This is a genomic window from Streptomyces sp. NPDC014676 (assembly GCF_043084105.1).
GTDB lineage: Bacteria > Actinomycetota > Actinomycetes > Streptomycetales > Streptomycetaceae > Streptomyces.
On the sequence record NZ_JBIBZI010000004.1, the window covers coordinates 285,231 to 513,495 of the forward strand.

Below are 228,265 nucleotides of genomic sequence, written 5' to 3' on the forward strand. Positions count from 1 at the left end.
CTGCGGAAAGTGGCTGAACCGGGGGTGGGATGGGCGATGGCCGGGCACGGGACGGACGGGCATCCACACGGTGCTGACCGACTGTGCGAGGCCGGGGATCGCGTGTATTCCCGGGCCGTACGGCGCGGACGGCTGCCGCGCCGGGACGCGGAGCCGGTGCCCTGCCTGCTGGAACTGGCCCTGCTGCACCCCGATCCCGACGACATGGACTGGCTCGTCCCCACCCCTCCGCAGGAGGTCATGACCCGGCTGCTGCGCGGGATGTACGACGAGGTGAACGCGAGCCGGCGCCGGGTCGGGTCGGCCGTCGAGGCCTTCGAGCGGTACGCCGGTCTGGGCCACCGGACGCCCGCCTCACCGACGGCGGCGGAGGGCCCGGCGATCCGGGTGCTGGACGGGCTCGCCCGCATCCAGGCGGCGATGGACGAGGCGACCCAGGCGTGCACCACCGAGGTGCTCACCGTCCAGCCGGGCGGCATCCGGCGCGAGGCGGAGCTGTCCGAGGGCCTGCACCGGGCGACGGCGCTGCGCGGCCGGGGCGTGCGCATGCGGGACCTGTACACGCACGTCGCCCGGCACGGGCACGGACTGCTCCGCTACCTGGAGCTGATGGGCGACGCGGTGGAGGCGCGCACCCTGGACGAGGTGATCGAGCGGCTGATCCTCTTCGACCGCACGGTCGCCTTCATCCCCGCCAACGCCGAGCGCACCATGGCGCTGGAGCTGCGCCACCCGGCGCTGGTGGAGTACCTGGGCACGGTCTTCGACCGGCTGTGGCGGCTCGCCATCCCGCTGACCGCCCCGCTGCCCGACACCGGCATCGAGGGCATCTCGCACCGGGAGCAGTCCATCGCGGCCCTGCTCGCGGAGGGCCATCAGGACGCGGTGATCGCGGAACGCCTCGGCATCAGTGTGCGGACCTGCCGGGCCCACATCGCCCGCCTGTCGGAGACGTTGGGCGCGGCCAGCCGTACGCAGCTCGGCGTCCGCATCGCCCAGGCCGGCCTGGACGGCTTCCGGCGCCCCGCCGTCACCGCGGTGCACCCTCCTGGTTGAGGATCCCGGACTCCGCGATGAGGTAGCCGAGCTGGGCCCGGCTGCCGCTGCCGAGGGTGGCGGCGAGTTTGGCGATGTGGGCGCGGCACGTCCGTACGTTCATGCCGAGGCGGCGGGCGATGGCCTCGTCCACGTGGCCCTCCACCAGGAGCTTGGCGATGGAGTGCTGTATCTCCGGTATGCCGTCGGGCGCGGTCTCGTAGGGGGTGCCGGCGGTCAGCGGGACCGCGCGGCTCCACATGAACTCGAAGACCTTGCTCAGATAGCGGACGAGGCCGGTGTGCCGCAGCTCCAGGGCGACCTGGCGGTCGTCGCGCACGGGGATGAAGGCGACCGTCTCGTCGCAGATGATGAGGCGCTCCACCAGCTCGTCGATGGTGCGGTACTCCGCCCTGCCGTTGGCGAACTGCTCGACGTAGGAGAGGCGCTCGGGGTTGAACCGGGCGGTGTGCTGGTAGAGGGTGCGTATGCGCACACCGCGTTCGACGAGCAGCCGGTCGCGCTCGAACCCCTGCAGCAGGCTGCGTTCGGGCCGGTGTCCGCTCGGCTGGACGGTGAGCATCTCCGTCCGGCACTGGGAGGTGGCCAGGTCCAGCGCGCTGTTGATGCGGTCGTTGCCCTCGAGCACGGTGATCGAGTGGGTGGGCGCGATCTCCTGGACGCTCAGGGACATGAACGGCTCGAAAGTGTCGGCGAGTTCTATCGACAGGCGCCGGCGTTCGGTGATCTCGCGTTCCAGGGGGTTCAGCCGCTGGGAGAGCGCGACGGAGGGAAGCACCGGACGCAGCCACTGGGCGTCGTCGGGATCGGGATGAAGGAGGGCGAAGTCCATCAAGCAGGGTGCGGGTTCCACGTCGGCGCGGGCGATACGTCCCGCGCGGAGGGCATTCGCGTACAGTCGCACCCCCTCCTCGCACAGCTCGGTCACCGTGTGAGGATGTACCGCCTTGGTCTGTTTTGTTCCCAAATCTCCACCCCACAGGGTCCTGAACATGCAGGAACATGATGCACCGATCGTGTGGCCATGATGTGCCCGAATGAGCCATCGTCGTACTGGACGGGGGACAGAGGGGACCTTCAAGTGAGGACGAAGCCGACTATGAGTAAGAAAATGCTTCGCTCGGTGCTTGTCGCCGCCTTCTCCGTCGGTGTGGCCTTCGGGATAGCGGGCGGCCTCTCCGAGACGAAGGCGGACGTCAGGGCGGACAGTGTGTGGCCGCCGATCATCGCGCCGATCGTCGCGGAGAACGCGGTCATGGCCGACAGCGTGTGGGCCGGCCCCGCTCTTACGGATGACAGCGTGTGGGCTTGACATGACTACTCCACCCGACGACCGCTCCTTCCGCCGGGAGATGGCGACCGCCTACCGGTCCGGATGGCACTTCATCGATCTGGTCACCGCCATCCCCCACAGTGGTGACTCGTTGATGGTGACCGTCTTCGGTGAGCCGGTCGTCGTCACCCGCGACGAGGACGGGGACGTACGGGCGTACCGGTGCCTGCGGCGACCCAGGGGGGCGCCGAAGCCCGTGCGGTGTGCCATCCGGTACGGAATGATCTTTGTGAACCTGGACCAGCGGGACCATCGGCAGGCGGAGTCGGACTCCCCCGTCCCCCGGACCATCTCGGCCACCCCCCGCAGTGCCTGACGCGATTCCCCCGTCGTAAAAGATCGCGCAGGTGCTTCCCCCCGCAGCGGCGTCACCGTGACCTGAACACGGTGACGCCGCTGCAGTTTTCCAGGACATTTCCGGGTATCGACCCGATCGAGTGATGGCCAAAAGCCATCGCTCGGCGTACGAACCGCGGGGAACCCCTCATCCCCGCCCCATCGCGCGCGTGAGCGCGATCTCGATGACCACCCGCGACGGATTCGGCCGCGGCGTCCGCCCGTAGCGCTCCGCGTACCGCCGCTCCGCCTCGGCGACCCGCTCCCGCTCCGCACGGACCACCGCCCGCCCCTCCAGCGTCGCCCACCGCCGGCCGTCCACCTGGCACACCGCGACGAGCGCGCCTTCGTCCCCCGCGGCCCGCACGTGCCGCACCTTCGCGCTGGACCCGTTCGCGACCACCCGGGCCAGGCGCGCCCCCGGGTCGTACGTCACCGCGACGGGCACCACGTGCGGGGTGCCGTCCGGACGGAGGGTGGTCAGTGTGCACAGGTGCTTCTCGCGCCAGAAGCTGAGATACGGCGTGTCCGGATCGCCCGGATCCACCGAGTACGAGGTGGCCATGGACCGGAACTTAGTCCCCGCCGCACTCCCGTCCACCACCTTGAGTGGAATAGACTCAAGTTTGTGTACGCTGACCGAGTCAGCCGCGAAGGCCGCTGAAGGGTCACCGCAAGGAGGAGAACGGACACGTGGACGCCGAGCTGACCAACCGGAGCCGGGAAGCGATCCAGGCCGCGGGCAACCGGGCCGTGACCGAGGGGCACCCCGACCTCACCCCCGCCCACCTGCTGCTCTCCCTGCTCACCGGGCAGGAGAACGAGAACATCACGGACCTGCTCGCCGCGGTCGACGCCGACCAGGCCGCCGTACGCTCCGGGGCCGAGCGCGTCCTCGCCGGCCTGCCGAGCGTCACCGGGTCCACCGTCGCACCGCCCCAGCCCAACCGTGAACTGCTCGCCGTCATCGCGGACGCCCAGTCCCGCGCCCGCGACCTCGGCGACGAATACCTCTCCACCGAACACCTCCTCATCGGCATCGCCGCCAAGGGCGGAGCCGCCGGCGAGGTCCTCACCCGGCAGGGCGCCACCGCCAAGAAGCTCCAGGACGCCTTCCAGAAGGCCCGCGGAGCCCGCCGCGTGACCACCGCCGACCCCGAGGGCCAGTACAAGGCCCTGGAGAAGTTCGGCACCGACCTGACCGCCTCCGCCCGTGAGGGCAGGCTCGACCCCGTCATCGGACGCGACCAGGAGATCCGGCGCGTCGTCCAGGTGCTGTCCCGCCGCACCAAGAACAACCCGGTGCTGATCGGCGAGCCCGGCGTCGGCAAGACCGCCGTCGTCGAGGGCCTCGCCCAGCGCATCGTCAAGGGCGACGTCCCCGAGTCGCTGAAGAACAAGCGGCTCGTCGCCCTCGACCTCGGCGCCATGGTCGCCGGCGCCAAGTACCGCGGCGAGTTCGAGGAACGCCTCAAGACCGTCCTCGCCGAGATCAAGGACTCCGACGGCCAGGTCATCACCTTCATCGACGAACTCCACACCGTCGTCGGCGCCGGCGCCGGCGGCGACTCCGCCATGGACGCCGGCAACATGCTCAAGCCCATGCTCGCCCGCGGCGAACTCCGCATGGTCGGCGCCACCACCCTCGACGAGTACCGCGAACGCATCGAGAAGGACCCGGCCCTGGAGCGCCGCTTCCAGCAGGTGCTGGTCTCCGAGCCGACCGTCGAGGACTCCATCGCCATCCTCCGCGGACTCAAGGGCCGCTACGAGGCCCACCACAAGGTCCAGATCGCCGACAGCGCCCTCGTCGCCGCCGCCACCCTCTCCGACCGCTACATCACCTCCCGCTTCCTCCCCGACAAGGCCATCGACCTCGTCGACGAGGCCGCCAGCCGCCTCCGCATGGAGATCGACTCCTCACCCGTCGAGATCGACGAACTCCAGCGCGCCGTCGACCGCCTGCGCATGGAGGAACTCGCCCTCGGCAAGGAGACCGACGCCGCCTCCCTCGAACGCCTGGAGCGCCTGCGCCGCGACCTCGCCGACAAGGAGGAGGAACTGCGCGGCCTCAACGCCCGCTGGGAGAAGGAGAAGCAGTCCCTCAACCGCGTCGGCGAACTGAAGGAGAAGCTCGACGAACTCCGCGGCCAGGCCGAACGCGCCCAGCGCGACGGCGACTTCGACACCGCCTCCAAACTCCTCTACGGCGAGATCCCGGCCGTGGAACGCGACCTGGAAGCCGCCTCCGAGGCCGAGGAGGAGGCCGCCCAGGACACCATGGTCAAGGAGGAGGTCGGCGCCGACGACATCGCCGACGTCGTCGCCTCCTGGACCGGCATCCCCGCCGGCCGCCTCATGGAGGGCGAGACCCAGAAGCTGCTCCGCATGGAGGACGAACTCGGCAAGCGCCTCATCGGCCAGACCGAGGCCGTACGCGCGGTGAGCGACGCCGTACGGCGCTCCCGCGCCGGCATCGCCGACCCCGACCGCCCCACCGGCTCCTTCCTCTTCCTCGGCCCGACGGGCGTCGGCAAGACCGAGCTGGCGAAGGCCCTCGCCGACTTCCTCTTCGACGACGAGCGGGCCATGGTCCGCATCGACATGTCGGAGTACGGCGAGAAGCACTCCGTCGCCCGCCTCGTCGGCGCGCCCCCCGGCTACATCGGCTACGAGGAGGGCGGCCAGCTCACCGAGGCCGTCCGCCGCCGCCCCTACAGCGTCGTCCTCCTCGACGAGGTCGAGAAGGCCCACCCCGAGGTCTTCGACATCCTGCTCCAGGTCCTCGACGACGGCCGCCTCACCGACGGCCAGGGCCGCACGGTGGACTTCCGCAACACCATCCTCGTCCTGACGTCCAACCTGGGCAGCCAGTACCTGGTCGACCCGATGACCACCGAGGCGGAGAAGAAGGAACAGGTCCTGGAGGTGGTCCGGACCTCCTTCAAGCCCGAGTTCCTCAACCGCCTCGACGACCTGGTCGTCTTCTCGGCCCTCACCAAGCCCGAACTGGCACGCATCGCGAGGCTCCAGCTCGAGTCCCTCTCCCGCCGCCTCGCCGAACGCCGCCTCACCCTGGACGTCACCCCCGAGGCACTGGAGTGGCTCGCCGAGGAGGGCCTGGACCCCGCCTACGGCGCCCGCCCGCTGCGCCGCCTCGTCCAGACCGCCATCGGCGACCGCCTCGCCAAGGAGATCCTGGCCGGCGAGATCAAGGACGGCGACACGGTCCGCGTGGACCGTTTCGAGGACGGGCTGCTGGTGGGCCCGGCGACCGGCAAGTCACTCTGAGTGACGGTTCCGTTTTCGGGCCCGATGTCCCCCCGGGACGTTGGGCCCGAGCCGTACCGGGTACCCCGGCATTGACCGGATCGAGTCAGCCCACGGCTGACAGGCCCGTCGGGGCTTGCCACCCCCCTCCCCGCATGGGGGAGGATGGCGGGATCCGTACGAAGGGAAATTCACGGTGACCATCGACCCGTCCTCGATTCCGAATTTCGGGGGCCAGCCCGAGCCGCAGCCGCAAGGACCGGCGGGCCCCGTCGTCCCGGATCAGGACCTCGTGAAGCAGCTCCTCGACCAGATGGAGCTCAAGTACGTCGTCGACGACGAGGGTGACCTCGCGGCGCCGTGGGAGCAGTTCCGCACCTACTTCATGTTCCGCGGTGAGGGCGACCAGCAGATCTTCTCCGTCCGGACGTTCTACGACCGGCCGCACCAGATCGACGAGAAGCCGCAGCTCCTCGAGTCCGTCGACGACTGGAACCGGCGCACGCTGTGGCCCAAGGTCTACACCCACACCCACGACGACGGCACGGTCCGTCTCATCGGTGAGGCCCAGATGCTGATCGGCATGGGCGTCAGCCTGGAGCACTTCGTCTCGTCGACGGTGAGCTGGGTGCGGGCCGCGATCGAGTTCGACAAGTGGCTCGTCGAGCAGCTCGGCCTGGAGCAGGAGATCAACGAGACGGACGACAAGCCCGAGGACGACGAGTAGTCCGTCCCTGAGCAGGGCGTTCCGGCGGGTACGGCGACGTACGCGGCGGGGCGCGGAGAGAGCCCGGCCCGGACACCGACCGTCACGGTCGGCCACCGGGGCCGGGCTCTTTCATGGCCGGCTCCGTCACTTGCGCGGTCGCGGCCTGGAAACCTGTCAGCTCTCGTAGTGGTAGCGGCACTGAGCGATCAGGACGCTGTCCTCGGCGACCTTGTAGACCAGACGGTGCTCGTCATTGATGCGGCGCGACCAGTAGCCCCGGAACCCGTGCTTGAGCGGCTCCGGTTTGCCGATGCCCTCGTTGCCGTTCCGGACGATGTCCGCGATGAGGGTGTTGATCCGCTTCAGGGTCTTCCGGTCCTGGAGCTGCCACCACGTGTAGTCCTCCCAGGCGCGGGAGGAGAAGGTGATCTTCATGTGCGGCCTTTACTCGTCGGTCGTCAGCTCGCGTACGGTGCCGCCACCGTTTTCCAGCTCGTCGATGGACGCGAGCAGCCGCCGGGCGTTCGCCGGGCTTCGCAGCAGGTAGGCCGTCTCCTTCAAGGACTCGTAGTCCTCGAGGGAGACGATGACGACCGGCTCGTGTCCGGCCCGGGTGATGACGACCTCTTCGCGGTCGTCGGTGACGGAGTTGAGCACCTCGGCGTACCGCGCGCGCGACTCGGAATACGACATGGTCTTCACGATCGACCTCCTAGACGTACAGAAAATTGTACGTCAGTTGTGTGATGAGGCAACCGTGAGACCGCGGGGACCGGGGCCGCTCACTCAAGGGCGAGCCCTTCCACGGGTACGTCTGCCCATACCGTCTTGCCCACGGGCCGGCGCGGCGCCCACCCCCAGCGCACGGCCAGGGCCTCCACCAGGAGCAGTCCCCGGCCGGACTCGCCCTCGGGGTATGACGAGGGCGCGGACGTGGGTGGCAGCTTCGTGGCGGCGGCGTCCGCCACCTCGACCCGCACCAGGCCCGCCGCCGCGTCGAGGGCGAGCCGCAGACCGACGTCACGTCCGGGGACCCGGCCGTGCCGCACGGCGTTCGCCGCGAGTTCCCCGACGACGAGGGCGACCGCGCACGACACGTCCGACGCGGGCGGATGACCCCACGCCTCCATGCACCGGACGGCGAAACGCCGGGCGAGCTGTGCGCCGCGTGGTGAGGAGGTGAACTGTGCGGCAGCCGAGGTGGTCGTTCCTGTGAGCACGGCTTGGTCCGTCCTTCTCTGTCGAGCTCGGGTCATCTCGTGGCGTACGCGATTCATCACGTTCTGTACCCAAGGTTCGTCCGATCGCTTTACGCTCAACAGGGGGCGCAGTATTACCTTTCAGGCCATAAGGAACGGAAGTGACGCTTTGGCCAACGCAATTGACCCCAGTGCGTCGATGGCGGCGCTGTTCGGCGCACGGGTGCGCAGGCTCCGTACGGCGGCCGGACTCACCCAGGCCGAACTCGGCGCCAGGACGCACGTGGTGGGCACGCGGATCACGCAGATCGAGCGGGCGTCCGGGGCGAAACCGACGCTGGAACTGGCGCGGTCGCTGGATGCGGCCTTGGGTGCGGACGATCTGCTCGTCGAACTCTGGCCGTACGTGTACCGGGAGGCGTTTCCGGACTGGTCGCGGAGGTTCATGGAGTACGCGGAGCGGGCGGTGGACATCCGCGAGTACGCGGCTCATGTGGTCCCTGGCTTGTTGCAGACCGAGGCATACGCACGAGCTGTGCTGAAAGTCGGTCGAACGCTCGGCAGCGAAGAGCAATTGGAAGAGCGGGTCAGCGCTCGCATGGGGCGGCAGAAGCGCCTTGGTACACCTGACCGCCCCGAGCTGTGGGTGGTCCTCGACGAGGCGGTTATCAGACGTCCGGTCGGCGGCTGGCCGGTGATGTGCGAGCAGTTGGAGTGGCTGCTCGGAACTGCGAAGGAGTTCCACACCACCGTGCAGGTACTGCCGTTCGATCAGGGCGAGCACGAGGCCATGGGCGGATCGCTCACGGTTCTCACTCTGCCGGACGGATCAGAGGTCGCCTACACGGAAGGCGCGCACTATGGCCAACTCATCGAGGATCCGGACGAGGTGAGGCGGTTCTCCCTGACCTACGATCGGCTGCGGGCGGCAGCTCTGCCCCCGCTCATGTCGCTCGACATGATCCGATCCGTGAGGGAGGACAACCACTATGGAGCGAAGGTCCCGTCCCGATCTGAACGGCGCCGCCTGGCGCAGGAGCAACTACAGCAACCAGGAGGGCGGCAACTGCGTGGAGGTGGCGGACGGATTCCCCGGCGTCGTCCCCGTCCGCGACAGTAAGGCCCCGCAGGGCCCGGCGCTGTGCTTCGAAGCCGTCTCCTGGACCGCGTTCATAGGCGAGTTGAAGACCGATCGTCACCGCGTCTGAGTCAACGGGGCACCGGTCGCAGGCCCTTGTACGGGTCCGCCGGTGCCTCGTCCGCGAGGGGCCGGTGGGCCACTGACCTCCCCGAAGAACCGGGGGAAAGAACTACCCGCCCGCCCACCCTCCCGGCCGGAAGGCCCGCGTCACTCGTGCGAGTGACCGGCTTGCAGGCACGGAATGCGGGCGGCTACGTTCGCCGCAACAACGCAGACAAATGCGGCCCCCGCCCAGGATTCGCCGTCCCGGAACGAGGGCCTCACCGATCAGGAAGAAAGCACCTTCCCGATGGCTGACCCGCAGTCTAACGCGCTCCTGCGCGCCGACGCCGGAACCCCGACCTCCGGCGTGATCCACGTACGCACCCGCCTCACCGCCGACTTCACCGTGATCTCCAACGCCCTCGCCCAGCGGCGCGGCAGCGCGGTCACCATCGGCGTCGCGGTGTACATCCTCTCCCTGCCCACCGGCACCCCCGTCTCCATCGCCGCCCTGTGCGCGCACTTCACCGAGGGCGAGATCCTGATCTCCCGGGCCCTGCGGGAGCTGGAAGCCGCCGGGTATCTGGAACGCCGCCGCGAGCGTCTGCCCACCGGGCAGATCCGCACCCGGACCTACTTCTACGACGTACCGGACGGGCCACCTGAACCACCTGCCCCGCGAGGCCCCCGGAAGCGGCCCGCCACCGCACCGGCCACGGCCGTGCCGGAGATGCCACAGCCCGCCGCCACGGAGCCGACGCCGTCCCTCGCCGACGCCGACCCCCAGGCCATCGCCGTACTCACCGCACTGCAACGGGTCGACCCCCGCCTCGTCCTGTCCGTACAGGAAGCCGCACGGCTGGCGCCGGCCGTCTCCCGGTGGCTCGCGGCGGGACTGGGGAGGGTGCGGATCGTCAAGCTGCTGACCGAGGGCCTTCCCGATCACCTCCTGACCCGTCCGGCGGGCATCCTCGCCTACCGCCTGCGCGAAACACCACTGCCCCTCCCGCCGCCCTCACCGACCCGCCGCGACGAACGCCCCACCGTCCTCCCCTTCCAGACCTGCGACGGCTGTGACAAGGCGTTCCGCGCACCGGAACCCGGACAGTGCCGAAGCTGCCGGTCGGGGAGCCGTCTCCATGCCGCCTGCTGAGCCGACGGGCAGGTGTGCGACCGGTCCCCGGACGGGAAACCTGATGTGCGACGATGCGAAATCGAGCAGCGGCCTCGACGGACGGAGGAGGTGGGGCATGACCGACCGGTTCAGGGACGGACTTCTGACTCCCACGGAAACGGCCTCCTACCTGGAGATTCCGCAGTCGACGCTCACCTCGTGGCTGAAGGGCAGGGCCGCCGGGGCGCCGCTGGTCCACCAGGTGGAACCACTGCGCAAGGGACAGCCCTCGGTGCCGTTCATCGCGGTGGCCGAGGCGCACGTTCTCCGCTCCCTCCGCACCCTGGGGCTGCGGATGAGCGAGATCAGGGAAGCGGCCACCGCCGTACGGGACGCCTTCGACACCCCTTACGGCCTTGTCTCGAAGCGGATCGCGACGGACGGCGTGGACATCTTCGTCGAGCACGGGCTGGGGGATCTTCGCAGGGCCCGGGACGGTCAGGCGCCCATCCACGAGGTGGTCTCCGGCTACCTCCGCTACCTGAACTGGGAGCCCGACGACGACTTCCCCTCCAGCCTGCGGCTCAGGCAGTACCCGGAGTCCGTCCCCGTGGTGATCGACCCGAGGTTCGGGCAGGGGCGGCCTGTCGTGGCCGCCAACCGCGTCGCGGTCAAGGCCATCACCGACCTCTGGGAGGCCGGGGAGAGCGTCGAGGACATCGCGTACGACTTCGACATGACACCCGAGCAGGTGGACGCGCTGTGCAGGGCAGTGGTGCGCCTTGCCGCCTGAGTTCTTCCTCGACCGCAATCTCGGACGTCGCGTCGCGGAAGGGCTGAAGGCGTGCGGCTGGACCGTTCACCGCATCGGGGACGTCTTCCCCGACGACGCACAGGACATCGCCGACGAGGACTGGATCGCTCACGGCCTCGACCAGTCATGGGTGCCGATCTCCAAGGACGGCCGGATCAAGAGCCGGGATCTGGAGATCCGACCGGTGCTCGAACGGGAAGCGGTGCTGTTCTACCTCGACAACCAGCAGCTGCGCAGTATCGAGATGGTCGAACGGCTCGACGCACACCGCGAGGCGATTCACCGGGCCGTGGCCAGGGGCGGTCCCGCGGCCTACGCGGTACGACGTGACCGCATCGAGCGCACCTGGCCGTGAAGGGGATCGCCTGAGGGCGAGTGACCGCGCTCAGCGGGCCCCGGCGGCCTTGAGGCGGTGGGCTGCCTCCTCCAGTACCGAGCGCTTCTTGCAGAAGGCGAAGCGGACGAAGGGGGCGCCCATGTCGCGGTGGTCGTAGAAGACGGCCGTGGGGATGGCGACGACGCCCGCGCGTTCCGGGAGGGCGCGGCAGAAGGCGATGCCGTCGGTCTCGCCCAGGGGGCGGATGTCGGCGGTGATGAAGTACGTGCCGGAGGGGCGGTGGACGGTGAGGCCCGCTTCCTCCAGGCCGGCCGCCAGGAGGTCGCGCTTGGACCGCAGGTCGTCCCGGAACCCGGTGAAGTACGACTCCGGCAGGGCGAGGGCTTCGGCGATCGCGTACTGGAAGGGGCCCGCCGAGACGTAGGTGAGGAACTGCTTGGCCGAGCGGACCGCCGTGACCAGTTCCGGGGTGGCCGTGATCCAGCCGACCTTCCAGCCGGTGAAGGAGAAGGTCTTGCCCGCGCTGGAGATGGTCACCGTGCGGTCGCGCATGCCGGGGAAGGTGGCCAGGGGGACGTGTTCGGCGTCGTCGAAGACCAGGTGTTCGTAGACCTCGTCCGTGACGACGAGCAGGTCCCGTTCCACCGCCAGCTCGGCGATCGCCGTCAGCTCCTCACGGGTGAGGACCGTGCCGGTCGGGTTGTGCGGGGTGTTGATCAGCAGCAGGCGGGTGCGGTCGGTGACGGCGTCGCGCAGTTCGTCGAGGTCGAGGCGGAAGCGGCCCTCGTGGGGGCGGAGGGTGACGGGGACGCGCCGGCCGCCGGCCATGGCGATGCAGGCCGCGTAGGAGTCGTAGTACGGCTCCAGGGCGATCACCTCGTCGCCGGGTTCCAGCAGCGCCAGCAGGGCGGCCGCGATGGCCTCCGTGGCGCCGGCGGTGACCAGGACCTCGGTGTCGGGGTCGTACGAGAGGCCGTAACGGCGTCGCTGGTGCGCGGCGACGGCGGTGCGCAGTTCGGGGACGCCGGGGCCCGGCGGGTACTGGTTGCCGCGGCCGTCCCGCAGGGCCCGTACGGCGGCCTCCCTGACCTCCTCGGGGCCGTCGGTGTCGGGGAAGCCCTGGCCCAGGTTGAGGGAACCGGTCCGCAGGGCCAGGGCGGACATCTCGGCGAAGATCGTCGTCCCGAACTCGGCGAGCCGGCGGTTCAGGAGAGGGCGCGCGCTGGAGGTCATGGCGGTCATCCTGCGCCGAGGCTCCGGGGTTCCTCAACCCGCCTTCGCGGAGGAGCCTCCGCAGGGAGGACGGGTCAGGGGGCGAGGCACGACACCCCGGGCGCCGTGGCCGGGTCGAGGAGGGAGTCCGGGTCGAGGGCGCCCTTCGGGTCGGCGGCGATGTCGTCGACGGCGGTGGGGGCCTCGGTCAGGCAGGTGACCGTCCCCACGGGGTTGTCCACCGCGGTGGCGGGAGCCGTCGAGGCCGTCACGCCGACGGCGGCGAGCAGAACCGGGGCGATCAGGCGCAGGGGAACGCGCATGCGGGATTCTCCGTTCTCTTCGGCACGCGGGCGTCACGGGACACCCGGGTGGATGGATAACCCGCCGTGCCGGGCATGGCCGCACACCCCACCCCAACGGCGGAGCCGCGGACCGGTCCGGCACCCCAACGGCGGAGCCGCGGACGGCCCGGTGAGACCCGGACGGTCCCCGAACCGCCCTTCCGTACAGATCAGGAGTGGTCTCTCCGACGGGACCCTCAGAAGTTGCTCAACTCTGCTTTGGGCCGCGTGGGGGGAGGGCATCTCCCGGTCACACACGTGAGCGAGGCGCCCACGGGGGGCCGCTTCGGGGGATCACGGGGGAACGAAAGGAGGGTGACGCCATGGTCGTCGGCATCATCCTGGCGGTGCTTCTCGTGCTGGTGGTCGCGGTCGTGAGCGCTGCGCGCAGGCCCGCGCGGCGGGTGGGCGCCGGCCGTCGCGGCAAGGGCCGCGACAGCTGGTGGGCGGGAGGCGGCGGAGGCAGCGGCGGGTCCTGCTCGTCGGGTTCCGCCGGGGGATCGTCCTGCGGGGGCGGCTCGTCCTGCGGAGGCGGGTCGTCCTGCGGGGGCGGCGGCGGATGCGGTGGAGGAGGCGGCTGACACGGGGCAGCCCGCCTCCGCATCGGGGGATGACGCATCCGCGACGGCGGGGTCCGCACCTGGGCGGACCCCGCTGTGCCGTTCCTGGGCGGACCCCGCCGTGCCGTTCCGGGGCGGGGTCCATCGGCGTACGCCGTCACTTCGGGGCGCGCACCGAGGTTGAACAGGTGAGCTGAGGAGCCCCCCAAGGGATGGAAAGGCCGCGAAGTTGGGTAAAAACGCTGTGGTGGCACCACAGTTCATGATTGCCTATAAATCGCCGACGCAGCCCTCGGACTCCCCGCGGACCCTTCTTCCGGCCGGGCGACCGGGCTGACGGGCCGAGTCCCCCGGCGCGACCGGGGTGCGCGACACCCCTATCTCCCTCTCCTTGTGTGCCAGCGGAGCCGATCCATGCTCACGACCCTGAACACCTCCTATTCCGACACGCGCGCGGCCGACCTCGCCTGGGCCCTGGGACGCGAGCCGCTTCCCGCGCTGGCCACGCTCGATCTCGAACTGGCCGGAAGAAAGGTTCAGTTGAGACTGCTCGGCGCATCCCACCAGGTGCTGCTGGAGGAGGAGCGAGGCCTCTGCTCGGAGACGGTGGCGTGCATTCCGGGCAGCAGGACGCCGCTTCCGCTGGGCGTGGCCAAGCGGGTGGACGACTGGGAGTACGAGTTCGCCGCCCGGGTGGAGGTGTTCTCCCCGGGGTCCTTCGCGGGCCGTGCCCAGGAGCTGCTGGCCCTGGTCTCCGACCATCCGCAGGGTCTCGCCGGGGTCTTCCCCGGCAGTCCGCACGCGTTCACGGCGATGCTCGCCCAGAGCCATGAGGGCCAGGTGCACTGGCGGACCTGGCACGCCTACCCGCAGGACGGGCAGCTCGTGGCGACGCGGACGAGGGTGGGGGTGCGGGTGAGGCCGGCCGGGGAAGTGGTTGCTCGTACCAATATCGGGCAGGCGTAAACAAAGACCACACGTGTGGGTGACGTTGCGGGGCGGGGGTGTGACGTAACGTCACTGGGGTGATCGAGCCGCAGGCCCCCGCACCGCCCGGTTCCGCGCAGTCCTGGGACGGGCCGGGCGGCCCCGCCGGCGGCGCGGGGAGCGCGCTGCGGCTGCCGGTGCGGCAGGGCACGGGGAGGTTCCTGGTCCTCACCGGTGTGTTCGTCTGTGCGGCCTGCGGACTCGTGTACGAGCTGGAACTGGTCGCGCTGGCCACGTATCTGATGGGTGACTCGGTCGCCCAGACGTCGGTCGTGCTGTCCGTGATGGTCTTCGCGATGGGCATCGGCTCCCTCGCCGCGAAACGGCTGCGGCGGCACGCGGCGGCCGGGTTCGGCGCCGTCGAGGCGGCCCTCGCCCTCGTCGGCGGGTGCAGTGCGATGGCGCTGTACGCCGTGTTCGCCTGGACGGGTGACTGGGGCGGGGTGTGGGCGAGCGGCCCGCGTGCGCTGCTGGTCGCCTTCTCCCTCGCCACCGGGCTGCTGATCGGGGCCGAGGTGCCGCTGCTGATGGAGCTGATCCAGCGGATCCGCCGGCAGGACGCGGGCCGCGCGGTGGCCGACCTGTCCGCCGCGGACTACGTCGGCGCGCTCGTCGGCGGGCTCGCCTTCCCCTTCCTCCTCCTGCCGCTGCTCGGCCAGTTGACCGGCGCGCTGATCACGGGTGCCGTCAACGCGGTCGTCGGCGGGGCGCTGGTGCTCGGGCTGTTCCGGCAGGACCTCACGCGGCGCGCCCGCCGGCTGCTGGTCGCCGTCAACGTGTGCGTGCTCGCGGTCCTCGCCTCGGCGGCCGTCCTCGTCGACGACTTCGAACGGGCCGCCCGGCACGCCATGTACGGCTCCGACGTACGGGTGGCCCTGCAGACGGACGTCCAGGAGGTGCTGCTCACCGGCGGGCGGGACGGGCGGCCCCTGAACCTGTTCCTCGACGGGCGGCTGCGGGTCTGCGGCCGGGACGAACTCCGGTACCACGAGGCGCTGGTGCACCCCGCCATGTACGGGCCGCACACGCGCGTGCTCGTCCTCGGCGGCGGCGACGGGCTGGCCGTCCGCGAGGTGCTGCGCCACACCGGGGTGCGCCGGGTCGACGTCGTCGAGATCGACGCGGACGTGGTGCGGCTGGCCCGCCGCGATCCGGCGCTGTCCACGCTGAACGCGCACGCCCTCGACGATCCGCGCGTACGGGTGACCACCGCGGACGCCTTCGACTGGCTGCGCGGGGCGCCCCCGGCGGCGTACGACGTCGTCGTCTCGGACCTGCCGCATCCCGGGATCACCGCGAGCACCAAGCTGTACTCGCAGGAGTTCTACGGGCTGGCCCGGCGGGTGCTGGCGCCCGGCGGGCGGCTCGTGGTGCACGGGGGCGCGGTGGCGACCCGCCCCCGCGACTTCTGGACGGTGGACGCGACGCTCCGCGCGGCGGGGCTGCGTACCGCCGTGTACCGGGTGAGCGGGCGGCGGGCCGGCTTCGCCGCCGGGCCCGACCGGGGGGCCACGGCCACCGCCCACGCCCACCGCGACTGGGGGTTCGTGCTGGCCGCCCGGAACGTTCCGGTACCCCGTCTCGACCCCGCCGGGCCGCGTCCGCACACCCTCACCGACGCCTCCCTCGCGGCGGACGTCCGGGCGGCGGAGCGCACCCGGGTCACCGGTCCGCCGCCGTCCACGCTGGTGCACCCCAGGTACTCCGGCTGAGCCCCCTACTACGTTCCGCGCCGACGCGCCGCGACTTCCCGCCGACGGGGGTGCGGTCCGGTGTCGCGTGGGTAGGCTCCGCACTCATGGAGCACGAGGTGTTCGTTCCGGTCGAGGCGGAGCGGCTCAGGGAGGTGCTGGACGACCCCGCGCGGGTCGCCCGGGCGGTGCCCGGGCTCCAGCACGACGCCGGCGCGGATCCCGTCGCCGGGCGGCTGAAGATCCGCGTCGGCGGCCACTCCGTCACCTACCGGGGTGCCGTACGGGTGTCCGCACGGGACGACGGTTCCTACGCCGTCGAGGGCGAGGCGGCGGAGGCCCGCGGCAGCGGCTCGGTGAAGCTCGCGCTGCGGCTGCGGCTGCGGTCCGTGGAGGGCGGTACCGCTCTCACCGTCTCGGGTACGGCCACGGCCGACGGCCGGGTCATGGGATTCCCGGCGGACGCGGTGGCCTCCGCGGTGGCCCGCCTGCTGAACCGTTTCGCGGAGAACCTGGGGGCCGACGCGGCGGAGCGGGGCTCCGGTGAGCCGGAGTCGCCCGAGTTGTTGTCGACGGGGGACTTCGAGCCGCGGGCCACGGCCGACTTCGAGACCACGCCGGACGCGGAGGACGCGGCTGTGCCGGCGCCCGGTGATCCGGCGTCCGCTCCGGACGTGGAGGACGTTCCGTCGGCTGCTCCGGACGCGGAGGACGTTCCGTCGGCTGCTCCGGACGCGGAGGACGTTCCGCCGTCCGTCTTCGACGCGGAGGTTCCGGCGTCCTCCTTCGAGGCGGACGACGACTCCGTGGCCGAGGCGGCACATGCGCGGCGGACGATGATCGGCCGCAGTGCGGAGGAGGTGGACCACGCGCCGCCGCGCGGGCGCTACGCGCCCGTCCCCGCGCCGCAGACGGTCGCCTCCGTCACGCCCCTGCGGTGGGCCGCGCCGGCGGCGGCGCTGGCGGTCGCCTCGGTGGTCGTCGCGGTCAGGGCGCTCCGCAGGCGCCGCTGAGGTGCCGTTGCGTCGGTGCCGGGCGGGGGTGTTCGCGTGACCCGGCGCTGGCGGGGTGCCGCTGCGCCCACCCGTGCCGCCCTGCGGCACGACTGCCCGCAGCTACGGCGTTCCTGCGCCCACCCGTGCCGCCCTGGGGGTATCTCCCAGGCCTTTAAGGCACTGGGGAAGGCACGGCTGCCCGCGGGAACGGGTGGTGTGTGGCTGTCCGCGGTGGGCGGGGAGTCGATGGGGCGACGTTCTTTTGATCGTCCCAGTAGGGTCGTCGCGTGAGTGACGGAGAGATCACGCTGACCGCGGGTGACGCGGAGGTGACCGTGCTGCCGGGGAACGGCGGACGGGTCGGAGGGCTGCGGGTCGGGGGCGTCGAGCTGCTGCGGCAGGGGGAGCGGTTCGGGTGCTTCCCGATGGTGCCCTGGTGCGGACGGATCCGTGACGGACGGTTCCGGGACGGCGCGACCGTGCAGCAGATGCCGCTCAACGCCCCGCCGAACGCCATCCACGGCACCGCCCGCGACGCCGCCTGGCGCACCGCCCGCACGAGCACCGACGAGGCCGTGCTCACGTACGACCTCGTCGAGCCCTGGCCGTACTCCGGGCGGGTCACCCAGCAGATCGCGCTGACCGGGGACTCCCTGACGCTGACGATGGGCGTGGAGACGTACGAGTCGTCCTTCCCGGCGCAGATCGGCTGGCACCCGTGGTTCAACCGGAACCTCGGGGGTGAGGACGTCGCGATCGACTTCACGCCCGCCTGGCAGGAGGAGCGGGGGGACGACCACCTGCCGACGGGCCATCGGGTCGACCCGAGGCCCGGACCGTGGGACGACTGCTTCGGGATGCCCGGCGGCGTCGACGTCACCCTCACCTGGCCGGGTCAGCTGGAGGTCAAGGTGACCAGCCGGGAGGAGTGGGTCGTGGTCTACGACGAGCAGCACGAGGCCGTGTGCGTGGAGCCGCAGACCGGGCCGCCGAACGGGCTGAACACCCACCCGCGCCTGGTCACCCCGCTGGAGCCGCTGGAGGCCTCGACGACCTGGACCTGGACCCGCCTCTAAGCTGGCTTCCATGACGGACGTACGCGGCGCGCTGCTGCAGCAGATCAAGGACAAGGCCGTGGTGCACGGCAAGGTGACCCTCTCCTCCGGTCTGGAGGCCGACTACTACGTCGACCTGCGCCGCATCACCCTCGACGGCGAGGCCGCCCCGCTGGTCGGGCAGGTGCTGCTGGACCTGACCGAGGGGCTGGAGTTCGACGCGGTGGGCGGGCTGACCATGGGCGCCGACCCGGTGGCGGCCGCCATGCTGCACGCCGCCGCCGCGCGCGGCCGGAGGCTGGACGCCTTCGTCGTCCGCAAGGCCGCCAAGGCGCACGGGCTGCAGCGGCGCGTCGAGGGCCCGGACATCAAGGGCCGCCGCGTCCTCGTCGTCGAGGACACCTCCACCACCGGCGGCTCCCCGCTCACCGCCGTCGAGGCCGTGCGCGAGGCCGGGGCGGAGGTCGTGGCCGTCGCGACGATCGTCGACCGGGCGACCGGCGCCGCCGAGAAGATCCAGGAGGGCGCCGGGGTGCCGTACCTGTTCGCCTTCGACAAGGACGAGCTCGGCCTCGACTGAGGCCACCCGGGTCCGACATCCCGCCGCATAACGACTTGACCTGCGCCGTCGACCGGACGGGCAAGTCTGGGAAGATGGCCCCGACAACGACGTCGCATCCAAGGTTCCAGGTCAGGGCCGACCGTACGCAGTACGCCACACCGCACGCATAAGGAGCGGACAGATGCCCATCGCAACCCCCGAGGTCTACAACGAGATGCTCGACCGGGCGAAGGCGGAGAAGTTCGCCTACCCGGCCATCAACGTCACCTCGTCCCAGACCCTGCACGCGGCACTGCGCGGCTTCGCCGAGGCGGAGAGCGACGGCATCGTCCAGATCTCGACGGGCGGCGCCGAGTTCCTGGGCGGCCAGCACAAGAAGGAGATGGTGACCGGCGCGGTCGCGCTCGCCGAGTTCGCGCACATCGTCGCCGAGAAGTACGACGTCAACATCGCCCTGCACACGGACCACTGCCCGAAGGACAAGCTCGACGGGTACGTCCGCCCGCTGCTCGCGCTGTCCGAGGAGCGCGTCAAGGCCGGCCGCAACCCGCTGTTCCAGTCCCACATGTGGGACGGCTCCGCGGAGACCCTCGCCGACAACCTCTCCATCGCCCAGGAGCTCCTCGAGCGCGCCCGCGCCGCGAAGATCATCCTGGAGGTCGAGATCACCCCGACCGGCGGCGAGGAGGACGGCGTCTCGCACGAGATCAACGACTCCCTCTACACCACGGTCGACGACGCCGTCCGCACCGCCGAGGCCCTCGGCCTCGGCGACAAGGGCCGCTACCTGCTCGCCGCGTCCTTCGGCAACGTGCACGGCGTGTACAAGCCGGGCAACGTCGTCCTCCGCCCCGAGCTGCTGAAGGAGCTCAACGAGGGCGTCGCCGCCAAGTACGGCAAGCCGGCCGGCTCCCAGCCGTTCGACTTCGTCTTCCACGGCGGCTCCGGCTCCACGCCGGAGGAGATCCTCACCGCGCTGGAGAACGGCGTCGTGAAGATGAACATCGACACCGACACCCAGTACGCGTTCACCCGTCCGGTCGTCGACCACATGTTCCGCAACTACGACGGCGTCCTGAAGGTCGACGGCGAGGTCGGCGACAAGAAGACCTACGACCCGCGCACCTGGGGCAAGCTGGCCGAGGCGTCGATGTCGGCCCGCGTCGTGGAGGCCTGCCAGAACCTGCGCTCCACGGGCACCCGCCTCAAGTAACACCTCCTGGAGTGTGAGCCCGGTACCGCACGTGGTGCCGGGCTCTTCCGTATGCTCGCCGCATGCCCGACGTCCGGCTGGCCTCCCCGCAGGGCAGGTGGATCCTGCTCACCACGGTCCTCGGCTCCAGCATGGCCCTGCTGGACTCCACCGTGGTCAACGTCGCCCTCCCGCGCATCGGCCGCGACCTCGACGCCGACCTCGCCGCCCTCCAGTGGACCGTCAACGCCTACATGGTCACGCTGGCCGGGCTGATCCTGCTCGGCGGGGCGCTGGGCGACCGGTACGGACGGCGGAAGGTGTTCGTCGTCGGCGTGCTGTGGTTCGCCGCGGCCTCCCTGCTGTGCGGCATCGCCCCGAACGCCGGCGTCCTCATCGCCGCCCGTGCCCTCCAGGGCGTCGGCGGGGCGCTGCTCACGCCCGGCTCGCTCGCCCTCATCCAGGCCACCTTCCACCCCGACGACCGGGGCCGCGCGGTCGGCCTGTGGTCCGGCTTCGGCGGCATCGGCGCGGCCGTCGGACCGTTCGTCGGCGGCTGGCTGGTGGACGGACCCGGCTGGCGCTGGGTGTTCCTCCTCAACGTGCCGCTCGCCCTGCTGTGCGCCCCCGTCGCCGTACGCCACGTGCCGGAGTCGACGGGCGGGGAGCACGAGGGCCGGTTCGACGTCCTCGGCGCCGCGCTCGGCGCGGTCGCCCTGGCGCTGGTGACGTACGCGCTGATCGAGGCCGGCGAGGGGTCCCTCGTGGTCGCCGTCTCCGCGGTCGCCGGGTCGGCCGCCGCGGTCGCGTTCGTCCTCGTCGAGAAGCGCCGCCCGCACCCGATGATGCCGCTCGACATCTTCGCCTCCCGGCAGTTCACCGCCGTCAACCTGGTCACGCTGTGCGTGTACGCGGCGTTCGGCGGGTTCTTCTTCCTCGCCGCGCTCCAGCTCCAGGTCGTCGTCGGCTGGTCCGCCCTCGCCGCCGGTACGGCCCTGCTGCCCACGACCGCCCTGATGCTGCTGCTCTCCGCCCGCTCCGGCGAACTCGGCGACCGCATCGGCCCGCGCATCCCGCTCACCGCCGGACCGCTGCTGTGCGCCGCCGGGATGCTGCTGATGCTGCGCGTCGGGCCCGGCGCCTCGTACGCCACCGAGGTGCTGCCCGCGCTGCTGGTGCTCGGCCTCGGCATGGTCACCCTGGTCGCCCCGCTCACCGCGACCGTCCTCGCCTCCGTGGACACCGCGCGGGCGGGCCTGGCCAGCGGCATCAACAACGCCGCCGCCCGCGCGGCCGGTCTCGTGGCCGTGGCCGCGCTGCCGCTGCTCGCCGGGATGGGCCCGGAGGCGTACCGGCTCCCCGACGCCTTCGACGACGCGTTCCGGCGGGCGATGGTGCTGTGCGCGGCCGTCCTGGCGGCCGGATCGGCGATCGCCTGGGCGACCGTGCGCCGCCCGGCCCCCGACTGCCCGCATCCCGAGTGCCACACTCACGGCAGTGTGGCGGTGCCCCCGCTGGAGGCGGGGGAGGAGGGCGGGAGTCCGCCCCGCTGATGTACGAGACTGGACCCATGTCGATTCACGAGAACCTCCTCGGGGGCCCGCCCCCGACCCACCTCCCCGACGACCCGGGCCCGCGCGAGCTGCTCGCGTCCGGCGCCTCTCCCGCCGACGCCGCCGCCCGGTACCCCACCTCCTCGCTGGCCTGGGCCCGGCTGGCCGACGAGGCCTTCGAGCGGGGCAGCGTCGTGGAGTCGTACGCGTACGCCCGCACGGGCTACCACCGCGGACTGGACGCGCTGCGCCGCAACGGCTGGAAGGGCCACGGCCCGGTGCCGTGGGAGCACGAGCCCAACCGCGGCTTCCTGCGCGCCCTGCACGCCCTCGCCCGCGCCGCGCAGGCGATCGGTGAGCAGGAGGAGTACGAGCGCTGCGCGCAGTTCCTGAAGGACTCCTCGCCGACGGCGGCCCAGGTCCTGGGCTGACCGGCTGACCTGTGATGTCTCCGGGGCCCGCCTGTGAGCAGGCGGGCCTTGCGGTTCCGGGGGACGATTGCGCAGGATGCACCGTGGGGACCGGGGCCCCCGTGCCGGTAACGGCAGGGGCGGACCGCTACCCGGAGTACAGGTACAGGAGACAGCGATGTCCCACGAGGCTCACGAGCAGCCCGAGACCCCGCATCTCGACTTCCAGGGAACGACCCCCTACGAGGACTACGTCAAGGCCGACGTCCTCACCCACCTGCAGCACACCCTCTCCGACGATCCCGGAGAGATGGTCTTCCTGGTCACCACCCAGGTCATGGAGCTGTGGTTCACCGTCATCGTCCACGAGTGGGAGACCGCGGCGAAGGCACTGCGCCAGGACGACATCCCGGTCGCGGTCGACGCGCTGAAGCGGTCCGTACGGGAGCTGGAGGCGCTGAACGCCTCCTGGAAGCCGCTGAGCGGGCTCACCCCGGCGCAGTTCAACTCCTACCGCGGCGCCCTCGGTGAGGGCTCCGGCTTCCAGTCGGCGATGTACCGGCGCATGGAGTTCCTGCTCGGCGACAAGTCCGCGTCCATGCTGGTCCCGCACCGGGGCGCGCCGCGCGTGCACGCCGAGCTGGAGAAGGCGCTGCACGAGCCGAGCCTGTACGACGAGGTGCTGCGGCTGCTCGCCCGGCGCGGACACGCCGTCCCGGACGACGTGCTGCGGCGCGACGTGTCACGGAAGTACGAGCCGTCGGCGCAGGTGGAGGCGGTCTGGACGGCCGTCTACGCGGGCGACGAGCGGGACGAGGTCGCCCGTCTCGGCGAGGCGCTGACCGATGTCGCCGAACTGGTGTGGCGCTGGCGCAACGACCACCTGGTCGCCACCCGCCGCGCTATGGGCGCCAAGACCGGTACGGGAGGCTCCGCCGGGGTGGCCTGGCTGGAGAAGCGGGCGCAGAAGAGCGTGTTCCCCGAACTGTGGACGGCGAGGTCCTATGTCTGAGCTCACGACGAAGGCGGAGAAGCTGGACGCCTCCGACGAACTGGCAGCCAAGCGCGCCGAGTTCGTCCTCGACGACGTGGTCTACCTCGACGGCAACTCGCTGGGCGCGCTGCCCGTCGTCGTGCCCGGCCGGGTCGAGGACGTGGTGCGCCGGCAGTGGGGCGAGCTGCGGATCCGGTCCTGGACCGAGGGCGGCTGGTGGACGGCGCCGGAACGGATCGGCGACCGGATCGCGCCGCTGGTCGGCGCGGCGGCCGGGCAGATCGTGGTCGGCGACTCGACCAGCGTCAACGTGTTCAAGGCACTGGTGGGCGCGGTGCGGCTGGCCCGGCTGACCGGCCCGGAACGGGACGAGATCGTGGTCGACGCGACCACCTTCCCCACGGACGGCTACATCGCCGAGTCGGCGGCCCGGATGACGGGCTGCACGCTGCGTCCGGTGCCCCCGTCCGAGGTGCCGGGCGCGCTCGGCGACCGTACGGCCGCCGTGCTGCTCAACCACGTCGACTACCGCACCGGGCGGCTGCACGACCTGCCGTCGCTGACGGCCGCCGTGCACGCGGCGGGGGCGGTGGTGGTCTGGGACCTGTGCCACAGTGCGGGCGCGCTGCCGGTCGGCCTGGACGAGCACGGCGTGGACCTGGCGGTCGGCTGCACCTACAAGTACCTGAACGGCGGGCCCGGTTCACCGGCGTTCCTGTACGTGCGCGCGGACCTCCAGGACCGCTTCGACTCCCCGTTGCCGGGGTGGAACTCGCACGCCGAGCCCTTCGGGATGCGTGCGGAGTACGAGCCGGCGGCGGGCGCGGTGCGCGGGCGGGTCGGCACCCCGGACATCCTCTCCATGCTCGCCCTGGAGGCGGCCCTGGAGGTCTGGGACGGGGTGACGGTCGAGGCGGTGCGGGCCAAGTCCCTCGCGCTGACGGACTTCTTCCTGGAGTGCGTCGAGGAGTACGTGCCCGAGGGGCGGGTCGCGTGCGTGACGCCGCGTGCGCACGGGGAGCGGGGCAGTCAGATCGCCCTGCGCTGCCCGGACGCCGGGGACGTGATGGAGCGGCTGATCGAGCGGGGCGTGGTCGGCGACTTCCGCCGGCCGGACGTGCTCCGCTTCGGCTTCACCCCGCTGTACGTCGGCTTCGCGGACGTGGAGCGGGCGGCGCGGGTGCTGGCGGAGGTGCTGGCGTAGTCCTCCGGGGCCGGGGGGTGACGTCGTCGTACGGTGTCGTCCCCCGGGTCCGCTGACCGAGCGTGACATCCGCATGTCGGCGCACGTGGGCGTGCTGATACCGTCCCGGCCGAACGGCCGCGTTCCCGCATGGTCCGTCACTTACTTGGTACCGCTGAGAGGTTGGAGCAATGACGGACGACATCGCAGCCGCCCGGGCCGCCGCCGAGGAGGAGTCGGCCTTCTCCCACCCGCCCGTGGACCCCGACACCACGGTGGCGTACGGCGACGACCCGGACCAGGTCGTCGACTTCTACGCGCCGCGCGGGGAGGGCGGGCCCGCGCCGGTGGTGGTCGTGCTGCACGGCGGTGCCTGGCGGGCGCCGTACGACCGGCGCCACATCAGCCCGTTCGCGGCCTTCCTGGCCGGGCGGGGATTCGCCGTGGCCAGTGTGGAGTACCGGCACGGGGCGGGGGAGCCGGGCGGCGGCGGTGGTCCGGTCGCGGGACGGTGGCCCGACACCTTCGACGACGTGGCCGCCGCGCTGGACGCGCTGCCGGGGCTGATACGGGAACGGGTGCCGGGGGCCGACCCGCGGAGGATCGTGCTCACCGGGCACTCGGCGGGCGGGCACCTGGCGCTGTGGGCCGCCGCGCGGCACGTCCTGCCGGCGGGCTCCCGCTGGCGCACGGACGAGCCCGCACCGCTGCGCGGCGTGGTCGGGCTCGCTCCGATCGCGGACCTCGAGGTCGCCGACAAGCTGGACGTGTGCGGGGGCGCGGCGCGGCAACTGCTGGGCGGAGACGACCACTTCGCCGAGCGCCGGCCGCACGCCGATCCCGGGCTGCTGCTGCCCACCGGGATCGCCACCACCCTGGTGCAGGGGCGTACCGACGTCGTGGTGCCGCAGGCGGTCGCCGAGGCGTACGCGGAGGCGGCGGCGAAGGCGGGGGAGGTGGTGGGGGTGACGTTGCTGGAGGACGTGGGGCACTTTCCGCTGATCGATCCGGGGGCGGACGCGTGTGCGGTGGTGGCGGAGGAGATCGCGCAACTCGCGTGGTGAGCTTGGGTCGGGCCTCGGCCCGGTCATACCCCTGTCGGGCCTCGGCCCGGTCATACCCCTAGTACCTGAGAGCTACCCCGCAGGTGAGTCCTCCGGCGGGACGCGGGTTACCGGCGACGCTCCGTAACTTCCCTTTCTCGTAAGCCCGATGGGCGGGCGGAAGAGGGAGGTGCGGCCACCGTGGTGCGCGAGCGTGAGGGGTGCCCGGCGTGGGGGTGGGCCGGGGGCGGGTTGCGCTGCCCGGCGCTTGCGGGGTGCCGTCGCGCCCACCCGTGCCGCCCCAGCGGCACGACTGCCCGTGGGAACGGCGGCGTGGCTGTCCGTGGGAACGGCGGCGTGGCTGTCCGTGGGAACGGCGGCGTGGCTGTCCGTGGGAACGGCGGCGTGGCTGTCCGTGGAAGCGGCGGCATGGCTGCCCGCGGGGCGCGGGTTCTGCGGGGGGTGCTTTCGGTGTTCGTCGCCGGGGCCGTGGCCGTGCCGCTGGCCGGGGCGGATCGGGCGCGGGTGCCCGCGCCGGTGCCCGCCGTGGTCGCGGGGCCGTCCGCGGCGACCCTCGACGCGGTCTACGCCGCCCACCGGGCCAACGCCGGGGAAGCCGCCCGGATGGCCGCCGCGTACGGGGACCGGCGGCGGGCCGACGCCGACCGTGCGCTGGCAGGGCGGCAGTTGCTGCACTTCGACGGGCGGGGGGCCGGGCTGGTCACCGAGGTGTTCGGGGACCTCGCGCACGCCGACCGGGTCGCCGTCCTCGTCCCCGGCTCCGACACCGGCATCGACACCTACGGCCGGTTCCGTGCCGCCGCCCTCGCCCTGCACGAGCGGCTCGGCACGCGTGCCGCGGTCGTGGCCTGGCTCGGCTACGAGACCCCCGCCACCGTCAGCGCCACCGTCGCCACCACCGGCCGGGCGGAAGAGGCCGCCCCCGGACTCCGGGAGCTCGTGGACGACGTGCGTGACGTCGCCGGGCCGCGTGCCCGCGTCTCCCTCCTCTGCCACTCCTACGGCTCCGTCGTCTGCGCCGAGGCCGCCGACGGCCTCGCCGTCGACGACATCGTCCTCCTCGGCAGCCCCGGCACCGGCTCCGACACCGCCGCCGGCCTGCGCACCCGGGCCCGGATCTGGGCCGCCCGGGGCGCCGACGACTGGGTCGGGAACGTCCCGCACCTCAGCGTCGACCTCCTCGGCACCACCGTCGGCTTCGACACCGACCCCGTCTCCCCGGCCTTCGGCGCCCGGGTCTTCGCAGCCGGCGACGGCGGCCACAGCGACTACTTCGCCCCCGGCTCCGCCTCCCTGGCCAACCTCACCCGGATCGTCCTCGGCGACACCTCGGCGGTGACCTCGTGAGCCGTCTCACCACCGCGATACGCCACGCCGCCGGCCGCGTCGACGCGGCCACCCCGGACCACCGCGACCGTGCCGTGGACGCCCTGCGGGCCGGCGCCGTCCTCGGTGTCGTCCTCGGCCACTGGCTGGTCACCGCCCTCGTCGCGGACGGCAGCACCCTGCGCGCCGCCAGCCCGCTCCAGCACCTGCCGTGGCTGGCACCCGTGTCCTGGGTGTTCCAGACCCTCGCCGTGTTCTTCCTGGTCGGAGGGCACGTGGCGACCCGCGGGTACGCCTCGTCCCGCGCCCGCGGCGTCCCGTACCGCCGCTGGCTGCACGGCCGGCTGGCCCGGCTGTTCACACCGGTCGCCGCCGTCCTCCTCCTGTGGACGGCCGTCACCGCCGTGCTGCTGCTCTCCGGCGCCGAGTACGCGACCGTCCGCACGCTGGTGAAGCTGGCCCTGTCACCGCTGTGGTTCCTGCTGGTCTTCGCCGCCCTCACCGCCGCGACCCCGCTCGTCGCCCGGCTCCACCCGCTGTGGCCGCTCGCCGTCGTCCTCCACGTCGACCTGCTCCGCTTCGGCCTCGGCGCCCCCGACCGGCTCGGCTGGCTGAACCTGGTGGCCGGCTGGCTGGTGCCGTACACCCTGGGCGCGGCCTGGACCCGCGGCGAGCTGGAACACCGCAGGACCGGCTGGATCCTCCTCGTCTCCGGTACGGCCGTCACGGCCGCGCTCGTGGCCCGGGCCGGCTACCCGGCGTCGATGGTCGGTGTCCCGGGCGCCGACGTGTCCAACCTCAACCCGCCGACCCTGGCCGCCGTCACCTTCGGCCTCGCCCAGTGCGGGCTGGCGCTGCTGCTGCGGGACCGGCTGCGCACGGCGATGCGGCGGCCCGTCGCGTGGGCGGCGGTGGCGCTGGTCAACCTCTCCGTGATGACGGTCTTCCTCTGGCACCAGACCGCCCTCATGGCGACCACCGCCACCGGCCTCCCCGCCGGCCGTCTCCCCGGCCTGCACACCGTCCCCGACGGCCTCGGCTGGGTCGCCGCCCGGCTGGTGTGGCTGCCGGTGTTCGTCCTGACCCTCGCGGTCTGCCGGGCGGCGTTCCGGTCGTGGGAGCGGGGCGGGGGCGAGCGGCGGCGCGGACGGTCCCGGGTGGTCCGTGCCCACCGGCCGGCGGAGAAGGGAGTACGGCATGTCTAGGCTGGACCGCGTGAAGGACAAGGGGGCGGAGCTCGTCCGGCGGTGGCTGGGGGCGCTGCGGGACGACCTGTTGACGGCCCGCGCGGACCCGTTGCCCCCGTCCGTGTGGCTGCGCTGGGTGCCGCACGGGGTGGTGTGCCTGGCCGCGTTCGGTGTTTTCCTCGGTGACCTGGCCCTGCTGAGCGACCACGGGGGACTGGAACTCGGACTCGCCCTGCTGATCGCGCTCGGGCAGAGCGCCGCGATGGTGCTCGCGCTGCGGCAGCCGGTGCCGGCGTGGTGGCTGTCCCTCGGGGCCACGGTGCTCGGGGCGATGGTGGTGCGAGCCCGGATGGAACCCGGCGAGTACGAGTTCACCTGGCCCTGGACCGCGGCCGGGCTGATCGCCCACCTGTTCGTCCTGCTGCTGCTCGCCCTGCGGGTCCGCACCCGCGTCTCGGTCGAGGCCCTGGCCCTGACCTCCCTGGTCACCTACGTCCTCCAGGGGCTGATGGGCGGGCGGAACTACCAGCCCACCGGCCAGACCGCCGTTCCCCTGTTCATCGTCGCCGTCGTCCTCGGCACCGCCCTGCGCGGCCGCCGCGAGGCCCGCGCCGAACTCGGCCGGCAGACCACCCTCACCGCCGAGGAACGCGCCCGCCGCACCCTCCTGGAGGAACGCAGCCGGATCGCCCGCGAGCTGCACGACGTGGTCGCCCACCACATGTCGGTCATCTCCATCCAGGCGCAGGTCGCCCCGCACCTGGTCCAGGACCCGCCCGACGAGCTGAGGGAGAACCTCGCCGGCATCCGGCAGAACGCCGTCGAGGCGCTGACCGAGCTGCGCCGCGTCCTCGACGTGCTGCGTTCCGAACACCCCGCCCCCGGCGAGCGCTCGGACGCCCCGCAGCCCACCCTCGACCGGCTGGAGGCGCTGGTGGAGAACACCCGCGCCGCCGGACTGACCGTGACCACCGAGATCACCGGCGAACGGCGTCCGCTGCCGCCCGGCGTGGAGCTGTCGGCGTACCGGATCGTGCAGGAGGCGCTGAGCAACGTGCTGCGGCACGCGCCCGGCGCGACCGCCCACGTCACCCTCGCCTACGATCCGAGGGGGCTGCGGGTGACGGTCGTCAACACCCGCCCGACCCGGGAGGCACCGCCGTCCGCCGGCGCCGGACACGGACTGCTCGGCATGCGGGAACGGGCCGTCATGCTGGGCGGCAGGCTGACGGCCGGCCCCTGGGCCGACAACGGCTACAAGGTCGACGCCCACCTCCCGGTCTCCGCCCCGCCCGCCACCGCTCCCCCTCCCGAGGACGGCCCCGCATGATCCGCGTACTGATCGCCGACGACCAGCAGATGGTCCGCCAGGGCTTCACCGTGCTGCTCAACACGCAGCCCGACATCGAGGTCGTCGGCCAGGCGGTGAACGGGGTGGACGCGGTCGACCAGGTCGCCGAGCTCACCCCGGACGTCGTCCTGATGGACATCCGCATGCCCGAACTCGGCGGCATCCAGGCCACCGCCCGCATCACCACCGCCACCCCGCACGTCAAGGTGCTGATGCTGACCACCTTCGACCTCGACGAGTACGTGTACGAGGCGCTGCGCGCCGGGGCGTCCGGGTTCCTGCTGAAGGACGCCTCCGCCGACCAGCTCGCCGAGGCGGTACGGGTGGTGGCGGCCGGGGACGCCCTCCTCGCACCCGGCGTCACCCGGCGGCTGATCGCCGAGTTCTCCCGGCTGGACGACCGCCCCCGCAGCCCCCTCAGGCAGCGCGTGAAGGATCTCACCGAACGCGAGACGGAGGTGCTCGCGCTGATCGCGCAGGGCCTGTCCAACGCGGAGATCGCGGTACGTCTCGTGGTGGCCGAGCAGACCGTGAAGACGCACGTCGGCCGCATCCTGGTGAAACTGGGCCTGCGGGACCGCACCCAGGCGGCGGTGTTCGCGTACGAGTCGGGGCTGGTGCGTCCCTCCGGGTACTGAGAAGTGCCCCGGGCGTGGCCCGCGTAGTACCTGAGACGGACGCCCGGGAACCCTTCTCGGCGGGGACGACCGCGCTCACCCGGTCGGCCTACCGTGTGAGCGTGACCGAGACGACTCACCAGCAGCCCCCGGCCGCCCCGCGCGGGAACGGGGCCGGGACCCGCAGCCCGGAGTACCAGGCGGTCCGGAGCGCCCTGCGCGGGCTGCGCCAGGACCTGTTCCACGACCCCTTCGCCTACCGCCCGCTGCCGCCCCGGCGCACGGACGGCCCGTTCGTCCGCCGGCTGCGCGGCCGGCCGCGGTCGGCCGCGGCGCACCTCCCGCACGCGGTGGTGGGGGCGGTCGCGCTGATCGCCCTGATGACCGGCACGCTCGGCGGCGGCCTCCCCGGCGGGGACGTACTGGCCCTGCTGACCGGTCTGCTGTGCGCGGCCCCGGTGGCCGCCACGCTGGTGCGGCCGGTCGGCGCGTTCTGGATGTCCCTCGCCGCGACCCCGGTGGTCTCGATTCTGGGCGGTGACGGCTCGGACTGGCCGTGGATGCCCGGCGTGTTCGTCTGCCATCTGGCGGTGCTGGTCTTCGTGGCCCTGCGCACCCGGCCCCGCACCGCCGCCTGGATGTGGGTCCTGACCTTCGCCTACGCCTTCCTCGCGGACCTTCTCTTCGGCGGGTCGTACTACTACACCAACAGTGCGCCCATGCTGGTGACGTCCGCGTTCGCCCTGCTCGTGGTCTGTCTCTGGCACGTCCGCCGCACCGCCCAGCAGGAGGTGACCGCTCAGCAGACGGTCACCGCGCACGAGCGTTCCCGGCGCACGGCGCTGGAGGAGCGCACCACCATCGCCCGCGAGCTGCACGACGTGGTCGCCCACCACATGTCGGTGGTCGCCATCCAGGCCGAGGCGGCCCCCTACCGGGTGGAGAACCCGCCGCCGGAACTGGAGCGCGCCTTCGTCACCATCCGGGAGAACGCGGTCGCCGCCCTCACCGAGCTGCGCCGCATCCTGGGCGTGGTCCGCGCCGAGGACTACGAGGCCCCGGACGCCCCGCAGCCCACCCTCGCCGACCTGGACGCCCTGCTCGTCAACGTGCGCGACGCGGGGCTGCGGGTGGAGAAGGTGGTGACCGGCGCGGTGCGGGAGCTGCCGCAGGGGGTGGAGCTGTCGGCGTACCGGATCGTGCAGGAGGCGCTGAGCAACAGCCTGCGGCACGCGCCCGGCGCGAGCGCCCGGGTGGAGATCGGGTACGTCCTCGGCGGCCTCGGCGTACGCGTCGTCAACGGTCCGGCGCCCGAGCCGAGCCTCGTCAAACCCTCGCCCGGCGCCGGTCACGGCATCACCGGCATGCGCGAGCGGGTCACCATGCTGAACGGTGAGATGACGGCCGGCCCGGCCGACGACGGCGGTTACGAGGTGACGGTGTTCCTGCCCGTCACCACGGTGAACGAAGGTGACGCATGACCATCCGGGTCCTGATCGCGGACGACCAGATGATGGTGCGCGAGGGCTTCTCGGTCCTGCTGGGCGCGATGCCGGGCATCGAGGTCGTCGGCGAGGCCGTCAACGGCCGCGAGGCGGTGGAGCGGGTCCGCGAACTCGCCCCCGACGTCGTCCTCATGGACATCCGCATGCCCGAGCTGAACGGCATCGACGCGACGCGGGAGATCGTCGCCGCCGACGGCACCGCGAAGGTGCTGGTGCTGACCACCTTCGACCTCGACGAGTACGTCTACCAGGCGCTGCGCGCGGGCGCCTCCGGCTTCCTCCTCAAGGACGCCTCCGCCCGCCAGCTCGCCGACGGGGTACGAGTCGTCGCGTCCGGCGAGGCACTGCTCGCCCCGACGGTGACCAAGCGGCTGATCACCGAGTTCTCCAAGCTGTCCGAGACCCCGCGCCTGATGCCGTCCGCGCACGGGGCGTACGGCGACCTCACCGAGCGGGAGACGGAGGTGCTGGTGCTGATCGCGCAGGGCCTGTCGAACTCCGAGATTGCCGGGCGGCTGGTGGTCGCCGAGTCCACGATCAAGACGCACGTCAGCCGCATCCTGGTGAAACTGGGCCTGCGGGACCGCACCCAGGCGGCGGTCTTCGCGTACGAGGCACGGCTGGTCACCCCCGGCTGACCCTGGTCAGGGAGCGGGGCGCCGGGCTACCGTCCGTCCATGGCAGCCCTTGACGACCTCGCGTTCGACCCGTGGGACCCCGCGTTCGTCGCCGACCCGTACCCCGCCTACGCCGAGCTGCGCGCACGCGGGCGGGTGCGGTACTTCGAGCCGACGGACCAGTGGCTGGTCGCGCACCACGCGGACGTCTCGGCGCTGCTGCGCGACCGGCGCCTGGGACGGACGTACCAGCACCGCTTCACCCACGAGGAGTTCGGCCGGACCGCCCCGCCGCCGGAGCACGAGCCGTTCCACACCCTCAACGACCATGGCATGCTCGACCTCGAACCGCCGGACCACACCCGCATCCGTCGCCTGGTGTCGAAGGCGTTCACCCCGCGCACGGTGGAGCGCCTCAAGCCGTACGTCACGCGTCTCGCGGGTGACCTGGTCTCCGCGCTGGTCGAGGCGGGCGGCGGCGACCTGCTGAGGGACGTCGCCGAACCGCTGCCGGTCGCGGTGATCGCCGAGATGCTCGGCATCCCGGAGTCCGACCGGGCGTCGCTGCGCCCCTGGTCGGCGGACATCTGCGGCATGTACGAGCTGAACCCGCCCGAGGAGACGGCGGCGAGGGCCGTCCGGGCGTCGGTCGAGTTCTCCGACTACCTGCGCGGCCTGATCGCCGAGCGCCGCGAGAACCCCGGCGACGACCTGATCTCGGGCCTGATCGCCGCCCACGACGAGGACGACGACCGGCTCACCGAGCAGGAGATGATCTCCACCTGCGTGCTGCTGCTCAACGCGGGCCACGAGGCCACCGTGAACTCCACGGTCAACGGCTGGTGGGCGCTGTTCCGCCATCCCGACCAGCTCGCCGCCCTGCGCGCGGACCACTCTCTCGTCCCGTCCGCCGTGGAGGAGCTGATGCGCTACGACACCCCGCTCCAGCTCTTCGAACGCTGGGTCCTCGACGAGATCGAGATCGACGGCCGGGTGATCCCGAGGGGCGCGGAGATCGCGATGCTCTTCGGCTCCGCCAACCACGACCCGGCCGTCTTCACCGACCCGTCCCGCCTGGACCTCACCCGCCGCGACAACCTGCACATCTCCTTCAGCGCCGGCATCCACTACTGCATCGGCGCCCCCCTGGCCCGCATCGAGCTGGCGGCCTCGATGACGGCGCTGCTGGAGAAGGCACCGACGCTGCGACTGGCGGCGGAGCCGGAGCGGAAGCCGAACTTCGTGATCAGGGGGTTGGAGGGGCTGGCCGTGGAAGTGAGGTGATCACTCGTTCGGCTGATCACCGGCCGACTTCCGGCGAGGGACGTGGATGGCTCGTCAAGCTGGTGTCCGCCTGCGGAGGATCTGCAAGCTGAAACCGGACAAGAAAGGGGTGGGCCGGATGATTCGGGCGTACAAGTTTCTCATGCGGTCCACGGCCCGTCAGACGATCGCGCTGCGCGAGATGCTGGCCGACCACTGCTCTCTGTACAACGGTGCCCTCCAGGAACGCCGCGATGCCTACCGGCACGCCTCGAAGACCACCGTCCGGTACGGCGGCCAGTCTGCCCAGCTCAAGGACATCCGGGCATTCGACCCCGAACGTCAGGGCCGCTGGTCGTTCTCCAGCCAACAAGCGACCCTCCGGCGTCTGGACAAGGCGTTCACCTCGTTCTTCCGGCGTGTGCAGGCTGGAGAGAAGCCGGGCTATCCGCGGTTTCGGTCAGGCAAGCGGTTCGACACCGTGGAGTTCCCGAAGGACGGCGACGGCTGCCGATGGGACTCCACCCCACACGACCCCGTCACCCGCGTCCGCCTTCAAGGCGTCGGGCACGTCAAGGTGCACCAGCACCGACCCGTGGCCGGCAAGGTCAAGACGATCTCGGTGAAGCGTGAGGGGCACCGCTGGTACGTCATCCTCACCGCTGAGCAGACCGCGCCCGAAGCACTCCCGGCGACCGGTTCCGTGGTCGGCATCGACATGGGCTTGGCCAACTTCCTCGCCGACTCGAGCGGCGGATTCGTACCCAACCCACGTTATGGACACAAGGCCGCCGCGAAGCTGGAAGCCGCACAGCAGGCGCTCAGCCGGTGCAAGCGGGGCAGCGAGCGGCGCCACAAGGCCGCTCAGACCGTGGCCCGTCTATACCGTAAAGTCCGCCGGCAGCGCCTGGACCACGCACACAAGACCGCACTTGACCTCGTACGCGAACACGACTTCATCGCCTACGAAGATCTGAAGATCCGAAACATGAGCCGTTCCCCGACACCCGAGCCGGACCCCGAGATGCCGGGCATCTTCCTGCCCAACGGGGCCGCCGCGAAGGCCGGGCTGAACCGCTCGATCGCTGATGCCGGATGGGGGGTGTTCCTCCAGATCCTCACCGCCAAGGCAGAATGCGCCGGACGGGAAGTGCTGGCCGTGGACCCCCGCAACACCTCGCGGCGGTGCCCCGAATGTGGGCACACCGCCGCAGAGAACCGGCCCACACAGGAGAAGTTCCACTGCGTCGCCTGCGGCTACCACGCGCACGCGGACACAGTGGGCGCCCTGAACGTTCTACGGGCCGGGCTGGTCCGTCGCGAAGCCACACCGGCATAGCGAGAAGCCCCTCATTCATGAAGGGGAGGAGTCACGACGGTTATGGCAGAACGCGCGTCAGCCCAGTTGTCGGTGGACATGTTCGAGCGGATCGCCGAGTTCGTCGAACGTGAGGACGAGACCGTCAGGTTCGAGTCCATCAACGGACGGATCGGGCTCAGGAAAGGAACCGACGGCAGTCACACCGCAATCATCATGTGGCTGGTCCGTCAGTGCATGAAGGCCAGGCCCGAACTCGATCTCAGCCCGGTGCAGGGGTTGAAGGTGGAGTCCTACCGCAAGGGCCGGGCCCTGCCGGACGCGGTGCTCGCCCCTGTCACCCACTTCGTGGGGCAGGGGGACTGGGCAGATACCGAAGGCGTGCTGATGACGGTGGAGGTCACCTCCTTCGACTCGGACACGCACGATCGCGATCGTGTGGAGAAACCCCAGGCCTACGCCGAATCCGGGATCCCCGTCTACCTGCTGATCGACCGCAACCGTCGCTCCGTCCTCGTACACCGTGATCCGGACCCGGTGGTCGGCTACCGGAACGTCCAGAAGCGCCAGTTGGGCCAGAAGGTCGTGCTGCCCGACCCCGTCGGCATCGAGTTCGACACCGAGGGGCTCAAACCGTTCATGGACTGATCGCTGCTGTCATGTCGACAGATCCCTGCGCCGCAACCCGGCCAGCCCCGCCCCGACCAGCCCTGCCGCGAGAACCGTGAGGACCAGCACCGGGGGCCACTCCATGGCCCCGCCCGGCAGCTTCGGCAGATGGCCGAAGGGGGACAGGTCCAGCACCGCTCGCGGTACGTCCAGCGCCGGGCCGACCCAGCCGATCAGCAGCACCGCGCCGGCCACGCCCCACGCGACCGTCGCCGCCCCGGGCGCCAGTCCGTACAGCAGGACCGCGACCCCGCCGATCACCCACACCGCCGGGACCTGCACCAGGCACGCCCCCAGGATCTCTCCCGTCCGCTCGCCGTGGCCGAGCGCGAGACCCGCCCCCGCGAGCAGCATCAGCAGCGCCGACCCGCCGAACGCCACCGTCAGATGCCCGGCGGCCCAGCGCAGCCGTCCGACCGCCCCCGCGAGCACCGGCTCGGCCCGCCCGGAAGTCTCCTCGCCGTGCAGCCGCAGTACCGACGCCACGATGTACAGGGCCGCCACCAGCCCCAGCATCCCGGCCATCGCCGCGAGGAACGCGTCCGTCAGCCCCGACTGCCCGCCCATCCGCTGGAAGATCTCACGGGCGCCCTCGTTGTCGCCGACCAGTTCGGCCGCCCCCTCCGCCATGCCGCCGTACACCAGCCCCGCCAGCAGGAATCCGAGGCTCCAGCCGAGCACACCGCCCCGCTGCAGCCGCCACGCCAGCGCCCCCGCGCCGCCCAGCCGCCCGGCGGCCGGCCCCGGACGGCTCGGCAGGAAGCTCATGCCGAGATCCCGGCGCCCGGCGAGCGCGTACGCCACCGCCCCCTGCACCAGCACCGCGCCCGCGAACAGCCCCAGCACCCACCACCGTTCACCGGCGTAGGCCCGCAGGTTCGTCAGCCAGCCGAGCGGCGACGCCCAGGTCAGCGGTGACGAACCGTCGTCGGTCGCCGAGTCGCCCGCCGCCCGCAGCACGAACGCCGCCCCGAGCACCGCCGCCGTCAGCCCCCGCGCGAGCCGCGCGCTCTCCGTCAACTGCGCCACGATCGCCGCCATCGTCGCGAAGACCATGCCCACACCGGCGATCCCGAGCCCGAACGCGACCGCTCCCGCAGCGCCCTGCCCGGCCAGTCCGGCCGTCACCAGCAGCGCCAGCATCCCGTTCGCGACGGCCGCCGCGAGCAGCGCCGCCGTGAGCGAGGCCCTGCGGCCCACCATCCCGGACGCCACCATCTCCTGACGCCCGCTCTCCTCCTCGTCCCGGGTGTGCCGTACGACGACCAGCAGACCGACCACGGCGGCCAGCGCCCCCGCGTACACCCCGGCCCGCCAGGCGGTCAGCGCGCCGAGCGAGTCGCCGAAGACGGGGCCGACCATGGCCCGCAGCGAGGAGTTGCCGGCCATCTGGGCGACCAGGTCGGCGCGTTCGGCGGGAGTGCCGTACAGGCCCTTGAGCGTGCTCGGCATCGACAGCACCATCAGGGCGTTCACCGCGACCCACACCGGGATCATCACCCGGTCCCGGCGCAGCGCGAAACGCAGCAGGATGCCGGTGCCGGCGAGCTGTCGCGCGCTCGCGGGCCGTACGGCGAAGGCGGCGGCGCTCATCGGGCGGTCACCTCGTCCTGGTAGTGCCGCAGGAAGAGTTCCTCCAGCGTCGGCGGGGTGGACGTCAGCGAGCGCACGCCCGACTCGCTCAGCGAGCGCAGCACCGCGTCCAGCTTGTCGGTGTCGACCTGGAGCCGGACGCGCCGCCCCTGTACGTCGAGGTCGTGCACACCGGGCAGTCCGGCGAGCCCGTTGGGCGGGCCGGCGAGTTCGGCGCTCACGCTCGTCCGGGTCAGATGCCGCAGCTCGGCGAGCGAACCGCTCTCCACCGTGGCCCCCTTGCGGATGATGCTGACCCGGTCGCACAGCTCCTCCACCTCGCTGAGGATGTGCGAGGACAGCAGCACGGTCCGCCCGCGCTCCCGCTCCTCGGCGACACAGCGCTGGAAGACCTCCTCCATCAGCGGGTCCAGGCCGGACGTCGGCTCGTCGAGGATCAGCAGGTCGACGTCGGAGGCGAACGCCGCCACCAGGGCGACCTTCTGCCGGTTGCCCTTGGAGTACGTGCGGCCCTTCTTCGTCGGGTCCAGCTCGAACCGCTCGGTCAGCTCGGCGCGGCGGTGCGGGTCCAGGCCGCCGCGCAGCCTCCCGTACAGGTCGATGACCTCGCCCCCGGAGAGGTTGCGCCACAGCGTCACGTCACCGGGGACGTAGGCGATACGACGGTGGATCTCCACGGCGTCCGTCCACGGGTCCCGGCCGAGCACCCGGGCGGCACCGGAGTCGGCGCGCAGCAGGCCGAGCAGGACGCGGATGGTGGTGGACTTCCCGGAGCCGTTGGGGCCGAGGAAGCCGTGGACCTCGCCGGTCTCGACGCTCAGGTCGAGACCGGCCAGTGCGTGGGTCCGGCCGAACGACTTGTGCAGTCCGGACACGGTGATGGCCTTCGTCATGCTTCGGAACGTACGCTTCTTTCAGAAATTTGTGAAGTTAAGGAAACGTATAAATCGACGGCTAGACTTGATCCACGGCATCCACGGCGCCTGAGCAGGGGAGATGATCGGAACATGGCGGAACCGAGCGGGACGGCCCGGGATCCGGAGGCGGTCTCACGGTTCGTGGAGCACTTCGCGGCACAGCTCGTGGAGGCCGGCCTGGCACGCATGCCCGCCCGCGTCTTCGCGGCCCTGCTCGCCTCCGACGCCGGGGTCCTGACCTCCGCCGAACTGGGTGAACGGCTCCAGATCTCACCGGCCGCGGTCTCCGGCGCGGTGCGCTACCTGTCCCAGGTCCACATGGTGTCCCGCGAGCGCGAGCCCGGTTCCCGCCGGGAGCGCTACCGGGTCCACGGCGACCAGTGGTACGAGGCGCTCACCAACCGCGAGGCCATCATCAAGCGCTGGGAGGACGCGTTGCGGGACGGCGTCACCAGCCTGGGCGCGGACACCCCGGCGGGGCGGCGGCTGGCGGAGACGCTGGCCTTCTTCGAGTTCATGGAGAAGGAGGTCGAGGCGATGATGGAGCGCTGGCGGGTGCACCGGGAGGAGCGGTTCGGGAGAGAGTAATTGATCCGCTACGCTGAGTGGTGGCTGGTCCGCTTCAACGGGAGGGCGCATCATGACAGTCATGGCAGAGCGACCGACGATAAACGGCACCGAGCCCGACAGCTTCGAGGGCCTGCTGAGGACCCTCGACGAGCTGGACGTGCCCGACGGCTACCAAGCCGAGATCATCAGGGGGAACATCGTCGTGTCGCCGTGGTCGAAGGGGTATTACACCCGTGTGATGCGCTTGGTGTGCCAGCAATTGGAGCCGCACCTTCCCGAGGGGCACGTGATCGAGCGGGCGCCCAATCCGTATGTCTTCCCGGGTGATGAGCGGGCCTATGGGCCGGATATCCACGCGGCGCACGCGAAAGCCTTGGAGACAGCCGACAACCATATTGACGGCGAAGCCCTTTGCTTTGTAGCCGAACTCACGTCTTCCACCACCCGGGACGACGACCTCACGGACAAGGTCGAGGTCTATGGACGAGCCGGCATCCCCGTCTACCTGATCCTCGACATGCAGGAGGAACAGGCCACAGTCCTCTGGACACCCTCGGCCAAGGGCTACGAGTCTCGCGACACCAGGCCGTTCGGCGAGAAGCTGTCGATCCCCGCCCCGTTCGGCTGCGTACTGGATACGACCGGTTTCAGGGCTCCCTGACCCGACGCCTCCGCTACCGCGTCGGCAGTACGAGCCCCCAAGCCCCCTCCCGCACTACCCACGTCCGCGTCCGCACCGGTCCCGACACCGCCGCGTCCGCGCGATAGCGGAAGTGCGCGCCCGACACGGTCACCGTCCGCCCCTCGGCCGACAGTGGGGACGCCTCCGCCCCCACCGACGCCGGACGCACCTCCACCCGCGCCGCCCCGGAGGCACCGGGCACGACCGAGACGCCCTCCACCGGCTGCCCCAGGTCGACGAGCGTCTCCCCGTCGACCTCCACCCGCAGCCGCGCCGGCCCCGCCCCGGGGGCGGGGACGACCCCGGACGGCCGCGCCGGCACCAGGGTCCGTACCAGCGACCGGCACGTCCGCAGCCACGGACGCCCCGCCCCGCCGTCCGCCTCCCGCACCCGTGTCGTGCCGCCGAGCGGCGGAATCCGCAGCGCGCCGAGCACCACCCCGTCGCTGTCGTCCACCAGCAGGTCCATCCGCCGCTCCGCCCCGTCCAGCACCGCCCGTGCCGCCGCCACCGCGCCCGCCGGCACCCCCAGCGACCGGGCGAGGGAGACCGCGCCCCCCACCGGCACCAGGGACAGGGCGCATTCGGCCAGCTCCCGCCGCCGGTGCAGCAGCGTCACCGCCCGCACCAGGGCCCGGTCGTCGCCCACCACCACCGGCCGCCGCGACCCGCGTCGTGCCAGCGCCCGCGCGAACTCCTCCGGCCCGTCCGGCAGGCACACCTTCGTGCCCGCCGCACCCGCGCCGATCACGTCCTTCGCGATCCGGACGGACTCGCCGTCCGCCCGTCGGGCGACCGGGTCGATGACCACCAGGAGCTGATCGGACGTCGCGGAGAAGGTCCTGGAAGTCGCCACCTCGGCCATGCCTCGCTTCCTCGGGTAGCATCTTTGTGCAAGAGCCCCTTGCGCTATTGCGCCAGGGGCTTCGTCTATTCCGGGGCATCCGGTCCGACGGTGGCGGCCAACGACGGTCGCGGTGTACGTGGCGGAAACCCACCGCATACGCCCTCGACCATGGACATGCCCCGCCCGGAAGGGGTGTACGCGCGTGCCCGCACTTGTGCTGCTCGGTGCTCAGTGGGGTGACGAAGGCAAGGGAAAGGCGACGGACCTGCTCGGTGGTTCCGTCGACTATGTGGTGCGCTACCAGGGCGGCAACAACGCCGGCCACACGGTAGTCGTGGGTGATCAGAAGTACGCCCTCCACCTGCTCCCTTCCGGGATTCTCTCCCCCGGCTGCACGCCGGTCATCGGCAACGGCGTCGTCGTCGACCCGTCGGTCCTGTTCTCCGAGCTGAGCGGGCTGAACGAGCGAGGCGTCGACACGTCGAAGCTCCTGATCAGCGGAAACGCTCACATCATCACGCCGTACAACGTGACGGTGGACAAGGTGACCGAGCGCTTCCTCGGCAAGCGCAAGATCGGCACCACGGGCCGGGGCATCGGCCCGACCTACGCCGACAAGATCAACCGTGTCGGTATCCGCGTCCAGGACCTGTACGACGAGTCGATCCTCACCCAGAAGGTCGAAGCGGCCCTCGACGTCAAGAACCAGATGCTCACCAAGTTCTACAACCGGCGCGCGATCGCCGTCGACCAGGTGGTCGAGGAGCTGCTGGGCTACGCGGACAAGCTCGCCCCGTACGTCGCCGACACGGTGCTGGTGCTGAACCAGGCGCTGGAGCAGGACAAGGTGGTCCTCTTCGAGGGCGGCCAGGGCACGCTCCTCGACATCGACCACGGCACGTACCCCTTCGTCACCTCGTCGAACCCGACCGCGGGCGGCGCCTGCACGGGCGCCGGCGTGGGCCCGACGAAGATCAGCCGGGTCATCGGCATCCTCAAGGCGTACACCACCCGCGTCGGCGCGGGACCGTTCCCGACGGAGCTGTTCGACGAGGACGGCGAGGCGCTGCGCCGCATCGGCGGCGAGCGCGGTGTCACCACCGGCCGTGACCGCCGCTGCGGCTGGTTCGACGCGGTGATCGCCCGCTACGCGACCCGCGTCAACGGCCTCACCGACTTCTTCCTCACCAAGCTCGACGTCCTCACCGGCTGGGAGCAGATCCCGGTCTGCGTGGCGTACGAGATCGACGGCAAGCGGGTCGAGGAGCTGCCGTACTCGCAGACGGACTTCCACCACGCGAAGCCGGTCTACGAGATGCTGCCGGGCTGGTCCGAGGACATCAGCAAGGCGAAGTCGTTCTCCGACCTGCCGAAGAACGCCCAGGCGTACGTCAAGGCCCTGGAGGAGATGTCCGGCGCCCCGATCTCCGCGATCGGCGTGGGCCCGGGCCGCACCGAGACGATCGAGATCAACTCGTTCCTGTAGGAGCACCCGTTACGGCGAAGCCACCGGCCCCTCGACAAGGGGTCCGGTGGCTTCGCCGTAACGGGCATATCCTGACACTCAGTGCGTGCATCGACGAGGAAGAGGGTGAGTGCGATGCGCGTGATGCTCAAGGCGACGCTGGACACCGAGAAGTCGAACGAGCTGATCCGCAGCGGGAAGATGGCCGAGCAGGTCAAGGGGGTACTCGACCGGCTGCAGCCGGAGGCGGCCTACTTCGGTCCGCTGGGCGGGCGGCGGACGATGGTGCTGGTCGTCCACATGCAGGACAGTTCGGAGGTGCCCCCGGTGGGCGAGCCGTTCTTCACCCACCTGAACGCCCAGGTCGAGATGTGCCCCGTCATGAACGCGGAGGACCTGCGGAAGGGACTCTCGCAACTGGGCTGATCCCTGCCGTCAGCTGAACACGATCATCGACCCCTGTGCCAGGCTCCGTGTCGCCGCCGCGTGCAGGCCCAGCCAGACGTGGCGTTCGCGGGCGAAGGGACTGGGGTCGTACGGGGCGGGAACGGCCGGCTCCTCCAACTCGGTCGGGCCGCGCGGGGGTTCGGGCGCGGCCGGGGGGTTCGCCGGGTCGATGCCGATGGCCGGGGCGACCAGCTCCAGCTCCCGCAGCAGCGCGTGGGACGAGCCCAGGGGGCCGCCACCCGCGAGGAGTTCGTCGTTGGCGAGGGGGTGCGGGAAGTCGACGGGGACGTACGCGCCCGCGTGGTCGTAGTGCCAGACCAGGTGGGACTGCTGGGCCGTCGTCTCGAACATCTCCAGCAACTGCTCGTAGTCGCCGCCCAGTTCGTCCACCGGGGTGACCGGCAGCCCGCGCACCTGGAGCAGGTACACCCGCCGCAGGAAGTGCAGCGCGTCGTAGTCGAAACCCGCGACCGGGGCCACCTCGCCGGTCAGTCCCGGCATGTACTGGTACACCGGCACCGGTGGCAGGCCGGCTTCGGCGAGCACCGCGTTGTACTGCGCGAGTTCCTCGGCGAACGGGTTGTCGGGCGTGTGGCACAACACGTCGACGAGCGGTACCAGCCACAGGTCACAGGCCAAAGAGGGCTCCTCACACAGCACGGTCGTCGGGATGGTCGTCGTGGTCAGGGAAGCGTATCGGCGCCCGGCGCGGGCTGCTCCCCCCGTGCCGGTCCTTGTGCGGGTCCCTTACCCATCCCACCGCCCGTCAGCCCCTCCACGAGGGAGAGCGCGTGCGTGTTGTACGACGCGACGATCGCGCGGGCCGTATCGGTGTCACGGTGCGACAGCGCGTCGACCAGATCGGTGTGTGCGGCCCACAGGTGCCCGCGCAGATCGGGCAGCCGCCGCAGATGCTGCACCACACACACCCAGGTCTGCACGCGCAGCCGGTGCAGGAAGTCGGTGAGGTACGGGTTGCCGAACACGGACCCGAGTTCGCGCCAGAAGCGCAGGTCGTAGCCGACGAGGACGGTGACCTCCCCGGCGAGGGCCGCGCGCTGCGCCTCCTCGCCGCGCCTGCGCACCCCGGCGAGGGCGGCGGCGACCCGGGGCTCGTCCGGCTGGAGGTGGACCAGGTGGCCGTCGGTGAGCGCGCGGAACATCCCGTCGATGACCAGGGTGCGGGCCTCGATCATGCCCCGGAAGTCGTCGGCGGAGTACTCGTGCACCCGGAAGCCCCGGTGCTGGTCGGCGTCGAGCAACCCTTGCGCCGACAGGTCGACCAGCGCCTCCCGGACGGGGGTCGCGGACACGCCGTACTGGTCGGCGATCTCCTTGACGGTGAACTCCTGCCCCGGCTGGAGCCGCCCGGCCAGCACCTCGTCACGGAGCGCGTCCGCGATCTGCTGCCGCAGGGTGCTGCGGGTCACGGCACCGCTGCCGCTGAAGCCGGGCATGGTCGGGGCGTCTCCCTCGTCGCGTTCGAGTGACGTGCACACGGATGTGTACGAGCACGCCACCTTACGCGTTCGGGCGGGTCGGAGGTGTTCGAAAAGACGCGAGGGGGAGGGCCCCTCGCGTCCGTTCGCACCGGCTTCGCACCGGCCTCCCGGAGCGGTCACTCCACGTAGTCGTCCGCCACAGACAGGGCCGCGTCCAGCGCCGCGAGACCCTCCTTCAGCTCCGCCTCGCTCGCGTTGCACGGCGGCACCACATGCGTGCGGTTCATGTTCACGAAGGGCCAGATCCCGGCCTCCTTCGCGGCGGCGGCGAAGGCCGCCATCGGGGCGTTCGCCTCACCGGCCGCGTTGTACGGCACCAGCGGCTCGCGGGTCTCCCGGTTCCGCACCAGTTCCAGCGCCCAGAACATGCCGGTCCCGCGCACCTCGCCCACGCATCCGTGCCGCTCGGCCAGCTCCCGCAGCCCCGGCCCGACGACGGACGCGCCGAGGCTCGCCGCGTTCTCCACGACGCCCTCCTCCTCCATCACCCCGATCGTCGCGACGGCGGCGGCGCAGGCCAGCGGGTGCCCCGAGTACGTCAGGCCACCCGGGTACGGCCGCTTCCCGAACGTGTCGGCGATCGCCCCGGAGATCGCGACACCGCCCAGCGGCACGTACCCGGAGTTCACGCCCTTCGCGAAGGTCATCAGGTCCGGGACGACGTCGTACAGGTCCGCCGCGAACCACGTCCCGGTCCGCCCGAACCCGGCCATGACCTCGTCGAGGACGAGGACGATGCCGTACTTGTCGCAGATCTCGCGCACGCCCGCGAGATAGCCGGCGGGCGGCGGCATGATGCCCGCCGTCCCCGGGATCGTCTCCAGGACGACCGCGGCGACGGTCGACGGCCCCTCGAAGGCGATCGTCGTCTCCAGGTGCTCCAGCGCCCGCGCGCACTCCTGCTCCTCGGTCTCCGCGTAGAAGCGGGAGCGGTACAGGAACGGCGCCCAGAAGTGCACGACTCCCGCCGTGCCGCTGTCGGAGGCCCAGCGGCGCGGGTCACCGGTGAGGTTGACCGCCTGCTGGGTGCCGCCGTGGTACGAGCGGTACGCGGAGAGCACCTTGGGGCGGCCGGTGTGCAGCCGCGCCATGCGCAGGGCGTGCTCCACGGCGTCGGCGCCGCCGTTGGTGAAGAAGATCCTGTCCAGGTCGCCCGGGGTCCGCTCGGCGATCAGCCGCGCCGCCTCCGAGCGTGCCTCGACGGCGAACGCGGGCGCGAACGTCGTCATCCGCGCCGCCTGCTCCTGGATCGCGGCGACGACCTTCGGGTGCTGGTAGCCGATGTTGGTGTAGACGAGGCCGCTGGTGAAGTCGAGGTAGCGCCGGCCGTCGTAGTCCCAGAAGTACGACCCCTCCGCCCCGGCGACGGCGAGCGGGTCGATGAGCTCCTGCGCGGACCAGGAGTGGAACACATGCGCACGGTCGGCGGCCTTGACGGCGGCCCCGGTCTCGGGGTTCGGCTGAGGGGTCATGGGGCCGAGGGTAGGCCGGGGCCGTAAGGCCGCGACATCGGCGGCCTGTCTGCGGTGGGGGACTTTCCGCGACAGGGTGTCGACAGAAGTGATGGACAGCGCGCTGTCATCATGACAAGATACTGTCATCTGTTGGCGTACCCACAAGGGAGCGGTCATGACCCGCAAGCCCGTGCATCTCGCCCTCTACGACACCTTCGCCGACTGGGAGACCGGTCACGCCACCGCGCACCTCGCCCGCGCCGGCTACGAGGTGCGTACGGTCACCCCGGCCGGGGAGCCCGTCACCGGCATCGGCGGACTCCGCGTCCTGTCCGACCTCGCGCTCGACGAGCTGCGGCCCGAGGACAGCGCGCTGCTGATCCTCCCCGGCGCCGACCGCTGGGACGAGGGCGACGACCTCGCCCCCTTCGCCCGTACCGCCCGTGCCTTCCTCGACGCCGGTGTGCCCGTCGCCGCGATCTGCGGCGCCACCGCCGGGCTGGCCAGGGAAGGGCTGCTCGACACCCGTGCGCACACCAGCGCCGTCTCCTTCTACCTCGCCGCGACCGGCTACGCGGGCGGCGACCGGTACGTCGAGGCCGACGCGGTCACCGACGGCGGCCTCGTCACCGCGGGGCCGACCGAGCCCGTCGCCTTCGCCCGCGAGATCTTCCGGCTGCTCGGCGTCCACGACGACACGGTGAACGACGCTTGGTACCGGCTGTTCCACGACTCGGACCCCGAGGCGTACGCCGTGTACGCGAAGGCCACGGCGCGGTGAGCGGGGAACACCAGGACCTGCTCAGCCGGGGCGCGCTCGGCACCTTCCGGCTGAACGGCCAGTTCCTCGCGGTCGCCGAGGAGCTGGCCCGGCCCGCCGGGCTCACCGCCGCCTGGTGGCAGGTGCTCGGCGCGGTCCTCGGTGAGCCGCTGCCGGTCTCCGGGATCGCCAGGGCCATGGGCATCACCCGGCAGAGCGTGCAGCGCGTCGCCGACCTGCTGGTGGAGCGCGGACTCGCCGAGTACCGGCCCAACCCGGCCCACCGCCGCGCCAAACTCCTCGCCCCCACGGAGGAGGGTCACACGGCGATCAGCCGTATCGACCCCGGCCACGCGGCCTTCGCGGAGCGGCTGGCGGAGGCGTACGGAGCGGCGTACGGGGAGGCGGAACTCGCCCGTGCGGTGGAGGCGCTGGAACGCCTGTCCGCGGTGCTGGACACGCTCGGGCCGCCTGTTACGGAACCGTAGAGGTCGCCCGGCTCACCGGGTACCGGCCCCGCACTATCCTCGGGATGTTGCTCATCGGGGGGAGGCTGCGTGGCGATGGACAAGCTCGGGCCCGGGGATCCACAGGGAATCGGGGCGTACCGGCTGCTGGCCAGGCTCGGGGCCGGCGGCATGGGGCAGGTCTACCTCGCCCGCTCCGACCGGGGACGTACCGTCGCCGTCAAGCTGATCCGCCGGGAGCTGGCCCAGCAGGAGGAGTTCCGGGCGCGCTTCCGCCAGGAGGTGCACGCCGCGTGGCAGGTCGGCGGCGACTGGACGGCTCCGGTGCTCGACGCGGACACCGAGGCGCCCGTGCCGTGGGTGGCCACCGGGTACGTGGCCGGGCCCAGCCTCCAGCAGGTGGTCGGGCACGACCACGGGGCGCTGCCCGAGCGTTCGGTGCGCATCCTCGCCGCGGGTCTCGCGCACGCGCTGAAGGACATCCACGCCGCGGGGATCGTCCACCGGGACCTCAAGCCGTCCAACGTGCTCGTCACCATCGACGGTCCGCGCGTCATCGACTTCGGGATCGCGCGGGCGCTGGAGACGGTGACCGACGGCGGGCTCACCCGCACCGGGGCGCTCGTCGGCTCGCCCGGTTTCATGGCACCCGAGCAGGTGCGCGGCGACCGGATCACGCCCGCATGCGACGTGTTCTGCCTCGGTTCGGTGCTCGCCTACGCCGCCACCGGCACGCTCCCGTTCGGCACCGCCAACAGCGGTGTGCACGCGCTGATGTTCCGCATCGCCCAGGAGGAACCCGACCTGGCCGGGGTGCCCGAGGGGATCGCCGACCTCGTACGCGACTGCCTGAAGAAGGACCCGGCGGCACGGCCCACCCTCGACCGGGTGCTGGAGCGCACCGGCGCGGAGGACACCGTGGCCGGCGGCCGCTCCCGCGACCCCTGGCTGCCGGGCGCCCTGGTCGCCCAGCTAGGCCGCCACGCGGTCCGCCTCCTGGACGCGGAGGATCCGCAGACCCCGACGCCCCCCGCACCGGCGGGTGCGCCTTCCACCGCCTGGCCGCCGGTGCCGCCCGGCCCCGGTGGGGCAGCCGCCCCCGGTATGCCGGCCGCCGGGCAGCCGGACGGCCCCGCCGCCGCTTCGGCACCGGCGGCGTGGGCCCCCGCGCCACCCGGGCCGGCCGGGTCCGGCGCGCCCGCGCCGGGTGCTCCCGCAGGACAGCCCGGTGCTTCCGCGGGACCGGCTGCCGGGCAGCAGGCGTCTTCCGGGGCGCATCCCGGTGCGTCCGCCGGGCAGCAGATGTATCCCGGTGCGCCTGTTGCCGGGCAGTCGGGGTCTCCTGGCCCGGGGCATCCGGGTGGGTCCGCTGCCGGGCCGGCCGGTTCCGCCGGTACGGCCGGTCCCGCCGGGCAGCAGGCGTCTCCTGGGGCGTATCCCGGTGCGTCCGCCGGACAGCCGGTGTCTCCCGGGGCGCCCGTCGCCGGTCCCCCCGAGCATGCCCGTGCCGCCGACGACTCCGCCGGTCCGCCCGTGGCCGGTGCGGCCTCCCCGCCTCCGCCCGGGCAGCCGGGGGCGGACCGTCTGCCCACCCTCGTGGCCGGTCAGGGTGTCCCCGCCCAGCCTCCGGCGCCCGGCCCGTACGGGCATCCCCAGCAGCCCGCGTACGGCTACCCCTACAACGGGCCCGCCGTCGGTCACACCCCGCCCTACGGGCCGCCGCCGTACGGTCCGGTGTCCGAGCCGCGCCGGGACAACCGTTCCACCGTGCTGCTCGTGGTGATCGCGCTGGTCGTCGCGCTCGCCGCCGGTGGCACCGTGTACGCGCTGATGAGCGGCGGCGCCGCCGACAACCGCGCCGGCGGCGACCCCACCGCGCCCCCGTCGCCCAGCGGCACGTCGCAGAGTTCCACCCCCACCCCCGACGACACCCGGCGGCCCAGCGCCTCCGCCCCCGCGGACGGCACCATTCCCGCGGACTACCTGGGCAGTTGGTCCACCACCATCGACAACGCGAGCGGCGAGCACACCCGCAAGCTGACCATCCGGCAGGGCGAGGTCGGCGACACGGTCATGTCCCTCGTCGCCGACGGGCCCGCCGGCAACGGCACCTACCACTGCGTCTTCGAGGCCCGGCTCACCGCCGGATCCGGCGACCGGATCGAGCTCGGCCCGTCCTCCGTGACGGTCGGGCAGCCGGGCGGCGCCTGTACCCCGGGCTCCGCCAGCGAGGTCACCCTGCTTCCCGACGGCTCCCTCCAGCGCGTGACCACCGGCAACGGCGAACAGCTCACCTACACACGGGAGTGACATCCCGTACCGCACGCGTCCGTTGAACGTTCGGCGAACTCCCGAGAACGAACATCGCCGGCCGCTTCGCACGGCCGTACGGTGGCTGCCCGGTCGGACGTGCGGGCAGTGGCGGGGGCGGCACGATGGAGTGGCTGAGCGCGGAGAACCTGGTGGCCGTGGCGACGGCGATCCTCGGTGTCGTCGCCTCCGCGGTCATGGTCTGGTACGAGCGGCGGGTACCGCGCAGCAAACGCATCGGCTACCGCGTGCAGTTGGACGTCCCGATCGGCGACGGCCAGCGGTCGAGCCGCACCAGCCGGCGGGAGGGCTGGTTCGACACGGCGGCGGGGATGACGCACGCCAGCATGGTGCTGCTGCGCATCGAGAACGACGGCTCGCAGACCATCGGCCGCGACGACTACCAGAGCCCGGGAAGCCACGGCCTGACCGTGGAGTTCACGGAGCGCACCATCCTCGGTGTCTCGGTCACCCAGCCCTCGGAGACCAGCCACCTCCTGGAGCACTTCACCCAGGAGCGCGGCTTCGGTTACCAGGACGGCACCCTGCGCCTCCCGCGCGTCCCGCTGAACCGTGGCGCCTACTACAAGCTGCTGGTGCTGCTCTCCGGCGGGCGCGTGGGCGACGGGATCCAGCTGAGCGGCGATCTCAGCGAGGGCGAGGTGCACCGCAACCGCAGTGCCACCCCGGACGACAAGGCCCCGCTGTTCAGCCGTGCGGCACGGCTGATCACCATCACGCTCACGCTGTGCGTGGTGGCCCTGGCGGTGATCGTCGTCGCCCAGGACGACAGCCCGCCCCCGATCGGCTGCAGGAGCGGCACCCTGACCCTCACCGGATCGACGGCGTTCGCGCCGGTGCTGCGGGAGGTCGCGGAGAAGTACGAGCGGGACTGCGCGGACGAGGACCCGCGCATCGAGGTGGACCCGCACGGGTCGACGGCCGGGATACGGGACCTGGCGGCGGCCGGAGCGGAGGCGGAGGACGGCTCTCCGCCGTTGGTGGTCCTGTCGGACGGCCCCAAGCCGGGCGGACTGCCCGAACTGCGCGGGAACCACGTGGCGGTGTCGGTGTTCGCGCTGGTGGTGAATGACGCCGTAGGGCTGCGGAACCTGCCGACGGAGGACGTACGACGTCTTTACCGGGGCGAGATCGCGAACTGGAGTGAGCTCGGCGGCCCGGACCTGCCGGTCCACCTCGTCAGCCGGGACGCCAACTCCGGTACGAGACAGGTCTTCCAGCGCCGCGTGCTGGGCCGCGGCGAGATCGCCCACTCCTCCGTCGACTGCGTGCACAAGGACGACCCGACCGCTCCCGTCATCCGCTGCGAACTCGACTCCACCGAACAGGTGCTGGAGACCGTCGCCGACATCCCCGGTGCGATCGGCTACAGCGAACAGGCCCGCGCCTCCCGGGCGAAGGGACTGCACCGGCTGAACCTCGACGGAGAGGTCCCGTCCGTCGACGCCATCGAGCACGGGACGAGCTCCTACCCGTACCGGGAGATCGAGTACGCCTACACCTACGGGCAGCCGCCGGCGAACTCGCTGGCGTCGGGTTTCCTGGCGTACCTCACGCGCGGCGTCGGCCAGGAAGTGATCCGCACCCATGGCCATCTGCCGTGCTGGACCCCGGAGGGGATGGAGCTGTGTGCGCGGGGCACGCCGTGACGTGCCGGTTCAGCGTGGCTCGGGCGGGCGTTGCCGCGGCATGTTGGGGCGGGCCGGACCCTGCGGGGACGGGAAGCGGCCGTGCGGGAGGGAGCCCTCCGGGCGTCCCGCGCCTGCCACCGCCGTCTGGATGCCCAGCGGCGCGCCACCCGTGCGGAACTCCACCATCCAGTCGGCCGTCTCGACCCGCACCAGCTCGGTGACGTCCTCCGAGAACCGCCGCAGCACCGACAGGCACCGCTCGGCCGCCTCGCTCGCCGTGCCGTCCGCCGGACCGAGCACCTCGCGCACGCACTCCGACGCCCAGTCGAACTGGAACGCCTGCAACCGCCGCTGTACGGCCTGCGCGGTCGCCACGTCCCGCATCCAGCCGGACGTCATCCCGAAGAACCGGTCCCCGGCCACACAGGCCACCCCGAGCAGCAGCGCGAGATAACCCCAGGGCGCGGACCCGTCGGCCACCCCGGTCAGATCGAGCAGCGGCAGCGCGGCCCCGGTCAGCGCGCCCACGGCCGTCCCGGCCCGCAGCGCCCACGCGCACCGCCGCTTCCACATCCGGTCCGCGAGGTACCAGGCGGCGGTGTCCAGCGCGCCGCGCTCCACCCACCGGTACAGCTCGTCCAGCCGGGCCGCCGGCTCGCCCCAGTCCCCGAGCGGGAACTCCCGCCCCTCCAGGTCGTCCGGCCAGGGCCCGGCCGCCCCTTCGCCCCATCCGTCCTGAGGCCGACCCTCGGGCTGCATCTCCGGCTGACCCACCCGGTATCTCCCTACTGAACTGACCCCTGCTGATTCCGCGTACTGTCCGTCCATGAAGTGTGACGCCAGGTGCTCGCGCGCCTGACCCTTCCTACCGCCCAATGGGTGGCGGCGCCGGGGGTTCGGGCTCTTTTTCGTCCGGAAGATGGGCGTGATCAGGTATAGGGCCCCGCCGTGACTCACTCGAAAGAGTGTCGGGGCAGAGGCCCCCGCGACCACGTAGGCTCGTGCCGAACGGTAAAACCCTTACCGACGGACCGACCAAGGAGCCGAATCGTGATCCCCGGTGGCGGCCAGCCGAACATGCAGCAGTTGCTCCAGCAGGCCCAGAAGATGCAGCAGGATCTGGCCCGGGCCCAGGAGGAGCTGGCGAGGACCGAGGTCGACGGGCAGTCGGGAGGCGGCCTGGTGAAGGCCACCGTCACCGGCTCCGGCGAGCTGCGCGGCCTCGTGATCGATCCGAAGGCGGTGGACCCGGAGGACACCGAGACCCTCGCCGACCTGATCGTCGCGGCGGTCCAGGCGGCCAACGAGAACGCCCAGGCCCTCCAGCAGCAGAAGCTCGGCCCGCTGGCCCAGGGGCTGGGCGGCGGCGGCCTCCCCGGCCTCCCCTTCTGACCCCTCGACCCCTCGAACCTTTCGAAGACGGCCCGCGGGCCTTTACCGTACGTACTGAAGGAACACCAGGAAGGGACGGCAGTCCGTTGTACGAAGGCGTGGTCCAGGACCTCATCGACGAACTGGGGCGGCTGCCCGGCGTCGGTCCCAAGAGCGCGCAGCGGATCGCCTTCCACATCCTCCAGGCGGAACCGACGGACGTACGGCGTCTGGCGCACGCGCTGATGGAGGTCAAGGCGAAGGTCCGCTTCTGCGCGACCTGCGGGAACGTCGCGCAGGAGGAGCAGTGCAACATCTGCCGCGACACCCGCCGCGACCCGGCCGTCATCTGCGTCGTGGAGGAGCCGAAGGACGTCGTGGCGATCGAGCGCACCCGTGAGTTCCGGGGCCGCTACCACGTTCTCGGCGGCGCGATCAGCCCCATCGACGGGGTGGGTCCGGACGACCTGCGGATACGAGAACTTCTCGCGCGGTTGGCCGACGGTACGGTCACGGAGTTGATCCTGGCCACGGACCCGAATCTGGAAGGCGAGGCCACGGCGACGTACCTCGCCCGCATGATCAAGCCCATGGGCCTGAAGGTCACCCGCCTGGCCAGCGGCCTCCCGGTGGGTGGCGACCTGGAATACGCGGACGAGGTGACCCTCGGCCGCGCCTTCGAGGGGAGACGACTCCTAGATGTCTGACGCCACGCTGCACGCGACGCACCAGAACCCCGACGACTTCGCCGTCCAGATCGCCGACCAGATCGAGAGTTTCCTGGTCGCCGTCACGGAGGTCGCGAAGGGCGACGAGCCGGACTCGGCCGTCCCCTTCCTCCTCCTGGAGGTCTCCCAGCTCCTCCTGGCCGGCGGTCGCCTGGGCGCACACGAGGACATCGTCCCCGACGAGCGCTACGAACCCGACCCGGGCCCGGAGACCGACGTGGACGAGCTCCGCGAGAACCTCGCCCGCATGCTGGAGCCGGTCGACGTCTACTCGGAGGTCTTCGACCCCTACGAGCCCCGCAAGGCCCCGGTCCCGGCCCGCATCTCCGACGACCTCACCGACGTCATCACCGACCTCCGCCACGGCATGGCCCACTACAAGGCCGGCCGCACCACGGAGGCCTTGTGGTGGTGGCAGTTCTCCTACTTCTCCAACTGGGGCACGACGGCGTCCGCGACGCTGCGCGCGTTGCAGTCGGTCGTCGCCCACGTCCGCCTGAACCAGCCCCTCGCGGAACTCGACGGCCTCGACACCGACCAGGGCATGGGCGACGACACCCTGGAGTTCGAGGCGGGCAAGGTCATGGCGGAGGAGATCGGCGGCCCGCTGGGCGTCCGCCCGGGCATGTGATCTGAAAAAGCGTGAGCATATAGCAGGCGAATGTCCATCAAGTGCTCAAATGAGCGCTTGATGGGCAATGTCGGCCGATGTGCTCACGCTTTTCGGATGAGTGTGCCCCTGCTGGCGTCCGCCGTGTGAACGACACCGTGTACGCGGGCAACGCGGGCAAGGACGCGGCGCTGGACCGGAGCCGGCTCCTCGGTCACTTCAAGGACGCCGGGGATCCCCGATGAGCAGGTACAGCGGCTGGACCGAGGTCAGGAGTCGGCTCCGTGAGAACCGGCCCGAGGTGTCCGACGCCGAGCGGAAATCCCGCAAGCGGGCCGCGGCCCGCTCCGGGTGCCTCTCCGCGCTCGCGCACGCGTCGGCCAAGGCCATCGCCGTGGGTTCGGCGCCGCGGTCGAGCGGCAGGCGTACCGCCGCCACCTGACCGAACGAGACCGTCCACTCCAGAGGTGACCGGTCCTTGAAGTCCCGGTCCTCTGTGTCCGCTCCGTGGACGCCGACGACGTGCGGCCGGTGGCCGGTGCGGTCATTCGTACGAGACGGTGAATCGCACTCGCCACAGTCACGCGCTGATGCCGTACGGTCTGCGCTCGGTGGCCGGCGTGGAGGCGCACGCCGTGGTGCACCAGTCGGAGGTGGGCGTCGTGCCGGTCCCGAACAACAACTCCCGTCCTCCCGCGGCCTGGTGCCACAGCGGCAACCAGCTCAAGCGCTGGCGCACCCTGGCCGACATCAGCCGCGAGGCACTGGCCGCCGCCGCCAACTACGCGCCGGAGACCATCGCGTCCATGGAGCGCGGCGTGCGGATGCCGACGCCCAGGGTCCTCGACGTGGCGGAAGAACTGTGCGGTGCGCAGGGAATGCTGAGCGCGGCGAAGGAGTACGTGCGCAGGGAGCGGTACTCCGCGCGGGCGGTGGACTTCATCGAGCGGGAGCGGGAGGCGACGAGCCTCTGGACGTACGAAGTCGCGCTGGTGCCCGGCCTGTTGCAGACCCAGGCGTACGCGCGGGCACTCATCGACAACCGGATCCCGCCACTGGACGAGGAGACGGTGGAGGAGCGGGTGGCGGCCCGGATGGAGCGGCAGGCCATCCTCACGGAGCGCAAGCCGCCGGTCGGGCTGAGCTTCGTCCTCTACGAGGCCGTACTGCGCAGCCCGTTGGTGGACGCGGAGCAGCTTCGGCGGTTGCTGGAGGTTTCCCGGTTGCGCAATGTCGTGGTGCAGGTGCTGCCCTTCGAGCGGGCGTTCGCGAATGCGCTGGAGGGCCCCATGGTGCTGGTGGAGGGACACGACCACGAGCGATTCGCCTTCACGGAGGGCGCGTTCGTCAGTGAGCTTTCGGCCGAACCAGGGGTTGTCAGCCGCGTGACCGAGCGGCTTAGCATGATCCGCACGCGGGCCCTCGACCCCGACGAGTCGGCCCGACTCATCGAGCGGATGGTGAATCGGCCGTGAGTGACCAGTCGAAGTGGTTCAAGTCGAGTTACAGCGACAGCGAGGGCCGCGCCTGCGTCGAGGTCGCCCACTGCGGCGCCGTCCACGTCCGCGACTCCAAGACCGCCCCCTCGGGTCCTGAACTCCGTATCGCCGCGCCTGCCTGGGCGGCGTTCGTTTCCGCAGTTCAGCCCGGAGCTTGAGCCCCGGGCTCCGAGCTCTTCCCCTGGGTTTCCTGGTTGGTTGAAATATCCAACCAACCAAGTCTGAACGTGAATTGAGCCGACGTACCTCGTAAGAGTGACGTTCCGTGATCGGCTTGCGTCGCTGCGTGAAGCCGCTCTAGGTTCGCGGCAAACGACCAGCAAATGAGTCGGCCCCGGCGGTGTCGCCAACACCAATTCCGGGGCCTGACCGACGTATCGAGGGACCTCGATACCCTAGAAACCGAGGAGCCCCGACCGTGGCTTGCGCCCACCCTAGCCCCGACCTCCCCTCCGCGTCCCACCCCATGGCCAATACGGGGTACGGAAAACGCCCCGCAGGTGACGAGGACCCGCACGCCGACCCGGACTTCGCACACCTGCTCCCGCGTGACGCCGAGATCGCCGTCTTCATCGACCACCTCGACACCGGCCACGTGATGGGCCACAAGGTGCTCGCGGCGGAACACCCCCGCTACGGCCAGCAGGCGATGCGCACGGGGCTCGCCCACCTCACCGAGGCCGGCCACCTGCGCTGGATCAAGGAACACATCACCGTCGAGGACAACACCATGCGGTGGGTCACGCGCACGTACTGGTCGCGTACCCGCAGGTCGGCGGAGTGGTGGGCGCGGTTCGCACGGGAGCGCCACGGCAAGGACGTGACCCGGGACCACCAGCCGGGCCTGGCCCGGGTCGAGGAGCAGCCGGCCGCCGTGGAGCCCTCCGCCGTGGAGCCCCGGGCCGAACAGCCCGCCGTACCGGACGCGTCCGAGCCCGAGCCGGAGAGCGCCGCGTACCGCACCCTCACCGGCCTGCGTTCCGCCGACCCCCGTATGCCGCTCAGCGACGGCGACTGCCGCTCCCTCGAACCGCTCGCCGAGGAGTGGCTGTCCCGCGGGGCGACCCCCAAGGACATCACCCGAGCCCTGACCGAAGGGCTCCCACCCACTGTCAGCAACCCGGGCGGACTCGCCCGCCGACGACTGGAGACGAAGATGCCCCCGCAGAAGAGGGAACCACGTGCGAAGGTGACCCGCGTGATCATGGCCTGCGCCACCTGTGACCAGGACGAACGCACGGTGAAGATCGACCGGGGCATCTGTGCGGACTGCCGCAGGGAGAACGAGGCCAACCCGATGTCCGACGAGGACGTCATCAAGGGCTTCGAGGAGATCGCCCACCTGGGCACCGCGTCGGCGTACTTCCTGAGGAAGAAGCTGGAGCGGAGCACGGGCGGCCCCGTGCCGGACACGTTCCGGCCCGTGCCCATCGAGGACCGCGTCTTCTACCACTACCGCGACAACCGCGACCGCATCGCGAACGGCCTCCCGCCCAGGCGCTGGAAGTGAGCGTGCGGGAGGCGCCGGCCGGGGCACCATGGTGTCGAGGAGGCGACGCCATGACGCCCATGACCGAACACCGGCCGCAGATGTCCGTCGAGGAGTTCGAGGAGCTGGAGCGCCGTGCCCCGGAGACCGTGCGGCTGGAGTTCATCAACGGGAAGGTCCAGGTCAAGGCGGTGACCGACGGCAACCACGACCAGATCGTGGCCTGGTTGCAGAGGCTGTGCATGCAGCACCGTCCGGAGTTGTGGCTCTACGCGGAGCGTGGCATGAAGGTCGAGACCCACCGGAAGGGAAGAGCTCGCCCCGACGGCGTACTGGCCCCCTTCGGTTTCGCGAAGGGACACGGGGACTGGTCGGAGGCGGAGGGCGTGCTCATGACCGTGGAGGTCACCTCCCATGACGCCGACACACACCAGCGCGACCGCGTCGAGAAGCCCGGCGGATACGCGGCCGCCGGCATCCCCGTCTATCTCCTCGTCGACCGGGAGGACCGAACCGTCACCGTCTTCTCCGACCCCGAGGACGGTCGCTACCGCCTGCAGGTGAACAAGCCGTTCGGTGCCGTGATCGACCTCCCCGACCCCGTGAACATCACCCTCGACACCGAGCCCCTCGAGGACCTCGCCGACTGAACCCGCTCTGTGACGCGGGGCACTTTTCCGAGTGGGCCGTGCCGGGATGGGCATGAGCCCCCTGCACGGGCGCCGGGGAGTCTCACCATGCGATATCGCGGAGGGGTTTTTCGGGCGCTCGATAGACTGAGCCGACCGCAGCGCACACCTATGTGTGCGGACTGTGGAAAACGACGGACTGAGCGAGGAGCGCACGTGGGCCTTGTCGTGCAGAAGTACGGAGGCTCCTCCGTAGCCGATGCCGAGGGCATCAAGCGCGTCGCCAAGAGGATCGTGGAAGCCAAGAAGAACGGCCACCAGGTGGTCGCCGTGGTTTCCGCGATGGGCGACACGACGGACGAGCTGATCGATCTCGCCGAGCAGGTTTCCCCGATCCCTGCCGGGCGCGAGCTCGACATGCTGCTGACCGCCGGAGAGCGGATCTCCATGGCCCTGCTGGCCATGGCGATCAAAAACCTGGGCCACAACGCCCAGAGCTTCACCGGCAGCCAGGCGGGTGTCATCACCGACTCGGTCCACAACAAAGCCCGCATCATCGATGTCACGCCGGGCCGGATCAAGGCCTCGGTGGACGAGGGCAACATCGCCATCGTCGCCGGTTTCCAGGGCGTCAGCCAGGACACCAAGGACATCACCACGCTCGGCCGCGGCGGCTCCGACACCACCGCCGTCGCCCTCGCCGCCGCGCTCGACGCCGAGGTGTGCGAGATCTACACGGACGTCGACGGTGTGTTCACCGCCGACCCGCGCGTGGTGAAGAAGGCCCGGAAGATCGACTGGATCGCGTTCGAGGACATGCTCGAACTCGCGGCCTCCGGGTCCAAGGTGCTGCTCCACCGCTGCGTGGAGTACGCCCGCCGGTACAACATCCCGATCCACGTCCGTTCGTCCTTCAGCGGACTGCAGGGCACGTGGGTCAGCAGTGAGCCGATGAAGCAAGGGGACAAGCAGGTGGAGCAGGCTCTCATCTCCGGTGTCGCGCACGACACCTCCGAGGCCAAGGTCACGGTCGTCGGCGTGCCGGACAAGCCCGGCGAGGCCGCCTCGATCTTCCGCACGATCGCCGATGCCGAGATCAACATCGACATGGTCGTGCAGAACGTGTCCGCCGCCTCCACGGGCCTGACGGACATCTCCTTCACCCTGCCGAAGACCGAGGGCCGCAAGGCCATCGACGCGCTGGAGAAGAACAAGGGCGCCATCGGCTTCGCCTCCCTGCGCTACGACGACCAGATCGGCAAGATCTCCCTGGTCGGCGCGGGGATGAAGACCAACCCGGGCGTCACCGCCGACTTCTTCACCGCGCTCAGTGACGCCGGGGTGAACATCGAACTCATCTCGACCTCCGAGATCCGCATCTCGGTCGTCACCCGCAAGGACGACGTGCCCGAGGCCGTCCGTGCCGTGCACTCCGCCTTCGGCCTGGACTCCGACAGTGACGAGGCCGTGGTCTACGGAGGCACCGGCCGCTGATGGCCAGGACCGAGGGACCCGGACGTTCCGGGCGGCCGACGCTCGCGGTCGTGGGAGCGACCGGGGCCGTCGGCACCGTCATGCTCCAGATCCTGTCCCAGCGGGCGGACGTCTGGGGCGAGATCCGGCTGATCGCCTCCCCTCGCTCGGCCGGCCGCAAGCTGGCCGTGCGCGGTGAGGAGACCGAGGTCGTGGCGCTCACCGAGGAGGCCTTCGACGGGGTCGACGTCGCGATGTTCGACGTACCCGACGAGGTCGCCGAGCGGTGGGCGCCCGTCGCCGCCGCGCGGGGCGCGGTGGTGGTCGACAACTCGGGCGCGTTCCGGATGGACCCGGACGTGCCGCTCGTCGTCCCCGAGGTCAACCCGCACGCCGTGCGCAGGCGTCCGCGCGGGATCGTCGCCAACCCGAACTGCACCACCCTGTCGATGATCGTCGCGCTGGGCGCGCTGCACGCCGAGTTCGGGCTGCGCGAGCTGGTGGTCTCCTCGTACCAGGCGGTCAGCGGCGCCGGACACGCGGGCGTGCGCACCCTGCGCGAACAGCTCTCCCTGGTGGCCGGTACGGAGCTGGGGACCCACCCCGGTGACGTACGGCGGGCCGTGGGGGACAACACCGGGCCGTTCCCGGAGCCGGTCGCGCTGAACGTCGTACCGTGGGCCGGGTCCCTGCGCGAGGACGGCTGGTCCTCGGAGGAGATGAAGGTCCGGGACGAGTCCCGCAAGATCCTCGGCCTGCCCTCCCTGCCCGTGGCGGTCACCTGCGTACGCGTCCCGGTGGTCACCACGCACTCCCTCACCGTGCACGCCCGCTTCGAGGGCGAGGTCACCGTCGACAAGGCGCGCGAGATCCTCGCCACGGCACCCGGAGTGGTCCTGTTCGACAATCCGGCCGCGGGGGAGTTCCCCACCCCCGCCGACGTCGTCGGCACCGATCCGACCTGGGTCGGGCGGGTACGGCGGGCCCTGGACGACCCCACCGCGCTGGAGCTCTTCGTGTGCGGGGACAACCTGCGCAAGGGGGCGGCGCTCAACACCGCTCAGATCGCCGAACTCGTGGCGGTTGAACGCTGAAAAGTTCTGGATCGCACAGGATTCGTTTGTAGGATCTGTGTAAGTCTTGTGAGCCGGTTTCCCGGTCGGACCACCCTCTTGATCAGGCCGTTCCGGCGGCAGAGGATTGCACGAGGTCCGTACGAGTCTTGTACGAGGATTCACCTCCCCGTTCTCCGCAACCGCGCGGAGGGCGGGGAGCGTCTTTGCGGTCACCCCTACCGGGGACGTGGGGGCGCTGCTCTCCGGGCGTGGGGACGTCCGTTCACATGGGATACAGGGGAAGAGCGGGACGCATGAGGGCATTTGATGTGCTGTCGGTGGTGCTGCCTGACACGGGCGGGCGGCCGGCCACACCGGCCGCCGCAAAAGTGACGCCCGGCGCGTACAACCCTTACGAGGGGAAGCGTGTCCAACTGGCGTGGCTGAGGTACTCGACTTCACAGCGCCGCGCGGCACGGCCCTACGGCCGCCCCGTCAGGCTCGCCGACCCCGCATGCCCGGCGCGTCCGGCGGCGGCATGCCGGTGATCGCGCCCATGCCCGCAGCGCGCCCCGCCCGCATACCAGGTCAGCGTGACGGCACCGACGACGTCGTGGCGGCCGGCACCACCGTCGACCATCTCACCGAGACCTACCGCGCGCACTACCGCTCGCTGCTGGGTCTCGCGGCACTCCTCCTCGACGACACCGCCTCCTGCGAGGACGTCGTGCAGGAGGCGTTCATCCGGGTCCACTCGGCCCGCAAACGCGTCCGGGACCCGGAGAAGACCCTGGCCTACCTGCGCCAGACGGTCGTCAACCTGTCCCGCTCCGCGCTGCGCCGCCGCATCCTCGGCCTCAAGCTGCTCTCCAAGCCCATGCCCGACATGGCGAGCGCGGAGGAGGGGGCCTACGACCAGCTGGAGCGCGACTCCCTGATCAAGGCGATGAAGGGCCTCCAGCGCCGCCAGCGCGAGGTGCTGGTGCTGCGCTACTTCGCGGACATGACGGAGGCGCAGGTCGCCGAGACCCTCGGCATCTCGCTGGGCTCGGTGAAGGCGTACGGCTCACGCGGTATCGCGGCGCTGCGGCTGGCCATGGAGGCGCCGGCATGAGCGAGGGCAAGGACGCGCGGCACGAGGAGCGCGGGCCGAAGGGCTCGCGTCCGTCCGAGGCCGCGCGGAAGTCCGAGGGCGCGCCCGCGCCCGAGGGCGTACGGGAAACCGGCGAGGGGAACGAGCCGGAGCACACGCACGCTGGGAACGGAACTGTGAACGACGGCCTGGACGAACAGGGCTCCGAGGGGCTCGACGCGGACGAGCTGGCACTGCGCACCCTGATGCGGCAGGCGGTGCGGGAAGTGGAGCCGGGCGACGGCACCCTGGACTATCTGCGCCGGGCCGTCCCCGCCCGCCGGGCCCGCAAGCGCCAGGCCCTCGTCGGCATGGCCGCCGCCGCCCTCTTCCTCGGCACCGCCGTCCCCGCCCTCGTCCACGTCTCCGGAGTCACCGGCTCCGACGCCGACCCCTCCGCCGTCGGCCACGCCGCGCAGGCGCAGGGCGGCACCGGTCAGGGCAAGGACCCGGAGGGCGGGGAGAGCACCGCGGGCGGTGCCTCGGACCAGGTCGAGGGGACCGACAAGGGCGACAAGAAGGAACAGGACGAGGGCGGCACGAGCACCGGCTCCGGCACGGGGGCGACGGAGGGGGCCGACCCCTCGGCCGACGTCGCCGCCGGGGTGCCCGCCTGCACCGCCGCTCAGCTCGGCCCGGCGTCCGCGTCCAGCACCGCCCCCGAGTCCACGGGCGCGGTCTACGGATCCTTCCGGGTCGTCAACGTCTCCACCGCGGCCTGCACCGTCGAGGGCGCCGGGAGCGTGACCCCGACCCCGCAGGGCGCGGCCGACGCCACCAAGGTGAGCTCGGCGCGGCACGTGGCGGGGGACGCGGCGGCCGGACTGCCCGACCCCTCCCTGGAGGTCACGGAACTGGTGCTCAAGCCGGGTGCGGCGTACGAGGTGAAGTTCGCCTGGGTGCCCTCCGAGACCTGCGCGGCTCCGGGCGACAGCACGGGCGGCGGCACCGGCGGACCCTCGCCCGACCCGACGCCGAGCGGCGACCCGACCACGACGACCGGCGCGTCCACGGGCACCGACGGCGGCACGGTCACCCAGCTGGACGGGGAGGACGGCACGGGGGACGGCAGTGTGGCGGTGACGTACACGGCGTCCACGGGCTCGGGCTCGGCCACCACGACGGTGAGCAACGCGTGCGCGGGCACGGTGTACTTCACGGGGCTGCTGTCGGCGGTGTGACAGGGGCGGTGTGACGGGGGCCGCTTCCGGTCCCCCGGTCCCCAGGCCCCGGTCCGTCGCCGGACTCAGACCGCCGACGGACTCGGCCGCCCCGGCTCCCGCTCCCCGTCCTCGTTCCCGTCGTTCCCGTTCCCGTCCCCGTCCGGGACCAGGCCCAGTTCCGCGTCGCGGGCGAACTCCAGCTCGCGGCGGAACAGACGGAACCACATGAAGATCACGAAACCCACGAAGGCGAACCACTCGGCGGTGTAGCCGAGGTTCTGGAACGCCTTCAGGTCGAGGCCGGTGCCGTCCGGCGCGGTCGCCGGCACCGCCTTCATGCCGGAGTCGCCGCGGTTGAGCGTGAGCCAGGCGTCGTACACGTCGTACTCCACGAGGTTCACCAGCGACGCCGAGCTGATCGCCGCCGTCTGCCCCTCGGGCAGGCCGCCGCGGGCGCTGACGCCGTTGCTGCCCGGGGTCTCGGACGCCTGGAGCGCACCGGTGACGGTGACCTCACCGGTGGGTGCCGCGGGCGTCCTCGCCGGGTCGGGGGTGCCGGGCAGCCAGCCCCGGACGACGGGCAGCGCCCGGCCGGTGTCGGTGCGCAGCAGGGTCAGGACGTAGTAGCCGTCCTCGTCGTCCAGCGTGCGGTCGGGCACGAGCAACTGGGTGTCGTACCGGCCGCTCACCGTGGCCTGCTTGCCGGAGGTGGCCTTGGTCACGGGCAGCAGGTCGTCCAGCGGCCTGGCCGCCTCCCGCTTGTCCGTGGCGATGCGCGCCTCGGCTTCGCGGTGGCTGTCCACCCTGTCCTCGAACCGGCCCAGCTGCCAGGACCCCATGAAGACGCAGAAGGGGATGGAGAGCAGCAGGAAGACGTTGATCCCCCACCAGCGGGGCGTCAGCAGAAACCGGTACACGCCTTCAACGGTACGGGTCCACGGGTGGTTCCCGGCCCGCGGGGTCGCCGTGCGGCGGGCGGTCTCCACGAGAGGCCGGTGAAGGATCGGGAGAAGTCGTCCGCAGGCCGGGGACCTCGGCGGCGCGATGTCCTCCCGGACGGGCAGTATGGGGTCATGACTGAGAGCAACGGGTCCGACGCGCCGGACCGGGCGGACCACCAGACCGAGCGAGTGGAACAGGGCGCGGGCATGCCCGACTGGGAGAAGCGCTTCCGGGCGCCCCGGGTGTCCCTGCCCGACTGGGCGGAGGACGCCCCCGACCGCTCCCTGTTCGTGTCGAACGCGACGGGGACGTACGAGCTGTACGCCTGGGACCGGGCGACGGGCGAGCAGCGGCAGGTGACGGACCGGCCCAACGGCACGACGGACGGCGTGCTCTCGCCGGACGGCGAGTGGATCTGGTGGTTCGACGACAAGGACGGCGACGAGTTCGGCGTGTGGCGCCGGCAGCGGTTCTCGGGCGGCGAGGACGAGCTCGCGGCACCGGGCCTCGACCCTTCGTACCCCGCCGGTCTCGCACTGGGCCGGGACGGCCGTACGGCGGTCGTGGGCCGTTCCACGGACGAGGACGGTACGACGATCCACCTGGTCCGCACGGGAGAGGCGCCCGTGGAGATCTACCGGCACCGTGAGTCGGCGGGCGTCGGGGACCTCTCCCACGACGGTTCGCTGATCGCCGTGGAGCACACCGAGCACGGTGACGCGATGCACTCCGCGCTGCGGGTGCTGCGGCCCGACGGCACGACGGTCGCCGAGCTCGACGACACCGAGGGCGGAACCCGGGAGCTGGGCCTGGAGGTGCTGGGCTTCGCGCCGGTGGCGGGTGACACCCGGCTGCTCATCGGTCACCAGCGCCGCGGACGCTGGGAGCCGCTGGTGTGGGACGTGGCGACGGGGGAGGAGACCGACCTCGCGCTGGAGCTGCCCGGTGACGTGAGCGCCGAGTGGTGTCCGGACGGCACGGGGCTGCTCGTCGTGCACGGCTTCGAGGCCCGCGGCGAGCTGTTCCGCTACGACCTGGCCGGGCGCCGGCTGGTGGAGATCCCCACCCCGCGCGGCACGGTCTCGGGTGCGACGGCCCGGCCCGACGGCAGTGTGGAGTACCTGTGGTCGTCGGCGGCCCAGCCGCCGGCGGTGCGGTCCACGGCTGGCGGAGTGGTCCTCGACCCGCCCGGGATGAAGTCGCCCGGGTCGGTCCCGGTGGAGGACGTGTGGGTGGAGGGGCCCGGCGGCCGTATCCACGCCCTCGTCCAGAAGCCGGCCGGCGCGAGCGGCCCGCTCCCCACGGTCTTCGACATCCACGGCGGCCCCACCTGGCACGACAGCGACTCCTTCGCGGCCGGTCCGGCCGCCTGGGTCGACCACGGCTACGCGGTGGTCCGCGTCAACTACCGGGGCTCCACGGGCTACGGCCGCGCCTGGACCGACGCGCTGAAGCACCGGGTGGGCCTGATCGAGCTGGAGGACATCGCGGCGGTGCGGGAGTGGGCGGTCGCCTCCGGCCTCGCCGACCCGGCCCGGCTGATCCTCACCGGCGGCTCCTGGGGCGGCTACCTCACCCTGCTCGGCCTCGGTACGCAGCCCGACGCGTGGGCGCTGGGCATCGCGGCGGTACCGGTCGCCGACTACGTCACGGCGTACCACGACGAGATGGAAGCGCTGAAGGCGATGGACCGCACGCTGCTCGGCGGCACCCCGGAGGAGGTCCCCGACCGCTTCGAGGCGTCCTCGCCCCTCACCTACGTCGACCGGGTCAAGGCCCCGGTCCACATCTCGGCGGGCGTCAACGACCCCCGCTGCCCCATCCGGCAGATCGAGAACTACGTCGAACGCCTGGAGTCCCGCGACGCCGTCCACGAGGTCTACCGCTACGACGCGGGCCACGGCTCCCTGGTGGTCGACGAACGCATCAAACAGGTCCGCCTGGAACTCGCCTTCGCAGCCCGGCACCTGCCCGCGTAACCGCGGGCAGGCCGCCCGGTACACCCCGTAACCGCGGCCGGCCGCCCACCCGTGCCGCAGGGCGGCACGGGTGGGCGCAGCGGCACCTCGCGAACGCGGGTAAGTGGAACCCGCCCCCGCTCAGCGGCAGCGCCGCGCACCTCGCGAACGCGGGCAAGTGAAGCCCACCCCCGCCCAGCGGCACGCGGCACGCGTTACCGCGCGCTCCGCGGCCGCGCCCGCCGCCCCAGCAACTCCGCCAGCCCCCGCCGGGTGGCGGCCAGCACCACCCGGTCCTCCGCACGCAGCACATACGTGTCGGGGAGGTCCCACACCAGCCCGGACCCCGGCACCCCCTCCCCGCCGGAGGCGGACCCCGCCGTGTCCAGCGCCAGCACCCGCCAGGCCCCCGCCCGAAACGCCTCCCCCACCGTCCGCCCCTCCAACTGCGCGTACCCGCCCACGACCACCGCCGCGAACAGCAGCACCCGCCGCTCCACCGGTATCGCCCCCAGGATCTGCCGCCCCATCATCGCCCCGGCGAAGGCCGGCGCCGCCAGATGCGACACGCTCCGGCTCCGCGTCAGCGCCGACGGATGCGCGGTCCGCAACGTCCGGTACACCGCCTTCGCGAAGTCGTCGTCGTACAGCCGCAGCACCGCCCGCAGATCGGGCCGTACGGACCGCGCGTACAGCAGCGCCTCCAGATTCGTCGTATCCGCACTGGTCAGTGCCAGCAACGCGTCCGCACGACGGATCTTCGCGGCCTCCAGCACTCCTTCCTGTGTGACGTCCCCCAGCACCACCGGGACCCGTAGCCGCCGCGCCACGGCCATCCCCCGCGCCTCCGGATCGGCCTCGACGCACACCACCGGGATGTGCAGCTCCCGCAGCCGCGTCAGCACCCTGGTCCCGATCTTGCCCAGCCCGAGCAGCACCACGTGCCCGCCCAGTCCGCGCGGCGGCTTCCGCAGCGCCGACGCCGTGCGGAACGTCCCCAGCGCCTCCAGCACCGCCGCCAGCAGCACCGGCAGCAGCAGCAACCCCACCAGCATGGACAGCAGTTGCAGCACCTGTCGCCCGGTGGACTGGTGGTGTGCGGGCTCGTTGATCGCGAAGAGGTCGAGCAGGGTGACGTACGTGGCGTGCAGCGGATTGTCCTGTGTCACCACCGTCAGCGCGACGGCGAGCGCGACCACCGCCGCCACCAGCCCCGCCAGCGACCACCGCAGTCGCCGCGAGAACAGCGAGGCGAACGGCGGCCCGCCCCGCCCGGCGGACAACGGCGGCCCGGAGTAGGACAGTTGCTCCAGTACCACCGTCCCCCGCCCGGTCGCCGCCGCCACCGCCGCCGCGTCGGGCAGCAGTCGCGGTCCCTGTTCGCCGCTGTCCTCCGAACCCTCGTCCCCGGCCGGGTCGTTGCTGGTCGCGGAGAGCAGCGCGAGGGTGCACAGTCCCGGATCGGCCACCTCGCCCGGCCCCGGAGGGCGGCGTTCCACCGCCCGCAGCAGCAGCCCCTCCGCGTCGACGACCTTGCTGGTGCCGACGAGCGCGGTGGCGACCAGCGCGGGCGCGGCCGTGTCGGCGTCGGACAGCACGGTCGTGGCGATGTCGGCCTCACCGGGACCGCCGGGACCGCCACGTCCCGCCGTACCCCCGTCCCTGCCGTCGCCGCCGCCCGCCAACTCGGCCGCCTGGTCGAGGAGTTCCTCGATGTGCCGGCCCAGGCGCCGGTTGTAGAGCCGCAGGACGAGCCGCAGCCGGGGGTTGAGCCGGCGGGCGGTCAGGGCGGCGCGGATGTTGGTCTCGTCGTCGTCGTACACCAGCGCCAGCGCGGCGGCGCGCTCCACCCCGGCCTCGGCGAGCACGGCCTCGGTCGGCTCGGCGGCCTCCACGACCCGTTCGCCGGGCGCCAGGGTGTCGTCGGACCCGCCGCCGCCCCGGTTGACGGCGGTCACGACCCGGTCGAGCAGGGCGGCGGAGGCCGCGCGGGCCCGTCCCGCCATCGGCGGCCGGCCGCCGCGCCCGGACGGCGGTACGACGAGGGTCACCTGCTCGCGGTACACCTCGCGCAGTTCGGCGGCGAGCCGGTGCGCCAGCCCGTCGTCGCCGCACACCACCATGTGCGCCGACGGGTCGCCGGGCAGGGCCGGGCTGGGAAGGAAGCTCACCACAGGGGAAGAGACTGCCTCATCGTGACGGGTGGTTCCAGGGTGCCTCTGAACGGCCCCGCCCCGCCCTCCGTACCAAGGGGGAGGGACCCGAGCGCGGCCCCGCTCTCCCGCACGCGTCCACCGGAGGTGCACCCGGCCCGTGGCCAGCACGAAACCGCCCCCGCACGGCACCGCCGGACCCCACGGCGGCCGGGAGGAGAAGACGTACGGCGAGGAGGAGACGCACGACGAGGCGTCCCACCACCTCACCTCCCCCCTCCTCCTCACCCTCGTCCTCCTCACGGCCGTGATGTTCCAGGACCCCGTCCGCAGCGCCCTGGCCGCGCCGGTGACGCAGAGCTGGATGACGGTGTTCGTGGCGGTGGTCCTCCAGGCCCTGCCCTTCCTGGTGCTCGGCGTCCTGCTGTCAGCGGCGATCGCGGTGTTCGTCCCGCCGTCGTTCTTCGCCCGCGCCCTGCCCAGGCGCCCCGCGCTGGCCGTACCCGTCGCGGGCGCGGCGGGGGCGGTGCTGCCGGGCTGCGAGTGCGCGTCCGTGCCGGTGGCGGGCGCACTGGTGCGCAGGGGAGTGACGCCGGCGGCCGCCCTGGCGTTCCTGCTCTCCGCCCCCGCGATCAACCCGGTCGTGCTGACGGCGACGGCGGTCGCCTTCCCCGGCGATCCCGAAATGGTGCTCGCCCGTTTCGTCGCGAGCCTGCTGGTGGCGTGCGCGATGGGCTGGCTGTGGCAGCGCCTCGGCCGCACCGACTGGCTGCGCCCGCCCTCCCGCTCGCCGTACGAGGGGCAGGGCAGGGGTGCGGCGTTCTGGGGTTCGGTACGGCACGACGTGACGCACGCGGGCGGCTATCTGGTGGTCGGCGCGATGGCGGCGGCCACGCTGAAGGCGGTGGTCCCGGCGGAGTGGCTGCGCGCGGCGGCCGGCAGCCCGGTGCTGTCGGTGCTGGCCCTGGCCGCCCTGGCGGTGCTGCTGTCGATCTGCTCGGAGGCGGACGCGTTCGTGGCGGCGTCGCTCACCCAGTTCTCGCTGACGGCCCGGCTCGCCTTCCTGGTGGTGGGACCGATGGTCGACCTGAAGCTCTTCGCCCTGCAGGCGGGCACGTTCGGCCGTGCCTTCGCCCTGCGCTTCGCCCCCGCGACCTTCGCCCTGGCGGTGGTCGTCTCGGCCCTGACGGGAGCGGTGCTGCTGTGAAGCCCGCCAAGCCGGACCTGAACCACCAGGCCCAGGCGGCCCTGCTGTTCCTCCTCGGCGCGACCGTGCTGCACGCCGGCCTGACCGACCTGCACCTGCGGTACGTCAAGGCGGGCCTGCGCCCGCTGCTGCTGCTGTCGGGCGCGGTGCTGATCGCGACGGCGGCGGCGACGGCCTGGTACGCATGGCGCCGCGGGCCGCACTCGGCGAAGTCGCACCGGGAACCCCGTATTTCCTGGCTCCTCACCCTCCCCCTCTTCGCCCTGATCCTGGTCGCCCCGCCCGCCCTCGGCTCCTACAGCGCCACCCACACCGGCACGGCCCTGCAGGAACCCCTCGGCTATCCGGAGCTGCCCGAGCGGGGGCCGCTGCGTCTCGGAGTCGGGGAGTACGCGGCCCGCGCGGTCTACGACCACGGCCGTCACCTGCGCGACCGCCCGATCTCCGTCACCGGTTTCGTGGCCCTGGACGGCGCCGGCGCCCCGTACCTGGTCCGCATGGGCCTCAACTGCTGTGCCGCCGACGCCCAGCCGGTCAAGATCGCCCTCACCGGCGAGATCCCCCCGGTCCTGCGGCCGGACACCTGGCTGGAGGTCACCGGCCGCTACACCCCGCGCCGTACGAAGGATCCCGTCAACGACGGCCCGGTCCCGTACTTCGAGGTCACCCGCGCCGAGCCGGTCCCGGTCCCGCAGGACCCGTACGACGAGGCGTGGAGCGGCTAGGACGGCAGCCGGCCGGGACCGCGGCCGGCTAGGACCGGTACGGCTGCTGCGGCGACTGCTGCCCGTGGCCCTGCCCGCCGCCGATCGCCTGCGCCTGGAGCTGCTCGGCCTGCTCCCCGGTCACCTTCTGCTCCGCGCCGCAGAAGGTGCACTGCGTCGTGTACTTCGTCGAGACCGGGAACAGCGGGACGAAGAACAGGGTGAACTTGGTGACCCGCTTCCTGAGCGTGTGCGCGGCGGGGTTCCCGCACTGCGCGCACACCAGCGTCAGTATCGCGAGCTGGTACAGGTACCCCTTGGTGCCAAAAATGATCATGTCGTGGATCCTTCCCGGGCCTCGGTCCCCCGAACCACCACACCAGACGGTGGCCGCGGTCGGCAACGTGACCGGCCACCGCATTGCCGCACCCCGCACAAGCGCACCGGCCCCCGGTACGCCGACGGGATCGTCGTCCGGTTCGTCGAGTGGGCGGCCCCGGCGAGGAGGGGGAGGGCGCGGACGCCTAGGGTGGACGCCGTACACCGGGGCGGTCCGCACTCGTCCGCACCGGCCGGCGCGAGAGGGGATGGTGGAGATCACCGGACAGACCGACGCCGTCCACCGGACCCGCCCCCCCCTGAGCAGGGCGCGGGTGCTGTCCGCCGCCGTCGCCCTGGCCGACGAGGGCGGGGTCGACGCGCTCAGCATGCGGAAGCTGGCGCAGGTGCTCGGCGTCGTGCCCATGGCGCTGTACAAGCACGTGGCCAACAAGAACGAGCTGCTGGACGGCATGATCGACGTCCTCGTCGGTGAGATCGACCCACCGGTCACGGACACCGACTGGAAGACCGCCGTCCGGCTGCGGGTGCTCTCCGCCCGCCGCATGCTGCTGCGTCACCCGTGGGCGTCCGGGGTCATCGAGGCACGGCTGAAGGCGCGGGCCGCGCCGACCCCCGTGGTGATGGCGTACCTGGACTCGATGATCGGGCTCTTCCGGGCCGGGGGCTTCCCGCTCGACCTGGTCCATCACGCGATGCACGTCATGGGCAGCCGGCTGCTGGGCTTCTCCCAGGAGCTGTTCGAGGACGGCGCAGGCCGTGAGCCGGACCCGGACGCGCTGCCGCCCGAGGAGATGGCCGCGCGCTACCCCCACATCACCGCACTGGCCATGGCGGTCACCCACGACGAGGAGTCCGTCGTCGGCCCGGGCTGCGACGACCAGTACGAGTTCGAGTTCGCCCTGGACCTGACGCTGGACGGTCTGGCCCGGCTGCTGCCCTGACATCCTTCCCGGCCCTTGCCAGGTGTACGGCGTACACCCATGATGATGGGTGTACGCCGTACACCTGCGAGGGGGAGATCCGGATGAAGGCGATCGTCCAGGACCGCTTCGGTCCGCCGGACGTCCTGGAAGTGGCGGACGTCGACCGTCCCGAGCCGGGGGCCGGACAGGTACTGGTGCGGGTGCGCGCCGCCGCGCTCAACCCGTACGACTGGCACATGCTGCGCGGCGACCCGTACGCGGCCCGGCTGACCGGGGACGTGGGGCTGACCCGCCCGAAGTCGCGCGTGGCCGGGATCGACGCGGCCGGACGCGTCGAGGCGGTCGGCGCCGGCGTGCGGGGGCTGCGGCCCGGCGACGAGGTGCTGGGCTTCTGCCCGGGCGCCTTCGCCGAGTACGCGTGCACCACCGAGGACCTCCTGGTCCCCAAACCCGCGGACCTGACCTTCGAACAGGCCGCGGCCGTCCCGATGGGGGCGGTGACGGCCCTGCGCGGCATCCGGACCGTGGGGCGGGTGCGGGCGGGGCGGCGGGTGCTGGTCAACGGGGCCGGCGGCGGCGTGGGCACGTTCGCCGTGCAGATCGCCGCGTCCCTCGGCGCCGAGGTCACCGGCGTGTGCAGCGCCCGCAACACCGACCTGGTGCGCTCACTGGGCGCCGGGCACGTCATCGACTACGCGCGCGAGGACTTCACCGACGGCCGCGCACGCTACGACGTCATCCTGGACAACGTGGGCAACCACCCGCTGGGCCGGCTGCGCCGGGCGCTCACCCCGACGGGAACCCTGGTGGGCAACGGCGGCGGCTCGCCCGGCCGTGTGTTCGGCGCGATGGGGGCCATGCTGAAACTTCTCGCGGTCGACAGGGTCGTCCGGCAGCGGCTCCGGGTGATCCTCCCGGCGGCCCCGGCCGGCCCCGTCCACGAGGACCTGCTCGCCGTCACCGCGCTCATCGGGTCCGGCCGCCTCACGCCGGTGGTCGACCGGACGTACCCGCTGGCCGAAGCGGCCGAGGGGATGCGCCATGTGGAAGGGGGACACGCCCGCGGCAAGGCCGTACTCACCGTGGAGCGGTGAGCCGTTCCGGGGCCCGGCGCGTTCCGTCAGCCGCCCTGCGCGCCCCCCGGACAGGTCTCCACCGCCACGACCGCCGTCGCATCGACGAGGGACACCTTCACCTCGCCGGTGTCCGTCTTCAGCAGCACCGTGCCGTGCTCGGTGCGCCGGGGCTCGCCGCACTCCGTGCCCGACGGGGTCCTCACCAGCAGCCGCGGTCCGTCCTTCCCCGGCCCGTACCAGGTGAAGGCGACGCCCGCCACCAGCAGCGCGCCGCACGCCATGGTGAGGACCACGCCCCGGCGCATCGCCCGCAGGGCGCGGCCGGCCTCCACATGGTCCCCGGTGTACCGCGCCGCCGGATCGGAGTCCGGCTCCGGAACCAGCGGGGTCGCCACCGGTGTGCCGTGCGCGGCGCGCAGCAGGTGCAGCGCACCCACGGCGCCGCACACCAGGGACAGCAGGAGCATGCCGCCCACCAGCGCGTCGTAGGGGGAGGCGAGCTTGGTGACATCGGTACGGCCCTTGACCAGGCCGAAGCCGAGCAGGCCGACGAACAGCCCGGCCAGGCCGTTGCGCCAGGCCAGTGCGGCCTCCCGGACCTTCGGCAGCTCTTCGGCCAGCGCCTGCCGCATCCGGTGGGCCGCCGCGCGGTCCGCGGCGATGGCGGGACGGCCGGGAGTGAGCCGCGGGCCGGTCGTCACAGGTGCTCCATCCGCACGTTCCAGTAGGCCCCGCAGCCCTCCTCGCCGGCCGGACGTCCCTCGTGCTCGACGGCGCAGGTGCACATCACCGGGATCTCCCGCACCCGCGGACCCCGCCGGGGGCCGCGGAACGCCCGGGGCCGGTACGTGAAGGTGAAGGAGCAGCCGCAGCGGGGGCAACTCCCGCTGAGAACCGTCGTGTCGTCGTCCACGGACAGCGCCCGCGCCTCCCGCGTGAAGTCGCGCGCGTAGCCGTCGGCGGTCGTCTCCCGGTACGGCACGGGGGGTTCCGCCGTCGAGTGGTCGGTGTCGGTACTGGTCGGGACGCTCTCCCCCGGCATGCCGGCCTCCTTGTGCGGGTGTGCGCGGACGGGCCCAGCATGCCCTGTTCGTCCCTGTCCGGCCGCACGGTTCCGGATGTCGCGCGGCCGGCACCCGGAACACGACCGGACGGTGACCCACCCGTACCTCAAAAAGGGCGGGTCCGGGCGGAGTTCGGGCGGAAACCGGTTGTGCGGGTGGCGGTGCGGCCGGTCCGCCACCGCGGGGGACGGGCAGCGGGCATGATGGCACCGGGAGGAACGGAACATGAGTGACGCCGCCACCGAACCGCTGCACGTCCGGGCCGAAGCGGTCCTGTCCCGCACCGAGGACTGCCGGGTGCCCGAGCGGCCCGAGGCGTACGAGGGCCTTCGCGGAGCCGCGCTCGACGAGGAGATCGAGGCGGCCGGCGCCCTCCTGGCCGAGGGCGCGGCACCGGACGCGACGGACGGGGACCCCGCCGTGGCCGTGGCCCGGCTGGAGGCCCGGCTGGGTTCACTGCTCGCCGTCAGGTCCGTGCTCGGCGGGGCCGAGGAGGACCGCGTCAGGGCGCAGGACCTGCTGGCGGCGGCCCGGCGGAACGACCTGCTGACGGAGCGGGAGCGGGTGAGGGCGCGCAAGGATCTGATCCTGCTGCTCGTCCGCCGGTTGGGCAAGGTGGCGGCGATGCACTCCGGCCCCCTGGACGAGGCGTCCTTCACCGACATGATGTGGGTGGGCAGGCCGGGGAGCCATGGCGGCCCCGGGTACGTCGAGGACCTCCAACTGCTCTACCGGCTGGCGTCCGAGTCCGGCCTCGCCGGGAAGCTCCCGGCCCCCGCACGAGCACTCATGGACACCCTCTCCCGGCTCACGACGCTCCGGATGGACGACCGGCAGGCGGTGTCCGAGTTCGCGGAGGAGCTGCGGACGAGCTCCGCCCATCTTCCTCCGCAGCTCCGCCATGTCATGGAGACCGCCGCGTCGTTGCTGCGCCCCGGCACGGCCTCCCGCTCCCTCGACCGGCCGGCGGACCGGTCCGGCCCGCAGGAGGAGCAGCAGGAGGAGGACGACGCCCTCGTACCGGAGTTCCTGGCCCTGCTGGAGGCGACGTCGCCCCAGGCCGTGCGGGGCGAGGAGGTCTCCGGACTCGTCCGCCGGCTGACCCGGCCCGGTTCCTCGCTGTCGTCCCGCATGGTCGCCGTGATGCTGCGGATCTCGCTCGGTATGCGCACCGCGGACCGCGGACACCTGCACAGCGCGCTGGAACAGCTCCAGGATGCCGCGCGGGCCGGCGAGTTCGCCACCGAGGAGCAGGCCGAGTGGCTCCATGTCACGGTGTCGATGCTGCTGGTGCTCGCGGGCGAGACGGGCGGCAGCCTGCTGGACACGGAGGCGGCGCAGGAACTGCTGGCGAGCCTCCCCCCGCTGCCGGCCGGCGGGGCCGGCAGCGGGATGCGCGCGCTCGCCGACTGCATGCGGGTCCAGTTGCGGCTCACGGAACTGCGGGAGACGCGCGATCTCGCCGCCACGGACCTGCTCATCGACGAACTCCACGACCTCGACACCACGGCGCTGACCGCCGAGGGTCTGCTGGGGGTCCTGGAGTACACGCTGGGCTACGCCTATCTGTCCCGCGCCCAGATGTCCCGCTCCCGCGCGGACACGCACCAGGCGGTCATCCACATGGAGAACGCCCAGGAGAGTTTCGGCGGGAGTGCTCACCTGCGGACGCTGACCGATCTGGGCGCGGCTCCCCTGTCCTCCCTGTCCGCCCTGCTCGGGTCGGGCCCGGACCACATCAGGGAAGGCATCCGGCGCACCCGTACGGCGCTGGGGAAACCGGGCCTCACCTTCGACTCGGAGGTCAAGACCCGCGTCTCCCTGGCCATCGGGCTGGACACCCTCTACCTGCGCACCGGTGAACCGGACGCCCTGGACGAATGCGTCGCCGAACTGGAGACGGCCTGCCGGCTCCTGCCGCCCGAGGGCGCCCCGGACGCGCAGAGCGCGTACTGGCAGCTCGCCTCCGCGCTGGCCGGCCGGGCGACCGCCCGCGCCGGCACGCCGCAGGCAGCGGAGGATCTCCAGGCCGCCGTGTCCGCCGCCCGCCGGTCGTTGCGGGCCGCCGCGGACGAGGTCCTGCTCCAGCTCGGCGTACGCCACGGCCTGCGTGCCGCCCGGCGAGGCGCGGACCACGGCTGCACCGCCGCCTCCTGGGCCCTGGCCGCCGGACGGGTGGACGAGGCGGTCGACTGCCTGGAGGCGGGGCGCTCCCTGGTTCTCGCGGCGGCGGCCGAGTCCAGAAGCGTCGCCGACCGGCTCGAAGCCCTGGGCGCCGCGGAACTCGCGATCCGCTGGCGCGAGGCGGCTGTGCCCGCGGCGCCCGGTGCGGGGGGCGCGGCGTCCGACGGTGCGGGTGGGGCGGCGTCCGACGGTGCGGGAGGCGCGGGGGACGCGGCCGGAGTCGTGGGGCGGGCCGTGTTCGCGGCGGCCGGGGGCGGTCCCGGGCTTCCCGGTGATGTGCGGCGGCAGGCTCTCGACCTGTTGCGTTCGGAGCAGCGGGAGACCGAGGACATGACGCCCGCCGACCGGGTGGCCGCGCTGCGGGACGGGCTGGCCCGGGCGGACGTGGACGCTCTCGTCCAGCTGCTGCCCGGCGGCGGCACGGACGACGGCGCGGTCCTCCTGATCACACCCGCGGGCCCCGCCCGCTCCGTGCCGCTGCCCGCGCTCTCCGCCGAGGGACGCGCGCCGCTGACCGCCTTTCTGGACGCGGACGCGGAACGCAAACGGGTGGACGCCGACACCGGTGCCTCCCCGCAGGAGGTCCGGCGGGCCGGGACACGGTGGCGGGAGGCGCTCGACGAGGTGTGCGTATGGGCGGGGGAGGTGCTGACGCCCGTACTGGACACGCTGGGCGTGTGGCCGCGGGCCCTCGCCGAGGCGGGGCTGGCCGCCGCTCCGGCGGGCGGCGGTCCGGCCGCGCGGGCGGTGCGGCTGGTCCTGGTGCCGTGCGGCACCCTCGGTGTGGTGCCCTGGCCCGCGGCGGTGCTGCGTCCCCCGGCGGAGCTCGGCGGACCCGGGCAGGTGCGGGCCTTCGAGGTTTCGGTGATCTCGCACGCCGCCTCGGGGCAGGAGTTCCTGCGGGCGTCGGCCCGGACCCGGATGCCCCCCGGCGGACGCCCCGCGCTGGCCTTCCACGGGGACGACCGGCTGGCCTGGGCGGAGGAGGAGATCGAGCTCCTGCACGAGGTCTACTACCCGCACGCCGAGGTGTACCGGGACCCGGACGCGCCCGCCACCCCGAAGACCGTACTGTCCCTGCTCGGGGGACGCGCCGAGTCCGCCGCCTCCCTGGTCCACCTCTCCTGCCACGGCATCGCGGGCCCCGATCCCACGACCTCCGCCCTCCGGCTGGCGCCCTCCCGGCCGGGCGGCCCGGCTCCGGACCGCGACGCCTACGAGCCGCTCACCCTCGCCACCCTCCTGGAAACCCCGCACGACGGTGAGGCCTACCGGTCGCGGGGGCCGCTGGTGGTGTGCGGCGCCTGCGAGACGGACCTCACCACCCGCGACCACGACGAGGCACTGACCGTGACGTCCGTGCTGGTGCACCGGCTCGCGGCCGACGCCGTCGGAACGCGCTGGGGCGTGGACGACGACGAGTCCGAGATCCTGATGCTGGTCCTGCACGACCGGCTCGCCGCCGGAGCGGCGCCGCCGGACGCGCTGCGGGCGGCCCAGCGCTGGATGCTCACCGACCCCGGTGAACGGCCACCGGTGCGGGCGCTGGAACGGGTCCGGACCCGCCGCTGGAACAGGGACTTCCGCGACGCCGACGTCTGGGCGGCGTTCGTCCATCACGGCAACCCCTCGGGAGGTACCCCGCAGTGACCCCGGAAGACCTGCTGGCGCTCCTGGTGACGCACCAGGAGTCGCTGGCCGCCGATCTGCACGACGAGGAGGACCGGGCGGAGGTGGCCGCCGCGCTGCGCGAGACGCGCGAGGCGGTGACGGCCGGCCGGTCCGCTTCCCCGGCCCTGCGGCGGCTGCGCCGGGCGCTCTCCGCGCTGCCCCCGGAGCACCCGGTGTCCGCCGCGCTGGGGAGCCGCCGGTACGCGGCCGACGGCACGGAGGGCCGGGCGCTGCCGTCCGCCGACGCGATCGGTACGGTGCTGAACCTGCTGGAGGCGCGGGACGCGACGGCCGCTTCGGACCCCGGTCCGCGGACGGGCGCCGAACCGGCGCCGGAGCCGGAGGAGTTGCTGGCGGCGGCCCGGGAACGGCTGCTCGCCGCGCCCGCGCTGACCGAACGGGAGCACGCCGAACTCCTCTCCTCGCACGAGGACCGGCCGGAACTGATCCGGCTCGTGGACCCCCGGCCCGGAGGCTCCGGGGCGCGCTGCCCGCGCTTCCAGTTCCGGCCCGGCACACTGCAGCCGCTGCCCGTCGTACTGCGCATCAACGGCCTGCTCCGCGCCGACCTGGACCCGTGGGGCGCGGCCGACTGGTGGCTGGGCGGGAACGGCTGGCTGCACGGCGTTCCCGCGGACCTCCTGGGCACGCTGCCCGACGAGGAACTGGAAGGGGCCGCGCTCGAACTGGTGGAGGCGGACTGATGGCGCTGCAGGCCCCGCCCGAGGGCGTCGCCATGGACCCCGTACTCACCGTGCTCCCGGCCGGCAGCCTCATCTGGCGCTGCCACAGCGGGCGTTACGGCGCGGCGGAGTTCAACCCCCGCCCGGCGCACGAGTTCTTCAAGGGGAACCGCTTCGACGCCACCGAGCGCGACCCCTACCCCTATCTGTACGCCGCGCTGGATCCGGTGGCCGCGCTGGCCGAGGTCTTCCTGCGGTCCGTGGAGTTCGACCGCGGTTCAGGGGTCCGGCTGATCCCCTGGGCGCAGGCCTCCCGGTACCGGCTCTCCGCGCTGCGCACCACCGAGGACATCACGCTCGTCGACCTGACCACGGCCGAGGGACTGGCGTCGGTGTGGCAGGACGAGTGGCTGGTCGACTGCGAGGAACGCGAGTACGACAAGACGCGGTACTGGGTGCAGGTGGTGCGGCAGCACTGCGCCGCCGCACAGGGGCTGCGGTGGACGTCCAAGAGGTGCCGGCCCCGTGCCGCCGTGCAGTTCTTCGGGGACCGGGGAGTGCCGTGTGCGGCGGACCGGACGCCGGAGGAGAGCTGGCGGCTGGACTCCCCGGAAGGACTGGAGCGGGTCAACCGGCTGCTGAGCCCCTTGCGTTCGGTGATCCCCGCTCCGCTGAGCTGACCCGCGGCACGGCTGAAGCCCGCCGCCCCGGCCCTTCGCGGGGCCGGGGCGGCGGGCTCCCGTCGTGCGGCCGGTGACCGCGCACCGGGTCAGACGGAGGCCTCACCGCGGGTCATCGGGAGGAGGGGCCACTTCTGGGACAGCCGCATCGCCGCCTCCGTGACCGCCGGCTCCCTGGCCGCCATGAGGACCCCGGTGAGGTAGCGGTGGGCCGCCGCCTCGTGGAGTTCGCGGGTGGCCCGCACCCTGTCCTCCGCCGCCGCCCTGCGGTCCTCGCGCCGGGCGTCGGCCGTGTCCGCGACGACCCGCTGGCGCTCCGCCTCGACCAGGCCGAGCTCCCGCCGCCGTACCAGCTCGCCCCGGCGCTCGACCGCCGTGCGGTAGGCGTCCAGGTACGGGTGCTCCCTGCACAGTGCGAGCAGGAGGCCGATGCCTCCGGAGAGGACGAGGAGGGCGACGAACAGCCAGGTCACCGTCCACGGCTCCAGGTCCAGCCGCTCGATCAGGCTGCCGGTGGCGGTGTCCGTGCCGGCGGCGCGGAAACCGTCGGTGACGGGCGGGGGTTCCTCGGTCTGCATGACGTACTTGGCGCGGACGATGCCGAGCACGCCGGTCAGGAAGACCCAGACGGCGAGCAGGGACAGGGCGGGGAACCAGACCGCCCGGAACGAGCCCGTCTCCGGGCGCCGTCGCAGCGCCAGGCCCGCCAGGTGCGGCAGCACCACCATCATGGCCGCCGTGCCCACGGCGAGCACACCGGTCTGCGCGTCCGCGTTGAGGGTGCCGATGCCGTGGAACGGCTGGTAGGCCACCCAGTAGATGGGCAGCTCGACCGCGATGATCAGGAGCAGCAGCCCCCACCTCATCCAGTCGGGGACGGCGGGCCGCTTGTGGAGCCCTTCCCACGCGCGGGCCAGCCCGGCGCCCGTCGACGCCGCCGGGTGGCCGGTGCCGGCGGTCCGGCGTGGTGCGGGTGGCTCGGGGGCGGGGGAGGACCGTGTGACGTTCACCCACTGCGGGTCACCGGCGTCCGGGGTCTCCCGTACGCCGCGCGCCGGGTCGTCCCCGTCCCCGTGTCCGCCCCCGTCTCCGTGCTCCGACTCGCCGGCCGGGTTCCGGGGAGCCTGTCCGTCGCGGCCTTCCAGCGCCCGCCTCTCCATGCGCTCGCGCAGCGAGTCACGGAAGCGGTTCCAGCGGGTCGAGCGCATCGCCAGCAGGTCCAACTGGCGTGTGGTGGTGGCGATCTGCTCGTCGGTACGGGCCAGTTCCCGGTCGATCAGCTCCGTCTCGGCGCGCAGCCGCGCGGCCTCGGCGAGGGCGTGCGCGTCGTCGATTCTCGCCTGTTGCTCGGCGTGGTGCAGTTCCTCGCCGATGCCGCGGATGACCCGGTCCCGCAGCGACGCCAGTTCGGCGAAGTACGTGATCCGGTCGTCGCTCTGCAGCACCAGCGGATCCAGCGCCCCCGCGCGGGCGGCGTCGCCGCCGCGGCGTTCGGCCTCGTTCAGGAACCGCTGCTCGGCCTGGATGTCCAGCACCGCCGGACGGCCGGCCCGGGGGAGCGGCCGGGTGCCGTCCCGCCGCCACCTCGGTACCCGCCGCCGCCCGGATCCCTGCCCCTCGGGCCGGGGAGCGGACCGGGGCCACCGCCCCGGGCGGGGCGCCTCACCTGTAGTCGTAGTGGACATGGGCCTGCGCCCTCCCCTCCAGCATCTGGGCCCAGAAGGCCTCGAAGTCCTCGCTCTCGCTGGGCCTGCCGTTGTACTGCATGCCGAGGCCGACCGGGTAGACGTGCATGCCCTTGAGCCCGGGCAGCCCCCGCTGTTCCACCAGGGTGTCGATGACCGTCTCGCGCTTTTGCGCGGTCGACAGGTCCGACCGGGAGATCCTGAACTCCTTGTCGGCCTGGTCGAAGTCGCTGACGACCAGCAGCCTGGCGTCCGGCCCGTCCCCGGGCATCATCTCGCCGATGCGGTCCAGCGCCCCCCAGACGTCCGACCCGTTCTGGGTCCGCGCGCACTCCAGTTCCTCGAGCGCCTTCTTGCCGGCGACGCCCCGGGACGTGGCGCGTGCGCTCTCCTGGTCGGTGGTCTCACTGCCGGGCGGGTCGAGATCGACCTCCGCCACCTGGCAGGACGAGGACTTGGAGGAGCGGGTGATGGGCGCGAACTCCACCGTGCCGCACCGCTGTTCCTCCAGGAACGGCATGAGGCTGTTCTTCAGCTTCGCCTCCGCGTCGAACCCTTTCGCGGTCGCGGACCCCGACCCGGATCCGTCGACGACGACACCGCACGGGGTGGTGAGCGGGTCGGGCTGCGAGGTGCACGAGACCAGCGCGGCCAGCAGCCCCGCCGCGGGCACCAGGACGGCCACGCGGCGGAGCCCGGGAGTCCGCCGGCCGTCACGGACCGATCGACGCACGGTTCTCTTCCTTCCGGGAATGTCGGTGTCTGGGGATATGAGGAGACGGGACACGGTCATCGGCCCTCCCGCCTAGGCCCGTTGCCCGGCGGTGGCGCCCGGCTGCTGGGTCCGCAGGATGGCCAGTGCCTGGACCACCGCGGGACCGGTCTCCTCCCGGCCGCGCTCCGCGTACCAGGTGTCGGCGTCCAGCCAGTCGTCGATCCGGTGCCAGGTGGGGTCCAGCGCCATCGTGCCCGGCAGCCAGCCGGCCGGACGGAGCTCGTCCAGTCGCGGACCGGCGTCCGTGACCGTCCGGCGGCGCCCCCGCCGCCAGGCCGCGTCCCAGTAGCAGGCCAGCAACTGGTTCCCCTCGTCCACGATTTCCTGCGCCTTGGTGCGCTGGATGTCGGCCGCGTTGCGCCACTCGGCCACCATCCGGCCGTAGCGGGCCAGCGCGGCCGGGGCCGGCCGGCCGCGTTTCGTGTACTGGGTGACGACGCGGACCGACTCCGAGTGGATCGTCGCGACCAGCCCGCTCCTGCCCTGCAGCAGCTCCCGGCGCAGCCGCGAGCAGCCGCGCTCCACCCCGTTCCTGATCCCGACCACGTAGGGCGGCAGCGCCAGGTCGGCCGGGGCGCTCCCGGTCCTGGCGTCGGCCATCAGGGACACCAGGTCCGCCGCATCATGTCTTCCGTGGATCCGGGCGCCGGTTCTGGAGAAGAAACCGAGCTTCGCCCTTCGAGGACGGCCCCCCGTCCGACCGGAGAAGTTCGTCATGGAACAGCCTCCCAATTTCCGTCCGCGCGGATCCCCGAGGGAGTTCCGCGCATCGAGAGAGTAACTGAATATCGGACCGGAACGGGGCCGGTTCCCGGCGGAACAGATCATTCCTGTCCGGGGATCCGGAAAACGCCCGGAGTTCGCCCGGACGGCGGCCGGAGTGCGGCGAAAGCGTGATTGCGCGGGGCGAGCCGGGGCGCCGATACTTCTTGCCGGTGTGACGGAGGAGAACGCATGAAAGCCCGGATCAGCGGCACGCATTTCCCCCTGGAAACCCTCGGGCCGGGACAACGGCTCGGCATCTGGTTCCAGGGCTGCGCGCTGGCCTGCCCCGGGTGCATGTCCCGGCACACCTGGGCTCCCGAGGGGGGAACCGCCGAGGACGTGTCCGGTCTGCTGCGGTTGTGGGAGGAGGCACTGGAGAGGGGGGCCGAGGGGCTCACCGTGAGCGGCGGTGAGCCCCTCGACCAGGCGGACGCGCTGGCCGGCCTGCTGCGCGGTGCCGCCAGGATCAGGGACCGGGCCGGCGCCGGGGCGGAAGGAGCCGACCTGCTGGTCTACACCGGGTACGAGCCGGGCGAGCTCACGGCCGCGAGACGCCGGGCGCTGCGCGGCGCCGACGCGGTGATCACCGGCCGGTTCCGGGTGGAACGGCCGACCCGGCTGGTCTGGCGCGGCTCGGCCAACCAGAGCCTGCGCCCGCTGACGCCCCGGGGCGAGACCCGGTACGCCGCGCACCTGGCGCGGGAGAGCACGGGCGGCAGGCTCCAGGCGGTGGTGGAACCGGGACCGCCCGCCGGTGTGCGGTTCCACGGCGTGCCGCTGCGCGGCGAACTCAGGGCGGTGGAGCAGGGGCTGCGGCAGGCCGGCGTGACACTCAGGGAGCAGAGTTGGCGTCCCTGAAGAGCTCCATGTACTCGCTTCTGCGGGTCACCAGCAGCACGGACCAGCTCGGGTCCCGGCGCAGCTCCTCGCGGACCGCCCCGAGCAGACGGGGCGCGGCGTCGGCGGCGGGGAGTCCGCCGCGCCCGGCGCCCAGCAGAGGGAAGCAGATGCTGGTCAGCGGGAGCGCGAGCGTCTTCCGTTCGGTACGGGCCAGGTCGAAGGATTGCCGGACGGCCTCGGTCACGGTGCGGAGGTCGACGTGGTAGCGGCTGCCGTGGTCCACGGGGGTGGCCACGGCGGCGTGGTAGACGCGCCGGACGCCCTGCCGGGAGAGCGCTCCGGCGGAGGTGGGCACGACGGTGCCGGGTCGTACGGCGAGGCCGCTACGACGGTGGGTGTGCAGCCAGACCGCCAGTTCACGGGCGAGGACGTCGTCCACGATCTCACCGTCCGAACGTTCGGCGGCCGCCCGCCGCAGTACGCCGGAGACGGTGGGCCGGAACGTCTTGGACATCTCCAGGTAGACGTTCTCGGAGGAGACCAGGATGTCGACGTCCCGTATCCGCTCGATGGGGGCCAGCCGGACCGCGACCCGGCCCGGTGCCGGGCGGGAAGCGCCCGGCACGGGGTGGACACCGTCCGGCGCCGGGCGCAGGCCGTCCGGTGCCGGGCCGGCGAGCAGCGTACGGCTCGGAACTCGCGGGCCGGACCGGACGCTGCCGGGGATGCGGGGCCGGCCGTCGCCGGGGGTGCCGGACCGGCCGTCACCGGTTCCGCCGGGCCGGCCGGCACTGAGGGTGTGGGTCCGGCTGTCGTCGAGGACGCCGGATCGGCCGGCACTGGAGATGTCGAACCGGCCGTCACCGGTTCCGCCGGGCGGGCTGTCGCCGGGGGAGCCGGACCGGCCGTCGCTGAGGGCGCTGGGTATGCCGGGCCAGCCGTCACTGGGGAAGCCGGGCCGGCCGCCGCCGGTGTCCCCGGTGTCCCTGGACCGGCGGGACCGGGCCAGGGCGAGTATCGCCGAGGCCAGGCCGTCGAACACCTCGTGTTCCTGGCTCTTGCGGAAGCGCTCGGTGCTCACCCCGTAGACACCCGCCGCGGCCTTGCGCCGGTCGGCGGCGGGTACGCCGCGGCGGTAGGCGAAGAGACCGAAGGAGTGCGCGGCGGCGCGGGCCAGCGGATCGCAGTCGTCCGCGTCCCGCAGCTCGCCGCCGCCCAGGCGTCGTACCGCCGCCCCGAGCAGCTCCTCTATGCCCTCGAGTTCGTCGTCGGAGTCCGCGCAGAGGCCGGCGGCCACCGCGGCCGCACGCAGTCCGTCCCGGGAGCAGTGCCGCAGCCGGGAGAGCCCGAGCCGCCTCAGGCACCTCAACTCCTCGGCCAGCTCCTGATGCGAAGGCAATGCGTTCATGAGGCGCATGGTAAACCCGTTCCCCCGGATTAAAAATATGATTATCGGAATAGCTTATTCCGATGGTGATGAAGGACTGGATGATCCACTCGGTAAACCTTCCCGGGACTCGTCCCCTGTTCCGTGCCGCGATCCGGAGAATCCCGTACAGGAACCGGAACCGCTCGGATAATCTCTTGATCCCCGCGCCGATTCACGACCGCGGGACGGGCACATTCATCGGAAGGTCGGACCATGTCGACCACTGACCCCACAGATTTCGTTCCCCCCGAGGACGACGGTTTCTCGCGGGCCCACCAGGTCGAGACCCGGTCGGTCACCTCGGATGTGCCGCCCGGGCTGACGGACCGCTTCTCCCTGCTCAGGGTCCTCCGGGCCGCCGAGCGGCCCTCCCAGGCCGTGGTGCTCAGGGTGCGCGACCTGAGGAGCGGGACCCCCGACGTCCCGCTGGTGCTCAAGTGGTACCACCGCATGCACGCGCCCGGCCCCGAGGTCGGCCGGGCACTGCTGGAGGCCGGCCGGGTCCCGCCGTCCGAGGGGGCCCCGCACCTGGAGCGCCTGCTGGAGACCGGCCGGACCGACGGGCATCCGTACCACCTCTACCGGTCGCACGGCGAGACGCACCTCGGCGACTACCAGCGGGAACACCCCGGTCCGATGCCCTTCGAACAACTGAAGCCGGTCGTCGCCCAGTTGTGCGACGCCGTGTCGTTCCTGCACGACGAGGAGATCGTGCACCGGGACATCACTCCGGACAACATCATGATCCAGGCCCACGGGGACGGCCCGGAGATCACGCTGATCGACCTCGGCGCGGCGGTGTACCGGCCGGACGAGTCGACCCGGCACTTCGACTGGCGGGGCAAGCCCCTCTACCTCGCCCCGGAGGCCGCGTCGCGGCTGCAGTCCGTCTCCCCGGAGGCGGACTGGTGGTCGGTGGGCATGGTCACCGCCCAACTGGCCCTGGGCCGCCCTCTCATGGACGAGCGGGAGGACAAGGCCGTCATGGAGGCGCTCGCCACCCGGGAGCCCGACGTCCACCGCCTGGAGCACCGGCGCGTCCGGATGCTCTGCACCGGGCTCCTGACCCGGGACCCGGAGAACCGGTGGGGTGCCCGGCAGGTGCGGGACTGGCTGGACGACAAGTCCCCGGACACCGCGCCCCGAGGGGCGGGGCCCGGACGGGGAGCGGCGGACCCCGGCCCGGAGCCGGACCCCGTCACCCCGTTCTCCTTCGTCGGCGAGCAGTTCACCCTGCGGGAGCCGCTGGCCAGAGCTCTCGACCACTATCACGTCGCCGCCGAACGGATGCTGGGCGACCACGGCGAACGGTCCGAACTCGTCGGCTGGCTCGCACAGTTCGCCGAAGAGGGGAGCGAGGCCGAACGGCGGGTCCTCACCGGGCTCCGCGAGGCTCTGGAGCGGGCACCCGGCCCCGAACTCACCGTCCGGCTGATCAACTGGCTGGGCCCCCGGCTCGAGGCCGGCTGCTGGGGGATGCCGCTCACCGTCCGCGGTATCCGCGACCTGTCCCGGGCCGTCCGGCAGAACGACGGCGCGGCGGTCCGGCTGGCCGAACACCTGCGCAGGCACCCGGGCATCCTGACCGCCCTGGCACATCGCCCCATGGGCGAGGGGCTGGACGAAGTGGCCGACCGCTGGCAGTCGTTGCGCACCGGGTGGCCCCACCTGGTCCGTGAACTCCTCGACCTCCCCGACCTGCGACGGCTGCCCCGGGCGAGACACGCCCTGCGGCAGACGATCGCCGTGGACACCCTGCTCCTGGAACTCGCCCGTGAACCCGACCGCGTGGAGGCCCGGCTGGCCCACGAGGCGGCGAGGTTCGCGAGCGGACTCCCCCGTGAGGCGCAGGTCCCCTGGTTCAGCCGGCTGCTGGAGACCGTCGACGACGACGGTCTGCGCCGCCTGCGGCTCGTCGCCGCCCACCGACTGACGGAACTGGCCGGCCGGGACGCCGCCGTCCGCTACGACAGACACCTGCAGGACGAGGCGGAACGGCAGCTACGGGAGGACCAGGACGGGGCGATCGCCGTTCTCCAGCGGCTGGACCTGCCCGCGGCCCTGGGCTGGGCGCTGCTCGGCGCCACGCTGGTCACCTTCCCGTACAGCTTCATGACCGGGCTGGCGGACGTGTTCGGCTGGGCCTCCCAGGACCAGGTGGTCGTCGCCTGGCTGTGGAGCCTCGGACTGACGCCCGCCGTCTTCGCCGCCGAACTGTTCACCGCGAACTGGATCCGCCCGCCCGCCTACCATCCGCGCCATTCCCTGGCGGGCCTGATCATCGAGCGTGCGGACCGCCCCGCCTCCCTCACCCTGCCCCGCGGGTCCCGGATGTTCCTCGGTGCCCTGGTGCTGCTCGCCGTGAGCGCACTCGTCGTCGCAACGGTGATGTACCTGCCGTGGCTGTGGCCGGCGGTCTCCACGGGCGCGGTGGTGGTGTGGAGCGTCCGGCGGTGCCTGGCCTGGAGCAGGGACGGGCGGGGAGGCCGCAGCCGCCCGGCGGCCCCCGGTGGCCGCACCGTACCGCCGCAACGGAGTACGCCCGTGGCGCCCGTCTCCTCGGCCGGGGACGCGCCGGGGCACCGGATGACGGGAGCCGGCCGGTGAGTGAGGCGTTCGCCCAGTTCCTGGAGACCGGAGTGGCGCCCGGCCTCGACTTCGTCCCGCCGCCCCCGCCCCCGCCGCCACCCCCGCCCGACCCGAACGAGCTCGCCCACACCGGACCGCTGCACATGGACGGTACGACGGAGGAAGTCGCCTCGCAGCTCGGCGAGCTGGCCACCGAGGCCGCCCAGCAGGTGGCCGATGTCGCGCTCCAGGCGCTGGGCACCCTCAGCGGCGCCCTGCTGGCCGGCCGGGCCGCGCTCGTCGCCACCAAGGTGCTGGCCGCCGCGGCCGTCCGCGCGGCCGAGGAACAGCGCTGCCTGGAGCGGCAGGAGAAGGTCTCCGCCGACGCGGCGGAACAGTGGCGGAACGCGGCCTTCGCCGCCGCCCGCGCCAACGCCCGCCGCAGGGCGCTGGAGGCGCGGATCGACCGGGCCGCACGGACGGCGCCCGGTGACCCCCCGCCCCGCCCCGACCTGCCCGGTCCGCTCGACCCGGCCGCGGGCCGGCTGGGCGACTTCCGCCGCGAACTGGACCGCTTCGACCGGGTGCTGGAGGCCGCCGAGCAGGCCCAGGAGGCCTGGGAGGCCGAAGCCCTCCTCGCCTCACTGGCCGACCCGGCGGACGGCGCGGACGGGCCGGACTGGCAGGACGCCCTGCGAGCCAGGCAGCAGGACCTGCTCCGGGCCCGTCCGGCCGTGCGGGAGGCTCCGCACCCGGTGCCCGAGCCGCCGCGCGCGACCGGCCCGGTGGACGCGGCCACCGTCCGGGACCAGGGCGCCGGCATCCTGGCCGCCCTCGACCCCTCGGCCGACGCCGAACTGGTCAGGATGGCCTCCGAGGCGGTGGGCCACGCGGTGGCGCACGCCGCCCGCCCGCAGCGGTCCCGCCGGCACCTGCGCGAGGCGCGGACCTTCGTGGCCGAGGCCAACCGCAAGGCGTGGAAGCTGCGCCGCGAGGTGGAACAGGCCGCCGTACAGCTCGACTTCCTGACCATGCCCCTGCCCGACGACCCGGACCTTCCCGAACCGGACCCGCGGGCCGTGGCCGCGCTGCGGAAGTGCGTCGACGACCAGGTTCCGCTCACCTCCGACGAGCGGGACCTGGTGGAGCGCGGCACGGCCGCGCGGTGCGCCGCCCTCGAAGCCCTCTACCTGAAGCGCCAGTGCACCGGCGTCCTGGCCGGACTGGCCCTGGACACCGCCGGTGACCTGCGCGTCGCCCACACCGGCGACCACACGGTGACCCTGGACTGGACGCCCGGCGGCTGGGGCCCGGACCACTGGCTCAGGATGGAGCTGCGGGGGGAGAACGTCCATGTCACCACCATGCGCCTGGCGACCCGGGGCGAGCGGCGGGCCGAGGACCTGGAACTGGACGCCCGGCGGTGCGCCGAAGCGGGCGAGAGGCTGGACGAGTTCCGGGCCCTGGCCGCGAAGACCGGACTCCCCCTGACCTTCGGGATGCGGGACGGAGAGGTGCTCGCGGGCACGCTCGTCGAGCCCACCGCGCGTGACGCGCGTGACGCGCGTGACGCACGTGACGCGCGCACCGCGCCGTCGGTCCCCGGCCCCCGGACGCACCGGACGCACCGGACGGCACCCGGCCCCGGCCGCGGGTGACCGGCCCGTCACCCGCCCCGCCCTCCACGGAAGGCCCACTCCATGGCACTGCAGAAGGAAAAGGACGACGCGCTGCCGCTGTTCGTCCAGGAGCTCACGGGCACGCTGAGCGTGCACTCCCAGTACGTCCTGCACGGCAACATCCACGATCTGCACCTGGTGCGCGGCAAGGGCGGGGACCGGCACCACCCCCTGCTCGACGTGGTGTGGAACCCCCTGCTGCGGATGGGCTACCAGGTCCTGCTGGGGTGCGACCAGATCAACGGCTTCCGGGTCCTCTACGCCGCTCCCGAGGTCGAGGAGGCCGCCAGGACCCTGGTGCCGGCACGCCAGTTCCCCGGGGCCGACGCGGCCCAGCAGGAGAAGGTGAGCACCGAACTGCGGAAGTTCGTCTCCGGCTGGGCGGAGGAACGGGGCAGGGCGCGGACCGACGGAGTGGAACTGCCGCCGCTGCGGGCCGCTCTGGTGGTGGAGCACGCCTCGCGGCTGGTCCAGGACGTCACCCGGCTCACCATGGACGAACGGGACTTCTTCCTCTCCTGTCTGCAACTCGCCGACCGGGCGAAACGGGTACGGGATCCGAGGCGCGCGGACGGACGAGGCCTGTTCAACCCGGTGATCTGGCTGGCCGAGGGGGAGCGTGACCTGCCGAACTGGTTCGTCTCCGGGAGCGAACGCATCCGCCCGATCGCGGTTCCCCGGCCCGACGCCGACGAGCGGCGCCGCATGGCCGACCTCCTGCGCCGGGAGTTCAGGGCCCGGCAGCGGACGGCCGCGGCCCCCGCCGCGGGCGACACCGCCGAGGAGGACGAGGACACCGTCGAAGCGGTGGCGCGGGCGGCCGGCGGGATGACGCTCAGGGCGATGCGGGAGAGCCTCGACCTGGCGCTGGACCGGGGTCTCGCGTTCCGGTCGATGCCCGACGCGATCCGGATCTACCGCCTCGGAGTGGAACGGAACCCGTGGAGCCGGGACGAGGTCCGCACACGCATCCTGCGGGGCGAGGACCCGGCCGACGAACGCTCCGTCCCCCGGCGGGTGCTGGGTCAGGACGCCGCCGTGGCCAAGACGCTCGACATCCTCAAGCGCGCCGCGCTGGGCCTGTCCGGAGCGCAGGCGACCAGTCCCGGCCACCGCCCGCGCGGCGTCCTGTTCTTCGCGGGCCCGACCGGCACCGGCAAGACCGAACTGGCCAAGGCCGTCGCGGCGGTCCTCTTCGACAACGAGCAGGCCTATCTTCGCTTCGACATGAGCGAGTTCTCCTCCTCGCACGCCGCCGACCGGCTGGTCGGGGCGCCTCCCGGCTACGTCGGGTACGAGGCGGGCGGTGAACTCACCGCGGCGGTGCGGCAGGACCCCTTCCGGGTCATCCTCTTCGACGAGATCGAGAAGGCCGACAAGGGGGTGCTGGACAAGTTCCTTCAGGTTCTGGAGGACGGCAGGCTCACCGACGGGCAGGGAGTCACCACCTACTTCAGCGAATGCGTACTGATCTTCACCTCCAACCTCGGGGTGCAGCGCACCGATCCGCAGACACAGCAGCGCGAGTGGGTCGTCGCGCCGGGCACGGAGTACTCCGAGCTGGAGGCGACGGTCAAGAAGAACGTCAAGGAGCACTTCGAGCAGGTCATCGGCCGGCCCGAGCTGATGAACCGGATCGGCGGCAACGTCGTGGTGTTCGACTTCATCTCCGAGGACGTGGCGAAGGACATCTTCGACCTCCAGGTGAAGAACATCCGGCGGCAGCTCGCGGCCGAGCACCGCGTCGACCTGGAGATCCACGACGACGCCCGCGCCACGCTGCTGCGCCGCTGCACCAAGGACCCGTGGACGGGCGGACGGGGCATCGGCATGGCGCTGGAGACGGACCTGATCAATCCGCTGGCCCGAGCGCTGTTCGCCGCGCCGGGCCTGGGCGCGGGCACCACCGTGGTGGTCGCCGGCGTCAAGGAACTGCCGGACGGCCAGGTGGAACTCCTGGTGGACTTCGGGAAGGAGGCCGTCGCGGAGTGACGGCGCACGACCGGGACCAGGAGGAAACGGACGCCGGGGAGGACGACGAGGGCTGGGTCTCACTGTCCGAGAGCCCTCCCGGCCCCCTCACCCCTTCTTCGGCGGCCACCGAAGGACGAACCGCGCCTCCGCCGTCCGACGCGGAGGACGACGGCTGGGTCTCGGTTCTTTCCGGAACCCCGCGGCCTCCGGGCCCCGCCCCTCCACGCCCCACGCGTGCGCGAGAGGCCGGAGTCGCGCTGCGGTTCCCCGGTCTGGGCGGACAGCTTCTGCTGACCCGCGGCCAGACCGTACGGCTGGGCCGCAGCAGGAACTGGGCGACGCCGGAGGCGGCCGAGATCCTGGCGGACGAGTCCACGGTCTCCGGGCGGCACGCCAGTGTCGAGTACGCCGAGGACGGCACGGTCTGGCTGACCGAGGTGGCCGAAGGCTCCACCAACGGCATCCGCGTCAACCGGCACCAGGTCCTCACCCCCGGACAAGCCCTGCGGCTCCGCACCGGTGACACGGTGTGGCTCGGTCCGCACGTCACCTTCCTGGTCCGGGGCGGAGCCCTGCCCGTCCCGGACACGCCGACGGATGGCACCGGGCAGCACCCCGACATCTGACCCGGTGTCCCGGTCGCGGGGACCGTCCCCCGGCACGTCCGTGCCCGCCGTGGGACGGTGCGCCGTGATCACGGTCGGACCCTTCCCGCGCACGGCACGGAAGGGGTTCGAGGCCGGGAAGGAAGCCGCACCTGCGGCGACAATCGCCACAACGGTGGTATTTGGGGTGGAATAGCCCATTCCGTCAAAGCGGTTATGGCGGGGTGGCGGGTCAATAGAGTCCGAGTGTGCCTGCTGATGAAACTCCCGTTCGTTTTTTCGTGCTGGGGCCGGTTCGGGCGTGGCGCGGTGAACAGGAGCTGGACCTCGGATCGCCGCAGCAGCGCGTGGTGCTCGCGGCGCTGTTACTGGGCCGGGGGCGCCCCGTCGCCCTCGGAGAGCTGATCCGTGCCGTCTGGGGCGAGGAGCCCCCGGCGGCCGCCGTGTCCGTCCTGCGGACCTATGTGTCACGCCTGCGCAAGGTCCTGGAACCCGGGCGGGAGCCGGGCCGTCCGCCCGGACTGCTCGTCTCGGTCGGCGACGGCTATGCGATCCGGGTCCCGGAGGACTGCCTGGACCTGGCCGTGTTCGAACAGCGGGTCGTGGAGGCGAAGAGGCGGTACGCCGCCGGTGAGACGGCCGCCGCCGGCGAACTGCTGCACACGGCGCTCGACGCATGGCAGGGGCCGGCACTGGCGGGCCTGCCCGGACCGCTGGCGGAGTCGGAGTGCTCGTGGCTGGACGAGCAGCGGCTCACCGCGATGGAGACCCGGCTGGACATCGACATCACGCTCGGACGCCATGACACCGTCGTTCCCGAACTGCTCTCGCTGGCCGCCAGACACCCGCTGCGCGAGCAGCTGTGCCGGCTGCTCATGCTGGCGCTGTACCGGTCCGGCCGGCAGGCCGGCGCACTGGAGGCCTACGGCAGGACACGGGACGCCCTGGTGACCGAGCTGGGTGTCGAACCGGGCGCACCGCTCAAGGACCTGCACCGCCGCATCCTGACGGCCGACCCGTCCCTCCTTCCCGGCCCGGCACCGGCCGACGGCCCGCCCCCGCGACCGGACCCCGTCGAGTACCCGGCCGCGCGTCCGGCGCAACTGCCCGCCGACCTGCCGGCCTTCGTCGGCCGGCAGGCGGAACTGGAACGGATACGCGCCCTGTTGCCCGAGGACGGCAGCCCGCCGGCGACCCTGGTGATCAGTGCGATCGGCGGCATGGGCGGCATCGGCAAGTCCGCCCTGGCCGTGCACTGGGCCCACGAGGTCGCCGACCGCTTCCCCGACGGGCAGCTCTACATCAACCTGCGCGGCTTCGACCCGACCGGCTCGGTCATGACGCCCGACGAAGCCGTCCGGGTCTTCCTCGACGCGCTCGGTGTCCCCCCGCAGCGGATCCCCGGCGACTTCGGCGCCCAGGTGGCGCTGTACCGCAGCGTGCTCGCACGGCGGCGGGTACTGGTCCTGCTCGACAACGCCCGCGACGCCGAGCAGGTCCGCCCGCTGCTGCCCGGCTCCCCGGGCTCCCTGGTCATCGTCACCAGCCGCAACCGGCTGTCCGGTCTGATCGCCGGGGAAGGGGCGCACCCGCTGACGCTGGACCAGATGACGCCCACCGAGGCGTTCGACCTCCTCGCCGCCCGCCTCGGCACCGACCGGCTGGCGGAGGAACCGCGGGCGGCCGGCGAGATCATCGCGCGGTGCGGCCGGCTGCCGCTGGCGCTGGCCATCGTCGCCGCCCACGCCGGGGTCCGCCCCGGCTTCCCGCTCAGTGCCATCGCCGAGGAGGTGCGGGACAGCCACGGCAGCCTCGACGCCTTCGCCGGGGGCGACGACATCACCACCGACGTACGGGCCGTCTTCTCCTGGTCGTACAAGGCGCTGTCCGCCCCGGCCGCCCGGCTGTTCCGTCTGCTGGGCCTGCACTGCGGACCCGACATCCCCGTACCCGCCGTCGCCGCGCTCGCCGGGCTCCCGCCGCGCGAGACCCGCGGCCTGCTCGGCGAACTCACCCGCGCCCACCTGCTCACGGAACACTTCCCGGGCCGCTACGCCCTGCACGACCTGCTGCGCGTCTACGCCGCCGAACGGGCCCGCGCCGAGGAGACGGCGCGGGAACGGGACGAGGCCGTGGAGCGGCTGCTGACCTGGTACCTGCACACCGCCGACGCCACCTATCCGCACATCACCCCCAACCGCCGCCGGATCCCGCTGGAACCGCCGCCGGACGGGTGCCGGCCGCTGGTGTTCACCACGCGGGAGGAGGCCCTGGAGTGGTGTGAGACCGAGCGGCCCAACCTGGTGGGCGCGGTGCACCAGGCCGCCGGGGCCGGACAGCCGGGCATCGCATGGCGGCTGCCCGCCGTCCTGTGGGGGTTCTTCTACCTCCGCAGCCATACGCACGAATGGCTCGACACCACCACCACGGGACTGGCCGCCGCCCGCGCCGCCCACGACCGCGCGGGCGAGGCCCAGGCACTCGCGGACAGGTCGGCGGCGCTGCGCGACTCCGGCAGGCTGGAGGAGGCCATCGGTCCGCTGCGCGAGGCCATGTCCCTCTTCCGGGACCTCGGGAACGCGGCGGGCCGGACGGCCACCGTGGCCAACCTGGGCGACGCGTACCTCCAGGCCGGCCACCTCCGCAAGGCCGTCGAGTACACGCGCCGGGGACTGGCCATCGCCCGGACCACCGGCAACGTGTGGAGCCAGGGCATCGCCCTGTCCAACCTGGGCGACGCCTACCAGCGGCTCGGCCGGTTCGACGAGGCCGTCGACTGCCTGGAGCAGGCGCTGACCGTCCTGCGGGCCCACGACAACCGCTGGGTCGAAGGCATCACCCTGGACATCCTCGGCACGGTGTACCGCCGGCTCCACCGCTACGACGAGGCGGTCGAGCACTACCACCAGGCGCTCAAGACCCACCGGGACATCGGCAACCGGTGGGGGGAGGGCCACACCCTGGGCAACCTCGGGGACGCCCAGCTCGGTGCCGGGGAGTCCGAGGCGGCGCGCGGCAGCTGGCTGGAGGCGCTGGCGATCCTCTCCGAGTGCGACCACGCGGACGCCGAGAAGGTCCGCGAGCGACTCGCCCGGCTGGACTGAGCCCGCACCGTCCGACACACGTCTCCTTCGGTCAGGACCCGGCCGCGGCAAGGGGGGAAAGCAGCGGCCGGGCACCCGTACAACGGGAGGCGGGCGGGGGAGGTTCAACGGAAGGCCCGACTCCCGGGCCGGAGCGTCGCGGGGGCCGCCCGGGGCGGTCTCGACCGCCCCGGTATTTTCTGATTGGCGCCGGTGTGAGCGTATTTTTCCCGTCGGCGTGAACCAATGCGTGCCCGGACTCGTTGGATCCTTCGGATTCCGTCGAGCCCGTCGGACGTCACAACGGGCCGTCCGGCCGCTTCGGTTCAGACGAGAGGGAGGAGGCGGGCACCCATGAGCGCGGGCACGGGAGGTGACGCCGGCGGAGCCGGTGTCCCGCTGCTCCCACTGTTCCGGGCGTGGGGCGACCGGTCTCCCGTCGATTCCGCTCCATCCGGGTGAGGAGGGCAGCAGCAGCCATGGTCCGCTTCGAAGTGCACCTCTCCGACGAGGGGTTCGCCGGCATCGACGGGGAGCCCCTGGTCCCCGACGCGGGCCGGTCCGTGCACGAGGCCGTGCTGGACCGGTTGCGGCAGTACGCGGAACAGCGGGGCGCCCCGGTCGAAGCGACGGTGAACGACGGACCCGGGACCACCCACTTCGTCCTCCAGGTCGCCCCCGACGGCTCCAGCCACGTGGTCATCCCCGCGGACCCGGACCCGGCCTCGGACCCGGACCCGGCCTCGGACCCGGACCCGGCCTCGGGCCCGGCCCCGGCCCCGGCCCCGGACCGGCCCGTCGCGGGGGCGCCGCCCTCCGCTCCGCTGCCGGCCGAGCTGGCCGAACCCATCACCCGTATCAACGCGTTGACGTCCGACGGCCGGCTCGACGAGGCGTCCGCCGCCGCGACCGCGCTCCGCGAGAGCCTGACGGCCTCCCTGGGCGCCGAGCACCCGGACACCCTGGAGGCGCGGGCGATGGAGGCGTACCTGGCCCATCTGCGCGGTGACCACCACGAGGCCACGGTGCTGGCCCTGGACGTGGCCCGGACCATGTGCCGGACCGGTGACGCGCAGGCTCCCGCGGCGGTGGCGCGGGCAACCGCCGCCTGGCGGCGACTGGACGACGACCGGACCGCCGTCCTCCACGGACGCGAACTGCTGCGCCTGTGCGACAGCCTGCACGGCACGCACCCGCTGCCTCCCGGCCACGCCGAGCTGACCCGCCGGGTCCGCAGACGGCTGGAGAAACTGACGGCCCGGTGTACGGGGTCGTCAACCGCACGTCAAACGGATGTGGAACGTTCCCGGTAAGACTCCCTCCCACGGAGGCCCCGGCCCGCGGTCCCCCATGACCGGGCCCGGACACCCCAAGGAGCGGGAGCACACCATGAACGTGACGGTCATCGGGTCGGCGAACGCGCCCTCACCCGAGGAGCGGGCACTGCGTGACCTCTACGTGGAACACGGCCCGGCGCTCCACGCGTACGTGCTGCGCATGCTGGGCGGCGACACGCACCACACGGAGGACGTCGTCCAGGAGACGCTGCTGCGCTGCTGGGCCAAGCGGAACCTGGCCGACGACGAGGGCATGGCCGTACGCCCCTGGATGTTCCGCGTCGCCCGCAACATCGTGATCGACGCGCACCGTATGCGCACGGCCCGGCCGGCGGAGATCGGCGGCGCCCCCTGGCTTGCCGAACCGGGCGCCGAGGCGGACGACGTCGACCGCGTGCTGTCGTCCATCGTCCTGCGCGACGCCCTGGACGCCCTGACCCCCGTCCACCGCGAGGTCCTGGAGGCCACCTTCTTCGCCGACCGCAGCACCCGGCAGGCGGCCGACGCCCTCGGCGTCCCCCAGGGCACGGTGAAGTCCCGCGTCCACTACGCCCTGCGCAGCCTCAGGACGGTCCTGGAGGAACGCGGGGCGCGCTGAGCGGGCCGGCCGTGATGTCCGCCCGCGGCCGCATGAACGGCTGACAGGTTCTTCAAGAGTTCTTCATCGGCTCCGTCCTACGGTCGGTCCACCCGCCGCGTCCGCGGACGGGTTCGGCAGGAGAGCGGGAGAACCGGTGAGGGCGAATCGGGTACTGCTGGCCGCGGCGGCCTCGGTCGTGGCGCTGGCGTTGACCGGCTGCGGGGGCGACGAGGGCGACTCGGACATCCCGACGGCCGCGAGCGGCGGCGCGGCCACGCCGTCCGCCGGCTCGGACGCGCAGGGCGGCGGGGACGACGTGGCCGCCTATGTGCGGGCGCAGCGCACGTACGTGAAGTGCCTGCGGGAGAACGGGGTCGACGCCCCGGACCCGGACGAGAAGGGGACCATCGACTTCGGTGACAACCGGGACCTGAAGAAGGACGCGAAGTTCCGGGCGGCCACGGAGAAGTGCGCCGAGTACCTGGCGGCCGTGCCCGAGAGCATCGAGAAGGACAACCAGTCCAAGCTCACCGCCGAGCAGATCAAGGTGAAGCAGCGGTACGCGACGTGCATGCAGGAGAACGGCGCCGCCGACTTCCCCGACCCGGGCCCCGACGGCCTCGGACAGGGCGAGTGGGACCAGAGCTCCGCCGGCGCGAAGCGGGCCATCCGGATCTGCGGGCCGATCGTGGGCGTTCCGGAGAACCCGGGCCCCGGCAAGGGCTGACCGTGGCGGATACGGTGACACGGACCGATGACGAGTCCGAGGCGGTGCCCGGACCGCCGCCCGGCGGACGGGGACGGCGTACGGCGCTGATCGCCCTGGCCGTGGTCGTCGTGGCGGCGGTCGCCGTGGTGGGCGCCCTGGGCCTCGGCGGTGGTGAGGACGAGAGCGCGGGCGCACCGCCCCGGACCGGTTCACTGGTCGAGGTGGTCCGGGCCACGCTGACCGAACGCACCGAGGTGGACGGCCGGTTGGGGTACGGCACGGAGATACCCCTGCCGGTCAAGGCGACCGGGACCGTGACCGGGCTGCCCGAGGCGGGGACCACGGTGAAGCGCGGCGGCACGCTGCTGCGGGTCGACGACCGGCCGGTGGTGCTGCTGTACGGGTCGCTGCCCATGTACCGGGACCTGGGGCTGACCACCACCGCGCCCGGGGGCGACACGGCGCCCGGGGGCGACACGACGTCCGGGGGCGACACGGCGTCCGGGGGCGACACGACGTCCGAGGGCGACACCGCGCCCGGGGGCGACACCACGGCTTCCGGCGAGGGCAAGACGGACGGCGGGACCGGTGGCGGCGGCGCCGCGAGCCCCTCCGCGCAGCCGACGCCGACGGGCACGGGGGCCGCCGCGGTGACGGAGCTCAAGGGCATGGACGTCCTGCAGTTCGAGACGAACCTGGCCGCGCTCGGCTACACCGGCTTCACGGTGGACGAGACGTTCACCGACAAGACGGCGGACGCCGTCGAGCGGTGGCAGAAGTCGCTCGGGATACCCGAGACCGGCAGGGTCGGCATCGGGGACGTCATCTACTCCGCCGGCAAGGTGCGGATCGGCAGGCCGGGCGTCCGGCTGGGCGAAGCCGTCACCGGGAACGCCCTCACGTACACCGGGACGACGCGCAAGGTCGTCGTCGACGCCTCGGCCGCCGACGCCTCCTGGGCCGTACGCGGCGCGGCCGTCCGGGTCCGGCTGCCCGACGGCAAGACCGTGGGGGGCGAGGTGGCGTCGGTGGGCCGGCAGGCCAGTGCGCCCGAGGGCGGTTCCGGCGAGGAGGGTTCGGGGCAGGGCGGGGCGACCGTGCCGGTGACCGTCACCATCGCGGACCAGAAGTCCGTGGGACGGCTGGAGAGCGGCCCCGTCACCGTCGAGTACGTCGGGCGCGAGGCCAAGGACGTGCTGACCGTGCCGGTCGCCGCGCTGGTGGCGCTCGCGGAGGGCGGGCACGGGCTGGAGACGGCGGACGGCGGCTTCATCGCCGTGAAGACGGGGCTGTTCGCCGACGGCAAGGTGGAAGTGAGCGGTTCCGCGGTGCGCGCGGGACTGAAGGTGAGGATTCCGGAATGAGCGGCGGAGAGCGGGCCGTCGTCGAGTTCGACGCCGTCTCGAAGACGTATCCGGGCCCGGTGGCCGCGGTCCGGGACGTGAGCCTGCGGATCGGGCGCGGGGAACTGGTCGGGGTGGTCGGCCCGTCCGGCTCCGGCAAGTCCAGCATGCTCAACCTCATGGGCAGCCTGGACCGGCCCACTTCGGGCCGGGTCCTGGTCGACGGCCACGACGTGGCGGAACTGTCCGACCGCGAGGTCTCCGCGCTGCGGGCCACCCGGATCGGCTTCGTGTTCCAGCAGTTCCACCTCGCGGTCGGGGTACCGGTCCTGGACTCGGTGGCGGACGGACTGCTCTACGCGGGTGTCCCGATGCGGCGGCGCCGGGCCAGGGCCGCGGCGGCGCTGGCCCGGGTCGGGCTCAGCCACCGCGTCCGGCACCTGCCCCACCAGCTCTCCGGCGGTGAGCGGCAGCGGGTCGCCGTGGCCCGTGCCGTGGTCGGTGAACCCTCGGTGCTGCTCGCGGACGAGCCGACCGGCAACCTCGACTCCGCGTCGGGTGCGGCCGTACTCGCCCTGCTGCGCGAATTGCACGCGGCCGGCACCACCGTCGTGGTCATCACGCACGACCGCGAGATAGCCGCGCAGCTCCCGCGACGCATCGAGATGCGCGACGGACGCCTGGTCGCCGACACATCGGCCCCTACGCCGGCCGGCCCGTCGACCGACGTGCCGACCGGCTCGTCGACCGGGGTGACCCGATGACGGACGGCACCCCGAGACATTCCCGCGACGAGCCGGACGACCGGCTGCGGGCCGCCCGGCTCGGGCCGGCGGACGTCGTACGGCTCGGCGGTACGGGGCTGCGGACGCGTCCGCTGAGGGTCTTCCTCTCGGCGCTCGGCATCGCCATCGGCGTCGCCGCGATGATCGCGGTGGTCGGCATCTCCGGCTCCGGACAGGCGGAGGTGGACCGGCGGCTCGACGCCCTCGGCACGAATCTGCTGCGGGTGGCCCCGGGCGAGTCCCTGACGGGCGAGAAGGCCGAACTGCCGTACGAGGCCGTCTCGATGGTGCGTCGTATCCCGCCGGTGCGGCAGGTGGCCGCCACCGGCGCGACCGACGCGCACGTCTACCGCAACGACCACATCGCCATCGGCCGGACCGGCTCCCTGACCGTGCTCGCGGCCGGCACCGATCTCCTGCCGGCCGTCGGCGGACAGGTCCGCAGGGGCCGCTGGCTGGACTCCGCGACCGACGAGTACCCGGCGGTGGTGCTGGGCGCCACCGCCGCCCAGCGGCTCGACGTGTACACGCCTGGCACCCGGGTCTGGCTCGGCGGCCGCTGGTTCTCGCTGATCGGCGTGCTCGATCCGGTACCGCTGGCACCGGAACTCGACGGCGCCGCCCTGGTCGGATGGTCGGCGGCCCGGACCTATCTGCGCTTCGACGGCCATCCGTCGACGGTGTACGTCCGCGCGGAGGACAGCCGGGTCGCGGCGGTGCGGGCGGTGCTCCCGGCCACGGCGTACCCGCAGAAGCCGGGCGAGGTGCGCATCTCACGGCCCTCCGACGCGCTCGCGGCCCGCGAGGCCACCGAGTCGGCGCTGACCGGGCTGCTGCTCGGTCTGGGCGGGGTCGCCCTGCTCGTCGGCGGCGTGGGGGTGGGCAACACCATGGTCATCTCGGTGCTGGAACGGCGTCCCGAGATCGGTCTGCGGCGCGCGCTCGGGGCGACCAGGGGCCAGATCCGTACGCAGTTCGTGACGGAGTCACTGCTGCTGTCCCTCATCGGGGGCCTCGGCGGAACGGTCCTGGGGACACTGATCACGGCGGGGTACGCCCTCAGCCGCGACTGGCCGACGGTGGTCCCGGCGTGGGCGAGCCTGGCGGGCATCGCCTCGACCCTGGCCATCGGCATGATCGCCGGCCTGTACCCGGCGGTCCGCGCGAGCAGGCTGTCCCCGACGGAGGCACTGTCCGGCACATGAACGCCGCCGGGTGTCCCCGGTCGGGGACACCCGGCGGCGCGCATCACTGCGTGGTGCCCGGCGTGACGAAGGGACCGTCAGAAGCCGCAGTGGACGAAGCTGCCGCCGTCGCTCAGCAGGTCGTCACGGATCCAGCCGGTGACACCGGTGGCGTCGTTTCTGACGTACGTCCAGGTGTAGCCGTCGTTGCCGACGGTGTAACAGTGGTAGTCCAGCGACTGCGTGTTGTAGGCGACGCCCTTGATGGTGCAGCTGGTGCTGGAACCGCTGCGCTCGTTGGCCCCGTTGGCCGTCTTGCCCCACGAGCTGCCGTCCTTGTCGGAGACGTTCGTGCCGCACGAGGCGTGCGCGGCGGCCGGCGTCGCCAGGGACAGCGGAACCGCCACGGCGACGGCCGCGAGCACGGGCACGAATGCCGCGAGTCGTTTCATGATGTACCCCCTGTATGTCGTGTTGTCACTGCCGCGTCCGCTACCGGACGAGGCCGGAGCGGAGGCGGTGGCCTCCGCACCCACAGGGATGCGAGGGGCCGTATGTACGATCACACCCGAATTAAGGTGAAGAAATGATTCCGTCAGGGAGTGGCCACTTTTCATCCGTCAAGGGCCCAAAAGAATCAAATTGATAGGAACAAGCCATTCCTGATGGGCGTTGGCCGATGACGCCCTCTTGAATTCCGGAAACGATCGAGGGGGGACATGGTGAGCTTCCGGCTTCGCGTTCTCGGCATGCTCATGCTGGTGGCGCTGGCCGCCACCGCCGCGACCGCATGGCTGACGCTGCGTCAGGCCAACCGTCAGGTCCGGGAGACCGTCACGGCCGGGGAGCAGGAGGTCTCCCGGATCACCGGCGCACTGCGGGAGTACGGGTTCGCGCACGGCACCTGGGAGGGGCTGTCGCCCACGGTGGCCGGACTCGCCCGGGACACCGGCCAGCGCATCCGGGTCGTCACGGAGACGGACGTCCTGCTCGCCGACTCCGACGCCCTCGCCGGCCGTGACCCCCGCCCGCCGAGCGGCCGGCCCGCGGTCCTGGTCGACCCGCGCCCCGTCCTGCGGTTCCCGGAGGGCCAGGCGGCGCGGACCTCGGTGAAACTCACCGCCACGGCGATCGCCGGCTACCGCGCGACGGTGGCGTACGCGGCCTGTCTGACCGGGGCCGGGGCCGGACCGACGGCCGTCGCGGACGACATCGGCGTCCCCCGGATCAGTACCGGCCGGCGGCCCGCGCAGTGCCCCGAGCCGAAACCGGGGGTGAATCCGCCGACCGCACAGGACGTCGACGCGGTCCAACCGTGCGGGACCGAGCGGCGGCCCACCGCCTGCCTGCAACGGGTGTTCGACCAACGGACCGCTTCCGTCGCCCCGCCCCGCCTGGAGGTCCGCCTGGGCGTCCGCGACGAGTCACCGCCCACCCTGGCCGCCGCGCCCACCGTGGCCGTCGCGATGGGGGTCGCCCTCGCCGCCGTCCTCGGCGCCCTGCTCCTGAGCAGGGCCGTACTGCGCCCCGTCCGGGCCATGACCCTGGCCGCGAAGGGCCTCGGCGAGGGCGACCTGGAACGCAGGGTCCCCGTCTCCGGCCGGGACGAGATCGCGCAACTCGGCGGCGCCTTCAACCGCATGGCCGACTCCCTCCAGGCGGGCGAGGAGCGCCAGCGCCGCCTCATCGGCGACATCGCGCACGAACTGCGCACCCCGCTGGCCAATCTGCGCGGCTATCTGGAGGCACTGCGGGACGACGTCGTCGAACCGACCCCCGAACTGCTCGCCTCCCTCCACGAGGAGGCGCTGCTGCAGCAGCGGATCGTGGACGACCTCCAGGACCTCGCACTGGCGGAGGCCGGCGCGCTCACCTACCACCCCACCGAGGTCGATCTGAGGGAGCTGCTGGAGACCGGCCGCACGGCCCACCGCGCCCAGGCCGACGCGGCGGGCGTCACGCTCGGACTGGAGGCGCCCGACCCCGTGTTCGTGACCGCCGACCCCGACCGGCTGCGCCAGGTCGTCGGCAACCTGGTCGGCAACGCGATACGGGCGACCGCGGCGGGCGGCAGCGTGACCCTGGCCCTGACGTCCCGGCGCGAACTGGCCGTCGTGGAAGTGCGCGACACCGGCAAGGGGATAGCGGCCGAGGACCTGCCGCACCTCTTCGACCGCTTCTGGCGGGCGGACGCCTCCCGGGGCCGGGCGACCGGCGGGAGCGGACTGGGCCTGTCCATCGCCCGCCAGATCGTCACCGACCACCGGGGAACGATCGAGGTGCGCAGCACCGTCGGGGTGGGCACCACGTTCACCGTCGTCCTGCCCCTGGCCCCGGGCGGCGGACGCCCGGACGTCAGGAGGACGCCGGCTCCGGGCCGTCGTTGAGGCGGTAGCCCCGGCCGTACACCGTCTCCAGATGGCGGGGGCGCCCGGGGTCCGCCTCCAGTTTCCGGCGCAGGTTCATCACGTGCGCGTCGACGGTCCGCTCCTGCACGTCGTGGTCGAAGCCGAAGACCCGCTCGATGATCTGCGCCCGGGTGAAGACCCGGCCCGGCTCCCGGGCCAGCGCCTCCAGGATGGCGAACTCCTTGGCGGTCAGCGTGACGGGCTGCCCCGCCACCCGCACCTCGAAGCGCGCGGTGTCCAGCACCACCGCGCCGACCCGCAGCACCGCGGGCTCCGCCGCGCCGGCGGTCTTCCGCGACCTGCGCAGCAGCGCCCGTACCCGCGCGGTCAGCTCACGGGGGCTGTAGGGCTTGGTGAGGTAGTCGTCGGCGCCCAGGTCGAGACCGAGGAGCATGTCCTCCTCGGTGGTGCGGGCGGTGAGGAGAAGAATGGGAACGTCGGACTCGGCCCGCAGGATGCGGCACACATCGAGCCCGTCGACCAGCGGCAGCATCACATCGAGCACGATGAGATCGGGTTTCGACGAGCGGGCCTTCTCCAGCGCCGCCCGGCCGTCCCCCACGACCTGCACCGCGTTGCCTTCCCGCTCCAGGTAGATCCGGACCAGCCGGGCCTGCTTCTCGTCGTCCTCGGCCACCAGAATCCGAGCGCTCACCGATTCTCCCCCAGCAAGATCCGCCGCTCCCCCGAACGCTAGTACACCCGGCCCGTGCCCGCCCGCGCTCTTCGGCGCCCCGTGCTCTTCTCCGCCACCGGCCCGCCGTCCCTGACGGGGCCTCACCGGCTCAGGCTCCGCCCTCCTGGGCTTCGTCCGGGAGAGCGGCGGTGTCCTCGGCCGGCGGGGCCTCGATGGTCACGGGCCGGTCGGTGTCGAGGAAGGTGACGGTCAGGTCGAGCGGCCCGCCGCCGGTTCCGGTGCCGGTCCGCCACCGGAACCGTTTGGCGCGGTGGTCGCCGTCGATCCACAGGTCCATGGTGAGGGTGTCGGGGACGCGCAGCCCCATGAACTGGTCGAGGCCTTCGGCCAGACGCTCCCGGACCGCCTCGTCCGGAGCGGCGTCACGGGCGGCGCGCAGACTCCCGTGGGTGACCGTTCCCCTGTAGTGCGTGGTCCTGGTGCCGTCGACCGTCCCGGTCCCGACCACCCGCACGTCCGTGGACCCGGTCAGGAGGGTGGACTGCACGACCGGGCTGCTCTCCAGTTGACGGGGCAGTACGCCGTAGGAGTCGTTGTCCACGGTGAGGCCTCCCCACCCGGCCGGGTCCGCCCTGAACCAGCCCTTGCCTTGCACCGCCTTCCCGACGTACATCACCTCGTCGACGAACCGGACCGGCAGCGGGCCGTCCCCGTCCCGGCCGGCCGTGCTCAGCTCCATGCTCATCGCCGGTGGATCCGTCCTCATGAACGCGTCGGCCTCCAGCCGGCCCGTCTCCGGCACGGTCCCGGTGACCCGGTAGTGGAGCGACACGATGTCCGCGGAGTTCGCCGCCGCCTCGGCCACGGCCGTCGCGGGCGTCACCCCGGACGGCTCCCCCTTCCCGGAACCACTCCCGCCCTCACCTCCGCAGGCCCCCGCTCCCCCGGCGACCAGCACGACGGCGAACGCCGCGCTCATCACTCTTCGCGGTACGGAACCACCCGATGAATTCCCCACCATTCCCCCCAGCGGAAACCTGATCGACCCTTGTCAGGGCTGTGAGCGTATCCCGGCGTGTGTTCTGTGATCCGCTGGAATTCCCATGGGGCGCACGCGACAGGAGTGGTGTCACCGACCGTGTTCCGCAAGGCAGGGACGCGGAGGGAGCCGGAGGCCGACGGCTGTCACCGACCACGGATCCGGGCCGGCGGGGCGGGGACACCAAGACCCGGAAGTCCCGGCGCACGCTCGCACTGCCGGCGCGCTGCGTCGAAGCCCTCTGGCAGCAGTTCGAAGATCAGGGTTGGGATCGGCTCGCCGCTGGCGACAAGTGGGAGGAACACGGGCTCGTCTTCTCCTCGGCCGTGGGCAAGCCGCTGGACGCGTCCAACGTCCGTCGAGCCTTCCGCCAGGCGCTCAAGGGCATCGGCGGGATCGACTCCGACGAGTGGACGCCCCGGGAGCTCCGGCACAGCTTCGTGTCTCTGCCGTCCGATCGTGGCGTCCCGCTGGAAGTGATCTCCCGGCTCGTCGGGCACTCCGGGACGGCCGTGACCGAGGAGGTCTACCGGAAGCAGATCCGGCCCGTGATCCAGACCGGCGCCGTGGTCATGGACGGGATCTTCGGCGCTGATCCGCAGCGGCCGTAGACACGCGGGAACCGGTAGTCACGCGGACAGACGCGCACAAAGCAGATCACCCAGGCTACTCACGTGAGTAGCCTGGGTGATCTGGTGTTTCCCTGTCGGGGTGGCGGGATTTGAACCCACGACCTCTTCGTCCCGAACGAGGTTCGGTTGGTGAGCCTGCCAGCAGCGACAACATTTCCGCAGGTCAGACGCGGGGGAATGGTTGGTCTCGCGTAGGCTCGAAGGGGCTCGGGGAGCGGGTTGGCTCCCCGATGGCTCCCAGTATCGTCTCCGAACGGCTGCAGGGGCCACCTCATTCTGCGGTGCTGGCTCACATGAGTCCTCCACCTGCCGCCCTTTGAGAGGAGCCTCAGAGTCCGCCCACGAAGATTGGACTCGGTAGACGCCGACCGCGAATTCTCTCACCGCGTGATAGCGGGACATCAGAAAGTGCATGCGCGAGTGCGCAAGGAATGCTGTGTGCGACGAGCGGCCTGCGAGCGCGTACAAGGCGAGGTTGCCAGCCGCTGACGCGGCACTCCTCGAACGCATGATCTAAGATCGGGTTTCAGCCTGTGCGGCAAATGTAGCGGCCCGGAGGTGGCGAGTCAACGAGTCGGGCCTAACTCTCATATTGGCCCTCTTGGGAAGCATTCCGGCAGTCGGCCTTAAAAGGCGTTGAGTAGCCGTAAATCGAACTTCCGCTTGCGCTCGGTAGATCTGCGGTCCTAGCTTTCTTGCACTGGGTCGAGGGGGCGGGGAATAGCATCGCTCGGCGTCCAGGAAACTCGTTTTTGATTTCAGGGGAGGGCGTCTTCAGCGTGGAAGACGTGATCGAAGCCTGCGTCGAGGCGTTGCTGGAGGACAGTGAGCGCCTTGGCCGACTTGAGCGCGCTCACGTAGTGCAGGTGGCCAGCCGCCGGGGTATTGATCCACAGCGGTTGGGCCGTGTCCTGGCCGTCCTGCGTGAGCACGGGGTGCTGAGCGAAGAAGCGCAGAACAACGCTTTGGCCAGTGGCGGAGCCGAGGCGGACGCCAGGCCCACGGGATTCAGCGGTCGAGAACAGTCGGACGCCTACCCGGGGCGGCTGGGACGTCATCGGATCTTGGCGGCCGAGGAAGAGGTGGCGCTGGGGCGACGCATCCAGATGGGGCTGCGGGCGGAGGAGTCTCTGAGGACGGAAGAGCCCGCGGTCGACTGTGAGGCGTCCGGTGATGTGGCTGAGCTGATTCGTGACGGCGAGGAAGCTCGCAAGACACTGGTCCGGCACAACGTACGCCTTGCTATCGACATCGCGAGGCGCTATCTGGCGAGTGCTGGCGACCTGGAACTGGATGACTTGATCCAGGAAGGGGTTCTCGGTCTCAACCGCGCGGCGGAGAAGTTCGATCCGACCATGGGTTACAAGTTCTCGACGTACGCGAGTTGGTGGGTGCGGCAGTCGGTAACCCGGGCCATCGCGAACACCGGCTCCGTGGTGCGCTTGCCGGTGCATGTCCGTGACGACCTGCGCCGCGTGGAGCAGTACGCGCGACGTTTCGAGGAGCGCAATGGGCGTTCCGCCACCGTGGTGGAACTGGCCGAGGGGTTGGGGGAGAAGCCGGAGAATATCCGCGCACTGCTGGACTACTCCGCCCCGGTTATCCACCTGGATGTTCCGGTAGACGAGGAGGGCGGCGCCACGCTCGGCGATTTGGTACTCGCATCCAAGGTGGAACGGCCGGAGGACGAGATCATTCGGCGGCTCTTGAAGGATCAGATCTTGGGGACGATCGGCGCCATGCTCACTGACGCCGACCCACGCTTGGCGCGGTTGTTGGAGGGACGGTTCGGCCTGGACGGCGAGGATCCCATGACGCTGGAGGCGCTGGGCAAGGAATTCGGCTGCACTCGTGAGCGAGTGCGGCAACTGGAGAAGAAATTGCTCGAGCGTCTGCGGGGTAGCTGCCGCCTTAAGCGGCTGACGCTGGAGTTTTTGGCGATGGAGGCGGCGTGACGCAGGACGCGGTGGATGCACAGAGCCGGTTCGTGGACTGGCTCGACAGCCAGGTAACCGCGGAGGGTCGAGGCGATCGGGACGACGTCCTGGACGCGGACCCTGCCGGGGTGTACTGGTTGGGTCGGCTGGCTCCGGAAAGCGAGGCGGCCACAGTACGCAGGGAGCGGCGCATGGACCCATGCGCGATTGGCCTGCGAGTGCGGCCTGAGGGCGAGGGGCCATGGACCTTGCGGGCGCGCGTGCGGGCGCTGGCCTGGAACCAGGTGCGGGGTTCGGAGGGACGAGGCGAGAAGTGGGAGAAGACGGCGTCGATCGACGTAGTGTTGCCGATCGAAGTCCCCTTGGGCGCTGCGGGAGCGGCCTTCGGCGGGCGCCAGATCGCCGAGGCCCTTGATGCCGCGGGGGCGGTGGGCTCGTGTGCGGAAGTGCGCGTGACAGATGAGTCCTGGCGCGGCAGTCCTGAGCTCGTAGTGGAACTCGTGAACACCACGCCTGAGGGTTCACGTCAGCGAGGCGAGCGCCATCTCTTCGAGGTGGAACTGACGGTCCTCGACCTGTTGACCACTCCCTTCCTGCTCGAATCCCTGCCCGAGAGTTTTCGCTACGACCGGCGCCTGCCGGCCATCGGCATCAACTGTGGCGTTGCTGTCCGGAGCGCCAATGAACTTGTAACGACCGATCAAGTGGTTGTTGATCGATACCGTCCTGAATACACCTTTGAGCGAACCGACGCACGGCTCCTGCCGTTGACCTTCGAGAACCTTGCCCAAGAACCGGTGGCCACCCTCGCGCGACTGGTAGAGGCGTACGAGGCATGGGGGCTTGAGCACTGGTCTTCGGAAGCCTTGCAACGCCGCGCCACAGAGGAATCTTGGAAGCCGGAGATGCTTCAAGAAGCCGTGGAAGCCGCTGCGGAGCATGCGGCCGAACTCCAGCGGCTACGTGCGGGCGCGGCCGTTCTGGAACGGGACGCCGATCTACGCCAAGCCTTCCAGCTCATGAACCGTGCCATGCGCCGCGCGGCCCGTGGGCGCTACGCCGGCTGGCGCCCGTTCCAGATCGGCTTCATCCTCTCAGTGCTGCCCTCCCTGGTGAATGAAGGTGAAGACTGGCAGCAGGTGGAGATCGTGTGGTTCGCCACCGGTGGCGGCAAGACCGAGACGTATCTCGGTCTGCTCGTCCTAGCCGCCTTTTACGATCGGCTACGCGGGAAGCTCGCAGGCATCACGGCCTGGAGTCGATTCCCGCTACGCATGCTGTCCCTCCAGCAGACCCAGCGCTTCGCGGATGCCCTGGCCGCAGCCGAGCTGGTGCGTCGCGAATGCATGATCGGTGGAGAGCCTATTTCCCTGGGTTACTTCATCGGCGCTGGCGCGACCCCGAACGAAGTCCCTACCGCGCCCACGGATCACAACCCCATCGACGTGGACGAACCTCGTATGGCGGACCGTTACCAGGTCCTCACCGCCTGCCCATTCTGCGGGTCCAAGGAGATCCGCATGAAGTTCCACCGCGGTGACTGGACCCTGCGTCACCTGTGCGTCGCGACTGGGTGCCCCAGCGAAGGCAAGCCGCTACCGGTGTACGTCGTCGACCAGGAGATCTATCGCTTCCTGCCCACCGTCGTTATCGGCACGCTGGACAAGGCCGCTCTGATCGCCATGCAGGGAGGCATGCGGGGATTCTTCGAGGGGCCGGCCGGGCGCTGTTCACGTCCCGGCCATGGGTTCACTTACGCGAAGCGAGCCAAACGGCCAACCGGCTGTCTGGTCCCCGATTGTCCTGGTGACACCACCCCCCTGGCAGCTCGGGACCGCGCGCGATTCGCCCCCTCCTTCCGACTGCAAGACGAACTGCACCTGCTCCGGGACTCCCTCGGCGCGGTGGACTCTCACTACGAGTCGTTGCTGGACGCCTTGCAGACGGAACTCACCGGCCGAGCCCCGAAAATCATCGCCTCGTCGGCGACTCTCACTGGATTTGAGCGCCAGGTGAAGGTCCTGTACAACCGACGAGGGCGTGTCTTCCCGGTTCCAGGGCCTTCCGCTCGCGAGTCCTTTTGGTCTCGTGAGACGGATCGGCTGCTGCGCAGGTTCGTCGCGGTGTGGCCGCGCGGGGTCACACTCGAGTGGGTTTCAGACCGCACTACGACCATCCTCCAGCAATCCGTACGCCGCTTGCTCGACGAGCCCCAGGCCGTATGCGCTCAGGCAGGCGTCGACCTCGTCCACGTGCCCATGCTCCTGAACCTCTACGGCACTCATGTCGTGTATGGCAATACCGTGCGCGATGTCGAGGCCGCCCGGCGCTCTCTCGGAACCCAGGTCCCCGTAAGCCCACTCAACGCCGCCCAACTCACAGGGCAGACTCCTTTCGAAGAAGTGCGCGAGACCCTGCAGCGCCTCTTGCGCCCGGAGGCCAACTTCCTGGAGCGCCTGCACGTCGTCACTGCGTCCTCGATGATCTCGCACGGCGTGGACGTCGACCGGCTGAACGTGATGACGGTGCTCGGTGTGCCGCTGACAACCGCGGAGTTCATTCAGGCTACGGCCCGCGTAGGACGCGCTCATCCCGGCTTGGTTTACGTCATCCACAAGATCGGCCGCGAACGAGACTCCGCCGTCTTCTCCCAGTTCCGGCCCTTCATCGAGCAGGGCGACCGCTTCGTGGAACCCATTCCCATCACCCGCGCCAGCCGTCGTGTACTGGAGTTGACTACCAGCGCGGCAATCGAGTCCCGCCGTCTGTTCGTCCACGAACCGCGTTCTGCTGGCGGACGGTTGACCACCGTGGACCTGCTTCGCAAGTTCACCACCCAGACAGGCTTGACCGCCGAGGAGGAGGCCAGAGCTTGCGCCGCCGCCCTGGGCGTGGCTGAACAACACCATCTGGCCTTGTCCGACGTTTCCCGGCAGCTCGAGACTTACTTCATGCGCCTCGAGAACCCCGGAGACGGAGCCAAGTGGCCCAACCAGCTGCTCGCGCGCGCCCCCATGCGTTCCCTGCGCGATGTCGAAGCCCAGATCCCCGTCAGCGACGACTAACCACAGGGAAGGCACAGCGATGAAGGACGAGCGCAGCGGATCCCAGATCCTCTACAGCTTCCTCCCGCAGCAGACCGCTGACCTCAAGGGCGGAATCTGGCGCACCACCGAATGGAAGGACCCGCGCCCCGTTGATGTCGAGGACTCGATCATCAGAGGCCGCCTAATCTCCGAACTCGAGGGCTGGGTGGGCCGCGGCTTGGACGCCACTGCGGTGAACTACCTACGCGCGGGCGGTCCGGTCGAAGTCGTCGGCGTTAATCCCGAACGAGGAGTGCGCGTCGAGCGCTTTCCCTTGGTATGGGTGTGCAGAGTGTGCCGGCGTGTAGAGACCGGCGCCGCCAAGACCTGCCAGTGCGGGAATAATCACTGGCGACAGCTGCACTTCGTCGGATTCCACGATTGTGGACTGCTGGAGCAACCAGCGATTCCTCTATGCCGTGAGCATCGGCAGGTCCGCATGCCCCACCAGTCGAGCATGGACGCCGCGCGCATCCGATTCGAGTGCCCCGTCTGCCAGAAGGAGATCCAGAAAGGCTTCGCATGGCGCAAGTGTCCCTGCGGGCGTAGGTATTCCGAGGCCAAGAACGCTGAGTACCTGCGCTACAACGTCCATCGATCCGCCAGCGTTTATACGCCCCAGACCTTCACGCAAATCAACCCAGCAAGCCGCGCCGCGATGCGCCGTGTAACCGAGTCTGGGGGACCGCGTCGTGCCTTGGTTTGGGCCTTGGGTGGTTTTGATGACTCCCGGCCAGGCGCGGGGCGCCAGACCGAGACCTCCCTAGTCGACCAGCTCGTCGCTTCTGGGCTGACCCGCGCGGTTGCCGAGAAGATGGCCGCTGTGGCTGGCGAAGCAGGTGAACTGGGTGCTGAGGAAGACCTCGGCGAACTCGCCAGTGCCCCCAGCCTGCAAATCGAGGCCGCTGAACGGGAGGCCGTAGACGTCGCCTTGGCGGCGACCGAGAAGGGCTCCCGCCAGCGCATTGCCGACCTCATCACCCCTGCGACTCCGCTCGCCGTTCGAACCCGCTATGAAGGCGATTATCCTGCGGCTCTGCGGCGCGCTGGCCTTTCGGGGGTGGATCTGTTCACAGATTTCCCCGTCCTCAAGGCCGTATACGGGTATACAAGAGGCGGAGGCGAGCCTGGTAACTCCCGCCTTAGTCTGTTCACGGGAAAGAGCGGACGACGAATCTATGCTGATCTACGATCCACTGAGGCGCTGTTCTTCCGCCTCGATCCGCTCCTAGTCCACACCGTCTTGCGTCAACGCGGGCACGTGCTCCCGCCAGCAACTGACGCGCGCACCGCCCGCACTGTTCTCGCCGCCCACGTGACCCCGCCTTCTCGCTTTAGTGACCCGGAGGACGCCTCGCCTGTCGGCCGGGACCTTCTCACCCTTATCCACTCCTACGCACACCGGGCTATCCGTCAACTCGCTGTCTTCGCTGGTGTCGACCGAGAAGGACTGGGCGAATACCTCATCCCTCGACACAACGGCTTTTTCGTTTTCGCTGCCAGCCGCGGCGATTTCGTCCTGGGTGGCCTGCAAGCTGTCTTTGAGAATGACCTACACATTCTGCTCGGCAGCATCGCCGGCGCCGAATCCAGGTGTGCCATGGATCCGGCCTGCGAACGTAATGGCGGCGCTTGCCCCGCCTGTTTGCACCTAGGCGAGCCAGCGTGTGACCACTTCAATCGATACCTGAACCGCACTGCCCTTTTCGGCCCCGACGGCTTCCTCGCCACCACCGCACACCACAAGTCATAACTTGAACGCCATCGCCTCGGCGCTCGCCCTTCCAGCCAGGTGGGGCGAGCGCTGGCCTCATCCTCCAGGACCTTGGCCTGCGGAGCTGGGCGGCTGTGGATGATCCGGAGGGTCGTGATCTATGGCATCGTGGTCAGGTCGGGATTATCGATCATGGAGCGGTGCAGGTGATCGAGATCGACGCCGCAGTGATTCGCCAGCTGAGTATGACGCTCGCGCACGTGCTGGGGGATCGTCTCACCGTCCCTGGTCGTGATCACGATGCCGGGGCGGGTAGGTGAGTCGATGGCCTCGTTCAGCGCTGCCCAGATGAGGTCCTTCAGGACCCCGGCCTTACCCCAGCAGATGTAGCGCGTGGCGTTGCCGTCAGTGGCGAGACAGTGGTTGGGCTTGCCCTCTACCGTGTCCGGGACCACGGACCAACCAGCTCCGCAGAAGAACTGGACAACCTCGTCCGCCCCGCGGAAACGGCGGCGGACGTACGGGACGAAGTTGCCGATACCCTCCTGAGCCCTGGCGTACTCCTTCATCGGTACGTCCTTGATCCATACCCGGACGTCCTGGTCGCTGGCAAACCTTCGCAGCTCCCCGCCAATATCTGGGTCATCGAACCATCGGCGGTACTGAGCGGTCTTCCCGGGATTGCCCAGGAACTCCCAATCCAGCTCGTCGGCGGTGCGGTACATGCTGAGGAGGATGCGACGTCGAAGAGCTTCCGGAAGGTTGAGCTGCGGCAAGGCGGTTACTCCAAGGCGGCGAGGGCGGACGGGAACTGCAGGCGGTGCTCGTCGTACGCGGTTTCGAGACTGGCCGCGTCCTTGATCCACTCTTCCATAAGGGTCGCAACCCGTTGGTCGTTGAACTCAATTTGTGATGGGGCGACTTGGTCCAGGACTTCGACCTCACCACCCTCCAGGCTTCGCTTCATGTTGAGGGCCGCCGCGATGCGGCGTAGATCGCTGACGAAGTCGAGCACCGTCACCCGCTCCTTGCCCTCCCGGAGTCGCAACCCCCTTCCCAGCTGCTGGACGAAGATGCGCCGGGAGTGAGTAACCCGGGCGAAACAGAGGATGTTGACGTCGGGGACGTCCACCCCCTCATTGAGGATGTCAACCGAGGTGAGGATGGGGACGTCGCCGCTACGGAAGGCTAGGAGGCGGCTTTGCCTCTCACGTTTGGCCAGGCCGGCGTGCAGGGCCAGGGCCCCGGACCACAAGGGGGTGCGACGCAGTAGTTCGGCTAGTCGCTCGGCGTGCTCAACTGTGCGGCAGAACACGATGGCTCGGGGATTGGCGGTTGCTGCCCATGCGGCAGCCAGCTCATCTCGGATGGACTCGTCCCGCTGTGGCAGGAAGAGACGGGTGTTGAGGTCAGCTAGGCCGTACTCGTGCTCGCTAGCCGCTTTCACGACATCCCAGTCGACGTTGTCGACGAACAACCGGTAATCCACCTGTGCCAGGTAACCCCGACGCATGCCCTCCTCGATGCCGAGCGTGTAGCTCGCCGGCCCGAAATGGTGGCTGATGTCGTGCGAGTCTCCCCGCCAAGGTGTGGCCGTGACTCCGAACTGCCTAGCGGTAGACAGCACGTCGAGCAACTCGTCGTACTGACCGTCCTCGCCGACGTGGTGAGCCTCGTCAACCATGACGAGTGCCGGCCGGTAGCCGAAGCGGGCGGCTGGCAGAGCGGAGCCCACCGTGGCACACGTCACTCCGGACAGGTCATCCGGGCGGGTGTCCCCAGTCAGGAGACGGGTCGGGATGTCCTTGGGGAGGTGTCGCCAGAGGGCGCGCTCCAGCTGCTGGACGAGATCCTTGGCATGAGCGACTACGAGAACCTGATCCGATGGGTGACGGCGGAGGTGCGCCGCGATGACCTCGCCGCCGACCACGGTCTTGCCGAGCCCCGTAGCCAGGATGAGCAGGGCGCGTCCATGTGAGTCCAGGTCCTTGTCCAGGGCCCAAAGAGCCTCGGCCTGGTAAGGGCGAGGCGTCACCTCCCCGAAGCGGGGCGGGACCCCTTCGAAGCTGCGGGCGAGGTGACCGCCCTCCCAGAGGTGGATGCTGGGACGGATACGGGACAGAACGTCGACTCGGCGCCGGGCTTCCGAGCTGAAGCGGCTGTTGGTTACGACGACTGCCTGATGCGCGCTGTAGTGGTCTCGCGCGTTGTCGACCTCGTCCACGGCGTCAGCGCCGACGACCCCCCGTCGCTTCCACTTGCACTGGAAGACCCACAGCTCTCCCTTCCGACGAGCGAGGACGTCGCCACCCTCGTCACCGGAGCCATCGATAACGGCGACGTCCGTGAAACCGAGATGCCACAGGAGCCGCTCGACGCGCCTGGGGAACTGCAGTGGCCCGGCGTCGAGAAGTGGGCCCGGGTCCAGGAAGCTGTGCATCGCCTCTCCGATCCTCAGCTGTCGTCCGCGAGGTCGCGGGCGATCAAGCGGCAGCTGACGCGAATACGCCCCAACTCTTCTGGAGTGACCTTCGGCCGGTGCTGTGCGAGGAGCGCCAGGTCGCTCAGAGGGTTCATCAAGCGTTCCACGATCAAGTCACGGGCGTCCGAGGCCGACAGCGCGGCATAGGAGCGTCGGAAGACCTTTCCGTCCATAAAGAGGGCCGGCGACTCGCTGATGACGCGCAGGACGGCACTGGCGGGAGCGAAACGGATGAAGTCGCCATTGTTCACCGCCTCGTTCCAGTCGAGCCCGGGCTCGGACTCCAAGGCGAAACGCTCCTCAGCGGCCTCCCTCTCGTCCGCTCGTAGTTGCAGCCAGTGAACAGCAGGGGTCTCCGCGATCACCGGGGCCATCAGGGTGCGGATCCGCTCCAACAACCGCTCGGCCTCGTCGGCCATCGCGGTCGGGGTGAGGCGGGGGCTGGAGGAGCGCTCTTTGAACAGAAGCAGCAACTGCGACAGCGGCGTGGAGTTGTCGTTCTGCCGGACGCGCATGTACTCGGCCGTCTCCAACAGCGCGATGTCACGCATGTCCGCCCCGTGCTCTCGGTAGAGCTGGTGATCGGAGTCGACGAAGACCTCCAGCTGCGGAGAGCGCAGCATGATGGCGAAGGCCGGGGTCTCCTGATCCTTGGCGTTGGTGAGTCGTTGGTTCCGCACGGCCCAGACCCTCAGTTCGATCCGACCCATCTCGGGAATCAAGTACTCGCCGGCGAGGTCGGGGAACTGGTCCGCGTTGTCGCGATAACGCTGCAGCCGTTGTTCGAAGGTTTCTGCCGGCGCCGGATCGTCGGCCGGCGGTACGTCCTCTGCCCCGGGGACTTCCTGATCGTCGTCCTCCTCGCCAGGAGTTACGGGCCCAAGGCCCGGCAGGAGCTCGTCGGTGTCGCTGTCCGAGTCGGAACCCGGGTCGTCCTGGTGCGGATGATCGTGGCTGTAGGCGGCTTCGTACCAGATGTCGTCGCTCTGGTAGTCGGGATGGTCGTCCCGAAACAGCTTCGCCCACTGGACGGTCTTCTCGTGGATGGCTTCCTTGCCGTTTCCGGGTACCAAGTAGTTCAGGCCGGGGTCCTGGCGGCGGAAGCCCGAGTACAGGAGCGCGAGCGGACTGTCGTTCTCCGGTAGCTGGCGCCGCTTGGCGATCTCCGGTCGCAGCGGGCTTTCCCCACGAATGGCCCGCAGCACCTGGTGCCACTCGGCGGTCTCGAACTCGAAAGCTGTCTTCTGGTAGTTCGGGGTGACGTGGTCGCAGTGAATCTCCCCGACGATGCGCCCAGTCGCCGCTTTGGAGTCGATCGGATACTCGAGTTCCGGCTCGCCGAGGCCATCCTCGTCGGTCCAGTAGAAGACCCGCTTGTCCTTGAGGAGGATCTTCCGGCCGTTGCGCAGGAAGTCGATGCCATAGTCCGTGCGGTGCACGTAGCGCTGGATCCCGAGCCAGCCCCAGATACGGCGGGAACGAACCTCAAGCCGGTCCTGGTCACACTCACGGCAGCGATCAACGTCGAGCGGGTTCCAGTACCCGCAGGCCATGCACGCCTTCTTGTCCGAGAGGGGGACGTCTATGCGCTGAACGGCGCTGATCTCAACGCCTCGCCGTGTGACGGTGCGCTTCTCATCCCAGACACACGGCTTCCTGGGAGGCAGCTTCTTGCCGTTGATCGTCAGTCGGAAGCCCCGCTCGGTGAGGAGGTAGCTGTACACATCACCCAGCTTTTCCCTGATCACCTTGAGGGCGTTGGGGCGACGAAGCGCCTCGAACTGCTCTCCCTTGAGGTCGCTGATGGTGATGACGGTCCCGTGCTCAGCAGGGTTCGCCTTGGGCACCTGGCGGTACGGAGCCTGGTACGCGGCTGACGCCTCGATCTGCGGAAGATCAAGCGTGACCTCGGTCCAGTAGGAGTCGCCGGAACGCCCTGTACGGACGACCGTCTTGCGACCGAGGCGGGCTGTCGCGATGTTGAAGCCCATGCCGAACAGACCGAGCGCGCCGTGTCGGCCGTTTCCGCTCCAGCCAGCGCTGATCGCATTACGCACCTCGTCCAGACTCATGCCTCGGCCGTTGTCCTGGACGATCACTTCAGCCGTAGACCGGGAGTCCTGCGCGGTCGGCAGCGAGATGCTCACGGTGGGCCTCTCGCCGCCCGTCTCGGGAGAGGACTGGAACACGTCGAAGGCGTTGTCCACGAGCTCGGCGAGGCACTGCCAGGCCGCGAACTCGATGTCTCCCAGGACACCGAGGATGCGGGGGTGCGGCATCACGTTGATGTACTGGCCCTCAGACATGCGTCGTCGCTCCCCGGGTGACCGCGTCGTCCTTGATGAAGTGCGTATGACCGGCGGGGAGTGAGCTTCGCGTTGCCCGCGACTCGCCCCCCCAGATACCTCGCGTCAGCATGCGTTTACTCTACTGACGCCCACTGACAATCAGTTCGGGATCCGCAGGACCAGCCCGCGCACCAGCGGCGACGCACCGCCGACGATCCTTCCTCACGCATGCCAGACTGGTTCTCATGATCCGAGAGCCCGCCGAGGTAACCATCGATGAGAACGGTCGGGTCGAGCTGCCCGTGGGCCTACTGGCGGAGGCCGGCCTTGGATGCGGCAGCCGTCTGCTCGCCTATAGCGCGGGCGACGGCCGCATCGTGCTACGTCGCGCTGAGGACGCCGTCGCCGACCTTCTGGGAGATGGCGACCTGTGAAGCACGCGTCTTAAGGAGCCGTGACCCGGCGCCGCGCCCTCACAAGGGCGATGATCTTGTCAGCCGCCTCCGATGGGTCCTCGTGCTCCCAGACCCGCACAGGCAGCCACCCCGACTGCTCCAACAGACGGTTGGTCTCGGAATCCCTCGCGCGGTTCCCCTCGATCTTGTCTCGCCAGAACTCCTCGTTCGTTCCCGGCCACCGGCAGTGATCCGGACAGCCGTGCCAGAAGCACCCATCCACGAACACGGCCACCCTCACGCCGGGGAAGGCCACGTCAGCGGTTCGCCGCACACTCGCCATAGGGCGATGCGAGACGCGGTATCGCACGCCCCGCTCATGCAGGTGTTTGCGTAGGAGCTTCTCCGGGGTCGTGTCACGTGATCGGTTACCCCGCATGGAGGCACGAACCGAGCGGCTCGCCGCCCAGGACGACGCCGGCGTTTCCTCCTCGGGCAGCACGTGGCCACGCTCGATTGCCCTGCGCCAAGCCTCGGCGAGGTTCTCGCGTCGGGTGGCGTGGTCGACCTCCCCGAGGTACACGGGCTTTCGCGTGGTCCCCCTGTCCGACCAGCGCAAATAGGCCCGGATCCGGCGGGTCTTGGTCAGCATCTTAAGCTCGACGGACGCGCGCGCTCGGCGGCCATCGCCCAAGTCTACCCAGCGCCGGTCCGGCCCGCCTGCGGCTTTGTCCTGCTCCGCCGTCGCTTGAGCCCTCGTCCTGCCAGGCCGCCCTTTCCAAGCCCGCTCGGGTGGCTGCTTGTCTTTCCAGCGGGCCTGGCGTGGAGTCGCTTTCGCGGAGGTCACCGTGTGCTCCGCGCGTTGTCCAAGGCGGTAGCCACTGCCTTAGCGAAGACCTCACCCAACAGAACGGGAACGGCGTTCCCGAGTTGACGCATCTGCTCTCCTCGTGGACCCTCCAGCACCCAATTGTCCGGGAACGTCATCACGCGAGCCGTCTCCCGGACGGTCATGTACCGGTGCTTGTACCTCCATCCGCCCGGAGCGGAGGGGTCGCGAACGCGGTCGTCAGTCAGCATCACCGACTCACCGCCCGGCACCCCGTGGACGCCCGCCTTCACCGTTTTCGCCGGGCGGTCCAGCTCGTTGGGAGTGTGCCCCTTGTAGATGCGCGCGCCGGGCCAGCCGATGTGGTTCGTCACGCCTCCCAGGTAGCGCTCCTGTCGGTCGAGGTGTGCCCAGGGAACGGGCGGCAGGGGCGGCTCACCGTTCAGTCCGGCGAGCGCGTCACGGAATGTCCTCCAGGGAAGGAGTGACGCCTCCTCGGTATCGAAGGCGGTCTGCTTCGGCAGCTCCGCCATGACTCGATCGCGGACGTGGTCCGGCACTTGGTGGCGGTCCCAGTAGTCGCCCTCCCGCATGGAGCGGACCAGGGCGGCATGTGAGTGGGTGGGCTTCACGCTCCGCTCGAACGCCTCAATGTCCACCCCGAGGTCTCGGCGGAAGGCGACGATGATCACCCGGTTCCTGACTTGCGGTACCCCGTAGTTCGCCGCGTTGACGGTCGTAGCGACGACGTCATACAGCTCGTGGCCCCCGGACGGATCGGAGGCACGGCCGGCCTTCAGGTCGGCATCGTAGGCACGCAGTAGCGCGTCGTGCTCCTGCCAGGTGCTGTCCGGATCGCGTTCCAGGTAGGGGTAGGCCAACTCCCGCAGGATGTATTGGAAGTAGGGCTCGAAGGACTTACGTCGAAGACCGACCACGTTCTCGCAGATGACGGCCTTCGGCTGGATCTCACGAACGGCACGGAACATCTCCGGGAACATGTTCCGCTTGTCCTCGTCCCCCTTGGCGATCCCCCCCAGGCTGAACGGCTGACAAGGCGGCCCGCCGGCCAACACGTCCACCTTGCCACTCAGGTACTTCATGTCGAGCGCGCGGACATCGCCTTTGACGAGGGGGACGGGCCCGCCAGGCTCCGGGATCCACTCCTCCGGGCCCCGCTCCTTGGCGCCGTTCGCCTCCAGCGTCTCGCAGGCGCGTGTGGCGACCTCGCTGTAAAGGAGCGGCCTGAAACCCGCCCGCCCGACGGCCATGGCCAAGCCGCCACCGCCGGCGAACAGCTCCACCGCCGTACGGTCAGGAGATCGTTCTTCTTGCTGCTCAGACATTGTAAAACCATACCGCGGAGTGGGTCCCTCTGGGAAGCGGAGTGCACTGATTCAACATTCGAGTCAAGAGCGCGCAGGCGTGTGCGAGGCCGTCTGGGGGCGGCGACCGTCTCCGAGAGGCATCGAGGCACCGACACACACAGGTGGTGAGAAGCGCGGCTTCGCCACTACCAGCCGGAGGGCCGTAGCCTCGGTGCATGAGCGTGCGCTACGAGAGCAAGGGGGCTCCGCTGGAGCATTACCACCTGACGCCCGCGGACCACCGCCGGCAAGAGGTAGCCGTGCGCATCGCGAGTTGGGTCCAGAGTCAAGTCGCCAAGGCTCCGCCCCTGAGCCCTGAGTCAAGGGAGCGATTCAGGAGCTGCTGCTTGCGGACGGCCCACGGTGTCGGGCTCTCGCCGATGTCCTGGGCTCCGCTGGGCAGGGGTCACTGGCTCTGTCAAAAGGGCCCTCCGTTGTCAGTCCTGCTGGGTACAGTCCTGGTCCCGACATCAGAGGAGGGCAAGCGGCGTGCCCGTCGACAGCGAGCAGTTCGCACGCATTATTGCGCAGCTCAGGGAGGAACTACCGTCCCTTGCTGACGAGCTGAGCCAGGAGGTTCGGCAAGGTCGAGTGGCTTCTGAGCAGCGGCTCAAGCAGGAGGGGGAGTACGAGGCCCGTGCCAGTCGTCTAGCTGAGGCTGAACTTCCGCCACTCGGCAAGACTGACATCGCCGTACTCCCGTACACCGACGAGGAGCGGATTGAGCTGGTGAGATCGGCCCTTCTCACCATGGCCGAGACGATGTATGCGTCACGCAAGGCGCTACTGGACCTCGCTGTGGAGCGCGAGATGGAGACAACCATCCGATTCGGCGATCCAGAGCTGGAGCCACCCACGTACCTTGACCTCAAGGCTGAGACGGAGCGTGCACGCATAGCTCGCAGAATCGTCCGCGAACTGCTGTCTGACGAGACCGATGTCATCGCGGAGGTTCAGTGAGCAGGAATGGCCTGGTTCAGGCTATTGAGCAGGCGATCGGTGCTCTACAGCCTGTGTACCGAAACAACGCCGACGAGTCGGATCTATACGAGGCGTCGCTGCTCGTCGTGTGCGTTGAGGCTGCGAGAGCGGCAGGCGGATCGGTGCTCTTGACCCAGGATGGCACGAACCCAGCCACTGCACTCCGCTTCCGTAGATCGCCGGGGAACCTGTGGTCCGGTGACTTCACGTACGCCATGGTCCGCTTCCCTGGGCTCCGAAAGCAGCTGGAGATCCACCTTGGCGTGTACGTGGCGGCACCCACATCGAAGGTGGCTCACGAGTGTGACGTTGCGGTCCTTGACCAGCAGGAGGCGGAACGGAGCCGTCGGGCCATGGTTCACCCTCGGAGCAGAGGACTCGTAGCCGCAATCGAAGCGAAGTGCTACAGCATCTCGCCATCCCTTGGAATCGGCCGCGGATTTCTTGGACTGGCGCAAGAACTGGGCGGGAAGAAGCTGTCCCTCGTCTTCCCGTCGCAACGCTCAGACACGCTTGGCGCGCTGATAGCCAAGAAGGACAGCGAGGCGTATCCGCAGGTGCTCCCTGGTACGACGGCGGCTGCCCGGCTGCGCTCGCGTCTGGACCAGGCTATTCGGAACTGGATGGATCAGCTGTAACAAGGAAGCGGGTCACGCTTCATCAGCGCCTTGAAAGCAGAGGGGGCGAGCAGAAGGAGGACGGTCGGAAAACGTCCGTAGCGGGGTGGGGCGAGTGGTCCGGGGCTCAGGTCCGGCATCGGTACCCTGGAGCGCATGTCTACTGCCCCGGTTCGCGTTCGTTTCGCCCCGTCCCCGACCGGCATGTTCCATGTCGGTGGTGCACGGTCCGCTCTCTACAACTGGGCGGTGGCGCGACAGTCCGGCGGCAGGTTCGTCCTGCGGATCGAGGACACCGACGCGGCCCGGAACAAGCCGGCGTGGACCGAGGGCATCATCAGTGCGCTCGCGGCGATCGGCATCCATGGCGAGGACCCGGCCTTCGAGGGGCCGTACTTCCAGTCGCACAACGCCGACCGGCACCGGGAAGCGGCTCAGCAGCTCTTCGCGGCCGGCCGGGCGTACTACTGCGACTGCACCCGGGAGCAGCTGAAGGAGCGCACGGGGTCGGAGCACCTCGGGTATGACGGGTTCTGCCGGGACCGGGGGCTGGCCTTCGAGGAGGGGCGGGCGCTGCGGTTCCGGACGCCGGACGAGGGTGAGACCGTCGTGGTCGACCTGGTCCGCGGGGAGCCGGCGTTCCCGAACAGCGCGATCGAGGACTTCGTGATCGCCCGCGGCGACGGATCCCCGGTCTTTCTCATCGCCAACGTCGTGGACGACCTGGATGAGGGAATCACGCAGGTCATCCGTGGTGAGGAGCACCTGTCGAACACGCCGAAGCAGCAGCTGCTGTGGGAGGCGCTCGGTGCCAAGCCGCCCGTGTGGGCGCATCTGCCGGTGATCGTGAACGAGAAGCGGCAGAAGCTGTCCAAGCGCCGGGACAAGGTGGCGCTGGAGGACTACCTCGCCGAGGGCTTCCTGCCCGAGGCGATGGTGAACTACCTCATGCTGCTCGGCTGGGGCCCGGGTGACGACCGGGAGATCAGGCCGTACGAGGAGCTGGAGCAGCTCTTCCGGATCGAGGACGTCAACACCGCGCCGGCCTTCTTCGACGTGAAGAAGCTGACGGCGTTCAACGGCGAGTACATCCGCGCCCTGTCACCGGAGCAGTTCGCCGCCGCCTGCGCGCCGTGGCTCGTCGCCCCGTACGCGCCGTGGCGGCCGGAGGCGTTCGACAAGGACGTCTTCGAGGCTGCGGCTTCCCTGGCCCAGACCCGGCTGGCGCTGCTTTCCGAGATCACCAGCTATGTGGACTTCCTGTTCCTCGACGAGCCGGTCGAGGACGAGGCGTCGTGGAACAAGGCGATGAAGGCGGGCGCCGACGACATCCTGTCGGACGCCCGCGCCGAGCTGGCCGGCATCACGGACTGGAAGGCGGACGACCTGAAGGCCGTCCTGCTCGCCGTCGGGGAGAAGCACGGGTTGAAGCTGGGCAAGGCCCAGGCGCCCATCCGGGTCGCGGTCACCGGCCGGACGATCGGACTCCCGCTGTTCGAGTCCATGGAGCTGCTCGGCCGGGACCGCGTGCTGGCCCGTCTGGACGCCGCCAGCAAGAAGCTGGCCACCCAGGCTTAGCCGCTGGTCAGGCGACCTGCGCCAGGAGGTTGCCCCAGGCGTCGCCGAAGTAGTTCAGGTCGAACCGGGCCAGGGCCTCGTACCTCGCCTTGGCCTCGGTGTGGCGTGTCGCCGCGCGCTGCCGGATCTGTGCCGGGAGGCGGCGGAGGTCCGGGGCCGGCTGGCCAGCCAGCGTGGCGAGGTCGCCCAGGCCGGCCACCGGGCGGATGAGGCAGGGTAGGCCGAGGAGTAAAGCCTCGGCGGCGCAGCGGCTCCAGCCCTCCCGCATCCGCGGGAGGAAGACACCGACGTCACAGGCGCGCAGAAGACGCAGGTACCGCTCCCGCTCGACGTCGTAGTGCGCGCTGTCGAGGCCGATGGTGTTGCTCCCGCTTGTGATCACCCGCAGTCCGGGAACGCCGGCCAGGGCTGCCGAGACCTCCTCGGTCCCCTTCCAGTGCACGGCCTTGCCCGCGTAGACGCCGATCACGTCGGGTGGCAGGCCGAACTCGGCGCGGCAGTCGGCCCGGTCATAACCGCGTGCCTGCTCTACTTCGGCCATGTCGAAGGCGTTGTAGATCACCCGTACGTTGCGGACGCCGCGGGCGCGGAGCTGGTCGGCCCAGTACGGGGCGACGCACACGACGGCGGCGCACTGCGGCAGAACGCGGAACAGCCGCTCCCAGAGCATGGCCTCGATGGGGGCGGAGTCATGTTGGAGCGGCTCGTAGTGGTGCAGGAGGAACACCGTGCGGGCGCGCATCTCGGGCGTGAACAGCAGCAGGCTCAGGTCGTCCCACACGAAGGTGCCGGTGGTGCCGTGGAGCGCCCGTATGGAAGGGGCCAGGCGGGCGAGGTGGCGGAGCTTGCGCCAGCGGCGGACCCGGTAGGTTCGCTTGTGGTCTGGGACGGTGCGCCATTCTACGTCGTCGGCCGTCACCTCGTGGAGCATCCGTAGGTAGACCCGGCCGCCGGTCCGGCCGACCGGCTCCATCGAGTAGACGACCCGTTTCACGGACGTACCTCCTGTATGTGGTGGACGTACTCGGCGTGCAGGCGCGCGTGCATGGTCTCCAGATGGGGGTCGAGGTCGCGGGCGGCGTCGGCGAGGGGGAGGTGGAAATCGCCCAGGGTCTGGAGGAACCGTCGGCGCCGGTCGAGGTTCGGGGACGCGGTGAGGTCTTGGAGGTTGTGCAGGCGGTCGGCGAGCCGGACGAGGAGGTCCTCGGGCGGGAGTGCGGCCTGTTTCGCGCGCCAGCGGGTCTCGTCGCCGACGGACTTCGTGCGCTGTTCGAGGCGGTGGTCGGCCGTCATGGCACGCAGGCGAGCGGTGAACGGGCCGCCGAGGTGATGGACGAGCAGTGCCTCCGCCTCAGGGGACACCTCCAAGGCGTCATGGAGGAGAGCGAGGAGGAGGGTCTCGGGGCGCCGGACGCCGATCTCCGTTCGCAAGAGCCTGACGACGGCCAGAGGGTGCTCCAGGTAAGGCGTGCCCTGGTCGCGGGTGTGGCCGTCGTAGACCGTGAGAGCGAGGCCGGCGGCCACGCGGGCGCGGGACTGCTCGTTCAGGCTCCACGCCGCGGCACCGAGCACGGTCAGGACGTGGTCGAGATCGATGGGATCCATCCGCCTCACCTCGTACGAAGGGACGCGGCACGGGGATCGGGGACGTGGTCGGCGAGCAGCAGGGTGTCCCCGACGGCGAGGGCGTCAAGGCGCAGCTCCACCGTCGCCGCCACGGCTTGCTCAGCGGTCCGCAGGATCGGGGCGCCTTTGCGGTTGAAGGATGTGTTCAGCAGCAGCGGCAGTCCGGTGAGGTCGCGGAAGCGCTCAAGGAGATCGCGCAGGCCCTGGTGGTCGGCGGCGACGGACTGGACGCGGGCGGTGCCGTCGTGGTGGGTGACCGCCGCGACTCGGTCGGCTCGGCACCGTCGGACGGTGGCGACACGGTTCATGAACGGGTCGCCCGCCGACATGAACCATTCCGTGGCGTGCTCGGCGAGGACGGCCGGCGCGAACGGGCGGTACGCGGCTCGCTTCTTGATCACGTTGAGTCGGTCCCTCGTGGCGGCGTGACCGGGGTGGGCGAGGATCGAGCGATGGCCGAGGGCACGCGGCCCGAATTCGAGCTGCCCCTGCACCCAGCCGACGATGCGGTGCTCGGCGAGCAGTGCCGCCACTGCGGCCGGCAGCCCGAGCCCGAGGTGGGGCAAGGCGTGATAGCCGGGCGGCACCGTTGTCGTTGGCAGCGCGCCCGGGTTCGGACCCCAGGCCGCGTCGGTCGGCACCGGCAGGCGCTCCTGCCCGAGCTGGTAGTGCCAGCCGTAGAGCGCGGCGCCAACGGCTGTGCCGGCGTCGTGCGGGGCCGGTGCGACGAAGAGGGTGTCGAAGCCGCTGTCGGCGGCCAGCTGGCCGTTTAGGTGGGAGTTCAGGGCGCATCCGCCGGAGAACACCAACGTTGAGGCCCGACTGAGTCGTTGCAGGTGGCGGGCGATGTGGACGACCGATTCAGCGAAGATCTCCTGGACGGCGGCGGCCAGGTCGGCACGCTTGTGTTCCGGCTGTTCCGCGACGTTGTCGGCGGTCCAGGCCCGGCCATCAAGCAGCAGCGGTGTGCTGCTGTCCGCCGAACCCCACGGATGATCGATGCGGACCTCGCCCTCGTCTCCGAGCCGGACCAGTTCGCGGACGTGTGCGCCGTAGCGCTGGGGATCGCCGAAAGCGGCGAGCGCCATCATGCTGCCCTCGGGCTCGTCGCCGGGTGGGATCACCCTCCGGGCGAGGTTCCGGTAGAAGTGCCCGAGGGAGGAGTGGACGCGCCGAGGCCCGACCGGGTCCGGCACGACGGCCGGCATGCCCTGGTGGAGGCGGTCGATGCGATCAGGCCACAGGTCGTACCCCGTGATGCGCTCCCGGCCAGGGCCGAAGTCGGATCCCAGGGAGGAGCCGCCGGCGTCGATGACGAGGCCCGCGGCGTGCTCGTGCCCGGAGAGCAGGTAGCCGGAGAGCACGTGGGCCGTGTGGTGGGAGAGAAGGCGGAGGTTTTCGCCGAGCGGGGCGGGCAGGAGGGCGGCGAGTTCCTCCCGCTCCTCGGCCAGCCACCAGCCGGCCGCGGGGTTGGGACGCATGGAGGCCGCCCAGACGGCGTCCACGTCCTCCGGTTCGATGCCGGCGGCCTCCAGGCACCACTGGAGTGCGCGGGTCGGGGCGGTGAGCGTGCCCTTGCGGGTGGGGTGGTTGTGCTTGACGCCGCTCCAGCGCTCCTCCTCGGCGGCGTAGATGCGGCCGTCGACGACTAACGCGGCGGCCGTGTCGTGGTGGAAGTTCAGTCCGAGGACTGCGGGCATGGTGGTGTACCTCCCGGTCAGACGGTGAGGGCGGGGACGAGTGCGGCGCCGGAGTCGGTGTACTCGTGGCAGCGCAGGCAGAACCGGAAGTGGTGCGCGCGCGGCGCGAACACCTTGGCCGCGAAGTCCTCGTCCCAGACGCTGAACTCGCTGTCGTCCTTCGCCATGGCGTTGAAGCAGCGGTAGCAGGACCCGTCCATCTCGATCATCAGGTGCTGGTCGAGGTAGCGGTCGCAGAGGCCGCGCAGCTCGTTCGCCGGCTGGCCCACGTCGACGTGGTGCACGTGGTTGGTGACATGAATGGCGCCGTACTTCTTACACAGCGCCCCGAGCTGCGTGAGCCGGGTGGAACTGATGCCTTCCAGGACGCTGTTGACGACCACGGTCTTGCCGGCTTCGCGGAGGCGGGGCACGACGGCGTGCACCTCGTCGTAGTTCCCGTGTTCGTCGTCGCAGCCGATGAGTATCTGGTCGTAGGTGCGGAGGGTCGCCTCCATGATCGGCTGGTTGCGGGCCAGGGTGATGGCGTTCGTGCCCAGGACCATGACCTTGTCCGGCAACCGCGTGCGGGCGGCGTCGCTGAGCGCCGGGAAGTCCCGATGCACCGTGGGTTCGCCGCCGTTGATGTGCAGCTGCTGGAAGGGGATGGTCTCCAGCCGGGTCAGGATGGTGGAGAACAGGTCCAGGGACATGTTCTCGCCCTGGGCGCCGTCGGCGAAGATGCAGAAGTCGCAGTGCCGGTTGCACTTCGTGGTGATCTTGACCTTGGCCGTTTTGAGGGTGCGGGGCACCGGCGCACGCGGGGTCATTGGCGAGTCTCCTTGGGTCAGAGGTGGACGTCGTCGGGCGGGAAGCTGAGGAAGTCCTGGACGGTGGTCTTCTGCTGGTGCCAGCGCGCGAGGGCCGCGTGCAGGATGTCGGCGGTGGTGGGTCCAGTGGGGATCAGCGCCGCCATCCGGGCGGCCAGCCGCTGGGCGGCAGTCGCCTCGTCTGCCGCGAGCACGGTCAGCGTTTGCGCGGCGGAGCGGAGTTCCTTCGCCTCCCGCCGGATCAGGTACTCCGTCGCCACGCCAGGCGGCGGGTCGAGGTAGTACAGCCAGCGGGCGACGCGTACACGGAGCATGCTGGCCGTCATCACCCAGTCAGTACGAGCGTGCTCATGCCCTTGGCCGTCTGGGCGGCTCCCGTCAGGAACGCGGCGCATGGCCGCCTCCAGAGCTACATGCGCCGCGCGGAGCAGGTGGCGCGGACTCCGTGGTCGGAGATCGGCGCGGTTCTCTGAGTGCCGGAGGAACAGCTCGGCGTATCCGTCCAGTCCCTCCGGCCGCCACTGGGTGAGGGCCGCCGTCTTTCCGGGGCAGCGGGTCCGTGTCGCGAGTGCGGCGGCAGCGAACCAGCACGGGGCGAGGTAGTGCCACGCCACGCAGTGGCGCCGGTACGCGGCGATGTCCTCGACCACGTTGTCCGTGCTGTCGGCGGCCAGCTGGTATCGGCCGCCCATCCGGGCCTGGAGGATCCCCCGGTAGAACCGCTCATCGACCTCGCACCACGGCGCCATCTGAGCCCTGGACTTCCAGCGCTGGAAGTCACGCGCGCTGCCGCTGATCAGTGACCAGGTCGCGAGTTCGGGCGCGGAGACGAGTCGCCCGTCCGCCTCGGACACGGTGAACGCGAAGCCGGGCGGGTGCTCCAGGAGACGTCGATGGACGACTTCCCGGTCGACTGCGGCGGCGTGTGCGGCGGCCAGGCGGTGGTTCCACTCTTCCCAGTCGGCGGGGGCCTGGGGAAGGAGGACGCGTACGTCGAGGTCGGAGTGCGGAGCCAGCAGGTCGGCCGGCTGCCACTTGTGGGTGAGCATCACGGCCTCGACGCCGTAAGCGTCCAGCTCGCCTTCGTACAGAGCGCCGAGCTCCTGGTAGAGAGGCGGCGCGTCGACCACGATCATCACCGCTCCCCGGTGGAGGCGCGGGCGCAGGAGGGGCCGGCCGCTCTCGTGGGGAGGACGGGGAGCAGGGGTAGGACCGGTGTGCCTTCGGGGCGCTCCATCCGGTCCCAGCGCAGGTCGTAGTCGACGTAGTGGAAGCCCTGCCAGGCGTCGTTGGTGTTGCGGTCGAGCATGGCCTGGAAGAGGTGGGCGAAGGCGTCGCCGAGGGTGCCGTCGGCGAGGTGGGGCTTCAGGGGGATGTCGCGGTTGTGCAGGATGCAGGGCCGCGCCACTCCGGTGGGCGTGATTTTGATCCGGTTGGCGTCGGAGCAGGTGGCGCAGCTGGAGTTGGAGATGAAGCCGATCGATCCTGCCCAGCCGTCGGGACGGAGGTACTGCCCGGGGCTGCGGACGCCCAGCTGGTTCCGGTGGACTTCGCCGGCGTTCGCGAACCACTCGTGGAGACGGTCGCGGACCTCTGCCTCGGTGATGAACTCGGTGTCGAAGAGCGCCTGGGCGGGGCCGATGTTCTGGAGTTCGATCAGGCGGACGGCGATGGGCAGGTCGCGGGCGAGTTCGGCCACGGCGAAGGCGTCGTCCAGGTAGGTGCGCTGGAGAACGCAGTTGATCTTCACTCGCAGGCCGAGGGAGAGGGCAGCGTCGAGGGTGTTCCGGGTGGTGCGCGGGTCGCCGCCGCCCATGATCGCGGCGGACCGCGCCGGGTCGAGGCTGTGGAGGCTGAGGTTGAGGTAGGTCAGGCCGGCGTCGTGGAGCTGTTCGACGCTCAGTCCCCGGCGCAGGTTGCCGTGGCTGGTCATGCCGATCGCGGCGGCGGGCCCGAGGCCGTCGGCGAGGCCCGCGATGACGTCGAGGATGTCGGCTCGGAGGGTCGGTTCACCGCCGGAGCAGTGTGCCTTGCTGATCTTCCAGGTCCCGGCTTCGGTGGCGATGGCCGCGTAGTCGGAGGCGGTCAGGGGCCGGTCCTTGTGTCCGTAGTCCGGCATGCACCTGGGCTTGCAGAACACGCAGTCCAGGTTGCACAGCGAGTTCAGGGTGAAGGCCAGGTAGGGGTGGTTGCGGCCTGCGGCGGCGAAGGCGGCGGCCAGGTCGTCGTGGTCTGCGGTGGGCATTGGTCAGCCTCCTACGAGCGGAGAGCGGGTGGCGGGCGCCTCGGCCAGGCCGTTGAGGGGCTGGCCCGAGAGGTAGCGGTGCAGGTTGTCGGCGAAGAACGCCACCGCCTCGTCCATGTACGCGCGGCAGAACACCGAGCTTTTCGGGGTGAGTACGACCCGAGGGTGGAGCCGCAGCGGATGGCGGGCGCGTAGCGGTTTCGGATCGAAAACGTCCAGGGCCGCGCCGCGCAGGTGGCCGGTGTCGAGGGAGGCCAGGAGGGCCGACTGGTCGACGGTTGCCGCGCGGCCGAGGTTGAGGAAGAGAGAGCGGGGCTTGCACGCCGAGAAGAGGTCGTGGTCGAAGTAGCGGTGCGTGTCAGGGGTCGCGGGCAGCAGATTGACCACAACGTCGGCGACGGACACCGCCTGGTGCACCGCCGTCGTGTGCACCCACGTGATCCCGCTTTCAGAAGCCGCAGGTGGTGTCCGGCGTACTCCGATGACGTTCATGCCGAAGGCCCGAGCAGCCTGGGCAAGGTGGCGTCCGACGCTGCCGCAGCCGACGATGGTCATCGTCGCCCCCGCCAGGTCGAAGAACTCCTCGGCCAGGTCGTCCTTCCACCAGGCACGGTTCCGCTGGACGCGCTGGCTGGTGAACAGCCCGCGGGAGAAGCCCAGGACCAGGCCCATGGCGTGCTCGGCCATGGGCCTGCCGTGGAAGCCGTACGAGCGGGTCAGGGCCACCCCGACGGAGTGCGCCTCGGCGACGGGCAGATGGTCGGTGCCGGCGGCCGGGGAAGCGATCCACTTCAGATGTGGCGCGGCGAACAGCCACGAGGGCGCGAATCGCCACCCGAAGTAGACGTGTGCGTCGGCCAGCTGGTGCGGCACGGCCTCCTCGGTCGCCCTGCGGAACTCGACGCCGGGGAAGGCGGCGGACAGCGCACGCTCGTGCTCGGAGGACAGCCGCCAGAAGGAGTGCGGGGACTCCAGGCTGATCAGCACCACCGGCCGGTTCATCGCGCGCGGCCCTCCACGGTGGCTGACCGCGCCAGCGCCCAAGGGGCGATGCGGTCCATGACGGAACCGACGCTGGCCTCGTAGTCGTGGCGGGAGCGCACCAGGGTCGCCCCGGCGCTCCGGAGCCGATCGCGTTCTCGGGGCAGGACGGTCAGGGCCCGGTGCAGGGCGGATGCCAGGGATCTGGGGTCCTGCGGTGCGGCCGTGAAGCCGGTCTCGCCGTCGATGACGGTCTGAGCCAGGCCGCCGGCCGTGGTCGCGACCACCGGGCCCGCACCGGCTGCGAACGCCTCCAGGGGTATCCGGCCGAAGGGCTCCTCGCGAGAGGGAACGATGACCACGCGCAGGGCCGGGCTGTGCAACCAGGCACGGATCGCGGGGGTGAAGCGAGTGATCAGAGTCGCGTCCAGATCGTGCGCGCGGATGTGTGCCGCCAGGTCCTGCTGGTACGAGGACGGGTGCTTGTGTTCCTCCGAGGTCACGGCGGCCAGCAGCAGGTGAGGAACGGGGACACCGCGTTCCTTCAGCAGGCGCAACGCCTCCAGGAGATCTTCGAAGCCTTTCGTCGGGACTGCGCGGCCCATGGCGAGAAGGAATCCGGCGCGGGCCTTGAAAGGCAGCGGCAGAGCCGTGGCCGGCCTGACCGTCTCCTCACGGATCAGTCCGTTCGGGATGCTCACGATGCTCGACCGAGGGACGGCGTAGTTGACGACGAGGTGGCCTCGCAGGTGGGAGGAGATGGCCCCGACGCGCGCACCTCGGAGTGTCGCCGCTCGCAGGGCGTCCCGCTCCCAGCGGACGCGGGAGACGTCCTTGGGCCGCGTCAGCGCGGTGGTGGAGCGGGGCACGAGCAGCAGGTCCGTGGTCGGCGACGTGTAGGGCGCGAGCCCGAGGAACGGGATGTCGAGGCCGACGAGGAGGCACCGGCTCGCCCGCGCGGCGATGCGTATGGCCGCCTCGCCCGCCAGGTCGCACAGCTGAACCGAGCCGCGGACCGAGTCCGGCGGCGCGTTGACCTTCGGGATCGTGATGACCTCGGCCGCGGCCTGCCGCAGCATCTGCCGCACCTCGCCGGCCCACCGCTGATCGTGCGCTCCCGCAGTCTCGGGCACGTGCGGGGTGATCACTGAGAGGCGGCCTGCCGGCAGGAGCCGGGCCAGTGCTGTGAGGAAGGCGCGGTTGCTGAAGCCGGTGCCCGACGCCGCGCCGTAGAAGCCCTCGTGGAGAGCGACGACGACCCTGGGCTGACGAGCGGCCTCCGGCACAGCCGTGAGTGAGGGTGGGGAAGTCGCATGGTCGATGCGCACTGTGTGGTGCCTCCTTGGAGGACGGGTTTGGGCAGGCGTGGACATCAGGCGCCGGCGGACGAGGAGCACGGCCTGTGGGTGAGTCGGCACCAGGCACGAGAGCCGCTGGTGCCAGTCGTCAGCGACCAGGCATCGGCCAAGGCATGGACGATGACCAGTCCCCGTCCTGATTCGGCCTGCTCGTCAGGAGCGGTAGGAGAAGCGGGTGCCGGGCGGGAACAGCCGCCGTCGGTGACGGTGATCTCGATCTCCAGGCCGCCACTGGCCAGACTCCTGCGGTCGACGCACAGAACCAACGGAGGACTGCCCGAGACGAAGGCGTTCGTCGCGAGCTCCGACCCGATCAGGCGGGCATCGGCAAGTACGTCCTCCTCAGTGCCACGCAGCGCCAGCGTCACGGCGCCCCGGGTGACCTCGGCTGCTTCCGGTCCGTACGGCAGATCCGTGATCAGGGAGGTCGTGCCGTCACCAGCGGCAAGCCCTCGTCCGGGGGCGGAGGTTGGTCGTCCGGCGTCACGGTCCAGCACACCGCCCGGTCGGCCTGGGGAGGTGCTCGTGTGCTGTCTCAAGGCCCACCTCTTTCTCCGTCGGCTCGGAAGACGGGCGCCTCCGCCGGGATCCAAGAACACAGGAGAGGGAAGGTCAGACAGGACCCGATCAGTGGGTCAACTCGGTCAACCTCCATGCAGCGGTGGTGAATCGTCCGTCCAGGGGCATCACCATGGGGCCCGCGAAGTGATGGACGAACCACTGGAGCGAAGGGCGGTCGCACGTGGCACCGCAGACAGGCGAGCCCAACGTCGTACTGGCGGGGTGCCTCGACGAACTCGGGTGGAGCCCGAAGGCGCTCGCTCGCAAGCTCAACCGGGTCTTCGGAGCGGGGACGGTGGCCGAGTCGGCGCCGTACCACTGGCGGGACGCCGGCGCCCTGCCGCGCTCGCCGTTGCCGATGATGGCCGCCTACGTGCTCTCCCAGGAGCTGGGTAGGAATGTCTCGGTGGCCGAACTGTGGCAGGGCCGTGTGGGCGACTCGTCAGCGCTGGTTCCCGCGGACACGGATCTCGCGCGGCCTTGGACCGCGCAGGGCATGGAGGCGATCGTGGAGGACTGGGTGATGGGAGGGCTCGTCGACCGCCGTCGGTTCCTCGCGATCTCGGGCGCGGGACTCCTCGCGATCGTCGCCCAGTACCTCGACGGCACCGCGGGACGCGGTCAGTACACACCTCGAATGACGTCGTCGCTCGGCACCGATCCGCTCGTGGACCAGGTCGAGCAGCATCTCCCCATGCTCCAGTTGCTCGATGACGAGCACGGAGGGGCACGTCATCTGCCTTACGTTGGAGCCCAGTTCCGGGCTGTCGGGCTGCTGATCCGCGAAGGCGGCCACTCTCCGGCTGTCGCGAGCCGTCTGATCCGCGCGCTGGCGGAGATCGGCCAGTTGGCCGGCTGGATGGCCTTCGACGCGGCCGACCACGGACTGGCGCAGCGCTACTTCGTCACGGCGCTCCGGGCCGCGCATCAGGTCAATGATCTCCCCCTGTGTGCCCACATCCTGGGCGACCTGTCCTTCCAGGCGGCGAGTCGAGGACACCCCGCGGACGCCATCGCCCTCGGAGAGGCCGCCCGCCGTGCGAGCGATGCCGCCCCGCTGGCCGTCCGGGCATCCGTCCTGTCCCGGCTCGCCTACGCATACGCCGCCGCCGGCCGTGACAACGACTTCGCCCACACTCGTGGCGCTGCCCGCGAACTGATCGCAAGCCGGGACGGCCGCCAAGAAGAGCCCCGCTGGATGTACTTCCTCACCGACAACCACCTGGACTGCCAGGCTGGTTACGGCCTCATCCAGATGGGTCGTGCACAGCAGAAGGCGGAGAGCGGAAAAAAGAGCCGTCGCTTCCTCGCCCAGGGGACCGAGATGCTCAGGTCCGGGGCGTACGACGTGCCGCGCGGCGACCCAAGCCAGCGCCGAGCCATGTTCGAGGGAGCCTGGCTGGCCCTGGGGCACAGCGCGCACGGAGACCTGGAGGCAGCCTGCGAGATCGGCCGGATCGCCGCCGACCGCCTCGATGTCGTCCGCTCGCCTCGCAGCGCGGCGCTGCTCCACCAACTTGCCGCCGACCTCCGTCGTCGACAGCGCAACCCTCACGTGCGCGGCTTCCTGCCAGCCCTGGAGAACGCCCTCGCCCAACACGCCCCATCGACGCAACCCGGCCGTTAGGGTCAGGTTCATGACCGCAGGGGAGCGCGTTGTCGTTGTCGGGGCTGGGGTGGCTGGGCTCACCACGGCCGTCGTTCTCGCCGAGGCCGGGGCTTCGGTGCACGTGATCGCCGAGCAGGTGCCGGGGGCCACGTCGCTGGCGGCCGGGGCGATGTGGGGGCCTTACCTGGTCGAGCCGAAGGACAAGGTCGACCAGTGGGGACAACGGTCCCTGGAGATCTTCCGGGAGCTGGCCCAGGACCCGGCGACGGGCGTCCGGCTCACCAGTGGCATCGAGGCGTCCCGCACGGCCGAAGCCGCGCCGGACTGGGCCACCACTTTGCCGGGTTTCCGACCGTGCGAGCGGGCCGAACTCCCGGCCGGGTTCACGGCGGGCTACCGGTTCACCGTGCCACTGATCGACATGCCCACCTACCTCGACTACCTCCTGCGCCGGCTTCGCGACGCCGGGGGTGTGGTCGAGCGGCGACGGCTGACTTTGCTCTCGGACGCCGGTCCAGCCTCAGCGATCGTCAACTGCGCGGGCCTCGGGGCACGCCACCTGGTTCCAGACCCTGACCTCCGGCCCATCCGCGGCCAGCACGTCGTCGTCACCAACCCCGGGCTGACCGAGTTCTTCTCCGAGGACACCGGCCTCTCCTCGGACCTCCTGTGCTTCTACCCTCACGGCGACACCGTGGTCCTGGGCGGCACAGCGATCGACGGCGAAGGCGATCTGGCTCCCGACGACAAGGCGGCTGCCGGCATCCTCGCCCGCTGTGCCGAGGTCGAGCCCCGCCTCGCCGAGGCCCGTGTCCTGGAGCATCGGGTCGGCGCTCGACCGACCCGCGCCACGGTCCGTGTGGAGGAAGAGGTGGGAGAGGACGGCACCGTGGTCGTGCACAACTACGGGCACGGAGGCGCCGGCGTCACGCTGTCGTGGGGGTGCGCCGAGGAAGCTCGGAACCTGCTTTCGGCCAAATGATCTACAACTTCTTCGGAGGACGTTGAGGGAAGCACCGTCTGTGGTGTGACGCCGTGGATCGGGGTGGACCCCTCCGACGGCTGTCGCCGTCGGAGGGGAGGGGCGTGATCCCCTGTGCGCTCGCTCAGCGATCACCGTCCTCGTCGTCGCGGCCACCCGGAGGGGGCTGCCTCCGAAGAAGATCACGAAGTCGCTGGAAGACGCCGATCCACGTCGTGAAGAACTGCTCGACGTCGCTGGCTAGTTTTTCGCCCATCACGAGCACGAGGCTGATGAACCCAACCACTGCCAGCACCGACAGAGTGAGGCCGTTCACTGGTGTACCTCTCGAAACTACGGGCGTCAGCCGCCCGTAGCTGAACAGCTCAGGCAGCAAGCGCGCACATGTGGGAAGGGGCCGGCAGAGCAGCCAGTCCTCCCGGTGCCCGCGGTACCCGAGGCGCAGAAAGGCCGATCACCCCACACGGTGAGGACTCGTGCGGTGGTGCCTGAGATCCCAACTCGTAGCGGCCGGGTTCAAGACCCCCGGACAGCAGGTCTACTGTGGCGAGCCAAAACAGCGCGACGACCTTGCTGGCCGCCGCCAGCTCGTCGGGAGCTAGGGCGGGGCCAGTGCCCCAGATCGTGGTCGGCCGACTCACTGGCGTTGTGATCGAGGGAAGCCGGGTGTCCTTCTCGGCGGAAGAGAGGAGACGCCGCGCAAGATCAGCAGTTGCCCGCTGATCTTGCGCCTCGTCAAGGATTGCCTTCGCGTCCCTGAGGACCAAGGCGCTGCGCAGCAGCACCCCCAGCGAATGTGACTTTCCTGACCCAGCTGTGAACTGCACGACCCCGTGGCGAATGAGCTTGCCGTGCAGCTGAATTGCGGCGAACTGCAAGTCGTTCATCGTGGCCCGAGGGCTCGTCCCCGGGATTGGCCCCAACTGAACTAGCAAATTGAAATCAACGAGAGGCTTGATAGATGTCGCGCGCGCGTACGACCCACGGACTTGGGGCGCGGCGTCTGCGGCATCGGACATAGCGCGCAGTCTAGGGGTTGGTCTTCCTGGGTGGGCCGGTTTCGGGCGTGCGCGTTTGTGGCCGATTGGCCAGCGGGTGACCACGGTACTGAGATTTGGCCACAGAACATGAGATCCGACATGCCGCGATCTGCATCGCAGTTCGCTGGGGGCAGACAGCAAAGATCCACGGATGACTGGCCAACGCCGGAGCGGCATGTGAACCTGGACGACCTTCTTGCAAAGCACCAGGTCAAAGAGGTGATTGCCCGTGACTGCGGCACCCCAGGGCCCCGGATTCTCCACCAGCGTCGAGGCCCTGCGGCTGCGTGAGTGGCTGCTCGGCCCGGGTCAGGCCACGCTCGTGATGGATCAGTTCTCCGCCGACGACTTCACCTGGTCGTCGACGACCGCGCGGACGTACACGTCAACTCGAAGGATGGTCGCTTCTATCTCGGATGGTTTCCGTCCGGCCGTCCTGGTACCGACGGCGAGGGGTGGAAGATCGCCGTCACCGGTACGGCCAAGGTGCGCGGCTACCAGATGTCCTTCGACACCGAGACACCGGCCGATGTCGTCGCTGCCGCAGTTGCGCGCGTGCTGGAGACCTCCCAGCGCGTGTGACAGCCAGATGCTCGAGTCGGCGCCCTGGGGGAACCTGTCTCCGCCTGGTGAGGGCGAGACGGGGTAGCCCGGTCATCGGCCACCCAAGGCCGCCGCGAAGCCGGCCCGGCACCCCCCTCCAGCTTTACGCACCGCTGGCGGCATCAAGCCCCCCAGCCCTCAGCCCCTTGGAGGCGTACCTGCATTCCGATTTCCCGATCGATCCACCCGCTCCGGCCTGTGTTCCGTCCGCGTATTGGGTCGGGCCCCGGCATCTGGCCGGTGACGACGGATGCCTCTACGACGCCGTCGCTGACACCCTCGCTGGCCTGGGGTGGACGAGCCTGACGATCGTCCGCGGGCGCCAGGAGCCGGACGAGGCGCCGGAGGACCGTCAGGTCCTGCGCAGCACCGTCCTGCACTTCAGCCCCGACTCCCTGCGGTGGGCGCAGTGGGTCCTGCCGGACGAGCCGTTCCACCTGGGGAACCTGCCGATCGCCTGGCAAGTGTCCGCTCGTACGGACCCGAGCAGCCCGCTCGCCCACTGGTCGGCCTACTTCACCTCCGATGTCCCCGGGGAGATCCTCGCCGGCTTCCTTGCCGCGCTCGACGCCCAAGATCAGCCCGCCCTGCCGTGCGGTGGCCCCGAGCTGGTCCTCGACGCGGTAACGGCGCACGGGTGGCTGCGCGACATCGACCAGCCCGGCACAGGCGCGGTGGATCCAACGTTCGCCTCCCACATCCGCCTCGGTGAGGTGCCGCCCCTCATCCAGGATGGCGACCCACTCGCGCTGGTGGCTGAGGCTGACGAGGCGGCCCTGTCCGGGTGGCAGGCGTGGGCCGAACCGGTGCTCGGCGCGGGCTACCTGTGGGCGGCGTCCTTCGGCCCCAGCGTGCCGCACGACCTCGTCGCCGCCTTCGCCGACTCCCTCAGCTCCAGCGCACCGGTCCTGCGCCGGGTACTGCCGGAGAGCACACGCGACCGGCTCCTGCGCGCTCCGGCCGGCTGAGGGCCATCCAAGGCATCGAAGGCGGGCCTCGCTTCGGGGAGGCCCGCCTTCGTGTTGCTGTGCCTTGGCCGGCGTCTGCGTGGCGTTACGGTCCGCGGTTACAGGGAGCGGTTCGTCACTGCGCCCCGTGCTTCATTCGAGGCAGCGCGTTGGACCGACTACCACCGCCCTGTGCTTCATTCGCGGCGGCGCGTGGGACCGGCTACCGCCTGAACTCCCGCGGCTCGGTGTGTCAGAGGCTGGCTCCGCCTTGGGAGCGGAGCACCGCCACGTTGGACATGCGGGCCCAGGCTCAGAAGGCGTACGGGGCGAAGGGACGGACTGGTTCGACGATGAGACCGAGGAGGTGATCGAGTTCGGCTCGCTCCTCCTCGTTCATGAGCTCGACGGCGTTGCCAAGCTTCTTCTCGGCGAGACGCTCCATGAACGGGGCCAGGAAGCGCTCCAGAGCATCCGGAGCTTCGTCCATCGTGCGCCGGTACTCCCGGTATCGCTTGAACTGCTCCTGTATCTCTTCGAACTCGAAGCGGGTGGCACTGAGGACGAGGGCCCGTTCCTCCTTGCTGAACGGGCGCCCGTCGAGGTGGTTCCACGTGTTGGTTTCACGCTTGCGCTTGATGTCCGCGTCGCACAGCAGGACGACGATTTCGGGTCGGGCTTGGGTTGTGGGCATGCGGGTGCTCCTCACAGGAGTGGGGTGGGTGGGGGCATCAATGATCCGGAGAATCGGCGGTTTGCCCAACCGGCGATCGTCGGCTATGTTCCGCCAGTTTTTGGCTGGTCAGCGCCGACGGCTGGGGTCGGTTACGGCGCTGTTGGCCGGTCGCGTGGCGGGCGCCGCGGGTGCGGTGAGCCGAGTGCCTGGGGTGGCCGTTCCGTCGGGGCTTGCGGGTAGGGCCAGCAGGTGGGCGCCGCGGCGTAGTCGCCATACGAGGACGTCGCTGATGGAGTCAGCGGTATCGAGTTCGCGTCGTCGGGCGGCGTCGGTCAGTAGAACCGCCGGGTCATGGCCGGCCTTGCGGACGTCGTCGAGGGTGGCGGCCAAGGCGGCCCAGCCGGCCTCGGCACGGATGCGTTCGGCCAGATCTGGCAGGACTTGCTGGAGAAGCTCGGCTTGCCGCTGCCGAACACGGGGAGTCAGACGCTGGCCTCGCTGTCGGAGGGTGGCCATGGGCTGGGCTGCGGCGGTTTCGTAGGCTGCCCGAAGGTGTTCGGCTGCCTGCTGGGCTGCGGCAGCCTGCTGCGCGTGCTCCCTCTTTGCATGCCAGTTCGCCGCAGCGATGACGAGGAAGAAGGCCATGTCGATGAGCATGGCGGTGGTGGCGCAGTCTTCCCCTCGGCCCAGGGCGGGCCCGCTGCGGACGAGATCGCGGGCGGCCTGGCGCAGGGAGCGGTCGTGCCCGCGTACGGCCTTCACGTGGGAGCGGCTGGCCCGCTCGAACACGAACGCCGCCTCGCGCAGCTCAGCGCGGGTGTGGGCGGCGGAGGTCTTGGCCAGCGCGTCCAGCACCTCACCCGCCGCGGTGATCTGGGCCGCTGCCGCACCGTCGTCACCGGTATCGATAATCAGCAGGGCCTGCCAGGTAGCGGCGGTGGCCCGGCGCCGCGCGAACGCGGGACCTGTCATGTCCGGCAGGGCGGGTTGCTCCAGCCGTGAGCCGTCCGCCGAAGCGGGCTCCGCGGGAAGCGCCCAGCGTTCGCGGATGCGGGGCAGGGACAGATCGGGTGCGAGCGTGGAGCCCGCGTAGAACACCGGCTCCTGCTCGCCGTTGCGGTCGTCGGGCAGCGCGACCTTGTAGCCGAGCAGGTCACCGGAGGGCGCGACGCGCTTGCGTATGAGCAGGCCGGCGGCGGCCAGGCGGTCGAAGAACTCCTCCGTGGAGGCCGTGCCAGCAACGGCGCGGCGCACGGTCTCCCGCAGCTCCTCCCGCGCGGTACGCTCCCGGCCTTCCCGCTCTGCCTTGTGGCGTTCGGCGCTGGTAGGCCGCTGGGCGGCAGTGCCGTCGCCGGTGCTTAGGCGGCGCAGCCCGTAGTCGATCTCGATCTTGCGGGCTTCGGCCTGGGAGCGTTTGCCGTCCTGGCGGAGGCGGGCCTGGCGGCCGTCCTCACGGACGATGGTGGCGATGATGTGGATGTGATCGTCGGCGTGCCGGACGGCCGCCCAGCGGCAGGCGGCGTCGTCGCCGTCGGGGGCGATACCGGTTGCGGCGACCATCCTGCGGGCTATCTCGCCCCACTGCTCGTCCGACAGGATCGGGTCTTCGGGGGCGGCGCGTACCGACAGGTGCCACACGTGCTCGGCGGGCCGCCGGCTCTCGGGCAGGGCCATCACCGGCTGGTCGAGCAGCCGCTGGAGATCGCCGTACGTGGCGCCGGGGTCTCGGCCGGGATCGGGGGCAAGACCGTCCCAGGCGGCCACCAGGTGCGGGTCGACGTGCTCCTCATGTGTGCCGGGCCCGTACAGGTAGTGGAGCAGGCCGATGGTGCGCGTGCCCCTGGCGTGGACGCGCGGGATCACGCAGCCGTCCTGTGGTCCAGGTACTGCTGGGTGAAGGCGTCGACACGCTTGGCGGCGCGCTGGACAGCGGCGAGGACCGCCTCGGCCTGCGGGGCGTCGGCTCCGGAGTTCAGCGCTTTGGCCACCTGGTTGAGGTTGTTGCCGATCTGCCCGAGGTGTCGCCGCAGCGCGAACAGCTCCTGCAGCATCTCTTTCTCGCCCGCGATGTCCGCAGCGGTGCGCTCCAGGTCGCGGGCAGCGTTGAGCGCCGAGCGGGCAAGGAACCCGGCCACGCTCATGTGGCACACGGCGGCTGCCCGGAGGAGGAGTTGGTACTCGTCGTCGTTCATGCGGCAGCTGGGCTGGTGCACACGCTTCTTCTCATCACGCAGACGTTCACGTTGCTGCACACGGGGCTTCGACGGGGCAGCGTGAGCGCAGTCGGTGCTGTGGCAGGGACGCGGTTCTTCCCTCTCAGGATGCGATCCGCCCTCGGTCGCATCCTGATGGGTCGGCGCCTCCCGGTGCCGATCCGCTCCCGCCGCTGCCGACGCGGGAGAGGCAGGAGCATTGCTACCGACGGGAGCAATGCTCCTGCACCAACTTGCTCCGCCTGGGGCAGGGGTGGTCGGCAGGGATTCCTCGTGGGTGGTGGTGTCTTCGTGGTTCGGGGTGTGCATGGGGCCCTTCGGGTCGGGATCTGGTGGGAGTGCTGGTGCTGCGACGATCAGCGGAGTGGATCGCCGGCTGCGGCCTTGAGCCGGGCCTTGAACTCGCGGACGACTCGTCCGACGCCGTCGCTGGAGACGGTGTAGCCGACGGCGCGCAGGGCGTCCTCGACCCGGTCGCGGCCGACGCTGCCGGTCTCCTCGTAGATGCGGCGAGCGTGCTTGAGGATGACCTCATCGGAGGCACGGGCTTTGCCGGCGTCACGTTTCCTCCGGGCAGCCGCCTTCCGCTCGCGCCTGCCCGACACGCTGCCCACGCTGCTGCCCGAGGGTGCCGGGCTGTCTTCGGCTTCTGCCCGTGCGGGCAGCCCGGCCTCCGGGCGGGCAGGCTGCGGGCGGGCAGCCAGAGGGACCTCGTGGTCACCCGGATCTGACGGGTGCGGGCGGGCAGTTTCCTCTGCCTGCGGCAGTTGTGCGGCGCGACCGGCGCGCGGGCTGCTCTGCCCGGATTCCCGGGCGGGGTTGGAGGCTGGGACCTCCCAGCGCGGCGGCAGCGTGATGGAAGCGAGGCCGAGGGCCTGCTTGCGGGTGGCGAGCTTGCGCAGCAGCAGCTCGTCCTGGAGCGGATCCCCGTCCACGCCGGCCCGCTCCAGGGCCTCGTGCAGGCGTTCTGCCAGGCGTCGTTGCCGCCGCTTGCCGCGCTGGCGGTCGGTCATCGACTCGGCGCGCAGGATCAGGGCGACGGCTTCGCTCAGTGCGCGGTCGCGGATGAGGCGGGCGGCGTCGGCGTCCTGGTCGGCGATGCCGAGTCGAGCCAGGAGGCGTTCGCGGGCCTGGCGGACCAGGACGGCGGCCAGGCTGCGTGAGGCGGCGTCTGGGGCGCGGTGGCGCAGCTCGATGCCCATGGCCAGGTGCCACAGCATCGCAGCCATGACCGGGCCGACGAAGGCTCGCACGGTGCCGCCGACCAGTCCGGACTCGGCGTAGGCGGGCAGAACCTGGACTGCGGTGATGACCCAGGTGAGGGTGCCGGGCAGGCCGGGAGCCTGTTTCGGGCCGTTGAGGTTCTGCCGGGCCATCAGGGCGGTGGCGAACAGGGCCAGCTCGGCGGCGGCGAACATCGCGACGCGCTCGGCGGTGCCGCCCATGTCGAGGTAGTCGGCGGCGAACCGCCAGCTGGTGTCTGCGCTGTAGGCGGTGCAGCCGAGGGCGGCCACGGCCGCGACCGGCACCGCGACAGTCCCGCGCCAGCGGTTGGTCTGATGCTGCCGGCGGCGTTGCTGGCGGATCAGCCACACGGCGAGCAGGACGAGCAGCACGGGCGGGATGAGGAGCGCCACGGTCATCACCGGGGAGGTGGCCCAGTCAGGGAGGAGCGGCGTGCCGCTGATCCGTATGGCGAGGTGGACGGGGCTGTGAGGAGGCAGGAGGGGGCTCCAAGGCGTCGAGGATTGAGGGCGAAGGGTGAATCGACGGAGCGTTGAGCACCGCCTGCGCGAGTGGCTGGCGCGGGCAGGGCTGGTGTGAGCGCGGGTGATGCGGCGGGGTCGGCCAGGAGAGGGCGCTGAGGCGGCCAGTCAGGCGGCGGGCGCTGTGCGGCGTCGTCGGTCGGGGCCGTCGAGGATGACGCGCTCCGTCATCTCGGCGAGGCGGGAGGCGACGCGGTCACCGAGGGTGACGCGCAGCTGCTCCATCGGAAGGTTGGTGGTGATGAGGGTTGGGAGCATGTGCTCGTACCGGTGGTTGATGAGCCGGTAGGTCAGCTCCTCGGTCCATTCGCTGGTCTTGGCCGCGCCGAGGTCGTCCAGGAACAGCAGCGGACAGCGCGCCAGGGTCTGTAGGTCACGTTCGGCGTCGTGGCCGGCGCGGGGGCGCAGGCGCGCGTGGAAGTCGGCGGTGGTGGTCGCTTCCCAGCGCAGACGGACCCCTCGGGCGAGCAGGGTGCGGATGGCGCCGTACGCCTGGTACGTCTTGCCGGTGCCCGTGGGGCCGGCGATCAGCAGCGACGGGCCTTCGGCGATGCCCGGCCCGCCGGGGCCGGGGCGTCCGGCGCGGGCGATCTCGTCGGCCCAGGCGGTGACCTTCGGGTGGTCGGCCAGGGCTCGGCGGTAGCGGGCGGGGATCCTGGCGTCGGCGAGTTCCAGCGCGGTGACGGGCTCGGCGTGCCCTTCCTCGACGGCGGCGGTGGCGAGGTCGATGCCGCGACTGGCAAGGATGCCGTTGAGCCGGTCGGCGAGCGGGCCGACCCGGTGGGGCTCGCGGGTGAGGGTGGCGGTCAGAGGTCACCTCCGTAGGCGGCTTCGACATCGGCGGGGTTTGTCCACGACCTGTGGACAACCGGCACGGTGGGGGCCGCGTTCATGGCCTCGTGCACGAGGCTCGGCAGCGTGCTGGGATGCAGGCCCTTGGCGCGGTGCCGTTCCAGGCCGGCCCGGATGTGGGCGGGGGCGATGCCCTCGCCGAGCAGCTTGCGCACCTCGCGAGCGAGATGGCCGAGGACGTCCCTGGGCGGACGGTGTGTGCAAGCGGCGGCGTACTCGGCGATGAGCTCGTTGGCCGAGACGGCGTGGGGTGCGGGGGCGCTCGCGCCCCCCGAAGGGGTATTTCCTAGATCCATGATCCTAGGTCCTAGATCCGGACGCTGAGGCGTCACCGCTCCCTCAGTGAGCCCTCCTCGCTGCCTCACGGAGGGCTCACTGAAATCGCCCTGACCTGCTGTTTCGTCATCGGTGACCGGATTCACCGCAGGCTCGCGTATTCGCCTGGAGCCCTCACGGAGGGCTCCGTGAGGCTGCGGTGCGGGCTCCGTGACGCCCACTCCCGCAGCCGACGCATCGACGCCAGGCTCGGTGCGAGCCTGCGTGTCGTGGTGCGGGCAGGCTGGAAGACGGCTCGCGCTGGGGCGATTGATCTTCTGATGCTGCCGCCAGGTGACGATGTGCAGGTAGCGCTTGTCGCCCGGACCCTTATAGCGGCATATCAGCCCAGCGTCGGCGAGCTGGGCGAGGTCCTGCTCGACAGCGCCAGGCGTGTGTTCCGGGCGCAGAACCCACAGCTGCCCGGCGATGATCGCGGCGTGGTCGCGGTGGCGCCCCTGGTCGTCAGCCTGGGTGAGCAGGCCGAAGAAGGTGCGCTCGGCGGTCAGGGAGACGGCGGCCAGGGACTCGGAGACGAAGGCTTCCGGCTTGATGGTGCGGATTCGTGCCAAGAGGGGCGGTCCTCACTCGGTGACCGGTGGGCTGGGTGCCCACGGTTCACCGTTGGTCGGGGGCGGGTCGGGCGTGAAGGGCGGGGATGTTGGGCCGTTGACGCGGGAGTGTTGATGGCCGCTTGCGCTTTCCGAGGTGTCGTCAACATAGCCACACCCACAGCGCGCAAGTCCAGCCCTATCCGGCGCAATCTCTCACGGCAGAAATGCCGCTGGAAATCGAGTCGGCGAGGGCGGTGCGAAAACGGTAGGGCACGATCGGCGGTTGACCAAATAGTTGCCCCGCGTCCCGAGCCAGAAGGATCACATCGGCAAGCCGTTGACGTCCCGCGAGCGACGAAGCTACAACACAACACCCCACGTCAGAGAGGCTCTCACTCTGGTGTCGGGGCACGTTCGGGGATCCGGCCCTGCGCAGCACCCCGATCGCCTCGCTCACCAATTGAGCGCGGCGCAACATAGCCGACGATCGCCGGTTAACCAAACCGGCGAATGCACGCTACAACTGGAGCCATGGCAGCACGATCTCTGGAAATAGGGCCCGCAGGAATGCTGGCGGCTCGCACCATCGAAATCCTTCGCACGGAACGCGGCCTTGGGCAGCGCCAACTCGCCGCGCGGTGTACCGCTTTGGGCCGTCCTATGTCCAACACAATGCTGTCCCGCATCGAACTCGCCAAGCGGCGATGCGATATCGACGACCTCGTCGCCATCGCCGCAGCCCTGCAGGTGTCACCCGCCGCCCTCCTCCAGGGGCCGGGTGCCGCCTGAGCCGCCCACGCAGCCCTCCCCAACCGCCCGACCAGGAGCCGCCCCCTTGCACCGATCCACGCCCGCGCCCGTCCCCCACAGGCCGTCCGACGCCCCTCCGCCCCGCCTCTACCGCCCTGAGGAGATCGCCGACACCCTCGGCTGCTCGGCCTGGTGGGTCAAGGACCGCGCGCGACGGCGCCTGATACCGCACACCCGGGTCGGCCGTGCCTACCGCTTCACCGCCGAGCACCTCGCCGAGATCATCCGCCTCTACGAGCAGCGGCCGGCCCAGCCCGCGCAGACACCCGCACGGGCGACCGAGCCGCTCTCCGAGCCCGGTACGCAGACCGGCTCCGCGCAACCTCGCCACCCTGCCGTTGCTCCGACGACCCGCCTACGGGCCCGCCCGCCGCGTCGACAGCAGCAGTACGGCACTGTCGCGTGACCCGATCGCATCTGCCGTAGCCGAGGACAAGGAAGAGGGGGACAGCGGGACTTGGGTTTCGCGGAGAAGCGTGGAAACTACTGGCGTGGCCGGTACAAGGTCACACCCGGCAAGCACAACACGGTCGTCGACAACAACGGCAAGGCGATCCGGTTCGCCACCAAGGGCGAGGCCCAACGGGCAGCGGCCGAGGCCGAGAACAAGTACCGTCGCGGCGACTGGCGCGACCCGGCCCTCGGCCAGGAGACCTTCGGCGAGTACGCGAACCGCTGGTACGAGGCCCAGGACCTGGCCGCCTCCACCATGCAGAACTACAAGCGCCACATCGAGGAGCACCTCCTCCCCGAGTTCGAGGACAAGGCGCTCGCCGGCATCCTGCGCACGGACGTCGACCTGTGGGAGAAGAAGGAGAAGGCCCTCTACGCCGCCTCCAGCGTCAAGACCTGGCGCTCAACGCTCCACCTGATCTTCGAGGACGCGATCGACGAGGGCCTGATCACGTCCAACCCAGCCGCTCGACGGCGCGGACGGGGCAAGCGCGCCGGCCGCTCCCGAGACCGTGGTCCGGAGAAGGTGGTCACCGACGCGCTCGGCATCCTGCTGACCGCCGAGCGCGCCGCCCTGCTCTCCGGCCGCGACGACGAGTTCGTCGCCGTGGTCCTCAAGGGGTACACCGGCATGCGCTGGGGCGAGATCGTCGGCCTGGAGACCGCGTTCGCCCGCCCTGGAGCCGTCCGGGTCGAGTGGCAGCTGTACGAGCTCGACACGGGGGAGCTGGTGCGCTGCCCGCCGAAGGACGACAGCTACCGCACCATCGACTCGATGGACTGGCTGTCGGCGCTGGTCGCCAACCACATCGCCCGCACGAAGCCCAAGCCGTGCCCCTGCCACGGCAAGACCTACGTCTTCCGAGGACAGGGCGCGGCCCGCACAGGCGGCCACCAAGGCGCGAAGCTCGTCGACGTCGCCCGCCGTGCCGGCGTCTCGACCGGCACGGTGTCCAACGTGCTCAACCACCCCGAACGCGTCACCGAGGCCACGCGAGAGAAGGTCGAGCAGGCCATTGCGGACCTCCGGTTCGTCCGGGGCGGCGTCGTACCGGAGCATGCCGCCCACTGGCGCAGGAACGGTTTCGCAACCTGGCTGTTCACGCCGGCGGTCTCCGGCTGGTACCCGAAGAAGGCACCACAGGAGCCACGGCCGGTGCCCCTACTCGGCGAGCCGTGGCCCGGCGTCCCGGCCCGAGGGCGAGGTGCCAGCGAACGAGCCGACGCCTGCTGGCTCCCGATAGCCAAGGGACTCACGCCCCACGGCCTCCGCCACACCCACCGGACGATGATGGAGGACCTGGGAACCGAGAAGGTGCTCATGGACGAACGCATGGGCCACATCGACGGCTCGGTCTCGGCGCGCTACGCCCACGTCACCCCAGGTATGCGCAAGCGCCTCATGCTGGGGCTGACCGAGCAGTGGGAGGCAGCGCTCGACGCACGTTTGGCCATGAGTGCCACGTCACCAGTGCGTGTGCTGAGTGATCTCCTGCGGGCACGCGAGGTGTCACGGGTGCCCGTCAAGTTGTAGCAATAAAAGTGCTGTGCCCTCCGGTGACCACTCCCGGAGGGCACAGCCATGTCCGTGATGCCTCCGCGAGGCCGCGTCAACTCCGTGCGGCCGTCTCACTCCAGCAGTTACGACGATTGCCCAGTAGCGGGGCCAACGGACCTGGCTCAATAGGTACATGGAGACTGGGGAGCACTGGGCATACCGCGCGAGGCCGAAGGAGTTGGGCAGCTCTGTCAGGCAGGTGGAGATCGTCCGGGTGGGCGGCCGTGGCAGGTCTGGCTTGGTCCATGTCCGGTTCCTGGAAGGGGATGACGCCGGCCTGCAGGAATGGGTCAGCCCCGGCTGCCTCGTAGCACCGTGGCGAGACGTCGAGGCGTTCCGCGCGGATGACGAGGCAGAGCTCAGACTGGCCGAGGCGTCACGCCACGTACGGGGCGGTACGGGTTTCGAGGCCGCGCGCCTGATCCTCGGGTTCGTTCGGCCGAAGAACAGGCTGCGCCTCCGCCGAGGGGTGGCAGACGCGGGAGTTCTGGAACTGAGCCGACTCGACGAGACGGCGCCGCTCATCGGCATGGACGCCACCGGGCTCCGCAGTGACCCGATGGTGCACGAGAACCGTGCCGGCATGTGTCTGGCCGGCTGGCCGGTCACCGAGCGCGTCGCCCGTCAGGTAGCGGGCCGCCTCGCCGACGAGATTCTCTCGGAGGTGGACCGCAAGCAGCAGGACATCGAGCAGGAGCGCGCACAGCCCTCCTGGTACTCGTACCGTCGCCGGGACGACCGCAAGTTGGATGCGGAGGCGGCCGTCCTGCGGACCGTCCGGGCGTGGTGCGGCGAGGACAAGGCTGAGCGCTACGACGAGCTGGTCGCACTGCGCGAAGAGGTCATCAGGCTCGGCGAGCTGGTGGAGAAGGCGGTGAAGGCCCTACGTGACCGTGGGCACGGCGTCATCGCCTCCACCATTGAGCGCGACCTTGGCGTCCATATCGCCAGCCTTGATCCTGACGTGCGTCGATAGAGCCGCGCCACGGCTCCGGGGTCGGCTTCGGCGGCTCGGGCCGTGCCGCAGGCTGCTCCCTCTCCGGCCGGTGCGGGTTCCAGCCGCCGAGAAAGGGCTGTAGCTGATCTCCCGTCGGCTCCGCGTGGAAGTCGAGAGCGGCCAGGCTCCTGCCGGTCATGGTGGGGTCCAGCCGGTCGGCCTCCGCCTTCCCCCAAGCCGACCACTCTCGCAGCCTCTCGGCTTCGACGGCGTCGTCCGATGTGGCGGCGGCTTCGTCCAGAGCGACGCAGAACACCCGGATCTCTCCAGCCACCTTCCACTGCTCCAGGGCTGTGCCGAAGTGCTCCGCCCGTAGGGCGTGAACCGCCTTGATCGAGGCGGCACTGACGGCGGACTCCCACTCCCGCCTCTCGCGCTCCTCCCGCTCCGCCTCCAGACGCCGACGCTCCGCCTCCTGCCGCTCCCGCTCCTCTCGCAGGCGCCGCTGCTCCGCCTCCCGTTCCAGCCGAGCCCGCTCCTGCTCCTCCGCGCGCGCCTTCAGCGCCCGGAACACCGAACCGACCTGCTCCTCCAACGGCTTCTTGGCGGTGTCGGCCCATTCCTTCTTCCAGCCGTAGCTGTGGCCGTAGCCGTAGCCCGAGTGCTGGCTGATCAGCAGTTCCAGCTCGCCGGATGGCTCGAACCTGTGCGCCGGCGTCACCCGCTGCCAGTCGTACGTACGTCGGCCCGGCTGCTTGGGCACGTACCGGACCTGCTTCTGCCGTTCGCGGAAGCCGACCTCGTACGTCCTGCCGTGAACGGTGAGCAGGGGCCTGGGCTGCTTGCGCTTCTTGGACACCGTGATCTCGCCGTGGCGGGCGAGTGCCTGCTCGGCGAGGAGCCGGAGAAGCGAGAGGACTCGAGGCAGGACCTCCTCCGAGATCTCGAAGGCGCTGTGGTCCGCAGTGACAGCGGCGATCACGTCCTCGACATCGCTGATCACCCGGCTGCGCGCCAGCCGGATCCGGTTCCACTCGGTGTCGTCCTCACCGGACACCCTGAGTAGACCGAGGAAGAAGTCCCCCTTCGCCCGGCCGCTGTACTTCAGGTGGTACCCCTCGGGCGCACACTGCCGGGCTGCGTCGAAGGCCCTGCGGTAGCGGGCTCGCTCCTGGTCGCTGGGATTCGGGATCCGGAGGAACCGCCCAGCCTGCCGTACTTCCGTGATCAAGGCGGCTCCGATTTCCGCCGGCGACGCCTGTGGGGGCTTGGCGGTGCGTTGCGGCGCCTGCTGCGTCGTGGACGGAGCTGTGTCTTGCTTCTGCGGAGGAGGGGCAGGCCGTGTCCGTTGCTCGGAACCCGTCGACCGCTGTTTGCGCGGCGCCGGTTTCGGCCGGTCCGGGTGATGGCCATGTTCCAGGTAGAAGCGCCCCGCGTCAGTGATCTCCGCCTGCCACTTCCCATCCTGCTTGGGCATGGTGATCAGACGCCGCTCCTTGAGCGCGCGGGCGGTGAGGGCGAACTCCGGGCTGTCCGACGTGACGGGGTCGGCTCCGTCCCCGATGCGGGTGAGGAGTGCGAGCTGCCGGTCGTTTAACGGAGACCATCGGTGCATGGCGATCGTCGTACCGCCTGTGATCGGCCTCGCACAACCGTAGGGATGACCCTTTCCCAGCGTGAGCGGCAAAGGGCGGGCTGGACGGCGGACGGCCGCTCGCTGGGAGCCGCCGGGAGCCGGTTTCTGGAAGTTGGCTCCCAAACGGCTCCCAAAACGGGGCCACAAAGCAAATCAGGCCCGGTGCTGATCTCTCAGCACCGGGCCTGACCTGGTGTTTCTCTGTCGGGGTGGCGGGATTTGAACCCACGACCTCTTCGTCCCGAACGAAGCGCGCTGCCAAGCTGCGCTACACCCCGATCGTCGCTGCTCTCGCGGCGACGACGTTTACTTTAGCCCACTGGGGGCCCGAGACGAAATCCGGTTTTCGGGTGGTGGCGGACCGGGTTCGGGCGGGTGTGGTCCAGGGCCACGAGGAGGACGGCCAGGGCGTAGCAGGCGAGGCCCAGGAGGAGGGCGTTGGCGAGGACGTTCCGGTAGCCGTGCCGGGCGACGTCGAGGAAGGGGTAGAGGTAGCGGGTGGGGGAGCCGGGGAGGAGTTCGCCCCGGGCCAGGGTGAAGGCCAGGTAGGCCAGGGGGTACAGCAGCCAGGTGGCGGTCTGGCGGAGGCGGGTGCGGGCCGGCGGGGTGAGGAGGAGCCAGTCCAGCAGCGCGGCGAGGGGAAGCACCGTGTGCAGGGTGTGGGCGGCGAGCGGCTCCAGCCAGGTCGCCGCCCCGGTGGTTCCGTCCGCCATCGAGAAGCGTGGGGTCCCGTCCGTCAGGAGGACGTGGTGGACCAGGTACGCCGTGATCACGTACAGCAGGGCCGCTCCCGTGATCGCGCCCGGCAGGGGGTGACGGGCGCTCCAGGCGCGGCGGGCCGAGGCGAGCGTGACCACGGCCAGCAGGGCCGCGCTCTGGACCGCGAAGTAGCTCAGGACCCGGGCCGGGCTGCCGAGGAGGGTTTCGACCAGCACCGCCCCCGCCGCCAGCAGCGCCAGGACCAGGCGGTACGTCGCTGCCAGCGGGCGGCGTACCAGGGGTACGACGGCTCTGGCGGGGGCGAAGAGGGCGGCCGACGCCGGATGCGTCCGCGGCAGGGCGGGGATGTCCGGGAGGTCCCTGGGTATCGGGGCGGTCATGCACCCCAGCGTGGGCGGATGTCCGGTCCGGGGCGATGTGGGTGGGCCGAACGGGTGGTGTCGGTTCCGGCTGCGGCGGGTGGTGCCGGCCCGGCTGAGTGGGGGTGTCAGCCCTGGCTGAGGCGGGTGGTGTCGGTTCCGGCCGGGACGAGGGGGTCCGGTCCCGGCCGGGGTGGGTGGTTCCCGTCCCGGCCGGGGCGGGTGGTCTCAGTCCCGGCCGACCAGGGTCAGCAGTGTCGCCTCCGGAGGGCAGGCGAAGCGGACCGGGGTGTAGCGGCTGGTGCCGCAGCCCGCGGAGACGTGGAGGTAGGACGTGCGGCCCTCGGACGTGTGCGTGGACAGGCCCTTCACGCGGTCCGTGTCCAGGTCGCAGTTGGTGACCAGGGCGCCGTAGAAGGGGATGCAGAGCTGGCCGCCGTGGGTGTGGCCGGCCAGGACCAGTGGGTAGCCGTCGGCCGTGAAGGCGTCCAGGGCCCGCAGGTACGGGGCGTGGACGACGCCCATCGAGAAGTCCGCCCCGTCCGAGGGGCCGCCCGAGACCTCCGCGTACCGGTCGCGCTTGATGTGCGGGTCGTCCAGGCCGGTCAGCTCGATCGACGTGCCCTCGATCTTCAGGGTGCCCCTGGTGTTCGTCAGGTTCAGCCAGCCGGCCGCGTCGAAGCCGTCCCGCAGGTCCTCCCACGGGTTGTGGATCACACCGGGCGGCCGGGCGTTGCCGTTCAGACCGTGGCGGCCCTGGACCTTCTCGACCAGGTAGCGGGCGGGGTTGCGCGGGGTGGGGCCGTAGTAGTCGTTGGAGCCGAAGACGTACGCGCCCGGGAACTCCATCAGGGGGCCGAGTGCGTCGAGGACCTCCGGCACGCCCTCGGGGTCGGACAGGTTGTCGCCCGTGTTGAGCACGAAGTCGGGGCGCAGGCCCGCCAGGGAGCGCAGCCAGCGCTGCTTCTTGCGCTGGCCGCCGACCATGTGGATGTCGGAGACCTGGAGCACGCGCAGGGGGCGCATCCCGGACGGGAGGACGGGGACGGTCACCCGTCGGAGGCGGAAGGAGCGGGCCTCGAAGCCCGCCGCGTACAGCAGGCCGGCGGCGCCGGCCGCCGTGATTCCCAGGGGGATTCCGTATCGCGCGCGCATGGGCCCATCGTGTCAGATCCGACGGGGTCCCTCCGAACGGCCCCGGGGAGCCCCCGGGGGAACAGGGGCCTTTAAATCAGGAGGCGTTCGTCGTCGCGCACCTGCGACAATCGAGCCATGACCACGCTCAAGTCGAAGCTGCAGGATGACCTCAACGCCGCGATCAAGGGGCGCGACGAGCTCCGCTCCTCGACGCTCCGGCTGACGCTCGCCGCGATCACCAAGGAGGAGGTCGCGGGCAAGGAGAAGCGCGAGCTCTCCGACGACGAGGTGCAGAAGGTGATCACCCGTGAGGCGAAGAAGCGCCGCGAGGCGGCGGAGGCCTTCGCGCAGGGTGGCCGCTCCGAGCAGGCCGAGCGGGAGAGGGCGGAGGGCGAGGTGCTGGCGCAGTACCTGCCCAAGCAGCTGTCCGACGAGGAGCTGAGCGCGATCGTCGCCCAGGCCGTCGAGGAGGCGAAGGCGGCGGGCGCGGAGGGGCCGCGGGCCATGGGCGCCGTGATGAAGATCGTGAACCCGAAGGTGGCCGGGCAGGCGGAGGGCGGCCGGGTCGCCGCCGCGGTGAAGAAGCTGCTGGCCGGCTGACCGACGGGACCCGCGCCGGGTGCGACGCGCGGTGCGCGGCCGGCCGAGTCCGCTTCCGTCGCATCGCGAGTAGGTCGTACGACGTCGGAAGGCCCCTTCCCCGACAGTGGGGAAGGGGCCTTCCGACGTGTCCGGCCGGGACCGTCAGTCGCGTCCCCCGGGGCCGTCGCCCACTCCCCGGATGAAGCCCTCCGGGATGGAGAACGTCGGGTCGGGCTCGGTACCGCCTGTGCCGCCCGTACCGCCTGTGCCTCCTGTACCGCCCGTGCCTCCTGTGGCGCCGCCGCCCCCGTTGGCGTTGCCGCCGCTGATCAGGCCGCCGATGAGACCGCCGTCGCCGTTGTTTCCGTCGTCGCCGCGGTCGCCGTCACCGTCGCCGTTGTCACCGTCACCATCACCGTTGCCGTCTCCGTCGCCGCGGTCCTGGGCGTCCGGGATGTGGACGAGGTTGAAGGACGGGGACTCCTTGCCCGACAGGGCGCCGGTCATGGCGTCCTTCCAGATGGGGCCCGGGACCGCGCCACCGAAGACGAGCGGGTGATACTGGCCGCCGATCGTGATGTTCTTCATCTCGACCTCCTGGCTCGCGCTGCCCACCCACACGGCGCCCGACATATTCGGCGTGTAGCCGACGAACCAGGCGTTCTTGCGCTCGTCCGTCGTACCCGTCTTACCGGCGTTGTCGCGGTCGCTGAGGCCGGCCTCCTGACCCGTACCGGAGTCGACCACGCCCTGCAGCAGGGTGTTCACCGTGTCCGCGGTCTTCTCGCTCATCGCGCGCGAGCACGTCGACTTCGGGACCTCGAGCGACTTCTGCTCGTTGGCGATCTTCTGGGTGATCGACTCGATGGCGATCGGCGTGCAGTACATGCCCCGGGAGGCGAAGGCGGCGTACGCGCTCGCCATCGTGAGGGGCGACAGACCGGTGGAACCGAGGGTCATCGAGGAGGGGACCTCGGGGATCTTCTTCCCGTTGCCCTGGACCACGCCGAGCTTGTCGGTCATGGTCACCACCGGGCACATCCCGATGTCCTCGATCATCTGCACGAAGTAGGTGTTGACCGACTTGGCCATCGCCTCCTTGAGCGCGTACGGGCCCACCTCGGACTCGTTCTCGTTCTCCAGCTTGTAGTCGGCGTCGTTCACCCAGGGCTTCTTGCAGCCGCGCACGGTCGACGGGTACGGCATCTCGAACGGGGCGGAGTAGGACTGCGTGGCCGACCTGCCCTCCTCCAGCGCGGCCGCCGCCACGAACGGCTTGAAGGTGGAGCCCGTCGGGAAGCCGAAGTTGGAGCCGCCCATGGCGTGGTCGACCGAGAAGTTGATCTCCGTCTCGTTCTTGCCGTAGCCGTACGGCTTCGACTGGCCCATCGCGACGATCTTGCCGGTGCCGGGCTCGACCAGCGTGGACGCCGCGGCGACCGAGTCCGACTGGTAGACGTGGTCCTTCAGCGACTGCTGCACCGACGCCTGCGCCTGCGGGTCGAGCGTCGTGCGGATGGTCAGGCCGCCCTGGTTCCAGATCTTCGCCCGGTCGGCCTTGGTCTTCCCGAAGACCGGGTCGCTCAGGAACACCTCGCGCACGTAGTCACAGAAGAAGGACGCGTCGTCGACCGCCGTGATGCAGCCGTTCTTCGGCTTGCTGACCTTCAGGCCCAGCGGGCTCCTCGCCGCCTCGTCGGCCTGCTCGCGGGAGACGGCACCGACCTGGGCCATCCGCGCGAGCACGGTGTTGCGCCGCTTCTTCGCCTCCGCCTCGTCGTTGACCGGGTCGTAGCGGCTCGGTGACTGGACGAGGCCGGCGAGGAGGGCGGACTCCTGGAGGTTCAGGTCCTTGGCGGACTTGGAGAAGTAGCGCCGGGCCGCGGCCTCGACGCCGTAGGCCTGCTGGCCGAAGAAGGTGATGTTCAGGTAGTTCTCGAGGATCTTCTTCTTGCCCAGCTCCTCCTCGACCTGGATCGCGTACTTCAGCTCGGCGATCTTGCGGCCGATGGTCTGCTGGGTGGCCTGCGCGACCTTCGTCGGGTCGTCGCCCGCCTCCTCGACGAAGACGTTCTTCACGTACTGCTGCGTGAGGGTGGAGGCGCCCTCGGAGACCTCGCCGCTGCGCGCGTTCTTGTTGAGCGCGCGCAGGACGCCCTTGAGGTCGATCGCGCCGTGCTCGTAGAAGCGCGAGTCCTCGATCGCGACGATCGCCTTCTGCAGGTACGGCGAGATGTCCTTGAGGTCGACCACCGTGCGGTCACGCGAGTAGACGGTGGCGATCTGGCCGCCGTCGGCGTCGAGGATGGTGGTGCGCTGGCTCAGCGGCGGCGTCTTGAGGTTGGCCGGGAGCTCGTCGAAGCTCTCCACCGATCCCTTGGCCGCCAGGCCGAGCGCACCCACCGCGGGCAGCGCGATGCCGGCCATGACGGCCCCCGCGAGGACACTGACACCGAGGAACTTGGCGGCCTGCTGTGCGGGAGACAGACCACCGCCCGAGCGCTTCTTTGGCATGGGAGCAGCCTACGTTCTCATTTGCCGGACAAGCGTATATGCCTTGGCCTAAGCTGCTCTCAACTGTCACAGCAGTGAGGCCACGTATCAATACGTCCGGCGACCCCGAATCGTTCCGGATCTTCTCGAAATTTTTTCGTACGCGTGTGCGCCGAGAGATGTTGAGCGCGTGTCCGGATCCGCCTCGTGTGTCATGCGGTGTCCGATGTGGCGCAACTGAACTGACCTGAAATGCCGGGTTCGTCGCGCATGTCGCCCCCTCACTCCCCCGGGTGATCTGCCGCTTACCCATAGTCCGTTCGGACCATTCAAGATTGGGCCCGCTGGGGGTGTTGCGCCGTGCCCACCTTCCGTAACGTCCTCAACTGGCGGCGGTGAATATGCCGCTGCCGCCGTGGGGGAGCCTCGATTCGGGAGAGGACGGCGCCGGTATGGGCTGGGTTACCGACTGGAGTGCGCAGGCCGCCTGCCGCACTACCGATCCGGATGAACTGTTCGTTCAGGGAGCAGCGCAGAACAGGGCCAAGGCGGTGTGCACCGGATGTCCGGTACGCACCGAATGCCTGGCCGATGCGCTCGACAACCGCGTCGAGTTCGGCGTATGGGGAGGCATGACGGAGCGTGAGCGCCGCGCACTGCTGCGCCGGCGGCCGACCGTGACCTCCTGGCGCAGGCTGCTGGAGACCGCGCGCTCGGAGTACGAGCGGGGGCCGGGCGTCGTACCGCTCAACGACGACGAGGTGTACGAGGACTACGCGGCGGTGAGCTGAGGGCCCTCGGGGGGTTCTCGGCCGCGCGCCGTCCGGATCCAGGTCGTTTCGGGTCCAGGTCGTTTCGGGTCTAGGTCGTTTCGGGCAGCTCCGGCCGGTGGGCCGCGAGCCGGTCACCGATGTCCCGCAGTCCCGCGAGGTCGTGCACGTCGCCGGGCAGCGCGGCCACCTCGGTCACCGCCACCTCGGGATGGAGCGCGGTGAAGCGGTCGCGTGTGCGCTGCTCGCGCGAGAGCAGCCGCATCCGCTCGGCGTGCAGCCTCAGCAGGCCCGCGGTGAGCCGGTCGACGGACCGGTCCGTGTCGGCTTCCGCATCCGTGCCCTTCGTGCTTGCGCCTTCGGTGTCGTCCGCGGTGGCGGGGGAGCCTGTACCAGGGACGTCCGAAGCCGGTGTCCCGGAAGCGGGGGATGAACCGGAGGGGTCTGAACTGCCATACGTTTCAGGAGAGTTACGAAGTCCAGCTTTCCCGTCCTCCTGATCCACAATGCGGGAGTCCTCAAGATTTTCCGCGGCGGCCAGCGCCCGCTCGGCCGACAGCCGGTCCGCGCCGCTGCCGTGCACCCGGTTGAGGACCAGCCCGGCCAGCGGCATCTCCTCCGCGGCCAGCCGCTCCACGAAGTACGCGGCCTCGCGCAGCGCGTCCCGCTCCGGGGCCGCCACCACCAGGAACGCCGTCCCGGGCGCCTGGAGCAGCTTGTACGTGGCGTCCGCGCGCGTACGGAACCCGCCGAACATCGAGTCCATCGCGGCCACGAACGTCTGCATGTCCTTCAGCAACTGGCCGCCGAGCACCTTGCCCAGGGCGCCGGTCATCATCGACATCCCGACGTTCAGGAACTTCATCCCCGCGCGGCCGCCGACCTTCGCCGGGGCCAGCAGGACGCGGATCAGCTTGCCGTCGAGGAAGGACCCGAGCCGCTTGGGGGCGTCCAGGAAGTCCAGCGCGGAACGGGAGGGCGGGGTGTCGACCACGATGAGGTCCCACTCGTCCCGGGACCGCAACTGGCCCAGCTTCTCCATCGCCATGTACTCCTGCGTGCCCGCGAAGCCCGCCGAGAGCGACTGGTAGAAGGGGTTGCCCAGGATCGCGGTGGCCCGGTCGGGGTCCGCGTGCCCCTCGACGATCTCGTCGAAGGTGCGCTTCATGTCGAGCATCATCGCGTGCAGTTCGCCGCCCGCGGAGTCGTCGATTCCCTTCACCCGGCGCGGGGTGTTGTCGAGCGAGTCGATGCCCATGGACTGGGCGAGGCGGCGGGCCGGGTCGATGGTGAGGACCACCACCTTGCGCCCCCGCTCGGCCGCGCGCAGACCGAGCGCCGCCGCGGTGGTCGTCTTGCCGACCCCGCCCGAACCGCAGCACACCACGATCCGGGTGGCGGGGTCCTCGATCAGCGGGTCGATGTCGAGGGTGCGGGTGGGGGAGAGGCGGTGGCCGGCCGGGTCCTGGGCCTGCGCCGGTTCCGGACGACGACTCATGACATCCCCTGCTTCCGGTGCTTCCGACTCGTGACGGGGTGGGTACGGCGGTGGCCGCGGTGGTGGTGACGGTGCGTGGCGGGGCCGGTACGACGGTGGTGACGGCGGCCCGTGCGGGGCCGGGACGTCCGGGCGCGGTGCCCGGTCATGACATGCCCTGCTCGCGCAGCTCCCTGGCCAGCCGGTACAGGCCGGCCAGGTCCATGCCCTCCGCGAGCAGCGGAAGCTCGTGCAACGGCACGTCGAGGTCCGCCAGCACGGCGCGCTGCTCGGTCTCCAGCGCGTACCGCTCGGCGTACTCCTCCGCCTGCGCGAGCAACGGGTCCACCAGCCGCTCGGCGTGTCCCCCGCGCCGCGCGCCACCGAGGCCGGCGGACGACAGCGCCCGCGCGATGGAGGAACGAGGGACCGCCGTCACGAGTTCCAGCCCGTCCCCGTCCAGCACCTCCGGCCGGACCATGTTCACCACGACCCGCCCCACCGGCAGCCGCGCGGCGCGCAGTTCCGCGATGCCGTCGGCGGTCTCCTGGACCGGCATCTCCTCCAGCAGCGTCACCAGGTGCACGGCCGTCTCCGGCGATTTCAGCACCCGCATGACCGCCTGCGCCTGATTGTGTATCGGGCCGATCCTGGCGAGTCCGGCGACCTCGTCGTTGACGTTGAGGAAGCGGGTGATGCGGCCGGTCGGCGGGGCGTCCATCACGACGTGGTCGTAGACGAACCGCCCGTGCTTGTCCTTGCGGCGCACCGCCTCGCACGCCTTGCCGGTGAGCAGGACGTCCCGCACACCGGGGGCGATGGTGGTGGCGAAGTCGATCGCGCCGAGCTTCTTGAGGGCCCGGCCGGCGCCGCCGAGCTTGTAGAACATCTGGAGGTAGTCCAGAAGGGCCAGTTCGGCGTCGATGGCGAGGGCGTACACCTCGCCGCCTCCCGGAGCCACGGCGATCTTCCGTTCCTCGTAGGGCAGCGCCTCCGTTTCGAAGAGTTGCGCGATTCCCTGGCGGCCCTCGACCTCGACGAGGAGCGTCCGCTTCCCCTCCGTGGCCAGGGCCAGCGCGAGGGCCGCGGCCACCGTGGTCTTGCCGGTTCCGCCCTTGCCACTGACGACCTGGAGCCTGCTCACGTCTTCGAGCCTAAAGGCTCGCCCCGCGCCCCGGCGGCTCCGGGTGGCGGTTCCCGGACGTCGCGCCCCGCGCGAGGGGGTGGGACGGGGGCCGCGTCCCGTGCGGGCGGCGGCTAGAGTCGGCCGCATGACCAAGTGGGAATACGCGACTGTGCCGCTGCTCGTCCACGCGACGAAGCAGATTCTGGACACCTGGGGCGAGGACGGCTGGGAGCTCGTCCAGGTCGTGCCCGGGCCGAACAACCCCGAGCAGCTGGTGGCCTACCTGAAGCGCGAGAAGCAGGCGTGAGCGCCGTCGAGGCGAAACTGGCCGAGCTGGGCCTGAGCCTGCCGGAGGTCGTCCCGCCGCTGGCCGCGTACCAGCCGGCCGTGCGGTCGGGGCGGTACGTCTTCACCGCCGGCCAGCTGCCCATGGTGGAGGGCAAGCTTCCGCTGACCGGGAAGGTCGGCGCGGAGGTCACCCCGGAGGAGGCGAAGGAGCTGGCGCGCACCTGCGCGCTGAACGCCCTCGCCGCGGTCAAGTCCGTCGCCGGGGACCTGGACCGGGTGGCGCGCGTGGTGAAGGTCGTCGGCTTCGTGGCCTCCGCCGCGGACTTCACCGGCCAGCCTGCCGTCCTCAACGGCGCGAGCGAGCTGCTCGGCGAGGTCCTCGGCGACAAGGGCGTCCACGCCCGCAGCGCGGTGGGCGTCGCGGTCCTGCCCCTGGACGCTCCGGTGGAGGTCGAGCTCCAGGTGGAACTCACGGAGGCGTAGCCCGCGCCCACGGAGGCGTGGCCCCCGGCCGGCCGCCGGGAGCGGACGACGGGTGGCTCCTTCCCGCGTCCCCGGCACGGCCGTACCGGCCGCCGAGGCGCACCGCGCGGGAGGTGCCGCCGCCTCCCCTCGGTGGCCGACGCCGGACGCCCTCCGCGCGACACCCGTCCCGCGTCCGTACGCCGCTCGATGGTCCCGCCGTACCCCTGGGCACTCGAACATCCGCCCGTCACGGGATAGCCTCCGGCCATGGTGAATGCGCAGGCCGGCGGGCAGTGGTACCCGCCCGAGTGGCCGGAGCGGATCCGCGCGCTGGCGGGCGGCGGCCTCACGCCGGTCGTGCCGAGGCGCGCGGCCACCGTCATGCTGCTCAAGGACACCGGTGACGGGCCCGCCGTGCACATGCTGCGCCGGCGTACGTCCATGGCGTTCGCGGGCGGCGCGTACGCCTATCCCGGCGGCGGCGTCGACCCGCGGGACGACGACCGGCACGTCCGCTGGGCGGGCCCCACGCGCGCGTGGTGGGCGGCCCGGCTCGGCGTCGACGAGGCGGGGGCCCAGGCGATCGTCTGCGCGGCCGTGCGGGAGACGTACGAGGAGGCCGGCGTCCTGCTCGCCGGGCCCACACCCGACACCGTGGTCGGCGACACGACCGGCGACGACTGGGAGGCGGACCGTGCCGCGCTCGTCGCGCGGGAGACGTCCTTCGCGGAGTTCCTGGACCGCCGCGGACTGGTCCTGCGCTCGGACCTGCTCGGCGCGTGGACGCGCTGGATCACCCCCGAGTTCGAGCCCCGCCGCTACGACACCTGGTTCTTCGTCGCCGCGCTCCCCGAGGGCCAGCGCACCCGCAACGCCTCCACGGAGGCCGACCGCACGGTGTGGATCACACCCCGCGCGGCGGCCGAGGGGTACGACCGGGGCGAGCTGCTGATGATGCCCCCGACCATCGCGACGCTGCGCCGGCTCACGGCGTACGGAACGGCCGCGGAGGTGCTCGACGCGGCGCCCGCGCGGGACCTCACGCCGGTGCTGGCCACCGCGCGCCTGGTGGAGGGCGAGATCGTGCTCTCCTGGCCGGGGCACGACGAGTTCACGAAGCACATCCCGACCGGGGGAGCCACCGCATGACGGACGCGAGTACCCTTCCGGGCCGGCCGCGGGGCGGTGCCCTCTCCGGCCCCGCCACCGCGCGGGCCGTCAACGTGCTGGCCCCCAACCCCTCCGCGATGACCCTGGACGGCACCAACACCTGGATCCTGTCGGAACCGGACTCCGACCTCGCCGTCGTGGTCGACCCCGGCCCGCTGGACGACGGACACCTGCGGCACGTCGTCGGCACCGCCGAGCAGGCCGGAAAGCGCGTCGCCCTCACCCTGCTGACGCACGGTCACCCCGACCACGCCGAGGGCGCCGCCCGCTTCGCCGGGCTGACCGGCACGAAGGTGCGGGCACTGGACCCGGCGCTGCGGCTCGGCGACGAGGGACTGGCCGCCGGGGACGTCATCACCGTCGGGGGCCTGGAGCTGAGGGTCGTACCGGCCCCCGGCCACACGGCCGACTCCCTGTGCTTCCACCTCCCGGCCGACCGGGCCGTCCTCACGGGTGACACCGTCCTGGGGCGCGGTACGACCGTCGTGGCCCACCCCGACGGCCGCCTCGGCGACTACCTGGACACGCTGCGCCGGCTCAGGTCGCTCACGGTCGACGACGGCGTCCACACGGTGCTGCCCGGCCACGGGCCCGTCCTGGAGGACGCACAGGGCGCCGTCGAGTTCTACCTCGCCCACCGCGCCCACCGCCTCGCCCAGGTCGAGACGGCCGTCGAGGACGGCCACCGCACCCCGTCCGAGGTCGTCGCCCACGTCTACGCCGACGTCGACCGCTCCCTGTGGCCGGCCGCGGAACTCTCGGTCCGCGCCCAACTGGAGTACCTGAGGGAACACGGCATCATCTAGCCCGCGGACACGGCGAGGCCCCGCTTCCCACGGGAAGCGGGGCCTGGATGCCGGATCCAGGAGTCAGCGGGAGCGCTTCGCGAGGCGTTCGACGTCCAGGAGGATCACCGCGCGGGCCTCCAGGCGGAGCCAGCCGCGCTGGGCGAAGTCCGCCAGGGCCTTGTTGACCGTCTCGCGGGACGCGCCGACCAGCTGGGCCAGCTCCTCCTGCGTGAGGTCGTGCACGACGTGGATGCCCTCCTCGGACTGCACGCCGAAGCGGCGGGAGAGGTCCAGCAGGGCGCGCGCGACACGGCCCGGGACGTCCGAGAAGACCAGGTCCGACATGGCGTCGTTGGTCTTGCGCAGCCGGCGCGCGACGGCCCGCAGCAGTGCCGTGGCCACCTCGGGGCGGGCGCTCAGCCAGGGCGTCAGGTCGCCGTGGCCCAGGGCGAGCAGCTTGACCTCGGTGAGCGCCGTGGCGGTCGCGGTGCGCGGACCGGGGTCGAACAGCGACAGCTCACCGATCAGCTCGCTCGGACCGACCACGGCGAGCATGTTCTCGCGGCCGTCGGGGGACGTGCGGTGCAGCTTGACCTTGCCCTCGGTGACCACGTACAGGCGGTCGCCGGGGTCGCCCTCGTGGAACAGGGAGTCGCCCCGTGCGAGGGTCACCTCACTCATGGAGGCGCGAAGCTCGGCGGCCTGCTCGTCGTCGAGCGCCGCGAAGAGCGGATTCCGCCGCAGAACGTCGTCCACGAGTTCTCTCCTTGTCGACCTGCTCAGGGGAGCTTGTTCCCCCACGTACCAGGGGACCGTGGTTCCCATTTTGCCGGACGGTCCAAACAGTGTGATCTGTCACAAGGATGCCGTACGGGCCGGTCGGGGTAAGCGGCAGGGGTCCGATTGGACGCCGATCTTCGGGGTCCGGGGCGGATGTCGGTGCCGGGCCGTAGGCTGGCCGGGTGTCCAATTCGCCGGTGAGAGCACAGGCCTAGGGAGCTGCGGGAGTGGGTGTACGTCGTGATTCCGCTGTGGGCGAACAGGGCTCCGATGGCGGTAGGGAGACGGCGGAAGCGACAAAGAGGGCGCCGTTGAAGAAGGAACCGACGACCCGCGCGAGCGGGACGGCCGAGGCGACCGGGGAGACGGACGCGCCGGTGAGGAAGACGGCGGCGAAGAAGGCGGCCGCGGCGAAGAAGGCGGCCGGGGCGAAGAGGACTGCCGCGGCCAAGAAGGCGCCCGTCGCCAAGAAGCCGCTCGTCGCCCCCGGGAAGGCGGCCGCCGCCGTGAAGGCCGCCCCGGCGAAGACCGTCGCCAAGCCGGCCGGGGAGGAGTCGCGCACCGCGCTGGTCCGCCGCGCGCGCCGGATCAACCGCGAGCTCGCCGAGGTGTTCCCGTACGCCCACCCGGAGCTGGACTTCGAGAACCCCTTCCAACTCGTCGTCGCCACCGTGCTGTCGGCCCAGACCACCGACCTGCGCGTCAACCAGACGACCCCCGCCCTCTTCGCGAAGTACCCCACCCCCGAGGACCTGGCCGCCGCCAACCCCGAGGAGGTGGAGGAGATCCTGCGCCCCACCGGCTTCTTCCGGGCCAAGACCAAGTCGGTCATAGGCCTGTCGAAGGTGCTCGCGGAGGACTTCGGAGGCGAGGTGCCCGGCCGGCTGGAGGACCTGGTCAGACTGCCCGGCGTCGGCCGCAAGACCGCCTTCGTGGTGCTCGGCAACGCGTTCGGCCGCCCGGGGATCACCGTGGACACCCACTTCCAGCGCCTGGTGCGCCGCTGGCGCTGGACCGAGGAGACCGACCCCGACAAGATCGAGGCGGCCGTCGGCGCGCTCTTCCCCAAGAGCGACTGGACCGACCTGTCCCACCACGTCATCTGGCACGGCCGCCGCATCTGCCACGCCCGCAAGCCCGCCTGCGGCGCCTGCCCCATCGCACCGCTCTGCCCGGCGTACGGCGAGGGCGAGACGGACCCGGAGAAGGCGAAGAAGCTGCTGAAGTACGAGAAGGGCGGCCTCCCGGGCCAGCGGCTGAAGCCCCCGCAGGCCTACCTGGACGCCGGCGGGAGGCCCGCGCCGCCGCTGGGGGCCGGATGACGGGGCCGTGCACGCGACGGCCGGCGGAACGATCTCGGGGCCGCCGGGCGTTGGACCCGTGGGACGCGGCCGGACGACGGGGGTGGCGATGACGCGGACGAGTGGTGCCCAGGGCGGCTCGGTGACGCTCAGCCGGGAAGGGCTGCCCTCCTGGCTGGACCCGGTGGCCCACGCGGCGGAGACGGTCAGACCGACCCAGCTGAGCCGCTTCCTGCCCCCCGAGAACGGCACGGGGCGCCAGTCCGCCGTCCTCATCCTCTTCGGCGACGGTGAGCGCGGCCCGGAGCTGCTGCTCATGGAGCGCGCCAGTTCACTGCGCTCGCACGCCGGACAGCCGTCCTTCCCCGGCGGCGCCCTCGACCCCGAGGACGGCGACCCGCAGGGCGACGGCCCGCTGCGGGCCGCCCTGCGCGAGGCCGAGGAGGAGACCGGGCTCGACCCGTCCGGCGTCCAGCTCTTCGGCGTACTGCCGAAGCTCTACATCCCGGTCAGCGGCTTCGTCGTCACACCCGTGCTCGGCTGGTGGCGCGTCCCCAGCCCGGTGGGGGTCGTCGACCCGAACGAGACCGCGCGGGTGTTCACCGTCCCGGTGGCGGATCTCATCCACCCGGACAACCGTGCGACCACGGTCCACCCCAGCGGCTACCAGGGTCCGGCGTTCCTGGTCGAATCGGCCCTCGTATGGGGCTTCACCGCCGGGGTCATCGACCGGTTGCTGCACTTCGCGGGGTGGGAGCGGCCCTGGGACCGGGACAGGCGGGTCCCGCTGGACCGGTGGTCATGACAGGGTGGGCGCCGTGCTGGGTCGGACGAGGCGAGGCGTGAAGCGGTGAACGTGCTGGACATCCTGTTGCTCCTCGCCGCCGTGTGGTTCGCGGTCGTCGGCTACCGCCAGGGCTTCGTCGTCGGCATCCTGTCGGTGATCGGCTTCCTGGGCGGCGGTCTCGCCGCCGTCTACACGCTGCCCGTCGTCTGGGACGCCCTGACGGACGACTCCGAGGTCGGCACGACGGCCGCCGTCGTCGCGGTCGTCGTCGTCATAGTCTGCGCCTCCGTCGGCCAGGCCCTGACCACCCACCTCGGCAACAAACTGCGCCGCTACATCACCTGGTCCCCGGCCCGGGCGCTGGACGCGACGGGCGGCGCCCTGGTCAACGTCGTCGCGATGCTCCTGGTCGCCTGGCTGATCGGCTCGGCCCTCGCCGGTACGACGCTGCCGACGCTCGGCAAGGAGGTCCGCGGCTCCAAGGTGCTGCTCGGGGTCTCCCGGGCGCTGCCCGGCGAGGCCGACACCTGGTTCGCCGACTTCTCCTCCGTCCTCGCGCAGAACGGCTTCCCGCAGGTCTTCAGCCCTTTCGCCAGCGAGCCGATCACCGACGTGCAGCCCCCGGACCCGGCCCTGGCGAGCAGTCCCGTCGCCCTGCGCGCGCAGCGCTCCATCGTCAAGGTGATGGGCACCGCCGTGAGCTGCGGCAAGGTCCTGGAGGGCACCGGCTTCGTCTTCGCCGAGCGCCGCGTCATGACCAACGCGCATGTCGTGGGCGGCGTCGACGAGCCGACCGTGCAGATAGGCGGCGAGGGCAGGAAGTACGACGCGACGGTCGTCCTCTACGACTGGAAGCGCGACATCGCCGTCCTCGACGTCCCCGATCTCAAGGCGCCCGCGCTGCGGTTCACCAGTGAGGACGCGAGCAGCGGCGACGGGGCGATCGTCGCCGGCTTCCCGGAGAACGGGGCGTACGACGTCCGCGCCGCGCGCCTGCGCGGCCGCATCACGGCCAACGGCGCCGACATCTACCACCGCGGTACGGTCCGCCGTGACGTGTACTCCCTGTATGCGACGGTCCGTCAGGGCAACTCCGGAGGCCCGCTGCTCACCCCCGAGGGGGAGGTCTACGGCGTGGTCTTCGCGAAGTCGCTCGACGACGCCGAGACGGGTTACGCGCTCACCGTGGACGAGATCCGGAAGGACATCGCCGCGGGCCGCACCGCGAACCAGCAGGTGGACAGCGACAGCTGCGCGCTGTGAGGTGAGAGCGGGGGTCAGCCGCGAGGGTGGCGCAGGCGGACGGAGACCCAACGCGCCCTGCGGCGGAGGATGCGCGGGATTCCCACCCTGAGGTCCGTACCTGCCATCTGTGGTGCACCGCCTCGCTGGTGAGAACCCATACCGCCCGCCGTGCGGCGGTCGCGGCTTGCGTCACTGTAGTCGTGCGTCCAGCCCATACCCGGACGTCTGCCCCCGCCCCAAGGTCGATAACCGCCTCGCGCGCCCTCAATTGGCCTATGCGCCGGGCAATTGGCCGACCGTCAGGCAAGCGCTCGATCCGGTCACCGATCGGGTTCGGGATCCTTCAGCCAATTGATCAGTTCGGTGGAGAAAGTGACCGGGTCCTCCTCGTGCGGGAAGTGCCCCAGTCCGTCGAACAGCCGCCAGCGGTACGGCGCTTCGACGTACTCACCGGATCCCGCGGCACTGCGCGTGCGGACCACCGGGTCCAGCGAGCCGTGCAGGTGCAGCGTCGGCACCCGCACCGGGCGCTTCATCCTGCGGTTGAACTGGATGCCGTCCGGGCGGGCCAGGGAGCGGACCATCCAGCGGTACGGCTCGATCGAGCAGTGCGCCGTGGACGGGATGCACATCGCCCGCCGGTAGTTCTCCAGCGCCTCCTCGTCGGGCAGGTGCGGCCCGGACCAGTTCCGGATGAGCTCGGCCACCAGCGCTCCGTCGTCCGCGGTGAGCCGGCGCTCCGGGATCCAGGGCCGTTGGAATCCCCAGATGTGGGACAGGGCGGCGGACTGCTTGGCGTCGGAGACCAGCGCCGAACGCCAGCGCCGCGGATGCGGCATGGAGGCGACCGCGAGCCGCCGTACGAGCTTGGGGCGCATCGCCGCGGCCGTCCAGGCCAGGTACCCGCCCAGGTCGTGCCCGACCAGCGCGGCGTCCGGCTCGCCGAGGGAGCGGATCACCCCGGTGATGTCCAGCGCGAGGTTGGCCGGGTCGTAGCCGCGCGGTGTGCGGTCGCTGCCGCCGACGCCCCGCAGGTCCATGGCGACGGCCCGGAAACCGGCGTCGGCGAGCGCCGTCAGCTGGTGCCGCCAGGTCCACCAGAACTGCGGGAAGCCGTGCAGCAGCAGCACCAGGGGGCCGTCGCCCAGCTCCGCGATGTGGAAGCGGGCGCCGTTGGCGGCGACGTCCCGGTGCGTCAGTCCGGTGCCGCCCGGGATGCCGAGGCGTACGACCGAAGCGGGCTGCGCCGGAGGTGTGGCGGGATCCGTCATGAAGACGAGCGTGCCACAGCCTCGATGGCCTGGGGGACCCGGTCCTCGGGCAGTTCGGGGCGCGGGTGCGGTTTGGCCTTCTGCAGCACGCCCGCCGTCTCCTTCATGGAGGCGGCGACCTTCTGCGGGCCCCGGCCCTTCTTCGCCTTCTTCGCGAAGACGACGCCGATCAGCGCGAGGAACAGCGCGATCAGCACGTTCGCCGCGAAGGAGAGCAGGAAGCAGACCGCGAGGTTCCAGCCGCTCCAGGTGCGGATGCCGTAGGCGAGCGCGAAGTTCAGCATCGGCAGGGAGAACACGAGCAGCACACCGGCCGCCATGAACGCGCCGCCACTGGTCGCGCCCCGCTTGACGTCCTGCTTGAGCTGCGCCTTCGCCAGCGCGATCTCGTCGTGCACCAGCGCCGACATGTCGGCCGTCGCCGAGGCGAACAGCTGGCCGATGCTGCGTTCGGCGCCGACCGGGCTGCCGTCGGGTGCGCTCATCGCGGTCTCCCTCTCCTGCGTACGCCGTGTGTCCGCGCGTACGGTTCAGTCTTTTGTACCGTCTCGTCAGATCATGCCGGACCGTTGTGCTCCTCGCCTGCCCCGCCCTTCACTTCGGCAAGCGCGTCCCGCTCGGCGGCCTTCTCCCGGGCGAGCCGCCGGTGCTCGGCGGCCTTCCGTTCGTGGATCTCCGCCATGCGCAGGTGGTACGCCGGGTCGTCCTGTTCGTAGACGTCCGGGACGCCGCTGAGGTCCTCGTCGCGCTCCTCTTCCTCGGTCAGCCTGCGGTACTTGGCGTTCCGTACCTTCAGCAGCACGGTCGCGACGGCGGTGGCGATCAGCGAGCCGGTCAGGACGGCCGCCTTGACGCTGTCGGTCATCGCCGCGTCGTCCTCGAAGGCGAGCTCCCCGATGAGCAGTGAGACGGTGAAGCCGATCCCGGCGAGGGTCGCCACCGCGAACACGTCCGCCCAGGCGAGGTCGTCGCTGAGCGACGCCCTTGTGAAGCGTGCCGTCAGCCACGTACCGCCGAAGATGCCGAGCGTCTTGCCGACGACGAGTCCGAGCACCACGCCGAGGGTCTCGGGCTGGGTGAACACGTCCGCGAGGGCGCCGCCGGAGATCACCACGCCCGCGCTGAACAGGGCGAACAGCGGCACCGCGAGGCCCGCCGAGAGCGGCCGGACGAGGTGCTCGATGTGCTCGCCGGGGGAGTGCTCCTCGCCCTCGTGGCGGTGGCAGCGGAGCATCAGGCCCATGGCGACACCGGCGATGGTGGCGTGGATGCCGCTGTTGTACATCAGCGCCCACACGACCAGCGCGAGCGGCACGTACACGTACCAGCCGCGTACGCCCTTGCGCAGCAGCAGCCAGAAGACGGCCAGGCCGGCGACGGCGCCGCCGAGCGCCGCGAAGTCCAGGCCGTCGGTGAAGAAGACCGCGATGATCAGGATGGCGAACAGGTCGTCGACGACGGCGAGGGTGAGCAGGAAGGCCCGCAGCGCGCTGGGCAGGGAGGTGCCGATGACGGCGAGCACGGCGAGCGCGAAGGCGATGTCGGTGGCGGTGGGCACGGCCCAGCCGGCCGGCGAGCCGCCGCCCGCGCCGCTGGTGAGCGTGTAGACCAGCGCCGGTACGGCCATGCCGCACAGGGCGGCGACGACGGGGAGCGCGGCGGCCCTGGGGTCGCGCAGATCACCGGCGACGAGTTCGCGTTTGAGCTCGATCCCCGCGACGAAGAAGAAGACCGCGAGCAGTCCGTCGGCGGCCCAGTGCGCGACGGACAGGTTCAGTCCGAGGGCCTCGGGGCCGAAGTGGAAGTGGCTGACGCTCTCGTAGCTGCTGTGCAGACCGGGTACGTTCGCCCAGATCAGCGCGGCGACGGCGGCGAGGAGGAGCAGGACGCCGCCGACCGTCTCGGTGCGCAGCGCGTCCCCGACGTACGACCGCTCGGGCAGGGAGAGACGGCCGAAGGCCTTGCGGGGGCTGGGGGTGCGGGGCGCGGTCACGGGGAGTTCCTCTGGTCGGCGGGCAGCACGAATCGTGTGCCGACCAGACTTCCCGGCGCCCCATGAGACAACTTTTTGTTTAGTTTAGCTAACGTGCTCCTGGGGCGCACCCGGAGCACACGGCGGCACCCGGCGCAGGAATGCGCCGGGTGCCGCCGTCCTGCCCGCTCAGTCCTCGCTGGATGCGGCCGGAAGCTTGGCCTGGATGAGGTCCATGACCGTGCTGTCGGTCAGCGTGGTGACGTCGCCGAGCTGGCGGTTCTCCGCGACGTCCCGCAGCAGGCGGCGCATGATCTTGCCGGAGCGGGTCTTCGGCAGCTCGGCCACCGGCAGGATCCGCTTGGGCTTGGCGATCGGACCGAGCGTGGCGCCCACGTGACCTCGCAGCTCACCGACGAGGTCCTCGCTCTCCGCCGCCGTGCCGCGCAGGATCACGAAGGCGACGATCGCCTGGCCGGTCGTCTCGTCCGCCGCGCCGACCACGGCCGCCTCGGCGACCGACGGGTGCGAGACGAGCGCGGACTCGACCTCCGTGGTGGAGATGTTGTGCCCGGACACCAGCATGACGTCGTCGACCCGGCCGAGCAGCCAGATGTCGCCGTCGTCGTCCTTCTTGGCGCCGTCACCGGCGAAGTACTTGCCCTCGAAGCGCGACCAGTACGTGTCGATGAACCGCTGGTCGTCGCCCCAGATGGTGCGCAGCATCGACGGCCACGGCTCGGTGAGGACCAGGTAGCCACCGCCGCCGTTCGGTACCTCGTTCGCCTCGTCGTCGACGACGGTCGCGGCGATGCCGGGCAGCGGAGTCTGGGCGGAGCCCGGCTTGGCGTCGGTCACACCCGGCAGCGGCGAGATCATGATGCCGCCGGTCTCGGTCTGCCACCAGGTGTCCACCACCGGGGTGCGGTCCGCGCCGATGTTCTTGCGGTACCAGATCCACGCCTCGGGGTTGATCGGCTCGCCCACCGAGCCCAGCACCCGCAGGCTGCTGAGGTCGAACTTGGCGGGGATGTCGTCGCCCCACTTCATGAACGTGCGGATCGCGGTGGGTGCCGTGTAGAGGATCGTCACGCCGTACTTCTGCACGATCTCCCAGAAGCGGCCCTGGTGCGGGGTGTCCGGCGTGCCCTCGTACATCACCTGGGTGGCGCCGTTGGCGAGCGGGCCGTAGACGATGTAGGAGTGCCCGGTGACCCAGCCGACGTCGGCCGTGCACCAGTACACGTCGGTCTCCGGCTTGAGGTCGAAGACGGCCCAGTGCGTGTACGCCGTCTGGGTCAGGTAGCCGCCGGAGGTGTGCAGGATGCCCTTCGGCTTACCCGTCGTGCCGGAGGTGTAGAGGATGAACAGCGGGTGCTCGGCCCCGAACGCCTGGGGGGTGTGCTCGGCGCTCTGCCGCTCCACCAGGTCGTGCCACCACACGTCCCGGCCCTCGGTGAAGGCGACGTCCTGGCCGGTGCGGCGGACGACGAGGACGTGCTCGACGCTGCCGGCCTTGGCGACCGCCTCGTCCACGGCCGGCTTGAGCGCGGAGGGCTTGCCGCGCCGGTAGCCGCCGTCGGCCGTGATGACGACGCGCGCGTCGGCGTCCTGGATACGGGTGGCGAGCGCGTCCGCCGAGAAGCCGCCGAAGACGACGGAGTGCGCGGCGCCGATGCGGGCGCAGGCCAGCATCGCGACCGCGGTCTCCGGGATCATCGGCATGTAGACGGCGACCCGGTCGCCGGCCTGGACGCCCAGCTCCAGCAGGGCGTTGGCGGCCTTGGAGACCTCGTCCTTGAGCTGGGCGTAGGTGATGGCGCGGCTGTCGCCCGGCTCGCCCTCGAAGTGGATGGCGACCCGGTCGCCGTGCCCGGCCTCCACATGCCGGTCCACGCAGTTGTAGGCGACGTTGAGCTCGCCGTCCTGGAACCACTTGGCGAACGGCGGGTTCGACCAGTCCAGGGTCTCGGTGGGCTCGGTGGTCCAGGTCAGCCGGCGGGCCTGCTCGGCCCAGAAGCCGAGCCTGTCAGCCTTGGCCTGTTCATACGCCTCCGCGGTGACGTTGGCGTTCGCGGCCAGGTCGGCGGGGGGCGTGAAGCGACGCTCCTCCTTCAGAAGGTTGGCCAGGCTTTCATTGCTCACGGCATCTGCCTTTCCCAGGGTGTCCGTTGTGTCCCAGGCCACAGCTCATCAGACCCGGGGGTGCGCTGACAAGGGCCGACGGGAAATTGGTTTAGACCTGTCGGGTGGAGTGGCGTGGTGTGCGACACCTCTTCCCACGGGGCCCGGCGTAAGCCGGTTCAAGGTGTGTAACGCCTCTCACACCCGGGCAGGTCGCCTCACATCGCCAGGTCCGCGGACCGGACCCGGTCGAACACCTTCTCCTCGTCCCGCTCGGTGAGGAGGTACGCCTGGGCCTCACCCACATGGAAATACATGCCGTGCAGCTCCAGGGCCCCGTCCTTCATGGCCCGGGCCACCGATTCATGGGCGCGCAGATGCTCCAGTTGCTGCACCACGTTCGTCAGGCAGAGCTGCTCGACCGCGTCGGTGGGGGTCCGCCCGGCCAGCCGTGACGGGGGCAGGCTGCCGTCACCCATGCGCAGCAGGCTCGGCCGGCCGTGCCGCAGCCAGCGTCTCAGCGGGGTGCGGGAACCGTCCGGCTCGGCGTCGAGCAGTGCCTGCATGGCACCGCACCCCGAGTGTCCGCACACCGTGATCGACCGGACCGCCAGCACCTCCACGGCGTACTCGATGGCGGCCGCCACCGAGTCGTCGCCGCTCTCCGCGCCGGGCGGCGGCACGAGGTTGCCGACATTGCGCACCACGAACAGGTCCCCCGGACCACTGGCCGTGATCATCGAGGTGACCACCCGGGAGTCGGCACAGGTCAGGAAAAGCTGTCCGGGCCGCTGTCCCTCGCGCGCCAGCCGGGCCAGCTCGCCGCGCACCAGGGGAGCGGTGTTGCGCTGGAACACGCTGATGCCGCGTCTCAGTTCGTGGCCGCCGGTTTCAGCCGGCTCCGGTTTTCCTTCAGCGGCTCCGTCTGCTCCCTCCGTTCCGCTGGTCCCGCCCGGCCGTGGGTCGTCGTCCGGCAGGGGGTGTGGGCGTTCACACTGGTGGTTGCGCCAGGCCGTCCAGGGCCGGCAGCGGCAGTCGGCGTCGGACGCGCCGGCCTCCTCGCCCCCATCGGGCGGGTGTCCGGAGACGAGAGCGGCGGGTTCGGCGATCCGGACCCCGGCGCGCCGGCCGGTGATCTCGACGGTTCCGCCCCGCGAGGTGTGCGTGCTCTGCCAGTCCTGCAGTGTCTCGTACGCCGCGTGGTCCATGAAGGAGCCGTCCAACGCCACGACCACGTCGGCCCCTTGGGGGACGAGGTGCAGGACCCGGCTGAGCCGTGGCACCGCGAGGAACGTCAACTGGCCTCGTACGTGTACGTGATGGACTCCTTCCTCCTCCTCGTGGGTGATCCGGATGCGGGTGAGCCGGTGCAGGGCCACGCCGACGGCGACGGCGATGCCCAGCGCCACGCCCTCCAGGACGCCGAGGGACACGACGCCGAGGGTGGTCACGGCGTAGACCAGGACTTCGCGGTGGCGGGTCACCGTGCGGATGTGGTGCAGGGACACCATCTGGATGCCGACGGCCATCACCAGGGCGGCGAGCGAGGCGAGCGGGATGAGCTCCAGGAGCGGGACCATCAGCAGCGCGGCGATCACTACGAGAACGCCGTGCAGCATCGTGGAGTTCCGGCTCACGGCACCCGCTTTGACGTTCGCGGAACTACGGACCGCCACTCCGGCCACCGGGAGCCCGCCGAGCGAGCCGGAGACGATGTTGGCCGCACCCTGACCGAGCAGTTCACGGTCCAGGTCGGAGCGCCCGACCTGGCCGGGACCGGGGCGGCCGGACACCAGCTTGTCCACGGCCACGGCGCCGAGCAGCGACTGCACGCTGCACACCAGCGTCGTGGTGAGCACGGCGGCGGCGAGGCCGAGCACGGGCCCCTCGGGGAGCCCGGCCAGAGCGTGGTTGCTCCAGGACGGCAGGTCCACCTTGGGCAGGACGAGGCCGGCCGCGGCGGCGACCGCGGTGGCTCCGGCGACGGCGACGAGCGCTGCCGGAACCGTGCGGAGAACACGTCCGGGGCGGCCCGGGATCCGGGGCCAGAGCAGCAGCAGGGCCAGGGTCAGCAGGCTCACCGACAGGGCCGCGGGGTGCAGGTTCGCCAACTGGGAGGGAAGGGCGAGGAGGTTGTCGGGGACGGAGCTCTGCGGGGTGCCGCCGAGGACGATGTGGAGCTGGGCGACGGCGATGGTGACACCGATGCCGGCGAGCATGCCGTGCACGATCGCGGGGCTCACGGCGAGCGCGCCGCGTGCCACGCGCAGGCAGCCGAGGCCGAGCTGGGAGATTCCGGCGAGGACGGTGATGGCGCAGGTCGTCCGCCAGCCGTAGTGCTGGATGAGGTCGGCGGTGACGACGGTGAGTCCGGCGGCGGGACCGCTCACCTGGAGCGGGGAGCCGCCGATCCGCCCGGCGACGATCCCGCCCACGGCGGCGGCGACCAGGCCGGCCTGGAGCGGCGCGCCGGTGGCGAGGGCGATGCCGAGGGACAGCGGGAGGGCGATCAGGAAGACCGTGACCGAGGCCGACAGGTCGGCTCCCGCGATACGCGGGCGCGGGGAGCCGGTCGGTGGCGGGCTGTGGGGTGGGTGGGCGCGCTCGGTCCGATCCGAGTCGGCGGCGCGGGCGGGAACGCAGGCTGACATGGTTTCCCTTCTCTCGTATCTCAACAATCCGTAAACGGATCGTAATTGAGAGTAAAGGACTGGCATAGACTTACCGGGCAAATGGATGAATCAATCACTCCAGCGAGTGATGTAGGCATTTCATCGGCTTGTCGTATTAATTCCTTCTCCCTTCCATGCGACTTTGGCGGCGCTGTCGGCGTGTACCGGCACAGCACCAGACGAAGCCCTCATCGAGCTCGGCCCGAGAGAAGGAAGAAGGTGGGCGGATGGCCGCCACCCACGGAATCGCCGCGGGCACCGTGATCGCCGCGGTCTGTGTCGCCTCGCTCGCCGGCTGCGGGACCGGCACCGACGGCGCCGGTGAGCAGACACGTGACCAGGAGAAGGCCAAGCCGGCTCCAGCACCGAAGAACGTCGTCCGGCTGATCGGCGACGGCTCCACCGCGTACACCGGGGCCCAGCCGCACCTGCCCCGGCCCGAGCGGCTGGAGCAAGGCGAGAAGCCCCCGCAGTTCGTGGTCTTCTCCTGGGACGGCGCGGGCGAGGACGGCCAGAAGCTCTTCTCGCACTTCCGCAAGGTCGCCAAGGAGAACGACGCGACCATGACGTACTTCCTGAGCGGCGTGTACCTGCTGCCGGAGGAGAAACGCGATCTGTACCGTCCGCCGCAGCACTCTCCGGGCCGCTCCGACATCGGCTTCAACGACCAGGAGGGCATCGCCGAGACCGTGAAGCAGCTGCGCCTCGCGTGGCTCGAGGGCAACGAGATCGGCACCCACTTCAACGGGCACTTCTGCGGCAGTGACGGTGGGGTCGGCGAGTGGTCGGTGGCGGAGTGGAAGGACGAGATCGCCCAGGCCAAGCGCTTCGTGAAGACCTGGAAGACCAACACCGGCATGAAGAACGCGGCCCCGCTGCCCTTCGACTACGACAAGGAGCTGATCGGCGCCCGCACCCCCTGCCTGGAGGGGCGGAGGAACTTCATGAAGGCCGCCCGTGACCTGGGCTTCCGCTACGACACCAGCGGGGTCGTCAACCAGGTGTGGCCGAAGAAGAAACAGGGCCTGTGGGATCTGTCGATGCAGCTCGTGCCCTTCCCCGGGCACTCCTTCGAACAGCTCACCATGGACTACAACTTCATGGTCAACCAGTCCGGCACCACCACCCAGGGCGACCCCGCCAAGCACGAGATGTGGGGCGACCAGATGCGGGACGGCCTCCTCCAGGGCTTCGAGCGGGCCTACGAGGGCAATAGGGCGCCCCTGATCATCGGCAACCACTTCGAGTCCTGGAACGGCGGCACCTACATGCGGGCCGTCGAGGAGGTCGTCGAGGAGGTGTGCACCAAGTCCGACGTGCGCTGTGTCTCCTTCCGGCAGTTGGTGGACTGGCTGGACGCCCAGGACCCGGGGACCCTGGCGAAACTGCGCACGCTGGACGTCGGTGAGGCCCCGAAGAAGGGCTGGAAGTCCTTCCTGTCCGGCGATTCCGCACCGGCCCCCAAGGGGGTACCCGGGGCCCCGGCCGGGAAGCGGTGAGCGTCAGGCGGACGCCGTGACGTTCTCGCCGAGCACGAAACCGGGGTCGATCTGGGCCGCCAGGTCGGTCCCGGTGCGCTCATCGCCCCACGCCCGGGCGTTCTTCAGATGGAAGTGCGCCATCTGGCGGGTGTAGCGCTCGGGATCGCGCGACTCGTACGTCGCGTCGGTGGCCGAGTGCAGCAGGCGCAGCGCATGCCGGTTGGGCTCCTCCAGGAGGTCGAACCGAGGAGGCCGCCCCTTCTCCATGGCCCGGACCCAGTCCGAGTGCCCCACCGTCACCAGCAGGTCCTCCCCGACCTCCGCACGGAGGAAGTCGAGGTCGTCCGGACCCTGCACCTTGTTGCCGACGACCTTCAGGGTGACACCGAAGTCACGGGCGTACTCCTTGTACTGGCGGTAGACGGAGACCCCCTTCCGGGTCGGCTCGGCCACGAGGAACGTGATGTCGAAGCGGGTGAACATGCCGGAGGCGAAGGAGTCCGAGCCGGCCGTCATGTCGACCACGACGTACTCACCGGGGCCGTCCACCAGGTGGTTCAGACACAGCTCCACCGCTCCGGTCTTGGCGTGGTAGCAGGCGACCCCCAGGTCAGCGTCGGTGAAGGGACCGGTGACCATCAAACGGACGGCCCCGCCGTCGAGTTCCACCGGCCGGGCACAGGCGTCGTAGACCGGATTGTCCTCGCGCACCCGCAGCAGCCGGGAGCCCTCACCGGGCGGAGTGGTCTTGATCATCGTCTCGGCGGACGTGATGCGCGGGTTGGTGCCGCGCAGATAGTCCTTGATCAGCGGCAGGTGCTCGCCCAGTGCGGGCAGCGCGGCCGCCTCCGCCTCGTCCAGGCCCAGCGCGGCCCCGAGGTGCTGGTTGATGTCGGCGTCCACCGCGACGGTCGGGGCGCCGACGGCCGCGAGATGACGGATGAACAGGGAGGACAGGGTCGTCTTCCCGCTGCCGCCCTTCCCAACGAAAGCAATTTTCATGTTCACCAAGCGTAATGGAATGGTAGCTGTGGGTGGCAGCCGGGCGTGAAGAAGACCACTCCTTCGTGGGGCGGGCGCCGGAGGTGCGTAGTGTCGTACTCATGAGTACGACAGGCGCGACCGCCGACCCGCTCGCCGCCCTGGGCTCCCTGCCCGGAGTGGCCGACTCCGTGGAGTCCGTGCGCAAGGCCGTGGACCGGGTCTACGGGCACCGGGTCATGCGGCGGCGCAGCAACGAGATCACCTCCGAGGCGGCGCTGCGCGGCGCCCGTGGCTCGGCGGCGCTGTCGGGCGCGGACTGGGCCCTGGAGGAGGTGCGCCGGCGCAGCGACTTCAGCGGCGACGACGGTGCCCGCACGATGGGCGCGGCACTGCGGCTGACCGCCGAGGCGGGGCAGTTGCTGTCCATCTGGCGGCAGTCGCCCTTGCGGGTCCTGGCTCGGCTGCACCTGGTCGCGGCGGCCGACAAGGCCGAGCGGGTCGGACGCCCCCGGCAGGAGGACGAACCGGTCGATGAGCCCCTGATCGGGCTCGGTCTGCCGAGTGCGGCGGAGGCGCACGGCCGGCTGGACGGGCTGTCCGAGCTGATCATCGCGGGCGGTTCCGCCCCGGCGCTGGTGACGGCCGCCGTCGTGCACGGCGAACTTCTCGCACTGCGCCCCTTCACCTCCCACAACGGCCTGGTCGCGCGTACGGCCGAACGCATCGTCCTGGTCGGCAGCGGCCTCGACCCCAAGTCGGTCTGCCCGGCCGAGGCCGGGCACGCCGAGCTGGGGCGGGAGGCCTACATCAGGGCGCTGGAAGGGTATGTCTCCGGTACCCCCGAGGGTGTGGCGGCCTGGATCGCCCATTGCGGGCGCGCGGTCGAGCTGGGGGCGCGCGAGTCGACGGCCGTGTGCGAGGCGCTCCAGCGCGGGGCTGCGTAAAAGGGACCCGAAGAAAAGCGGACAGAGATGCGGCGGTACGAATACTCGTACCGCCGCTGGCATGTCCACCGCGTTACCAAGCGTCCTCGATATATGCCCATCAGGTCGGGGACTTCGCCCGTCACCTGGTGCGGCTGGCCCGTAATCGACGGGTCGACGTCGCGTGGGTTCCCGGTGTTCATGCTCGGTCCGTGGGGCCACACATGCGTTGGTGAGGGTGATCCTCGCGGATGCCCCTGGTCTCGCGGGCCGTTAAATCCTTTCTACTCCGGGTCCGGAGCAAGCGGAAGTCCTCGCCCCGCTTCTTTACTTTTGTCCTTGTCGTCGTCCCGCTTTTCCCTCGATGCCGTCCCGAACGGGCGCGGACAGGGTGTTCGCGGCCGGCGGGGCGGCTCGTGCAGGGGGGTGGTCAGGCCGCCGTCGTACGGCGCCGGCTGGCGTACCAGACGAGGCCCGCGGTGGCCACCGCGGCGCCTATGGCGGCTGCCGCGACCAGGGCGGGGCGCGGCGGCACGGAGAAGGCGGGGAAGCGCTGCTTGAGCCGTACCGGCCGGTGGAAGTCGAGGATCGGCCACTCCCGCGCGAGGGCCTCCCGGCGTAGTGCGCGGTCCGGGTTCACGGCGTGCGGGTGGCCCACGGACTCCAGCATCGGCACATCGGTCACCGAGTCGCTGTAGGCGTAGCACCGGGCCAGGTCGTAGCCCTCCGACTCGGCCAGTTCCCGGACCGCCTCGGCCTTGGTCGGGCCGTATGCGTAGTACTCCACCTCGCCGGTGAAGCACCCGTCGTCTCCCACGACCATGCGGGTGGCCACCACCCGGTCCGCGCCGAGCAGTTCGCCGATCGGCTCGACCACCTCGGCGCCCGACGTGGACACGATCACGACGTCGCGTCCCGCGGTGTGGTGCCGCTCGATGAGGGTGGCGGCCTCGTCGTAGATGATCGGGTCGATCAGGTCGTGCAGCGTCTCGGCGACGATCTCCCTGACCTGCTGGACGTTCCAGCCGCGGCACAGCGCGGACAGGTACTTGCGCATCCGCTCCATCTGGTCGTGATCGGCGCCGCCTGCCAGGAACACGAACTGGGAGTACGCGGTGCGCAGGACGGCCCTGCGGTTGATCAGGCCGCCTTGATAGAACGACTTGCTGAACGTGAGCGTGCTCGACTTCGCAATGACCGTCTTGTCCAGGTCAAAGAAGGCGGCTGTGCGGGGCATCGAGTGGTTTTCCACGTCCTTGAGCATAGGCGCAGCCCATTCGGCGTAAGGTGGGGCGTGTGGGTTTGCCTGAGAGGGCTCTCGGGTACACCATGGAAGTCACGGATCGTTCGCGACCGTGTCTAACCCGGTCCGACTCCTCCCCCCCCCGAGTCGGCCGTGGGGACGACCCCCGCTCTCCCCCCCGGCGGGGGTCGTCGCATGTCCGGGTGGGTTTTCCTCATTCTCCTCGCGGTGGGTGCACCGCGCCGGTGTCGTGCGCACGACTTTCTGTCATGGTCATGAATAGTTACTCGGGGTAGCTGTCGGGCTGCTCTGCGGAAGTCGCGCAGGGGGTGCGCGGGACTCACCGGTATGGGTGACCGCGATATTCACAGGCGCCGCCCCGTCCACACTTATCGACCAAGATCCACATGTTTTTCCGGATCGCCGCATCGTGATTCCGACGCGACCGCTCGCCGCGAGTTCACACCCGGTTCCGTTTGTCGGGTCGCGTACGGCCGGTTTCCGCCGGCCGTTCAAAGAAGAACCGCTTGCCGGCTCTTCGCACGTCTGGGAATCGCGGGGCCGCAGGGGCTGCGCGAGAGATGCAGCAAAGGGGGACGAACATGTCCGGAACCATCACCCACGACCCGCCGCCGGCCACCGGAGGAGGCCGGCCGGGCGCACCGCTGATCCTCACCGAGGACGCCGGGCTCCTCGACGACCTGCTGCGCCTGTGCGCGGCGGCCGGCGCCACACCGGAGGTCCATCACACGGTGCCGGAAGCGAGGGGCAGCTGGGAGGCCGCACCGCTCGTCCTGGTCGGGGACGACGCCGCGCGGCGGGTGCGCGGGGCGGCACGCAGGCCGGGAGTGGTGCTGGTCGGCCGCGACCAGGACGACCCCGGGGTCTGGCGGCGGGCCGTCGAGATCGGCGCCGACCACGTGCTGATGCTGCCCGACGGCGAGCAGTGGCTGGTCGACCGCATCGCCGACGTGGCCGAAGGCGTCGGACGGCCCGCCCTGACCGTCGGTGTCATCGGCGGCCGGGGCGGCGCCGGGGCGTCCACGCTCGCGTGTGCGCTCGCCGTCACCTCCGCGCGTGAGGGGCTGCGCACCCTCCTCGTGGATGCCGATCCGCTGGGCGGCGGACTCGACGTGGCTCTCGGGGGCGAGACGGCCAAAGGGCTGCGCTGGCCGGCGTTCGCCGCGTCCCACGGCCGGGTCGGCGGCGGCGCCCTGGAGGAGTCACTGCCGGAACTGCACTCGCTGCGGGTGCTCAGCTGGGACCGCGGTGACTGTCTCGCCGTACCGCCCAGGGCCGTACGCGCGGTGCTCGCCGCGGCGCGGCGCGGGGGCGGCACCGTCGTGGTCGACCTGCCGCGCCGCGTCGACGAGGGGGTCGCCGAAGTCCTCGCCCAGCTCGACCTCGGGCTCCTCGTGGTCCCCGCCGAACTGCGCGCCGTTGCGGCGGCGGGCCGCGTCGCCTCCGCCGTGGGCATGGTCCTGCGTGATCTGCGGGTGGCGGTACGCGGGCCGTACGCGCCGGGACTGGACGACCGTGAGGTGGCCCGGCTGCTCGGGCTGCCCCTCGCCGGAGACGTGCCCGCCGAGCCCGCCCTGCGGCGCCCGTACGAGGCGGGCCGGCCGCCCGGGGCCTCGGGCCGGGGCCCGCTGGCCCGCTTCTGCAAGGAGTTCTGGGAGCGGGCGCTGGTGGAGGCGAGGGCGGCATGAGGAGGCCGGTGACGAGCGGAGCGGTCATGCCTCCCGGCCTGCTCGACGGGGTGCGGCGATGGCTGGCCGAGAGCGGGGCCGAACCGACGCCCGCGCGGGTGGCGCAGGCGCTGCGGGACCAAGGGCGGGTGCTCGGTGACGCAGAGGTGCTCGGAGCGGCCGAGCAGTTGCGGTCCGAGCTGGTCGGCAGCGGGCCGCTGGAACGGCTCCTGTCCGAGCCCTCGGTGACCGACGTACTGGTGTCGGCGCCGGACCGGGTCTGGGTGGACCGGGGCGGCGGACTGGAACTGACCGAGGTGGCCTTCCCCGACGAGCCGGCCGTCCGGCGCCTCGCCCAACGGCTCGCCGCCGTGGCCGGCCGGCGCCTGGACGACGCCCGGCCCTGGGTCGACGCGCGGCTGCCCGACGGGACCAGACTGCACGCGGTGCTGCCCCCGGTGGCCGTCGGCGGCACCTGCCTGTCGCTACGGGTCGTACGACCCCGCGCCTTCACCCTCGACGAGCTCATGGCGGCCGGGACGATCCCGCCGGGCGGGGACCGCGTACTGCGGGCACTGCTGGACGCGCGGCTGTCGTTCCTCGTCAGCGGGGGGACCGGCAGCGGCAAGACGACCTTGCTGAGCGCGCTGCTGGGACTGGCCGGGCCGGAGGAGCGCATCGTCCTGGCCGAGGACTCGGCGGAACTGCGGCCCGACCACCCGCACGTCGTGCGCCTGGAGACCAGACCCGCCAACCAGGAGGGAGCGGGCCTGGTCACCCTGGAGGACCTGGTGCGGCAGGCGCTGCGGATGCGGCCGGACCGGTTGGTCGTCGGTGAGGTGCGCGGCCCGGAGGTGGTGCATCTGCTGGCCGCCCTCAACACGGGCCACGACGGCTCGGGAACGGTCCATGCCAACGCCGCCACCGACGTACCGGCCCGGCTGGAGGCGCTCGGTACGGCCGCCGGGCTCGACCGGTTCGCCCTGCACAGCCAGGCGGCGGCCGCCCTCTCGGTGGTGCTGCACCTCGTACGCGACCGGAACGGGCGACGGCGGATCGCGGAGGTGCATGTGCTGGAACGGGACCCGTCGGGGCTGGTGCGGACGGTGCCGGCGCTGCGGTGGGGCCCGCAGGCCTTCACCCGGGAGCGGGGATGGCAGCGCCTGCGGGAGCTGCTCCGGAACGCGAACACCGGAGGACCGGACGAGGGGATCGGAGGATGAACGGGACGACCGAGGTGTCGACGGGTGCGGCCGTGGCGTGCCTGGGGACCGCGGCCTGGCTGCTGGGCGGCGGGCATGCCGGGGCCAGGCGGGCGCGGTTGCTGTCGGCCGGTGGAGGCGCGGTGGGCAGCGGGCCACCGGGGCGGCCCCGGATGACCCGTGCGTGGGGACGGACGCGCGGGCGGCTGCGGGCCGAGTGGTGGTCGTTGGCCGCCGGCCTGGTGCTGGCGGTGCTGGGTGCGTCGCTGCTGCCGGTCGTCGCGGGGGTGGCCGGGGTGCCTTTGCTGAGGCGGGTGCGACGGGCCGCCGGGGAACGCCGAGCGCGGGAGGTCCGCGGCGACGCGGTGATCGCGTTGTGCGGGGCGCTCGCCGGGGAGGTGCGCGCCGGGCGGCAGCCGGGTGAGGCGCTGCTGCCGGCCGCGCGGGACTCCGGCGGACTCGGTGACATGCAGGCGACGGTGCTCGCGGCGGCGCGCTTCGGCGGGGACGTCCCGGAGGCGCTCGCGGAGGCGGCACGGCAGCCGGGTGCGGAAGGGCTGCGGGGACTCGCCGCGTGCTGGCGGGTGGCGGTGGATCAGGGAGCCGGACTCGCGGCCGGACTCGACCGGCTGGAAGCGGCGCTGCGTGCCGAGCGGGACCAGCGGGCCGACCTGCGCGCCCAGTTGGCCGGCGCCCGCGCGACGGCGGTGCTGCTCGCAGGGCTCCCGGCCGTGGGCCTGGCCCTCGGTGCGGCTCTCGGCGCCGACCCGCTGCACATCCTGCTGCACACACCGTCGGGACTGGTCTGTCTGGCGGCCGGCGGGGTGCTGGAGGGCCTGGGGCTGTGGTGGGCGCTGCGGATCATGCGGGGAGCCGAGGAGGGGACGTCATGAGCGGGGACCTTGTCCACAGGCTGGGGGCAGTGGTGGGGCGGTGCTCGCGCTCACCTGGTCGGCGGGATGGTGGGGCCGCGCGCGGCGCGAGCGGGGAGCCCGGCGGCGACTGGCCGCGGCGCTGCCCCCGGAACGGACGGTGACCACCCCGCTCCGCACGCTGCCGCGCACCGTGCGGAACTGGCTGCCGTACGCGGGCGTGGCGGGTGCCGGATGGGTGCTGGTGGGCGGTCCCGCCGGAGCGGTGGCGGGGCCGGCCGTCGCGGCCGGACTGTGGTGGTGGCGCCTTCGGCGGAGGGCCGTCGCTCCGCACACGCGGGAGACGGACACCGCCGAGGCGGTGCGTCAACTGCCGCTCGCCGCCGACCTGCTGTCCGCCTGCATCGCGGCGGGCGCCGGCCCGGTACTCGCCGCGCAGACCGTCGGAGAGACCTTGGGCGGGCCGGTCGGGGAGGCGCTGGCGCGGGGCGCGGCGGAGGTACGGCTCGGCGGCGAACCGGCCGCGGCATGGCGCCGTCTGGCGTCGGTGCCGGGCGCACGGCCCCTGGCCCGTCTGCTGGAGCGGGCCGATGTGTCCGGACTTCCCCTGGCCGCTCCCGCGGCCCGGCTCGCCGCCGAGGCCCGCGCGGAGTGGACCCGCGCGGCGACGGCACGGGCCCGGCGGGCGGCCGTCATGGTCAGCGCACCGGTGGGGCTCTGCTTCCTGCCCGCGTTCATCGCGGTCGGCGTGCTGCCCGTGGTGATCGGACTCGCGGGCGGGGTGCTGGGAGGAGGTGGTGCCTGACGGGGGACGACCAGTGGTGGCGGCAGGACTCACAAGATCGATGCGACTACTCCGTACGGGGGTTGAGATGTATCAGGCGGTACGGGCACGACTGCGTGCCCTGGTGTGCAAGGCGCGTACGGCACGGAGGGACACCGGAATGGTGACTTCGGAGTACGCGATGGGCATCGTGGCGGCGGTGGCGTTCTCCGTCGTGCTCTACAAGGTGGTCACCAGCGGACCGGTCGGCGCGGCGCTGCGGAACATCGTGCAGCAGGCACTCGATGGCCGGATGTGAGCGGCGTGCGGACCGCGGGTTCGTGACGGCGGAGTCGGCCATGGTGCTGCCCGTGCTGGTGATGCTCACGACGGCGCTGGTCTGGGGCCTGCTGGTGGTGGCGGCGCAGATCCGGTGTGTGGACGCGGCGCGCGCGGGCGCCCGCGCGGCGGCCCGGCAGGATTCCCCTGCCGCCGTCGCCGAGGTGACCCGCGAGGCGGCACCGCCCGGCGCGAGAGTCACGGTGAGCCGGGAGGCCGAGCAGGTCCGGGTGGTCGTCGAGGCCAGGCCCCCGGTCCTGCACGGACTGCCCTTCGACCTGCGGGAGGAGGCCGTGGCCGCGGTGGAGGAGACGGTGGGGGCGGCGTCGTGAGGGCTCGGTTCCGGGAGCGGTGGCTGACGGACGGGCGGTGGCGCATGCGGTGTTCCGACCGGGGGTCGGCGACCGTCTGGAGCGTCGGTGCGATCGCCGTGCTGTGCGTGGTGTTCGGCGTCGTCCTCGCCCTGGGACACGCCGTCGCGGTCCGGCACCGGGCGGCCGGCGGCGCGGATCTGGCGGCACTCGCGGCGGCGGACCACTGGACGCGGGGCGGTACGGCGGCCTGCGCCCGGGCGGACCGGGTGGCCCGGGCACAGAACACGCGGCTCGTACGGTGCGTGGTCACCGGCGAGGTGTCGGACGTGTCGGTGGCGTCGGGCCGGGGGCCGTTCGCGGCGGAGATCAGGGCCAGGGCGGGGCCTGCGGGCCCGGCGGAACCTTCGCGCCCGGGTGGTCCGGCCCCGGGCGGGGCCGGGACATCGGGGCCGGCTCGGGGGTCCGCTCGGGTGCCGTGACCGGCTCCGGCTCCGGATGGGCCTCGGTCCTGAATGGTCCTCGGTTCCGGATGGGCCTCGGCTCCGGATGGGTCCCGGGTTCCGGATCAGGCGAGGAGCCGGAACAGGGCCCGGCTCAGGATCAAGCCCGGTTGCCGGATCAAGACCGGATCCCGCATCGAACCGGGTTCCCGCTTCAGGAGCGCGTTCCGCATCAGGCACCGGCACCCGGTACCGGCACCGGCACCGGCACCGGCACCGGCACCGGCACCGGCACCCGGCACCCGGCACCGGCGCCGGGTGCCGGGCCTACGCCCCAGTGGTCCCGGCCGCCCCCGCGGCGTCCTCCGTGCCCTCCGGCTTCTCCGCCGGTGCGCCCTCCAGCAGCACCGTGAGCAGCCGTACCGCGCCTCGCTTGTGCAGAGGATCGTTGCCGTTGCCGCACTTGGGGGACTGGATGCAGGAGGGGCAGCCGGCCTCGCACTCGCAGGAGGCGATGGCCTGGCGGGTGGCGGTGAGCCAGGCGCGGGCGGTGCGGAAGGCGCGCTCCGCGAAGCCCGCGCCGCCCGGGTGGCCGTCGTAGACGAAGACCGTGGGCAGCAGCGTGTCGGGGTGCAGCGGGACCGAGACACCGCCGATGTCCCAGCGGTCGCAGGTCGCGAAGAGCGGCAGCATGCCGATGGAGGCGTGCTCGGCGGCGTGCAGCGCACCGCCGAGGATCTCCGGGTTGATCCGGGCCCGGTCCAGCTGGTCCTCGGTGACCGTCCACCACACCGCGCGGGTGCGCAGCGTACGAGGAGGGAGGTCGAGCTTCGTCTCGCCCAGCACTTCACCGGTGATGACCCGCCGGCGCAGGAAGGAGACCACTTGGTTGGTGACCTCGACGGAGCCGTAGCACAGGCGGCCGTCGCCCCACGGGATCTCGGTGTCCGTCTCCAGCACGGAGACCGACGTCGTGTCCCGGGCCACCGTCGTGTACGTCGGGGTGGCCCGCTCGACCAGGGCGACGGAGTCCTCCAGGTCGAGCGAGCGGACGAGATACGTCAGGCCCTGGTGCAGGTGGACCGCGCCCTCGTGGACGCTCGTGTGGGCCGCGCCCGCGTCGACCGTGCCGAGCAGCCTGCCCGTACCGGCCTCGACGACCTGGACCGGCCGGCCGCCCTGCCCCCGGATGTCGGTCAGGTCGGCGGCCCGCTCCCGGCGGGTCCAGTGCCAGGCCTTCGTCCGCCGGCGCAGCAGCTTCGCGGCCTCCAGCTGCGGGAGCAGCTCCTCGGCGGCCGGGCCGAACAGGTCCAGGTCCTCCTCGGTCAGCGGCAGTTCCTCGGCCGCCGCGCACAGGTGCGGGGCGAGCACGTAGGGGTTGTCGGGGTCGAGGACGGTGGACTCCACGGGCCGGTCGAAGAGGGCCTCCGGGTGGTGGACGAGGAAGGTGTCCAGGGGGTCGTCGCGGGCGACCAGGACGGCGAGGGCGCCCCGCCCGGACCGCCCCGCGCGTCCGGCCTGCTGCCACAGGGAGGCCCGGGTACCCGGATAGCCGGCGATGACCACGGCGTCCAGACCGGAGACGTCCACGCCGAGTTCGAGGGCGTTCGTCGCCGCGAGACCGAGGAGTTCGCCGGAGTGCAGGGCGCGTTCCAGGGCGCGGCGCTCCTCGGGGAGGTAGCCGCCCCGGTACGCCGCGACACGCCGGGCCAGCGAGCGGTCGACCTCGGCGAGGCGTTCCTGGGCGATCACGGAGATCAGCTCGGCGCCGCGCCGGGAGCGTACGAAGGTGACCGAGCGGATGCCCTGCACGGTGAGGTCGGTCAGCAGGTCGGCGGCCTCGGCGGTGGCCGTACGGCGGACCGGTGCGCCTTTCTCGCCGTGCAGCTCGGTCAACGGCGGCTCCCAGAGGGCGAACACCAGTTCACCGCGCGGTGAGGCGTCGTCGGCCACCTCCACGACCGGCACGCCGGTGAGGCGGCGGGCGGCGACCGCGGGCTCGGCGGCGGTCGCGGAGGCCAGCAGGAACACGGGGGAGGCGCCGTAGCGGGCGCACAGCCGGCGCAGGCGGCGCAGCACCTGGGCGACGTGCGAGCCGAAGACGCCCCGGTAGGTGTGGCACTCGTCGATGACGACGTACTTCAACGACTTGAGGAAGGAGGACCAGCGGGGGTGGGCCGGCAGGACGCCCCGGTGCAGCATGTCCGGGTTGGTCAGCACGTAGTTGGCGTACTGGCGGATCCACTCGCGTTCCTCGAACGGAGTGTCGCCGTCGTGGACGGCCGCGCGCACCGAATGGCCCAGTGGTTGTGAAAGTTCCTTCACGGACCGGCACTGGTCCGCCGCGAGGGCCTTCGTGGGGGCGAGGTACAGGGCGGTCGCGCCACGGCCGTTCGGGGCCTCGGCGCCGTCCAGGAGCGCGGACAGGACGGGCACGAGATACGCCAGGGACTTGCCGGACGCGGTACCGGTGGCGACCACGACGGACTCGCCGTCCAGGGCGTGCTCGGCGGCGCGTGCCTGGTGGGCCCAGGGGTGTTCGACGCCCGCGGTCCGCACGGCGGCGAGGACCTCCGGACGGATCCGGTCCGGCCAGACGGCATGGCGACCCTCGCGCGGGGGCAAGTGCTCCGTATGAGTGATGCGCGAAGCCCGGCTCGGTCCGGACGCGAGCCGGTCCAGGACCGCGCCCGGGGCGGGCCCGGACGGGAGGTCCGTCGGGGGTCGATCGGATCGGTGATTCTTGGCCATCGGCACCGAGTGTGTCACTGGCGTGACGGACAATGGGGCCAAGGCGTCGTGCACGCCTGCCGGTAAGTGATTGAATGCCATCGCGGCTGGCGATCCGTCCCGGGGGCTGAGCCGAGATGCCCCAAGGGCGACCGCTCGATAGCTAGGTGCTGGAGGATCCGTGGACCTGTCCCTGTCGACCGAAACCATGGGCGATCGCACGATCGTCAGGGTCGGTGGCGAAATCGACGTATATACCGCGCCCAAGCTGCGCGAGCAGTTGGTCGAGCTGGTGAACGACGGCAGTTTCCACCTTGTCGTCGACATGGAAGGTGTGGACTTCCTCGACTCCACCGGACTCGGCGTGCTGGTCGGCGGCCTGAAGCGCGTCCGTGCCCATGAGGGCTCACTGCGCCTGGTCTGCAACCAGGAGCGTATTCTCAAGATCTTCCGCATTACCGGCCTCACCAAGGTGTTCCCGATCCACACCTCGGTCGAGGAAGCGGTGGCGGCCACCGACTGACCACCCCGCTCCCGGGCCGCGTGCCCGAACGGCGGAAGAGAACCAGGAGGAGGGCCGGGCTTTCGGCGGCCCTGCCTCTCCACAGCACGCCCGTAGTCGCGAGGGGGATGCATGGCCACCGTCGAACTCCGCTTCAGCGCGCTGCCCGAGCACGTCAGGACCGCCCGGCTCGTGGCGGCGGCGGTGGCGCGCAGGGCCGGAGTGGACGAGGCCGTCCTCGACGAGGTCAGACTCGCCGTCGGCGAGGCCTGCACCCGTGCCGTGGGACTGCACCGGAACGGCGGCATCTCGGCCCCTGTGAAGGTGCTGCTGATCGAGGAGGAGAAGCAGTTCTCCATCGAGGTCGGCGACGAGGCGCCCCACGCGACCCCCGGCGAGCGGGCGCCCGGTGACGCGCCGGGCGACGCCGACGCGGAGACCGAGGAGGACGAGATGGGCCTCGCGGTCATCAGCGGGCTCGTCGACGACGTCGAGGTCAGCGCGGGGCGGCACGGCGGATCGATCCGCATGAGGTGGCCCACCGTGCCGCCGGCCACCCTCCTCGCCTGACCGGTTCACCCGGACGGCGACCGTCTTTCCGAAGGGCCCCCTCGTGGGGCCCTTCGTCATGTGCGGGTGTCAGTGCCCGCGCTTACAGTGGTCTCGTGCGGTTGATCGCGTGAATTCGTTCACGACCGGCCGTGCCATGAAAATGCGATCACGTGAATGCTCCAAAGGCATTACCGATTCCCGGTCGCCGATCATCGGCGATCATTAGGGAAGAGCGCGTGCGGGACATTTACATTTCACGCGCACTGTTTTGATCAGCTTCCGGTACCTACAATCCCGTCCACATCTTGAGCTCAGCCCAAGCGTCAAGGAGGACGAATGGCGGGGCTTTCCCTCACCCAAGAGTCGGGCCAGTCCACATCCCTCGCAGCCGCCGTGCTGACCGATGACAACCGCCTGCTCGTGGTGGTCATCGGCGTCGTCGCACTGGCGGCACTGGTGGTCGCTGGAGTCCTGGTGCGCCAGGTTCTCGCGGCCGGCGAGGGCACCGACGGCATGAAGAAGATCGCGGCAGCGGTCCAGGAGGGCGCGAACGCCTATCTGGCCCGCCAGTTGCGTACCCTCGGCGTATTCGCCGTGATCGTGTTCTTCCTGCTCATGCTGCTGCCCGCGGACGACTGGAATCAGCGTGCCGGACGGTCGGTGTTCTTCTTGATCGGAGCGGCGTTCTCGGCGGCCACCGGCTATATCGGTATGTGGCTCGCCGTGCGCAGCAATGTGCGGGTCGCCGCGGCGGCGCGCGAGGCGACTCCGGCCGAGGGCGAGCCGGAAAAGGATCTCACCGCCGTCTCGCACAAAGCGATGAAGATCGCTTTTCGTACGGGCGGTGTCGTCGGTATGTTCACCGTCGGCCTCGGCCTGCTGGGCGCCTCCTGCGTGGTGCTGGTGTACGCGGCCGACGCCCCGAAGGTGCTCGAGGGGTTCGGTCTCGGGGCCGCGCTGATCGCGATGTTCATGCGGGTCGGCGGCGGCATCTTCACCAAGGCCGCCGACGTCGGCGCCGACCTGGTCGGCAAGGTCGAGCAGGGCATTCCGGAGGACGATCCGCGCAATGCCGCGACCATCGCCGACAACGTGGGCGACAACGTCGGCGACTGCGCGGGCATGGCGGCCGACCTGTTCGAGTCGTACGCCGTGACCCTGGTGGCCGCGCTGATCCTGGGCTCGGCGGCGTTCGGCGACGCCGGGCTCGCCTTCCCGCTGCTGGTGCCCGCCATCGGTGTCCTCACCGCGATGGCCGGCATCTTCGCGGTGGCCCCCAGGCGCACCGACCGCAGCGGCATGAGCGCGATCAACCGGGGGTTCTTCATCTCCGCGCTGATCTCGCTCGTCCTGGTCGCGATCGCCGTGTTCGTCTATCTGCCGTCGTCGTACGCCGATCTCGACGGCGTCACCGACGAGGCGATCCTGGGCAAGGACGGCGACCCGCGGATCCTCGCGCTCGTCGCGGTGGCCATCGGCATCGTGCTCGCCGCCCTCATCCAGCAGCTCACCGGCTACTTCACCGAGACCACCCGGCGTCCCGTGCGGGACATCGGCAGGACCTCGCTCACCGGCCCGGCCACCGTCGTCCTCTCCGGTATCTCGCTCGGTCTCGAATCCGCCGTCTACACCGCCCTGTTGATCGGCCTCGGCGTGTACGGGGCGTTCCTGCTCGGTGGTACGTCGATCATGCTGGCGCTGTTCGCGGTGGCGCTGGCCGGCACCGGACTGCTCACCACGGTCGGCGTGATCGTCGCGATGGACACCTTCGGCCCGGTCTCCGACAACGCGCAGGGCATCGCCGAGATGTCCGGCGACGTGGAGGGCGCGGGCGCCCAGGTGCTCACCGACCTGGACGCGGTCGGCAACACCACCAAGGCCATCACCAAGGGCATCGCGATCGCCACGGCCGTACTGGCGGCGGCGGCGCTGTTCGGCTCGTACCGGGACGCCATCACCACCGGAGCGAGAGACGTGGGCGAGCGGCTCAGCGGTGAGGGCGCGCCGATGAGCCTGATGATGGACATCTCCCAGCCCAACAACCTCGTCGGCCTGATCGCGGGCGCGGCGGTCGTCTTCCTCTTCTCGGGACTGGCGATCAACGCGGTGTCGCGGTCGGCGGGTTCGGTGGTCTACGAGGTGCGGCGGCAGTTCCGCGAGAAGCCCGGGATCATGGACTACAGCGAGGAGCCGGAGTACGGCAAGGTCGTCGACATCTGCACCAAGGACGCCCTGCGCGAGCTCGCCACACCCGGACTGCTCGCCGTGATGGCGCCCATCTTCATCGGGTTCACGCTCGGCGTCGGCGCCCTGGGCGCCTTCCTCGCGGGCGCGATCGGCGCGGGCACCCTGATGGCGGTGTTCCTCGCCAACTCAGGTGGCGCCTGGGACAACGCGAAGAAACTCGTCGAGGACGGCCACCACGGAGGCAAGGGCAGCGAGGCCCACGCGGCCACCGTCATCGGCGACACCGTCGGCGACCCCTTCAAGGACACCGCCGGACCCGCGATCAACCCCCTGCTGAAGGTGATGAACCTGGTGGCGCTGCTCATCGCGCCCGCGGTCATCAAGTTCTCCTACGGCGCGGACAGGAGTGTCGGGATGCGGGTGCTCATCGCGATCCTGGCGCTGCTCGTCATAGTCGGCGCGGTGTACGTGTCCAAGCGGCGCGGCATCGCGGTGGAGGACGAGGACGATCCCGAGCCGGAGCCCAAGTCGGCGGATCCGGCGGTGGTTTCCTAGAGCCGGACGGTGGACACCGGATCAAGGTGCGGGCGGACAGCGCGTATTGACGCGCCGCCCGCCCTCTCCCCGCGCGCGGGACTCATGCCGTGAGCCTTCTCTCGCGTGGTGCAAATGGCTTCAAAAGTTCCTTACCGGACGTTCGACGGGTGGGTGTAGGCCATCTGGCGTGTATGTTCCGGGGCCGAAGGCCATGGAAGGGACCAATCCGGTGAACAAGAAGCTCGCGGCCGCACTGTCCGGCGGTGCGGTACTGGTACTGGCGCTGACGGGATGCGGCGGCGACGACAACAACGAGAAGCTGGACGCCTGGGCGAAGCAGGTCTGCGACGCGGTGAAGCCGCAGGCCGCGAAGATCAAATCGGCCAACGCCGCGATCCAGAAGGAGACCTCGGACAACAGCACGCCGGAAGAGGTCCAGACGGCCGACTCGAAGGCCTTCCAGGACATGTCCGACGCCTACAAGGCGATCGGCGCCGCCGTGGACAAGGCCGGGGCGCCGGACGTCGAGGACGGGGAGAAGAAGCAGACGGACGCGGTCAAGGAGCTCAACGGCATCTCCGCGTCGTACGCCTCGCTGAAGAAGCAGGTCGACGGCCTCGACACGGACGACCAGGCGGAGTTCGCCGACGGTCTGAAGGACATCGCCGCCGAGCTGGACAAGCTCGGCAAGAGCGGCAGCGACGCCCTCAGCACGTTGGAGGAGGGCGAGGTCGGCGAGGCGATGTCCCGGCAGGCGAGCTGCCGGACGGCCACCGCGACGGCGGAGGTCACCAAGAGCTGACACCGCGGCAGCAGCCGCGGGGACGCGCCGGGCGGGGGCGGCGGCCACAATGGAGGGCGTGAGTGACGCCAGCCTGCCGCCCCTGCCCTCGTCCGACCGCCCCGAAGCCGCCGCCCGGCTGCGGGACGCGCTGCTCGGAGCCTCCTTCACCGCCGACGGACTGCTCGAACTGCTCGGTGCTCCCGCCTACGCGGCGCTGGCCCGCAGCGAGACCGTGCCCGCCCTGAGGGCCACCCGCGGGGACACGCCGCTGGAAATGCTCGTACGGCTGTTCCTGCTGCAGCAGCCCGTGCCGCACGTGCGCGTGGCCGGCGTCCTGCCCGTGGACGTCTGCCTGGAGAGCGGATGGCTGACGCGCGCCGGCGCGGACGAGCTCGCCGCGACCGTGGACGTACGGCCGTACGGCGGGCCGGGCGGCGAGGACTGGTTCATCGTGTCCGACCTCGGGTGCGCGGTCGGCGGTGCCGGGGGCATCGGCAGCCGCGACGAGGGGGTCGTGCTCGGCGTCGGCGGGGCGTCCACCACCCTGGCCGGCATCACCGTCCGTACGCCCGTGACCTCCGCGCTCGACCTCGGCACCGGCTCCGGAATCCAGGCGCTGCACGCCGCCCGGCACGCCACGCGCGTGACGGCCACCGACGTCAACCCGCGTGCCCTGCACATCACCGCGCTCACCCTGGCCCTCTCCGGGGTCCCGGCCGCCGACCTGCGCGAGGGGTCGCTGTTCGCGCCGGTCCGGGACGGTGAGACGTACGACCTGATCGTGTCCAACCCGCCGTTCGTGATCTCGCCGGGCGCCCGGCTCACCTACCGCGACGGCGGGATGGGCGGGGACGATCTGTGCCGCACGATCGTTCAGGAGGCGGGGGAACGGCTGAACGAGGGCGGGTTCGCGCAGTTCCTCGCCAACTGGCAGCACGTCGAGGGGGAGGACTGGCAGGACAGACTCAGGTCATGGGTGCCCCGCGGGTGCGACGCCTGGATCGTGCAGCGCGAGGTGCAGGACATCACCCAGTACGCCGAGCTGTGGTTGCGGGACGCGGGCGACCACCGCGGTGCCGAGGCCGATTACCGGGCGCGGTACGACGCGTGGCTGGACGAGTTCGAGGCGCGCAAGGTGAAGGCGGTCGGCTTCGGCTGGATCACCTTGCGCAAGGCGGACTCCGCCGCGCGGTCGATCACGGTGGAGGAGTGGCCGCACCCGGTCGAGCAGCCGCTCGGCGAGACGGTCCGGGCGCACTTCGACCGGATCGACTACCTGCGGACGCGCGACGACGCGGCGCTCCTCGAGGCACGCTTCGCGCTGGCCGCCGAGGTGGTGCAGGAACAGGTCGGGCTGCCCGGTGCGGAGGACCCGGAGCACGTCGTGCTGCGGCAGAACCGCGGGATGCGCCGGGCCACCAAGGTGGACACGATCGGCGCGGGCTTCGCGGGGGTCTGCGACGGCACCATGAGCGCGGGCCGGATCCTGGACGCCATCGCCCAGCTCCTCGGTGAGGACCCCGTGCTGCTGCGCGACCGCACGCCGGCCCAGATCCGGCTGCTGGTGGAGCAGGGGTTCCTGGAGCCCGCCGGCTGACACGAGCGGCGGCGGGTCCGCGGGCGGGCTGTCTCATGCGGCACCTCGGTGGGCCCGCGGGCGGGCTGTCCCACGCGGCACCTCGGCGGCTCGCCCCATGAGTCACGTCACTGTCTTCCGCCGCGTCCTTCACGCCGGCCGCGGCGGCCGCCCGGCTCTTTCCCATCGATCCGGAATTTCCGTGAAAGGGCTCCCGGGCCGGTTTTCGGACACGTGGTCAGGACCGTAGCCCTCCCGTTCACCTCCGATTCGTCTGCCCGCCGCCCGGGCGTGGCAGCGTCACACCGGGGCCGGTACCAGCGGACGGGAAAGAGGGCATCGGGCGACCATGGAGAGCGGACCGGCGATCTTCGCGGGGATGGTGTTCTGCCTGTTCGGAGGCGGATTGCTGGCCTGGACCGTGACCCGCGCGCGGCAGCACCGCCCCGTCGCCCAGGGTGTGAGCCCCGTCGCATCGGCCACCGTCGCGGGACTGTTCGCGATGATCTTCCTGGTCCTCGGCGCATGGTGTCTGACCCGCCTCTGAGAAGCGCGAAACCCTGACGGCTCCCAGTAACCGGTAGATCGCACTCCGGATAAGCGCGGGCGGAGACTGGACACTCCGGGCGGCAGGAACGGTGGTAGTCGGGTTACCGTTCGAGTGGCCGTTGCGGGCTTTTCCTGTTTGACACGGGGGCGGGATGTACCGTCACACTCCGCAGCGTCACCATGACCCGACCCCGGGGGAGACCGCCTGGGGAGCCCCAAGCGCCGACCGGAGAGAAGAGCGAAGTTGTCCCCGACCAGCGAGACCGCGAAGGGCGGCCGCCGACTCGTCATCGTCGAGTCGCCTGCCAAGGCGAAGACGATCAAGGGCTACCTCGGCCCCGGCTACATCGTCGAGGCGAGCGTCGGGCACATTCGCGATCTTCCCAACGGTGCCGCCGAGGTGCCGGAGAAGTACACCGGCGAGGTGCGCCGCCTCGGTGTGGACGTCGACCACGACTTCCAGCCGATCTATGTGGTCAACGCGGACAAGCGGGCCCAGGTCAAGAAGCTCAAGGACCTGCTGAAGGAGTCCGACGAGCTCTTCCTCGCCACCGATGAGGACCGCGAGGGCGAGGCCATCGCCTGGCACCTCCAGGAAGTGCTCAAGCCGAAGATCCCGGTCAAGCGGATGGTCTTCCACGAGATCACCAAGGACGCGATCCGCGCGGCCGTGGCCAACCCGCGCCAGCTCAACCAGAAGCTGGTCGACGCCCAGGAGACCCGCCGCATCCTCGACCGCCTCTACGGCTACGAGGTCTCGCCGGTCCTGTGGAAGAAGGTCATGCCCCGGCTGTCCGCCGGCCGTGTCCAGTCCGTCGCCACGCGGCTCGTGGTGGAGCGGGAACGCGAGCGCATGGCGTTCCGTTCCGCCGAGTACTGGGACCTGACGGGCACCTTCTCCCCCACCTCCGACTTCGCTCCGGCGGGGGGACCCCCATCCGGCCGCGCCGGGGACGCGAGCGACCCGTCGTCCCTTGTCGCCCGCCTGCAGACCGTCGACGGGCGGCGGGTCGCGCAGGGCCGCGACTTCGACTCCCTGGGACGGCTGAAGAGCGCCAACACCCTCCACCTCGACGAGGCGAACGCCCGCGCGCTCGCCGCCGCCCTGGAGAACACGCGGTTCGCCGTGCGTTCCGTCGAGTCCAAGCCGTACCGCCGCTCGCCGTACGCCCCGTTCCGTACGACGACGCTGCAGCAGGAGGCCTCGAGGAAGCTCGGCTTCGGTGCCAAGGCGACCATGCAGGTCGCCCAGAAGCTGTACGAGAACGGCTACATCACCTACATGCGTACGGACTCGACGACGCTGAGCGAGACGGCGGTCGCCGCCGCCCGCGCCCAGGTCACGCAGCTGTACGGCGCCGACTACCTGCCCCCGCAGCCGCGCACCTACGCGGGCAAGGTCAAGAACGCGCAGGAGGCGCACGAGGCGATCCGCCCCTCGGGCGACCGTTTCCGCACGCCTGCCGAGACCGGGCTGACCGGCGACCAGTTCAAGCTCTACGAGTTGATCTGGAAGCGGACCGTCGCCTCGCAGATGAAGGACGCCACCGGCAACTCCGTCACCGTGAGGATCGGCGGCACGGCGGCCGACGGCCGGGACGTCGAGTTCAGCGCGTCCGGCAAGACGATCACCTTCCACGGCTTCCTGAAGGCGTACGTGGAAGGCGCCGACGACCCGAACGCCGAGCTCGACGACCGCGAGCGCCGGCTGCCGCAGGTCTCCGAGGGTGACGCCCTCACCGCCGAGGAGGTCACGGTCGACGGGCACGCCACCAAGCCCCCGGCCCGCTACACCGAGGCGTCGCTGGTCAAGGAGCTGGAGGAGCGGGAGATCGGCCGCCCGTCGACGTACGCGTCGATCATCGGCACGATCCTCGACCGCGGCTACGTGTTCAAGAAGGGCACGGCCCTGGTGCCGTCCTTCCTCTCCTTCGCCGTGGTCAACCTGCTGGAGAAGCACTTCGGGCGGCTCGTCGACTACGACTTCACCGCCCGGATGGAGGACGACCTCGACCGCATCGCGCGGGGCGAGGCGCGGGCGGTGCCGTGGCTGAAGCGGTTCTACTTCGGCGAGGGCGCGAGCAACGGTGACGCGGCCGACGCCGGCAACGGCGACGGGGACCACCTCGGCGGCCTCAAGGAGCTCGTGACCGACCTGGGCGCGATCGACGCGCGCGAGGTGTCGTCGTTCCCGGTGGGCAACGACATCGTGCTGCGGGTCGGGCGCTACGGCCCGTACATCGAGCGCGGCGAGAAGGACACCGAGCAGCACCAGCGCGCCGACATCCCGGACGATCTGGCGCCGGACGAGCTGACCCTCGACCTGGCCGAGAAGCTGCTCGCCGAGCCGAGCGGCGACCGCGTCCTGGGCGCCGACCCGGACACCGGTCACGACATCGTCGCCAAGAAGGGCCGCTACGGCCCGTACGTCACGGAGATCCTCCCCGAGGGCACCCCGAAGACCGGCAAGAACGCGGTCAAGCCGCGTACGGCCTCCCTCTTCAAGTCGATGTCCCTGGACACGGTGACGCTGGACGACGCGCTCAAGCTGATGTCGCTGCCGCGCGTGGTCGGCGCGGACGCCGAGGGCCAGGAGATCACCGCGCAGAACGGCCGCTACGGGCCGTACCTGAAGAAGGGCACCGACTCGCGGTCGCTGCAGTCCGAGGAGCAGCTCTTCACGATCACGCTGGAGGAGGCGCTGGCGATCTACGCCCAGCCCAAGCAGCGTGGCCGGGCCGCGGCCAAGCCGCCGCTGAAGGAGCTGGGCACCGACCCGGTCAGCGAGAAGCCGGTCGTGGTGAAGGACGGCCGCTTCGGGCCGTACGTCACCGACGGGGAGACCAACGCGACGCTGCGCTCCGGCGACAGCGTCGAGGAGATCACCCCGGAACGTGGTTTCGAGCTGCTCGCCGAGAAGCGGGCGAAGGGCCCCGCCAAGAAGACGGCGAAGAAGGCCACCGCCAAGAAGGCACCGGCCAAGAAGGCGCCGGCGAAGAAGACGGCGGTGGCCAAGAAGACCGCGGCGAAGAAGACCACGACCGCGAAGAAGACCGTCGCCAAGAAGGCCACCGCCTCGAACGGGGCGGAGGACTGAGCCCGCACGCGCGGGACCCCCGGTGAAAGGTCCGTGACGATCTTCGCCGGGGGTTCGGAATGCGAACGCCCCGACAACACTTCGGTGTCGGGGTGTGTGCATGTCAGGCGCGTCGCGCCGAGCTGTCGGCGCGGGCCGATAGGCTGAACGCATGACGCGAGCCGAGCAGCCAACGGCCCCACAGCCGGCCCCCGACGACGCCCTCGTCGCGGACTCCCGCGAGCGTGCCGTCCGCGCCCTGCTGCGCCGACCCCAGCTGAAACGGTTGTGGAGCGCGCAGCTCGTGGGCGGGGTCGGTGACGTCCTCGCCCTCCTGGTACTGGTTCTCCTGGTCCTGCAGGCGGTGGTCGCCGAGGGGTCCTTCGGCGGGGGCTACCGGGGCGTGGCGTTCGCAGTGGCGATCGTTTTCGGGGTACGCATCCTGGCGACGCTGCTGTTCGGCGCCGTACTCCTCGGCCCGCTCACCTCGCTCACCTCGCAGGACGGACCGCTGGACCGCCGCTGGACCATGGTCGGCGCGGACGGCCTGCGGGCCGCGCTGCTCATCGTGGCGCCGCTGTGGATCGACTGGACGCCCGAGGACGCGCCGGCCGTGCTCCTCGTCACCGCCTTCGTGACCGGAGTCGCCGAGCGGTTCTGGACGGTGTGCCGGGAGAGCGCCGCGCCCGCCCTGCTGCCCGCCCCGCCCCCGGAGGGCGCGACCGTGCGCCCGCTGCCCGACCACATGGACGCGCTGCGCCGGCTGTCGCTGCGCACGGGCTTCGTGGCGATACCGCTCGCGGCCGTCACGCTCGTCGTCGCGGCCCTGCTCAACAACCTGCTCGGCACCGGGATCGACTGGTTCGGCGAACACCGGGCGGCCCTCGCCTCGTACGTCGCGGCCGGGCTGTTCGCCGCGTCGCTGTCCGTCCTGACCTTCCTGGAACTGCCCGGCACCCGCACCCCGCGCGCGCGGTCACCGCTGGAAGGGCTGCGCCGCCCGAGGAGCGCCGCCGGCTCCGACAAGGGCCGCACCGGCGCGATGCCGCTGCTGGTGCTCGCGTCCGCGTCCGTCGCCGCCGCGGTGTCGGCCGCCGTCGCCGTGTCGGTGCTGCACGCCAAGGACCTGGGCGGCGGCCCCGTGCTGTACGGCCTGCTGGTGGCCGCGCTGACCGGCGGTGTCGTCGTCGGCATCCGTACGGCGCCCGCCCTGCTGCCGGCCCTGTCCCGGCGCCGGCTGCTCGCGCTCGCCCTCGCCTTCACGGGCGTCGCCCTGCTGGCCGCCGGACTCGTACCGGACGTCACCAGCGTGGTGCTGATCATGGCGCTGGCCGGTGTCGGCGCGGGACTCGCCGCCAACACCGGGCACACCCTGCTCGACCAGGAGGCCGAGGACCAGCGGCGGGCCCGTATCACCGAGCACCTGCACGCGGTGGTCCGGGTCTTCGTGGCGCTCGGCGCGGTGATCGCCCCGCTGGTCGCCGCGGCCATCGGACCGCACCGGCTGGAGAACGGCCGGTTCGTCTTCGCGCACGGCGGTGCCGCCTTCACGCTGATGCTGGTCGGCGCGCTGCTGCTGCCGGTGGCCGCGCTGGTGCTGGCCAAGGTCGACGACCGCTCCGGCGTGCCGCTGCGGCAGGACCTGCGCGACGCGCTGCTCGGCGGCGCCGACCCGGACCAGACGCCCGCCGCCTCCGGCTTCTTCATCGCCCTGGAGGGCGGCGACGGCGCAGGGAAGTCCACCCAGGCCGAGGCCCTCGCCGAGTGGATCAGGGCCAAGGGCCACGAGGTCGTGCTCACCCGGGAACCCGGCGCGACCCCGGTCGGCAAGCGGCTGCGCTCCATCCTGCTGGACGTCTCCAGCGCCGGACTCTCGCACCGCGCGGAGGCACTGCTGTACGCCGCGGACCGCGCGGAGCACATCGACACCGTCGTACGGCCCGCCCTGGAGCGCGGCGCCGTCGTCATCACCGACCGGTACATCGACTCCTCCGTCGCCTACCAGGGCGCCGGGCGCGATCTGTCGCCGACCGAGATCGCCCGCATCAACCGCTGGGCGACCGACGGGCTGGTGCCGAACCTGACGGTGCTGCTGGACGTGGCCCCGGAGACCGCGCGGGAACGCTTCACCGAGGCGCCGGACCGGCTGGAGTCGGAGCCCGCCGAGTTCCACGCGCGCGTGCGGGCCGGTTTCCTCACCCTGGCCGCGGCCGACCCCGGCCGCTACCTGGTGGTCGACGCCGGCCAGGAACCGGAGGCGGTCACCACGGTGATCCGGCACCGGCTCGACCAGGTGCTGCCGCTGTCCGAGGCCGAGATCCAGGCCCGCGAGGAAGCACGACGCAAGGCCGAGGAGGAGGCCCGCCGCAAGGCGGAGGAGGAGGCGGCCCGCAAGGCCGAGGAGGAGCGCCTGGAGCGCGAGCGTCAGGAGCAGCTCGCCCGGTTGCGCGCCGAGGAGGAGGAGCGCAAGCGGCGCGAACTGGAGGAGGCCCAGCGGCGCGAGGCGGAACGGCAGGCGGAGGAGGCCCGGCAGCGGGCCGAGGAAGCGCGCCGGCGCGCGGAGGAGGAGCGGCTGCGGCTGCTCGCCGAGGAGAAGGCGCGCGCCGAGGAGGAGGCCCGTCGCAAGGCCGAGGAGGAACGCCGCCGCAAGCAGGCCGAGGAGGAGGCGCGGCTGCGCGCCGAGGCCGAGGCGCTGCGCCTGGAGAAGCAGCGCAAGGCCGAGGAGGCCCTGCTGCGCGCGGAGCAGGCCCGGCGGCTGGCCGAGCAGGCGGCGGCCGCGGCGGAGGCGGGACCGAAGACGACGACCGCCCCCGGTGCCGCTGCCGCGCGTGGGCGAACGGCCGACGAGGCGGCGACCGTGCCGACGCCGGTGGTGACGCCGACGAACGCGTCGGGCGGACCGGTCGACGAGACCGCCGTGCTGCCCCGGGTGCCGGAGGAGGACGCCGGGCAGCGGTCCGGCGGCCGGTCCGGGGTGTCCGACGCCGAGGTGACGACCGAGCTGCCGATGCCGCCGGTTCCACCGGGCGCGGCGGACGAGACGGCGGTGCTGCCCCCGGTGCGGGGAGACGAGCAGGGCCCCGCGGACCGGAGGGTGCCGCCCGGCTACTTCCGGGACGAGCGTCCGGCGAGCGCACCCGAGGGCACCGACGTCCCCGACGACCGCACGCGCGAGCTGCCCCGGATCGACCCCGAGGGCTCGCCCCGCCGCCGGCAGCGTCCGGACTGGGCCGAGGAGACCCCGCTGGACGACCTGCCGACGCTGGCCGACGAGCTGCTGGGCCCCCGCGACGGCGAGGACGGTGACGAGGACGACCGCCGGGGGCGCCGGCGCTGACCGCCGGGTCCGCGGGTGCGGGCGTTGTCAGTGCCCACCCGCACAATGGATCCGGTAAGGCAGACGTGACGGAAGGGCGGGCTGACCCATGACCGTGTGGGACGACCTCGTCGGGCAGGAGCGGGTGAGCGAGCGGCTCGACGGCGCCGCCCGCGACGCCGACGCGCTCGTCACCGCCGCGGCGGCCGGCGCACCCCCGCCGGAGGCGTCGAGGATGACGCACGCCTGGCTGTTCACGGGCCCGCCCGGCGCGGGAGTGACACAGACGGCGCGGGCTTTCGCCGCGGCGCTGCAGTGCGTGAGCCCCGACCGGGCACTGGGCGGCGCGCCCGGCTGTGGCTTCTGCGACGGATGTCACACGGCGCTCATCGGCACCCACGCGGATGTCACGACGGTCGCCGCCGTAGGAGCTGTGATCCGCGTCATGGACATGCGCGACACCGTCCGCAAGTCGTACACGGCTCCGGCGAACGGCCGCTGGCAGGTGATCCTCGTCGAGGACGCCGAGCGGCTGAACGAGAACTCCGCCAACGCCGTCCTCAAGGCCGTCGAGGAGCCCGCCTCGCGCACGGTCTGGCTGCTGTGCGCCCCGTCCGTCGAGGACGTCCTGCCCACGATCCGCTCCCGCTGCCGCCACCTGAACCTGCGCACGCCGTCGGTGGAGGCCGTCGCCGACATGCTCGTACGACGCGAAGGCATCGAACCGGACGTCGCCGCCGCCGTGGCCCGCGCCACCCAGGGCGACGTCGACCGTGCCCGCCGCCTGGCCACCGACCCGACCGCCCGCGCACGCCGTGCCTCTGTGCTGAAGCTGCCCCTGCGGGTCGAGGACATCGGTGGCGCGCTCAAGGCGGCCCAGGAGCTGGTCGACGTGGCGGCCGAGGACGCCAAGCAGCTCGCCGAGGAGGTGGAGGCCAAGGAGACCGAGGAACTGAAGGCGGCGTTGGGCGCGCCCCAGGGCGGCCGCCTGCCACGCGGCACGGCAGGCGTGATCAAGGAACTCGAGGACGATCAGAAACGCCGCAGACGGCGCACGCAGCGCAACACCCTCGACATCGCGCTGAGCGACCTGACCGGCTTCTACCGCGACGTCCTCGCCCTCCAGCTCGGCTCCCGCGTCGCCATCGCCAACGGCGACACCGAGGACGTACTGGAGCGGATGGCCCGCAGCAGCTCCCCGGAGTCCACGCTCCGCCGCATCGAGGCGATCGCGGCGTGCGGCAAGGCCCTGGACCGCAACGTGGCCCCGCTGCTCGCGGTGGAGGCGATGACGATGGCCCTCAGAGCGGGCTGACCGAGGGGTCCGCCCAGTGGCTCGACGCGGTCACTCGTACGAGGCACGGCGTGCGCACTGAGCACCCATTCCGTTGCACACAGTTACGCTCGCACTATGCACACAAGGCGCACCCACCGCAGGACCCGTACCGGAGCCGGAGTCGCTCTGCTCGCCGCCGCCGCACTGCTGGTCTCGGGCTGCTCCTCGGGGAACAGTCCGAGCACGGCCAGCGCGGCGGCGGAGGAGGAGGCGGCTCTCGCCCCCCTGCCCCGCTCCACACCCGCCGCCCTCGCGCCGTACTACGGGCAGAAACCCGCCTGGCGCGACTGCGGAGTCCCCGGTTTCCAGTGCGCCACGCTGAAGGTCCCGCTCGACTACGCCGAACCGGCGGCCGGTGACGTGCGCCTCGCCCTCACCCGCAAGAAGGCCACCGGCCCGGGAAAGCGGCTGGGCTCCCTGCTGGTGAACCCCGGCGGTCCGGGCGGCTCGGCGATCGGCTACGTCCAGGCGTACGCCGGGATCGGCTACCCGGCCGGCGTGCGCGCCCGCTACGACATGGTGGCCGTCGACCCGCGGGGCGTCGCCCGCAGCGAACCCGTCGAGTGCCTGGACGGGGCCGGGATGGACGCGTACACGCGGACGGACATCACCCCGGACGACGCGAAGGAGACCGGCGCGCTGGTCGCGTCGTACAAGAAGTTCGCCGAGGGCTGCGGGGCGGACGCGCCCAAGCTGCTGCGCCATGTGTCCACCGTCGAGGCGGCCCGGGACATGGACATCGTCCGGGCCGCGCTGGGCGACGAGAAGCTGAACTACGTCGGCGCCTCGTACGGCACCTTCCTCGGCGCGACCTACGCCGGCCTGTTCCCGGACCGGGCGGGCCGGCTCGTCCTGGACGGCGCGATGGACCCCTCGCTGTCCGCGCGCCGGCTCAACCTGGAACAGACGGAGGGCTTCGACACGGCGTTCACCGCCTTCGCCGAGGACTGCGTGCGGCAGGACGACTGCCCGCTCGGCGGCCGGGGCACCACTCCCGGACAGGCCGGCAAGAACCTCAAGGCGTTCTTCGCGAAGCTCGACGCCCGTCCGATCCCCACCGGTGACGCCGACGGCCGCAGGCTCACCGAGTCGCTCGCGACGATCGGCGTGATCGCCGCGATGTACGACGAGGGCGCCTGGCAGCAGCTGCGCGAGGCGTTGACGGCCGCGATGAGGGAGAACGACGGCGCCGGACTCCTCCTCCTCTCCGACAGCTACTACGAGCGTGACGCGCACGGCGACTACAGCAATCTGATGTTCGCCAACGCGGCCGTGAACTGCCTCGACCTCCCGCCCGCCTTCGACTCCCCGGGCGAGGTGCGCAAGGCGCTCCCCGCCTTCGAGAAGGCCTCCCCGGTGTTCGGCGAGGGCCTCGCCTGGGCCTCCCTGAACTGCGCGTACTGGCCGGTGCGGGCCACGGGTGAGGCGCGGCGCATCGAGGCGAGGGGCGCGGCCCCGATCGTCGTCGTCGGCACCACCCGTGACCCGGCCACCCCGTACCGCTGGGCCGAGGCCCTGGCCGGCCAGCTCTCCTCGGCCCGCCTCCTCACCTACGAGGGCGACGGCCACACCGCCTACGGCCGGGGCAGCGCCTGCGTCGACTCCGCGATCAACACCTACCTGCTCGACGGCACCCCGCCGAAGGACGGAAAGCGCTGCTCATAGCCGGTACGACCGCCCCCGGAGGCGTACGCTCCGGCCCGCCTCCGGGGCCGGTACGAAGCACCCTCGGAAACTGTGTAGACTTACCGACGTTGCTGATCGCACCATAGGTGCGCAGCGCGCCGCCTTAGCTCAGATGGCCAGAGCAACGCACTCGTAATGCGTAGGTCTCGGGTTCGAATCCCGAAGGCGGCTCTCCGAAGAAGACCCAGCTCCATACCCTTGAGCTGGGTCTTTTTCGTTCAGTGGATGCGGCGACGGCGCGGGGAGCGTGCCGCGCGGGTGTCGGCGGTCCCAGTTCTGGTCTCAGGTGGGCATGTCGACGCCCAACTCGTTCAGGATCGTGCCGGCGGTGTGGCGGCTCCCGTCGTACAGGCGGCGGTCGTCGATCCCGGCTTCCTTGAGCAGCTCCTTGAATTCCTCGTAGTCGGTGGGTGAGGCCGGGCCCGGCCTCACCCACCGACGACTGCCTCACCATGGCTGAGGCAGTGTGCCGCCTGCGGATCACGCTTGCGGCACACGATCGAAGGGTCCGCCTGACCGGCGGGGCCGGGTCTCAGCCGGCGGCCCGGCGGGCGAGGATTCCGACCGCGGCACGGCCCATGGTGCGGCCCCGCACGTCGAGCGTGACGTTCTCGAAGCCGGCCTTCACCAGCTCGTCGTGCAGCTGTTCCGGCGTGGTGTTCATGGTGTGCCGGTGGTGCACGATCACCAGGCGGCCACCGGGGCGCAGTACGCGTTGCAGCTCCGTGTAGGCCGCGGGGCGGTCCCACAGGGTCACGTTGTTGACGGAGAGCGCGGCCGACACGGACGCGTCGGGCAGGCCAGTGGCCTCGGCGGTGCCCTCCCGGAGCGAGGCATGGCCGACGGCGAGGTGCAGGGCGCAGCGCTGCCGGGCCATGGAGCGCATCGTGGCCGACGGTTCCACCCCGATCGCCCGGCCGCCCGGCGCGACCGCCTCGGCGGCCAGCGCGAGCCCGATGCCGGGCCCCGGGCCCACTTCGAGGACCTGGTCCCCGGGCTTGAGGTCGGCCTGTTCGACCGCCCACGCCTCCTGTTCGGCGTTTCCGCGCTGCATGATCGCGCCGCCGATGAGCCCCGGAATTCCGCTGGGGCGTCCGAAGATCGGCCCGAGGACCGTCAGTAGGAGCGAGTTCATTCGGTCGGCATTCCCGTCTCTGTGAGTGACGTCCCCGTCACCTGCCTGGTGCTCGGGCCCGTCCTGGGTCGGCAAAGGCCCTGCTGCGAGGGCCGGGAACAGAGCGTCGGAGGCGGGACTAGAGGATCACTGGAGAACTCTGTGTGACGAGGGAGCCGTCGCCTCGTCCGGCGTGGCGTCCAGTGAGGCTCGACCGTTCGTCTAGCACCCCCGCCGACCTTGGCGGCCCGTCGAACGGAAGGGGAGTCATGAGCGGGTTCACCCTCACCGAGTTCCGGAAGGTCGTGGAGGCGTGCCTGGAGGGGGCTGATGCCGCCGCCCTCGACGAGTCCACCGTGGACACCGACTTCGGCGACCTGGGATACGACTCCCTGGTCGTCTACGAGATCGCCATGCGGGTGCAGGACGAGTACCGGGTCACCATCCCGGACGAGGCCTTCGACGACCTGCGCACGCCGGCCGCGTTCATCGCCTACGTGGACGCCGGGATCCCGGCGGACCGATGACGGCCCTGCCCTGCGAGGAGCTGTTCCAGTGAGCCGAACCGTCGCCATCACCGGAATCGGCGTGATGGCCCCCAGCGGAGTGGGCCGCAAGGCGTTCTGGGATCTGCTGATCTCCGGGCGCACCGCGACCCGCACCATCACCAGCTTCGACCCCTCCCGATTTCGCTCCCGGATGGCGGCGGAGGTCGACTTCACCGCCGAGCAGAGCACCCTCACCCCCCGCGAGCTGCGGCGCCTGGACCGGGCCGCGCAGCTCGCGGTGCTGAGCACCCGGGAGTGCCTGGAGGACAGCGGGCTCGAACTCGACACCCTCGACCCGGAGCGGATCGGCGTCAGCGTCGGCACCGCGGTCGGCGGGACGACCAGCCTGGAGCGCGAGTACCTGGTGCTCAGCGACAGCGGCCGGCTGTGGGAGGTCGACGGGAGCTATCTGTCGCCTCATCTGTACGACGCCTTCGTGCCCAGTTCCTTCGCCGCCGAGATCGCCACGATGACCGGGGCGGAGGGTCCCGCGGCCGTCGTCTCGACGGGCTGCACCTCCGGCATCGACGCCGTGGGCCATGCGCGCGACCTCATCGTCGAGGGCACCGTCGACGTGATGATCGCCGGGGGCACGGACGCGCCGATCTCCCCGGTCGCGGTGGCCTGCTTCGACGCGATCAAGGCCACGTCACCGCGGAACGACGACCCGGAGCACGCCTCCCGCCCCTTCGACCGCACCCGTGACGGCTTCGTGATCGCCGAGGGCGCCGCCATGCTCGTACTGGAGGAGCTGGAGCACGCGCGGGCCAGGGGCGCCCATGTGTACGCCGTCATCGACGGGCACGCCTCGCGGTGCAACGCCTTCCACATGACCGGGCTGAAGCCCGACGGGCGGGAGATGGCCGACGCGATCACCAGCGCGCTGAACGAGGCGCGGCTCGCGCCGGAGGCCGTCGACTACGTCAACGCGCACGGGTCCGGCACCAAGCAGAACGACCGGCACGAGACGGCGGCCTTCAAGCTGGCGCTCGGTGAGCACGCGTACCGGACGCCGGTGAGCTCCATCAAGTCGATGGTGGGGCACTCGCTCGGCGCCATCGGCTCCATCGAGATCGCCGCCTGCGCCCTGGCGATCGAGTTCGGAGCCGTGCCGCCCACGGCCAACCTGCACGAGGCCGACCCCGAGTGCGACCTGGACTACGTACCCCTGGAGGCGCGTCCGCGCGACCTCGGCACCGTCCTGACGGTCGGGAGCGGCTTCGGCGGGTTCCAGAGTGCCCTGGTGCTGTCGCGCGAGCGGGGGGTGAGGGTGTGACCGCGACCTCTGCGACCGGGGCCCCCGTGGCCGGACTCTCCGCCGGCACCGCACCTCCGGTCGTCACCGGCATCGGTGTCGTCGCGCCGAACGGGCTCGGTGTCCAGGAGTGGTGGGAGGCGACCCTGCGGGGCGAGTCCGGCATCCGGCTCGTCCCGGGGTACGACGCCGCCCGCTATCCCTCGCCGCTGGCCGGCGTGGTCACCGGCTTCGACGCGGCGGCGATGCTGCCGGGGCGGCTGCTGCCGCAGACGGACCGGGTCACGCGGCTCGCGCTCGTCGCCGCGCAGTGGGCGATCGAGGACTCGGGGGCCGATCCGGCGGCGCTGCCCGAGTACACGACCGGGGTGGCGACCTCGAACGCGACCGGCGGTTTCGAGTTCACCCACCGCGAGGTCCGCAAGCTGTGGACCGAGGGGCCCGGCCGGGTCAGCGTCTACGAGTCGTTCGCCTGGTTCTACGCCGTGAACACCGGCCAGATATCCATCCGGCACGGTCTGCGCGGCCCCGGCAGCGTGATCGTCGCCGACCAGGCGGGCGGCCTCGACACCTTCGGCCAGGCCCGGCGAATGCTGGGCAAGGGCGCCGTCCTGGTGGTGTCGGGTGGTGTCGAATCCGCCCTCGATCCCTGGGGGCTGCTCTCGCACCACTCCGGTGGACGGCTCTCGGGAGTGCGCGATCCGGCCCGGGCGTATCTGCCGTTCGACGAGGCAGCCGCCGGACATGTGCCCGGGGAGGGCGGTGCGCTGCTCGTCGTGGAAAGCGCGAGCGCCGCCGCCGAGCGCGGCGCCCGGCAGGTGTACGGACAGCTGGCCGGGCACGCCTCGACCTTCGATCCGCCGCCGGGCTCCGGCCGGCCGCCGGGGCTGGCCCGCGCCGCGCGGCTCGCGCTCGCCCAGGCGGGGGTGACCCCGGCGGACGTCGACGTGGTCTTCGCCGACGCCGCGGCGCGGCCGGCGCTCGACGACGCCGAGGCCACCGCCCTGGCCGAACTGTTCGGCCCGTACGGTGTGCCCGTCACCGCGCCCAAGACCCTCACCGGACGGCTGACCGCGGGGGGTCCGCCACTGGACGTCGTCGCCGCGCTGCTCACCCTGAGGCACGGACTGATCCCCCCGACCGCTCATGTGGAGCGACCCGTTCCACGGCATCGGCTCGACCTCGTACGCGGCGAGCCCCGCCCCGCCCGGGTGCGTACGGCACTCGTCCTGGCCCGTGGCCACGGGGGCTTCAACTCGGCTCTGGTCGTCACCGCCCCGCCCGGTACGTCCGCCGCGACGGACGCGGACCGTGGCCCACGAACAGAACAGGAAGGAATCGCGTGAACGACATCGTCCTGCCGGAGCACTCCGGCCCCGAACTGCGGCTCGACGCTCCTCAATTGCAGCTCGCCGATCTACGGACCGTCCTCGTCGAATGCGCCGGCGACCTGGACGACATGGAGCTCGGCGAAGCGGCGCTCGACCGGCTCTTCACCGACCTCGGCTACGACTCGCTCGCGATCCTGGAGACCGCCGCGGCGGTCGGGCAGCGCTACGGCGTCGAGCTGCGCGACGAGGACGTGGCCGAGGCCGTGACACCGCGGGCGTTTCTGCTGCTGGTCAACCGGACCCTGGCGACCGCGGCCCAGGGGGCGCCGTCATGACCGGGACACAGGCCGCCGGGCCGGGCCCCGCCCTGGTGACCGGCGCGACCCGGGGCATCGGCCGCTCCGTGGCGCTGACCCTCGCCCGTCGCGGGCACCCGGTGTTCCTCTGCGCGCGCGACGCGGACGCCGTCGCCGCCGAGGTCAAGTACCTCACCGACCTCGGGCACACAGCCGCGGGCACCGCCTGCGACGTCACCGACGCGGCGCAGGTGCGCGCCTGGGTCGGGGCCGCCGTGGACCGCTTCGGGCCGGTGCGGGTCCTGGTCAACAATGCGGGCCGCAGCGGTGGCGGGCCGACGGCGCAGTTGTCCGAGGAGCTGTGGGACGACGTGATCGCCACCAATCTGAGGAGCGTCTTCCTGGTCACCCGCGAGGTGCTGACCACGGGCGGCATGACCGGCCTGGACAGCGGACGCGTCATCAGCATCGCGTCGACCGGCGGCAAGCAGGGGGTGGTCCTCGGCGCCCCGTACTCCGCCTCGAAGCACGGCGTGGTCGGGTTCACCAAGGCCCTCGGGCTCGAACTGGCCAAGACCGGCATCACCGTGAACGCCGTCTGCCCCGGCTATGTGGAGACGGAGATGGCGGCGGAGGTGCGCAAGGGCTACGCCGGTCTGTGGGAGACCGACGAGCGGACGGTCCTGGAACGGTTCCAGGCGAAGATCCCGATCGGCCGGTACACGGAGCCCGAGGAGGTGGCCGCGTTCGTCGGCTTCCTCGTGGGTGACGAGGCGGCCGCCATCACCGCGCAGGCGCTCAACATCTGCGGCGGGCTCGGAAACTACTGACACGGGAGGGGTCGGCCGTGCCGATCGAATCGACCACCGCGACGACTGCCGAGACGACGGCCGCGACGACGGCTGTTGAGCACAGTGCCCGGTACGCCGGGCCGGCCCGGCGCGGCTACGGGCTGATCGCCGACGTGACCCGCTGGCCGGTCCTCTTTCCGCCGTGTCTGGCGGCCGAGGTGCTGGAGAGCGACCGGGACTCGGAGCGGATCCGGCTGTGGGCCGTCGCCGGTTCCGACATCCGCACCTGGACGTCCCTGCGCAAGCTGGACGAGGAGCGGCTGCGGATCGACTTCCGGCAGGAGGCGCCGGGACCGCCGCTGGAGTGGATGAGCGGGCACTGGCGGTTCGAGGAGCGCGACGGGCGCACGGAGCTGGTCCTCGGGCACGAGTGGACCCTGGAGGCCGGGGCGGAGCACGCGCGGGTGACGGTCGCCGAGGCGCTCGGCCGCAACAGCGAGGCCGAGGTCGCGGCCGTGGCCCGCTGGGCGGGGCGCGCCGAAGGGCCGGAGGAGCTCCTGTTCACCGTCCGCGACGAGTACGTCGCACCCGGACCGCCGGCCGCGGTGTACGACTTCCTGTACCGGGCCGACCTGTGGCCGGAGCGTGTCGCGCATGTCGCCGAGCTCGACCTCCAGGAGGACGAGACGGCCCTGGTCGGCGGCGCCCGGGTGCAGACGCTCGACATGCGCACCCGCGGCGCCGACGGCTCCGTGCACGGCACCCAGTCGGTGCGTCTGTGCTTCCCCGGCGAGCGGCTCGTCTACAAGCAGACGACCGTGCCGCGCGGGCTGCTGGGGCACAGCGGTGCCTGGCTGCTGACGGGGACGGAGTCGGGGGACGCCACCCGCGTGGTCAGCGTCCATCAGGCCGCCCTCGACCCGGACGCGCTGGACACGGTCTTCGGCGTCGGCACCACGCTCGCCGGGGCCCGGGAACGGGCGGCGGCGCTGCTGGCCGGCAACAGCCGCCGGACGTTGGAGAGCTGCGGTGCGCATCTCCTGGCGGAGGCGCGGCGGTGAGCGCGTCCCGTACGGCGGCCGGGGAGGCGTACGCGCCCGCCGTTCTGGAGGAGATCGCGGACGGGGTCCACGCGTATGTGCAGGAGAGCGGCGGCTGGTGCGTCAACAACGCGGGCGTGCTGCTCGACGGGGGCCGGGCGCCGGTCGTCGTGGACACCGTCGCCACCGAGGCGCGGGCCCGCCGGTTCGGCGAAGCGGTCCGCCGGCTCGGCGGGGCGACGCCCCGCGTGCTGGTCAATACGCACTTCCACGGCGATCACACCTTCGGCAACGCGCTGGTCGGCGGCCCCGACACGGTGATCGTGGCGCACGAACGGGCCCGCCAGGAGATGGCCGCGGCCGGCCTCGGGCTCACCGGGCTGTGGCCGGGGGTGGACTGGGGCACGATCGAGCTCAGGCTGCCGGACACGACGTACGACCACCGCATGGAACTGCACCTGGGCAGGCGTACGGTCCAGCTGCTGCACCCCGGACCGGCGCACACCACCGGGGACACCCTGGTCTGGCTCCCCGCCGACCGGGTGCTGTTCGCGGGGGACGTCGTCCTGCCGGGCTGTACGCCGTTCCTCCTCATGGGGTCGCTGCGCGGCTCCCTGCGGGCCCTCGCCGAACTGCGCGCGTTGGCACCGCGTGTCGTGGTCGGCGGGCACGGGCCGATCGCCGGGCCCGAGGCGATCGACGAGACGGAGCGGTATCTGCGCTGGCTGCAGCGGACGGCCGAGGAGACGCGGGCGGCGGGCCTCGCACCGCTGGAGGCGGCACGCCAACTCGGTGCCCACCCCTTCCAGGACTGGACGGACCCCGAACGCCTGGTGGGCAACCTGCACCGCGCCTACGCGGAGGCGGACGGCGGCCCGGACGGCGAACCCCTGGACGTGGTGCGGATCTTCGGCGAGATGGTCGAGTTCAACGGCGGCCGGCTGCCCGTGTGCCACGCGTGACGGCTGGGCCGCTGGTGCTGGGCAGGCTGCTTCCGGGCTGGGCCCGTGCGGTGGAGACGTACGTCGACGCGCCGGTCACGGCGTTGCACGACGAGGAGCGTGAGCCGCTCGCCCCGGCGGCGGTGGAGCGGCGGCGACGTGAGTTCGCCACCGGGCGGGTGTGTGCCCGGCAGGCCCTCGCCGCCCTCGGGGTGCCGCCGTCCGGTCCGCTGCCGCGCGGGTCGGCGGGCGCGCCGAGCCGGCCCGGCGGTGTGCGGGGCGGCATCACGCACTGCCCCGGCCACCGTGCCGCGGCGGTCGCCTCACCGCCGGCGCCCAGGCGCTCGGGATCGACGCGGAGCCGCCCGGACCGCTGTCGCCCGCCGCGACGGCGGCCCTGACCACGGCCGCGGAACGAGCGGCGTTCCCGCCGCCGCACGCCCGTGTCCCCAGGAGGACAGTGCTGTTCAGCGCGAAGGAAGCGGCGTACAAGGCGTGGACCCCGGCCGCCCGGACCGGGTCTCTCCCTCGCCCTGCGGGACGCGCGGGTGCGCCTCGTCCCGGTCACCGCGGACACCGGCCTTGTCGAAGTCCGGGACGTCCACCGGGAGTCGGCTCCGCTGCGTGGGTCCTGCCGGCTGACGTCAGACCTGATCGTGACGACTGCCTGCCCGCCGGCCCACGCCGCTGCGGGCGGGTGACCGGGGGGGCGCGTACGTCGTCACGGTCGCCATCGCCCGGTCGAACGCCTCGACGTCCGCCGGGCCGCCGGTGCGGGCCGCCGGGGCGAGCAGGGGCAGCACGTGGGAGGCGCCGGCGCGTACGGCGGGGTGGCGGCGGGCCGCGGCGCCCAGGGAGCGATCGGGTGACGCGTCGAGCAGCAGCAGCCCCGGATCGGTGCCCGAGGCGTCGAGCAGCGACTTGAGCGCGGGCCAGTACCGCACGGGCAACGCGATCTGGTCGCCCCAGAACGCGGGGTCGACGGCCTCGCTGTCGCGCAGGGGCCGTGCCGTACGGCAGGACACCAGCGGCGTGCGGGCGGGCGCCGGGCGCAGGGCCGTCACCTCCTGGGTGAAGCGCCGTGCCATGGCGGACACCGAGGGGCTGTGGAAGGCGTGCCCGGAGCGCAACGGCAGCACCGTGCGGCCCGCGGCCGTCAGGGTCGCGCGGGCCCGCTCCAGCGCGTCGGACGGACCGGCGAGCACCGTCTGGCGGGGGCCGTTGACCGCGGCGACCGTCACCGGGCCGAGCCCGGCGGGCAGTTCGTCCTCGGCCGCCGCCACCGCGAGCATCCCGCCCCGGCCATCGTCCCCGACGACCCGCGCCCGCGCCGCCGCGAGCCGGCCCAGATCGGCGGCGCGGAACACCCCGGCCAGCACGGCGGCGGCCAGCTCACCGGCGCTGTGCCCGAGGAGCAGCCCGGGCGGGCCGACGGTGGCGGCGACCGCCCGCCCGAGCGCGTGTCCGACGCCGAGCAGGAGCGGCTGGGCGATCCGGGCGTCGTCGAGGTCCGGGTGGGGCGCGGGGCGCAGCCAGTGCCGGGCCGGCCGATCGCGCTGCCCTTCCGGTGCGCCGTGCGCGTCGAGCGCGTCGAAGAATCCGTCCATGGCCGCGGTGAACTGCGGGTGCGCCCCGTACAGGCCCGCGGCCATGCGCTCGCGCTGACTGCCCTGTCCGGGGAGCAGCAGCACGGTCGTCGGCCGGCTCACGCGCGGGCTCCTTCCTGTTCTGCGGGACCGGCCGTCGTCGACCGGAGCCGCGACCATGCCCGCGGTTTCTCGATCCGGAGTGGACGCGGGCTCGAGCGGGTCTCGTGTCCGGGTGCCGACACTCACGGCCCGCGACGACGTCTCCGGAGGGACCATGGAGCTGTTCGACGACGATTTCCGCGCCGGCCTCGGCGACGCCTGGGACGTGCCGCCGCTGCAGCCGGCGACCGTGCGGGCCGGGGCCGAGGGTCTGACGGTCACGCCGGCCGACACCGACCCGCTCACCGGCGAGCCCGTGTTCGCGCCGCCGGCCGAGGGGCGCGGGACCGGTCCCGGCGATCACCTCGCGTGGGTGGCGCTGGCCCGCGGACCGGCCGGTGCGCGGGGGTTCGAGGTGCCGGCCGACGGGACCGTGGAGTGTGCGGCGACTCTGTCGGCGCGCGGCGTGGGCGGGGCCCGCCATCCGTTCGGCGCGGCGGTGCCCGACCCGGACGGCGACGTCCGGCTGGCCACCGCGGCGCTGATCACGATGGATCCGGTCACCCATGTGGTCTGCGACTTCCTGCTGACCAACACCCGTATCCACGCCCTGTACGAGCGGGTGCCAGTCCCTGGAGAGCGGTACGCCGCCTTCTCGTACGCCGTCCCGGTCGCACCCCGTACTCCCGGCGCGTGGCACCGGCTCTCGGTCCGGTACGAGGCGGGCGGGACCCGCGTGGTGTGGCGCGTCGAGGGCGTGGAGGTGTTCCGGGTGGAGCGCCCGGGGCTGCGGCCCGCGGACCGCGGCGGACTGCTGCTGGACCACGGTGGGGAGGAGGGCGAGCCGGTGCGGCTGGGCCGGATGGTTCCGGCGCTCGGGCTGCTCACCCTGCTGGACGGCGCGGGTCCCGACGGCCGGGGCCTGGTCCGGCCGGCCGCGGGGGGCGGGTCCTGGTTCGCCCCGCGCGAGGGCGCCCCGCACCACCAGGAGTTCGTGGGCGACGACGACTTGCTGAAGCGGTCGGCGTGGCGGCCCGGCGCCGTGCTCGGGGCGCGTCGGGTGACGGTGCGGGCCGAGGTTGACAGCGGGGTGCGGGGATCCTAGATTCAGGTTGAATTTGCTTTCAAAGCAAAATAAAAACGCGGAGACTGTCATGAGTGAAGAGCAGGCAGGCAGCGGTCTGAGCTGGAACGAGCGTGTCATCCAGGAGTTCCGGGCGAACAACGGCCGGGTGGGCGGGATGTTCGAGGGCGCACCCATGGTGGTGCTGACCACGATGGGCCGGAAGACCGGAAAACCCCATGTGAACCCCGCGATCTACTACAAGGACGGCGACCGCTACCTGGTCTTCGCCTCCAACGCCGGACGCGGCAAGAACCCCGACTGGTACTACAATCTGTTGGACAGTCCTCAGGTGACCATGGAGATCGGCACGGACGAGGGTTCCGTACGGCCGTACGCCACCCGGGCCCAGGTCCTGGAGGGCGAGGAGCGCGACCGGTACTGGGAGCTGCAGTGCTCCCTCGACCCCGCGTTCCGGGAGTACGAGGAGAAGGCGGGCCGCGTCATTCCGGTGGTCGCCCTCCACCCGCTCGACCTCGGTGTGATCACCGAGCGCAGCCGGATGATCGGCACCCAACTCCTCAAGCACCACGCAGACCTGAGGGCTGAGCTGGCGCGGGTGCGCGCGGCCGTCGACGAGATGCTCACCGGGAGCGGCACCGGCCCCCGGCCCATGGCGGACCTCTCGGAACAACTGCGCAAGCGCTGCCTTACGTACTGCTACGGACTGCAGATGCACCACATCCGCGAGGACGGCTCGTTCTCCGCGTTCGAGAAGCGCTTTCCGCACCTCGTCCCGGCGATCACCCGGCTGCGCGAGGAACACAAGGTGGTGGAGGCGGCGCTGGCCGAGTTCGAGGAGCTGCTCGACAAGGGCGGTTTCCAGAACCCGGAGGACGTGGCGCGGCTCCGCGCGGAGCTGGACCGGGTCGTCGACGGCCTGGAGGACCACTTCCGCTACGAGGAGGAGACCCTGCTGCCGGCGCTGGAGGTCTGAGCGATGACCGAGATGCGCTACCGCGTGCTCGGCAAGACGGGCTTACGCGTTTCCGAACTCGCCCTGGGCACAATGACGTTCGGCGACGACTGGGCGCTGCCCGAGGGCCGCGCGGGCCGGCTTCTCGACCTGTTCGCCGAGGCCGGCGGCAATGTGATCGACACCTCCAACGAGTACGGGCGCGGCAGTGCCGAGTCCACGCTGGGCGGGCTGCTGAGCGGCCGCCGCGACTCCTTCCTGCTCACCACGAAGTACACCCTCCAGGTTCGCCCGGGCGATGCGAACGCCGCGGGCAACCACCGCAAGAACCTGGTGGTCTCGCTGGAGGACAGCCTGCGCCGGCTGCGCACCGACCACCTCGACATCCTCTGGGTGCACGCCCGCGACACCCTCACTCCGGTCGCCGAGGTCATGCGGGCCCTGGACGACCAGGTACGGGCGGGCAAAGTGCTCTACGTCGGCGTCTCCAACTGGCCGGCCTGGGAGATCGCCCAGGCCAACACCCTGGCCGAGGAGCGGGGTTGGACTCCGTTCGCGGCTATGCAGGTGCACTACAACCTGCTGGACCGCGCCGTCGAGAACGAGTTCCTGCCGATGGCGCACGCCTTCGACCTCCCCGCGTTCGTCTGGGGACCGCTCGCCGACGGCCGCCTCACCGGCAAGTACCTCAGGGGCGAGGAGGGGCGTCTCGACAAGGTCGCGTGGGGCAGGGCGCGCGGCGCCGGTGACGACGTGGTGCGTGAAGTGGTCCGGATTGCCGAGGAGTTGGACCGTCCGCCCGCCCAGGTCGCCCTGGCCTGGCTGCGCTCCCGTCCCGGCACCGTGATCCCGGTGATCGGCGCCACCACGGAGGAGCAGCTGCGGCAGAACCTCGGCAGCGTCGACCTCCGGCTCGGCCCCGGGCACCTGGCCGACCTGGACAAGGCCACCGCGGTGCCCGCCGGTTACCCCCATCTGTTCCTGCGCTTCCCGACGATGACCCGCATGATCTACGGCGAGCACTGGGAACGCGTCGACGACCGCCGTACGACGACCCGGCGCGCGGTCACCGACGACCTCTTCTCGACGAGGGACTGAGCGTCCGACGCCGCCCCGTTACGCACAGCGCCCGGCCGGAAGGATCCCGGCCGGGCGCTGTCCGTCGTACTCGGCTCACTGACACACTGTGATCATTTGGACGTCGTGATGCTGAACGACCGCACCTTCAGCGTCACGCCCTGCCCCCACAGCCGGTTGCGGAGCAGGCTCTTGTCGTCGTGGAACTTCTGCGGCGTCGGGGCGCCCTTGGCCGGGTCGTAGTAGAAGTTCGGGCTGTCCTCCAGGCGCACCAGGCCCGCCTTGTCGCGGTCGTTCGCGCCGCCGCCGCCGTCCAGGAGGTTGCCGGTGGCGATGCCGCACTGCACGGAGGTGGCCGTCACCTGCTCGTCCGGGCCCTCGTGCTCGATGCGCAGGTACTTGCGGTCGAAGGCATGGGTGCCGATCTTGTCCGTCGACAGCACGGTCTTGCCGTTCACCAGCCAGCTGACCCGCTTGCCGCCCCGGTCGTAGCGGATCCGCAGCTTCACGGGCTGGCCCGCGGTCCGCTTGAACACCGGCACCGAGTAGTGGAACGCGGCGTACTCGCCGCTCTCCACCGGGAGGCGCTCGTAGACGGCGTGCACCTCGCGGTTGGTCACCGAGAAGTTGGCCACCGTGTGGGAGGCGTGGTCGACGGTGATCACGGTGGCGCTGGCCAGCCGTGGGTCGGATTGCGGGTCGCTCACCGCCTTGCCGAACGGCTGGTCCTCGACGCCCTCGGCCTTGACGGTGACGTCCGCGTTGCAGTTCCAGGACCCGGTCGCCGGGACGGGGAAGCCGTTCGCGGAGGACACCCGGGGCTGGGCCACCCACTTGAGGTGGTCGCCAGTGCCACCGCCGAAGCCGGACGCGTTCTGGTCGGAGGTCGCGGCGAACGCGGGCCGGCCGGTGCGCGGGTTGCGGCCCGTCGGTACGACGGTGATGCCCTGGGCGTTGGAGGTGATGACGCCGTCGCCCTGCGCCAGCTTGCCCTCGGGGGTGTTGGACGAGCCGAGCAGCCAGGTCTGCTGCGCGTCGAAGCCCTTGCTGAAGTCGTCGGCGAACAGGATCTTCTCGGAGTGCGAGGCGCCGGTCCGCTCGGCGGCACCGGCGCCCGGGGTGAGCGTGAGGGCCGAGCACACGGTGGCCGCGGCCACCAGGGTCACGGCGGTGCGGCGGGAGCGGACCATGGGGCGGGTGCTGTGACCAGCCGCAGCGGGCATGGGGTCTCCTTCGTCCATCGGTACGTCGACCATCGGTACGTCGACCGTCGTCAGCGCGGACCCGGTCGGACCGCGCGGCAGCACCGTGCTCACCACCCCTCGATTTCCACTCGAAGCACACCCGTGCCCACGACGCCGGATCGAGCGGTCTTCGAGCCGCCGCTCCCACGCTGTGCGCGCACCCGGACAGCACCCCCCAGGGCACGCGCACGGAAAGGACGGCAGGCACATGAACGGCACAGCTCCGTTTCCCCAGGTCTCCAGGGAATTTCCCGAGGTCCCCGAGGAATTCCTCCAGGTCTCCGAGGAAGTGGCCACCGCACTCGCGGAAGGGCGGCCGGTGGTCGCCCTCGAGTCCTCCCTCATCACCGCGGCCCCCACGCTCGAACTCCCGCTGGCCATCGAGAAGTCCGTCCGCGACGCGGGCGCCGTACCGGCGACGACCGGGGTGGCCGGCGGACGCCTCCTGGTGGGCATGGACCCCGATCAGATCGAACGGATCCGCGGCGCCGAGCAGGTCCAGAAGCTGAGCGCCCGCGACCTGGGCGCGGCCGTGGCGGGCGGCGGAGTCGGCGCCACCACCGTCGCCGGCACGATCGTCATCGCCGAGCGGGCCGGGATCGAGGTCTTCGCCACCGCGGGCATCGGCGGCGTGCACCGGGGCGCCACCCGCACCCTCGACATCTCGCCCGACCTGCTCCAGTTCACCCGCACCCGGATGGCCGTCGTCTCGGCCGGGGCGAAGAGCATCCTGGACGCCCGGCTGACCGCCGAGTACCTGGAGACCGCCGGCGTCCCCGTCCTCGGCTACGGCACACCCTGGCTGCCCCGGTTCTACGTCCGGGGCGACGACATCCCGGTCACCCGGGTCGACGATCTCCCCACGGCCGCCCGTGCCGCCCGCACCCACTGGCAGCTCAACGGACGCGGCACCGTCCTGCTCACCGTCCCGGTGGACGACGCGGAGGCGGTCGACGGCGACCTGGTCGAGGAGGCCATCGCGGATGCCCTGGCCGAGGCCGAGCGCACCGGGGTCACCGGCAACAAGGTCAGCCCGTTCCTGATGCGCGCCGTCTCCCGCGCCACCGGCGGCCGCACCACCAGCGCCGGACGCTCGATCCTGCTGGGCACCGCGCGCGTCGCCGGTGAACTGGCCGTCGCCCTCGCCGCGGAACGCGCCAAGGCCACAGAGCTCGCCGCGGAACGCGCCGAGGCCACGGAGGCGGACCGGTGACCGGCGGTGTGCCCGTCGCCGGACTCGTCCTGGACCTCGACGGCACCCTGGCCGACACCCCCAGGGCCATCACCGCGATCATGCTGAAGATCCTCGCCGACCGGGGCGCCCCGGCAGACGAGGCGGAGGTCCGCCCCCTGGTCGGCCGTCCCCTGGAGCAGAACTTCGCCCAGCTGCTCGGCAAGGCACCCGACGACCCCGAGACCGCCTCGGCGCTCGCCGCCTACCGGGAGCTGTTCCGCGCCCATCTGGAGGCGACGGAGCCGGCCGAACTGGCCTGCGCGGGCGTCGTCGAGGGGCTGCACGCCGCGCGCTCGGCGGGCCTGCGGCTCGGTGTCGCCACCTCCAAGCCGCGCCGGGCGGCCGACCGGGTCCTCGGCCTGATGGGCGTCGCCGAACTGTTCGACGTCGTGGCCGGCGACGACAGCGTGCGGCACGGCAAACCCGACCCCGAGATGGCCCTCCTCGTCGCCGACGGACTCGGACTGCCCCCGGCCCGCTGTGCCGTCGTGGGGGACGGGGTCGCCGACATGGAGATGGCACGCGCCGCGGGGATGCGGCCCGTCGGGGTGTCCTACGGCGTCGCCACCCCCGCCGAACTCCACGCGGCGGGCGCCGAGGTGGTCGTGGACTCCTTCACCGCCGTCCTCGCGCTCGTGACCGGGTCCGCAGCGGACCGCCCCACCGACGACAGGGAGTCATGATGACCCAGCCGCACACCGACCACGCCACCGACCGGGCAACCGACCGTGCCACCGTCCTGTGGCGGGACGACTTCCGGGAGGGCGTGCGGACCGAGGGTCCCGGCGCGCCCTGGCGGTTCGTGCAGGCCTCGGCCGAACTCATCGCGAACGACGCCGTGATCGGTACCGGCCCCGACGGGCTGAGCCTGGTCGCGCGCGGCCGTCACCCTCGTACCGGCGAACCGGCCTTCACCCGCACCGTCCCGCGGGAGACCGGCGAGCCCGGGTCCATTCCCGGGTTCGCCGACCACGCCAAGTGGATCGCCTACGTCAACCGGCAGTCCACGGCCGGGTTCCAGGGGTTCGACACCGAGCCCGGGCGGGTCCTGTCCGTCGAGGCCGTCGTCTCGGGCCGCACCTACGGCACCGCCGGCCACCCCTTCGGGGACGCGGTCGCCGACCCGGAGGACGACATCCGGCTCGCCGCCGCGATGCTCAACACCATCGACCCCGAGACCTCCGTGGCGTTCGACTTCCTGCTCACCAACAAGCACGTGTACGCCTTCTACGGCCGCACCAACTTCTCCCGCCGCCACCTCGGCGCCTACGGCTCCTTCGCCAACACCGTGCCGCTCGCCCCGCGTTCACCGGGCGACCGGCACCGGGTGCGGATCTCCCACGACCGCTCGGCCGGCACGGTGAGCTGGATCCTGGACGGCGAGACCGTGCTGACGGTGGACCGGATCGGACACCCGCTGGACCGCGCGACCCTCACCCTCGACGAGGGCGGCACGCTGACCGAGGTCGAGCCGCGCCAACTGAGCTTCGGCATGGGTCTGATGAGCCTGCTGGACGGCTCCTGGCCCACAGGCCGCGGCCTGGTCAGGCTCTCCCGCGCCACCACCTACTACCGGCCGGACCGGGGGGCACCGGCCGAGCAGAGCTTCGTCGACGAGGACAGCGCCGAGCGCAGCAGGCTCTTCGGCCAGGGCGCCGAACTCCGCATCGCCGATTACGTGGTGACGAGCAGCCCGTCCGTCTGACCACGCACGCGGATGAGGGGCCGCCGGGATCGGCGGCCCCTCGTCGTACGCCGGCTCAGGACAGGTCGCCCAGCGGTACCGCGAGCCGCGCCGAGCTGAACCGGCGGGCGGCGGGCTCCCACTTGAGGACGGCGTGCCCGGCCGCCGTGCCGGCGTCCCGCCAGAACCGCTGCAGTTCGGCGCCGAGCGACTGGCCGCCGGTGCCACCCGTGCGCTGCAACCGGTTGACGGCGTCGAGCAGCAGGTCGACGGCGGCGACATGGTCGCGCTGGGCGCGGGCCCCGGTCAGTTCCGTGCAGAGCAGGCCGCGGTCGGCGTCGCGCGCGGCGCGGGTCAGCAGCAGCTCGGCCGCGTCCGTCTGCGCGGAGCTGAGCGCCAGATCGAGCTCGGCCGACACCGCGGGCGGCTGGGTGGACGGCGCCGCCGCCCGCTTGTGCGCCGTCGTCCGCGTCCAGGCGTCGAGGGCGCCGCGGACGGCACCGAGCACCGGTGCCGCGAAGGTCAGCCCGCTGACGTTCTTGTGCGGCACCTCCAGACAGGCGGGACCCGCGCCGCCGGGGTCGCGCCCGGTGGCCAGCTGCCGCTGCAGGAACGTGTGGCCCTCCGGCACGAAGACCTCGTCCAGGACGACGGTGTCGCTGCCGGTCCCGCGCATGCCGACCGTGTCCCAGGTCCGCTCGATGCCGTACGCGGCCCGAGGGACCAGCAGGAAACGCACCTGCGAGCGGCCCGAGGGCAGCGGGACCTGTGCGGCGAGCAGCGCGAAGTCGGAGAAGTGCACGCCGCTCACATAGGGCCAGCGGCCGCTGAGGATCCAGCCGCCCGACGTCATGCGCGCCGCACCGCCGGGGACGAGGGCGCCGACGACGAAGGCGTCCGGCCCCTGCGCCCACACCGTGTCCCGGCCCTCCTCCGGCAGGAACGCGGCCATCCGGGAGAGCGAGGCGAGGATGGCGGCGCACCAGCCCGCCGAGGGGTCGCGGCGCGACACCTCGGTCACGGCCGTCAGACAGTCCTCGAAACCTCCCTCGTGCCCACCCCACTTCGCGGGGACGAAGTGACGCGCGAACCCGGCCTCGCGCAGCGCCTCGGCCACCTCGGGATGCAGCACCTTCTTCCGCTCCGCGTACGCCGCGTGCCGTGCCGCCAGTTCGGGCAGGTGAGCCGGGAGCTCGGACAGGTGGGTCGGGCGCGATCCGTTCGGGCCCTGGAGCGGTGCCCGGTACGTCGTTGTCTCCGGCACGGAGTCCTCCCCGCGGTCGAGCCGCCGCGCTGCTGCGACGGCAAGGGAGGGCAGAGTGGGCGGCCAGGGTCGAAGCTGCCTCGACGGTGGCTGGACGACGGGCCTCGGTGGCGGGTGGGTGTCGGGTCTCGACGGCGGGTGGGGGGGGCAGGCCTCGGTGGCGGATGGGTGTCGGGCTTCGGCGGTGGCTGGACGACGGGCCAGGGCGGCGGGTGGGTGACGGGTGGGTGACGGGTCTCGGCGACGGCCGGGTCCCGGGCTTCGGTGGCAGCGGTGTGCGGCCCTCGGCGGTTGCTGCCTGCGGCCCTTGACGCCGGATGCCCGAAGCCCCGAAGCCCCGGACGACTTGCGGCCGTCTCTCCGGTGCGGGAGAGACGGCCGTACGGTCGGGTCGGGGCGGTGGCTCAGTCGGTTGGCCGGTGGGAGGCGTACGAACCGGACGCCGCGTCCTCGTCCGCGGGCGCCGCACCCCCGGCCTCGCCCTTGCCGCCCGTGTCGTCGCTCTCGTCGGCCGGGCCCGCCTGCCGCGGCGGCTTGGCGTTGCCCGCGGCGGCGAACATCAGGCGGCCGGGGGGAAGGATGAGCGCGGCGGGGGAGGCCAGCAGATAGAGGATGACGACGGTCAGCAGGCCGGCCGCGGCGGCGTCGACGGCCTTGCCGTCGTCGTCCAGGGAGCCGAAGAAGACCGTACCCACCACGGCGATACCGACGGCCACCCCGATCTGGATGGCGGTGTTGACCAGCGCGGCGGCGGATCCGGCCAGCCGGCCCGGGGTCTTGGCCAGCACCGTGGCGATGAGCACCCCGGAGGTCATGGAGACGCCGAGGCCCGTGACCAGCATCCCGGGCACCAGCTGCCAGGAGTGCAGATCCTCGCCCGCGGAACGGACGGCGAGCAGGTTGCCGGCCATGCCGATCGCCGCGATCAGCGAGCCGACGACGGCGACGGGCCTGCCGTAGGGCCGGATCTTCGGCGCGAAGGGGCTGAAGAGCCCGACACCGACGGCGAACGGGACCATGGTCAGCGCGGTGTGCAGGGGGCTGTAGCCGAGGCCGGACTGCAGGTGGACGGTGATCACCAGGGTGTAGCCGGTGCCGGCGAAGAACAGCACGGCGACCGAGAGTCCGCCCATCGGCGCGCGCTCCCGCAGCAGCCCGGGGTCGATGAGCGGGGCGTGGCCGCGCCGGACGACCGTCTTCTCGTACTGCCCGAAGAACCACAGCAGGACGGGGCAGGCGGCCATCAGGACCCAGGTCCACCACGGCCAGCCCATGGTGCGGCCCTCCACCAGGGGGTAGAGCAGGGCGAGCACGGCGAGGGTGGCGATGGCGAGGCCGCGGACGTCGGTGGTGGCGGCGTGCTGCGCGCGGGAGTCGCGGCACAGGACGAACGTGCCGATCAGGGCGGCGATCCCGATGGGGATGTTGATGAAGAAGATCGGCCGCCAGTCGAGCCCGAACAGGTCGGCATCGAGGATCACGCCGCCGATGAGCGGGCCCGCGACGCCGCCGACCGAGAAGTTGAGGCCGAAGAGGGTGGCGGCCTTGTGCTGCTCCTCCGGAGGGAACTCGACCCGGAGCATGGCCAGTACCTGCGGCACCATCATCGCCGCGGACGCGCCCTGGGCCACACGGGCGGCGACCAGCATCTCGGCGTTGACGGCGAGGCCGGTGAGCGCGGAGGTCACCACGAACGCGGCGAGGCCTCCCTGGAAGACGCGTAACCGTCCGAAGCGGTCGCCGAGCCGGCCCGCGGTGATCATTCCGGCCGCGAAGGCCATGACGTACCCGGCCACGGCCCATTCGAGCTGGGTGCTGGAGGCGTCCAGGTCACGGCTGAGGGAGGGCAGCGCGACGTTGATCACCGTGGTGTCGACCAGGTCCATGAAGGTCGCGGACAGCGTGACGACGAACGCCGCCCAGCGCCGTGGGTTGTACGTGGTCATGTCCGGTGCGGGTGGGGCGGAGAACGACATCGGCCGTCCCTTTCCTGATCAGTCCCGGAGCGAGGGTGTCCGGTATTGTGGAGAACGGAGAGATGATTTGCTTTGAAAACAAAGGTATTGGGGGTTGTGGCTGATGTCAACGCAGCGCGGGGCGCGGCGCGCCGAGGGTGACGGGCCCGAGGCCGCCGGTGCGGACGAGGGAGCCGGTGGCGCCGTCGGTGACGAGGGGATGAGCCGGGACGACGCCGTCCGCGCGATGCTCGTCCTGATGCCCCGCGTGGCCCAGCGGCTGAAGAAGACGACCGTCCCCGAGCGGCTGAGGTCGCTCAATCTCGCCCCCCGGCATCTGTCGCTCCTGTCGCACCTGGTCTTCGACGGCCCCGCGCTGGTGAACGAGCTCGCCGCCCGGCTCCAGGTGGCGCCGACGACGGTGAGCCTGATGGTCGCGGACCTCAGCCGCCAGGGAGTGGTCGAGCGCAAGCCGGACCCGGCCGACCGGCGCCGCACGATCGTCTCCCTCTCCGACGACCCCGAGACCCAGGAGGCGATCAACGGCTGGCTGGCCCGCGGCGCCAGCTCCTGGGGCAAGGCCCTCGAACCGCTGACCCCCCGGGAACGGGCGGTGTTCGTACGGACCATGGAGGCGTACGAGCGCGGCGCCTCCGCCGAACCGGAGAACTGACGCCCGTTCCCGGAGCGTCACCGGACCGGCCTGAGCGGTCCTGGAGTGTTCTTCGAGTGGGGCCTGGTGTGTTGCGCGTCGGCGGTGGGCAATTCCGCCCGCCGCGCACTCCGGGAGGATGCGCATGCCCGAGACCGTGCTGGTCACCGGTGCCACCGGAACGGTGGGACGCTGCCTCGTCGAGGCGCTGCGCGGTCGGAGACCGACCGTCCGCGCCCTGGTCCGCGACCCCGGGCGGCTGACCGGGCCGCCACCGGCGGCGGACGAGACCGTGACGGGGGACCTGACCGACTCCGCCGCGATGGCCGAGGCCCTCGACGGTGTCACCACCGCCTTCGTCGTGCTCGCCGACGACGCCGGGGACGCGTTCGCGCAGGCCGTGGAGAAGACCGCGACGCTCCGTCATCTGGTCGTCGTCTCCGCGGACGCGCCCCCCGACTCCGCGCACCGCGGACCGCTGTTCGCCCGGCATGTGCTCGGCGAGGCGCGGATGATCGCCACCGGGGTGCCGGTCACCGTGCTCAGGCCCGCCCCGTTCGCCTCCCAGGCGCTCGGCTGGGCCGCGGACCTGGCCGCCGGGGACACGGTGAACGTCGTCCACCCCGACCTCGTCGTCCCGGTGATCGACCCGTGGGACGTCGCCGAGGCGGCCGCCGTCGTGCTGCGCCGCGCCGCACCCGAGCGGTCCCGCGTGCTGGCGCTCTCGGGGCCGCAGAAGCTGGACGTCCCGGAGCGGGTGCGCATCCTCGGGGCGGTGCTCGGCCGTGAGCTGAGCGTGCGGCGGGTGGCACCCGACGTCTGGGTGGACCGGGTCGCCCCGTTCCTGCCCGAGGCCTACGCCCGTGGCCTGCTGGACGTGGAGCGCTACCTGTACGAGCGCCGGCTGCCGGTCGTACCGACCGTGCGGAATCTCATCGGCCGACCGCCCCGGCCCTTCCGCGCCTGGGCCGAGGATCACGCGGCGGCATTCGGCGCCCCCGGCCGGGGGCCGTCGTCGCAGTTGTCGCAGTCATCGAAGTCGGCGCGGGTGTCGCCGTCGCCGTCGCCGTCCAAGGAGGCATCATGAGCACCGCAGCCCGCCCCACCCCCTCGACCTCCGTCCGGCAGACCGCTCAGTCGGGGCTCTACGCGGAGGTCCAGCTCTTCTACGCCCGTCAGGTCCACCACCTCGACGCCGTCCGCGCCGAGGAGTTCGCGGCCACCTTCGCCGAGGACGCGCTGTTCGCGCACTCCCCGGACGAACCCCCGGTCCGCGGCCGGGCCAACATCGCCAGGGAGGTGCGGGCGTACAACGAGCGGCGGTTCCGGACCGACCCGGTGCAGCGTCGGCACTGGTTCACCATGCTCGACGTACAGGAGCAGGACGACGGCTCCGTCCACACCGAGTACTACGCCCTGATCGGCACCACCCGGCCGGGCGAGCCGCGGCCCGTGATCGCGCCGAGCTGCCTGGTGCGCGATGTGCTCGTCCGTGAGGACGGTGAACTGCGCACGTCGAAGCGTCAGGTGACGCAGGATCAGCAGTTCGCCGGCTGACGGCGCCCGGGGCGACGCCAAGGGCCGGGGCGCGCTCGCCCCGGCCCTCATCACTGCCCCGCCTTCGAGACCTTCAGGCGGCCGGCCTGTCGCTCTCCACCGGCCCGGACTCCCGCACCGCCGCGATCACCGCGTTCTGCCCCCGGTCGCGCCAGGCGGCGAGCCGCTGGTAGTCGTACCCGCCGAACGCCTCGTCGGCCTGGTCGAGGAGGGTCTCCTTGAGCTCCTCGTCGACCGACGGGTTGCCGAGCCCGGCCCAGCCGCGCTCCAGTCCGTCGCCCAGGTGCGCCATCAGATGGCGCAGACCGCCTTCGCCGCCGCCCAGATGGAAGGCCCGGAAGGGGCCGGTGACCGCCCACCGGGAGCCGAGGGACGCGGTGACGATGTCGTCCAGCTCGCCCACCGTGACGACGCCTTCGCGCACCAGGTGGATGCTCTCGCGCAGCAGCGCCGACTGCAGCCGGTTGGCCACGAACCCGGGCACGGCGCGGCGCAGCAGCACCGGTGTCTTGCCCAGGCCGCGGTAGAAGTCCATGACCGCGTCGACCCGTGCCGGTTCGGCCTCCTCCGCGGCCACGACCTCCACCAGCGGCACGATGTGGGGCGGGTTGAACGGATGCCCCACGATCACCCGGCCCGGCTTGTCGAGCGCGGCGCCCAGGTCGGCCGGGAGCAGCGTGGACGTCGAGGACAGCAGCAGGGCGTCCGGCGCGGCCTCGGCGACGGCACGGAAGACGTCCTGCTTCAGCGCCAGGTTCTCCAGGACGTTCTCCTGGATGACCTGGGCCCCCTCGGCGGCCTCGGCGGGGCTGCCCCAGAAGGTGAGCCGCGCGGCCAGCCGCTCGGGGGGCAGCCGGCCGCCGGGCAGTGACTCGGCGTACAGCGGAAGGGCGCGTCGGACCTGTTCCTCGGCGTCCGGGCGGGTGCTGCTGATCCGGACGTCGAGACCGGCGGCGGCGAACAGTGCCGTCCAGCCGAGGGCGATGGTCCCGGTGCCGAGGACGGCGACCGTGCGCGGGCTCTCGAAACCGGTCATGCCGCACTCCGCTCGTCGTCGCGTCCGGAACTGAGGATCTCCTGGTGCAGCCGCTGGATCCGGGTGCACGGCTCCACGCCGAGCTCACGCATCAGCGTGCCACGCAACTGCTGGAACGCCTCCAGCGCCCGCCAGGTGTGACCGGAGCGGTGCAGGGCGGTCATCAGCAGCGCCCAGATGTTCTCGCTGAGCGGGTTGTGGGCGGCGACGGTCACCAGCTCCGCGAGGATCTCCCCGTGGCGCCCCGTCCGGAGGTCGGCCGACAGGCACAGCTCCAGGGCACGGGTGCGGGCTTCGTTCATGGCGAGGATCTCGATGTCCAGGATGCGGCCGGCCGGTACGTCGGCCAGCGCCGGGCCGCGCCACATGTCCAGCGCCTCCCGCAGCAGGGCGGAGGCCTCGGCCGGTGCTCCGCGCTCCAGCGCGAGGGCGCCCGCCGCGGCCTTCTCGTGGAACTGCGCCATGTCGGACCGGCCGGGCTCGGCGCCCAGCTGATAACTGCCGAACCGGGTGATGAGAACGTCTTTCGCGGTGAGCGGCGAGCCCGCCGGGAGCGCCTTCCTGATGAGCCGCCGTAATTGCATGACATAGGTCTGCAAGGTGGTTTGTGCGCTGCGGGGTATGTGCTCACCCCACAGTTCCTCCATGAGCGTCGGGATCGGGACGATATGTCCCGACCGCAGGGCGAGAAGTGCCAGGAGCTGACGGGGTTTTCCGGCACTGGGCACCAGTGATGTGCCGGCCAGCCGTACGTGCAGCGGACCCATTACCTCGATATCCATGACTCGGCCTTCACTCGGGAATCAGGACGGCCTTGAGTCTGGCACGAGTAATTCGCGGTTCCCAGTGATCCCTTCACGACTCGACGGGATATTTTCATGTCCGCCGGGAAGTGGGGGATCGTCAGATGAGCCCGTCCTCCCGCGCCATCCGGATGGCGTCGACGCGATTCCGGGCGTTCAACTTGTTGACGATCGCGGTCAGATAGTTGCGCACCGTGCCCGCCGACAGGTGGAGCTGGGCCGCGATGTGGCCCGCGTCGTGCCCGTCCGCCGCGCGCGCCAGCACCTCGGTCTCGCGCGCGGTGAGGATCCCGGAACCGAGGGTGAGTGCTTCCAGCGTCATGTCCTGGTCGTAGACCCGCTGTCCGGTCATGACGTCGCGCACCGCGGCCGCGAGCCGGTCCGGCGGCGCGTCCTTGAGGAGCAGTCCCTCAAGGCCGGCGTCCAGGGACCGGCGCACCACCGCGGGCCGCGCCGTGCTGGTCAGGATGAGGGTGCGGCACTCCGGCAGGGTCGCGCGCAGCTTCACGGCGGCGGTCAGACCGTCGGTGCCGGGCAGCCCCACGTCGATCAGGGCCACATCGGGGCGCGTCCGCCGGGCGGTGGGCACGATCTCGTCACCGTGGCCGATCTCGGCCACCACCGTGAAGTCCGGTTCGAGGTTGAGCAGGGCGACCAGCGCCCCGCGGACCATGTGTGCGTCCTCCGCGATGAGTAGGCGTACCACGTTCGCGGCCTCCCCCGAGCTGCGCCTTGGTCGTCGGCTGAAAAGAGCCTTGCACGACAATACGGCCTGTACTGACGCCGTTACAGACGACTATCAGCCAATCAAGCAAGTATGTGCTCGGGGTCGAGTCGCACTCCAGAAGTGCTCCACCGGCCGCAGCGAGGGTGCGCCGTGTTCTTTTCTCGCTCTTGCGGATTTTTTCTCGTCAGGACAGCGAAGTGGAGAAGGCGTTGACAAGAACGACAGGTATCAAGGCTTCCGATACGCCGCACTCGCGCACGAGTTCATACGGCAGGATTCTCGGCGTCGGCAGCTATCGCCCGCGCACGGTGATCGACAATGCGGAGCTGTGCCGGACGCTCGACTCCACGCCCGAGTGGATCGAAACCCGCTCCGGTATTCGTGAGCGACGTTTCGCGGCCCCTGACGAAACGCTGGAGCACATGGCCGTGGCGGCGTCGGGCAAGGCGCTCGCCCAGGCCGGAATCGGCCCGGAGGACCTCGATTTCGTCCTGATCGCCACGATGACGAACCTGTGGCACGCCCCGCCGCTGTCGGCCCGCATAGCGCGCTCCCTCGGGGCGGACCGGGCCGCCGCGCTGGACACCTCCGCCGCGTGCTCCGGTTTCTGCCACACCCTGGCGATCGCCTCGGACATGGTGAGCGTGGGCAGCGCCCGCCATGTTCTGGTGATCGGCGCGGACCGGATGACGGACATCGTGCAGCGCACCGACCGGGGCAGCGCGTTCCTGTTCGCCGACGGCGCGGGCGCGGTCGTGGTGGGTCCCTCGGACGAGCCCGGCTTCGGCCCCGTCGTACGACGCACGGACAGCCGGTACGTCGACTCGGTCTGGATGACGGCTCCTTGGTCCGAGGGCGGTGAGCATCCGTGGCTGCGCATCGACGGCCGGCGCATCTTCCGCTGGGCGATGGACGAGGTGGCGCCGGCCGCCGAGGAGATGCTGCGGGTCGCCGGTGTCGCCCCCGACGAACTCGGCACCTTCGTCCCGCACCAGGCGAACGTGCGGATGATCGAACTGATGGCGGACCGCCTGGGCCTCGGCCCGGAGACGGTCGTGGCCAGGGACGTCGTCCACACCGGCAACACCTCCGCCGCCTCGGTGCCGCTCGCGCTCGACGCCGTGCTCGCCGAGGGGCGGGTGAGCCGGGGCGACACCGCCCTGTTGATCGGGTTCGGCGCGGGGCTGAGCTTCGCCGGGCAGGTGGTGGTGCTGCCATGACCGAGCAGACCACCGGCGTTCCGCGTTCCGTGCCGGCGGAGGCGTTCCGGGCGGCCATGGCCTGTCATGCGGCCGGCGTGGCGGTCGTCACCACCAGGGACGCGACGGGGCGCCCCTGGGGACTGACCGTCACCTCGTTCAGCTCGGTGTCGCTGGAACCGCCCCTGGTCGTGGCGTGCGTGGCCCGTCGCGCGGGCGGATACCGGGCGTTCGCGGACTGCACGCGGTTCGTGGTGAGCCTGCTGGACGAGGAACAGGAGGAGGTCGCCGCGAGGTTCGCCCGCAGCGGCGCGGAGAAGTTCCCGCCGCACGAGCAGGATGCCACCGTCCCCGGCATGCCTCCGGCGGTGCCGGGAGCCCTGTGCCGGCTCGACTGCCGCGTCCACGCCCGCCATCCGGCGGGCGACCATCTGCTCCTGGTGGGCCGCGTGACCGAGACGCACTACCGCGAGGGCGCCCCCCTCATCCACCACCGCCGAACCTTCCACACACTGCGCTCGGACGCCGTACGGTCCTGAGGGCGGCGGATGCCGGGGGCCGTACCGATCGCACGAGGGCCCGATCGGCGGGGCGAGGAACCACTCCGGTTCCTCGCCCCGCCGATCGGGCCCTCGTCAGTGCGTCGCGCGGGACTGCCAGTCCCGCAGTGGGCGGAGCCGGGCGCGCTCGCGTGGGCGCCGCAGGGCGTCGATGCCCTGGACGGCGGCGGCCAGGTCCCGGACCGTGGTCAGACAGGGCACGCCGTGGGCGAGGGCGGCGGCCAGGACCTCCTGGGCCTCGGCGGGAGCGTCCCCTCGCTGGTGCGTGGCGACGACCAGGTCGATCTGCTCGTCGCGGACGAGCCGGGCGGCACTCGTGCGGCCGACCGCGCGGACGGCGCCGGCCTTGACGCCGTTGCGCCGGAGCAGGCTCGCCAGGCCGCCGGTGGCCAGCATCTCGAAGCCCAGCGCGGCCAGTTCACGTGCCGGGAAGATCACCGAGCGCCGGTCGCGGTCGGCGACGGACAGGAGGGCACGGCCCTTGGTGGGCAGCGGACCACCGGCGGCGGCCCGGGATTTGGCGTAGGCGGTACCGAAGACCTCCCCGATGCCCATGGCGTCCCTGCCTTCCATCGCCTGCTCGACGGCGACCGGCGCGTCCGGGGGCAGAGTGGCGCCGTCGCCGGCTGCGCGCAGCAACCCCTCGGCCCGCAGCCCCGCCACGGAGGCGCCGAGCGCGATCCGGGCGGCGGCCCGCGCGAGCGGCACGCCGGTCACCTGCGAGGTGAAGGGCACGGTCCCGGACACCCGGGGTTCGGCGCCGCGCACATGGAGCACCCCACCGGCCAGAGCGCACCGCACGGTCAGCGCACCGTGCACCCCGAGCGCACCGGCGAGCACCCGCGTGGCCGCACGCAGGCGCTCGATGTCATGGCCGCCGAGCGTGACGGTCGGCAGGACGTGCACCGCACCGGCATCCGGCGCGTCGACGCGTCCGAGCCGCTCCAGCACCCCGCCCAGATAGACCTCCTCCCCGTCGAACAGGGCGTCCACGGCGACCTCGACGGCATCACGCACCACCTGCCCGATCACCACGGGCCACGCGCGGCCTGCGCTCCCACCGGGAGCGAGCAGAGAGGCCAACGCCCCCGCGTCCGGCACGAATTCGCGCTCCCCGCCCCCTGCCCTGCCTCCCGCGCCGGCACCGGCCCATCGCACTGTCACCGGATACTCGACGGTCTCGGCGGCAGCCCGGGCCTCGGACGGCGAGGACGCCGTCGCGTACCGCACGGCGGACAGACCGGCGGTGCGCAGGAGCCGCTGGAAGGTGTCGTGCTCCTCGGTGGCGCGGACGGCTGACGGCGGGACGCCGAGGACCCGTACGCCCTGGTCCGCGAGGTCCCGCGCGAGCCGCGTGGCGGTCGCGCCGCCGAACTGCGCACACACCCCGGCGACGGGGCCGCCGCGTCGTTCGGCGCGCACCACCTCCAGGACCGCCTCGGTCGTGAGGGGCCCGCAGTAGAACCGGTCGGCGGCCCGCTCGTCCCAGTCCGGCGACGCGGGGGCGCAGCCGACCACGGCGGTCTCGTGACCCGCCGCGCGCAGGGCGGCGCACGCCTGGAGCCAGGCGTGCGCGGACGCGCCACCGCTCCGCCCCAGGACGATCACGGCGGGTTTCGTACGTCCGGTGACAGGCCCATGCCCGCCCCGGCGCCCGCCCCGGCGCCCGTCCCGGCGCCGGTCCAGCGCCAGCACCGGGGGCACGGAGCACACCCCCAGGGCATACCGGATCTCCCGTACGACGTCCTCACGCAGCCCGCGCAGCTCACCGATCCGGCGGTCGCGAAATCCATGCCGTTTGGCCTCGGCGACGAGCTCGCCGGTCAGCTCGGGCGCGGCGGCCACCTCGTCCGCCACTTTCCGGATGACCGAAAGCTGCTCGGCGAGCCAAGGATCGATCTCGGCCCACCCGCCGCCGGTCGTCTCGGGCGCAGCGCCCCCGTGCAGACAGGTCAGTGCCTCCTGGAGGGCCCCGGTGAAGGTGTGGCCGACGGCCAGAGCCTCCGCTCCGGAGGGGGCGACCGCGCGGACGGCGACATGGCCGGGTGCGGGGCGGGAGCGTACCGGTGTCTCGGCGAGCGTGCGGCCGACGGCCAGTCCGGCACAGATCCCCGCCATCGGCAGACCGGTGGCACACGCCACGAGGGCCGCGTCGCGCGCACCCCGCGGATCCACGCCGAGGACGGTCACGCGCCCGCTGTCGGGCTGCACCGCGCACCACACGGTGCAGCTCCCGGCGCCCGCGCCGATCTCGCGGACCACGGCACGGCCGACGTCGCGCAGCACCTCGTACACCGGTGTGGTCGGCGTTCTCGCCGGCGCGACGGTGATCGTGCCGCCGTCCGGCAGGTCGAAGGTCTCGAACGAGCAGACGACCTCGATGTCGCCGTTCCGGTCGCGCACCAACTGGAGCCCGTATCTGCGCCCGCCGGGAACGGCCCCCGTCCCGACGGCCTCCGCGGCCCGGTGGAGCGCGCCGGCGTCGACACCGAGGAGCCGGACGCCGTACCGGTCGAGCGTGCCGGCCTCGTGCAGGGCCACGGCCGTGTCCAGGGCCGTGTGCCCGGCGAGGGCCGGCAGCAGCGCGTCGGGGCGCTCCCTGGCGATGACGTTCTCGACGGACTCGGGGGTGACGGGTTCGACGTACGTGGTGTCGGCGCACCCGGGGTCGGTGGTGACCGTCGCGGGGTCGGGGTCGACGAGGACGACCCGCAGCCCCAGGTCCGTCAGCGTCCGGCACGCCTGCGGGCCGGCCCCGAGGACCAGGACCGACCGCACGGTGCCGTACTCAGGCACGAGGCCCGCTCCAATAGGTACGGGCGTCGGGCCGCAGCGCCCGGTTCAGGGGATCGCGCAGCAGCCGGGCGGCCATGCCGACCGGGACGACGACGAAGAGATAGGCGACGGCGAGCAGCGCCAGGACACAGGCGCGGCGAAGCGCATCCATGATGAGGCCTCTCGGAAGGGGGAGTTCGGACCACGAGCCCACGAGCCCGGGGATCAGTCCAGCGGGATCAGTTCGCGCCAGTTGTCGTTCTCCGGCCACGCCGGCTGCTCCGCCTTCTCGATCAGGAAGCCGCCGATGGCGAGCGTGTCGATGTTGGTACGCATGAAGCAGCGGTAGGCGTCCTCCGGGGTCGCCACGATGGGTTCGCCCCGTACGTTGAACGACGTGTTGACGAGGACGGGGCACCCGGTGAGCCGGTCGAACTCGGTCAGCAGCCGGTGGAACGCGGGGTCTTGCTCCGCGTCGACCGTCTGCACCCGGGCCGAGCAGTCGACATGGGTGACCGCCGGGACGGTGGACCGGGGAATCCTCAGCAGATCCAGACCGGAGACCTGACCCGGGCCCTGCGTGGACGCCTGCCCGGAGCCCTGCCCGGACGCCTGCCCGGCGTCCCGCTCGGCGAGCCGCTGCTGGGCCGCGATCCGGGCGACGATCAGCATGTACGGACTGGGCTGCCCCAACTCGAAGTACTCCTGTGCCCGTTCGGCCAGCACAGCGGGGGCGAACGGCCGGAACGACTCACGGAACTTGATTTTCTGGTTCATCGCGGACTGCATCGCCGGGTCCCGCGGGTCGCCCAGGATGGACCGGGAGCCGAGCGCTCGCGGACCGAACTCCATCCGCCCCTGGAACCAGCCCACGACCT

General features: G+C 71.6%; 206 protein-coding genes, 2 tRNA genes and 5 pseudogenes (1 of these 213 running past the window's edge). 137 read left to right on the forward strand and 76 right to left on the reverse strand.

Annotation, left to right across the window (positions count from 1 at the left end):
- Positions 1-36: 36 nt before the first annotated feature.
- Complete coding sequence (locus tag ACF1DX_RS13935; RefSeq protein WP_391791659.1) at positions 37-1,056, forward strand: LuxR C-terminal-related transcriptional regulator; 1,020 nt, start codon at positions 37-39, stop codon at positions 1,054-1,056.
- On the opposite strand, the gene ACF1DX_RS13940 is transcribed toward ACF1DX_RS13935, so the two are convergent.
- Positions 1,031-2,050 (reverse strand): helix-turn-helix transcriptional regulator, encoded by a 1,020-nt coding sequence (locus ACF1DX_RS13940; RefSeq protein ID WP_391791407.1) that lies wholly within the window; start codon positions 2,048-2,050, stop codon positions 1,031-1,033. The genes ACF1DX_RS13935 and ACF1DX_RS13940 overlap by 26 nt on opposite strands.
- Before the next feature lie 105 nt (positions 2,051-2,155).
- Between ACF1DX_RS13940 and ACF1DX_RS13945 the strand changes: the two genes are divergently transcribed.
- Together ACF1DX_RS13945 and ACF1DX_RS13950 are read left to right on the forward strand one after the other, a co-directional pair.
- Positions 2,156-2,368 (forward strand): hypothetical protein, encoded by a 213-nt coding sequence (locus ACF1DX_RS13945; protein WP_391791408.1) that lies wholly within the window; start codon positions 2,156-2,158, stop codon positions 2,366-2,368.
- Position 2,369: 1 nt separating this feature from the next.
- A complete protein-coding gene (locus ACF1DX_RS13950) occupies positions 2,370-2,705 on the forward strand; it encodes a hypothetical protein (protein WP_391791409.1) in 336 nt (111 codons plus the stop codon).
- A gap of 168 nt (positions 2,706-2,873) precedes the next feature.
- On the opposite strand, the gene ACF1DX_RS13955 is transcribed toward ACF1DX_RS13950, so the two are convergent.
- A complete protein-coding gene (locus ACF1DX_RS13955; RefSeq protein WP_391791410.1) occupies positions 2,874-3,290 on the reverse strand; it encodes a pyridoxamine 5'-phosphate oxidase family protein in 417 nt (138 codons plus the stop codon).
- 128 nt (positions 3,291-3,418) lie between these two features.
- Between ACF1DX_RS13955 and clpB the strand changes: the two genes are divergently transcribed.
- Positions 3,419-6,016: an ATP-dependent chaperone ClpB gene (clpB, locus tag ACF1DX_RS13960; protein WP_391791411.1), complete on the forward strand. Its 2,598-nt coding sequence runs from the start codon at positions 3,419-3,421 to the stop codon at positions 6,014-6,016.
- Positions 6,017-6,191: 175 nt separating this feature from the next.
- Positions 6,192-6,722 carry a YbjN domain-containing protein gene (locus tag ACF1DX_RS13965; RefSeq protein WP_030862980.1) on the forward strand — a complete coding sequence of 177 codons (531 nt, stop codon included), beginning with the start codon at positions 6,192-6,194 and terminating at the stop codon, positions 6,720-6,722.
- Positions 6,723-6,878: 156 nt separating this feature from the next.
- On the opposite strand, the gene ACF1DX_RS13970 is transcribed toward ACF1DX_RS13965, so the two are convergent.
- The 3 genes from ACF1DX_RS13970 to ACF1DX_RS13980 form a co-directional block, all read right to left on the reverse strand.
- Positions 6,879-7,139 (reverse strand): Txe/YoeB family addiction module toxin, encoded by a 261-nt coding sequence (locus ACF1DX_RS13970; RefSeq protein WP_391791412.1) that lies wholly within the window; start codon positions 7,137-7,139, stop codon positions 6,879-6,881.
- A 9-nt stretch (positions 7,140-7,148) separates the two neighbouring features.
- Positions 7,149-7,406: a type II toxin-antitoxin system Phd/YefM family antitoxin gene (locus tag ACF1DX_RS13975; RefSeq protein WP_030862985.1), complete on the reverse strand. Its 258-nt coding sequence runs from the start codon at positions 7,404-7,406 to the stop codon at positions 7,149-7,151.
- A gap of 80 nt (positions 7,407-7,486) precedes the next feature.
- Complete coding sequence (locus tag ACF1DX_RS13980) at positions 7,487-7,924, reverse strand: ATP-binding protein (protein WP_391791413.1); 438 nt, start codon at positions 7,922-7,924, stop codon at positions 7,487-7,489.
- Between the two features lie 178 nt (positions 7,925-8,102).
- On the opposite strand from ACF1DX_RS13980, the gene ACF1DX_RS13985 reads away from it, so the two are divergent.
- From ACF1DX_RS13985 to ACF1DX_RS14005, 5 genes are all read left to right on the forward strand, one after another.
- On the forward strand, positions 8,103-9,023 hold the full coding sequence (locus ACF1DX_RS13985) for a helix-turn-helix domain-containing protein (RefSeq protein ID WP_391791414.1): 921 nt from the start codon (positions 8,103-8,105) through the stop codon (positions 9,021-9,023).
- Positions 8,980-9,111, forward strand: coding sequence for a DUF397 domain-containing protein (locus tag ACF1DX_RS13990; RefSeq protein ID WP_391791415.1), 132 nt, complete (start codon positions 8,980-8,982; stop codon positions 9,109-9,111). Before ACF1DX_RS13985 ends, ACF1DX_RS13990 begins: the two co-directional genes overlap by 44 nt.
- 282 nt (positions 9,112-9,393) lie before the next feature.
- On the forward strand, positions 9,394-10,239 hold the full coding sequence (locus ACF1DX_RS13995; RefSeq protein WP_391791416.1) for a hypothetical protein: 846 nt from the start codon (positions 9,394-9,396) through the stop codon (positions 10,237-10,239).
- 97 nt (positions 10,240-10,336) lie between these two features.
- Positions 10,337-10,993 carry a DUF433 domain-containing protein gene (locus ACF1DX_RS14000; RefSeq protein ID WP_391791417.1) on the forward strand — a complete coding sequence of 219 codons (657 nt, stop codon included), beginning with the start codon at positions 10,337-10,339 and terminating at the stop codon, positions 10,991-10,993.
- A complete protein-coding gene (locus ACF1DX_RS14005; RefSeq protein ID WP_391791418.1) occupies positions 10,983-11,369 on the forward strand; it encodes a toxin-antitoxin system, toxin component, PIN family protein in 387 nt (128 codons plus the stop codon). The genes ACF1DX_RS14000 and ACF1DX_RS14005 overlap by 11 nt, the downstream gene beginning before the upstream one ends.
- Before the next feature lie 30 nt (positions 11,370-11,399).
- On the opposite strand, the gene ACF1DX_RS14010 is transcribed toward ACF1DX_RS14005, so the two are convergent.
- On the reverse strand, positions 11,400-12,593 hold the full coding sequence (locus ACF1DX_RS14010) for a pyridoxal phosphate-dependent aminotransferase (protein WP_391791419.1): 1,194 nt from the start codon (positions 12,591-12,593) through the stop codon (positions 11,400-11,402).
- A gap of 65 nt (positions 12,594-12,658) precedes the next feature.
- Entirely contained in the window at positions 12,659-12,886 is a 228-nt protein-coding gene (locus ACF1DX_RS14015) for a hypothetical protein (protein WP_391791420.1), read from the reverse strand.
- Positions 12,887-13,881: 995 nt separating this feature from the next.
- Here ACF1DX_RS14015 and ACF1DX_RS14020 point away from each other — a divergent pair.
- The 20 genes from ACF1DX_RS14020 (at position 13,882) to ACF1DX_RS14115 (ending at position 34,985) form a co-directional block, all read left to right on the forward strand.
- Positions 13,882-14,433 (forward strand): DUF2617 family protein, encoded by a 552-nt coding sequence (locus tag ACF1DX_RS14020; RefSeq protein WP_391791421.1) that lies wholly within the window; start codon positions 13,882-13,884, stop codon positions 14,431-14,433.
- A 59-nt stretch (positions 14,434-14,492) separates the two neighbouring features.
- Complete coding sequence (locus tag ACF1DX_RS14025; RefSeq protein WP_391791422.1) at positions 14,493-16,166, forward strand: polyamine aminopropyltransferase; 1,674 nt, start codon at positions 14,493-14,495, stop codon at positions 16,164-16,166.
- An 86-nt stretch (positions 16,167-16,252) separates the two neighbouring features.
- A complete protein-coding gene (locus ACF1DX_RS14030; RefSeq protein ID WP_391791423.1) occupies positions 16,253-17,158 on the forward strand; it encodes an SRPBCC domain-containing protein in 906 nt (301 codons plus the stop codon).
- A 269-nt stretch (positions 17,159-17,427) separates the two neighbouring features.
- Positions 17,428-18,216 (forward strand): aldose 1-epimerase, encoded by a 789-nt coding sequence (locus tag ACF1DX_RS14035; RefSeq protein ID WP_391791424.1) that lies wholly within the window; start codon positions 17,428-17,430, stop codon positions 18,214-18,216.
- A gap of 10 nt (positions 18,217-18,226) precedes the next feature.
- Positions 18,227-18,775, forward strand: a complete 549-nt coding sequence (gene pyrE, locus ACF1DX_RS14040) for an orotate phosphoribosyltransferase (RefSeq protein WP_391791425.1) — start codon at positions 18,227-18,229, stop codon at positions 18,773-18,775.
- 163 nt (positions 18,776-18,938) lie between these two features.
- Positions 18,939-19,970: a class II fructose-bisphosphate aldolase gene (gene fbaA / locus ACF1DX_RS14045; RefSeq protein ID WP_391791426.1), complete on the forward strand. Its 1,032-nt coding sequence runs from the start codon at positions 18,939-18,941 to the stop codon at positions 19,968-19,970.
- Positions 19,971-20,032: 62 nt separating this feature from the next.
- Positions 20,033-21,502 carry an MFS transporter gene (locus ACF1DX_RS14050; protein ID WP_391791427.1) on the forward strand — a complete coding sequence of 490 codons (1,470 nt, stop codon included), beginning with the start codon at positions 20,033-20,035 and terminating at the stop codon, positions 21,500-21,502.
- 17 nt (positions 21,503-21,519) lie between these two features.
- The gene (locus ACF1DX_RS14055) at positions 21,520-21,933 is read left to right on the forward strand and encodes a DUF3151 domain-containing protein (protein ID WP_391791428.1); all 414 of its coding nucleotides are present in this window, start codon (positions 21,520-21,522) and stop codon (positions 21,931-21,933) included.
- Positions 21,934-22,090: 157 nt separating this feature from the next.
- Complete coding sequence (locus tag ACF1DX_RS14060) at positions 22,091-22,924, forward strand: tryptophan 2,3-dioxygenase family protein (RefSeq protein ID WP_391791429.1); 834 nt, start codon at positions 22,091-22,093, stop codon at positions 22,922-22,924.
- On the forward strand, positions 22,917-24,110 hold the full coding sequence (gene kynU / locus ACF1DX_RS14065; RefSeq protein WP_391791430.1) for a kynureninase: 1,194 nt from the start codon (positions 22,917-22,919) through the stop codon (positions 24,108-24,110). Before ACF1DX_RS14060 ends, kynU begins: the two co-directional genes overlap by 8 nt.
- Positions 24,111-24,280: 170 nt before the next feature.
- Positions 24,281-25,153: an alpha/beta hydrolase gene (locus tag ACF1DX_RS14070; protein WP_391791431.1), complete on the forward strand. Its 873-nt coding sequence runs from the start codon at positions 24,281-24,283 to the stop codon at positions 25,151-25,153.
- A gap of 408 nt (positions 25,154-25,561) precedes the next feature.
- The gene (locus ACF1DX_RS14075) at positions 25,562-26,500 is read left to right on the forward strand and encodes an alpha/beta hydrolase (protein ID WP_391791432.1); all 939 of its coding nucleotides are present in this window, start codon (positions 25,562-25,564) and stop codon (positions 26,498-26,500) included.
- Positions 26,497-27,684, forward strand: a complete 1,188-nt coding sequence (locus ACF1DX_RS14080; protein WP_391791433.1) for an acyltransferase — start codon at positions 26,497-26,499, stop codon at positions 27,682-27,684. Before ACF1DX_RS14075 ends, ACF1DX_RS14080 begins: the two co-directional genes overlap by 4 nt.
- Positions 27,677-28,996 (forward strand): sensor histidine kinase, encoded by a 1,320-nt coding sequence (locus ACF1DX_RS14085; RefSeq protein WP_391791434.1) that lies wholly within the window; start codon positions 27,677-27,679, stop codon positions 28,994-28,996. Before ACF1DX_RS14080 ends, ACF1DX_RS14085 begins: the two co-directional genes overlap by 8 nt.
- Positions 28,993-29,655: a response regulator gene (locus ACF1DX_RS14090; protein ID WP_391791435.1), complete on the forward strand. Its 663-nt coding sequence runs from the start codon at positions 28,993-28,995 to the stop codon at positions 29,653-29,655. Before ACF1DX_RS14085 ends, ACF1DX_RS14090 begins: the two co-directional genes overlap by 4 nt.
- 101 nt (positions 29,656-29,756) lie before the next feature.
- Positions 29,757-31,115, forward strand: a complete 1,359-nt coding sequence (locus ACF1DX_RS14095) for a sensor histidine kinase (protein ID WP_391791436.1) — start codon at positions 29,757-29,759, stop codon at positions 31,113-31,115.
- The gene (locus tag ACF1DX_RS14100; protein ID WP_391791437.1) at positions 31,112-31,777 is read left to right on the forward strand and encodes a response regulator; all 666 of its coding nucleotides are present in this window, start codon (positions 31,112-31,114) and stop codon (positions 31,775-31,777) included. The genes ACF1DX_RS14095 and ACF1DX_RS14100 overlap by 4 nt, the downstream gene beginning before the upstream one ends.
- A 39-nt stretch (positions 31,778-31,816) precedes the next feature.
- Entirely contained in the window at positions 31,817-33,040 is a 1,224-nt protein-coding gene (locus ACF1DX_RS14105) for a cytochrome P450 (protein ID WP_391791438.1), read from the forward strand.
- Positions 33,041-33,158: 118 nt separating this feature from the next.
- A complete protein-coding gene (locus ACF1DX_RS14110) occupies positions 33,159-34,358 on the forward strand; it encodes an RNA-guided endonuclease InsQ/TnpB family protein (protein WP_391791660.1) in 1,200 nt (399 codons plus the stop codon).
- A gap of 42 nt (positions 34,359-34,400) precedes the next feature.
- Positions 34,401-34,985: a Uma2 family endonuclease gene (locus tag ACF1DX_RS14115; protein ID WP_391791439.1), complete on the forward strand. Its 585-nt coding sequence runs from the start codon at positions 34,401-34,403 to the stop codon at positions 34,983-34,985.
- Between the two features lie 9 nt (positions 34,986-34,994).
- On the opposite strand, the gene ACF1DX_RS14120 is transcribed toward ACF1DX_RS14115, so the two are convergent.
- Both ACF1DX_RS14120 and ACF1DX_RS14125 read right to left on the reverse strand, forming a co-directional pair.
- Positions 34,995-36,503 (reverse strand): ABC transporter permease, encoded by a 1,509-nt coding sequence (locus tag ACF1DX_RS14120; RefSeq protein WP_391791661.1) that lies wholly within the window; start codon positions 36,501-36,503, stop codon positions 34,995-34,997.
- Positions 36,504-36,595: 92 nt separating this feature from the next.
- On the reverse strand, positions 36,596-37,492 hold the full coding sequence (locus ACF1DX_RS14125; RefSeq protein ID WP_391791440.1) for an ATP-binding cassette domain-containing protein: 897 nt from the start codon (positions 37,490-37,492) through the stop codon (positions 36,596-36,598).
- A gap of 114 nt (positions 37,493-37,606) precedes the next feature.
- On the opposite strand from ACF1DX_RS14125, the gene ACF1DX_RS14130 reads away from it, so the two are divergent.
- The gene (locus ACF1DX_RS14130; RefSeq protein ID WP_391791441.1) at positions 37,607-38,104 is read left to right on the forward strand and encodes a GbsR/MarR family transcriptional regulator; all 498 of its coding nucleotides are present in this window, start codon (positions 37,607-37,609) and stop codon (positions 38,102-38,104) included.
- A 52-nt stretch (positions 38,105-38,156) separates the two neighbouring features.
- Positions 38,157-38,747 carry a Uma2 family endonuclease gene (locus ACF1DX_RS14135; protein WP_391791442.1) on the forward strand — a complete coding sequence of 197 codons (591 nt, stop codon included), beginning with the start codon at positions 38,157-38,159 and terminating at the stop codon, positions 38,745-38,747.
- A 13-nt stretch (positions 38,748-38,760) separates the two neighbouring features.
- Here the strand turns inward: ACF1DX_RS14135 and ACF1DX_RS14140 are convergent, their stop codons facing one another.
- Entirely contained in the window at positions 38,761-39,633 is an 873-nt protein-coding gene (locus ACF1DX_RS14140; RefSeq protein ID WP_391791443.1) for a diacylglycerol kinase, read from the reverse strand.
- 184 nt (positions 39,634-39,817) lie between these two features.
- Here ACF1DX_RS14140 and ACF1DX_RS14145 point away from each other — a divergent pair, with 184 nt between their 5' ends.
- Positions 39,818-41,101, forward strand: a complete 1,284-nt coding sequence (locus ACF1DX_RS14145; RefSeq protein ID WP_383343161.1) for an adenylosuccinate synthase — start codon at positions 39,818-39,820, stop codon at positions 41,099-41,101.
- Between the two features lie 114 nt (positions 41,102-41,215).
- Positions 41,216-41,506 carry a hypothetical protein gene (locus ACF1DX_RS14150; RefSeq protein WP_391791662.1) on the forward strand — a complete coding sequence of 97 codons (291 nt, stop codon included), beginning with the start codon at positions 41,216-41,218 and terminating at the stop codon, positions 41,504-41,506.
- A gap of 9 nt (positions 41,507-41,515) precedes the next feature.
- Here ACF1DX_RS14150 and ACF1DX_RS14155 read toward each other — a convergent pair whose 3' ends face one another.
- The 3 genes from ACF1DX_RS14155 to ACF1DX_RS14165 all read right to left on the reverse strand — a co-directional run bounded on the left by ACF1DX_RS14155 (position 41,516) and on the right by ACF1DX_RS14165 (position 44,501).
- On the reverse strand, positions 41,516-42,166 hold the full coding sequence (locus ACF1DX_RS14155) for a hypothetical protein (protein WP_391791444.1): 651 nt from the start codon (positions 42,164-42,166) through the stop codon (positions 41,516-41,518).
- Between the two features lie 44 nt (positions 42,167-42,210).
- Positions 42,211-42,984, reverse strand: a complete 774-nt coding sequence (locus ACF1DX_RS14160) for a GntR family transcriptional regulator (RefSeq protein WP_391791445.1) — start codon at positions 42,982-42,984, stop codon at positions 42,211-42,213.
- A 161-nt stretch (positions 42,985-43,145) separates the two neighbouring features.
- On the reverse strand, positions 43,146-44,501 hold the full coding sequence (locus tag ACF1DX_RS14165; protein WP_391791446.1) for an aspartate aminotransferase family protein: 1,356 nt from the start codon (positions 44,499-44,501) through the stop codon (positions 43,146-43,148).
- Between the two features lie 157 nt (positions 44,502-44,658).
- On the opposite strand from ACF1DX_RS14165, the gene ACF1DX_RS14170 reads away from it, so the two are divergent.
- The 4 genes from ACF1DX_RS14170 to ACF1DX_RS14185 all read left to right on the forward strand — a co-directional run bounded on the left by ACF1DX_RS14170 (position 44,659) and on the right by ACF1DX_RS14185 (position 49,690).
- Entirely contained in the window at positions 44,659-45,264 is a 606-nt protein-coding gene (locus ACF1DX_RS14170; RefSeq protein WP_391791447.1) for a type 1 glutamine amidotransferase family protein, read from the forward strand.
- Positions 45,261-45,731 (forward strand): MarR family winged helix-turn-helix transcriptional regulator, encoded by a 471-nt coding sequence (locus ACF1DX_RS14175; protein WP_391791448.1) that lies wholly within the window; start codon positions 45,261-45,263, stop codon positions 45,729-45,731. The genes ACF1DX_RS14170 and ACF1DX_RS14175 overlap by 4 nt, the downstream gene beginning before the upstream one ends.
- Before the next feature lie 75 nt (positions 45,732-45,806).
- A complete protein-coding gene (locus tag ACF1DX_RS14180; protein WP_391791663.1) occupies positions 45,807-48,020 on the forward strand; it encodes a protein kinase in 2,214 nt (737 codons plus the stop codon).
- Positions 48,021-48,145: 125 nt separating this feature from the next.
- The gene (locus ACF1DX_RS14185) at positions 48,146-49,690 is read left to right on the forward strand and encodes a substrate-binding domain-containing protein (protein ID WP_391791449.1); all 1,545 of its coding nucleotides are present in this window, start codon (positions 48,146-48,148) and stop codon (positions 49,688-49,690) included.
- Positions 49,691-49,699: 9 nt separating this feature from the next.
- On the opposite strand, the gene ACF1DX_RS14190 is transcribed toward ACF1DX_RS14185, so the two are convergent.
- The gene (locus ACF1DX_RS14190) at positions 49,700-50,446 is read right to left on the reverse strand and encodes an SLATT domain-containing protein (protein WP_391791450.1); all 747 of its coding nucleotides are present in this window, start codon (positions 50,444-50,446) and stop codon (positions 49,700-49,702) included.
- 276 nt (positions 50,447-50,722) lie between these two features.
- Between ACF1DX_RS14190 and ACF1DX_RS14195 the strand changes: the two genes are divergently transcribed.
- The 13 genes and pseudogenes from ACF1DX_RS14195 (at position 50,723) to ACF1DX_RS14255 (ending at position 60,839) form a co-directional block, all read left to right on the forward strand.
- On the forward strand, positions 50,723-51,064 hold the full coding sequence (locus ACF1DX_RS14195; RefSeq protein WP_030863093.1) for a YbaB/EbfC family nucleoid-associated protein: 342 nt from the start codon (positions 50,723-50,725) through the stop codon (positions 51,062-51,064).
- Positions 51,065-51,150: 86 nt separating this feature from the next.
- Positions 51,151-51,750 (forward strand): recombination mediator RecR, encoded by a 600-nt coding sequence (gene recR, locus ACF1DX_RS14200; RefSeq protein ID WP_030863096.1) that lies wholly within the window; start codon positions 51,151-51,153, stop codon positions 51,748-51,750.
- Positions 51,743-52,402: a DUF5063 domain-containing protein gene (locus tag ACF1DX_RS14205; protein WP_391791451.1), complete on the forward strand. Its 660-nt coding sequence runs from the start codon at positions 51,743-51,745 to the stop codon at positions 52,400-52,402. The genes recR and ACF1DX_RS14205 overlap by 8 nt, the downstream gene beginning before the upstream one ends.
- A 125-nt stretch (positions 52,403-52,527) precedes the next feature.
- Positions 52,528-52,623: pseudogene (locus tag ACF1DX_RS14210) on the forward strand (signal peptidase I); the annotation flags it as partial.
- Positions 52,623-52,823, forward strand: coding sequence for a hypothetical protein (locus tag ACF1DX_RS14215; protein WP_391791452.1), 201 nt, complete (start codon positions 52,623-52,625; stop codon positions 52,821-52,823). The pseudogene ACF1DX_RS14210 and the gene ACF1DX_RS14215, both read left to right, overlap by 1 nt.
- Positions 52,824-52,971: 148 nt before the next feature.
- Positions 52,972-53,856: a DUF5753 domain-containing protein gene (locus ACF1DX_RS14220; protein ID WP_391791453.1), complete on the forward strand. Its 885-nt coding sequence runs from the start codon at positions 52,972-52,974 to the stop codon at positions 53,854-53,856.
- Positions 53,853-54,038 carry a DUF397 domain-containing protein gene (locus tag ACF1DX_RS14225; RefSeq protein WP_391791454.1) on the forward strand — a complete coding sequence of 62 codons (186 nt, stop codon included), beginning with the start codon at positions 53,853-53,855 and terminating at the stop codon, positions 54,036-54,038. The genes ACF1DX_RS14220 and ACF1DX_RS14225 overlap by 4 nt, the downstream gene beginning before the upstream one ends.
- Positions 54,039-54,346: 308 nt before the next feature.
- Positions 54,347-55,390: a hypothetical protein gene (locus tag ACF1DX_RS14230; protein WP_391791455.1), complete on the forward strand. Its 1,044-nt coding sequence runs from the start codon at positions 54,347-54,349 to the stop codon at positions 55,388-55,390.
- 50 nt (positions 55,391-55,440) lie between these two features.
- Positions 55,441-56,019: a Uma2 family endonuclease gene (locus ACF1DX_RS14235; protein ID WP_391791456.1), complete on the forward strand. Its 579-nt coding sequence runs from the start codon at positions 55,441-55,443 to the stop codon at positions 56,017-56,019.
- 195 nt (positions 56,020-56,214) lie between these two features.
- Complete coding sequence (locus ACF1DX_RS14240) at positions 56,215-57,492, forward strand: aspartate kinase (RefSeq protein WP_391791457.1); 1,278 nt, start codon at positions 56,215-56,217, stop codon at positions 57,490-57,492.
- Positions 57,492-58,565, forward strand: a complete 1,074-nt coding sequence (locus ACF1DX_RS14245) for an aspartate-semialdehyde dehydrogenase (protein WP_391791458.1) — start codon at positions 57,492-57,494, stop codon at positions 58,563-58,565. Before ACF1DX_RS14240 ends, ACF1DX_RS14245 begins: the two co-directional genes overlap by 1 nt.
- A 499-nt stretch (positions 58,566-59,064) precedes the next feature.
- Positions 59,065-59,640 carry a SigE family RNA polymerase sigma factor gene (locus tag ACF1DX_RS14250; protein WP_030863114.1) on the forward strand — a complete coding sequence of 192 codons (576 nt, stop codon included), beginning with the start codon at positions 59,065-59,067 and terminating at the stop codon, positions 59,638-59,640.
- Positions 59,637-60,839 (forward strand): hypothetical protein, encoded by a 1,203-nt coding sequence (locus ACF1DX_RS14255; RefSeq protein WP_391791459.1) that lies wholly within the window; start codon positions 59,637-59,639, stop codon positions 60,837-60,839. The genes ACF1DX_RS14250 and ACF1DX_RS14255 overlap by 4 nt, the downstream gene beginning before the upstream one ends.
- 65 nt (positions 60,840-60,904) lie before the next feature.
- On the opposite strand, the gene ACF1DX_RS14260 is transcribed toward ACF1DX_RS14255, so the two are convergent.
- Positions 60,905-61,738 (reverse strand): SURF1 family protein, encoded by an 834-nt coding sequence (locus ACF1DX_RS14260; RefSeq protein WP_391791460.1) that lies wholly within the window; start codon positions 61,736-61,738, stop codon positions 60,905-60,907.
- 156 nt (positions 61,739-61,894) lie between these two features.
- On the opposite strand from ACF1DX_RS14260, the gene ACF1DX_RS14265 reads away from it, so the two are divergent.
- A complete protein-coding gene (locus ACF1DX_RS14265) occupies positions 61,895-63,742 on the forward strand; it encodes a prolyl oligopeptidase family serine peptidase (RefSeq protein ID WP_391791461.1) in 1,848 nt (615 codons plus the stop codon).
- A gap of 194 nt (positions 63,743-63,936) precedes the next feature.
- On the opposite strand, the gene ACF1DX_RS14270 is transcribed toward ACF1DX_RS14265, so the two are convergent.
- Positions 63,937-65,844 (reverse strand): NAD-binding protein, encoded by a 1,908-nt coding sequence (locus tag ACF1DX_RS14270; protein WP_391791664.1) that lies wholly within the window; start codon positions 65,842-65,844, stop codon positions 63,937-63,939.
- Positions 65,845-66,034: 190 nt separating this feature from the next.
- Here ACF1DX_RS14270 and ACF1DX_RS14275 point away from each other — a divergent pair, with 190 nt between their 5' ends.
- Positions 66,035-67,081 carry a permease gene (locus tag ACF1DX_RS14275; RefSeq protein WP_391791462.1) on the forward strand — a complete coding sequence of 349 codons (1,047 nt, stop codon included), beginning with the start codon at positions 66,035-66,037 and terminating at the stop codon, positions 67,079-67,081.
- Between the two features lie 17 nt (positions 67,082-67,098).
- The gene (locus ACF1DX_RS14280; protein ID WP_391791665.1) at positions 67,099-67,806 is read left to right on the forward strand and encodes a TIGR03943 family putative permease subunit; all 708 of its coding nucleotides are present in this window, start codon (positions 67,099-67,101) and stop codon (positions 67,804-67,806) included.
- 28 nt (positions 67,807-67,834) lie between these two features.
- On the opposite strand, the gene ACF1DX_RS14285 is transcribed toward ACF1DX_RS14280, so the two are convergent.
- The gene (locus tag ACF1DX_RS14285) at positions 67,835-68,122 is read right to left on the reverse strand and encodes a zinc-ribbon domain-containing protein (RefSeq protein WP_391791463.1); all 288 of its coding nucleotides are present in this window, start codon (positions 68,120-68,122) and stop codon (positions 67,835-67,837) included.
- 250 nt (positions 68,123-68,372) lie between these two features.
- Between ACF1DX_RS14285 and ACF1DX_RS14290 the strand changes: the two genes are divergently transcribed.
- Both ACF1DX_RS14290 and ACF1DX_RS14295 read left to right on the forward strand, forming a co-directional pair.
- Positions 68,373-69,068 (forward strand): TetR/AcrR family transcriptional regulator, encoded by a 696-nt coding sequence (locus ACF1DX_RS14290; protein WP_391791464.1) that lies wholly within the window; start codon positions 68,373-68,375, stop codon positions 69,066-69,068.
- 83 nt (positions 69,069-69,151) lie between these two features.
- Positions 69,152-70,144: an NAD(P)-dependent alcohol dehydrogenase gene (locus ACF1DX_RS14295; protein ID WP_391791465.1), complete on the forward strand. Its 993-nt coding sequence runs from the start codon at positions 69,152-69,154 to the stop codon at positions 70,142-70,144.
- A 26-nt stretch (positions 70,145-70,170) separates the two neighbouring features.
- Here the strand turns inward: ACF1DX_RS14295 and ACF1DX_RS14300 are convergent, their stop codons facing one another.
- Entirely contained in the window at positions 70,171-70,827 is a 657-nt protein-coding gene (locus ACF1DX_RS14300; RefSeq protein ID WP_391791466.1) for a hypothetical protein, read from the reverse strand.
- Positions 70,824-71,168: a hypothetical protein gene (locus ACF1DX_RS14305; RefSeq protein WP_391791467.1), complete on the reverse strand. Its 345-nt coding sequence runs from the start codon at positions 71,166-71,168 to the stop codon at positions 70,824-70,826. The genes ACF1DX_RS14300 and ACF1DX_RS14305 overlap by 4 nt, the downstream gene beginning before the upstream one ends.
- Positions 71,169-71,415: 247 nt before the next feature.
- Between ACF1DX_RS14305 and ACF1DX_RS14310 the strand changes: the two genes are divergently transcribed.
- The 3 genes from ACF1DX_RS14310 to ACF1DX_RS14320 are packed head-to-tail and all read left to right on the forward strand — an operon-like array spanning position 71,416 to position 76,408.
- A complete protein-coding gene (locus ACF1DX_RS14310) occupies positions 71,416-75,024 on the forward strand; it encodes a CHAT domain-containing protein (RefSeq protein WP_391791468.1) in 3,609 nt (1,202 codons plus the stop codon).
- On the forward strand, positions 75,021-75,749 hold the full coding sequence (locus ACF1DX_RS14315) for a hypothetical protein (RefSeq protein WP_391791469.1): 729 nt from the start codon (positions 75,021-75,023) through the stop codon (positions 75,747-75,749). Before ACF1DX_RS14310 ends, ACF1DX_RS14315 begins: the two co-directional genes overlap by 4 nt.
- Positions 75,749-76,408, forward strand: a complete 660-nt coding sequence (locus ACF1DX_RS14320) for an RES family NAD+ phosphorylase (protein ID WP_391791470.1) — start codon at positions 75,749-75,751, stop codon at positions 76,406-76,408. The genes ACF1DX_RS14315 and ACF1DX_RS14320 overlap by 1 nt, the downstream gene beginning before the upstream one ends.
- 89 nt (positions 76,409-76,497) lie before the next feature.
- Here ACF1DX_RS14320 and ACF1DX_RS14325 read toward each other — a convergent pair whose 3' ends face one another.
- From ACF1DX_RS14325 to ACF1DX_RS14335, 3 genes are all read right to left on the reverse strand, one after another.
- Positions 76,498-77,943, reverse strand: coding sequence for a hypothetical protein (locus ACF1DX_RS14325; protein WP_391791471.1), 1,446 nt, complete (start codon positions 77,941-77,943; stop codon positions 76,498-76,500).
- A 127-nt stretch (positions 77,944-78,070) separates the two neighbouring features.
- Entirely contained in the window at positions 78,071-78,826 is a 756-nt protein-coding gene (locus ACF1DX_RS14330; RefSeq protein ID WP_391791472.1) for a hypothetical protein, read from the reverse strand.
- A gap of 72 nt (positions 78,827-78,898) precedes the next feature.
- The gene (locus tag ACF1DX_RS14335; protein ID WP_391791473.1) at positions 78,899-79,468 is read right to left on the reverse strand and encodes a hypothetical protein; all 570 of its coding nucleotides are present in this window, start codon (positions 79,466-79,468) and stop codon (positions 78,899-78,901) included.
- Between the two features lie 354 nt (positions 79,469-79,822).
- On the opposite strand from ACF1DX_RS14335, the gene ACF1DX_RS14340 reads away from it, so the two are divergent.
- Positions 79,823-80,491, forward strand: a complete 669-nt coding sequence (locus tag ACF1DX_RS14340; RefSeq protein WP_391791474.1) for a 4Fe-4S single cluster domain-containing protein — start codon at positions 79,823-79,825, stop codon at positions 80,489-80,491.
- On the opposite strand, the gene ACF1DX_RS14345 is transcribed toward ACF1DX_RS14340, so the two are convergent.
- Positions 80,466-81,881 (reverse strand): macro domain-containing protein, encoded by a 1,416-nt coding sequence (locus tag ACF1DX_RS14345; protein ID WP_391791475.1) that lies wholly within the window; start codon positions 81,879-81,881, stop codon positions 80,466-80,468. The two genes, ACF1DX_RS14340 and ACF1DX_RS14345, sit on opposite strands and share 26 nt — an antisense overlap.
- A 234-nt stretch (positions 81,882-82,115) precedes the next feature.
- Between ACF1DX_RS14345 and ACF1DX_RS14350 the strand changes: the two genes are divergently transcribed.
- The 11 genes from ACF1DX_RS14350 (at position 82,116) to ACF1DX_RS14400 (ending at position 97,770) form a co-directional block, all read left to right on the forward strand.
- Positions 82,116-84,509 (forward strand): protein kinase, encoded by a 2,394-nt coding sequence (locus ACF1DX_RS14350; protein WP_391791476.1) that lies wholly within the window; start codon positions 82,116-82,118, stop codon positions 84,507-84,509.
- Entirely contained in the window at positions 84,506-86,128 is a 1,623-nt protein-coding gene (locus tag ACF1DX_RS14355) for a hypothetical protein (protein WP_391791477.1), read from the forward strand. The genes ACF1DX_RS14350 and ACF1DX_RS14355 overlap by 4 nt, the downstream gene beginning before the upstream one ends.
- A gap of 42 nt (positions 86,129-86,170) precedes the next feature.
- Positions 86,171-88,141, forward strand: a complete 1,971-nt coding sequence (locus ACF1DX_RS14360; protein ID WP_391791478.1) for an AAA family ATPase — start codon at positions 86,171-86,173, stop codon at positions 88,139-88,141.
- Positions 88,138-88,749, forward strand: a complete 612-nt coding sequence (locus ACF1DX_RS14365; RefSeq protein WP_391791479.1) for an FHA domain-containing protein — start codon at positions 88,138-88,140, stop codon at positions 88,747-88,749. The genes ACF1DX_RS14360 and ACF1DX_RS14365 overlap by 4 nt, the downstream gene beginning before the upstream one ends.
- 260 nt (positions 88,750-89,009) lie before the next feature.
- Complete coding sequence (locus ACF1DX_RS14370) at positions 89,010-91,832, forward strand: BTAD domain-containing putative transcriptional regulator (protein WP_391791480.1); 2,823 nt, start codon at positions 89,010-89,012, stop codon at positions 91,830-91,832.
- A gap of 458 nt (positions 91,833-92,290) precedes the next feature.
- Positions 92,291-93,124, forward strand: coding sequence for a hypothetical protein (locus ACF1DX_RS14375; RefSeq protein ID WP_391791481.1), 834 nt, complete (start codon positions 92,291-92,293; stop codon positions 93,122-93,124).
- Between the two features lie 76 nt (positions 93,125-93,200).
- Positions 93,201-93,746 carry a sigma-70 family RNA polymerase sigma factor gene (locus ACF1DX_RS14380; RefSeq protein ID WP_391791482.1) on the forward strand — a complete coding sequence of 182 codons (546 nt, stop codon included), beginning with the start codon at positions 93,201-93,203 and terminating at the stop codon, positions 93,744-93,746.
- 136 nt (positions 93,747-93,882) lie between these two features.
- Positions 93,883-94,455 (forward strand): hypothetical protein, encoded by a 573-nt coding sequence (locus ACF1DX_RS14385; protein WP_391791483.1) that lies wholly within the window; start codon positions 93,883-93,885, stop codon positions 94,453-94,455.
- Positions 94,456-94,469: 14 nt separating this feature from the next.
- Positions 94,470-95,801, forward strand: coding sequence for a peptidoglycan-binding protein (locus ACF1DX_RS14390; RefSeq protein WP_391791484.1), 1,332 nt, complete (start codon positions 94,470-94,472; stop codon positions 95,799-95,801).
- Positions 95,798-96,544, forward strand: coding sequence for an ABC transporter ATP-binding protein (locus ACF1DX_RS14395; protein WP_391791485.1), 747 nt, complete (start codon positions 95,798-95,800; stop codon positions 96,542-96,544). Before ACF1DX_RS14390 ends, ACF1DX_RS14395 begins: the two co-directional genes overlap by 4 nt.
- Positions 96,541-97,770: an ABC transporter permease gene (locus ACF1DX_RS14400; RefSeq protein ID WP_391791486.1), complete on the forward strand. Its 1,230-nt coding sequence runs from the start codon at positions 96,541-96,543 to the stop codon at positions 97,768-97,770. Before ACF1DX_RS14395 ends, ACF1DX_RS14400 begins: the two co-directional genes overlap by 4 nt.
- A gap of 77 nt (positions 97,771-97,847) precedes the next feature.
- Here ACF1DX_RS14400 and ACF1DX_RS14405 read toward each other — a convergent pair whose 3' ends face one another.
- Positions 97,848-98,201, reverse strand: coding sequence for an SH3 domain-containing protein (locus ACF1DX_RS14405; protein ID WP_391791487.1), 354 nt, complete (start codon positions 98,199-98,201; stop codon positions 97,848-97,850).
- A gap of 270 nt (positions 98,202-98,471) precedes the next feature.
- Between ACF1DX_RS14405 and ACF1DX_RS14410 the strand changes: the two genes are divergently transcribed.
- Entirely contained in the window at positions 98,472-100,136 is a 1,665-nt protein-coding gene (locus ACF1DX_RS14410) for a sensor histidine kinase (RefSeq protein ID WP_391791488.1), read from the forward strand.
- On the opposite strand, the gene ACF1DX_RS14415 is transcribed toward ACF1DX_RS14410, so the two are convergent.
- Positions 100,105-100,812 carry a response regulator transcription factor gene (locus ACF1DX_RS14415; protein WP_391791489.1) on the reverse strand — a complete coding sequence of 236 codons (708 nt, stop codon included), beginning with the start codon at positions 100,810-100,812 and terminating at the stop codon, positions 100,105-100,107. The genes ACF1DX_RS14410 and ACF1DX_RS14415 overlap by 32 nt on opposite strands.
- Before the next feature lie 130 nt (positions 100,813-100,942).
- Positions 100,943-101,773 (reverse strand): hypothetical protein, encoded by an 831-nt coding sequence (locus ACF1DX_RS14420; protein ID WP_391791490.1) that lies wholly within the window; start codon positions 101,771-101,773, stop codon positions 100,943-100,945.
- A gap of 227 nt (positions 101,774-102,000) precedes the next feature.
- Between ACF1DX_RS14420 and ACF1DX_RS14425 the strand changes: the two are divergent.
- From ACF1DX_RS14425 to ACF1DX_RS14440, 4 genes and pseudogenes are all read left to right on the forward strand, one after another.
- Positions 102,001-102,444, forward strand: a pseudogene (locus tag ACF1DX_RS14425) (tyrosine-type recombinase/integrase); the annotation flags it as partial.
- Positions 102,445-103,244: 800 nt separating this feature from the next.
- Entirely contained in the window at positions 103,245-104,420 is a 1,176-nt protein-coding gene (locus ACF1DX_RS14430) for an RNA polymerase sigma factor RpoD/SigA (RefSeq protein ID WP_391791491.1), read from the forward strand.
- Positions 104,417-107,467, forward strand: coding sequence for a DEAD/DEAH box helicase (locus tag ACF1DX_RS14435; protein ID WP_391791492.1), 3,051 nt, complete (start codon positions 104,417-104,419; stop codon positions 107,465-107,467). The genes ACF1DX_RS14430 and ACF1DX_RS14435 overlap by 4 nt, the downstream gene beginning before the upstream one ends.
- Before the next feature lie 19 nt (positions 107,468-107,486).
- Positions 107,487-109,241 (forward strand): hypothetical protein, encoded by a 1,755-nt coding sequence (locus ACF1DX_RS14440; RefSeq protein ID WP_391791493.1) that lies wholly within the window; start codon positions 107,487-107,489, stop codon positions 109,239-109,241.
- Between the two features lie 119 nt (positions 109,242-109,360).
- Here the strand turns inward: ACF1DX_RS14440 and ACF1DX_RS14445 are convergent, their stop codons facing one another.
- From ACF1DX_RS14445 to ACF1DX_RS14455, 3 genes are read right to left on the reverse strand one after another with little or no spacing between them, the layout of a single operon-like run.
- Positions 109,361-109,927 (reverse strand): hypothetical protein, encoded by a 567-nt coding sequence (locus ACF1DX_RS14445; RefSeq protein WP_132929938.1) that lies wholly within the window; start codon positions 109,925-109,927, stop codon positions 109,361-109,363.
- A gap of 56 nt (positions 109,928-109,983) precedes the next feature.
- Positions 109,984-111,642 carry a DEAD/DEAH box helicase gene (locus tag ACF1DX_RS14450; protein WP_391791494.1) on the reverse strand — a complete coding sequence of 553 codons (1,659 nt, stop codon included), beginning with the start codon at positions 111,640-111,642 and terminating at the stop codon, positions 109,984-109,986.
- A 14-nt stretch (positions 111,643-111,656) separates the two neighbouring features.
- Positions 111,657-113,990, reverse strand: a complete 2,334-nt coding sequence (locus ACF1DX_RS14455) for an ATP-binding protein (protein ID WP_391791495.1) — start codon at positions 113,988-113,990, stop codon at positions 111,657-111,659.
- A gap of 227 nt (positions 113,991-114,217) precedes the next feature.
- Here ACF1DX_RS14455 and ACF1DX_RS14460 point away from each other — a divergent pair, with 227 nt between their 5' ends.
- On the forward strand, positions 114,218-114,406 hold the full coding sequence (locus ACF1DX_RS14460; RefSeq protein ID WP_132929941.1) for an AbrB/MazE/SpoVT family DNA-binding domain-containing protein: 189 nt from the start codon (positions 114,218-114,220) through the stop codon (positions 114,404-114,406).
- Between the two features lie 10 nt (positions 114,407-114,416).
- Here ACF1DX_RS14460 and ACF1DX_RS14465 read toward each other — a convergent pair whose 3' ends face one another.
- Positions 114,417-115,019 carry a very short patch repair endonuclease gene (locus ACF1DX_RS14465; protein ID WP_391791496.1) on the reverse strand — a complete coding sequence of 201 codons (603 nt, stop codon included), beginning with the start codon at positions 115,017-115,019 and terminating at the stop codon, positions 114,417-114,419.
- 191 nt (positions 115,020-115,210) lie between these two features.
- Entirely contained in the window at positions 115,211-116,500 is a 1,290-nt protein-coding gene (locus ACF1DX_RS14470) for a DNA cytosine methyltransferase (protein WP_391791497.1), read from the reverse strand.
- Positions 116,501-117,052: 552 nt separating this feature from the next.
- On the opposite strand from ACF1DX_RS14470, the gene ACF1DX_RS14475 reads away from it, so the two are divergent.
- The 3 genes from ACF1DX_RS14475 (at position 117,053) to gltX (ending at position 119,739) form a co-directional block, all read left to right on the forward strand.
- The gene (locus tag ACF1DX_RS14475; protein ID WP_391791498.1) at positions 117,053-117,523 is read left to right on the forward strand and encodes a hypothetical protein; all 471 of its coding nucleotides are present in this window, start codon (positions 117,053-117,055) and stop codon (positions 117,521-117,523) included.
- Entirely contained in the window at positions 117,520-118,182 is a 663-nt protein-coding gene (locus ACF1DX_RS14480; RefSeq protein WP_391791499.1) for a hypothetical protein, read from the forward strand. The genes ACF1DX_RS14475 and ACF1DX_RS14480 overlap by 4 nt, the downstream gene beginning before the upstream one ends.
- A gap of 183 nt (positions 118,183-118,365) precedes the next feature.
- Complete coding sequence (gene gltX, locus ACF1DX_RS14485; RefSeq protein ID WP_391791666.1) at positions 118,366-119,739, forward strand: glutamate--tRNA ligase; 1,374 nt, start codon at positions 118,366-118,368, stop codon at positions 119,737-119,739.
- Between the two features lie 7 nt (positions 119,740-119,746).
- Here gltX and ACF1DX_RS14490 read toward each other — a convergent pair whose 3' ends face one another.
- The 9 genes from ACF1DX_RS14490 to ACF1DX_RS14530 are packed head-to-tail and all read right to left on the reverse strand — an operon-like array spanning position 119,747 to position 128,826.
- The gene (locus ACF1DX_RS14490) at positions 119,747-120,733 is read right to left on the reverse strand and encodes a glycosyltransferase (RefSeq protein ID WP_391791500.1); all 987 of its coding nucleotides are present in this window, start codon (positions 120,731-120,733) and stop codon (positions 119,747-119,749) included.
- Positions 120,730-121,344 carry an HD domain-containing protein gene (locus tag ACF1DX_RS14495; protein WP_391791501.1) on the reverse strand — a complete coding sequence of 205 codons (615 nt, stop codon included), beginning with the start codon at positions 121,342-121,344 and terminating at the stop codon, positions 120,730-120,732. The genes ACF1DX_RS14490 and ACF1DX_RS14495 overlap by 4 nt, the downstream gene beginning before the upstream one ends.
- A 5-nt stretch (positions 121,345-121,349) precedes the next feature.
- Entirely contained in the window at positions 121,350-123,065 is a 1,716-nt protein-coding gene (locus ACF1DX_RS14500; protein ID WP_391791502.1) for a carbamoyltransferase C-terminal domain-containing protein, read from the reverse strand.
- Positions 123,066-123,082: 17 nt separating this feature from the next.
- On the reverse strand, positions 123,083-123,874 hold the full coding sequence (locus ACF1DX_RS14505; RefSeq protein WP_391791503.1) for a radical SAM protein: 792 nt from the start codon (positions 123,872-123,874) through the stop codon (positions 123,083-123,085).
- Between the two features lie 17 nt (positions 123,875-123,891).
- Positions 123,892-125,010 (reverse strand): hypothetical protein, encoded by a 1,119-nt coding sequence (locus ACF1DX_RS14510; RefSeq protein ID WP_391791504.1) that lies wholly within the window; start codon positions 125,008-125,010, stop codon positions 123,892-123,894.
- Positions 125,010-126,119 carry a radical SAM protein gene (locus ACF1DX_RS14515; RefSeq protein ID WP_391791505.1) on the reverse strand — a complete coding sequence of 370 codons (1,110 nt, stop codon included), beginning with the start codon at positions 126,117-126,119 and terminating at the stop codon, positions 125,010-125,012. The genes ACF1DX_RS14510 and ACF1DX_RS14515 overlap by 1 nt, the downstream gene beginning before the upstream one ends.
- Before the next feature lie 3 nt (positions 126,120-126,122).
- Complete coding sequence (locus tag ACF1DX_RS14520) at positions 126,123-127,121, reverse strand: D-2-hydroxyacid dehydrogenase (protein ID WP_391791506.1); 999 nt, start codon at positions 127,119-127,121, stop codon at positions 126,123-126,125.
- A complete protein-coding gene (locus tag ACF1DX_RS14525) occupies positions 127,118-128,428 on the reverse strand; it encodes a glycosyltransferase family 4 protein (protein WP_391791507.1) in 1,311 nt (436 codons plus the stop codon). Before ACF1DX_RS14525 ends, ACF1DX_RS14520 begins: the two co-directional genes overlap by 4 nt.
- 44 nt (positions 128,429-128,472) lie before the next feature.
- Positions 128,473-128,826 carry an ATP-binding protein gene (locus ACF1DX_RS14530; RefSeq protein WP_391791508.1) on the reverse strand — a complete coding sequence of 118 codons (354 nt, stop codon included), beginning with the start codon at positions 128,824-128,826 and terminating at the stop codon, positions 128,473-128,475.
- Between the two features lie 374 nt (positions 128,827-129,200).
- On the opposite strand from ACF1DX_RS14530, the gene ACF1DX_RS14535 reads away from it, so the two are divergent.
- Entirely contained in the window at positions 129,201-130,646 is a 1,446-nt protein-coding gene (locus ACF1DX_RS14535) for a carph-isopro domain-containing protein (RefSeq protein WP_391791509.1), read from the forward strand.
- A gap of 10 nt (positions 130,647-130,656) precedes the next feature.
- A complete protein-coding gene (locus tag ACF1DX_RS14540) occupies positions 130,657-131,610 on the forward strand; it encodes an FAD-dependent oxidoreductase (protein WP_391791510.1) in 954 nt (317 codons plus the stop codon).
- Positions 131,611-131,734: 124 nt separating this feature from the next.
- Here the strand turns inward: ACF1DX_RS14540 and ACF1DX_RS14545 are convergent, their stop codons facing one another.
- Complete coding sequence (locus ACF1DX_RS14545; protein WP_208880722.1) at positions 131,735-131,926, reverse strand: hypothetical protein; 192 nt, start codon at positions 131,924-131,926, stop codon at positions 131,735-131,737.
- Positions 131,927-132,879: 953 nt separating this feature from the next.
- Between ACF1DX_RS14545 and ACF1DX_RS14550 the strand changes: the two are divergent.
- Both ACF1DX_RS14550 and ACF1DX_RS14555 read left to right on the forward strand, forming a co-directional pair.
- Positions 132,880-133,232, forward strand: a pseudogene (locus tag ACF1DX_RS14550) (DUF317 domain-containing protein).
- Between the two features lie 167 nt (positions 133,233-133,399).
- Positions 133,400-134,221: a DUF317 domain-containing protein gene (locus tag ACF1DX_RS14555; protein WP_356124278.1), complete on the forward strand. Its 822-nt coding sequence runs from the start codon at positions 133,400-133,402 to the stop codon at positions 134,219-134,221.
- 292 nt (positions 134,222-134,513) lie between these two features.
- Here the strand turns inward: ACF1DX_RS14555 and ACF1DX_RS14560 are convergent, their stop codons facing one another.
- The 6 genes from ACF1DX_RS14560 to ACF1DX_RS14585 all read right to left on the reverse strand — a co-directional run bounded on the left by ACF1DX_RS14560 (position 134,514) and on the right by ACF1DX_RS14585 (position 140,594).
- On the reverse strand, positions 134,514-134,894 hold the full coding sequence (locus tag ACF1DX_RS14560; RefSeq protein ID WP_356124281.1) for a hypothetical protein: 381 nt from the start codon (positions 134,892-134,894) through the stop codon (positions 134,514-134,516).
- 108 nt (positions 134,895-135,002) lie between these two features.
- Positions 135,003-136,739: a relaxase/mobilization nuclease domain-containing protein gene (locus tag ACF1DX_RS14565; RefSeq protein WP_391791511.1), complete on the reverse strand. Its 1,737-nt coding sequence runs from the start codon at positions 136,737-136,739 to the stop codon at positions 135,003-135,005.
- The gene (locus ACF1DX_RS14570) at positions 136,736-137,089 is read right to left on the reverse strand and encodes a plasmid mobilization protein (protein ID WP_241838045.1); all 354 of its coding nucleotides are present in this window, start codon (positions 137,087-137,089) and stop codon (positions 136,736-136,738) included. Before ACF1DX_RS14570 ends, ACF1DX_RS14565 begins: the two co-directional genes overlap by 4 nt.
- Positions 137,090-137,445: 356 nt before the next feature.
- Positions 137,446-138,732 carry a hypothetical protein gene (locus ACF1DX_RS14575; RefSeq protein WP_391791512.1) on the reverse strand — a complete coding sequence of 429 codons (1,287 nt, stop codon included), beginning with the start codon at positions 138,730-138,732 and terminating at the stop codon, positions 137,446-137,448.
- A gap of 231 nt (positions 138,733-138,963) precedes the next feature.
- Entirely contained in the window at positions 138,964-139,665 is a 702-nt protein-coding gene (locus ACF1DX_RS14580; RefSeq protein WP_391791667.1) for an ATP-binding protein, read from the reverse strand.
- The gene (locus ACF1DX_RS14585) at positions 139,662-140,594 is read right to left on the reverse strand and encodes a hypothetical protein (protein ID WP_391791513.1); all 933 of its coding nucleotides are present in this window, start codon (positions 140,592-140,594) and stop codon (positions 139,662-139,664) included. The genes ACF1DX_RS14580 and ACF1DX_RS14585 overlap by 4 nt, the downstream gene beginning before the upstream one ends.
- A gap of 513 nt (positions 140,595-141,107) precedes the next feature.
- Between ACF1DX_RS14585 and ACF1DX_RS14590 the strand changes: the two genes are divergently transcribed.
- The 4 genes from ACF1DX_RS14590 (at position 141,108) to ACF1DX_RS14605 (ending at position 144,373) form a co-directional block, all read left to right on the forward strand.
- A complete protein-coding gene (locus ACF1DX_RS14590) occupies positions 141,108-141,365 on the forward strand; it encodes a helix-turn-helix domain-containing protein (protein WP_055467866.1) in 258 nt (85 codons plus the stop codon).
- Between the two features lie 46 nt (positions 141,366-141,411).
- Positions 141,412-141,792: a helix-turn-helix domain-containing protein gene (locus ACF1DX_RS14595; protein WP_391791514.1), complete on the forward strand. Its 381-nt coding sequence runs from the start codon at positions 141,412-141,414 to the stop codon at positions 141,790-141,792.
- Positions 141,793-141,843: 51 nt separating this feature from the next.
- Complete coding sequence (locus tag ACF1DX_RS14600; RefSeq protein ID WP_391791515.1) at positions 141,844-143,373, forward strand: LacI family DNA-binding transcriptional regulator; 1,530 nt, start codon at positions 141,844-141,846, stop codon at positions 143,371-143,373.
- A 157-nt stretch (positions 143,374-143,530) separates the two neighbouring features.
- A complete protein-coding gene (locus ACF1DX_RS14605; protein WP_391791516.1) occupies positions 143,531-144,373 on the forward strand; it encodes a PE-PGRS family protein in 843 nt (280 codons plus the stop codon).
- On the opposite strand, the gene ACF1DX_RS14610 is transcribed toward ACF1DX_RS14605, so the two are convergent.
- The 4 genes from ACF1DX_RS14610 to ACF1DX_RS14625 form a co-directional block, all read right to left on the reverse strand.
- A complete protein-coding gene (locus ACF1DX_RS14610; RefSeq protein ID WP_391791517.1) occupies positions 144,303-145,949 on the reverse strand; it encodes a PE-PGRS family protein in 1,647 nt (548 codons plus the stop codon). The two genes, ACF1DX_RS14605 and ACF1DX_RS14610, sit on opposite strands and share 71 nt — an antisense overlap.
- Positions 145,950-146,174: 225 nt before the next feature.
- Positions 146,175-146,248: transfer RNA gene (locus ACF1DX_RS14615), tRNA-Pro, on the reverse strand.
- A 33-nt stretch (positions 146,249-146,281) separates the two neighbouring features.
- Positions 146,282-147,070, reverse strand: a complete 789-nt coding sequence (locus ACF1DX_RS14620; protein ID WP_391791518.1) for a Pr6Pr family membrane protein — start codon at positions 147,068-147,070, stop codon at positions 146,282-146,284.
- 207 nt (positions 147,071-147,277) lie between these two features.
- The gene (locus ACF1DX_RS14625; RefSeq protein WP_030863212.1) at positions 147,278-148,204 is read right to left on the reverse strand and encodes a metallophosphoesterase; all 927 of its coding nucleotides are present in this window, start codon (positions 148,202-148,204) and stop codon (positions 147,278-147,280) included.
- 117 nt (positions 148,205-148,321) lie between these two features.
- Here ACF1DX_RS14625 and ACF1DX_RS14630 point away from each other — a divergent pair, with 117 nt between their 5' ends.
- On the forward strand, positions 148,322-148,786 hold the full coding sequence (locus tag ACF1DX_RS14630; protein WP_391791519.1) for a GatB/YqeY domain-containing protein: 465 nt from the start codon (positions 148,322-148,324) through the stop codon (positions 148,784-148,786).
- Positions 148,787-148,930: 144 nt separating this feature from the next.
- On the opposite strand, the gene ACF1DX_RS14635 is transcribed toward ACF1DX_RS14630, so the two are convergent.
- Positions 148,931-151,282, reverse strand: a complete 2,352-nt coding sequence (locus ACF1DX_RS14635) for a transglycosylase domain-containing protein (protein ID WP_391791520.1) — start codon at positions 151,280-151,282, stop codon at positions 148,931-148,933.
- 431 nt (positions 151,283-151,713) lie between these two features.
- Here ACF1DX_RS14635 and wblA point away from each other — a divergent pair, with 431 nt between their 5' ends.
- Positions 151,714-152,052, forward strand: a complete 339-nt coding sequence (gene wblA / locus ACF1DX_RS14640; protein ID WP_030863222.1) for a transcriptional regulator WblA — start codon at positions 151,714-151,716, stop codon at positions 152,050-152,052.
- Positions 152,053-152,122: 70 nt separating this feature from the next.
- Here wblA and ACF1DX_RS14645 read toward each other — a convergent pair whose 3' ends face one another.
- The gene (locus ACF1DX_RS14645; RefSeq protein ID WP_391791521.1) at positions 152,123-153,529 is read right to left on the reverse strand and encodes an ArsA family ATPase; all 1,407 of its coding nucleotides are present in this window, start codon (positions 153,527-153,529) and stop codon (positions 152,123-152,125) included.
- Positions 153,530-153,674: 145 nt separating this feature from the next.
- A complete protein-coding gene (locus ACF1DX_RS14650; protein WP_391791522.1) occupies positions 153,675-154,652 on the reverse strand; it encodes an ArsA family ATPase in 978 nt (325 codons plus the stop codon).
- Between the two features lie 127 nt (positions 154,653-154,779).
- Here ACF1DX_RS14650 and ACF1DX_RS14655 point away from each other — a divergent pair, with 127 nt between their 5' ends.
- The 4 genes from ACF1DX_RS14655 to ACF1DX_RS14670 all read left to right on the forward strand — a co-directional run bounded on the left by ACF1DX_RS14655 (position 154,780) and on the right by ACF1DX_RS14670 (position 157,363).
- Entirely contained in the window at positions 154,780-154,941 is a 162-nt protein-coding gene (locus ACF1DX_RS14655) for a DUF4177 domain-containing protein (protein WP_003975360.1), read from the forward strand.
- Positions 154,938-155,405 (forward strand): RidA family protein, encoded by a 468-nt coding sequence (locus tag ACF1DX_RS14660; RefSeq protein ID WP_391791523.1) that lies wholly within the window; start codon positions 154,938-154,940, stop codon positions 155,403-155,405. The genes ACF1DX_RS14655 and ACF1DX_RS14660 overlap by 4 nt, the downstream gene beginning before the upstream one ends.
- Positions 155,406-155,654: 249 nt before the next feature.
- Entirely contained in the window at positions 155,655-156,536 is an 882-nt protein-coding gene (locus ACF1DX_RS14665) for an NUDIX hydrolase (RefSeq protein WP_391791524.1), read from the forward strand.
- Complete coding sequence (locus tag ACF1DX_RS14670; protein WP_391791525.1) at positions 156,533-157,363, forward strand: MBL fold metallo-hydrolase; 831 nt, start codon at positions 156,533-156,535, stop codon at positions 157,361-157,363. The genes ACF1DX_RS14665 and ACF1DX_RS14670 overlap by 4 nt, the downstream gene beginning before the upstream one ends.
- A gap of 63 nt (positions 157,364-157,426) precedes the next feature.
- Here ACF1DX_RS14670 and ACF1DX_RS14675 read toward each other — a convergent pair whose 3' ends face one another.
- The gene (locus ACF1DX_RS14675; protein ID WP_030863242.1) at positions 157,427-158,101 is read right to left on the reverse strand and encodes a Crp/Fnr family transcriptional regulator; all 675 of its coding nucleotides are present in this window, start codon (positions 158,099-158,101) and stop codon (positions 157,427-157,429) included.
- Positions 158,102-158,436: 335 nt separating this feature from the next.
- Between ACF1DX_RS14675 and nth the strand changes: the two genes are divergently transcribed.
- The 3 genes from nth (at position 158,437) to ACF1DX_RS14690 (ending at position 161,476) form a co-directional block, all read left to right on the forward strand.
- Entirely contained in the window at positions 158,437-159,447 is a 1,011-nt protein-coding gene (gene nth, locus ACF1DX_RS14680) for an endonuclease III (protein ID WP_391791526.1), read from the forward strand.
- Positions 159,448-159,535: 88 nt separating this feature from the next.
- Positions 159,536-160,231: an NUDIX hydrolase gene (locus ACF1DX_RS14685; RefSeq protein ID WP_391791527.1), complete on the forward strand. Its 696-nt coding sequence runs from the start codon at positions 159,536-159,538 to the stop codon at positions 160,229-160,231.
- A gap of 45 nt (positions 160,232-160,276) precedes the next feature.
- On the forward strand, positions 160,277-161,476 hold the full coding sequence (locus ACF1DX_RS14690; protein WP_391791528.1) for a MarP family serine protease: 1,200 nt from the start codon (positions 160,277-160,279) through the stop codon (positions 161,474-161,476).
- Between the two features lie 14 nt (positions 161,477-161,490).
- Here the strand turns inward: ACF1DX_RS14690 and ACF1DX_RS14695 are convergent, their stop codons facing one another.
- The 6 genes from ACF1DX_RS14695 to ACF1DX_RS14720 form a co-directional block, all read right to left on the reverse strand.
- Positions 161,491-161,673, reverse strand: coding sequence for a hypothetical protein (locus ACF1DX_RS14695; RefSeq protein ID WP_073936676.1), 183 nt, complete (start codon positions 161,671-161,673; stop codon positions 161,491-161,493).
- 105 nt (positions 161,674-161,778) lie between these two features.
- Complete coding sequence (locus ACF1DX_RS14700; RefSeq protein ID WP_391791529.1) at positions 161,779-162,729, reverse strand: alpha/beta fold hydrolase; 951 nt, start codon at positions 162,727-162,729, stop codon at positions 161,779-161,781.
- Entirely contained in the window at positions 162,726-163,214 is a 489-nt protein-coding gene (locus tag ACF1DX_RS14705) for a phage holin family protein (protein WP_030863259.1), read from the reverse strand. Before ACF1DX_RS14705 ends, ACF1DX_RS14700 begins: the two co-directional genes overlap by 4 nt.
- A gap of 71 nt (positions 163,215-163,285) precedes the next feature.
- Positions 163,286-164,722: a Na+/H+ antiporter NhaA gene (gene nhaA, locus ACF1DX_RS14710; RefSeq protein WP_391791530.1), complete on the reverse strand. Its 1,437-nt coding sequence runs from the start codon at positions 164,720-164,722 to the stop codon at positions 163,286-163,288.
- Between the two features lie 168 nt (positions 164,723-164,890).
- Positions 164,891-166,846, reverse strand: a complete 1,956-nt coding sequence (gene acs / locus ACF1DX_RS14715; protein WP_391791531.1) for an acetate--CoA ligase — start codon at positions 166,844-166,846, stop codon at positions 164,891-164,893.
- A gap of 197 nt (positions 166,847-167,043) precedes the next feature.
- Entirely contained in the window at positions 167,044-169,476 is a 2,433-nt protein-coding gene (locus tag ACF1DX_RS14720) for a SulP family inorganic anion transporter (protein ID WP_391791532.1), read from the reverse strand.
- Positions 169,477-169,724: 248 nt separating this feature from the next.
- On the opposite strand from ACF1DX_RS14720, the gene ACF1DX_RS14725 reads away from it, so the two are divergent.
- Positions 169,725-170,996: a hypothetical protein gene (locus ACF1DX_RS14725; protein ID WP_391791533.1), complete on the forward strand. Its 1,272-nt coding sequence runs from the start codon at positions 169,725-169,727 to the stop codon at positions 170,994-170,996.
- A gap of 3 nt (positions 170,997-170,999) precedes the next feature.
- On the opposite strand, the gene ACF1DX_RS14730 is transcribed toward ACF1DX_RS14725, so the two are convergent.
- Positions 171,000-171,980 (reverse strand): ATP-binding protein, encoded by a 981-nt coding sequence (locus ACF1DX_RS14730; RefSeq protein ID WP_391791534.1) that lies wholly within the window; start codon positions 171,978-171,980, stop codon positions 171,000-171,002.
- A gap of 101 nt (positions 171,981-172,081) precedes the next feature.
- Here ACF1DX_RS14730 and ACF1DX_RS14735 point away from each other — a divergent pair, with 101 nt between their 5' ends.
- Positions 172,082-172,906, forward strand: a complete 825-nt coding sequence (locus ACF1DX_RS14735; protein WP_391791535.1) for an oxidoreductase — start codon at positions 172,082-172,084, stop codon at positions 172,904-172,906.
- Positions 172,907-173,315: 409 nt separating this feature from the next.
- On the opposite strand, the gene ACF1DX_RS14740 is transcribed toward ACF1DX_RS14735, so the two are convergent.
- A complete protein-coding gene (locus ACF1DX_RS14740; protein ID WP_391791536.1) occupies positions 173,316-174,149 on the reverse strand; it encodes an HAD family hydrolase in 834 nt (277 codons plus the stop codon).
- Positions 174,150-174,730: 581 nt separating this feature from the next.
- Here ACF1DX_RS14740 and ssd point away from each other — a divergent pair.
- From ssd to ACF1DX_RS14775, 7 genes and pseudogenes are all read left to right on the forward strand, one after another.
- Positions 174,731-175,837, forward strand: coding sequence for a septum site-determining protein Ssd (gene ssd / locus ACF1DX_RS14745; RefSeq protein ID WP_391791537.1), 1,107 nt, complete (start codon positions 174,731-174,733; stop codon positions 175,835-175,837).
- The gene (locus tag ACF1DX_RS14750; protein ID WP_391791538.1) at positions 175,834-177,039 is read left to right on the forward strand and encodes a TadA family conjugal transfer-associated ATPase; all 1,206 of its coding nucleotides are present in this window, start codon (positions 175,834-175,836) and stop codon (positions 177,037-177,039) included. The genes ssd and ACF1DX_RS14750 overlap by 4 nt, the downstream gene beginning before the upstream one ends.
- Positions 177,036-177,911: a type II secretion system F family protein gene (locus ACF1DX_RS14755; protein WP_391791539.1), complete on the forward strand. Its 876-nt coding sequence runs from the start codon at positions 177,036-177,038 to the stop codon at positions 177,909-177,911. The genes ACF1DX_RS14750 and ACF1DX_RS14755 overlap by 4 nt, the downstream gene beginning before the upstream one ends.
- Positions 177,908-178,695 (forward strand): annotated as a pseudogene (locus ACF1DX_RS14760) (type II secretion system F family protein). Before ACF1DX_RS14755 ends, ACF1DX_RS14760 begins: the two are co-directional and overlap by 4 nt.
- A 67-nt stretch (positions 178,696-178,762) precedes the next feature.
- Entirely contained in the window at positions 178,763-178,972 is a 210-nt protein-coding gene (locus ACF1DX_RS14765) for a DUF4244 domain-containing protein (RefSeq protein ID WP_391791540.1), read from the forward strand.
- On the forward strand, positions 178,959-179,324 hold the full coding sequence (locus tag ACF1DX_RS14770; RefSeq protein WP_391791541.1) for a TadE family type IV pilus minor pilin: 366 nt from the start codon (positions 178,959-178,961) through the stop codon (positions 179,322-179,324). The genes ACF1DX_RS14765 and ACF1DX_RS14770 overlap by 14 nt, the downstream gene beginning before the upstream one ends.
- A gap of 44 nt (positions 179,325-179,368) precedes the next feature.
- Positions 179,369-179,785: an Rv3654c family TadE-like protein gene (locus tag ACF1DX_RS14775; RefSeq protein WP_391791668.1), complete on the forward strand. Its 417-nt coding sequence runs from the start codon at positions 179,369-179,371 to the stop codon at positions 179,783-179,785.
- Positions 179,786-180,073: 288 nt separating this feature from the next.
- Here the strand turns inward: ACF1DX_RS14775 and ACF1DX_RS14780 are convergent, their stop codons facing one another.
- Positions 180,074-182,578, reverse strand: coding sequence for a DEAD/DEAH box helicase (locus ACF1DX_RS14780; protein ID WP_391791542.1), 2,505 nt, complete (start codon positions 182,576-182,578; stop codon positions 180,074-180,076).
- A gap of 79 nt (positions 182,579-182,657) precedes the next feature.
- On the opposite strand from ACF1DX_RS14780, the gene bldG reads away from it, so the two are divergent.
- The 11 genes from bldG (at position 182,658) to ACF1DX_RS14835 (ending at position 198,748) form a co-directional block, all read left to right on the forward strand.
- Complete coding sequence (gene bldG, locus ACF1DX_RS14785; RefSeq protein ID WP_003991900.1) at positions 182,658-182,999, forward strand: anti-sigma factor antagonist BldG; 342 nt, start codon at positions 182,658-182,660, stop codon at positions 182,997-182,999.
- 111 nt (positions 183,000-183,110) lie between these two features.
- Positions 183,111-183,548 (forward strand): ATP-binding protein, encoded by a 438-nt coding sequence (locus ACF1DX_RS14790; protein ID WP_030863300.1) that lies wholly within the window; start codon positions 183,111-183,113, stop codon positions 183,546-183,548.
- Between the two features lie 318 nt (positions 183,549-183,866).
- Positions 183,867-186,272, forward strand: a complete 2,406-nt coding sequence (locus ACF1DX_RS14795; protein WP_391791543.1) for a sodium-translocating pyrophosphatase — start codon at positions 183,867-183,869, stop codon at positions 186,270-186,272.
- Between the two features lie 193 nt (positions 186,273-186,465).
- The gene (locus tag ACF1DX_RS14800) at positions 186,466-187,056 is read left to right on the forward strand and encodes a small secreted protein (protein ID WP_391791544.1); all 591 of its coding nucleotides are present in this window, start codon (positions 186,466-186,468) and stop codon (positions 187,054-187,056) included.
- A gap of 49 nt (positions 187,057-187,105) precedes the next feature.
- Complete coding sequence (locus ACF1DX_RS14805; protein WP_391791545.1) at positions 187,106-188,635, forward strand: methyltransferase; 1,530 nt, start codon at positions 187,106-187,108, stop codon at positions 188,633-188,635.
- A gap of 328 nt (positions 188,636-188,963) precedes the next feature.
- The gene (locus tag ACF1DX_RS14810) at positions 188,964-189,161 is read left to right on the forward strand and encodes a hypothetical protein (RefSeq protein WP_391791546.1); all 198 of its coding nucleotides are present in this window, start codon (positions 188,964-188,966) and stop codon (positions 189,159-189,161) included.
- Positions 189,162-189,407: 246 nt separating this feature from the next.
- On the forward strand, positions 189,408-192,260 hold the full coding sequence (topA, locus tag ACF1DX_RS14815; RefSeq protein ID WP_391791547.1) for a type I DNA topoisomerase: 2,853 nt from the start codon (positions 189,408-189,410) through the stop codon (positions 192,258-192,260).
- Between the two features lie 151 nt (positions 192,261-192,411).
- Entirely contained in the window at positions 192,412-195,576 is a 3,165-nt protein-coding gene (tmk, locus tag ACF1DX_RS14820; protein ID WP_391791548.1) for a dTMP kinase, read from the forward strand.
- Positions 195,577-195,664: 88 nt separating this feature from the next.
- Positions 195,665-196,870 (forward strand): DNA polymerase III subunit delta', encoded by a 1,206-nt coding sequence (locus ACF1DX_RS14825; protein ID WP_391791549.1) that lies wholly within the window; start codon positions 195,665-195,667, stop codon positions 196,868-196,870.
- 96 nt (positions 196,871-196,966) lie between these two features.
- Positions 196,967-198,556, forward strand: a complete 1,590-nt coding sequence (locus tag ACF1DX_RS14830) for an alpha/beta hydrolase (protein ID WP_391791550.1) — start codon at positions 196,967-196,969, stop codon at positions 198,554-198,556.
- Between the two features lie 118 nt (positions 198,557-198,674).
- Positions 198,675-198,748, forward strand: a tRNA-Thr gene (locus tag ACF1DX_RS14835).
- 111 nt (positions 198,749-198,859) lie between these two features.
- Here ACF1DX_RS14835 and ACF1DX_RS14840 read toward each other — a convergent pair.
- Positions 198,860-199,009: a hypothetical protein gene (locus ACF1DX_RS14840; protein ID WP_391791677.1), complete on the reverse strand. Its 150-nt coding sequence runs from the start codon at positions 199,007-199,009 to the stop codon at positions 198,860-198,862.
- 100 nt (positions 199,010-199,109) lie between these two features.
- Positions 199,110-199,712 (reverse strand): class I SAM-dependent methyltransferase, encoded by a 603-nt coding sequence (locus ACF1DX_RS14845; protein WP_391791551.1) that lies wholly within the window; start codon positions 199,710-199,712, stop codon positions 199,110-199,112.
- A 248-nt stretch (positions 199,713-199,960) separates the two neighbouring features.
- Here ACF1DX_RS14845 and ACF1DX_RS14850 point away from each other — a divergent pair, with 248 nt between their 5' ends.
- The 9 genes and pseudogenes from ACF1DX_RS14850 to ACF1DX_RS14890 form a co-directional block, all read left to right on the forward strand.
- A complete protein-coding gene (locus ACF1DX_RS14850; RefSeq protein ID WP_391791552.1) occupies positions 199,961-200,218 on the forward strand; it encodes an acyl carrier protein in 258 nt (85 codons plus the stop codon).
- A 28-nt stretch (positions 200,219-200,246) separates the two neighbouring features.
- Positions 200,247-201,515, forward strand: coding sequence for a beta-ketoacyl-[acyl-carrier-protein] synthase family protein (locus ACF1DX_RS14855; protein WP_391791553.1), 1,269 nt, complete (start codon positions 200,247-200,249; stop codon positions 201,513-201,515).
- 26 nt (positions 201,516-201,541) lie between these two features.
- Complete coding sequence (locus ACF1DX_RS14860) at positions 201,542-202,840, forward strand: ketosynthase chain-length factor (protein ID WP_391791669.1); 1,299 nt, start codon at positions 201,542-201,544, stop codon at positions 202,838-202,840.
- A complete protein-coding gene (locus ACF1DX_RS14865) occupies positions 202,837-203,160 on the forward strand; it encodes an acyl carrier protein (RefSeq protein ID WP_391791554.1) in 324 nt (107 codons plus the stop codon). Before ACF1DX_RS14860 ends, ACF1DX_RS14865 begins: the two co-directional genes overlap by 4 nt.
- Entirely contained in the window at positions 203,157-203,951 is a 795-nt protein-coding gene (locus ACF1DX_RS14870) for an SDR family NAD(P)-dependent oxidoreductase (protein WP_391791555.1), read from the forward strand. Before ACF1DX_RS14865 ends, ACF1DX_RS14870 begins: the two co-directional genes overlap by 4 nt.
- Before the next feature lie 17 nt (positions 203,952-203,968).
- A complete protein-coding gene (locus tag ACF1DX_RS14875; protein WP_391791556.1) occupies positions 203,969-204,973 on the forward strand; it encodes an SRPBCC family protein in 1,005 nt (334 codons plus the stop codon).
- On the forward strand, positions 204,970-205,914 hold the full coding sequence (locus ACF1DX_RS14880; protein ID WP_391791557.1) for an MBL fold metallo-hydrolase: 945 nt from the start codon (positions 204,970-204,972) through the stop codon (positions 205,912-205,914). The genes ACF1DX_RS14875 and ACF1DX_RS14880 overlap by 4 nt, the downstream gene beginning before the upstream one ends.
- Complete coding sequence (locus ACF1DX_RS14885) at positions 205,911-206,294, forward strand: hypothetical protein (protein ID WP_391791558.1); 384 nt, start codon at positions 205,911-205,913, stop codon at positions 206,292-206,294. The genes ACF1DX_RS14880 and ACF1DX_RS14885 overlap by 4 nt, the downstream gene beginning before the upstream one ends.
- Positions 206,291-206,347 (forward strand): annotated as a pseudogene (locus ACF1DX_RS14890) (hypothetical protein); the annotation flags it as partial. The gene ACF1DX_RS14885 and the pseudogene ACF1DX_RS14890, both read left to right, overlap by 4 nt.
- Before the next feature lie 190 nt (positions 206,348-206,537).
- Here ACF1DX_RS14890 and ACF1DX_RS14895 read toward each other — a convergent pair.
- Complete coding sequence (locus ACF1DX_RS14895; RefSeq protein WP_391791559.1) at positions 206,538-207,602, reverse strand: acyltransferase domain-containing protein; 1,065 nt, start codon at positions 207,600-207,602, stop codon at positions 206,538-206,540.
- 112 nt (positions 207,603-207,714) lie between these two features.
- On the opposite strand from ACF1DX_RS14895, the gene ACF1DX_RS14900 reads away from it, so the two are divergent.
- From ACF1DX_RS14900 to ACF1DX_RS14910, 3 genes are read left to right on the forward strand one after another with little or no spacing between them, the layout of a single operon-like run.
- Positions 207,715-208,686, forward strand: coding sequence for a DUF6081 family protein (locus tag ACF1DX_RS14900; RefSeq protein ID WP_391791560.1), 972 nt, complete (start codon positions 207,715-207,717; stop codon positions 208,684-208,686).
- Positions 208,687-208,735: 49 nt separating this feature from the next.
- Positions 208,736-209,641, forward strand: coding sequence for a nitroreductase/quinone reductase family protein (locus ACF1DX_RS14905; RefSeq protein ID WP_391791561.1), 906 nt, complete (start codon positions 208,736-208,738; stop codon positions 209,639-209,641).
- A 12-nt stretch (positions 209,642-209,653) separates the two neighbouring features.
- On the forward strand, positions 209,654-210,718 hold the full coding sequence (locus tag ACF1DX_RS14910) for an aldo/keto reductase (RefSeq protein ID WP_391791670.1): 1,065 nt from the start codon (positions 209,654-209,656) through the stop codon (positions 210,716-210,718).
- A gap of 92 nt (positions 210,719-210,810) precedes the next feature.
- Here ACF1DX_RS14910 and ACF1DX_RS14915 read toward each other — a convergent pair whose 3' ends face one another.
- Entirely contained in the window at positions 210,811-211,920 is a 1,110-nt protein-coding gene (locus ACF1DX_RS14915; RefSeq protein ID WP_391791562.1) for a DUF6081 family protein, read from the reverse strand.
- A 229-nt stretch (positions 211,921-212,149) separates the two neighbouring features.
- On the opposite strand from ACF1DX_RS14915, the gene ACF1DX_RS14920 reads away from it, so the two are divergent.
- From ACF1DX_RS14920 to ACF1DX_RS14930, 3 genes are read left to right on the forward strand one after another with little or no spacing between them, the layout of a single operon-like run.
- Complete coding sequence (locus tag ACF1DX_RS14920; protein WP_391791563.1) at positions 212,150-213,154, forward strand: pseudouridine-5'-phosphate glycosidase; 1,005 nt, start codon at positions 212,150-212,152, stop codon at positions 213,152-213,154.
- Positions 213,151-213,858, forward strand: coding sequence for an HAD family hydrolase (locus ACF1DX_RS14925; RefSeq protein ID WP_391791564.1), 708 nt, complete (start codon positions 213,151-213,153; stop codon positions 213,856-213,858). Before ACF1DX_RS14920 ends, ACF1DX_RS14925 begins: the two co-directional genes overlap by 4 nt.
- Positions 213,858-214,880 (forward strand): DUF6081 family protein, encoded by a 1,023-nt coding sequence (locus tag ACF1DX_RS14930; RefSeq protein ID WP_391791565.1) that lies wholly within the window; start codon positions 213,858-213,860, stop codon positions 214,878-214,880. The genes ACF1DX_RS14925 and ACF1DX_RS14930 overlap by 1 nt, the downstream gene beginning before the upstream one ends.
- A gap of 55 nt (positions 214,881-214,935) precedes the next feature.
- Here ACF1DX_RS14930 and ACF1DX_RS14935 read toward each other — a convergent pair whose 3' ends face one another.
- Positions 214,936-216,123 carry an acyl-CoA dehydrogenase family protein gene (locus tag ACF1DX_RS14935; RefSeq protein ID WP_391791566.1) on the reverse strand — a complete coding sequence of 396 codons (1,188 nt, stop codon included), beginning with the start codon at positions 216,121-216,123 and terminating at the stop codon, positions 214,936-214,938.
- Positions 216,124-216,527: 404 nt separating this feature from the next.
- Positions 216,528-218,099, reverse strand: coding sequence for an MFS transporter (locus ACF1DX_RS14940; RefSeq protein ID WP_391791567.1), 1,572 nt, complete (start codon positions 218,097-218,099; stop codon positions 216,528-216,530).
- Positions 218,100-218,298: 199 nt separating this feature from the next.
- On the opposite strand from ACF1DX_RS14940, the gene ACF1DX_RS14945 reads away from it, so the two are divergent.
- From ACF1DX_RS14945 to ACF1DX_RS14955, 3 genes are all read left to right on the forward strand, one after another.
- Positions 218,299-218,751, forward strand: a complete 453-nt coding sequence (locus tag ACF1DX_RS14945; RefSeq protein WP_391791671.1) for a MarR family winged helix-turn-helix transcriptional regulator — start codon at positions 218,299-218,301, stop codon at positions 218,749-218,751.
- 124 nt (positions 218,752-218,875) lie between these two features.
- A complete protein-coding gene (locus ACF1DX_RS14950; protein WP_391791568.1) occupies positions 218,876-219,817 on the forward strand; it encodes an SDR family oxidoreductase in 942 nt (313 codons plus the stop codon).
- Positions 219,814-220,287, forward strand: coding sequence for a nuclear transport factor 2 family protein (locus ACF1DX_RS14955; protein ID WP_391791569.1), 474 nt, complete (start codon positions 219,814-219,816; stop codon positions 220,285-220,287). The genes ACF1DX_RS14950 and ACF1DX_RS14955 overlap by 4 nt, the downstream gene beginning before the upstream one ends.
- Before the next feature lie 73 nt (positions 220,288-220,360).
- Here ACF1DX_RS14955 and ACF1DX_RS14960 read toward each other — a convergent pair whose 3' ends face one another.
- The 3 genes from ACF1DX_RS14960 to ACF1DX_RS14970 form a co-directional block, all read right to left on the reverse strand.
- Positions 220,361-221,323 carry a 3-hydroxyacyl-CoA dehydrogenase NAD-binding domain-containing protein gene (locus ACF1DX_RS14960; protein WP_391791570.1) on the reverse strand — a complete coding sequence of 321 codons (963 nt, stop codon included), beginning with the start codon at positions 221,321-221,323 and terminating at the stop codon, positions 220,361-220,363.
- Positions 221,320-222,105: a BTAD domain-containing putative transcriptional regulator gene (locus tag ACF1DX_RS14965; protein ID WP_391791571.1), complete on the reverse strand. Its 786-nt coding sequence runs from the start codon at positions 222,103-222,105 to the stop codon at positions 221,320-221,322. The genes ACF1DX_RS14960 and ACF1DX_RS14965 overlap by 4 nt, the downstream gene beginning before the upstream one ends.
- 121 nt (positions 222,106-222,226) lie before the next feature.
- Positions 222,227-222,832 (reverse strand): DNA-binding response regulator, encoded by a 606-nt coding sequence (locus ACF1DX_RS14970; protein WP_391791572.1) that lies wholly within the window; start codon positions 222,830-222,832, stop codon positions 222,227-222,229.
- 329 nt (positions 222,833-223,161) lie between these two features.
- Here ACF1DX_RS14970 and ACF1DX_RS14975 point away from each other — a divergent pair, with 329 nt between their 5' ends.
- Positions 223,162-224,073 carry a beta-ketoacyl-ACP synthase 3 gene (locus tag ACF1DX_RS14975; RefSeq protein ID WP_391791573.1) on the forward strand — a complete coding sequence of 304 codons (912 nt, stop codon included), beginning with the start codon at positions 223,162-223,164 and terminating at the stop codon, positions 224,071-224,073.
- Complete coding sequence (locus ACF1DX_RS14980; RefSeq protein WP_391791574.1) at positions 224,070-224,591, forward strand: flavin reductase family protein; 522 nt, start codon at positions 224,070-224,072, stop codon at positions 224,589-224,591. The genes ACF1DX_RS14975 and ACF1DX_RS14980 overlap by 4 nt, the downstream gene beginning before the upstream one ends.
- A 96-nt stretch (positions 224,592-224,687) precedes the next feature.
- Here the strand turns inward: ACF1DX_RS14980 and carB are convergent, their stop codons facing one another.
- The 3 genes in view from carB to ACF1DX_RS14995 are tightly spaced (at most 53 nt apart) and all read right to left on the reverse strand, a layout consistent with a single transcriptional unit that may run on beyond the window.
- On the reverse strand, positions 224,688-227,408 hold the full coding sequence (carB, locus tag ACF1DX_RS14985) for a carbamoyl phosphate synthase large subunit (protein ID WP_391791575.1): 2,721 nt from the start codon (positions 227,406-227,408) through the stop codon (positions 224,688-224,690).
- The gene (locus tag ACF1DX_RS14990; RefSeq protein WP_391791576.1) at positions 227,401-227,559 is read right to left on the reverse strand and encodes a hypothetical protein; all 159 of its coding nucleotides are present in this window, start codon (positions 227,557-227,559) and stop codon (positions 227,401-227,403) included. The genes carB and ACF1DX_RS14990 overlap by 8 nt, the downstream gene beginning before the upstream one ends.
- Before the next feature lie 53 nt (positions 227,560-227,612).
- A protein-coding gene (locus tag ACF1DX_RS14995; RefSeq protein ID WP_391791577.1) for a carbamoyltransferase crosses the window boundary here: on the reverse strand, positions 227,613-228,265 show its final stretch. 1,246 nt of this gene lie beyond the right edge of the window; only the last 653 of its 1,899 coding nucleotides appear in the window; its start codon lies beyond the right edge, outside the window — the gene reads right to left on this strand; the stop codon is at positions 227,613-227,615.

Coding starts and splice junctions, on each gene's coding strand:
- ACF1DX_RS14915 (WP_391791562.1), bottom strand. CDS start 211,920: ATGCCCGCTGCGGCTGGTCACAGCACCCGCCCCATGGTCCGCTCCCGC.
- ACF1DX_RS13995 (WP_391791416.1), top strand. CDS start 9,394: ATGGCTGACCCGCAGTCTAACGCGCTCCTGCGCGCCGACGCCGGAACC.
- ACF1DX_RS14270 (WP_391791664.1), bottom strand. CDS start 65,844: ATGGTGGTGTGCGGCGACGACGGGCTGGCGCACCGGCTCGCCGCCGAA.
- ACF1DX_RS14795 (WP_391791543.1), top strand. CDS start 183,867: ATGGCGGGGCTTTCCCTCACCCAAGAGTCGGGCCAGTCCACATCCCTC.
- ACF1DX_RS14515 (WP_391791505.1), bottom strand. CDS start 126,119: ATGCCCACCGCAGACCACGACGACCTGGCCGCCGCCTTCGCCGCCGCA.
- fbaA (WP_391791426.1), top strand. CDS start 18,939: ATGCCCATCGCAACCCCCGAGGTCTACAACGAGATGCTCGACCGGGCG.
- ACF1DX_RS13935 (WP_391791659.1), top strand. CDS start 37: ATGGCCGGGCACGGGACGGACGGGCATCCACACGGTGCTGACCGACTG.
- ACF1DX_RS14075 (WP_391791432.1), top strand. CDS start 25,562: ATGGCTGCCCGCGGGGCGCGGGTTCTGCGGGGGGTGCTTTCGGTGTTC.
- ACF1DX_RS14505 (WP_391791503.1), bottom strand. CDS start 123,874: ATGACCCCGCGTGCGCCGGTGCCCCGCACCCTCAAAACGGCCAAGGTC.
- ACF1DX_RS14845 (WP_391791551.1), bottom strand. CDS start 199,712: ATGAACTCGCTCCTACTGACGGTCCTCGGGCCGATCTTCGGACGCCCC.
- ACF1DX_RS14295 (WP_391791465.1), top strand. CDS start 69,152: ATGAAGGCGATCGTCCAGGACCGCTTCGGTCCGCCGGACGTCCTGGAA.
- ACF1DX_RS14015 (WP_391791420.1), bottom strand. CDS start 12,886: ATGCGCGTTCCCCTGCGCCTGATCGCCCCGGTTCTGCTCGCCGCCGTC.
- ACF1DX_RS14500 (WP_391791502.1), bottom strand. CDS start 123,065: ATGCCCGCAGTCCTCGGACTGAACTTCCACCACGACACGGCCGCCGCG.
- ACF1DX_RS14965 (WP_391791571.1), bottom strand. CDS start 222,105: ATGGATATCGAGGTAATGGGTCCGCTGCACGTACGGCTGGCCGGCACA.
- ACF1DX_RS14055 (WP_391791428.1), top strand. CDS start 21,520: ATGTCGATTCACGAGAACCTCCTCGGGGGCCCGCCCCCGACCCACCTC.
- ACF1DX_RS14135 (WP_391791442.1), top strand. CDS start 38,157: ATGACAGTCATGGCAGAGCGACCGACGATAAACGGCACCGAGCCCGAC.
- ACF1DX_RS14770 (WP_391791541.1), top strand. CDS start 178,959: ATGGCCGGATGTGAGCGGCGTGCGGACCGCGGGTTCGTGACGGCGGAG.
- ACF1DX_RS14305 (WP_391791467.1), bottom strand. CDS start 71,168: ATGCCGGGGGAGAGCGTCCCGACCAGTACCGACACCGACCACTCGACG.
- ACF1DX_RS14170 (WP_391791447.1), top strand. CDS start 44,659: ATGACCCGCAAGCCCGTGCATCTCGCCCTCTACGACACCTTCGCCGAC.
- ACF1DX_RS14235 (WP_391791456.1), top strand. CDS start 55,441: ATGACGCCCATGACCGAACACCGGCCGCAGATGTCCGTCGAGGAGTTC.
- ACF1DX_RS14605 (WP_391791516.1), top strand. CDS start 143,531: ATGGAGACTGGGGAGCACTGGGCATACCGCGCGAGGCCGAAGGAGTTG.
- ACF1DX_RS14520 (WP_391791506.1), bottom strand. CDS start 127,121: ATGAACCGGCCGGTGGTGCTGATCAGCCTGGAGTCCCCGCACTCCTTC.
- ACF1DX_RS14115 (WP_391791439.1), top strand. CDS start 34,401: ATGGCAGAACGCGCGTCAGCCCAGTTGTCGGTGGACATGTTCGAGCGG.
- ACF1DX_RS14685 (WP_391791527.1), top strand. CDS start 159,536: ATGACGCGGACGAGTGGTGCCCAGGGCGGCTCGGTGACGCTCAGCCGG.
- ACF1DX_RS14185 (WP_391791449.1), top strand. CDS start 48,146: ATGGAGTGGCTGAGCGCGGAGAACCTGGTGGCCGTGGCGACGGCGATC.
- ACF1DX_RS14250 (WP_030863114.1), top strand. CDS start 59,065: ATGCCGGTGATCGCGCCCATGCCCGCAGCGCGCCCCGCCCGCATACCA.
- ACF1DX_RS14230 (WP_391791455.1), top strand. CDS start 54,347: ATGGCCAATACGGGGTACGGAAAACGCCCCGCAGGTGACGAGGACCCG.
- ACF1DX_RS14335 (WP_391791473.1), bottom strand. CDS start 79,468: ATGGCCGACGCCAGGACCGGGAGCGCCCCGGCCGACCTGGCGCTGCCG.
- ACF1DX_RS14285 (WP_391791463.1), bottom strand. CDS start 68,122: ATGATCATTTTTGGCACCAAGGGGTACCTGTACCAGCTCGCGATACTG.
- ACF1DX_RS14775 (WP_391791668.1), top strand. CDS start 179,369: ATGCGGTGTTCCGACCGGGGGTCGGCGACCGTCTGGAGCGTCGGTGCG.
- ACF1DX_RS13955 (WP_391791410.1), bottom strand. CDS start 3,290: ATGGCCACCTCGTACTCGGTGGATCCGGGCGATCCGGACACGCCGTAT.
- ACF1DX_RS14255 (WP_391791459.1), top strand. CDS start 59,637: ATGAGCGAGGGCAAGGACGCGCGGCACGAGGAGCGCGGGCCGAAGGGC.
- ACF1DX_RS14460 (WP_132929941.1), top strand. CDS start 114,218: ATGATCCGAGAGCCCGCCGAGGTAACCATCGATGAGAACGGTCGGGTC.
- ACF1DX_RS14725 (WP_391791533.1), top strand. CDS start 169,725: ATGGCCGCCACCCACGGAATCGCCGCGGGCACCGTGATCGCCGCGGTC.
- ACF1DX_RS14465 (WP_391791496.1), bottom strand. CDS start 115,019: ATGCTGACCAAGACCCGCCGGATCCGGGCCTATTTGCGCTGGTCGGAC.
- ACF1DX_RS14990 (WP_391791576.1), bottom strand. CDS start 227,559: ATGGATGCGCTTCGCCGCGCCTGTGTCCTGGCGCTGCTCGCCGTCGCC.
- ACF1DX_RS14575 (WP_391791512.1), bottom strand. CDS start 138,732: ATGACCGTGGCGCTCCTCATCCCGCCCGTGCTGCTCGTCCTGCTCGCC.
- ACF1DX_RS14360 (WP_391791478.1), top strand. CDS start 86,171: ATGGCACTGCAGAAGGAAAAGGACGACGCGCTGCCGCTGTTCGTCCAG.
- pyrE (WP_391791425.1), top strand. CDS start 18,227: ATGACGGACGTACGCGGCGCGCTGCTGCAGCAGATCAAGGACAAGGCC.
- ACF1DX_RS14020 (WP_391791421.1), top strand. CDS start 13,882: ATGCTCACGACCCTGAACACCTCCTATTCCGACACGCGCGCGGCCGAC.
- ACF1DX_RS14100 (WP_391791437.1), top strand. CDS start 31,112: ATGACCATCCGGGTCCTGATCGCGGACGACCAGATGATGGTGCGCGAG.
- ACF1DX_RS14215 (WP_391791452.1), top strand. CDS start 52,623: ATGAGCAGGTACAGCGGCTGGACCGAGGTCAGGAGTCGGCTCCGTGAG.
- ACF1DX_RS14695 (WP_073936676.1), bottom strand. CDS start 161,673: ATGGGCTGGACGCACGACTACAGTGACGCAAGCCGCGACCGCCGCACG.
- ACF1DX_RS14805 (WP_391791545.1), top strand. CDS start 187,106: ATGGAGGGCGTGAGTGACGCCAGCCTGCCGCCCCTGCCCTCGTCCGAC.
- ACF1DX_RS14125 (WP_391791440.1), bottom strand. CDS start 37,492: ATGACGAAGGCCATCACCGTGTCCGGACTGCACAAGTCGTTCGGCCGG.
- ACF1DX_RS13940 (WP_391791407.1), bottom strand. CDS start 2,050: ATGTTCAGGACCCTGTGGGGTGGAGATTTGGGAACAAAACAGACCAAG.
- ACF1DX_RS14495 (WP_391791501.1), bottom strand. CDS start 121,344: ATGGATCCCATCGATCTCGACCACGTCCTGACCGTGCTCGGTGCCGCG.
- ACF1DX_RS14950 (WP_391791568.1), top strand. CDS start 218,876: ATGCCCGAGACCGTGCTGGTCACCGGTGCCACCGGAACGGTGGGACGC.
- ACF1DX_RS13945 (WP_391791408.1), top strand. CDS start 2,156: ATGAGTAAGAAAATGCTTCGCTCGGTGCTTGTCGCCGCCTTCTCCGTC.
- ACF1DX_RS14955 (WP_391791569.1), top strand. CDS start 219,814: ATGAGCACCGCAGCCCGCCCCACCCCCTCGACCTCCGTCCGGCAGACC.
- ACF1DX_RS14825 (WP_391791549.1), top strand. CDS start 195,665: ATGACCGTGTGGGACGACCTCGTCGGGCAGGAGCGGGTGAGCGAGCGG.
- ACF1DX_RS14735 (WP_391791535.1), top strand. CDS start 172,082: ATGAGTACGACAGGCGCGACCGCCGACCCGCTCGCCGCCCTGGGCTCC.
- ACF1DX_RS14700 (WP_391791529.1), bottom strand. CDS start 162,729: ATGACGGATCCCGCCACACCTCCGGCGCAGCCCGCTTCGGTCGTACGC.
- ACF1DX_RS14205 (WP_391791451.1), top strand. CDS start 51,743: ATGTCTGACGCCACGCTGCACGCGACGCACCAGAACCCCGACGACTTC.
- ACF1DX_RS14320 (WP_391791470.1), top strand. CDS start 75,749: ATGGCGCTGCAGGCCCCGCCCGAGGGCGTCGCCATGGACCCCGTACTC.
- ACF1DX_RS14940 (WP_391791567.1), bottom strand. CDS start 218,099: ATGTCGTTCTCCGCCCCACCCGCACCGGACATGACCACGTACAACCCA.
- ACF1DX_RS14105 (WP_391791438.1), top strand. CDS start 31,817: ATGGCAGCCCTTGACGACCTCGCGTTCGACCCGTGGGACCCCGCGTTC.
- ACF1DX_RS14085 (WP_391791434.1), top strand. CDS start 27,677: ATGTCTAGGCTGGACCGCGTGAAGGACAAGGGGGCGGAGCTCGTCCGG.
- ACF1DX_RS14590 (WP_055467866.1), top strand. CDS start 141,108: ATGGCAGCACGATCTCTGGAAATAGGGCCCGCAGGAATGCTGGCGGCT.
- ACF1DX_RS14445 (WP_132929938.1), bottom strand. CDS start 109,927: ATGTACCGCACCGCCGACGAGCTGGATTGGGAGTTCCTGGGCAATCCC.
- ACF1DX_RS14140 (WP_391791443.1), bottom strand. CDS start 39,633: ATGGCCGAGGTGGCGACTTCCAGGACCTTCTCCGCGACGTCCGATCAG.
- ACF1DX_RS14120 (WP_391791661.1), bottom strand. CDS start 36,503: ATGATCCCGGTGTGGGTCGCGGTGAACGCCCTGATGGTGCTGTCGATG.
- ACF1DX_RS14755 (WP_391791539.1), top strand. CDS start 177,036: ATGAACGGGACGACCGAGGTGTCGACGGGTGCGGCCGTGGCGTGCCTG.
- ACF1DX_RS14345 (WP_391791475.1), bottom strand. CDS start 81,881: ATGAACGCATTGCCTTCGCATCAGGAGCTGGCCGAGGAGTTGAGGTGC.
- ACF1DX_RS14635 (WP_391791520.1), bottom strand. CDS start 151,282: ATGCCAAAGAAGCGCTCGGGCGGTGGTCTGTCTCCCGCACAGCAGGCC.
- ACF1DX_RS14810 (WP_391791546.1), top strand. CDS start 188,964: ATGGAGAGCGGACCGGCGATCTTCGCGGGGATGGTGTTCTGCCTGTTC.
- ACF1DX_RS14730 (WP_391791534.1), bottom strand. CDS start 171,980: ATGAAAATTGCTTTCGTTGGGAAGGGCGGCAGCGGGAAGACGACCCTG.
- ACF1DX_RS14350 (WP_391791476.1), top strand. CDS start 82,116: ATGTCGACCACTGACCCCACAGATTTCGTTCCCCCCGAGGACGACGGT.
- ACF1DX_RS14375 (WP_391791481.1), top strand. CDS start 92,291: ATGGTCCGCTTCGAAGTGCACCTCTCCGACGAGGGGTTCGCCGGCATC.
- ACF1DX_RS14010 (WP_391791419.1), bottom strand. CDS start 12,593: ATGACCGCCATGACCTCCAGCGCGCGCCCTCTCCTGAACCGCCGGCTC.
- ACF1DX_RS14245 (WP_391791458.1), top strand. CDS start 57,492: ATGGCCAGGACCGAGGGACCCGGACGTTCCGGGCGGCCGACGCTCGCG.
- ACF1DX_RS14110 (WP_391791660.1), top strand. CDS start 33,159: ATGATTCGGGCGTACAAGTTTCTCATGCGGTCCACGGCCCGTCAGACG.
- ACF1DX_RS14740 (WP_391791536.1), bottom strand. CDS start 174,149: ATGCTCAAGGACGTGGAAAACCACTCGATGCCCCGCACAGCCGCCTTC.
- ACF1DX_RS14455 (WP_391791495.1), bottom strand. CDS start 113,990: ATGTCTGAGGGCCAGTACATCAACGTGATGCCGCACCCCCGCATCCTC.
- ACF1DX_RS14000 (WP_391791417.1), top strand. CDS start 10,337: ATGACCGACCGGTTCAGGGACGGACTTCTGACTCCCACGGAAACGGCC.
- ssd (WP_391791537.1), top strand. CDS start 174,731: ATGTCCGGAACCATCACCCACGACCCGCCGCCGGCCACCGGAGGAGGC.
- ACF1DX_RS14625 (WP_030863212.1), bottom strand. CDS start 148,204: ATGCGCGCGCGATACGGAATCCCCCTGGGAATCACGGCGGCCGGCGCC.
- ACF1DX_RS14780 (WP_391791542.1), bottom strand. CDS start 182,578: ATGGCATTCAATCACTTACCGGCAGGCGTGCACGACGCCTTGGCCCCA.
- ACF1DX_RS14655 (WP_003975360.1), top strand. CDS start 154,780: ATGACCAAGTGGGAATACGCGACTGTGCCGCTGCTCGTCCACGCGACG.
- ACF1DX_RS14060 (WP_391791429.1), top strand. CDS start 22,091: ATGTCCCACGAGGCTCACGAGCAGCCCGAGACCCCGCATCTCGACTTC.
- ACF1DX_RS14420 (WP_391791490.1), bottom strand. CDS start 101,773: ATGAGCGCGGCGTTCGCCGTCGTGCTGGTCGCCGGGGGAGCGGGGGCC.
- ACF1DX_RS13950 (WP_391791409.1), top strand. CDS start 2,370: ATGACTACTCCACCCGACGACCGCTCCTTCCGCCGGGAGATGGCGACC.
- ACF1DX_RS14450 (WP_391791494.1), bottom strand. CDS start 111,642: ATGCACAGCTTCCTGGACCCGGGCCCACTTCTCGACGCCGGGCCACTG.
- ACF1DX_RS14800 (WP_391791544.1), top strand. CDS start 186,466: ATGGAAGGGACCAATCCGGTGAACAAGAAGCTCGCGGCCGCACTGTCC.
- ACF1DX_RS14910 (WP_391791670.1), top strand. CDS start 209,654: ATGCGCTACCGCGTGCTCGGCAAGACGGGCTTACGCGTTTCCGAACTC.
- ACF1DX_RS14380 (WP_391791482.1), top strand. CDS start 93,201: ATGAACGTGACGGTCATCGGGTCGGCGAACGCGCCCTCACCCGAGGAG.
- gltX (WP_391791666.1), top strand. CDS start 118,366: ATGTTCCATGTCGGTGGTGCACGGTCCGCTCTCTACAACTGGGCGGTG.
- ACF1DX_RS14310 (WP_391791468.1), top strand. CDS start 71,416: ATGAGTGACGCCGCCACCGAACCGCTGCACGTCCGGGCCGAAGCGGTC.
- ACF1DX_RS14070 (WP_391791431.1), top strand. CDS start 24,281: ATGACGGACGACATCGCAGCCGCCCGGGCCGCCGCCGAGGAGGAGTCG.
- ACF1DX_RS14395 (WP_391791485.1), top strand. CDS start 95,798: ATGAGCGGCGGAGAGCGGGCCGTCGTCGAGTTCGACGCCGTCTCGAAG.
- ACF1DX_RS14620 (WP_391791518.1), bottom strand. CDS start 147,070: ATGACCGCCCCGATACCCAGGGACCTCCCGGACATCCCCGCCCTGCCG.
- ACF1DX_RS14870 (WP_391791555.1), top strand. CDS start 203,157: ATGACCGGGACACAGGCCGCCGGGCCGGGCCCCGCCCTGGTGACCGGC.
- ACF1DX_RS14630 (WP_391791519.1), top strand. CDS start 148,322: ATGACCACGCTCAAGTCGAAGCTGCAGGATGACCTCAACGCCGCGATC.
- ACF1DX_RS14265 (WP_391791461.1), top strand. CDS start 61,895: ATGACTGAGAGCAACGGGTCCGACGCGCCGGACCGGGCGGACCACCAG.
- ACF1DX_RS14150 (WP_391791662.1), top strand. CDS start 41,216: ATGCGCGTGATGCTCAAGGCGACGCTGGACACCGAGAAGTCGAACGAG.
- ACF1DX_RS14220 (WP_391791453.1), top strand. CDS start 52,972: ATGCCGTACGGTCTGCGCTCGGTGGCCGGCGTGGAGGCGCACGCCGTG.
- ACF1DX_RS14705 (WP_030863259.1), bottom strand. CDS start 163,214: ATGAGCGCACCCGACGGCAGCCCGGTCGGCGCCGAACGCAGCATCGGC.
- ACF1DX_RS14405 (WP_391791487.1), bottom strand. CDS start 98,201: ATGAAACGACTCGCGGCATTCGTGCCCGTGCTCGCGGCCGTCGCCGTG.
- ACF1DX_RS14180 (WP_391791663.1), top strand. CDS start 45,807: ATGGACAAGCTCGGGCCCGGGGATCCACAGGGAATCGGGGCGTACCGG.
- ACF1DX_RS14610 (WP_391791517.1), bottom strand. CDS start 145,949: ATGCACCGATGGTCTCCGTTAAACGACCGGCAGCTCGCACTCCTCACC.
- ACF1DX_RS14830 (WP_391791550.1), top strand. CDS start 196,967: ATGCACACAAGGCGCACCCACCGCAGGACCCGTACCGGAGCCGGAGTC.
- ACF1DX_RS14090 (WP_391791435.1), top strand. CDS start 28,993: ATGATCCGCGTACTGATCGCCGACGACCAGCAGATGGTCCGCCAGGGC.
- ACF1DX_RS14790 (WP_030863300.1), top strand. CDS start 183,111: ATGGCCACCGTCGAACTCCGCTTCAGCGCGCTGCCCGAGCACGTCAGG.
- tmk (WP_391791548.1), top strand. CDS start 192,412: ATGACGCGAGCCGAGCAGCCAACGGCCCCACAGCCGGCCCCCGACGAC.
- ACF1DX_RS14165 (WP_391791446.1), bottom strand. CDS start 44,501: ATGACCCCTCAGCCGAACCCCGAGACCGGGGCCGCCGTCAAGGCCGCC.
- ACF1DX_RS14340 (WP_391791474.1), top strand. CDS start 79,823: ATGAAAGCCCGGATCAGCGGCACGCATTTCCCCCTGGAAACCCTCGGG.
- ACF1DX_RS13970 (WP_391791412.1), bottom strand. CDS start 7,139: ATGAAGATCACCTTCTCCTCCCGCGCCTGGGAGGACTACACGTGGTGG.
- wblA (WP_030863222.1), top strand. CDS start 151,714: ATGGGCTGGGTTACCGACTGGAGTGCGCAGGCCGCCTGCCGCACTACC.
- ACF1DX_RS14930 (WP_391791565.1), top strand. CDS start 213,858: ATGACCCAGCCGCACACCGACCACGCCACCGACCGGGCAACCGACCGT.
- ACF1DX_RS14160 (WP_391791445.1), bottom strand. CDS start 42,984: ATGCCCGGCTTCAGCGGCAGCGGTGCCGTGACCCGCAGCACCCTGCGG.
- ACF1DX_RS14510 (WP_391791504.1), bottom strand. CDS start 125,010: ATGATCGTGGTCGACGCGCCGCCTCTCTACCAGGAGCTCGGCGCTCTG.
- ACF1DX_RS14560 (WP_356124281.1), bottom strand. CDS start 134,894: ATGCCCACAACCCAAGCCCGACCCGAAATCGTCGTCCTGCTGTGCGAC.
- ACF1DX_RS14665 (WP_391791524.1), top strand. CDS start 155,655: ATGGTGAATGCGCAGGCCGGCGGGCAGTGGTACCCGCCCGAGTGGCCG.
- ACF1DX_RS14670 (WP_391791525.1), top strand. CDS start 156,533: ATGACGGACGCGAGTACCCTTCCGGGCCGGCCGCGGGGCGGTGCCCTC.
- ACF1DX_RS14750 (WP_391791538.1), top strand. CDS start 175,834: ATGAGGAGGCCGGTGACGAGCGGAGCGGTCATGCCTCCCGGCCTGCTC.
- ACF1DX_RS14645 (WP_391791521.1), bottom strand. CDS start 153,529: ATGAGTCGTCGTCCGGAACCGGCGCAGGCCCAGGACCCGGCCGGCCAC.
- ACF1DX_RS14130 (WP_391791441.1), top strand. CDS start 37,607: ATGGCGGAACCGAGCGGGACGGCCCGGGATCCGGAGGCGGTCTCACGG.
- ACF1DX_RS14945 (WP_391791671.1), top strand. CDS start 218,299: ATGAGCCGGGACGACGCCGTCCGCGCGATGCTCGTCCTGATGCCCCGC.
- ACF1DX_RS14920 (WP_391791563.1), top strand. CDS start 212,150: ATGAACGGCACAGCTCCGTTTCCCCAGGTCTCCAGGGAATTTCCCGAG.
- ACF1DX_RS14030 (WP_391791423.1), top strand. CDS start 16,253: ATGGAGCACGAGGTGTTCGTTCCGGTCGAGGCGGAGCGGCTCAGGGAG.
- ACF1DX_RS14765 (WP_391791540.1), top strand. CDS start 178,763: ATGTATCAGGCGGTACGGGCACGACTGCGTGCCCTGGTGTGCAAGGCG.
- ACF1DX_RS14050 (WP_391791427.1), top strand. CDS start 20,033: ATGCCCGACGTCCGGCTGGCCTCCCCGCAGGGCAGGTGGATCCTGCTC.
- ACF1DX_RS14850 (WP_391791552.1), top strand. CDS start 199,961: ATGAGCGGGTTCACCCTCACCGAGTTCCGGAAGGTCGTGGAGGCGTGC.
- ACF1DX_RS14400 (WP_391791486.1), top strand. CDS start 96,541: ATGACGGACGGCACCCCGAGACATTCCCGCGACGAGCCGGACGACCGG.
- ACF1DX_RS14540 (WP_391791510.1), top strand. CDS start 130,657: ATGACCGCAGGGGAGCGCGTTGTCGTTGTCGGGGCTGGGGTGGCTGGG.
- kynU (WP_391791430.1), top strand. CDS start 22,917: ATGTCTGAGCTCACGACGAAGGCGGAGAAGCTGGACGCCTCCGACGAA.
- ACF1DX_RS14290 (WP_391791464.1), top strand. CDS start 68,373: ATGGTGGAGATCACCGGACAGACCGACGCCGTCCACCGGACCCGCCCC.
- ACF1DX_RS14720 (WP_391791532.1), bottom strand. CDS start 169,476: ATGTCAGCCTGCGTTCCCGCCCGCGCCGCCGACTCGGATCGGACCGAG.
- ACF1DX_RS14440 (WP_391791493.1), top strand. CDS start 107,487: ATGAAGGACGAGCGCAGCGGATCCCAGATCCTCTACAGCTTCCTCCCG.
- ACF1DX_RS14980 (WP_391791574.1), top strand. CDS start 224,070: ATGACCGAGCAGACCACCGGCGTTCCGCGTTCCGTGCCGGCGGAGGCG.
- ACF1DX_RS14960 (WP_391791570.1), bottom strand. CDS start 221,323: ATGACCGGTTTCGAGAGCCCGCGCACGGTCGCCGTCCTCGGCACCGGG.
- ACF1DX_RS14905 (WP_391791561.1), top strand. CDS start 208,736: ATGAGTGAAGAGCAGGCAGGCAGCGGTCTGAGCTGGAACGAGCGTGTC.
- ACF1DX_RS13985 (WP_391791414.1), top strand. CDS start 8,103: ATGGCGGCGCTGTTCGGCGCACGGGTGCGCAGGCTCCGTACGGCGGCC.